This is a genomic window from Cellulosimicrobium sp. SJTW-1, from assembly GCF_047716875.1.
Lineage (GTDB): Bacteria > Actinomycetota > Actinomycetes > Actinomycetales > Cellulomonadaceae > Cellulosimicrobium > Cellulosimicrobium funkei.
Genome location: NZ_CP136680.1, coordinates 3,434,682 through 3,662,535, shown reverse-complemented (window position 1 = coordinate 3,662,535; position 227,854 = coordinate 3,434,682). Strand labels below are relative to the sequence as shown.

Annotated in this window: 209 protein-coding genes, 4 tRNA genes, 3 rRNA genes, 1 other RNA gene, 2 pseudogenes and 1 riboswitch; of the genes and pseudogenes, 141 read left to right on the top strand and 78 right to left on the bottom strand. The window is 74.7% G+C overall.

The genetic code is table 11. The annotated features are described in order from the left end of the window. Nucleotides 1–105: 105 nt before the first annotated feature. Nucleotides 106–195, top strand: a tRNA-Ser gene (locus RSE42_RS16500). Between the two features lie 66 nt (nt 196–261). Here the strand turns inward: RSE42_RS16500 and RSE42_RS16495 are convergent. After that, on the bottom strand, nt 262–447 hold the full coding sequence (locus tag RSE42_RS16495; RefSeq protein WP_415297183.1) for a hypothetical protein: 186 nt from the start codon (nt 445–447) through the stop codon (nt 262–264). 461 nt (nt 448–908) lie between these two features. Here RSE42_RS16495 and RSE42_RS16490 point away from each other — a divergent pair, with 461 nt between their 5' ends. From RSE42_RS16490 to RSE42_RS16480, 3 genes are all read left to right on the top strand, one after another. Next, on the top strand, nt 909–2,477 hold the full coding sequence (locus RSE42_RS16490; RefSeq protein ID WP_415297181.1) for an AAA family ATPase: 1,569 nt from the start codon (nt 909–911) through the stop codon (nt 2,475–2,477). Nucleotides 2,478–2,593: 116 nt separating this feature from the next. Next, entirely contained in the window at nt 2,594–3,118 is a 525-nt protein-coding gene (locus tag RSE42_RS16485; RefSeq protein ID WP_415297179.1) for an HNH endonuclease, read from the top strand. Nucleotides 3,119–3,624: 506 nt separating this feature from the next. Beyond that, nucleotides 3,625–4,290 (top strand): Type 1 glutamine amidotransferase-like domain-containing protein, encoded by a 666-nt coding sequence (locus tag RSE42_RS16480; protein WP_415297177.1) that lies wholly within the window; start codon nt 3,625–3,627, stop codon nt 4,288–4,290. 79 nt (nt 4,291–4,369) lie between these two features. Here RSE42_RS16480 and RSE42_RS16475 read toward each other — a convergent pair whose 3' ends face one another. After that, a complete protein-coding gene (locus tag RSE42_RS16475) occupies nt 4,370–6,040 on the bottom strand; it encodes a DHA2 family efflux MFS transporter permease subunit (RefSeq protein WP_415297175.1) in 1,671 nt (556 codons plus the stop codon). Nucleotides 6,041–6,122: 82 nt separating this feature from the next. After that, a complete protein-coding gene (locus RSE42_RS16470) occupies nt 6,123–6,713 on the bottom strand; it encodes a TetR/AcrR family transcriptional regulator (RefSeq protein WP_415297173.1) in 591 nt (196 codons plus the stop codon). Nucleotides 6,714–6,734: 21 nt separating this feature from the next. Between RSE42_RS16470 and RSE42_RS16465 the strand changes: the two are divergent. Next, nucleotides 6,735–7,805 (top strand): annotated as a pseudogene (locus RSE42_RS16465) (YbfB/YjiJ family MFS transporter); the annotation flags it as partial. Nucleotides 7,806–8,076: 271 nt separating this feature from the next. On the opposite strand, the gene RSE42_RS16460 reads toward RSE42_RS16465, so the two are convergent. Further along, on the bottom strand, nt 8,077–9,570 hold the full coding sequence (locus RSE42_RS16460) for a DNA polymerase IV (protein ID WP_415297171.1): 1,494 nt from the start codon (nt 9,568–9,570) through the stop codon (nt 8,077–8,079). Nucleotides 9,571–9,711: 141 nt separating this feature from the next. Between RSE42_RS16460 and RSE42_RS16455 the strand changes: the two genes are divergently transcribed. Beyond that, the gene (locus RSE42_RS16455; protein ID WP_415297170.1) at nt 9,712–11,454 is read left to right on the top strand and encodes a glycosyl hydrolase family 18 protein; all 1,743 of its coding nucleotides are present in this window, start codon (nt 9,712–9,714) and stop codon (nt 11,452–11,454) included. A gap of 142 nt (nt 11,455–11,596) precedes the next feature. On the opposite strand, the gene RSE42_RS16450 is transcribed toward RSE42_RS16455, so the two are convergent. Genes RSE42_RS16450 through RSE42_RS16440 form a run of 3 tightly spaced genes read right to left on the bottom strand, consistent with a single transcriptional unit; the run spans nt 11,597 to nt 13,441 of the window. After that, entirely contained in the window at nt 11,597–12,292 is a 696-nt protein-coding gene (locus tag RSE42_RS16450) for a phosphatase PAP2 family protein (RefSeq protein ID WP_415297168.1), read from the bottom strand. Next, nucleotides 12,292–12,990 carry a phosphatase PAP2 family protein gene (locus RSE42_RS16445; protein WP_415297167.1) on the bottom strand — a complete coding sequence of 233 codons (699 nt, stop codon included), beginning with the start codon at nt 12,988–12,990 and terminating at the stop codon, nt 12,292–12,294. Before RSE42_RS16445 ends, RSE42_RS16450 begins: the two co-directional genes overlap by 1 nt. A 55-nt stretch (nt 12,991–13,045) precedes the next feature. Further along, nucleotides 13,046–13,441 (bottom strand): RidA family protein, encoded by a 396-nt coding sequence (locus RSE42_RS16440; RefSeq protein WP_085387275.1) that lies wholly within the window; start codon nt 13,439–13,441, stop codon nt 13,046–13,048. Nucleotides 13,442–13,602: 161 nt separating this feature from the next. Between RSE42_RS16440 and RSE42_RS16435 the strand changes: the two genes are divergently transcribed. Further along, nucleotides 13,603–14,100 (top strand): NUDIX domain-containing protein, encoded by a 498-nt coding sequence (locus RSE42_RS16435; protein WP_171468396.1) that lies wholly within the window; start codon nt 13,603–13,605, stop codon nt 14,098–14,100. Nucleotides 14,101–14,144: 44 nt separating this feature from the next. On the opposite strand, the gene RSE42_RS16430 is transcribed toward RSE42_RS16435, so the two are convergent. The 5 genes from RSE42_RS16430 to RSE42_RS16410 all read right to left on the bottom strand — a co-directional run bounded on the left by RSE42_RS16430 (nt 14,145) and on the right by RSE42_RS16410 (nt 19,084). Then, nucleotides 14,145–14,273: a hypothetical protein gene (locus RSE42_RS16430; RefSeq protein WP_255179672.1), complete on the bottom strand. Its 129-nt coding sequence runs from the start codon at nt 14,271–14,273 to the stop codon at nt 14,145–14,147. 193 nt (nt 14,274–14,466) lie between these two features. After that, entirely contained in the window at nt 14,467–15,699 is a 1,233-nt protein-coding gene (locus RSE42_RS16425) for an acetyl-CoA C-acyltransferase (RefSeq protein ID WP_171468395.1), read from the bottom strand. Nucleotides 15,700–15,808: 109 nt separating this feature from the next. Then, nucleotides 15,809–17,050, bottom strand: a complete 1,242-nt coding sequence (locus RSE42_RS16420) for an acyl-CoA dehydrogenase family protein (protein WP_043652250.1) — start codon at nt 17,048–17,050, stop codon at nt 15,809–15,811. A gap of 165 nt (nt 17,051–17,215) precedes the next feature. Further along, a complete protein-coding gene (gene pnuC, locus RSE42_RS16415) occupies nt 17,216–17,926 on the bottom strand; it encodes a nicotinamide riboside transporter PnuC (protein WP_051027656.1) in 711 nt (236 codons plus the stop codon). A gap of 149 nt (nt 17,927–18,075) precedes the next feature. Next, nucleotides 18,076–18,201, bottom strand: a riboswitch (FMN riboswitch). Between the two features lie 124 nt (nt 18,202–18,325). Next, nucleotides 18,326–19,084, bottom strand: coding sequence for a TetR/AcrR family transcriptional regulator (locus RSE42_RS16410; protein WP_137280773.1), 759 nt, complete (start codon nt 19,082–19,084; stop codon nt 18,326–18,328). An 83-nt stretch (nt 19,085–19,167) separates the two neighbouring features. Between RSE42_RS16410 and RSE42_RS16405 the strand changes: the two genes are divergently transcribed. Continuing rightward, nucleotides 19,168–19,629, top strand: a complete 462-nt coding sequence (locus RSE42_RS16405; protein WP_085387279.1) for an MOSC domain-containing protein — start codon at nt 19,168–19,170, stop codon at nt 19,627–19,629. A 168-nt stretch (nt 19,630–19,797) separates the two neighbouring features. Here the strand turns inward: RSE42_RS16405 and RSE42_RS16400 are convergent, their stop codons facing one another. The 3 genes from RSE42_RS16400 to RSE42_RS16390 form a co-directional block, all read right to left on the bottom strand. Continuing rightward, the gene (locus RSE42_RS16400; RefSeq protein WP_043652259.1) at nt 19,798–20,058 is read right to left on the bottom strand and encodes a hypothetical protein; all 261 of its coding nucleotides are present in this window, start codon (nt 20,056–20,058) and stop codon (nt 19,798–19,800) included. A 237-nt stretch (nt 20,059–20,295) separates the two neighbouring features. Continuing rightward, nucleotides 20,296–20,583, bottom strand: a complete 288-nt coding sequence (locus tag RSE42_RS16395; RefSeq protein WP_232322700.1) for a hypothetical protein — start codon at nt 20,581–20,583, stop codon at nt 20,296–20,298. Continuing rightward, the gene (locus tag RSE42_RS16390; protein WP_171468392.1) at nt 20,580–21,215 is read right to left on the bottom strand and encodes a TetR/AcrR family transcriptional regulator; all 636 of its coding nucleotides are present in this window, start codon (nt 21,213–21,215) and stop codon (nt 20,580–20,582) included. Before RSE42_RS16390 ends, RSE42_RS16395 begins: the two co-directional genes overlap by 4 nt. 154 nt (nt 21,216–21,369) lie before the next feature. Here RSE42_RS16390 and RSE42_RS16385 point away from each other — a divergent pair, with 154 nt between their 5' ends. Together RSE42_RS16385 and RSE42_RS16380 are read left to right on the top strand one after the other, a co-directional pair. Further along, a complete protein-coding gene (locus RSE42_RS16385; RefSeq protein WP_415297161.1) occupies nt 21,370–23,205 on the top strand; it encodes an ABC transporter ATP-binding protein in 1,836 nt (611 codons plus the stop codon). 103 nt (nt 23,206–23,308) lie between these two features. Continuing rightward, nucleotides 23,309–23,908: a dihydrofolate reductase family protein gene (locus RSE42_RS16380; protein ID WP_415297159.1), complete on the top strand. Its 600-nt coding sequence runs from the start codon at nt 23,309–23,311 to the stop codon at nt 23,906–23,908. Nucleotides 23,909–23,942: 34 nt separating this feature from the next. Here RSE42_RS16380 and RSE42_RS16375 read toward each other — a convergent pair whose 3' ends face one another. Further along, entirely contained in the window at nt 23,943–24,143 is a 201-nt protein-coding gene (locus RSE42_RS16375; RefSeq protein WP_415297158.1) for a DUF2510 domain-containing protein, read from the bottom strand. A gap of 136 nt (nt 24,144–24,279) precedes the next feature. On the opposite strand from RSE42_RS16375, the gene RSE42_RS16370 reads away from it, so the two are divergent. After that, entirely contained in the window at nt 24,280–24,573 is a 294-nt protein-coding gene (locus tag RSE42_RS16370; RefSeq protein WP_415297156.1) for a hypothetical protein, read from the top strand. 32 nt (nt 24,574–24,605) lie between these two features. Here RSE42_RS16370 and RSE42_RS16365 read toward each other — a convergent pair whose 3' ends face one another. Together RSE42_RS16365 and RSE42_RS16360 are read right to left on the bottom strand one after the other, a co-directional pair. Next, nucleotides 24,606–25,499, bottom strand: a complete 894-nt coding sequence (locus RSE42_RS16365) for an LLM class flavin-dependent oxidoreductase (RefSeq protein WP_043652271.1) — start codon at nt 25,497–25,499, stop codon at nt 24,606–24,608. Between the two features lie 10 nt (nt 25,500–25,509). Further along, complete coding sequence (locus tag RSE42_RS16360; RefSeq protein ID WP_415297153.1) at nt 25,510–25,956, bottom strand: hypothetical protein; 447 nt, start codon at nt 25,954–25,956, stop codon at nt 25,510–25,512. A gap of 49 nt (nt 25,957–26,005) precedes the next feature. Between RSE42_RS16360 and RSE42_RS16355 the strand changes: the two genes are divergently transcribed. The 3 genes from RSE42_RS16355 to RSE42_RS16345 all read left to right on the top strand — a co-directional run bounded on the left by RSE42_RS16355 (nt 26,006) and on the right by RSE42_RS16345 (nt 28,819). Next, complete coding sequence (locus tag RSE42_RS16355; RefSeq protein WP_137280767.1) at nt 26,006–26,305, top strand: Dabb family protein; 300 nt, start codon at nt 26,006–26,008, stop codon at nt 26,303–26,305. Nucleotides 26,306–26,461: 156 nt separating this feature from the next. Next, nucleotides 26,462–27,385, top strand: a complete 924-nt coding sequence (locus RSE42_RS16350; RefSeq protein WP_031315298.1) for an LLM class F420-dependent oxidoreductase — start codon at nt 26,462–26,464, stop codon at nt 27,383–27,385. Between the two features lie 99 nt (nt 27,386–27,484). Continuing rightward, nucleotides 27,485–28,819: a uracil-xanthine permease family protein gene (locus tag RSE42_RS16345; protein WP_251176765.1), complete on the top strand. Its 1,335-nt coding sequence runs from the start codon at nt 27,485–27,487 to the stop codon at nt 28,817–28,819. Between the two features lie 78 nt (nt 28,820–28,897). Here RSE42_RS16345 and RSE42_RS16340 read toward each other — a convergent pair whose 3' ends face one another. From RSE42_RS16340 to RSE42_RS16330, 3 genes are read right to left on the bottom strand one after another with little or no spacing between them, the layout of a single operon-like run. Continuing rightward, nucleotides 28,898–29,506 carry a GNAT family N-acetyltransferase gene (locus tag RSE42_RS16340; protein WP_415297150.1) on the bottom strand — a complete coding sequence of 203 codons (609 nt, stop codon included), beginning with the start codon at nt 29,504–29,506 and terminating at the stop codon, nt 28,898–28,900. A gap of 50 nt (nt 29,507–29,556) precedes the next feature. Beyond that, complete coding sequence (locus tag RSE42_RS16335) at nt 29,557–30,207, bottom strand: LytR C-terminal domain-containing protein (protein WP_043652283.1); 651 nt, start codon at nt 30,205–30,207, stop codon at nt 29,557–29,559. Between the two features lie 25 nt (nt 30,208–30,232). Continuing rightward, nucleotides 30,233–30,529: a type II toxin-antitoxin system VapB family antitoxin gene (locus tag RSE42_RS16330; RefSeq protein WP_021480409.1), complete on the bottom strand. Its 297-nt coding sequence runs from the start codon at nt 30,527–30,529 to the stop codon at nt 30,233–30,235. A gap of 229 nt (nt 30,530–30,758) precedes the next feature. On the opposite strand from RSE42_RS16330, the gene RSE42_RS16325 reads away from it, so the two are divergent. From RSE42_RS16325 to RSE42_RS16290, 8 genes are all read left to right on the top strand, one after another. Beyond that, nucleotides 30,759–30,896: a hypothetical protein gene (locus RSE42_RS16325; RefSeq protein ID WP_163188684.1), complete on the top strand. Its 138-nt coding sequence runs from the start codon at nt 30,759–30,761 to the stop codon at nt 30,894–30,896. Beyond that, nucleotides 30,893–30,982 carry a potassium-transporting ATPase subunit F gene (locus RSE42_RS16320; protein ID WP_391512722.1) on the top strand — a complete coding sequence of 30 codons (90 nt, stop codon included), beginning with the start codon at nt 30,893–30,895 and terminating at the stop codon, nt 30,980–30,982. Before RSE42_RS16325 ends, RSE42_RS16320 begins: the two co-directional genes overlap by 4 nt. Then, nucleotides 30,982–32,655 (top strand): potassium-transporting ATPase subunit KdpA, encoded by a 1,674-nt coding sequence (gene kdpA, locus RSE42_RS16315; RefSeq protein WP_415297147.1) that lies wholly within the window; start codon nt 30,982–30,984, stop codon nt 32,653–32,655. The genes RSE42_RS16320 and kdpA overlap by 1 nt, the downstream gene beginning before the upstream one ends. A 3-nt stretch (nt 32,656–32,658) precedes the next feature. Further along, nucleotides 32,659–34,812: a potassium-transporting ATPase subunit KdpB gene (gene kdpB, locus RSE42_RS16310; RefSeq protein ID WP_415297145.1), complete on the top strand. Its 2,154-nt coding sequence runs from the start codon at nt 32,659–32,661 to the stop codon at nt 34,810–34,812. Between the two features lie 25 nt (nt 34,813–34,837). Continuing rightward, a complete protein-coding gene (kdpC, locus tag RSE42_RS16305) occupies nt 34,838–35,452 on the top strand; it encodes a potassium-transporting ATPase subunit KdpC (RefSeq protein ID WP_415297143.1) in 615 nt (204 codons plus the stop codon). A gap of 2 nt (nt 35,453–35,454) precedes the next feature. Further along, nucleotides 35,455–37,968, top strand: a complete 2,514-nt coding sequence (locus RSE42_RS16300) for an ATP-binding protein (RefSeq protein WP_415297141.1) — start codon at nt 35,455–35,457, stop codon at nt 37,966–37,968. Next, nucleotides 37,965–38,675, top strand: coding sequence for a response regulator (locus RSE42_RS16295; protein ID WP_061268972.1), 711 nt, complete (start codon nt 37,965–37,967; stop codon nt 38,673–38,675). Before RSE42_RS16300 ends, RSE42_RS16295 begins: the two co-directional genes overlap by 4 nt. Nucleotides 38,676–38,807: 132 nt before the next feature. Next, entirely contained in the window at nt 38,808–39,302 is a 495-nt protein-coding gene (locus RSE42_RS16290; protein WP_415297139.1) for a hypothetical protein, read from the top strand. A 28-nt stretch (nt 39,303–39,330) separates the two neighbouring features. On the opposite strand, the gene RSE42_RS16285 is transcribed toward RSE42_RS16290, so the two are convergent. The 5 genes from RSE42_RS16285 to RSE42_RS16265 form a co-directional block, all read right to left on the bottom strand. Next, the gene (locus RSE42_RS16285; RefSeq protein WP_415297137.1) at nt 39,331–40,158 is read right to left on the bottom strand and encodes a hypothetical protein; all 828 of its coding nucleotides are present in this window, start codon (nt 40,156–40,158) and stop codon (nt 39,331–39,333) included. 64 nt (nt 40,159–40,222) lie between these two features. Continuing rightward, nucleotides 40,223–41,887 (bottom strand): ABC transporter permease, encoded by a 1,665-nt coding sequence (locus RSE42_RS16280; RefSeq protein ID WP_415297135.1) that lies wholly within the window; start codon nt 41,885–41,887, stop codon nt 40,223–40,225. Further along, the gene (locus RSE42_RS16275) at nt 41,884–42,819 is read right to left on the bottom strand and encodes an ABC transporter ATP-binding protein (protein ID WP_363375506.1); all 936 of its coding nucleotides are present in this window, start codon (nt 42,817–42,819) and stop codon (nt 41,884–41,886) included. Before RSE42_RS16275 ends, RSE42_RS16280 begins: the two co-directional genes overlap by 4 nt. Further along, a complete protein-coding gene (locus tag RSE42_RS16270) occupies nt 42,816–43,517 on the bottom strand; it encodes a TetR/AcrR family transcriptional regulator (RefSeq protein ID WP_076404487.1) in 702 nt (233 codons plus the stop codon). The genes RSE42_RS16275 and RSE42_RS16270 overlap by 4 nt, the downstream gene beginning before the upstream one ends. Nucleotides 43,518–43,808: 291 nt before the next feature. After that, nucleotides 43,809–43,894, bottom strand: a tRNA-Ser gene (locus tag RSE42_RS16265). Between the two features lie 166 nt (nt 43,895–44,060). Here RSE42_RS16265 and ffs point away from each other — a divergent pair. The 9 genes from ffs to RSE42_RS16220 all read left to right on the top strand — a co-directional run bounded on the left by ffs (nt 44,061) and on the right by RSE42_RS16220 (nt 53,596). Further along, nucleotides 44,061–44,157: signal recognition particle sRNA small type (gene ffs / locus RSE42_RS16260), an RNA gene on the top strand. Nucleotides 44,158–44,629: 472 nt separating this feature from the next. Next, the gene (locus tag RSE42_RS16255; protein ID WP_021482467.1) at nt 44,630–45,532 is read left to right on the top strand and encodes a MetQ/NlpA family ABC transporter substrate-binding protein; all 903 of its coding nucleotides are present in this window, start codon (nt 44,630–44,632) and stop codon (nt 45,530–45,532) included. 170 nt (nt 45,533–45,702) lie between these two features. After that, entirely contained in the window at nt 45,703–46,911 is a 1,209-nt protein-coding gene (locus RSE42_RS16250) for a methionine ABC transporter ATP-binding protein (protein ID WP_082774752.1), read from the top strand. Next, entirely contained in the window at nt 46,911–47,573 is a 663-nt protein-coding gene (locus tag RSE42_RS16245; protein WP_021483094.1) for a methionine ABC transporter permease, read from the top strand. Before RSE42_RS16250 ends, RSE42_RS16245 begins: the two co-directional genes overlap by 1 nt. Before the next feature lie 78 nt (nt 47,574–47,651). Further along, the gene (locus RSE42_RS16240) at nt 47,652–50,825 is read left to right on the top strand and encodes a DNA polymerase III subunit gamma and tau (RefSeq protein WP_415297131.1); all 3,174 of its coding nucleotides are present in this window, start codon (nt 47,652–47,654) and stop codon (nt 50,823–50,825) included. A 42-nt stretch (nt 50,826–50,867) separates the two neighbouring features. Continuing rightward, a complete protein-coding gene (locus RSE42_RS16235) occupies nt 50,868–51,464 on the top strand; it encodes an RNA polymerase sigma factor (protein ID WP_396050368.1) in 597 nt (198 codons plus the stop codon). Beyond that, nucleotides 51,461–52,327, top strand: a complete 867-nt coding sequence (locus tag RSE42_RS16230) for a hypothetical protein (RefSeq protein WP_415297129.1) — start codon at nt 51,461–51,463, stop codon at nt 52,325–52,327. The genes RSE42_RS16235 and RSE42_RS16230 overlap by 4 nt, the downstream gene beginning before the upstream one ends. An 84-nt stretch (nt 52,328–52,411) precedes the next feature. After that, complete coding sequence (recR, locus tag RSE42_RS16225; protein ID WP_021483478.1) at nt 52,412–53,011, top strand: recombination mediator RecR; 600 nt, start codon at nt 52,412–52,414, stop codon at nt 53,009–53,011. Nucleotides 53,012–53,026: 15 nt separating this feature from the next. Next, nucleotides 53,027–53,596: a DUF5063 domain-containing protein gene (locus RSE42_RS16220; protein ID WP_415297127.1), complete on the top strand. Its 570-nt coding sequence runs from the start codon at nt 53,027–53,029 to the stop codon at nt 53,594–53,596. Between the two features lie 33 nt (nt 53,597–53,629). On the opposite strand, the gene RSE42_RS16215 is transcribed toward RSE42_RS16220, so the two are convergent. Further along, nucleotides 53,630–54,184: an SRPBCC family protein gene (locus RSE42_RS16215; RefSeq protein ID WP_085387295.1), complete on the bottom strand. Its 555-nt coding sequence runs from the start codon at nt 54,182–54,184 to the stop codon at nt 53,630–53,632. After that, nucleotides 54,181–54,546, bottom strand: coding sequence for an ArsR/SmtB family transcription factor (locus tag RSE42_RS16210; protein ID WP_168945295.1), 366 nt, complete (start codon nt 54,544–54,546; stop codon nt 54,181–54,183). Before RSE42_RS16210 ends, RSE42_RS16215 begins: the two co-directional genes overlap by 4 nt. 114 nt (nt 54,547–54,660) lie before the next feature. Here RSE42_RS16210 and RSE42_RS16205 point away from each other — a divergent pair, with 114 nt between their 5' ends. From RSE42_RS16205 to RSE42_RS16170, 8 genes are all read left to right on the top strand, one after another. Then, nucleotides 54,661–55,476: a TSUP family transporter gene (locus RSE42_RS16205; protein WP_170982126.1), complete on the top strand. Its 816-nt coding sequence runs from the start codon at nt 54,661–54,663 to the stop codon at nt 55,474–55,476. 94 nt (nt 55,477–55,570) lie between these two features. Continuing rightward, nucleotides 55,571–56,101: a histidine kinase gene (locus RSE42_RS16200; protein WP_163188673.1), complete on the top strand. Its 531-nt coding sequence runs from the start codon at nt 55,571–55,573 to the stop codon at nt 56,099–56,101. 73 nt (nt 56,102–56,174) lie between these two features. Next, nucleotides 56,175–57,017 (top strand): DUF4097 family beta strand repeat-containing protein, encoded by an 843-nt coding sequence (locus RSE42_RS16195; RefSeq protein WP_086149772.1) that lies wholly within the window; start codon nt 56,175–56,177, stop codon nt 57,015–57,017. Between the two features lie 31 nt (nt 57,018–57,048). Further along, nucleotides 57,049–57,885 carry an ABC transporter ATP-binding protein gene (locus RSE42_RS16190; RefSeq protein ID WP_085387298.1) on the top strand — a complete coding sequence of 279 codons (837 nt, stop codon included), beginning with the start codon at nt 57,049–57,051 and terminating at the stop codon, nt 57,883–57,885. Next, entirely contained in the window at nt 57,882–58,646 is a 765-nt protein-coding gene (locus RSE42_RS16185) for an ABC transporter permease (protein WP_171468382.1), read from the top strand. Before RSE42_RS16190 ends, RSE42_RS16185 begins: the two co-directional genes overlap by 4 nt. Before the next feature lie 168 nt (nt 58,647–58,814). Then, on the top strand, nt 58,815–59,609 hold the full coding sequence (locus RSE42_RS16180; protein WP_171468381.1) for a formate/nitrite transporter family protein: 795 nt from the start codon (nt 58,815–58,817) through the stop codon (nt 59,607–59,609). Between the two features lie 138 nt (nt 59,610–59,747). After that, complete coding sequence (locus RSE42_RS16175) at nt 59,748–61,085, top strand: aspartate kinase (protein WP_031316267.1); 1,338 nt, start codon at nt 59,748–59,750, stop codon at nt 61,083–61,085. Nucleotides 61,086–61,108: 23 nt separating this feature from the next. Continuing rightward, nucleotides 61,109–62,227, top strand: coding sequence for an aspartate-semialdehyde dehydrogenase (locus RSE42_RS16170; protein WP_415297122.1), 1,119 nt, complete (start codon nt 61,109–61,111; stop codon nt 62,225–62,227). 98 nt (nt 62,228–62,325) lie between these two features. On the opposite strand, the gene RSE42_RS16165 is transcribed toward RSE42_RS16170, so the two are convergent. Next, the gene (locus RSE42_RS16165; RefSeq protein ID WP_085387301.1) at nt 62,326–62,733 is read right to left on the bottom strand and encodes a VOC family protein; all 408 of its coding nucleotides are present in this window, start codon (nt 62,731–62,733) and stop codon (nt 62,326–62,328) included. A 125-nt stretch (nt 62,734–62,858) separates the two neighbouring features. Continuing rightward, complete coding sequence (locus tag RSE42_RS16160; RefSeq protein ID WP_415297120.1) at nt 62,859–63,551, bottom strand: hypothetical protein; 693 nt, start codon at nt 63,549–63,551, stop codon at nt 62,859–62,861. Nucleotides 63,552–63,740: 189 nt separating this feature from the next. On the opposite strand from RSE42_RS16160, the gene RSE42_RS16155 reads away from it, so the two are divergent. From RSE42_RS16155 to RSE42_RS16130, 6 genes are all read left to right on the top strand, one after another. After that, nucleotides 63,741–64,160, top strand: coding sequence for a GntR family transcriptional regulator (locus RSE42_RS16155; protein WP_031316974.1), 420 nt, complete (start codon nt 63,741–63,743; stop codon nt 64,158–64,160). A gap of 5 nt (nt 64,161–64,165) precedes the next feature. After that, complete coding sequence (locus RSE42_RS16150) at nt 64,166–65,149, top strand: ATP-binding cassette domain-containing protein (RefSeq protein WP_415297117.1); 984 nt, start codon at nt 64,166–64,168, stop codon at nt 65,147–65,149. After that, a complete protein-coding gene (locus RSE42_RS16145; RefSeq protein ID WP_396050390.1) occupies nt 65,146–65,937 on the top strand; it encodes a hypothetical protein in 792 nt (263 codons plus the stop codon). The genes RSE42_RS16150 and RSE42_RS16145 overlap by 4 nt, the downstream gene beginning before the upstream one ends. 87 nt (nt 65,938–66,024) lie before the next feature. Further along, nucleotides 66,025–67,107 carry an ABC transporter ATP-binding protein gene (locus RSE42_RS16140; RefSeq protein ID WP_415297115.1) on the top strand — a complete coding sequence of 361 codons (1,083 nt, stop codon included), beginning with the start codon at nt 66,025–66,027 and terminating at the stop codon, nt 67,105–67,107. Continuing rightward, complete coding sequence (locus RSE42_RS16135) at nt 67,104–67,913, top strand: ABC transporter permease (protein WP_415297113.1); 810 nt, start codon at nt 67,104–67,106, stop codon at nt 67,911–67,913. The genes RSE42_RS16140 and RSE42_RS16135 overlap by 4 nt, the downstream gene beginning before the upstream one ends. A gap of 118 nt (nt 67,914–68,031) precedes the next feature. After that, a complete protein-coding gene (locus RSE42_RS16130) occupies nt 68,032–68,766 on the top strand; it encodes a glutamine amidotransferase (RefSeq protein WP_415297112.1) in 735 nt (244 codons plus the stop codon). Nucleotides 68,767–68,854: 88 nt separating this feature from the next. Here the strand turns inward: RSE42_RS16130 and RSE42_RS16125 are convergent, their stop codons facing one another. Both RSE42_RS16125 and RSE42_RS16120 read right to left on the bottom strand, forming a co-directional pair. Next, nucleotides 68,855–69,784: a sulfite exporter TauE/SafE family protein gene (locus tag RSE42_RS16125; RefSeq protein WP_043654400.1), complete on the bottom strand. Its 930-nt coding sequence runs from the start codon at nt 69,782–69,784 to the stop codon at nt 68,855–68,857. 120 nt (nt 69,785–69,904) lie between these two features. Beyond that, entirely contained in the window at nt 69,905–70,363 is a 459-nt protein-coding gene (locus RSE42_RS16120) for an RrF2 family transcriptional regulator (RefSeq protein ID WP_034652034.1), read from the bottom strand. A 79-nt stretch (nt 70,364–70,442) separates the two neighbouring features. Here RSE42_RS16120 and RSE42_RS16115 point away from each other — a divergent pair, with 79 nt between their 5' ends. After that, nucleotides 70,443–71,255 carry an alpha/beta fold hydrolase gene (locus RSE42_RS16115; protein WP_034652032.1) on the top strand — a complete coding sequence of 271 codons (813 nt, stop codon included), beginning with the start codon at nt 70,443–70,445 and terminating at the stop codon, nt 71,253–71,255. Further along, the gene (locus RSE42_RS16110; protein ID WP_051028125.1) at nt 71,255–72,820 is read left to right on the top strand and encodes a PP2C family protein-serine/threonine phosphatase; all 1,566 of its coding nucleotides are present in this window, start codon (nt 71,255–71,257) and stop codon (nt 72,818–72,820) included. The genes RSE42_RS16115 and RSE42_RS16110 overlap by 1 nt, the downstream gene beginning before the upstream one ends. On the opposite strand, the gene RSE42_RS16105 is transcribed toward RSE42_RS16110, so the two are convergent. Next, nucleotides 72,794–73,291: an NUDIX hydrolase gene (locus tag RSE42_RS16105; protein WP_034652029.1), complete on the bottom strand. Its 498-nt coding sequence runs from the start codon at nt 73,289–73,291 to the stop codon at nt 72,794–72,796. The genes RSE42_RS16110 and RSE42_RS16105 overlap by 27 nt on opposite strands. 385 nt (nt 73,292–73,676) lie before the next feature. On the opposite strand from RSE42_RS16105, the gene RSE42_RS16100 reads away from it, so the two are divergent. From RSE42_RS16100 to RSE42_RS16080, 5 genes are all read left to right on the top strand, one after another. Further along, nucleotides 73,677–74,759 carry a 3-deoxy-7-phosphoheptulonate synthase gene (locus RSE42_RS16100; protein ID WP_034652063.1) on the top strand — a complete coding sequence of 361 codons (1,083 nt, stop codon included), beginning with the start codon at nt 73,677–73,679 and terminating at the stop codon, nt 74,757–74,759. 163 nt (nt 74,760–74,922) lie between these two features. Continuing rightward, nucleotides 74,923–75,495 (top strand): ECF RNA polymerase sigma factor SigK, encoded by a 573-nt coding sequence (gene sigK / locus RSE42_RS16095; RefSeq protein ID WP_085951324.1) that lies wholly within the window; start codon nt 74,923–74,925, stop codon nt 75,493–75,495. Next, a complete protein-coding gene (locus RSE42_RS16090) occupies nt 75,488–76,255 on the top strand; it encodes an anti-sigma factor domain-containing protein (RefSeq protein ID WP_085387308.1) in 768 nt (255 codons plus the stop codon). Before sigK ends, RSE42_RS16090 begins: the two co-directional genes overlap by 8 nt. 133 nt (nt 76,256–76,388) lie before the next feature. Next, nucleotides 76,389–77,090: a fasciclin domain-containing protein gene (locus RSE42_RS16085; protein WP_415297108.1), complete on the top strand. Its 702-nt coding sequence runs from the start codon at nt 76,389–76,391 to the stop codon at nt 77,088–77,090. A 157-nt stretch (nt 77,091–77,247) separates the two neighbouring features. Next, on the top strand, nt 77,248–79,251 hold the full coding sequence (locus RSE42_RS16080) for a cytochrome c biogenesis protein DipZ (RefSeq protein ID WP_415297106.1): 2,004 nt from the start codon (nt 77,248–77,250) through the stop codon (nt 79,249–79,251). Nucleotides 79,252–79,255: 4 nt separating this feature from the next. Here the strand turns inward: RSE42_RS16080 and RSE42_RS16075 are convergent, their stop codons facing one another. Then, nucleotides 79,256–80,746, bottom strand: a complete 1,491-nt coding sequence (locus RSE42_RS16075; RefSeq protein ID WP_415297104.1) for a DUF4232 domain-containing protein — start codon at nt 80,744–80,746, stop codon at nt 79,256–79,258. Between the two features lie 214 nt (nt 80,747–80,960). Here RSE42_RS16075 and RSE42_RS16070 point away from each other — a divergent pair, with 214 nt between their 5' ends. Then, nucleotides 80,961–81,701, top strand: a complete 741-nt coding sequence (locus RSE42_RS16070) for a DUF2625 family protein (protein WP_082774512.1) — start codon at nt 80,961–80,963, stop codon at nt 81,699–81,701. Nucleotides 81,702–81,720: 19 nt separating this feature from the next. On the opposite strand, the gene sigJ is transcribed toward RSE42_RS16070, so the two are convergent. Then, entirely contained in the window at nt 81,721–82,656 is a 936-nt protein-coding gene (sigJ, locus tag RSE42_RS16065; protein WP_415297101.1) for an RNA polymerase sigma factor SigJ, read from the bottom strand. Further along, entirely contained in the window at nt 82,653–83,423 is a 771-nt protein-coding gene (locus RSE42_RS16060; RefSeq protein WP_415297099.1) for an SDR family oxidoreductase, read from the bottom strand. The genes sigJ and RSE42_RS16060 overlap by 4 nt, the downstream gene beginning before the upstream one ends. 92 nt (nt 83,424–83,515) lie before the next feature. Here RSE42_RS16060 and RSE42_RS16055 point away from each other — a divergent pair, with 92 nt between their 5' ends. The 4 genes and pseudogenes from RSE42_RS16055 (at nt 83,516) to RSE42_RS16040 (ending at nt 88,017) form a co-directional block, all read left to right on the top strand. Beyond that, nucleotides 83,516–84,244 (top strand): GntR family transcriptional regulator, encoded by a 729-nt coding sequence (locus RSE42_RS16055; RefSeq protein ID WP_171468370.1) that lies wholly within the window; start codon nt 83,516–83,518, stop codon nt 84,242–84,244. A gap of 29 nt (nt 84,245–84,273) precedes the next feature. Next, nucleotides 84,274–85,788: pseudogene (locus tag RSE42_RS16050) on the top strand (MmgE/PrpD family protein); the annotation flags it as partial. Nucleotides 85,789–85,886: 98 nt separating this feature from the next. Beyond that, nucleotides 85,887–86,804, top strand: a complete 918-nt coding sequence (prpB, locus tag RSE42_RS16045) for a methylisocitrate lyase (RefSeq protein WP_024841711.1) — start codon at nt 85,887–85,889, stop codon at nt 86,802–86,804. A 79-nt stretch (nt 86,805–86,883) separates the two neighbouring features. After that, entirely contained in the window at nt 86,884–88,017 is a 1,134-nt protein-coding gene (locus RSE42_RS16040; protein ID WP_415297097.1) for a bifunctional 2-methylcitrate synthase/citrate synthase, read from the top strand. Between the two features lie 132 nt (nt 88,018–88,149). Here the strand turns inward: RSE42_RS16040 and RSE42_RS16035 are convergent, their stop codons facing one another. The 4 genes from RSE42_RS16035 to RSE42_RS16020 all read right to left on the bottom strand — a co-directional run bounded on the left by RSE42_RS16035 (nt 88,150) and on the right by RSE42_RS16020 (nt 93,103). Beyond that, complete coding sequence (locus RSE42_RS16035) at nt 88,150–89,385, bottom strand: NAD(P)/FAD-dependent oxidoreductase (protein WP_415297095.1); 1,236 nt, start codon at nt 89,383–89,385, stop codon at nt 88,150–88,152. A 132-nt stretch (nt 89,386–89,517) separates the two neighbouring features. Next, nucleotides 89,518–89,594 (bottom strand) — tRNA-Pro (locus RSE42_RS16030). Nucleotides 89,595–89,822: 228 nt separating this feature from the next. Continuing rightward, on the bottom strand, nt 89,823–90,803 hold the full coding sequence (locus tag RSE42_RS16025) for a metallophosphoesterase (RefSeq protein ID WP_391512659.1): 981 nt from the start codon (nt 90,801–90,803) through the stop codon (nt 89,823–89,825). Then, nucleotides 90,767–93,103: a transglycosylase domain-containing protein gene (locus RSE42_RS16020; protein ID WP_415297093.1), complete on the bottom strand. Its 2,337-nt coding sequence runs from the start codon at nt 93,101–93,103 to the stop codon at nt 90,767–90,769. The genes RSE42_RS16025 and RSE42_RS16020 overlap by 37 nt, the downstream gene beginning before the upstream one ends. Before the next feature lie 138 nt (nt 93,104–93,241). Here RSE42_RS16020 and RSE42_RS16015 point away from each other — a divergent pair, with 138 nt between their 5' ends. Together RSE42_RS16015 and RSE42_RS16010 are read left to right on the top strand one after the other, a co-directional pair. After that, nucleotides 93,242–93,406 (top strand): hypothetical protein, encoded by a 165-nt coding sequence (locus RSE42_RS16015; RefSeq protein ID WP_021481786.1) that lies wholly within the window; start codon nt 93,242–93,244, stop codon nt 93,404–93,406. Beyond that, a complete protein-coding gene (locus RSE42_RS16010) occupies nt 93,406–93,894 on the top strand; it encodes a RidA family protein (protein ID WP_021481785.1) in 489 nt (162 codons plus the stop codon). The genes RSE42_RS16015 and RSE42_RS16010 overlap by 1 nt, the downstream gene beginning before the upstream one ends. Nucleotides 93,895–93,990: 96 nt before the next feature. On the opposite strand, the gene RSE42_RS16005 is transcribed toward RSE42_RS16010, so the two are convergent. Continuing rightward, on the bottom strand, nt 93,991–94,668 hold the full coding sequence (locus RSE42_RS16005; RefSeq protein WP_021481784.1) for a Crp/Fnr family transcriptional regulator: 678 nt from the start codon (nt 94,666–94,668) through the stop codon (nt 93,991–93,993). A gap of 98 nt (nt 94,669–94,766) precedes the next feature. On the opposite strand from RSE42_RS16005, the gene nth reads away from it, so the two are divergent. Next, on the top strand, nt 94,767–95,492 hold the full coding sequence (gene nth, locus RSE42_RS16000) for an endonuclease III (protein ID WP_043654712.1): 726 nt from the start codon (nt 94,767–94,769) through the stop codon (nt 95,490–95,492). A gap of 33 nt (nt 95,493–95,525) precedes the next feature. On the opposite strand, the gene RSE42_RS15995 is transcribed toward nth, so the two are convergent. Together RSE42_RS15995 and RSE42_RS15990 are read right to left on the bottom strand one after the other, a co-directional pair. Then, entirely contained in the window at nt 95,526–96,470 is a 945-nt protein-coding gene (locus RSE42_RS15995) for an alpha/beta fold hydrolase (protein WP_043654714.1), read from the bottom strand. Next, nucleotides 96,467–97,249: a winged-helix domain-containing protein gene (locus RSE42_RS15990; protein WP_061267987.1), complete on the bottom strand. Its 783-nt coding sequence runs from the start codon at nt 97,247–97,249 to the stop codon at nt 96,467–96,469. The genes RSE42_RS15995 and RSE42_RS15990 overlap by 4 nt, the downstream gene beginning before the upstream one ends. Nucleotides 97,250–97,618: 369 nt before the next feature. Between RSE42_RS15990 and RSE42_RS15985 the strand changes: the two genes are divergently transcribed. From RSE42_RS15985 to RSE42_RS15975, 3 genes are read left to right on the top strand one after another with little or no spacing between them, the layout of a single operon-like run. Then, nucleotides 97,619–98,353, top strand: a complete 735-nt coding sequence (locus RSE42_RS15985; protein WP_043654716.1) for a hypothetical protein — start codon at nt 97,619–97,621, stop codon at nt 98,351–98,353. Then, entirely contained in the window at nt 98,350–98,838 is a 489-nt protein-coding gene (locus RSE42_RS15980; protein ID WP_415297089.1) for a thioredoxin family protein, read from the top strand. Before RSE42_RS15985 ends, RSE42_RS15980 begins: the two co-directional genes overlap by 4 nt. A gap of 36 nt (nt 98,839–98,874) precedes the next feature. Beyond that, entirely contained in the window at nt 98,875–99,354 is a 480-nt protein-coding gene (locus RSE42_RS15975; RefSeq protein ID WP_076404531.1) for a DUF4395 domain-containing protein, read from the top strand. A gap of 51 nt (nt 99,355–99,405) precedes the next feature. On the opposite strand, the gene RSE42_RS15970 is transcribed toward RSE42_RS15975, so the two are convergent. Further along, on the bottom strand, nt 99,406–99,801 hold the full coding sequence (locus RSE42_RS15970) for a DsrE family protein (protein WP_415297087.1): 396 nt from the start codon (nt 99,799–99,801) through the stop codon (nt 99,406–99,408). A 254-nt stretch (nt 99,802–100,055) separates the two neighbouring features. Between RSE42_RS15970 and RSE42_RS15965 the strand changes: the two genes are divergently transcribed. The 9 genes from RSE42_RS15965 to RSE42_RS15925 all read left to right on the top strand — a co-directional run bounded on the left by RSE42_RS15965 (nt 100,056) and on the right by RSE42_RS15925 (nt 107,583). Continuing rightward, a complete protein-coding gene (locus RSE42_RS15965; protein WP_043654723.1) occupies nt 100,056–100,652 on the top strand; it encodes an FABP family protein in 597 nt (198 codons plus the stop codon). A gap of 64 nt (nt 100,653–100,716) precedes the next feature. Then, nucleotides 100,717–101,859 (top strand): YgfZ/GcvT domain-containing protein, encoded by a 1,143-nt coding sequence (locus RSE42_RS15960; protein WP_043654726.1) that lies wholly within the window; start codon nt 100,717–100,719, stop codon nt 101,857–101,859. Next, nucleotides 101,856–102,998 carry an FUSC family protein gene (locus RSE42_RS15955; RefSeq protein ID WP_168945272.1) on the top strand — a complete coding sequence of 381 codons (1,143 nt, stop codon included), beginning with the start codon at nt 101,856–101,858 and terminating at the stop codon, nt 102,996–102,998. The genes RSE42_RS15960 and RSE42_RS15955 overlap by 4 nt, the downstream gene beginning before the upstream one ends. 64 nt (nt 102,999–103,062) lie before the next feature. Continuing rightward, nucleotides 103,063–103,395: a type II toxin-antitoxin system prevent-host-death family antitoxin gene (locus RSE42_RS15950; RefSeq protein WP_396050433.1), complete on the top strand. Its 333-nt coding sequence runs from the start codon at nt 103,063–103,065 to the stop codon at nt 103,393–103,395. Between the two features lie 10 nt (nt 103,396–103,405). Further along, nucleotides 103,406–103,843, top strand: coding sequence for a type II toxin-antitoxin system VapC family toxin (locus RSE42_RS15945; RefSeq protein ID WP_043660314.1), 438 nt, complete (start codon nt 103,406–103,408; stop codon nt 103,841–103,843). Between the two features lie 10 nt (nt 103,844–103,853). Beyond that, complete coding sequence (locus RSE42_RS15940) at nt 103,854–104,192, top strand: DUF2516 family protein (protein WP_308200541.1); 339 nt, start codon at nt 103,854–103,856, stop codon at nt 104,190–104,192. Between the two features lie 8 nt (nt 104,193–104,200). Beyond that, nucleotides 104,201–105,283, top strand: coding sequence for an asparaginase (locus RSE42_RS15935; protein WP_415297083.1), 1,083 nt, complete (start codon nt 104,201–104,203; stop codon nt 105,281–105,283). Then, nucleotides 105,280–105,720: a D-aminoacyl-tRNA deacylase gene (gene dtd / locus RSE42_RS15930; protein WP_409141882.1), complete on the top strand. Its 441-nt coding sequence runs from the start codon at nt 105,280–105,282 to the stop codon at nt 105,718–105,720. The genes RSE42_RS15935 and dtd overlap by 4 nt, the downstream gene beginning before the upstream one ends. Nucleotides 105,721–105,942: 222 nt before the next feature. Next, complete coding sequence (locus tag RSE42_RS15925; RefSeq protein ID WP_415297081.1) at nt 105,943–107,583, top strand: glycosyl hydrolase family 18 protein; 1,641 nt, start codon at nt 105,943–105,945, stop codon at nt 107,581–107,583. Nucleotides 107,584–107,635: 52 nt separating this feature from the next. On the opposite strand, the gene RSE42_RS15920 is transcribed toward RSE42_RS15925, so the two are convergent. Together RSE42_RS15920 and RSE42_RS15915 are read right to left on the bottom strand one after the other, a co-directional pair. Then, nucleotides 107,636–108,661 carry a CorA family divalent cation transporter gene (locus RSE42_RS15920; protein WP_415297079.1) on the bottom strand — a complete coding sequence of 342 codons (1,026 nt, stop codon included), beginning with the start codon at nt 108,659–108,661 and terminating at the stop codon, nt 107,636–107,638. Further along, nucleotides 108,661–108,876, bottom strand: a complete 216-nt coding sequence (locus tag RSE42_RS15915; protein ID WP_085387325.1) for a hypothetical protein — start codon at nt 108,874–108,876, stop codon at nt 108,661–108,663. The genes RSE42_RS15920 and RSE42_RS15915 overlap by 1 nt, the downstream gene beginning before the upstream one ends. A 505-nt stretch (nt 108,877–109,381) precedes the next feature. Between RSE42_RS15915 and RSE42_RS15910 the strand changes: the two genes are divergently transcribed. From RSE42_RS15910 to RSE42_RS15900, 3 genes are all read left to right on the top strand, one after another. Next, on the top strand, nt 109,382–112,432 hold the full coding sequence (locus RSE42_RS15910; protein WP_415297077.1) for a LuxR C-terminal-related transcriptional regulator: 3,051 nt from the start codon (nt 109,382–109,384) through the stop codon (nt 112,430–112,432). A 212-nt stretch (nt 112,433–112,644) separates the two neighbouring features. After that, a complete protein-coding gene (locus RSE42_RS15905) occupies nt 112,645–114,564 on the top strand; it encodes a glycosyl hydrolase family 18 protein (RefSeq protein ID WP_415297076.1) in 1,920 nt (639 codons plus the stop codon). A 256-nt stretch (nt 114,565–114,820) separates the two neighbouring features. Further along, complete coding sequence (locus RSE42_RS15900; protein ID WP_085387328.1) at nt 114,821–115,432, top strand: hypothetical protein; 612 nt, start codon at nt 114,821–114,823, stop codon at nt 115,430–115,432. Between the two features lie 88 nt (nt 115,433–115,520). Here RSE42_RS15900 and RSE42_RS15895 read toward each other — a convergent pair whose 3' ends face one another. Further along, a complete protein-coding gene (locus RSE42_RS15895; RefSeq protein WP_085387329.1) occupies nt 115,521–116,201 on the bottom strand; it encodes a hypothetical protein in 681 nt (226 codons plus the stop codon). Between the two features lie 207 nt (nt 116,202–116,408). Continuing rightward, complete coding sequence (locus RSE42_RS15890; RefSeq protein WP_415297073.1) at nt 116,409–118,235, bottom strand: DUF4012 domain-containing protein; 1,827 nt, start codon at nt 118,233–118,235, stop codon at nt 116,409–116,411. Between the two features lie 138 nt (nt 118,236–118,373). On the opposite strand from RSE42_RS15890, the gene RSE42_RS15885 reads away from it, so the two are divergent. From RSE42_RS15885 to RSE42_RS15845, 9 genes are all read left to right on the top strand, one after another. Further along, nucleotides 118,374–118,937 carry an RNA polymerase sigma factor gene (locus RSE42_RS15885; RefSeq protein WP_415297071.1) on the top strand — a complete coding sequence of 188 codons (564 nt, stop codon included), beginning with the start codon at nt 118,374–118,376 and terminating at the stop codon, nt 118,935–118,937. 70 nt (nt 118,938–119,007) lie between these two features. Next, on the top strand, nt 119,008–120,480 hold the full coding sequence (locus RSE42_RS15880) for a hypothetical protein (RefSeq protein ID WP_415297069.1): 1,473 nt from the start codon (nt 119,008–119,010) through the stop codon (nt 120,478–120,480). Between the two features lie 279 nt (nt 120,481–120,759). Next, a complete protein-coding gene (locus RSE42_RS15875) occupies nt 120,760–122,007 on the top strand; it encodes an inositol-3-phosphate synthase (protein ID WP_137280712.1) in 1,248 nt (415 codons plus the stop codon). After that, nucleotides 122,004–122,933: an SCO3242 family prenyltransferase gene (locus tag RSE42_RS15870; RefSeq protein ID WP_415297067.1), complete on the top strand. Its 930-nt coding sequence runs from the start codon at nt 122,004–122,006 to the stop codon at nt 122,931–122,933. The genes RSE42_RS15875 and RSE42_RS15870 overlap by 4 nt, the downstream gene beginning before the upstream one ends. Continuing rightward, nucleotides 122,930–123,844 (top strand): sugar phosphate isomerase/epimerase family protein, encoded by a 915-nt coding sequence (locus tag RSE42_RS15865; protein WP_415297065.1) that lies wholly within the window; start codon nt 122,930–122,932, stop codon nt 123,842–123,844. The genes RSE42_RS15870 and RSE42_RS15865 overlap by 4 nt, the downstream gene beginning before the upstream one ends. Next, nucleotides 123,841–124,542: an EboA domain-containing protein gene (locus tag RSE42_RS15860; RefSeq protein ID WP_415297063.1), complete on the top strand. Its 702-nt coding sequence runs from the start codon at nt 123,841–123,843 to the stop codon at nt 124,540–124,542. The genes RSE42_RS15865 and RSE42_RS15860 overlap by 4 nt, the downstream gene beginning before the upstream one ends. Further along, nucleotides 124,542–125,420 (top strand): TatD family hydrolase, encoded by an 879-nt coding sequence (locus RSE42_RS15855; protein ID WP_043658812.1) that lies wholly within the window; start codon nt 124,542–124,544, stop codon nt 125,418–125,420. The genes RSE42_RS15860 and RSE42_RS15855 overlap by 1 nt, the downstream gene beginning before the upstream one ends. A gap of 17 nt (nt 125,421–125,437) precedes the next feature. Then, complete coding sequence (gene eboE, locus RSE42_RS15850) at nt 125,438–126,706, top strand: metabolite traffic protein EboE (protein WP_415297061.1); 1,269 nt, start codon at nt 125,438–125,440, stop codon at nt 126,704–126,706. Then, nucleotides 126,703–128,121 carry an alkaline phosphatase family protein gene (locus tag RSE42_RS15845; RefSeq protein ID WP_415297059.1) on the top strand — a complete coding sequence of 473 codons (1,419 nt, stop codon included), beginning with the start codon at nt 126,703–126,705 and terminating at the stop codon, nt 128,119–128,121. The genes eboE and RSE42_RS15845 overlap by 4 nt, the downstream gene beginning before the upstream one ends. A 10-nt stretch (nt 128,122–128,131) precedes the next feature. Here RSE42_RS15845 and RSE42_RS15840 read toward each other — a convergent pair whose 3' ends face one another. From RSE42_RS15840 to RSE42_RS15825, 4 genes are all read right to left on the bottom strand, one after another. After that, nucleotides 128,132–129,361: an alpha/beta hydrolase family protein gene (locus tag RSE42_RS15840; RefSeq protein ID WP_076404544.1), complete on the bottom strand. Its 1,230-nt coding sequence runs from the start codon at nt 129,359–129,361 to the stop codon at nt 128,132–128,134. A 125-nt stretch (nt 129,362–129,486) separates the two neighbouring features. Then, nucleotides 129,487–130,035 (bottom strand): hypothetical protein, encoded by a 549-nt coding sequence (locus tag RSE42_RS15835; protein ID WP_415297057.1) that lies wholly within the window; start codon nt 130,033–130,035, stop codon nt 129,487–129,489. A gap of 85 nt (nt 130,036–130,120) precedes the next feature. Then, on the bottom strand, nt 130,121–130,813 hold the full coding sequence (locus RSE42_RS15830) for a DUF4241 domain-containing protein (RefSeq protein ID WP_163188632.1): 693 nt from the start codon (nt 130,811–130,813) through the stop codon (nt 130,121–130,123). Between the two features lie 186 nt (nt 130,814–130,999). Then, nucleotides 131,000–134,602 (bottom strand): S8 family serine peptidase, encoded by a 3,603-nt coding sequence (locus RSE42_RS15825; RefSeq protein WP_415297055.1) that lies wholly within the window; start codon nt 134,600–134,602, stop codon nt 131,000–131,002. Nucleotides 134,603–134,899: 297 nt separating this feature from the next. Between RSE42_RS15825 and RSE42_RS15820 the strand changes: the two genes are divergently transcribed. Then, a complete protein-coding gene (locus RSE42_RS15820) occupies nt 134,900–135,616 on the top strand; it encodes a hypothetical protein (RefSeq protein WP_415297054.1) in 717 nt (238 codons plus the stop codon). 114 nt (nt 135,617–135,730) lie between these two features. Next, complete coding sequence (locus tag RSE42_RS15815) at nt 135,731–136,174, top strand: OsmC family peroxiredoxin (protein WP_034655150.1); 444 nt, start codon at nt 135,731–135,733, stop codon at nt 136,172–136,174. A 91-nt stretch (nt 136,175–136,265) separates the two neighbouring features. On the opposite strand, the gene RSE42_RS15810 is transcribed toward RSE42_RS15815, so the two are convergent. Both RSE42_RS15810 and RSE42_RS15805 read right to left on the bottom strand, forming a co-directional pair. Beyond that, a complete protein-coding gene (locus tag RSE42_RS15810; protein WP_409142151.1) occupies nt 136,266–137,309 on the bottom strand; it encodes an NAD-dependent epimerase/dehydratase family protein in 1,044 nt (347 codons plus the stop codon). A gap of 41 nt (nt 137,310–137,350) precedes the next feature. Continuing rightward, entirely contained in the window at nt 137,351–138,061 is a 711-nt protein-coding gene (locus tag RSE42_RS15805) for a TetR/AcrR family transcriptional regulator (protein WP_085387337.1), read from the bottom strand. 113 nt (nt 138,062–138,174) lie between these two features. Here RSE42_RS15805 and RSE42_RS15800 point away from each other — a divergent pair, with 113 nt between their 5' ends. The 5 genes from RSE42_RS15800 to RSE42_RS15780 all read left to right on the top strand — a co-directional run bounded on the left by RSE42_RS15800 (nt 138,175) and on the right by RSE42_RS15780 (nt 146,797). Beyond that, nucleotides 138,175–139,050 carry a hypothetical protein gene (locus tag RSE42_RS15800; RefSeq protein WP_144721890.1) on the top strand — a complete coding sequence of 292 codons (876 nt, stop codon included), beginning with the start codon at nt 138,175–138,177 and terminating at the stop codon, nt 139,048–139,050. After that, the gene (locus RSE42_RS15795; RefSeq protein WP_144721888.1) at nt 139,047–141,149 is read left to right on the top strand and encodes a YhgE/Pip domain-containing protein; all 2,103 of its coding nucleotides are present in this window, start codon (nt 139,047–139,049) and stop codon (nt 141,147–141,149) included. The genes RSE42_RS15800 and RSE42_RS15795 overlap by 4 nt, the downstream gene beginning before the upstream one ends. 328 nt (nt 141,150–141,477) lie before the next feature. Beyond that, nucleotides 141,478–144,396 (top strand): FAD-binding and (Fe-S)-binding domain-containing protein, encoded by a 2,919-nt coding sequence (locus RSE42_RS15790; RefSeq protein ID WP_415298918.1) that lies wholly within the window; start codon nt 141,478–141,480, stop codon nt 144,394–144,396. Between the two features lie 183 nt (nt 144,397–144,579). Continuing rightward, nucleotides 144,580–146,379, top strand: a complete 1,800-nt coding sequence (locus RSE42_RS15785; protein ID WP_415298916.1) for an oleate hydratase — start codon at nt 144,580–144,582, stop codon at nt 146,377–146,379. A gap of 31 nt (nt 146,380–146,410) precedes the next feature. Further along, entirely contained in the window at nt 146,411–146,797 is a 387-nt protein-coding gene (locus tag RSE42_RS15780; protein WP_415297050.1) for a hypothetical protein, read from the top strand. Here the strand turns inward: RSE42_RS15780 and RSE42_RS15775 are convergent. After that, nucleotides 146,778–148,436: a PLP-dependent aminotransferase family protein gene (locus RSE42_RS15775; RefSeq protein WP_415297048.1), complete on the bottom strand. Its 1,659-nt coding sequence runs from the start codon at nt 148,434–148,436 to the stop codon at nt 146,778–146,780. The two genes, RSE42_RS15780 and RSE42_RS15775, sit on opposite strands and share 20 nt — an antisense overlap. Before the next feature lie 109 nt (nt 148,437–148,545). Between RSE42_RS15775 and RSE42_RS15770 the strand changes: the two genes are divergently transcribed. The 4 genes from RSE42_RS15770 to RSE42_RS15755 are packed head-to-tail and all read left to right on the top strand — an operon-like array spanning nt 148,546 to nt 151,607. Next, on the top strand, nt 148,546–149,529 hold the full coding sequence (locus RSE42_RS15770) for an aldo/keto reductase (RefSeq protein WP_415297047.1): 984 nt from the start codon (nt 148,546–148,548) through the stop codon (nt 149,527–149,529). Between the two features lie 59 nt (nt 149,530–149,588). Further along, on the top strand, nt 149,589–150,206 hold the full coding sequence (locus RSE42_RS15765; RefSeq protein ID WP_415297045.1) for a GNAT family N-acetyltransferase: 618 nt from the start codon (nt 149,589–149,591) through the stop codon (nt 150,204–150,206). A 40-nt stretch (nt 150,207–150,246) separates the two neighbouring features. Beyond that, nucleotides 150,247–150,864 (top strand): nitroreductase family protein, encoded by a 618-nt coding sequence (locus RSE42_RS15760; protein WP_415297043.1) that lies wholly within the window; start codon nt 150,247–150,249, stop codon nt 150,862–150,864. Further along, complete coding sequence (locus RSE42_RS15755; RefSeq protein ID WP_415297042.1) at nt 150,861–151,607, top strand: hypothetical protein; 747 nt, start codon at nt 150,861–150,863, stop codon at nt 151,605–151,607. Before RSE42_RS15760 ends, RSE42_RS15755 begins: the two co-directional genes overlap by 4 nt. Before the next feature lie 20 nt (nt 151,608–151,627). On the opposite strand, the gene RSE42_RS15750 is transcribed toward RSE42_RS15755, so the two are convergent. Next, nucleotides 151,628–152,500, bottom strand: a complete 873-nt coding sequence (locus RSE42_RS15750; protein WP_415297040.1) for a 2-phospho-L-lactate guanylyltransferase — start codon at nt 152,498–152,500, stop codon at nt 151,628–151,630. Beyond that, nucleotides 152,493–153,446: a 2-phospho-L-lactate transferase gene (gene cofD, locus RSE42_RS15745; RefSeq protein WP_415297038.1), complete on the bottom strand. Its 954-nt coding sequence runs from the start codon at nt 153,444–153,446 to the stop codon at nt 152,493–152,495. Before cofD ends, RSE42_RS15750 begins: the two co-directional genes overlap by 8 nt. 86 nt (nt 153,447–153,532) lie before the next feature. Between cofD and RSE42_RS15740 the strand changes: the two genes are divergently transcribed. Next, the gene (locus tag RSE42_RS15740) at nt 153,533–153,853 is read left to right on the top strand and encodes an MTH1187 family thiamine-binding protein (protein ID WP_021483491.1); all 321 of its coding nucleotides are present in this window, start codon (nt 153,533–153,535) and stop codon (nt 153,851–153,853) included. A 149-nt stretch (nt 153,854–154,002) separates the two neighbouring features. Then, nucleotides 154,003–155,457: a hypothetical protein gene (locus RSE42_RS15735; protein WP_144721876.1), complete on the top strand. Its 1,455-nt coding sequence runs from the start codon at nt 154,003–154,005 to the stop codon at nt 155,455–155,457. 152 nt (nt 155,458–155,609) lie between these two features. Here RSE42_RS15735 and RSE42_RS15730 read toward each other — a convergent pair whose 3' ends face one another. After that, nucleotides 155,610–156,461 (bottom strand): ABC transporter permease, encoded by an 852-nt coding sequence (locus RSE42_RS15730; RefSeq protein WP_415297036.1) that lies wholly within the window; start codon nt 156,459–156,461, stop codon nt 155,610–155,612. Continuing rightward, nucleotides 156,458–157,555 (bottom strand): ATP-binding cassette domain-containing protein, encoded by a 1,098-nt coding sequence (locus RSE42_RS15725; protein ID WP_415297034.1) that lies wholly within the window; start codon nt 157,553–157,555, stop codon nt 156,458–156,460. Before RSE42_RS15725 ends, RSE42_RS15730 begins: the two co-directional genes overlap by 4 nt. 94 nt (nt 157,556–157,649) lie before the next feature. Between RSE42_RS15725 and RSE42_RS15720 the strand changes: the two genes are divergently transcribed. The 4 genes from RSE42_RS15720 (at nt 157,650) to rrf (ending at nt 164,515) form a co-directional block, all read left to right on the top strand. Further along, nucleotides 157,650–158,663 (top strand): helix-turn-helix transcriptional regulator, encoded by a 1,014-nt coding sequence (locus RSE42_RS15720; protein WP_415297032.1) that lies wholly within the window; start codon nt 157,650–157,652, stop codon nt 158,661–158,663. A 536-nt stretch (nt 158,664–159,199) separates the two neighbouring features. Continuing rightward, a 16S ribosomal RNA gene (locus RSE42_RS15715) occupies nt 159,200–160,727 on the top strand. A 470-nt stretch (nt 160,728–161,197) separates the two neighbouring features. After that, nucleotides 161,198–164,303: ribosomal RNA gene (locus tag RSE42_RS15710) — 23S ribosomal RNA — on the top strand. 95 nt (nt 164,304–164,398) lie between these two features. Beyond that, nucleotides 164,399–164,515: ribosomal RNA gene (gene rrf / locus RSE42_RS15705) — 5S ribosomal RNA — on the top strand. The 16S, 23S and 5S rRNA genes sit together here, the layout of an rRNA operon. 155 nt (nt 164,516–164,670) lie before the next feature. Here rrf and RSE42_RS15700 read toward each other — a convergent pair. The 4 genes from RSE42_RS15700 to RSE42_RS15685 all read right to left on the bottom strand — a co-directional run bounded on the left by RSE42_RS15700 (nt 164,671) and on the right by RSE42_RS15685 (nt 169,359). Beyond that, on the bottom strand, nt 164,671–165,642 hold the full coding sequence (locus tag RSE42_RS15700) for an alpha/beta hydrolase (RefSeq protein WP_415297030.1): 972 nt from the start codon (nt 165,640–165,642) through the stop codon (nt 164,671–164,673). Further along, nucleotides 165,639–166,598, bottom strand: a complete 960-nt coding sequence (locus RSE42_RS15695) for a zinc-binding dehydrogenase (RefSeq protein WP_415297028.1) — start codon at nt 166,596–166,598, stop codon at nt 165,639–165,641. The genes RSE42_RS15700 and RSE42_RS15695 overlap by 4 nt, the downstream gene beginning before the upstream one ends. 84 nt (nt 166,599–166,682) lie before the next feature. After that, entirely contained in the window at nt 166,683–167,933 is a 1,251-nt protein-coding gene (gene metX / locus RSE42_RS15690) for a homoserine O-acetyltransferase MetX (RefSeq protein ID WP_415297027.1), read from the bottom strand. Nucleotides 167,934–168,021: 88 nt separating this feature from the next. After that, nucleotides 168,022–169,359 carry a bifunctional o-acetylhomoserine/o-acetylserine sulfhydrylase gene (locus tag RSE42_RS15685; RefSeq protein ID WP_415297025.1) on the bottom strand — a complete coding sequence of 446 codons (1,338 nt, stop codon included), beginning with the start codon at nt 169,357–169,359 and terminating at the stop codon, nt 168,022–168,024. 345 nt (nt 169,360–169,704) lie between these two features. On the opposite strand from RSE42_RS15685, the gene RSE42_RS15680 reads away from it, so the two are divergent. After that, nucleotides 169,705–171,084, top strand: a complete 1,380-nt coding sequence (locus RSE42_RS15680) for an NlpC/P60 family protein (protein ID WP_415297023.1) — start codon at nt 169,705–169,707, stop codon at nt 171,082–171,084. Nucleotides 171,085–171,161: 77 nt separating this feature from the next. Here the strand turns inward: RSE42_RS15680 and RSE42_RS15675 are convergent, their stop codons facing one another. Beyond that, on the bottom strand, nt 171,162–171,665 hold the full coding sequence (locus RSE42_RS15675) for an inorganic diphosphatase (RefSeq protein WP_034655165.1): 504 nt from the start codon (nt 171,663–171,665) through the stop codon (nt 171,162–171,164). A 261-nt stretch (nt 171,666–171,926) separates the two neighbouring features. On the opposite strand from RSE42_RS15675, the gene dacB reads away from it, so the two are divergent. Then, a complete protein-coding gene (dacB, locus tag RSE42_RS15670; protein WP_415297021.1) occupies nt 171,927–173,339 on the top strand; it encodes a D-alanyl-D-alanine carboxypeptidase/D-alanyl-D-alanine-endopeptidase in 1,413 nt (470 codons plus the stop codon). 34 nt (nt 173,340–173,373) lie between these two features. On the opposite strand, the gene RSE42_RS15665 is transcribed toward dacB, so the two are convergent. Further along, on the bottom strand, nt 173,374–173,796 hold the full coding sequence (locus RSE42_RS15665; RefSeq protein ID WP_021482084.1) for a type II toxin-antitoxin system VapC family toxin: 423 nt from the start codon (nt 173,794–173,796) through the stop codon (nt 173,374–173,376). Further along, nucleotides 173,793–174,026, bottom strand: coding sequence for a type II toxin-antitoxin system VapB family antitoxin (vapB, locus tag RSE42_RS15660; protein WP_021482085.1), 234 nt, complete (start codon nt 174,024–174,026; stop codon nt 173,793–173,795). Before vapB ends, RSE42_RS15665 begins: the two co-directional genes overlap by 4 nt. Before the next feature lie 85 nt (nt 174,027–174,111). Here vapB and RSE42_RS15655 point away from each other — a divergent pair, with 85 nt between their 5' ends. The 20 genes from RSE42_RS15655 to mshA all read left to right on the top strand — a co-directional run bounded on the left by RSE42_RS15655 (nt 174,112) and on the right by mshA (nt 196,583). Next, complete coding sequence (locus RSE42_RS15655; protein ID WP_415297019.1) at nt 174,112–175,239, top strand: zinc-dependent metalloprotease; 1,128 nt, start codon at nt 174,112–174,114, stop codon at nt 175,237–175,239. Nucleotides 175,240–175,242: 3 nt separating this feature from the next. After that, nucleotides 175,243–176,379: a tRNA lysidine(34) synthetase TilS gene (gene tilS / locus RSE42_RS15650; protein WP_415297017.1), complete on the top strand. Its 1,137-nt coding sequence runs from the start codon at nt 175,243–175,245 to the stop codon at nt 176,377–176,379. Between the two features lie 6 nt (nt 176,380–176,385). Further along, nucleotides 176,386–176,940, top strand: a complete 555-nt coding sequence (gene hpt / locus RSE42_RS15645) for a hypoxanthine phosphoribosyltransferase (protein WP_021479810.1) — start codon at nt 176,386–176,388, stop codon at nt 176,938–176,940. A gap of 178 nt (nt 176,941–177,118) precedes the next feature. After that, on the top strand, nt 177,119–179,221 hold the full coding sequence (ftsH, locus tag RSE42_RS15640) for an ATP-dependent zinc metalloprotease FtsH (protein WP_043659730.1): 2,103 nt from the start codon (nt 177,119–177,121) through the stop codon (nt 179,219–179,221). After that, nucleotides 179,221–179,874 carry a GTP cyclohydrolase I FolE gene (gene folE, locus RSE42_RS15635; protein WP_051028623.1) on the top strand — a complete coding sequence of 218 codons (654 nt, stop codon included), beginning with the start codon at nt 179,221–179,223 and terminating at the stop codon, nt 179,872–179,874. Before ftsH ends, folE begins: the two co-directional genes overlap by 1 nt. A 64-nt stretch (nt 179,875–179,938) precedes the next feature. Further along, nucleotides 179,939–180,826 (top strand): dihydropteroate synthase, encoded by an 888-nt coding sequence (gene folP / locus RSE42_RS15630; protein WP_144681046.1) that lies wholly within the window; start codon nt 179,939–179,941, stop codon nt 180,824–180,826. A gap of 120 nt (nt 180,827–180,946) precedes the next feature. Next, the gene (gene folK, locus RSE42_RS15625; RefSeq protein WP_415297014.1) at nt 180,947–183,583 is read left to right on the top strand and encodes a 2-amino-4-hydroxy-6-hydroxymethyldihydropteridine diphosphokinase; all 2,637 of its coding nucleotides are present in this window, start codon (nt 180,947–180,949) and stop codon (nt 183,581–183,583) included. Further along, a complete protein-coding gene (locus RSE42_RS15620) occupies nt 183,583–184,101 on the top strand; it encodes a DUF3180 domain-containing protein (RefSeq protein ID WP_415297012.1) in 519 nt (172 codons plus the stop codon). The genes folK and RSE42_RS15620 overlap by 1 nt, the downstream gene beginning before the upstream one ends. 67 nt (nt 184,102–184,168) lie before the next feature. Continuing rightward, a complete protein-coding gene (locus tag RSE42_RS15615) occupies nt 184,169–184,687 on the top strand; it encodes a PH domain-containing protein (RefSeq protein ID WP_043660504.1) in 519 nt (172 codons plus the stop codon). Then, complete coding sequence (locus tag RSE42_RS15610; protein WP_415297010.1) at nt 184,684–186,222, top strand: PH domain-containing protein; 1,539 nt, start codon at nt 184,684–184,686, stop codon at nt 186,220–186,222. The genes RSE42_RS15615 and RSE42_RS15610 overlap by 4 nt, the downstream gene beginning before the upstream one ends. Next, on the top strand, nt 186,219–187,226 hold the full coding sequence (locus tag RSE42_RS15605; RefSeq protein ID WP_415297008.1) for a Rossmann-like and DUF2520 domain-containing protein: 1,008 nt from the start codon (nt 186,219–186,221) through the stop codon (nt 187,224–187,226). The genes RSE42_RS15610 and RSE42_RS15605 overlap by 4 nt, the downstream gene beginning before the upstream one ends. Then, on the top strand, nt 187,223–188,221 hold the full coding sequence (panC, locus tag RSE42_RS15600; protein ID WP_409142097.1) for a pantoate--beta-alanine ligase: 999 nt from the start codon (nt 187,223–187,225) through the stop codon (nt 188,219–188,221). The genes RSE42_RS15605 and panC overlap by 4 nt, the downstream gene beginning before the upstream one ends. A gap of 56 nt (nt 188,222–188,277) precedes the next feature. Beyond that, entirely contained in the window at nt 188,278–188,733 is a 456-nt protein-coding gene (gene panD / locus RSE42_RS15595; RefSeq protein WP_415297006.1) for an aspartate 1-decarboxylase, read from the top strand. Beyond that, entirely contained in the window at nt 188,730–190,421 is a 1,692-nt protein-coding gene (locus RSE42_RS15590) for an L-aspartate oxidase (RefSeq protein WP_137281517.1), read from the top strand. The genes panD and RSE42_RS15590 overlap by 4 nt, the downstream gene beginning before the upstream one ends. Nucleotides 190,422–190,589: 168 nt before the next feature. Further along, nucleotides 190,590–191,570: a carboxylating nicotinate-nucleotide diphosphorylase gene (gene nadC / locus RSE42_RS15585; RefSeq protein ID WP_338074512.1), complete on the top strand. Its 981-nt coding sequence runs from the start codon at nt 190,590–190,592 to the stop codon at nt 191,568–191,570. A 102-nt stretch (nt 191,571–191,672) separates the two neighbouring features. Continuing rightward, entirely contained in the window at nt 191,673–193,208 is a 1,536-nt protein-coding gene (gene lysS / locus RSE42_RS15580; protein ID WP_051027899.1) for a lysine--tRNA ligase, read from the top strand. Between the two features lie 27 nt (nt 193,209–193,235). Continuing rightward, nucleotides 193,236–193,415, top strand: a complete 180-nt coding sequence (locus RSE42_RS15575) for a hypothetical protein (RefSeq protein WP_021483783.1) — start codon at nt 193,236–193,238, stop codon at nt 193,413–193,415. A gap of 172 nt (nt 193,416–193,587) precedes the next feature. Continuing rightward, nucleotides 193,588–193,929, top strand: a complete 342-nt coding sequence (locus tag RSE42_RS15570; RefSeq protein WP_021483784.1) for a histone-like nucleoid-structuring protein Lsr2 — start codon at nt 193,588–193,590, stop codon at nt 193,927–193,929. 116 nt (nt 193,930–194,045) lie between these two features. Continuing rightward, nucleotides 194,046–195,257 carry a lactonase family protein gene (locus RSE42_RS15565; RefSeq protein ID WP_085387363.1) on the top strand — a complete coding sequence of 404 codons (1,212 nt, stop codon included), beginning with the start codon at nt 194,046–194,048 and terminating at the stop codon, nt 195,255–195,257. Nucleotides 195,258–195,326: 69 nt separating this feature from the next. Beyond that, entirely contained in the window at nt 195,327–196,583 is a 1,257-nt protein-coding gene (mshA, locus tag RSE42_RS15560) for a D-inositol-3-phosphate glycosyltransferase (protein WP_415298913.1), read from the top strand. Between the two features lie 33 nt (nt 196,584–196,616). On the opposite strand, the gene RSE42_RS15555 is transcribed toward mshA, so the two are convergent. Then, nucleotides 196,617–197,057, bottom strand: a complete 441-nt coding sequence (locus RSE42_RS15555) for a nitroreductase family deazaflavin-dependent oxidoreductase (RefSeq protein ID WP_085387364.1) — start codon at nt 197,055–197,057, stop codon at nt 196,617–196,619. A gap of 174 nt (nt 197,058–197,231) precedes the next feature. On the opposite strand from RSE42_RS15555, the gene RSE42_RS15550 reads away from it, so the two are divergent. Next, nucleotides 197,232–197,969: a phosphoglyceromutase gene (locus RSE42_RS15550; RefSeq protein WP_137281515.1), complete on the top strand. Its 738-nt coding sequence runs from the start codon at nt 197,232–197,234 to the stop codon at nt 197,967–197,969. A 93-nt stretch (nt 197,970–198,062) separates the two neighbouring features. On the opposite strand, the gene phoU is transcribed toward RSE42_RS15550, so the two are convergent. Beyond that, nucleotides 198,063–198,746: a phosphate signaling complex protein PhoU gene (gene phoU, locus RSE42_RS15545; protein ID WP_021482507.1), complete on the bottom strand. Its 684-nt coding sequence runs from the start codon at nt 198,744–198,746 to the stop codon at nt 198,063–198,065. 219 nt (nt 198,747–198,965) lie between these two features. Here phoU and RSE42_RS15540 point away from each other — a divergent pair, with 219 nt between their 5' ends. The 6 genes from RSE42_RS15540 (at nt 198,966) to pstB (ending at nt 205,294) form a co-directional block, all read left to right on the top strand. After that, nucleotides 198,966–200,264 carry a sensor histidine kinase gene (locus tag RSE42_RS15540; protein WP_415297004.1) on the top strand — a complete coding sequence of 433 codons (1,299 nt, stop codon included), beginning with the start codon at nt 198,966–198,968 and terminating at the stop codon, nt 200,262–200,264. Nucleotides 200,265–200,268: 4 nt separating this feature from the next. After that, the gene (locus RSE42_RS15535) at nt 200,269–200,973 is read left to right on the top strand and encodes a response regulator transcription factor (RefSeq protein ID WP_076406159.1); all 705 of its coding nucleotides are present in this window, start codon (nt 200,269–200,271) and stop codon (nt 200,971–200,973) included. A gap of 277 nt (nt 200,974–201,250) precedes the next feature. Beyond that, a complete protein-coding gene (gene pstS / locus RSE42_RS15530) occupies nt 201,251–202,390 on the top strand; it encodes a phosphate ABC transporter substrate-binding protein PstS (RefSeq protein WP_232322709.1) in 1,140 nt (379 codons plus the stop codon). 100 nt (nt 202,391–202,490) lie between these two features. Continuing rightward, complete coding sequence (gene pstC / locus RSE42_RS15525; RefSeq protein ID WP_034654023.1) at nt 202,491–203,516, top strand: phosphate ABC transporter permease subunit PstC; 1,026 nt, start codon at nt 202,491–202,493, stop codon at nt 203,514–203,516. Beyond that, complete coding sequence (gene pstA / locus RSE42_RS15520) at nt 203,516–204,499, top strand: phosphate ABC transporter permease PstA (RefSeq protein ID WP_021481980.1); 984 nt, start codon at nt 203,516–203,518, stop codon at nt 204,497–204,499. Before pstC ends, pstA begins: the two co-directional genes overlap by 1 nt. Nucleotides 204,500–204,514: 15 nt before the next feature. Further along, complete coding sequence (pstB, locus tag RSE42_RS15515; protein WP_034654020.1) at nt 204,515–205,294, top strand: phosphate ABC transporter ATP-binding protein PstB; 780 nt, start codon at nt 204,515–204,517, stop codon at nt 205,292–205,294. Nucleotides 205,295–205,496: 202 nt separating this feature from the next. Here pstB and RSE42_RS15510 read toward each other — a convergent pair whose 3' ends face one another. Next, entirely contained in the window at nt 205,497–205,907 is a 411-nt protein-coding gene (locus RSE42_RS15510; RefSeq protein WP_415297001.1) for a hypothetical protein, read from the bottom strand. A 442-nt stretch (nt 205,908–206,349) separates the two neighbouring features. On the opposite strand from RSE42_RS15510, the gene RSE42_RS15505 reads away from it, so the two are divergent. From RSE42_RS15505 to ispF, 3 genes are all read left to right on the top strand, one after another. Beyond that, nucleotides 206,350–206,832: a CarD family transcriptional regulator gene (locus tag RSE42_RS15505; protein WP_031315710.1), complete on the top strand. Its 483-nt coding sequence runs from the start codon at nt 206,350–206,352 to the stop codon at nt 206,830–206,832. A gap of 103 nt (nt 206,833–206,935) precedes the next feature. Then, nucleotides 206,936–207,682: a 2-C-methyl-D-erythritol 4-phosphate cytidylyltransferase gene (ispD, locus tag RSE42_RS15500; protein ID WP_415296999.1), complete on the top strand. Its 747-nt coding sequence runs from the start codon at nt 206,936–206,938 to the stop codon at nt 207,680–207,682. Next, complete coding sequence (gene ispF, locus RSE42_RS15495; RefSeq protein WP_144723019.1) at nt 207,679–208,248, top strand: 2-C-methyl-D-erythritol 2,4-cyclodiphosphate synthase; 570 nt, start codon at nt 207,679–207,681, stop codon at nt 208,246–208,248. The genes ispD and ispF overlap by 4 nt, the downstream gene beginning before the upstream one ends. 2 nt (nt 208,249–208,250) lie before the next feature. Here ispF and RSE42_RS15490 read toward each other — a convergent pair whose 3' ends face one another. Then, entirely contained in the window at nt 208,251–208,820 is a 570-nt protein-coding gene (locus RSE42_RS15490; protein ID WP_170982204.1) for an LpqN/LpqT family lipoprotein, read from the bottom strand. A gap of 157 nt (nt 208,821–208,977) precedes the next feature. Between RSE42_RS15490 and RSE42_RS15485 the strand changes: the two genes are divergently transcribed. Continuing rightward, the gene (locus tag RSE42_RS15485) at nt 208,978–209,616 is read left to right on the top strand and encodes a TetR/AcrR family transcriptional regulator (RefSeq protein WP_044144577.1); all 639 of its coding nucleotides are present in this window, start codon (nt 208,978–208,980) and stop codon (nt 209,614–209,616) included. A gap of 46 nt (nt 209,617–209,662) precedes the next feature. Here the strand turns inward: RSE42_RS15485 and RSE42_RS15480 are convergent, their stop codons facing one another. After that, a complete protein-coding gene (locus tag RSE42_RS15480; RefSeq protein ID WP_415296997.1) occupies nt 209,663–211,072 on the bottom strand; it encodes a D-arabinono-1,4-lactone oxidase in 1,410 nt (469 codons plus the stop codon). A gap of 44 nt (nt 211,073–211,116) precedes the next feature. Here RSE42_RS15480 and RSE42_RS15475 point away from each other — a divergent pair, with 44 nt between their 5' ends. The 3 genes from RSE42_RS15475 to rlmB all read left to right on the top strand — a co-directional run bounded on the left by RSE42_RS15475 (nt 211,117) and on the right by rlmB (nt 215,132). Beyond that, nucleotides 211,117–212,382, top strand: coding sequence for an alanine racemase (locus tag RSE42_RS15475; protein ID WP_081599892.1), 1,266 nt, complete (start codon nt 211,117–211,119; stop codon nt 212,380–212,382). A gap of 74 nt (nt 212,383–212,456) precedes the next feature. Then, entirely contained in the window at nt 212,457–213,887 is a 1,431-nt protein-coding gene (gene cysS / locus RSE42_RS15470; protein ID WP_415296994.1) for a cysteine--tRNA ligase, read from the top strand. Nucleotides 213,888–214,115: 228 nt separating this feature from the next. Continuing rightward, the gene (gene rlmB, locus RSE42_RS15465) at nt 214,116–215,132 is read left to right on the top strand and encodes a 23S rRNA (guanosine(2251)-2'-O)-methyltransferase RlmB (RefSeq protein WP_034654007.1); all 1,017 of its coding nucleotides are present in this window, start codon (nt 214,116–214,118) and stop codon (nt 215,130–215,132) included. A gap of 84 nt (nt 215,133–215,216) precedes the next feature. Here rlmB and RSE42_RS15460 read toward each other — a convergent pair whose 3' ends face one another. The 5 genes from RSE42_RS15460 to RSE42_RS15440 form a co-directional block, all read right to left on the bottom strand. Next, on the bottom strand, nt 215,217–216,482 hold the full coding sequence (locus RSE42_RS15460; RefSeq protein WP_034654006.1) for a DUF4032 domain-containing protein: 1,266 nt from the start codon (nt 216,480–216,482) through the stop codon (nt 215,217–215,219). 70 nt (nt 216,483–216,552) lie between these two features. After that, nucleotides 216,553–218,226 carry a discoidin domain-containing protein gene (locus RSE42_RS15455; protein ID WP_415296992.1) on the bottom strand — a complete coding sequence of 558 codons (1,674 nt, stop codon included), beginning with the start codon at nt 218,224–218,226 and terminating at the stop codon, nt 216,553–216,555. A 215-nt stretch (nt 218,227–218,441) separates the two neighbouring features. Next, nucleotides 218,442–219,566, bottom strand: coding sequence for an ABC transporter ATP-binding protein (locus RSE42_RS15450; RefSeq protein ID WP_021483311.1), 1,125 nt, complete (start codon nt 219,564–219,566; stop codon nt 218,442–218,444). A gap of 279 nt (nt 219,567–219,845) precedes the next feature. Further along, complete coding sequence (otsB, locus tag RSE42_RS15445) at nt 219,846–220,709, bottom strand: trehalose-phosphatase (RefSeq protein ID WP_415296990.1); 864 nt, start codon at nt 220,707–220,709, stop codon at nt 219,846–219,848. Next, entirely contained in the window at nt 220,706–222,184 is a 1,479-nt protein-coding gene (locus RSE42_RS15440; protein ID WP_319946782.1) for an alpha,alpha-trehalose-phosphate synthase (UDP-forming), read from the bottom strand. The genes otsB and RSE42_RS15440 overlap by 4 nt, the downstream gene beginning before the upstream one ends. Nucleotides 222,185–222,400: 216 nt before the next feature. Between RSE42_RS15440 and RSE42_RS15435 the strand changes: the two genes are divergently transcribed. The 4 genes from RSE42_RS15435 (at nt 222,401) to RSE42_RS15420 (ending at nt 225,905) form a co-directional block, all read left to right on the top strand. After that, a complete protein-coding gene (locus RSE42_RS15435) occupies nt 222,401–224,140 on the top strand; it encodes a serine/threonine-protein kinase (protein ID WP_415296987.1) in 1,740 nt (579 codons plus the stop codon). A gap of 55 nt (nt 224,141–224,195) precedes the next feature. Continuing rightward, the gene (locus RSE42_RS15430) at nt 224,196–224,771 is read left to right on the top strand and encodes a hypothetical protein (RefSeq protein ID WP_076406171.1); all 576 of its coding nucleotides are present in this window, start codon (nt 224,196–224,198) and stop codon (nt 224,769–224,771) included. A gap of 89 nt (nt 224,772–224,860) precedes the next feature. Further along, nucleotides 224,861–225,712 (top strand): DsbA family protein, encoded by an 852-nt coding sequence (locus RSE42_RS15425; protein ID WP_415296985.1) that lies wholly within the window; start codon nt 224,861–224,863, stop codon nt 225,710–225,712. 117 nt (nt 225,713–225,829) lie between these two features. Then, a tRNA-Thr gene (locus RSE42_RS15420) sits at nt 225,830–225,905 on the top strand. A gap of 130 nt (nt 225,906–226,035) precedes the next feature. Here RSE42_RS15420 and RSE42_RS15415 read toward each other — a convergent pair. After that, nucleotides 226,036–226,914 (bottom strand): SGNH/GDSL hydrolase family protein, encoded by an 879-nt coding sequence (locus RSE42_RS15415; protein WP_415296983.1) that lies wholly within the window; start codon nt 226,912–226,914, stop codon nt 226,036–226,038. A gap of 63 nt (nt 226,915–226,977) precedes the next feature. Then, entirely contained in the window at nt 226,978–227,634 is a 657-nt protein-coding gene (locus RSE42_RS15410) for a uracil-DNA glycosylase (protein WP_415298911.1), read from the bottom strand. Between the last annotated feature and the right edge of the window lie 220 nt (nt 227,635–227,854).

Below are 227,854 nucleotides of genomic sequence, written 5' to 3'. Positions count from 1 at the left end.
GTGCGTCGAGGGGGCGTGCGTGACCCGGCGCAGGACCGGCTGACCGGCCGATTCGGTGTCCGGGGGTGTGACCAGGTATCCTTCCTGGGCCGGGTATCCCGGCGAGGTAGCGTGTCCGAGCGGCCTAAGGAGCACGCCTCGAAAGCGTGTGTGGGTGAAAGTCCACCGTGGGTTCAAATCCCACCGCTACCGCCACCCGAAGGGCCCCACCCGCAGAATCCTGCGGCTGTGGGGCCCTTCGTCGTACCCGGCCCTCCGTCTTCACTCCGTTGTGCCCGGCGGGGTGTCCGTCTCGGCCTGCTGGACGAGCTCGTCGATGACAACGCGCAGGTCCGGCGCGACGTGGGTGCGCCTCACGGAGTGCCGGACGGTCGCGCCCTCGTCGGCGTGACCGAGCAGCGCCGTCGGGCTGCGGATCGTCGTCGAGTTCGCGACTTCCGGCGCCATGGTCCGGAGGAGGTCGTGCGGGTGAAGTTTGGCCCGCGCGTCATGGAGCCCGTCCCGCGTCCTGAAGGAGGGCTGCGAAATCACAGACGGGACACCACGCGCCACATTGTCGTTCGGACTGGGGACCAACGCCACGATTGAACGGGCGAGGGAAGAGCGAGGGGCCGCACCACGCCCCCGCCACCGAAGGTGGGCGCACCGCCGACCGTGAGCCTTCCGACGCGGAGCGAGCGCAAGCCTAGCGCGCCGCGCTCTAGCGCCACAGCGTAGACCGGCTCATCTCAGAACCGGCGGCCTAAGACTCATCGACCGGGCCGACAACGCCTAAGTGTCGGTAGACCCAGCCCGACGACGTGCAAGGCGCCGCATCCGCGCACGCTGCCCTGCGCGCAGGTCGACGCTCCCGTTCTGTTGGCCAGCGTAGGAGCCGCCAGAGACTATCTCGGCGTAGTATCCAGGGCATGGACTGGCGCGCGCTTGAGCAGACAGCGGTGGCGATTCTGAGACAACTACTGCAGTTCTCGGGCGCAATAGAAGTCAACTTCGTACTCGAACAGATAAAGGCTGACGAAGCACTGACTTCAAGGAGCGCTTCGGAGCAGACGCGAATATTCTACCAAGCGATCGATGTACTCGAGCACCTAGGAATGATTGAGCGCCCCGACGGAGTGGGGCTAGCGCTTTCGCCACGTGGACGGCAGGAAGTTGAACGCGCATCTCTGGGGCTGCAAGTGTTAGACATTTCCGACCCGGCGCTCTTGCATTGGGCGGAAGACGAGAACCGCGCACTGCGTCTCGAACGCCACCCCGTCATTGGGCCAAATAGGTTTGAGAGACTCCAGATCGAGAACTGGAGGCAATTTGGATCGGTCGACATCGTCTTTCACCCGCGCCTTACGGTACTAACCGGGGCCAATGCCGCAGGGAAAACGACGCTCCTCAACATACTTGCACCACACTTCAGTTGGAGTGCGCAATTCCTCTCCGCGTCAGAACTCGATAGTAGAAGGAGACCAAAGCGCGAGAATCGTCGACCAGGCCCTTCGAGACTTGTGCAAGCCGGCCGTCTGAGATACACGAACGGTGCACGGACGCAACTGCTACAGCCCCCATCCGTGGGGGTTAGTGTAAGCGCTCTCGGGATGCCCTCGCAGCAGACGGTTCCGGGCATATTCATTTCGTCGCATAGATCGATCAGCAGTTATCAGCCGCTGCAGCATTTGCCAGCAAAGTTCTCGGCTGGCGATGTCCTCCTAGACCAGTTCGTTTCGGAACTTAATATAAGGCACAACGGTGGGAGTTCACAGTTCCCTCCGCTCTATCGCATGAAAGAGGCCCTAGTCGGAGCGGCCATGTATGGCTACGGGAACCGCGCGGTTCGTGCGAACGAAGAAGCTCTCGAAGTCTGGGAGGGTTTCCAAGACGTCCTCAGCAGCTTCCTCCCTGACTCCCTACGCTTTGAACGGCTAGTAGTGAGCGACGGCGACATTTTGATACAGACCGAAGCGGGCGCCTTTCCAATGGAGGCGGCGTCCGGTGGGTTGAGTGCAATGCTGGAACTCTCGTGGCAGATCTTCCTACGAGGGCGAAAGTCCAAGGCCTTTACGGTTTGCATCGACGAACCAGAGAATCACCTGCACCCCGAACTTCAGAGAACTATCATCCCCTCCCTTCTTAAAGGATTCCCTAGGGCGAGCTTCATTGTAGCGACACACAGCCCATATGTGGTAACTGCCGAGCCGAAAAGCAGGGTGTACGCACTGCGCCCAGAGGACGGCCGGGTAAATTCTCAGCAGGTCTCGGGTGTGAACGCGTCAGCTACTCCTGATGAGACCCTGATGTCGGTTCTGGGCCTCGATACTGCGCTTCCCAAATGGGCAGAAGAAGCCCTAGAGTCCGCCCTCCAGGTGGTTCCGCCGCGCCCCTCCGCGGACGACCTGCGCCGGCTTCAGTCGCGCTTGAGAGAAGTGGGCCTTGACAGGCAGTTCCCCGCCGCTATCCGAGCAATCCAAGGCGGGGCGGTGCATTGATTCGTTTACGGAAATCCCCCCCGCCGACGTGGATTGTTCGGAACCGGGCGAGAAAAACGGCAGAGTACATTGCGGCGCCGGCCAATTCAAAGCCCAGTCCATGGCGCGCGGCGGACGTGGTCGCCGCACTCAAAGATGAATGCCGTCTCAAGTGCATCTACTGCGAGGGGTACGTGGATGACGTCTCGTATATCGCGGTCGAGCATATCGCGCCGAAGGAGCTTTTTCCTGAACGAGTTCTGGATTGGCGCAACCTCGGACTTGCCTGCACCAGGTGCAATACGAACAAGGGCTCATATTGGGCTGAATCGGATGCTTTGAGACTGATCAATCCCTACGAGGACGACCCAGGCGATCACCTCTCGCACTCCGGCCCGCTGACCGTTTCGGTGCTGGGCAGTAGCCGGGGGGAAAACACGCTTCGCCGACTGAAGTTTGCGGATCGTCCAGACCTGCTCATGTCGCGCATGAGGCGTATTCAGGAGTTGGATGTTCGAATAAGAAACTGGCACGCCGAAACGGATGTCGAAAAGAAGGAACTTCTGGCTGACGATGTTCGCGACGCAATGGCCCCGGATCGCGAGTTTAGCGCGGTGCTTGTAGCCTACGCCGAATTCTGCGGCTTCTTGCAAGAAGTTTAGACGGCGGCGTGTTGTGAAACGAGCGCCCGCAGATCTTGAGTGTTCCGCTGTGCAGTCTTTACACGGGTCGCTGTGTCGAGTGGTGTTGGGGGTTAATTTTCGCCGCGGCACGCGGGGGGATCATGCTATTTCCGAAACAGAGAGCGCCATGTGTATGGTCCGATTTTTCGGACTCAGGGACCGGATGCGTGCCTAGGCTGATTCGGGGAGCAGGGGGCGTATCTGCGAGCGCGGGAACGTGGCGACGTGTGCTCCGGTGGCATACGTTGCTGGCGCAAGCGAACCTCCTCCTCGGGCCGGTTCGCTTTCGACTCGCGCGGGTCTGGCCGTTACGTTGACGCCGTTACTCGGGTTGACTGCGTCGGCCATCGGAAGGGCCGCGGCGGAGTCTCTCGTCGGTTCGGGATCCTCGGCTGAACCGGCTGCGCGAGGGTTGCTAGCAGCGAAGCTAGCCGTGTCTTACCGCAGTTCGGTCCGTCATATTGATCGTCTTCGGGAAGGACACTATGAAGCTGTTGCTCACGTCAGGGGGAGTCACGAACCCGACCATCGAGGGCGCGCTCGTCGAGCTGCTGGGTCGGTCGTTCGGTGAGTGCTCGGCGCTGTGCATCCCGACGGCGTTGTACGGCCACCCGTGGGTGGGGCCGGGGAAGAACGTCCGGGACTTCATCACGGGGGAGTCGGACCACATGGCGGGTCTGGGGTGGGGGTCGGTCGGCGTGCTGGAGCTGACGGCGCTGCCGAGCATCCCCGCGGACCGCTGGGTGCCGCTCGTCCGGGAGACGGACGTGCTGCTGGCCGCGGGCGGTGACGCGGGGTACCTGGCGTACTGGATGCGGCGGTCGGGGTTCGCGGACCTCGTGCCGTCGCTCGCCGACACGGTCTACGTCGGGATGAGCGGCGGCAGCATGGCGCTGACGCCGCGCATCGGCGAGGAGTTCGTGGGGTGGGAGCCGCCCGAGGGCGAGGACGCGACGCCGCTGGGGCTCGTCGACTTCTCGATGTTCCCCCACCTGGGCCACCCGGACCTGCCCGACAACACGGAGGCCGCGGCGCGGCGGTGGGCGGCCACCCTGGGCGGGCCGGCGTACGCGGTCGACGACGAGACCGCGTTCGTGGTCGACGGCGCGGTCGAGGTCATGTCCGAGGGCCTCTGGCACCGCCTGGCGTAACCCGCGCCGGCTCGACCCGTCCCTGGGCTCGGCGCGACCCCGCGCCGGGCGGGACCCGCTCCGGCGTCGGGCCCGACCCTCACACCGACCGGCGCGACGCCCGCACGACGGCCGTCGCGGACGCGAGGCCGAGCACGAGGAACGCCCCGGCGACGAGCAGCGACCCGCGGGTCGCGTCGGCGAACCCGGACGCGAGCGCGTCGACGACCTCGGGTTCCTGCTGCCCGAGCTCGCCGTGCGTGCCCTCGGCGCGCAGCTTCGCGATGACGTCGCCGGCGGAGCCGCTCGTCGCGTCGGCGAGGCGCGTGACCTCGGCGTCGGGCAGGCCCTCGCCGTCGAGGGCCGCGGGCACGGCGCTCGCGAGCAGGACGGCGAGCGCGGTCCCGACGAGCGCGGTCCCGAGCGCGGAGCCGACCTGCCGCGCCGTCGACTGCGTGGCGGAGCCCTGGCCGGACTCCTCGGCGGGGACCTGCACGAGGGTCGTGCTGGTGAGCTGCGCGGAGGCGAGGCCGAGCCCGACGCCGTAGACGACGAGCAGGGCCGCGAGCAGCCACGGGGAGACGGTCGCGGTGACCGTGAGCGCGACGGCGGCGACCCCGACGATCTCGAGCGCGAGGCCGATGACCACGACGAGCGGGGCGCCGACGGCGGCGGCGAGGTGACGCGCCGACGCGCCGGAGAGGAACGCGCCGAGCGCCATCGCCGCGAGCACGAGCCCGGCGCCCATGGTGGACAGCGCGAGCACGTTCACGAGGAAGAGCGGCAGGACGAAGATGATGCCGAACTCGCCGACGGCGACGGTCGTCGCGGTGACGTTGCCCCACCGGAACGTCGGGATGCGGAACAGCGTGAGGTCGAGCAGCGCGGACCGCCGCACCCGCGCGCGGTGTCGTTCCCACACGACGAAGAGCACGAGCAGGAGCAGGCCGGCGGCGAGGAAGACAGGGGTCGGCGAGACGGGCGCGGACGCCGGCCAGGTCGCCCCGAGCAGCTCGACGTCGCCCTTCGGGCTCCACCAGCCGAACGTCTGGCCCTCGATGAGCCCGAACACGAGCGCGCCGAACCCGAGCGCGGACAGCAGGAGCCCGACGAGGTCGAGCCCGGGGGCGAACGCGTGCGCGCGGGTCTCGGGCACCCAGAGGTAGGCGCCGACCACGACGAGCGCGCCGACGGGGACGTTGACGAGGAAGATCCACGGCCACGTGAACGACGTCGTGATCCACCCGCCCGCGAGCGGGCCGACCGCGGCGGCGCCGGAGATGACGGCGCCCCACACCCCGAACGCCGCAGCCCGGTCCTTGCCGCGGAACGTCGCGTTCACGGTCGACAGCGTCGAGGGCAGGATCGCGGCCGCGCCGAGCCCCTGGGCGAGCCGCCCGACGATGAGCGAGCCGCCGTCGTCGGCCGCGGCGGCGAGCAGCGACCCGGCCAGGAAGACGACGACGCCCACCACGAGGAGCCGCCGTCGCCCGAGCCGGTCCCCAAGACGGCCCGACGAGAGCAGCAGCGCGGCCAGCACGACGGCGTACGAGGCGCTGATCCACTGCGCCTCGCTCAGCCCGAGGTTCAGGTCGGCGACGATGTCCGGGACGGCGACGGCGACGATCGTCCCGTCGATGACGACCATCGACAGCGCGACCGCCAGGACGACGAGCGCGCGCCACCGGTTGGCGTGGGCCCGCGGATCGACGGCGGGTTCGTCGTCCTCGGGCGGTTCGGTCTGCGGCGCGTTCCCTTGCACGGACTCCACGGGGCCTCCCTCGTGTCGTGACGCGGCCCTGCGTCCAGGATCGCCGCGCACGCGGGGGAGCGCATCAGCAGCGCCGGGCAGTTCAGACGCGGTGGCGCGCGACCGCTCCCGCCGCCAGGTCGCGCCACGGGAGGGGCGTCGGGCCGTCGTCGCCCGCGACGGCGCGGCGCGTGCGGGAGGCGAGCGCGGCGTCGTAGAGCGCGAGGAGCTCGGCCGCGAGGGCGTCCGGGTCGCCGGCGCCGGTCGCGGCGGCCAGGTCGCGCAGCCGGTCGACGAGCAGCCGGGTGTCGGCGGCGAGCCACCGGTACGCGGGGTGCTCAGAGTCGGTGACCTCGACCGCGGCGGCGAGGAACGCGCAGCCTCGGGTGCTCGTCGCGGTGGGGAAGCCGTCGAGCGCGTCGAAGACGGCGAGCGCCCGCGCGTCCGCGTCGTCCCCGCAGCGGTCCAGCGCCGCATCCCACGCGGCGCGCCAGCGCTCGTGCCGCCGCTCCAGGTAGGCCGCGACGAGGTGGTCCTTGCCGGCGAAGTGCGCGTACAAGGTGGCGGGGGAGACCTCGGCGCGGCGGAGCACGGCGTCGACGCCGGTCGCCGCGATCCCGTGCTCGACGAACAGCGCCTCCGCGGCGTCGAGCAGGCGGTCGCGGGCCGGTCGGCGTGCGTCGGTCCGGGGCATGGGGATAGCGTAACGATCACTATGGTGAAACGATCGTTACACCCTGCCGCTCCCGACCCCACCCGCCTGGTCGCCGCGGGCACCGGCCTCGTCGCGGTGACGTACGGCGTTGTCCGCTACGGGTACGGCCTCCAGCTCCCGACGCTCACGAGCGAGCTCGGCCTCTCGTCCGCCGCCGCGGGCGCGATCGCCGCCAGCAGCTTCGCCGCGTACTGCGCTGCCGCGCTCGGGGCGCAGCGCGCGATGGCCCGACGCTCCCCGCGCGCGGTCGTCTGGGCCGCAGCGGCGCTCGCCGCGGCCGGGGCGGTCCTGGTCGGTCTGTCGTGGTCGTCCGCGAGCCTCGCGGCGGGCGTCCTCGTCGCGGGCAGCGCCGCCGGTGCGGCGTCGCCCGCGCTCGTCGCCGCGGTCGGCGCGACGGTCGACGGCCGCCGGGCCGGGCGCATGCAGGCCGTCGTGAACTCCGGGACGGGCGTGGGCGTCGCGCTCGTCGGGGCGGCGACGCTCGTCGCGCCGGACGTCTGGCGGCCCGTGTGGTTCGCCGCCGCGGTCGGGGCGGTGGTCACGGCAGCGGTCGTCGACCGGAGCGCGCGCTGGCCCTCGGCCCCCGAGTCACCGCCCGCGGCTGGCGCCGCCGTCGGGCGGTCGCTCGCACGCGCCGGGGTCGCGGCCGCGGTGGCCGGCATCGGCAGCGCCGCGGTCTGGACGTTCGGGCGCGACCTCGTCACCGTGACCGGTGGCCTCCCCGGCCGCACGACGGCGGCCCTCTGGTGCCTCCTCGGCGTGGCGGCGGTCCTCGGCGCGCTCAGCGGCGACGCCGTCCGCGTGCTCGGCCTGCGCGGCGCCTGGGTCGTGACGGCCGTCGCGACGGCCGCCGGCACCGCCGCCCTGGCCCTCGCCCCGGGCAGCGTGCCCGTCGTGGCGGCGGCGGGCGCCCTCTTCGGTGGCGCCTACACCGCCCTGAGCGGCGTGCTCATCGCGTGGGGCACCGTGCTGCGCCCGCACGCCGCCGGGCGCGCGACCGCCGCGCTCTTCGTCGCGCTCACGGCCGGGCAGGCGGTCGGCGCGCTCGCGACGGGCGGGCTGAGCGACGTCGTCGGGCCGCAGGCCGCGTTCTGGGTGGGCGCGGCGCTCCTCCTCGTCGCGGCGGGGGTCGTCCCGCGCGTGCCCGACGGCGCAGGCCCGGTCGGCAGCGCGCCGGCCGCCCGTCGTCGGGCAGGGCCGGGACGGAGGGGACGAGCGCGGACAGGGCGAGCACGGACGGGACGAGCGCGGACGGGGCGAGCGCGGACGGGGCGAGCGCGGACGGGGCGAGCCCGGACGGGGCGAGCGCGGGCGGGACGGGCGCGGGCGCGACGGCTCGCGGCTACGCGTCGTCGTCCGTGGGCGAGGCGCGCACGGGCTCGCCGTCCGGGCCGAGCGGCTCGACGAGCGCGAGCTCTTCCGCCTCCGGGTCGACCCAGCGCTGGTAGCCCGGGCCGGTCCGTGCCGTCTCGAAGCGGACGGCGACGCGGCCGTCGTCGCCGACGCGCACGACCCACCCGCGCCCGTCAGCCGGGGTCGCGACGTCGAGGCCGGGGGCGAGGAGGGCGGCCGTCGTTCGGACGGGGCCGGTCGCGGCCGCGCCGGGCGCCTCGGCACCCACCGACTCTGCACCCACCGACTCTGCACCGACCGCCTCGGTGCCGACCGCCTCATCGCCCGCCGTCTCAACGCCCGCCACCTCCGCAGCGATCGGAACGGCGGGGTCCTCCGGTGCGTCCGCGCCGAGCGGCAGCATGAGCTGCGCGTGCTCGGACAGCGCGTGGAACGCGACCCCGAGCAGGCGGACGGGCTCGGTGACGTCCGCGAGGCGGAGCGCGCGGTGGGCCGCGTCGCGGAGGGCGCCCTCGTCGGTCGTCGGGCGGGACAGGGTGACCGAGCGGGTGAGGGTCGTGAACGACGCGAGGCGCACCTTGACCACGACGGTGCGCGCCGCGACGGCGTGCCGCTCGAGGCGGGCCAGCGCGGCGTCGACCACCGGATCGAGCGCCGCGGCGATCGCGGACCGGCCGTGGAGGTCGGTGTCGAACGTGTGCTCCGCGCCCGCGGACTTGCGCTCCCGCACCGTGGAGACCGGGCGGTCGTCCCAGCCGCGCGCGATCCGGTAGAGGTTGGTGCCGCCCGCCTCGCCCGCGACGAGGAGCAGCGTGTCGAGCGGCTGGCGGCGCAGGTCGGCGACGGTGCGCACCCCGAGCTCGTCGAGCCGCGCGGCCGACACCGGGCCGACGCCCCACAGCGCCCGCACGGGCAGGTCGAGCAGGAACGGGTCCTCGTCGTCGGCCCCCACGACCCGGACGCCGCCCGGCTTCGCGGCCTCCGAGGCGAGCTTCGCGACGAGCTTGGACCGCCCGAGCCCGAGCGAGACGGGCAGGCCGCTCAGCGCGCGCGCCCGCTCGCGGATGCCGGTGGCGAGCGCCTCGAGGTCGGTCTCCGGCCCGACGGCCGCGGCGAGGTCGGCGAACGCCTCGTCGATGCTCACGGGCTCGACGAGGTCCGTCACCTCCCGCAACGCCGCCATGATCCGTGCCGAGTAGGCCGAGTACGCGGCGAACCGCGGTACGACGACGACCGTCGACGGCGGGCACAGCCGTCGCGCCTGCTCCATCGGCATCGCCGAGCGGGCGCCGTACTGCCGGGCCTCGTACGACGCCGTCGCGACGACGCTGCGCGGCCCCACGCCGCCGACGAGCACCGGGCGCCCGCGCAGGGACGGCCGCTGGTGCTGCTCGACGGCGGCGAAGAACGCGTCGGCGTCGAGGTGCGCGATCGTCGGGCGGGCGCGCAGCACGGGGGCGTGCGGCGCACGGTCGAAGCTCACCGCCCTACTCTGCGCCCTGCCACCGACAGCGGTAACGGTTTCGTTCGGACCCTGGCGTTTCGGGGATGCGCACGGGTATCTTGCAGGAGACCGAACAAATCCCGGGATCCCCAGCCCGGGCCGAAGAGCAACGAGGCCTTCATGACCGATCGATCGACACCCAGCGCGGCTGCCCCCGGCCGCTCGTTCGCCAGGACCTCGCCACGACGCTCGCGCGTGGTCACGGCCTCCGCCGTCGTCGGGGCGCTCGCCCTCACGGCCGCCACCTTCGCGTCGCCCGCCGCGGCGGCGCCCCAGCCCACGGCCAAGCCGGCGGCCTCCGTCGCCGGGCCGTCGGACATCAACGGGTTCCGCAGCGTCGGCTACGTCATGGCCGACTCGCGCGTCACCCGCGACTTCCACGTGGCCGACCTCGTGCGCACCGGAGCGATCGAGGACCTCACCCACATCAACTACGCGTTCGGCAACGTCACGACCGACCTGGTGTGCGACATCGCCGACGTCCCCGGCGAGGGCGACCCCCTCAACGACTTCGTCGCGGAGGTGCCCGCCGCGGACTCCGTCGACGGCAAGGCCGACAAGCCCGGCCAGAAGCTCGCCGGCAACTTCAACCAGCTCAAGAAGCTCAAAGCCGTCAGCCCGGAGACGAAGATCCTCGTCTCCCTCGGTGGCTGGACCTGGTCGGACAACTTCTCCGAGGCGGCGTCCACGGCCGAGGGTCGTACGCGGCTCGTCGACTCGTGCCTCGACCTCTACATCGACGGCAACCTGCCGGTCGTCGACGGCAAGGGCGGCCCCGGCGTCGCGGCCGGCATCTTCGACGGCATCGACATCGACTGGGAGTGGCCGGTCACCGGTGGCGAGACGGCGAACGTCCGCCCGGAGGACAAGGAGAACTTCCTGCTCCTCATGGAGGAGTTCCGTGCCGAGCTCGACGCGCGCGGCGCGACGACGGGCCAGGCCTACCTGCTGACGGCGTTCGCGCCCGCGGGCGGCTGGAACGCCGGCCAGGGCGGCTGGCTCGACCCGCGCCTGTTCGCGGTCGTGGACTTCCTCAACGTCCAGGGCTACGACTTCCACGGCGGCTGGGTCCCGAACAAGACGGGCCACCAGGGCAACCTGCACCCCGACGGCGCGGAGAACTGGGGCCTCGGCCTCGACGGCGCGCTCGGCATGTACGTGAAGGCGGGCGCGGACCCGTCGCAGATCAACGCAGGCCTCGCGGCCTACGGCCACGGCTGGTACGGCGTCAAGGACGGCACGAAGGGCTGGCAGCCCGCCGCCGGGTACGTCGGCACCAAGACGTACGCCGAGCTGCGCTCGTTCGGCGGGAAGAAGTTCTTCGACCCGAAGATCGGCGCGAGCTGGCTGTACAACGGCGACCAGTGGTGGAGCTACGACGACCCGGCGTCCGTGACGGCGAAGGCCGAGTTCGTCGCGACGCAGGGCTACGGCGGCGCGATGTGGTGGGACCTCTCCGGTGACTACCGCAACGAGCTCGGCAACGCCCTGGGCTCGACGCTGCGCGCGGCGACCCCGGGCCCCGGCGTGGCCGAGGAGTGCGCGGTGCCCTGGTACGGCACGGGCGTCTACACCGGTGGTGAGGTCGTCTCGCACGAGGGCACGGAGTACAAGGCCCAGTGGTGGACCCGCAACCAGGAGCCGGGCGCCAGCAACGCCTGGAAGAAGATCGGCCCCTGCGGCACCGCGCCCGAGGTCGAGGCGGCGGTCTGCGCCCCGGCCTGGTCGCGCGAGGCCGTCTACACCGGCGGGCAGACCGTGTCCCGCGCCGGCGTGAACTACAGGGCCCAGTGGTGGACGAAGGGCGAGCTCCCCGGTTCCGTGACGTGGGGCTCGTGGGACCCGGTGGGTCTGTGCGCCTGAGCTGACGGCTGGTCCGGGTGCCGCGCGCGCCCGGACCGCCCCCGCACGACGACGGCGGGCCCGGTCCTCGGACCGGGCCCGCCGTCGTCGTGTCGGGGGAGCGTTTCGTGGATCGGGCGCCGGGAGCGCTACCCCCGGGGTCTCAGCGCTTCGAGCGCAGGTCCCGGCGCAGGTAGTGCCACGCGAGGACGCAGCACACGATGCCGTTGAGGAGCCCCACGACGACGTCCGCCGGTCCGTGGGCACCGCGGTAGAGCCGCGAGAGGCCGACGCCGAGCGGCACGAGGCAGCACAGCACCGTCACGACGACGCGCAGGACCGGGTTCGTGATGCGCTGCGCGAGCAGGGCGAGCGTCAGGTAGAACGCCGCCGACGCGCCCGTGTGCCCCGAGGGGAAGCTGGACGTCGGGGGCGCCTCGTCGAGCCGCGAGACGTCGGGCCGCTCGCGCGCCACGACGATCGACGACGTGAGGAAGATCAGCGCCTGCAGCGCGACGGCGAGCGCGGGCACGAGGGCGAACCACCACTGCCGGGTGCGCCACCACACGAGCGCGACGGTGAGCAGCGTGCCGCCGATGATGAACTCGGTCGTGCCGATGAGGGAGAGCACGTCGGTGACGGTGTCCCAGAACGGCGTGCGCCGTTGCTCGAACCACCGGTTGACCGCGACCTCGCCCGGCAGGTCGCCGAGCGGCCCGGTGACGAGGAAGCCCGTCGCGACGATGACCACCCACAGCACCGCTCCCGGGAGGAACGCCCGCAGGCCGACGTCGCGCAGCACCTCCTTCGCCGTGGGGCGGGTCGTGTCGAGCTCGTAGCGGTGCACGAAGGGATGCATCAGACCTCGTTCCTGGGAGTGTCACCGGAGGGACGGCCGGACCGCGCGGCGGTCCACCCGTGGAAGCCGACGGCGGACGCCCCCGCGACCGCGCCGCCGAAGAGGATCCCGCCGACGACGTCGGACGGGTAGTGCGCGCCGAGCAGCACGCGGTCGGCTGCGGTGACGAGGGCGAGCGCCGTCGCACCGCCGACCACCGCGACGCGGCCTCGCCGCCCGAGCAGCGGCCAGACGAGCACGCTGAGCGTCACCCCGACGGCCGCCGCGTTCATCGCGTGCCCCGAAGGAAAGCTCGCGCCCGGCACGGTCGACACGGCGTCCTCGAGGACGGGCCGCGCGCGGCCGACGACCTCCTTCGCGCCGAGGCCGAGAGCCCACGCACCCCAGATCGTCCCGGCCGCCCAGGCCGCGCGTGACCCGAGCCCGTGGCGTCGCCACGCCCAGACGCACACGCCCATCGCGGCGAGGTTCATCCACCGTGCGGCGAGCGCCTCCTGCCCGACGAGGAGCGCGCGCTCGAGCGCGGGGCGCTCGCCGGCGAACCGGGTCGCCGCGGCGACGACGGCGCGGTCCGCGTCCACGACGACCCCCGACTCCGCGCGCACGAGCCACGCGAGCGCGAGCACCGGGAGGGATGCCGCGACCCCGTACGCCGCGGCCCGCCAGAGGGCGCGGTACGGGGTCCGGTCGGCTGGCACCCCCGGACAGTAGCGGCACCCCCGTGACGTCGCGCGCGGGAGCGGGTGCCTCGCGTCAGGCGGGGAGCGCCGCGACCGCCTCGATCTCGACGAGCGCGCCCGGCCGCCCGATCCCGACCCGCAGGACGGTCACGGCGGCGGGGTGCGGGCCCCAGACCTCGCCGACGGCGGCGAAGCCCTCCATGAGGTCGGCCTCGGGGTCGAGGTAGACGGCGAGCCGCGCGACGTCCTCTGGCCCGGCGCCTGCCTCGGCCAGCACGGCGAGGACGTTGCGCAGCGCCTGCGCCGTCTGGGCCGCGATGCCGCCCTCGACGATCGCGCCCGCGGCGTCCGTGCCGTTCTGCCCGCCGACGTAGAGCGTGCGGCTCGTCTCGACGATGGTGCCCTGCGAGAACGCGGGGTTGCGGTGCAGCCCGGGCGGGTTGAGGTGCGTGACGCTCTGCGTGGCCATGGTCGTCCCCTTCTGCGGTCCCGGTCCTGGTGCTGCCGACGCTACGCCGTGCCGCCGACAGACCCCCGACAGGCCCCCGGACACGACCCCGAGACGCCCTCGGCGGGTGGTCCGCGCGGCCCCGACGGGCCGGTCCGGCGTCGGCTGTGTAGGAAGGAGGGGTGAAGCAGTCAGCAGGGCTCGTGCTCTACCGGTTCCGTGCCGACGTCGTCGAGGTGCTGCTCGGGCACATGGGGGGCCCGCTGTGGGCGCGCAAGGACGCGGGCGGGTGGACGATCCCCAAGGGCGAGGTGGAGCCGGGGGAGGACGAGCACGCGGCGGCGCTGCGCGAGTTCGCCGAGGAGCTCGGCGTCCCGGCTCCCGCCGGCGCGGCGCCGGACCTCGACCTCGGCACGGTGCGCCAGCGCGCGGGCAAGCTCGTCGCGGCGTGGGCGCGGGAGGCGGACCTCGACGTCACGACGATCGCGAGCAACACGTTCGCGCTGGAGTGGCCGCCGCGCTCGGGGCGCATGCAGGAGTTCCCGGAGCTCGACCGGGCCGGCTGGTTCGCGCTCGCGCGCGCCCGCGGGCTCGTCGTCGCGGGCCAGGTCCCGCTGCTCGACCGGCTGGAGGAGCTGCTCGCGCGCGAGCCCGCGGAGAGCAGAACGACCGCGGGATGACGAGAGCCCGGGACCGCGGTCCCGGGCTCGTCGAGCGGGAGGCGTCAGCCGAGCAGGTAGGGCGCCGCGGCGAAGCCTGCGGCGAGCCCGACGAGCGCGACGGCGACGGCGGACAGGTGCGAGCGGCGCGCACGGCTCGCGGTACGGCGGGCTGCGTCGGTCACGGTGGTCATGACGGTCCTCTCGTGGGGGGCGGTTCCAGGGAGAGGGACCACGTCAGACGCGATCCATGACGCGAAACCCGGCGGTCGTGGCGCGATCTGCGTCACACCGCGGCGGCCGAAACGCGCCAACCCTGGTGCAGCATCGTGCACCAGGGTTGGTCGGCTCGCGCGGCGGAGCCCCGACGGGGGCCCGCCCGGAGGGTCAGACGCGCAGGACGAGCGCGTCCCCCTGACCGCCGCCGCCGCACAGCGCCGCCGCGCCGACGCCGCCCCCGCGGCGACGGAGCGCGAGCGCGAGGTGCAGCGCGAGCCGAGCGCCCGACGCGCCGACCGGGTGGCCGAGCGCGATGGCGCCGCCGTCGGCGTTGACGACGTCCGCGTCGATGCCGAGGTCCGCGACCGACTGCAGCGCGACGGCGGCGAACGCCTCGTTGATCTCCACGAGGTCGAGGTCCGCCGCGGCGATCCCCTCGCGCTTCACGGCGGCCTCGATGGCCCGCGCCGGCTGGGAGTGCAGCGAGTTGTCGGGTCCCGCGACCTGCCCCGCCGCACCGATCTCGGCGAGCCACGGCAGGCCGTTGCGCTTCGCGAAGGCGCGGCTCGCGACGACGACCGCCGCCGCGCCGTCGGACAGGGGCGAGCTCGACCCGGCGGTGATGGTCCCGTCCCGCACGAAGGCCGGGCGCAGGCGCTCCAGGGCCTCGAGCGTCGTGTCGGCGCGCACGCCCTCGTCGTGCTCGACGACGACCGGCTCGCCCCGCCGCTGCGGCACCTCGACGGGGGCGATCTCCTCGGCGAGCCGCCCGGCGTCGCGCGCCGCGGCGGCCCGCTGGTGCGAGCGCAGCGCGAACGCGTCCTGCTCGGGGCGGCCGATGCCGCGCGTCGCGCAGCCGCGGTCGGTGAGCTCGCCCATGACCTCGCCGCTGAACGGGTCGTTCAGCCCGTCGTGCGTGAGCGAGTCGGCCATCGTCACGTCCCCGAACGCGAACCCGGAGCGCGACCCGACGACGAGGTGCGGCGCGTTCGTCATGGACTCCTGGCCACCCGCGACGACGACGCTCGCCTCGCCCGTGCGGACCAGCCGGGCCGCGTCGATGATCGCGGTGAGGCCCGAGAGGCACAGCTTGTTGATCGTCACGGTGGGCACGTCCCAGCCGAGGCCCGCGAGGATCGCGGCCTGGCGCGCGGGGCCCTGCTTGGCGCCCGCCTGCACGACCTGCCCGACGATCACCGTGTCGACCTGCTCCGGCGCGACGCCCGCGGCCGCGAGCGCGCCGCGGATCGCGTGCGCGCCGAGCTCGGCCGCCGAGAGCGAGGCGAGCGCGCCGCGGAAGCGCGCGAACGGGGTGCGCGCGCCGTGCAGGAGGACCGGGGTGACCTCGTCCTCGGGGGTGACGGCGGCGGCGTCGGGCAGGGGGCTGGCGTCGGTGCTCATGGGACTCCGATCCGGGAGGGCGAGGAAACGGGGCGAACAGGAGCCCCGGCGCCGCGAGGAGGGGCGAGCGGCGCCGGGGAGCGGGGGAGGGCGTGCGCCCTCGGGACCGTCAGACGAACGCGGAGACGCCCGTGATGTCGCGCCCGACGATGAGCGCCTGGACCGACTCGGTGCCCTCGTACGTGTGCAGGGCCTCGATGTCGGCGAAGTGCCGCGCGACGCGGTTCTGGAGCAGGATCCCGTTGCCGCCGAGCAGGTCGCGCGCGCTCGCCGCGACCTCGCGCGCCCCGCGGGTGCACGTGTACTTCGCGAGCGACGCCTGCGGGCCGGTGAGCGTCCCCGCCTCGTCGAGCCGCGTCATCTGCGCGACGAGGAGCTGGAGCTGCGTGATCGTCGAGAGCATCCGCGTGAGGCGCTCCTGCACCATCTGGTTCGCGGCGAGCGGGCGCCCGAACTGGACGCGCTGCTTCGCGTACGCGACCGCGGCCTCGTAGCACGCGACCGCGTGCCCGACGGCGGCCCACGCCACCCCGAGGCGCGTCGCGAAGAGCACGCGCGAGGTGTCCTTGAACGACCGCGCGCCCGGCAGGGCGTTCTCGGCGGGGACGAACACGTCGTCGAGCACGACGTGCGCCTGCCAGATCGCGCGGAGCGACACCTTGCCGGTGATGGTCGTGCCCGTGTAGCCCGGGGTGTCCTGCGGCACGACGAACCCGTGGACCTGGCCGTCGCCGTCGTCGCCGACGAGGCGCGCCCACACGACCGTGACGTGGCCCGACGACCCGTTGCCGATCCACTTCTTCTCGCCGTTCAGCACGTAGCCCTCGACGCCGTCGCGCGTCTCCTTGCGCGCCGTCGTCTCGAGCGAGACGGAGTCCGAGCCGTGGGTGGGCTCGGTGAGCGCGAACGCGCCGAGGATCTCCCCGCGCGCCATGGGCTCGGCGTACTTCGCCCGCTGCTCGTCGGAGCCGAGCATCTGGATGCTGCGCAGCGCGAGACCGCCCTGGACGCCGCAGATCGTCGCGACGGAGCCGTCGCCGCGCGACATCTCCATGGCGGCGAGGCCGGCGGCGAGCTGGCTCACGTGCGGACGACCGTCGACGTCGACGCCGTCACGCAGCAGGTCGAGCTCGCCCATGCGCTTGACGAGGTCGAACGGGACCTCGGCGCGCTCCCAGTAGTCGTCGATGACGGGCAGCACCTCGTCCTGGACGAACTGCCGGACGCGCTGCAGGTGGGCGCGGTCCTCCTCGGTCGCGTCGGCGAACGCGCCGGCGTAGTCGAGGTCGAGCGGGGTCGCGAGGTCGTAGGTGGGCTCGGTGACGCCGGGCATGATCGGGGTGGTGGGCATCGGTGCTCCCCTGGGAGGGCGGCTGCGGTCGGTCGACCGTCCTCGACGCGGTTGCCCGGGGTGCGGGCCCGGCGTCGGCGGCGGTCCCTCCCATAGTGCAGCGATACCCCGTCTCAGTCAATCGAGACGGGGTATCGGTGTGGGTGGGGTCGGGTGACCGGCGGGTCAGGCGGGCGCGCCCGCCGCCGCGGCGTCCGCCTCGGCAGCGGCGGCCGCGCGGCGGTTGACGCGCCACCACACGAAGAACCCGACGAGCGTGAACGCGCCGTAGAACACGTACATGAACGCGGACGCGTAGAAGCCGGCCGAGATCAGCAGGGGCACGCCCACGACGTCCACGGCGACCCAGATGAGCCAGAACTCGACCCAGCCCTTCGCCATGCCGTACGTCGCGAGCAGCGAGCCCATGAAGATCCACGCGTCGGCCCAGACGGGCTCGTACGACTCGAGCGCGCGGAAGACCGGGGTCAGGAGGGCTGTGCCGCCGACGAGCGCGACGACGAGGAACACGCGCTGGCGCCACGACGCCCAGCGCGGCACGACGGCGACGCCGTGGCTGTCCGCGTCGGCGTCACCGAGCCGCGCCTGGGTCTTGCGCCACTGCACCCACCCGTAGACCGACACGACGACGAACATCACCTGGCGGCCCGCCTGGCCGAGCAGGTTGACGGGGTTGGGCGTCGCGAACACCGCGCCGAGGAACACCGTGAGCAGCAGCAGGTTGCCGACGATGCCCACGGGCCACGCCCACACCTTGCGCCGCATGCCGCCCAGCGCCGACGCCAGGCCGAACCCGTTGCCCACGATCTCGCGCCACAGCAGATGCTGGTCGCCGATCGTCAGCTGCGCGTCGAACAGCGCGTGGATCAGGTCCATCGGATGTCCTCGTCCTCCCGGGCACGGGCGCTCCGGGGTGAGGGCGGGCGGCCGGGCCGGGCCACGAGGGCCCGACGGCGTCGCTCACCACGGCGAGACCGCGCCCCGTCGCGCGGGCTCGCGAGAGCCCGGCCGAGGACGGCCGCGCCGCACGTGCTTCCTCCCATCCGGACTGTCACCGTCGGTCCTGGAGTTCCACCAGGTCAACCGCGCGTGGGCGCGGGTCGCGGACTGTCACCGCCGGCTCGGAATTGCACCGACCCCGGAGCACGTTCGTGCGTACTGCGTTCTGCAACCGCCGATGCTACTCGCGCATTCCCCGGGCACGGGACTCGCACCGCACCGTCCCACGGACTGAAACACGATGCGACCCTGCTCGGCGGGGCGGGGCGGGAGGGGTCAGGCCAGGGCGTCGCGGACGGCGCGCGCGACGTCGTCCGCGACGCCCTGCGCGTCCGCGTCCGCGTCCACCACGGTCACGACGACGCGGCGCGCCGCGGGCACGCCGTCCCCGCTGCGCTCCTGGGCGGCGGCGTCTGGCGCGGCGTACCGGCCGACGGCGGCGCGGCGCAGGTCCGCGAACGCCTCCTCGAGCTGGGGGCGCAGGTCCTGCTCGGGGGAACGCAGCCACCGGCGCAGGAGCGCGTTGTGCACGGCGACGACGGACGCCGCGAACGCGATGGACGCCGTCGAGCGGCGCTCGTCCGGCGGGAGCGCGTCGCGCAGGTACGCGGTGAACGCGCGCTCGTAGCGGTGGGTCGTGACGAGCTCGCGGTCGCGCAGCGCCGGCACCTGCTGGAGGAGCTGCCAGCGGGCCAGGGACGTCTCGCGCTGACCGACGTGGTGGTCGAACACCAGCCGCGCCGCGCGGCACACCTCGAGGTACGGGTCGACCGTCGGGTCGGGCGTGAGGTGCCCCTCGGCGTCGGGCACGGGCCGCGTCGCGGCGAGCATGACGACGACCTCGTCGAGCAGGAGCTCGTGGTCCGCGAAGACCACGTCCTCCTTGGACCCGTAGCGGCGGAAGAAGGTGGCGCGGCTGACCTGGGCGGCGTCGGCGATCTCCTCGACGGTCGTCTGCTCGTACCCCTTGCGGGTGAAGAGCTCGATCGCTGCGTCGACGGCCTGGGCATGGGTGCGGCTGCGGACGTCGGTCATGCACCGGACGGTACACCGGTACCCGGCGCTCGCCCGGCCCGGGGCGGTGGCCCTGGGGCGGCGCCGGGTGCGAGGCTGGGGCCATGCCGGACCAGCCTCGCGTGCACGCGATCCACGTCGCGAAGGCCCGTCGGCTGCCGACGCGGGTCGTCGCGTCGGTCGAGGCGGAGGAGGGCAAGGGCCTCGTCGGCGACCGGTACCACGGGTCGAAGCACCGGCACGTGACGATCCAGACGCTCACCGACCTCGCGGCGGCCTCCGCGGACCTCGGGCAGGAGATCGACCCCGGTCTCACCCGGCGCAACGTCACGCTCACCCACGGCGACCTGCCCACGAAGCCGGGGTCGTTCCTGCGGATCGGGGACGTCGAGCTCCAGGTGCTCCGGATCGCCGCGCCGTGCCGGCTGCTCGACGACTGGATCGCGCCCGGCGCGATGCGCGCGATGCACGCGCGGGGCGGCGTCGTGTGCCGGCTGCTGTCGTCCGGCACGGTCCGGGCGGGCGACGTCGTGGTGTGGGACGAGGCGGCCGCCGGCGGGGCCTGAGCCCCGGGGCGGCCTCCGGCCCGACGGTGGCCGGGCGCGTGCCGTCGGCAGCGGCGCCCGTGCTTCGACGGTAGACCCGTGGTGGCCCCGCGTCGACGGCTGGGGCGGGTGAGACCGCGGGCGTCGGCGAGATCCCTGGTGCGCGGGCCGCGGGCGCCGGACCGAGGGTCAGCCGCCGAGGAACGCCTTCATCGCGAGGGTCGAGAAGAGCACGGCTCCTGCGGCCACGGCCAGCGCGACGACCCAGCCGTTCGCCCGCTCGACCGGGGGGACGGCAGGCCGACGCGCGGGGGCCGCGCCCCGCCGTCGGGCCCGGGACGCGCGGCGCGCGGTGAAGCGCAGGCCACGCGCTGCCGCGCGGGCGGACGGCTGGTCGGGTGCGCCGTCGTGGGCGGGGAACGCGGTGTCCCGGGCGGGGGTGGGGGTCACGGTGCGCCTCCGGAGGTTGGCCGGCGCCGCTGACCGGCGCCGTACGGCCAGTCTTCCCCGCGGCGCACCTCGGGCGCGTCGCCCGTCCGGTGGATCCTGCGGCCCACCGGGGTGCGACCTCCGGATGACGAGTGCGTGGTCCTCGTGGCCCGCGAGGTGCACGCTCTCGCACCGCCGGCCGCACGGGCGACCCCACGGCCGACCGCACGGCGGCCCGGACGAGCGACCGCCCGGCGGTCAGCGCGGGGCGTTCTCCTGGTACCGGGGCCGGCCGCCCCGGGCGGCGCGCTGCAGGTAGCGGACCTCGCGCAGCGCGACGGCCGCGGCGACCACCAGCGGGACCCACGCCCAGACGCGGCCGCGCAGCACGAGCACGAGGCACACGACCGCGACGACGATCCCGCCGAGCACGGTCGCGACGCTCGCCCAGCGCACGCCGCTCCGGACGTCGTCGGCCCGCTGCCACCAGCGGCGCAGCCGCTCGCCGAGGCCGGGGCGGGGTGCCGGCCCCGGGCTGACGCTCATGCGCGGGCCTCGCGCGTGAGGGCGACGCCCTCGATACTGCGGACGGCCATGCGGAGCGCGTCGGCGCGCGAGATCTCGCCGTCGTCGGCCATGGACCACGCGTTGAACAGCATCCACCACAGGGTGCGGACGATCCATGCCACGCTGAGCTGGTCGTCGACGACGCCGGCCTCCTGCCCGCGGCGCAGCAGCTCCCGCACCGGCTCCTCGGCCTGCTCGGACTCGGCCCAGAACGCGGACTCGGCGTCGGCGAGCTCGGTGAACAGCACCATGTACCAGGGGCCGAGGTCGAAGTACTCGAAGGCGAGGCGGCGCAGCGCCGCGGCCGGGGGCCCGTCGTCGAGCCGCGCGGCGGCGATCGCCGCGCGCGTGCGCTCGACGGTCTCGGCGCCGATCGCCTCGACGAGGTCGGCGCGCTCGGGGAAGTAGCGGTGCAGGGTCGTGCGGCCCACCTGGGCGGCCTGCGCGACGTCGCCGAGCGACGCGGACTTGTCCGTGCTGAGCACCGAGACGGCCGCGTCGAGGATCGCGCGCCGGGTCCGGGTGCGGGTGCCGCTCGTGGGCGGCGCGTCGGGAGCCGCTCCGGAGGGCGTGGCCGCGGGGGTGCTCCGCGCGCTCGTTCGTGCCGTCACGCGGCCCACGATAGCCCGCGCCGTGACGGAACGCCGCTTGTCACGGATGGAACACACGTGTTCCACTAGGGGCGTCGAGCGCTCCGGCGCGCGACCTCCCGCGCCGCGTCAACGACGATTGACACGAGAGAGGATGTCAACCATGGTTGACGACATGTCCCCGACCGCCACCACGTCCGAGGCACCGTCCGCTCCTCCCGACGCCATCCCGCGGGGCCCGTTCCTCCCGCGCCTCGCGGTGCTGTGGCAGTTCGTCCGCCCGCACCGCCGGACCCTGCTGCTCGGCCTCGTGCTCGGTCTCGGGACGACCGCCGCGACCCTCGCGACGCCGATGGTGACCAAGTGGGTGCTCGACACGCTCGGCACGGGGGAGTCGCTGACCCCGGCCGTGCTCACGCTCGTCGGGCTGCTCGTCGTCGGGCTCGTGCTCGGGCTGTGGCAGTGGGTCCTGCTCGGCACGCTCGCCGAGCGCGTGGTGCTCGACGCGCGGTCGTCCATGGTGCGGCGCTTCTTCCGCGCGCGGATCGGCGCGCTCACCGGCCGCCCGACGGGCGAGCTCGTCACGCGCGTCACGTCCGACACGGTGCTGCTGCGCGAGGCGGCGTCGTCGAGCCTGGTCAACCTCGTGAACCTGGCGGTGTCCCTCGTGGGCACGGTCGTTCTCATGGGCGTGCTCGACCTCGTCCTGCTCGGCACGACGCTCGGGGCGATCGTCGTCATCGGCGTCCTCGTGGGCGCCCTCATGCCCCGCATCGCGAAGGCGCAGGAGAAGGCGCAGGAGTCGCTCGGCAGCCTCGGCGGCACGCTCGAGGGCGGGCTGCGGGCGATCCGCACGATCAAGGCGAGCCGCGCGGAGGGCCGCCAGATCGACCGCGTGCTCGACGACGCGCAGGACTCCGCGCGCCACAGCGTGCGGGCCGTGCGGACCGAGGCGGTCGCCTGGAGCATCGCCGGGGGCGGCATCCAGCTCGCGATCATCGTCATCCTCGCGCTCGGCGCCTGGCGCGTGGACCAGGGGCTCCTGGCCGTGTCGAGCCTCGTCGCGTTCCTGCTCTACGCGTTCCAGATCGTCGAGCCCGTCACGGGGCTGACCATGAACGTCACCCAGCTCCAGGCCGGCATCGCGGCCGCGGGGCGGATCCGCGAGGTCCAGGCCATCGAGCCGGAGGAGGACGACGACCCCGCCGCGCGTCGTCCGGCCGGGGTGGGCGCGGCGTCGGGCACGGCGGCCCCGCACGACGCGCCGCGGTTGTCGCTGCGCGGCGTCACCGCGCGCTACCTGCCGGGCGGCGAGCCCGTGGTGCGCGACCTCGACCTCGACGTGCCCGCGCGCGGGCAGGTCGCGATCGTCGGCCCGTCCGGGGCGGGCAAGACCACGACCTTCTCGCTCCTGCTGCGCTTCCTGCAGCCCGAGTCGGGGCGGATCCTCCTCGACGGCGTGCCCTACGACGACCTCACGTTCGACGACGTGCGGCGCCGCTTCGCGTACGTCGAGCAGGAGACCCCCGTCGTGCCGGGCACCATCCGCGAGAACCTGCGCCTCTCGGACCCCGCCGCGACGGAGGAGGCGATGTGGGCGGCGCTCGCGCAGGTGCGGCTCGCCGCCAAGGTGCGCTCGCTGCCCGACGGCCTCGACACGTCGCTCGTCGGGACGACCGTCTCGGGCGGCGAGCGCCAGCGCGTCGCCCTCGCGCGCGCCGTCCTGCACGCGCCCGACGTGCTGCTCCTCGACGAGGCCACCGCCCAGGTCGACGGGCTCACCGAGGCGGCCGTGCACGCCGTCATCGAGGACCTGGCCCGCGAACGCGCCGTCGTGACCATCGCGCACCGCCTGTCCACGGTCATCGACGCCGACGTCATCCTCGTCATGGAGGACGGCCGCGTCCGCGCGCGCGGCACGCACCCCCAGCTCCTCGCGACCGACGAGCTCTACCGCGAGCTCGTCGCCGCCCTCCGCATCGCCACCGAGGAGGCCCCCGCACCGCGCTGACCCGGCTGCGGCGATGAGTTCCGCGCCCGCCCGCGGTCGGACGTGTCGTCAGGACGGACGACGGCGGCCGCGGCGCACGCGGACCGCGGAGGGTGAGGGCGGCATGGGGAACGTGACGTGCGACGTGGCGGTGTCGGTGGACGGGTACTCCTCGCGCCCCGACCAGACGCTGGAGCACCCGTTCGGCGCGGGCGTGGACCTGCACCGGTGGATGGTCGAGACCGCCGACGAGAACGCGGCCGAGATCGCCGCGATCGTCGACGCGGGGGCGTTCGTCATGGGCAGGAACATGTTCACGCCCGGGCGAGGGGAGTGGGACCCGGACTGGCAGGGCTGGTGGGGCCCGGAGCCGCCGTACCACGCGCCGGTGTTCGTGCTCACGCACCACCCGTGCGAACCGCTCGTCCTGGAGGGCGGGACGACGTTCTTCTTCGTCACCGACGGCGTCGAGTCAGCGGTCGCGCAGGCGCGGGAGGCCGCGGGGGACCGGGACGTCGCGATCGCGGGCGGGGCCGCGACCATCAACCAGGTGATCACGGCGGGGCTGCTCGACGAGCTCCGGCTGCACGTCGTGCCCCAGGTCCTCGGCCACGGCGACCGCGTGCTCGACGGCGTCCCGCCCCTCGCGCTCGAGACCGTCGCCGTGCGAGCGGCGTCCCAGGTGACCCACGTGACCTACCGGGTGCGGGGGCCGCTCGGCTGATGCGCCCCGGCAGGAGGCTCTCCCGGCGGGAGCCTCAGCCGAGCACGGCGAGGAGAAGCGGCGCCGCGACGACCAGCACGACCAGCGACCCGAGCACGACGACCCGCCGCCACGGCCCGACGTCGTCCCGCGCCCGGCGCTCGCGCGTCCGGTCGGTCCACGCCGCGCCGTCGTACCAGCGCTCGCTCCCCGAGCCCGGTGCGTCCGCGTACCACCCCGCCGGTGCCTTGCGCACGTCGCCTCCTCGCGTCCCGGTCCGGTGAGCCCTCGCACGGCATGTGTCGCGGGCCCTCTGTCTCTGACACGCAGCGACGCCCCGAGAGGTTCCACCCGGGCGGGAGGACGTGCCGGAGGTGCGGCACACTGTGCGCGTGGAGGACACCCCGGAGGCGCGCAGCGGCCCCGAGCTCGACCCCGTCGGGGCGTGGGGCCTCGTGGTCAGCCTCGTGCTGGGCGGGGTCGCCGCCGTGCTGTCGCTCGTCGGCTACCTGGTCGACCTGCCGCCGTGGCTCGTGGGCGTCTGCCTGGGTGCCGCGGTCCTCGGGGGGATCGCCGCCGCCGTCTTCTCCGCGCGCCTGGCGCGCCTCGAGCGGAGGTCGGCCGGGCGTGTGCTGTGGGAGACGGTGACGGCCCCGGTCCGGTTCGTGCTCGACGTCCTGTTCTAGCCCGTCACCCCGAGGCGTGACGGCCCGCGCCCCTACAGCCCGGTGACCTGCGCGGCGCCGTCGGTCGCGATCTGCTCGAACACGCGCTCGTCGGCCGCGAACTGGGTGCCCGGGATGGGCCGGTGGACGACGATCTCCGTGATGCCGGCCTCCGCGTACCCGTGCGCCGTCTCGACGAACGCGTCGACGGACTCCAGCGCGGGGTCGGGCGTGAAGCCCGTGAGCAGGATGCGCTCCACCGACCCCGGGTCGCGACCGGCGTCGCGGCAGGCGGCGTCGAGCCGCTCCACCTGGTCGCGGACGGCGGCCCGCGACTGCGCCGGGGTCGCGTCGTCCCCGAGGCGGCCGTCGCCCGTCGTCACCCACGCCTCCCCGTAGCGCGCGGCCAGCCGCAGCCCGCGCGGGCCGGTCGCGGCGATGGCGAACGGCACCCGGGGCGACTGGACCGGGCCGGGTATGGTCCGCGCCTCGTGCGCCCGGTAGTGCCCCTCGTCGTGCGTGACGGCGGGCTCGGTGAGCAGGCGGTCCAGCAGGATCGTGAAGTCGCGCAGCCGGTCGGCGCGCTCCCGGGCCGACCACGGCTCGCCGCCGAGGACCGTCGCGTCGAAGCCCGTCGTCCCCGCGCCGAGGCCGACGGTCACGCGCCCGCCCGACAGGTCGTCGAGCGTCATGACGTCCTTCGCGAACGTCACCGGCTCGCGGAAGTTCGGCGACGACACGAGCGTGCCCAGCCGCACCCGCTCGGTGACGCCCGCCGCGGCGGCGAGCGTCGGGACCGCGCCGAACCACGGGCCGTCGCGGAACGACCGCCACGACAGGTGGTCGTACGTGTAGGCGGCGTGGAACCCGAGGTCGTCGGCGGACCGCCACACGTCCCGGCCCTCGCGCCACGGGTAGATCGGCAGGATCACGGTGCTCACGCGCATGGTCGCCAGCCTAGGGACAGCGGCCCACGCTGTCCGCCTGCCGGGTGTATCGCAGGAACGGCGTGGTCGTCCCCTCCGGGCACAGGTCGACGTCCGTGGCGAGCGCCCGGCCCGTCTGCGCGAGGAAGCGGCAGACCGCGTCGAGGGTGTGCTGGTCGTGGATCTCCCGGGCGTCGAGGTCGAAGGCGATCTCGTCGTCGGGCCACAGGAACAGGTTGACGGAGACGCCGGGGGCGAGGCGGACGAAGGCCGTCGGGAGCGCGTGGTCCGCGGCGCGGTGGAGTGCGCCACCGTCCCACGGCCGGCCGTCCCGCTCGACGGACCAGCCGAGCGCGCGGTACCGCTCGACGAGCCGCGCGCCGTCGGACGCCCGGCTGCCGCGCACGAACCCGTCCGGCAGGCGCCCCTCGACGCTCTCGTCGAAGGACCTCGCGAGGTCACGCCAGAGGATGCGCACGCGGCGAGACTAGCGGGCGCCGGTCACGTGCCCCGTCTACCGTGGCGAGGTGATCCAGCACACCGTTGCCTTCCGCCTCGTCCACCCCGCCGGCAGCGCGGAGGAGGCCGAGTTCCTCGGCACCGCCCGCACGACGCTCACCGGGGTCCCGGGCGTCCGGGACTTCACCGTCTCGCGCCAGGTGAGCCCGAAGAGCCCGCTGACGTTCCAGTTCTCCATGGTGTTCGACGACGACGCCGCGTACGCCGCGTACGACGCCCACCCGGACCACCGCCGCTTCGTCGCCGAGCGGTGGGTCCCCGAGGTCGCGGAGTTCCAGGAGCTCGACCTCGTCCCTCTGGCGGACTGACCGCACCGCGTCCGTCGTGGCGCGCGAGGTAGGACGTCCGGGCGCGAGGTAGAGCTCTGCGCGTCCTCGTCCGCGACCGCACGTCCTACCTCGCGAAGCGGGCGTCGTGCGGGCGGGGGCGGGCGCGCGGTGTGGCAGGGTGACGGCATGACCCAGATCGACCTGCGCATCTTCACCGAGCCCCAGCAGGGCGCGTCGTACGACGACCTCCTCGCTGTCGCGAAGGCCACCGAGGACCTCGGTTTCGACGCCTTCTTCCGCTCCGACCACTACCTCGTCATGGGCGACGGCGACGGGCTGCCCGGCCCGACCGACGCCTGGACGACGCTCGCCGGCCTCGCCCGCGAGACGAGCCGCATCCGGCTCGGCACGCTCGTGTCGTCGGCGACGTTCCGCCACCCCGGCGTGCTCGCGATCCAGGTCGCGCAGGTCGACCAGATGTCGGGCGGCCGCGTCGAGCTCGGCCTCGGCGCGGGCTGGTACGCCCGCGAGCACGAGGCGTACGGCATCCCGTTCCCGGAGAAGCGGTTCGGGATCCTCGAGGAGCAGCTCGCGGTGATCACCGGGCTGTGGGAGACGCCGGTCGGCGAGACGTTCTCCTTCAGCGGCGAGCACTACACGCTCACGGACTCCCCGGCCCTGCCGAAGCCCGCGCAGGAGCGCGTCCCGGTGATCGTCGGCGGCCACGGGCCCCGGCGCACCCCGGCGCTCGCGGCCCGGTACGCCAGCGAGTTCAACGCGGCGTTCCCCGACCCGGGCGTCCTGCCCGACCGGTTCGAGAACGTGCGCGCCGCGTGCCTCGACGCCGACCGCGACCCCGACTCGCTCGTGTACTCGGCGGCGTTCGTCGTCGCGGTGGGCAAGGACGAGGCGGAGTTCCGCCGTCGGGCCGACGCGATCGGGCGCGAGCCCGACGAGGTCCGCCGCAACGGTCTGGCCGGCACGGTCGGCGAGGTCGCGGACAAGATCGCGGCCGCCGCGGAGCAGGGCGCGACGCGCTTCTACCTCCAGGTGCTCGACCTGCACGACCTCGACCACCTGGAGCTCGTCGCGAGCGAGGTCGTGCCGCAGCTGCCGTGACGTCGGCGCCCACGGGTCGCCCCGGAAACACCGCCGTGACGTCGGACCACTACCCTGCACCGGGGGTTTTTTCACACGGGCTTCACGGACGGGAGAGACATGAGCGCCATCGGGTGGCGGTTGCACGGTGACGGGAAGACGGTCCGACCGGGGGACGTCGTCGACCCGGACGAGCGTCTGACCTGGCCGCGGACCATCGGGATCGGGATGCAGCACGTCGTCGCCATGTTCGGCGCGACGTTCCTCGTGCCGCTCCTCACGGGCTTCTCGCCCGCGACGACGCTGTTCTTCTCGGCGATCGGCACGGTCGGGTTCCTGCTCATCACGCGGAACCGCCTCCCGAGCTACCTCGGGTCGAGCTTCGCGTTCATCGCGCCGATCGGTGCGGCGACCGCGTCCCAGGGCCAGTCGGTCGCGGTCGGCGGGATCCTCGTCACGGGCCTCGTGCTCGCGGCCGTCGGCCTCCTGGTCCACGTCGCGGGCGCACGGTGGATCGACGTCGTCATGCCGCCGATCGTCACGGGCACGATCGTCGCGCTCATCGGGCTCAACCTCGCCCCGGCGGCGTGGGGCAACTTCCGGCAGGCGCCGGTCACGGCCGTCGTCACGCTCGCCGCGATCATCCTCGTGAGCGTCCTGTTCAAGGGGATCCTCGGGCGGCTGTCGATCCTCGTCGGCGTGGTCGTCGGCTACGTCGTGGCCGTGATCCAGGGCGAGGTGTCGTTCGACCCGGTGCGCAAGGCTGCCTGGGTCGGGCTCCCGGAGTTCGTCACGCCGACGTTCGACGTCGCCGTGCTCGGCCTGTTCGTCCCGGTCGTGCTCGTGCTCATCGCGGAGAACGTCGGGCACGTGAAGTCGGTCGCCGCGATGACGGGCAAGAACCTCGACGACCTCACCGGTCGCGCGCTCTTCGCCGACGGCCTCGCGACGACGTTCGCGGGCGTCGGCGGCGGGTCGGGCACGACGACGTACGCCGAGAACATCGGGGTCATGGCCGCCACGCGCGTGTACTCGACCGCGGCGTACTGGGTCGCGGCGGCGACCGCGCTGGTGCTCTCCCTGTCGCCGAAGTTCGGCGCGCTCATCGCGACGATCCCGGTCGGCGTCCTGGGCGGTGCCGCGACCATGCTCTACGGCATGATCGGCATCCTCGGCGCGCGCATCTGGGTGCAGAACAAGGTCGACTTCTCCGACCCGGTCAACCTCACGACCGCGGCCGTGCCGCTCGTCGTCGGCATCGCCAACTTCACGTGGGCCGTGGGCGACCTGACGTTCGAGGGGATCGCGCTGGGCACCGCCGCGGCGCTCGTGATCTACCACGTGATGCGGAACCTCTCGCGGTGGCGCGGCACGACGCAGGAGCCTGCCAGCCCGGCGTCGGCCCCCGGGGGCGACGAGCCCGCCGTCCACGAGACGGTCGAGGACGCCCGCTGACGCGACGCGCGGGAGCGGCCTCCTCGGAGGCTCCACGGAGACGACGGCCCGGCAGGCGCGAGCCCGCCGGGCCGTCGGCTAGAGGCGCAGGCCCAGGACGAGGCCCTCGGCGACGTCGAGCCGGGTGAAGCCGAGGTGCTCGTAGAAGCCGATCGCGGACGCGTTGTCCTCCGCCACGCCGAGGTGCACCCCGGGCGACCCGGCGGCGCGCAGCGCGTCGAAGAGCACCTCCATGAGGCGGCGGCCGTTGCCGCCGCCCTGGGCCGCCGGCAGCAGGTCGACGTGCAGGTGCGACGGGTAGTCGCCGAGCACGGACGGGTCCGTGCGGTGCGGGCGGTGGATCTGCTCGACGAGCGCCTCGTCGCGCGACCCCGCGGGGAAGCTCCCGAGGGGGTAGCGCTCCCGCAGCGGCGGCCACCACTCGCGCTCGCACCGGTCCTCGAACGCGGCGGTGTCGCGGGCGCCGAGCACGTAGCCGGCGGCGACGCCGTCGGCCTCGACGACGGACGCCAGGCCCGGCTCGAGCGCGAGGTACGCGCCGAGGTAGACCTCGCCGAGCAGGCGCTGGTCGGTGTAGAGCCCGCTCGCGTCGGCGCCGGACGCACCGGTCCGCAGGCAGATCTCGTACAGGCGGTCGACCTCGGCGGGGTCGGTGGTCCGGGCGGGCCGGAGGGGCAGGGTGCTCATGGGTACCGTTCGGCGGTCAGGGTGCCCGGCGGGAGCCGGGCCGGGACGTGCTAGCCCTCGGCGGGCGGCACGGGCAGCGGGCGGGGCGTGATCTCCTCGATCGGGACGCACCCCGCACGGCTCTCGAGCGGGACGTCGCCGGACAGGCCGACGAGCTCCGGGTCCACGATGTTCTCGAAGTCGGCGCCCACGTAGAGGTCGACCGTCGCGTCCTCGCGCGCGTCGAGCACTAGGCCCGGGTTCTCGTAGTGCGCGGCGAGGGTGTACGCCTGCGCGACGCCCGCGGCACCGAAGTGGATCTGCGTGCGCGACACGACGTCGGACTTCCCGTCGCCGTCGAGGTCCGGGGCGTTGCCCGTCGAGAGCACCGCGAACCCGCGCGACGTGAGGATGTCCTGGTTGAGCCGGCCCAGCGGGTCGTCCTTGCCGGACGCGTTGTAGACGTTGACCTGGATGTCGCCGGTGGCGACGGGCAGGGTGCCGTCCGCGAGGCAGGGGACCTTGACGTCCGCGAGGTCGTCGACGGCCTCGGGGGAGGACAGCTCCCGGTCGAACGGCGCCTCGATCGCGCCGGTGTACACGGCGAGGGCGCCGATCCCGACGACGGCGAGCGCCGCGATGAGCAGCCCGAACACGACTGCCTGGCGCTCGTGCATGCGCCGGCGGCGGACGGCGCGCGCGGTGTCGGGGCGGAGTGTCACGCCAGCAACCTACCGGACCGGCCGCTCATCGCAGCGTCAGCACGCGCGCGTGCAGGATCGCCCGCTGCTGCAGCGCGGCGCGGACGGCGCGGTGCAGGCCGTCCTCCAGGTAGAGGACGCCGTCGAACTCGACCACGTGCGCGAAGAGGTCGCCGAAGAACGTGGAGTCCTCGGCGAGGAGCGCGTCGAGGTCGAGCGTGCGCTTGGTGGTGACGAGCTCGTCGAGGCGCACCTGACGCGGGGGCACCTCCGCCCAGTCGCGGGCGGTGACCCGGCCGTGGTCCGGGTAGGGGCGCCCGTCGCCGACGGCCTTGAAGATCATGCGGGACATCCTAGGTGCCCGACGGCGGCCGCCGCCCCCGATGGCGGGGCGCCGGTCACGCACTCGTCACGAACTCCCCACGGGAACCGACGGGCTCGTCCGCGACCGCCCGGACCGGCGGCCGGGCGTCAGGAGATCGTTAGCGTCGCGCCCCCACCCGTATGGGTCCCGTGAGGACGGGCTCCGCCGCGCCGGAGCGGGTGTTCGATCGTCGTCGGCGCCCCGTCCGGTGGGTGCCCGGCCGCCCGACAGGGGGCCGTCGGTCTCGACCTGGGGACGTCTCGTGCTCGACATCGTCTACGTGCTCGGCGTGATCGCCGTGTTCGTGCTGGTCGCCGGAATCGGGAAGGCGGTGGAGAAGCTGTGATCGTGCTCGAGCTCCTCGCCGTGGCTCTCGGTGCGGCGGCGACCGTGTATCTCGTGGTGGCGCTCGTGAGACCGGAGCGCTTCTGATGACCTGGATCTTCGCGCTCCTCGCGCTCGGGACCGTCGCCCTGGTCCTCGCGGCGCTCTACCGCCCGCTGGGCGACCACATGGCGCGGGTCTACTCCTCGCCGAAGGACTGGCGGGTGGAGCGGGGCCTGTACCGCGTCCTGGGCGTCGACCCCCGCTCCGAGCAGACGTGGCCCGCCTACCTGCGCAGCATCCTCGCGTTCTCGGCCGTGGGCCTCGTGCTGCTCTACCTGCTCCAGCGCACGCAGCAGTGGCTCCCGTACTCGCTCGGGCTGCCCGCGCCGTCGGAGCACCTCGCCTTCAACACGGCCGCGTCGTTCGTGGGCAACACGAACTGGCAGTCGTACTCGCCCGAGCAGACGCTCGGCTACACCGTGCAGCTCGCCGGGCTCGCGGTGCAGAACTTCGTGTCCGCGGCGGTGGGCATGGCGGTCGCCGTCGCGCTCGTGCGGGGCTTCGCGTACCGCCGGGTCGGCACGATCGGCAACTTCTGGGTGGACCTGGTGCGCGGGTGCCTGCGCATCCTGCTCCCGATCTCCCTCGTCGGCGCGGTCGTGCTGCTCGTCGGCGGGGTCGTGCAGAACTTCGACGGCTTCACGCAGGTCACGACCCTCGCGGGCGGCACCCAGAGCGTGCCGGGCGGGCCGGTGGCCTCGCAGGAGGTCATCAAGCTGCTCGGCACGAACGGCGGCGGGTTCTTCAACGTGAACTCGGCGCACCCGTTCGAGAACCCGTCGGCGTGGACGAACGTCGTCGAGGTCCTGCTCATGCTCGTCATCCCGTTCTCCCTGCCGCGCACGTTCGGCCGCATGGTCGGCGACGACCGCCAGGGCTACGCGATCCTCGCGACGATGGGCGTGCTCTTCGTGGCGTCGTTCGTCGCGCTCACCGCGCTGGAGTCTGCCGGGAACGGCACCGCGCCGCAGCTCGCCGGGGGTGCGATGGAGGGCAAGGAGGCGCGGTTCGGGATCATCGGCTCGACCCTCTTCGCCACGACGAGCACCACGACGTCGACCGGCGCGGTCAACTCGATGCACGACTCCTACACGGCGCTGGGCGGGATGCTCCCGCTGCTCAACATGATGCTCGGCGAGGTCGCCCCGGGCGGCGTCGGCTCCGGGCTGTACGGGATGCTCGTGCTCGCCGTCATCGCGGTCTTCATCGCGGGCCTGCTGGTCGGTCGCACGCCGGAGTACCTGGGCAAGAAGATCGGGCCGCGCGAGATCAAGCTCGCGAGCCTCTACATCCTCGTGACGCCGACGCTCGTGCTCGTCGGCACGGCCCTGAGCTTCGCGATCCCGCCCGTGCGCGAGAGCGTCGAGACGGTGTCGATCTGGAACCCCGGCGTGCACGGCACGACCGAGGTGCTGTACGCGTTCACGTCCGCGGCCAACAACAACGGGTCGGCGTTCGCGGGTCTCACCGCGAACACCCCGTGGCTCAACACCGCGCTCGGCGTCGCGATCCTGCTCGGCCGGTTCGTGCCGATCGCCCTCGTCCTCGCGCTCGCGGGCTCGCTCGCGCAGCAGGACAAGGTGCCCGCGACCGTCGGCACTCTGCCGACCCACCGCCCCCAGTTCGTGGGGCTCCTGATCGGCGTGGTGGTCCTCCTCACCGCGCTCACGTACTTCCCCGTTCTCGCGCTGGGTCCCCTGGCTGAAGGGCTGCTGTAACCCATGTCCACGCTCACCCACCCGTCCCCGCGCGCCGTGCACCAGCCGGCCGCGACCACCGGCGGCCTCTTCACCTGGTCGCAGGTGCGCCAGGCGCTGCCCGGCGCGTTCCGCAAGCTCGACCCGCGCCAGATGTGGCGCAACCCCGTGATGTTCCTCGTCTGGGTCGGGGCCGCGCTCACCACCGTCATCGCGGTCGTCGAGCCCTTCCTCGGCGGCCCGGAGGAGTCGGGCGGCACGCCCGTCCCCGGGTCCTTCACCGCGGTCATCGCCGTGTTCCTCTGGCTCACGGTCCTCTTCGCCAACCTCGCGGAGTCGGTCGCCGAGGGCCGCGGCAAGGCCCAGGCCGACTCGTTGCGCCGGACCCGCACCGCGACCGTCGCGCACCGGGTCGCCGCGTACGACGAGACGGACGACCCCGCCGCCCTGCGCGCCCGCGCGGTCGAGGTGTCCTCGGCCGACCTGCGGCTGGGGGACGTCGTCGTCGTCGAGGCGGGGGAGCTGGTCCCCGGCGACGGCGAGATCGTCTGGGGCATCGCGTCGGTCGACGAGTCCGCGATCACCGGAGAGTCCGCGCCGGTGATCCGCGAGTCGGGCGGCGACCGGTCCGCCGTCACCGGCGGCACCCGCGTCCTGTCGGACCGCATCGTCGTGCGCGTCACCTCGATGCCGGGCGAGACGTTCGTCGACCGGATGATCGCGCTCGTCGAGGGCGCGAGCCGGCAGCGTACGCCGAACGAGATCGCGCTGAGCATCCTCCTGGCGTCGCTGTCGATCGTGTTCGTCGTGGTCGCCCTCACGCTCAACCCCGTCGCGTCGTACGCGGCGAGCCCCGTGAGCGTCGCCGTCCTCGTCGCGCTCCTGGTCTGCCTCATCCCGACGACGATCGGCGCGCTGCTCTCGGCGATCGGCATCGCGGGGATGGACCGCCTCGTGCAGCGCAACGTGCTCGCGATGTCCGGCCGCGCGGTCGAGGCGGCGGGCGACGTCACGACCCTCCTGCTCGACAAGACGGGCACCATCACCTACGGCAACCGGCAGGCCGCGCGGTTCGTCGCGCTGCGCGACGTCGACGAGCGCGAGCTCGTCCGCGCCGCCGCGCTGTCGTCCCTCGCCGACCCGACGCCGGAGGGCACGTCGATCGTCGAGCTCGCGCGCCGCGGGGGCCTCGACGTCGGGCCGACCGCGCCGGGCGAGATCGTGCCGTTCACGGCGCAGACCCGGATGTCGGGGCTCGACGAGCCGGACGGGACCCAGATCCGCAAGGGCGCCGGCTCCGCCGTGACGGCGTGGGTCGAGCAGGGCGGCGAGCGGGCGGCGTCGAGCGTGCTCGCGGAGCTCGACGACGTCGTGGAGGAGGTCGCGCAGTCGGGCGGCACGCCGCTCGTCGTCGCGGTGCGGACGCCGGACGGCGCGAGCCGCGTGCTCGGCGTCGTCCACCTCAAGGACGTCGTCAAGGAGGGCATCGCGGACCGTTTCGCCGAGCTGCGGTCGATGGGCATCCGCACGGTGATGATCACGGGCGACAACCCGCTCACCGCCGCCGCCATCGCGCAGGAGGCCGGCGTCGACGACTTCCTCGCCGAGGCCACGCCCGAGGACAAGCTCGCGCTCATCCGCGCCGAGCAGGAGGGCGGCAACCTCGTCGCGATGACGGGCGACGGCACGAACGACGCGCCCGCCCTGGCGCAGGCCGACGTGGGCGTCGCGATGAACTCCGGCACGTCGGCCGCGAAGGAGGCCGGCAACATGGTCGACCTCGACTCCGACCCGACGAAGCTCATCGACGTCGTGCGCATCGGCAAGCAGCTCCTCATCACGCGCGGGGCGCTCACCACGTTCTCGATCGCCAACGACGTCGCGAAGTACTTCGCGATCATCCCCGCGATGTTCATGGGCGTGTTCCCCGGCCTCGAGGTGCTCAACGTCATGGGCCTCAGCTCGCCGTCGTCGGCGGTGCTGTCGGCGATCGTCTTCAACGCGATCGTCATCGTGCTGCTCATCCCGCTCGCGCTGCGCGGCGTGCGGTACCGGCCCGCCGACGCCTCGACGATCCTCGGGCGGAACCTGCTCGTCTACGGCGTCGGCGGCCTCGCGGCCCCGTTCGTCGGCATCTGGCTCATCGACCTCGTCGTGCGCCTCCTCCCCGGCTACTGACCCGCACGACGACCAGGAGAACCCCATGAACACCACGGCACGCAGCACCGGGCGGGTCGTCTGGGTCGCGACCCGGGCGATGCTCGTCCTCACCCTCCTCCTCGGCGTCGGGTACACGCTCGTCGTCACCGGCGTCGGGCAGCTCGTCCTTCCGGCGCGCGCCGACGGATCGCTGGTGCACGACGGCGCGGGCCGGGTCGTCGGGTCGGCCCTGCTCGGCCAGGCGTTCACCGACGCCGACGGCGACCCGCTGCCCGAGTACTTCCAGCCCCGGCCGTCGGCCGCGGGCGACGGGTACGACGCCGCGGCGTCGTCTGGCTCGAACCTCGGCCCCGAGAACGCCGACCTCGTCGCCGCGATCACGGAGCGGCGCGCCCAGGTCGCGGAGCTCGAGAGCATCGACCCGGCCGACGTCCCCGTGGACGCGCTCACGGCCTCGGGCTCCGGGCTCGACCCTCACATCAGCCCGGCCTACGCCGCCGTCCAGGTCGACCGCGTCGCGGCGGCGCGCGGTCTGACCACCGCGCAGGTCGAGGAGCTCGTCGCGCGGCACACTGGGGGGCGTGCGCTGGGGTACCTCGGCGAGCCGACGGTGAACGTGCTCGAGCTCAACGTCGCCCTGGACCGGATCGGAGGCTGAGCATGGCGCGCGGACGGCTGCGGGTCCTCCTCGGCGCGGCGCCCGGCGTCGGGAAGACCTACGCCATGCTCGAGGAGGGCCGCCGTCTGCGCGACGAGGGCCGGGACGTCGTGGTCGCGGTCGTGGAGACCCACGGCCGCGCCGCGACGGCGGCCATGGCGGAGGGCCTCGAGGTGGTGCCGCGCGTCCGCGTGACCCACCGGGGCGTCGAGCTCACGGACCTCGACCTGGACGCCGTCCTCGCGCGGCGCCCGGACGTCGCGCTCGTCGACGAGCTCGCGCACACGAACGCGCCGGGCCTCGCCCACGAGAAGCGCTGGCAGGACGTCGACCGGCTGCTCGACGCCGGGATCGACGTCATCTCGACCGTCAACATCCAGCACATCGAGTCGCTCAACGACGTGGTCGAGAAGATCACGGGCGCCGTGCAGCGCGAGACGATCCCCGACGCCGTCCTGCGCGGCGCCGACCAGATCGAGGTCGTCGACCTCGCGCCCCAGGCGCTGCGCGACCGTCTGGCGGGCGGGTACGTGTACCCGGCCGAGCGCGTCGACGCGGCGCTGTCGAACTACTTCCGCCTCGGCAACCTCACCGCGCTGCGCGAGCTCGCGCTGCTCTGGCTCGCCGACGAGGTGGACGCGGCGCTCCAGCTCTACCGGACCGAGCACGGGATCGACAGCACGTGGGAGGCGCGCGAGCGCGTCGTCGTGACGCTCACGGGCGGCCCCGAGGGGGAGACGCTCGTGCGGCGCGGCGCCCGGATCGCCGCGCGGTCTGCGGGCGGCCAGCTCCTCGCGGTGCACGTCACGACGCAGGACGGCCTGCGCGACGCCGCCCCCGGCGCGCTCGCGCACCAGCGCGCGCTCGTCGAGCAGCTCGGCGGGACGTACCACCAGGTCGTGGGCGACGACGTCCCCACCGCGCTCGTCGAGTTCGCCAAGGGCGTCAACGCCACGCAGCTCGTCATCGGGGTATCGCGCCGGGGCAGGCTCGCGTCGGCCCTCAGCGGCCCCGGCATCGGCGCGACGGTCACGCGCGAGGCGGGCAACATCGACGTCCACATCGTCAACCACGCCGCCGCCGGGGGAGGGGCACGCCTGCCCCGCTCGGGCGGCGCGCTCACCCTGCGGCGTCGCGTCGCGGGGTTCGTCCTCGCGCTCGTCGGCGGACCGCTGCTCACCTGGCTCCTCGTCACGGCGCGCGACGAGGACACGCTCGTGACCGACGTCCTGGCGTACCAGCTGCTCGTCGTCGTCGTCGCGCTCGTCGGGGGCGTCTGGCCCGCGGTCTACGCCGCGGTCCTGTCGGGCGTCACGCTCGACTACTTCTTCGTCGAGCCCCTGCACACGATCACCGTGGGCGAGCGGTTCCACCTCGTGGCCCTCGTCCTGTACGTCGTCATCGCCGTGCTCGTGAGCGTCGTCGTCGACCGCGCGGCGCGCACGACGCGCGCGGCCCGGCGGGCGGCCTCGGAGTCCGAGGTGCTCGCCACGGTCGCGGGCAGCGTCCTGCGCGGGCAGGACGCCGTGCAGGCCCTCGTGAGCCGGGCGCGCGAGGCGTTCGGCATGGTGGGGGCGCGGCTCGTCGTCTCCGGGACGGAGCTCGCGGCCGACGGCGACCCGGGGCCGGGCGCGCCCAGCACGACGGTGCGCGTGGACGACCGGGCGGACCTCGAGCTGTTCGGGCCGGACCTCGCCGCGTCCGAGCGGCGCCTGCTCAACGTCATCGCGGTCCAGCTCGAGGCCGCGCTCGAGCACAGCGACCTCGCCGAGGTCGCGAGCGAGATGGACCAGCTCGCCGAGTCCGACCGCGTGCGCAGCGCGCTGCTCTCGGCGCTGAGCCACGACCTGCGCCGCCCGCTGAGCGCCGCGACCGCCGCCGTGAGCGGCCTGCGCTCGACGCGCGGCGCGCTCAGCCCCGCCGACCGGGACGAGCTGCTCGCGACCGCCGACGAGAGCCTCGGCGCGCTCGGCACGCTCATCACCGACCTGCTCGACGTGAGCCGGCTGGAGGCGGGCGTCCTCGGGGTGTCGCGCACCGAGGTCGAGCCGGCCGACGTCGTGCTGCCGGCGCTCGACGAGCTCGGTCTCGGGCCCGCCCAGGTGGAGCTCGACCTCGAGCTCGACGTCCCCGCGGTCGTCGCCGACCCGGTGCTGCTCCAGCGCGTGCTGGTCAACCTGCTCGCCAACGCGACGCGGCACTCGCCGCCGGACGAGCGCGTGCGGATCTCGACGAGCGCGTTCGGGGGGTCGGTCGAGATCCGCGTCGTCGACCACGGCCCGGGCATCCCGCCCGAGCGGCGCGAGGACGTGTTCGTGCCGTTCCAGCGCCTCGGCGACACCGACAACACGACCGGCCTCGGGCTCGGCCTCGCGCTGTCGAAGGGGTTCGTCGAGGGCATGGGCGGCACGCTCACCCCCGAGGACACCCCCGGCGGAGGGCTCACCATGGTCGTGGCCCTGCCCGCCGCGGGCCCGACGCCCCACCCCGACGCACCGGAGACCAGCGCGCCATGAAGATCCTCATCGCCGACGACGACCCGCAGATCCTGCGCGCCCTGCGCATCACCCTCACCGCGCAGGGCTACGAGATCATCACGGCGACCTCGGGCTCGCAGGCGATCGCGCGCGCGATCGACCACCGGCCCGACGTCCTCATGCTCGACCTCGGCATGCCCGAGCTCGACGGCCTCGACGTGATCCACGCCGTCCGGGGCTGGTCGGACGCCCCGATCCTCGTGGTGTCCGGGCGCACGGGCGCCGCCGACAAGGTCGAGGCCCTCGACGCGGGCGCCGACGACTACGTCACGAAGCCGTTCTCCATCGAGGAGCTGCTCGCCCGCATCCGCGCGCTCACGCGCCGCGTCGCGCACGAGGACTCCGCGCCGGTCGTCGTGCTGGGCGACGTGACGGTCGACCTGTCGGCCCACAGCGTCGTGCGCGTGCGCGACGGCCAGACCGAGCAGGTGCGGCTCACCCCGACGGAGTGGCAGGTGCTGGAGCGGCTCGTCCGCAACCCGGGCAAGCTCGTCACGCGGCAGACGCTGCTCACGGAGATCTGGGGCTCCCAGCACGTGAGCGACACGGGCTACCTGCGCCTGTACGTCGCGCAGCTCCGCAAGAAGCTCGAGCCGGAGCCGGCGGCCCCGCGCTACCTGCTCACCGAGGCGGGCATGGGCTACCGCTTCGAGCCGGACCCGGGCTCCCCGACCGCGGCGTCCTGACGACGGCCGGCGAGCAGCCTCCCCGCGGGCGGACGGCCCCGCCCGTCGGGAGGCCGTGAGGATCCGGGCGCGGGCCGTGTGCGTTCCGTCAGGCCCGGTCTCCGCCCCCGCCGCGCGCGGTAGACCGGAGCCATGACCCTCGTGCACACCGCGTTCGCCGCCCGGCTCGCCGCGCTGCGCGGCGCTCCCTCGTCGGCCTGGCCGGGCGGCACCGTCCTCGCCCCGCACGACGTGCTCGTCGACGGGACGAGCCTCGCCGCCTGCGCCCGGCTGCGCGCGACCCCGACCGTCCACGTGCCCGCGAGCGCCGACCCGGGCCGCGTCGGGCGGCTGTGGGAGGCGTCGCCGCGGTGCGTCGTGCTCGCCGGGGTGGAGGACGTCGTCCCGCGCCTCGGGGGCCACCACCGGCAGGTGTGGCTCGACGCCGACCTCGACGCGTGCGGCGCGGTGGTCGAGGAGGCCCGGCTCGTCGGCCGCGTCTCGGCGGCGTCCCTGCGCCGCTTCACCGTGCACCCCGCCCCCGGTCGCGCCGGGGGCGTCGCGCGATTCCCCGAGGACCTGCGGCGTGGTGACGTCGTCGCGGTCCCGTGCCCCGGCGTCGTCCACGAGCGCGAGCTCCGGCGCTGAGCGGGAGCCGCGGGCCGTGAGGGGACCGCTACGGCGTCACGGGGCCCGCGGCGTCGTCGACGAGGCGCGCGAGCTCGCGCGCGACCGCACCCGGCAGGGCCGGAGGGAAGAGCAGCGCGCGCTGCCGCTCGCCCGCCCGCCAGCCGTCGCACGCGAGCGCCGCGAGCACGAGGGACGACGGCGCGCCCTCCTCCCGCCACGCGCGCAGCACGTCCGCGTGGACCGTGTGCTGGCCCTCGGGCACGTCGTCGCGCGCGACCCCGCCGAGGGCGTAGAGGCGCAGGAGCGCCGCCGCCTTGCGCGAGTCGTCGAGCGCCGCGACCGACGCCGCGACCGCGGCGCGCGACGGGTCGAGCCGCAGCGGCGAGAGGTCGTCGAACCCGGACTGCACGACCTCGATCGCGACGTCGTCGACCAGCGTCTCCGCGTCCCCGAACATCGACCGGAGGGTCGACTCACTGCGGTCGCACCGCCGCGCGACCGCGGCGAAGGTGACGTTCTCGACCCCCTCCTCGAGCGCGACCCGCAGCACCGCGTCCACGAGCGGGCGCTCGTCGTCGCGGAACGGGTCCTCGTCGAGCTCGACGTCGCGGAACACGACGGCGCGCGCGGGCGGCCGGACGTCGGCGTACCGGGAGAGGTCGTCGACCAGCTCGTCCCACTCCGTCTCGGTGAACCGGTACGCGTCCTGGTACAGGCCCAGCCACGTGCCCTCGAGCGCGAGGGCCGCGACCCACGTGCGCGGCTCGCGGGCTCCCGCGCCCTCGGTCGGCTCCCGCGCGGGGATCGCGTCGACCCACTCGTGCAGGGTGGCCCTGGCCGAGCGCGTCGCGTCGCTCCGGTCGGGCGTGGACATGACCGTCACCTCCGTGGTCGGAAAAGGTGGATCGAGCCTAGCCGGAGCCCACGACGGCCACGCGTCAGGGGCGCGGGACGTCGCGGCGGCGGAAGCCCGCGAGGCCCAGCGCGACGAGCACGACGGCGAGGAGCGTGAGCCACACGAAGGGCCACGGCTCGGCGTCGGCCCCGGGGAGCTGGGGCACGTGCCAGAAGGGCGAGAGCCCGCTCGCCCACGACGGCAGGTCGAGCAGGGCGCCGAACATCGTCACGACGAACGAGTAGGCGAGGAGCGCCCACGCGAGCGCCGCGAAGCCCGGGCGCGACCCGAACGCCGCCACCGCGACCCCCGCGACGACCGCGACCGCGGGCAGGTACGCGAACGACGCGGCGAGGTGGTCACCGAGGCCGAACGCGTCCTCCCCGACGCTCAGGGCGCCGAGCCACAGCCCGACGGCGCTCACGGCCAGCAGCACGCACGTCCCGACCAGCGTCACGACGAGCTGGCCCGCGAGCCACCGCACGCGCCCGACACCCGTCGCGAGCACCGGCTCGAGCCGCCCCGCGGTCTCCTCGCCCCGCGCACGCTGGGCCGAGGCGACGGCGAACCCGCCCGCGCCGAGCCCGAGGAAGAGCGCCATGACGGCGACGAAGCCGGCCACGAGGTCGGACGCGTCGCCGATCATCTGGGCGACCTCGGGGTTGGCCGCGACCATGTCGCCCACCGAGTCGACGAACGTCCCGCACGCGAGCGCCGTGACGCCGATCCCGATCGCCCACGCGAGCACGGACGCGCGCTGCTGACGCCACGCGAGGGCGAGCGGGCTCGCGAGCCAGCGGGCGGCGTCGGGCCGGCCCGCGCGGGGCGGCACGAGCCCGGCGCCGAGGTCGCGCCGGGCGGCGAGCGCCGCGCCCAGGGCGAGGAGCAGCACCACGAGCGCGACGGACAGGCCGAGGGGCCACCAGCGCAGGTCGACGAACGCCCGGATCTGCTGCGCCCACCCGATGGGGGAGAGCCACGAGACCCAGCTCCCGTGCTCCTCCTGCACGTCGCCGACGGCGCGGAGCAGGAACGCGACGCCGAGCACGGCGAGCGCGAGCCCGCTCGCGCCGCGCGCGTGCTCGGTGACCTGGCTCGTCACGACGGCGACGGCGGCGAACACGAGGCCCGTGACCCCGACGGCGGCGCCGAGCGCGAGGGAGTCCACGGCGTCGAGCCCGGTCGCGACGAGCACGACGCCGGTCGCGAGCGCGATGGCCGCGTTCGCGACGACCGCCGCCACGAACGCCGCGGTCGCGGGCGCGTGCCGCCCCACGACGCCCGCCCGGACGAGCTCGGCCCGGCCGGTCTCCTCCTCGGCGCGCGTGTGCCGCACGACGAGGAAGATGCTCATGATCGCGACCGCGACCATGACGGTGAGCGCCATCTCGTTGGCGATCATCGCGCCGAGCGTGTAGTCCTCGATGCCGTACTGCGGCCCGGACAGCATGATCCCGGCCGGGCTCGAGACGAGCGCCGCGCGCGCCTGGCGGTCGGCCGCCGTCGGGTAGAGCGTGTCGAGGGCGACCGCCGCGTACCCGAAGAGGAGCGCGACGGACGCCGTCCACACGGGGATGCGGACGCGGTCGCGGCGCAGGACGAAGCGCAGCAGGGTGAGCCAGCCCGTCGCCGCGCGGCCGGGACCCGGGGGCTCGGGAGCGACGGCGGCGCCTCGTCCGCGGGGCGGGGCCGCGGTGGGGGCGCTCACAGCGCACCGGCCCCGTCGAGCTGGGCGAGCTCGTCGCCGTAGTGGCGCAGGAACAGCTCCTCGAGCGACGGCGGGGTGACCGTGACGGACCGCAGCCCCAGTTCGGTGAGCGCGCGCAGCACGGGCTCCACGTGGTCGTTGTCGACGTCGAAACGCGCCCGCGTCCCGTCGGCGCCGGGCTCGACGAGGAGGTCGTGCACGCCGTCGAGCGCGTCGAGGGCGGCGGGGTCGCGGTCGGTCACCGCGGTGACCGACGACCGCGTGAGGTGCCGCAGCTCGGCGAGCGTGCCGGACTGGACGGTGCGGCCGGCCCGGATGATCGTCACGGTGTCGCACAGCTTCTCGACCTCCGCGAGGATGTGGCTCGAGAGCAGCACCGACCGGCCCTCCGCCGTGACCTCGCGCACGCACTGCGTGAACACCGACTCCATGAGGGGGTCGAGGCCCGACGTCGGCTCGTCGAGCACGAGCAGCTCGACGTCGGACGCGAACGCCGCGACGAGCGCGACCTTCTGCCGGTTCCCCTTGGAGTAGGTGCGCGCCTTCTTCGACGGGTCGAGCTCGAACCGTTCGAGCAGGAGCGCCTTGCGGCGCGGGTCGACGCGCCCGCGCAGCCGGGTGAGCAGGTCGATCGCCTCGCCGCCGGTGAGGTTCGGCCACAGGCTCACGTCGCCCGGCACGTACGCGAGGCGGCGGTGCAGGTCGACGGCGTCGCGCCACGGGTCCCCGCCGAGCAGCCGGGTGGTCCCCGAGTCGGCGCGCAGCAGCCCGAGCAGCACCCGGATCGTGGTCGACTTGCCGGCGCCGTTGGGCCCGAGGAACCCGGCGACCTCGCCCGTGCGGACGGTCAGGTCGAGGCCGTCGAGCGCCTGCACGTGGCCGAACGCCTTGCGCAGGTCGTGCACCTCGACGGCGGGGGTCGTGCTCGTCATCGCGTCTCCTCCTGGTGGGTGGTGTGCCGGACGTACGCGTCGAGCAGCGTCGGCTCGACGAAGAGCCCCTCGGTGAAGACCTCGAGCGCGGGCAGCATCACGCGCTCGACGTACTCGCGGAGGTCGGTCTCGGGGTCGCGCGGCTCGGTCCGCTCGCGCAGCGCGCCGTCGACGAGGAGCGAGCCGAGGGAGAGCGAGACGAGGTACCGCGCGCGGGCGGGCTCGTCGCGGCTCGGGCGGATCACCCCGGCGGCGACGCCGTCCTCCATGTACTCGAGCGTGACCTGCGTGAGGTGCTCGACGAACGACCGCGCGAGGTCGCCGCCCGCCTGGAGGCTGCGCAGCGTGTACTCGAACACGGGCGCGTAGTCCTCGATCCCGGCGAGCTGCGTGAACAGCGCCATGGGCCCGGCCGCCGGGTCCTGCGGCGAGATCGCGTCGGTCTTCGCGGCGCGGACGGCGTCGAACACGTACGCGTCGCAGGCCCGGCGCAGCCCGTCCTTGGAGCCGAAGTGGTGCACGACGAGCGCCGCGCTCACGCCCGCGTCCGCCGCGACCGTGCGCAGCGGCGCGCCGAACCCGTCACGCGCGAACCGCGAGATCGCGGCGTCCCGGATGCGGGCGCGGGTCGTGAGGTCGTCGGTGCCCGACGGCGCGGGCGTGGCCCGACCGGTCCGCGGAGGCTGCTCTGAACGCATGTTCAATAGACTAAACATGCGTTCAACGCCTGTCCAGGGGTCCAGGGGGCTCCCAGGGTGGGTGGATGTGGCGAAGATCCGGGACTCCGGGGCTCTCCACCCCTGCCGTTCCGGGCCGGACACCCGTAGGCTGGGGGGAGCCGTCGGCGGCACCGCCGGCGCCACGTCCCGGCGCGTCGGACCGTCGGGACGTCGAGAGGCCCGTCGCACCTGTGCGACGGGCCTTTTCGGTGTGCGCCCGCACCCCGACGACGAAGGGCCCGCCGCGAGTGCGGCGGGCCCTTCGGTCTGCGGAGGATGGGGGATTCGAACCCCCGAGGGCTGTTAACCCAACACGCTTTCCAAGCGTGCGCCATAGGCCACTAGGCGAATCCTCCTGGCGACGGTCGGCGACGCACGGATGCGCACCGACAGCAGCGCAACGAGGATACCGGACGGCGGCGCCCCGGCCGAATCGCCTCCGGAGAGCCTGCGATCAGGCGCGCGGCGGGGCGCGCGGTGGAGCGGGTTTCGAGCGCGGCACCGACCTGGGCTAGGGTGGGTGCAGACCCCTCGTGCGGCATCATCTCGCCGAACTCCCCCAGGGCCGGAAGGCAGCAAGGGTAGGTGAGCTCTGGTGGGTGTGCGAGGGGTCCTCTGCGTCCCCGGACCGCACACCCCACCGTCCAAGTGTCGCCCGCCACCTCGCGGCATTCGCCGCTTTTCGCCCGGTTGAGGCGCCTCCGTTCCCGGCATGCGATCACTTTCCGGTCCACATCGTGGACTTTCGCGGTCGGAGATTGGCGTGCGGGCCGCCGTCGTGCCCATGATGTCGGCATGACCCGTCAGCACGTCGTGACCACGACCCCGCGCGCAGCAGCCTGCGCCGGCTCGTCGTGCTGTCGCCGCGTGCGCACCGGGCGAATGTGCGGCTGCTGACGCCGTCGTGACCCGCAGGGAGACCTGCGCCGCACCCGCCGCGTCGTCCTCGACGACGACCGGCCCCCGCTCGCCGCGTGGCTGATGGCCCGCCGGAAGCACCCCGAACCCCACCGCCTCGCAGGGACCCCCTGCACTCCCGGCCGTGCCGGTCGCCACCCGTGACCGCGCCGCCGTCATCGGAAGGAACCCCCATGTCGTTCTCCACCACCCGCAAGCGCCTGACCTGGACCGCGATCGCCGCGACGGCCGCCCTGACCCTCACCGCGTGCGGTGGCGGCGACTCCTCGGGCGGCGCCTCCGGCGAGAGCGGCGACGGGGGTCCGATCCGCGTCGGCGTCGTCGGCGCGTCCGACGACAAGTGGGCCGTCTTCCAGGAGCAGGCCGAGGCCGAGGGCATCGACGTCGAGCTCGTCGACCTCCAGGACTACACGCAGGCCAACCCCGCGCTGTCCCAGGGCGAGCTCGACGTGAACCAGTTCCAGCACCTGCAGTTCCTCGCGGGCTACAACGTGGACGCGAACGACGACCTGCAGCCCATCGGCGCGACCGCCGTCTACCCGCTGGGCCTGTACTCGACGAAGCACACGTCGCTCGAGCAGATCCCCGACGGCGGCCAGGTCGCCGTGCCCAACGACCCGACGAACCTCGCCCGCGCGCTCCTCGTGCTGCAGGAGGCCGGCCTCGTCGAGCTCAAGGACGGCGGGAGCTCCATCTCCACCGAGGCCGACGTGCTGCCCAGCTCGAAGGTGACCGTCACGCCCGTCGACGCCGCGCAGACCCCGATCCAGCTCCAGTCGGTCGACGCGTCGATCATCAACAACGACTTCGTCGAGGACGCGGGCCTCTCGCCCGACGAGGCCCTGTTCCAGGACGACCCCGACTCCGACGCCGCGAAGCCCTACATCAACGTGTGGGTCGCGCGCGCCGAGGACAAGGACGACGAGACGCTGCTCAAGCTCGCCGAGCTCTCGCACTCGCCGGAGGTCGTCGAGGCCGAGAAGAAGGCGTCGGGCGGCACCGCCGTCATCAAGGAGAACTCCCCGGCGGAGCTCCAGGAGATCCTCGCGGGCATCGAGGCCGACATCCGCGGCTGACCCCGGCACGTCCCGGGCGACGGGAGGGCGGGCGCGCAGGACGCGCCCGCCCTCGCGCGCCGTCGTGCCGGGGAGAGACGATGGCAGGCGGACGGCTCGCCCGACGGCGGGCCCCGACCGCGCCAGGCGGCCCGGCCCTGCGGCCCGGCCTCCGACGAGAGGATTCCGACGTGACCGACGTCCCCCGCGACCCGGGTGGTGACGAGCAGCCCGCGATCGAGCTGCGCCACGTGAGCAAGACCTTCGGCGAGGGCGACGGGGCCGTGCACGCGGTCGACGACGTCTCGCTGTCCATCCGCCGCGGCGAGATCTTCGGCGTCATCGGCTACTCCGGCGCCGGGAAGTCGACGCTCGTGCGGCTCGTCAACGCGCTGGAGACGGTGACGAGCGGCGAGGTCGTCGTCGACGGGCAGGTCATCACGGGCCTGTCCGAGCGCCGCGTGCGCGAGGTGCGCTCGCGCATCGGGATGGTGTTCCAGCAGTTCAACCTGCTGTCGTCGCGCACCGTCGCGGGGAACGTGGCCTACCCGCTCAAGGTGGCGGGCTGGTCGCGCGAGAAGCGCGCGGCCCGCGTCGCCGAGCTCCTCGCGTTCGTCGGCCTCGCGGACAAGGCGAAGGCGTACCCGCGCCAGCTCTCGGGCGGGCAGAAGCAGCGCGTCGGGATCGCCCGCGCGCTCGCGGCGCAGCCCACGATCCTCCTCGCCGACGAGGCGACCTCCGCGCTCGACCCCGAGACGACGCGCGAGGTCCTCGCGCTCCTGCGGCGCGTCAACGCCGAGCTCGGCATCACCATCGTCGTCATCACGCACGAGATGGAGGTCGTGCGCTCGACGTGCCACCGCGTCGCCGTGATGGAGCACGGGCGGGTCGTCGAGACGGGCGACGTGTACGACGTCTTCTCCGCGCCCCGCGCCGACGCCGCGCAGCGGTTCGTCGGCACCGCGCTGCACGACCGGCCGTCGCGCGAGACGCTCGCCCGCCTGCGCGAGCGCCACCCGGGCCGCCTCGTGACGGTCGGCGTGCGCGAGGGCGCGAGCACCGGGACGGACCTGTTCCGCCTGCTGCGCGAGCACGACGTCGACGGGTCCGTCGTCTACGGCGGCATCTCCGAGGTGGGGGAGCGGCCGTTCGGGTCGCTCACCGTCGAGCTCGACGCGCCCGAGGACCGCATCGCGCCGTTCCTCCTCGCGCTGGGCGAGCGCGCCGACGTCGTCGACCTCGGGACGGCGGAGCACCCGCTCGACGACCCGCGCGTCGCGCGCCTCGCCGCGGCTCCGGCCGACGAGGACGCCCCCGACCCGACCGACGACGACCCGGGCGACCCGTACGGTCTCGCCCGCGACACCCTCTTCCGCCACGGCAACCTCGGAGGCCGCTGATGAACCGCGACTGGTCCCAGCTGTGGCCGATACTCGTCGAGTCGTTCGGCCAGACGCTCCAGATGGTGTCGGTCGCCCTGCTCACGGGCGGCGTCGCGGGCCTCGCGCTCGGCATCGCGCTCTACGTGACGCGGCGCGGCAACCTGCTCGCCAACCGCTGGGTGTTCGGCGTGCTCAACGTGCTCGTCAACATCGTGCGGCCGATCCCGTTCATCATCTTCGTCACGCTGCTCGGACCGGTGACGCTCCAGGTGGTCGGCACGACGCTCGGCACCGAGGCGTTCATCTTCCCGCTGTCGGTGATGACGGCGTTCGGCACGAGCCGCATCGTCGAGCAGAACCTCGTGGGCATCGACCCGGGCGTGATCGAGGCGGCGCGCGCCATGGGCGCGTCGTCGTGGCGCATCATCACGACGGTGCTCGTGCCCGAGGCGCTCGCGCCGCTCATCCTCGGCTACACGTTCCTCTTCATCGCGGTGCTCGACATGTCGGCGATCGCCGGGATCATCGGCGGCGGCGGGTTGGGCAACTTCGCGATCGTCTACGGCTACCAGCGCTACAACTGGGGCGTCGTGGTCGTGACGGTGCTCGTCATCATCGCGATCGTGCAGGTCGCGCAGCTGCTGGGCAACTGGCTCGCGCGCAAGGCGCTGCACCGCTGACGTGGCCGGGCCGGGACCGGCGGGACCGACGGCGGAGCGACCTCGTGCGTGTGGGTCGCGACGTCTAGAGTGACCGGGGTGAGCACCGCCCTGTACCGCCGCTACCGGCCCGAGACCTTCGCCGAGGTGATCGGTCAGGACCACGTGACCGCACCGCTCATGCAGGCGTTGCGCAGCGGTCGGGTGAACCACGCCTACCTGTTCTCCGGGCCCCGAGGGTGCGGCAAGACGACGAGCGCGCGCATCCTCGCGCGCACGCTCAACTGCGAGCGGAACACCCCCGAGAGCCCGCTCGACACGCCGTGCGGGCAGTGCCCGTCGTGCGTCGAGCTCGCGCGCGGCGGCCCGGGCAGCCTCGACGTGGTCGAGATCGACGCGGCGTCGCACAACGGCGTGGACGACGCGCGCGAGCTGCGCGAGCGCGCGGCGTTCGCTCCCGCGCGCGACCGGTACAAGATCTTCATCCTCGACGAGGCGCACATGGTGACGCCGCAGGGCTTCAACGCCCTGCTCAAGCTCGTCGAGGAGCCGCCGGAGCACGTGAAGTTCGTGTTCGCGACGACGGAGCCGGACAAGGTCATCGGCACCATCCGCTCGCGCACGCACCACTACCCCTTCCGCCTCGTCCCGCCGGACGTGCTCGGCCCCTACCTCGAGGAGCTGTGCGCGGCCGAGGGCGTGTCGATCGGCAGCGGCGTGGTCCCGCTCGTCACGCGCGCGGGCAGCGGCTCGGTCCGTGACTCGCTGTCCGTCATGGACCAGCTCATCGCGGGTGCCGAGGACGGCGCCGTCGAGTACGAGCGCGCGGTCGCGCTCCTCGGCTTCACGCACGCGACCCTGCTCGACGACGTCGTGGACGCGCTCGCCGCGCGCGACGGCGCGAGCATCTTCCGGGTCGTGGACCACGTCATCGCGACGGGGCACGAGCCGCGGCGCTTCGTCGAGGACGTGCTCGAGCGCCTGCGCGACCTCATCGTCATCGCGGTGTCGGGCGACGAGGCGCAGGCCGTCCTGCGCGACCAGCCCGCCGACCAGCTCGAGCGCATGCGCACGCAGGCGCAGCACCTCGGGGTGGCCGAGCTGTCCCGGGCCGCCGACCTCGTCAACGCCGCGCTCACCGAGATGACGGGCGCGACGTCGCCCCGCCTGCACCTCGAGCTCCTCATGGCCCGCCTGCTCCTGCCCGGGGCGGACGACGGCGCGGCCGGGTTCGCGGCGCGCCTCGACCGGCTCGAGCGCGGAGGCCTGGGCAACGTCGTGGTCCCCCCGGCCGCGGGGACGCCCGCCCCGGGCGACGGCGCCACGGCCACCGCGACGGCCCCGGCTGCTGCTCCGGCCGGCGCGCCCTCCTCGGGCCTCACCGGCGCCGCTGCCGTCCGCGCGGCGCTCCGGCCCGCGCGACCGGCTCAGCCCGCCGCGGCACCCGCGAGCGCGCCGACCGTGCAGGAGCCGACGCCGGTCGGGCACGTCGCGGCTCCCGCCGCGCCGGAGCAGGACCGCCCGTCCGGCGACGCCTCCGCGTCTCCTGCCGCCGCATCACCCTCTGCCGCATCACCTGCTGCCGCGTCGCGCGCGGCCGACGGCGCGGGGTCGTCGGCGGTCGACAGCGCCGGGTCGGCCGTCGCGTCGTCCGCTCCCACGGACTCGTCCGCGCCGGGCGAGGAGACCGCGCCCGCCGAGGCGTCCGCCCCCGAGCGGACCGGTCTCGTGTCCGGTGCGGCGAGCGCTCCGCCCCGCACCGCGTCCGGCACGACGCCCGTCTCGGAGTCCGAGGCCTCGGGCGCCCGTGCCCGCGAGACCGCTGCCTCTGCTGCCTCGGCGGATGCTCCCTCCCACGCCCCCGAGGCATCGCACCACGAGGCATCGCACCACGAGGCACCGCACCACGAGGCCTCGCGCCAGGAGACGTCCCGCGAGGAGGCGCCGCGCGAGCAGACCCCGCGGCCGTCGACGCCGCGCGAGGCGGCTCCCCGGCAGGAGGCGGCCGCGTCGTCTGCTCCGGCGGCGGGTGGCGCCAGCCCTGCCCTGACGACGGAGGAGCTGCGGCGGCGCTGGCCGGAGGTCCTCGAGAACCTGCGTGCGAGCCCCGTGACGTGGTCGCTGGTGAGCGCCAACGCGCAGGTCGCGGAGCTCGGCGCCGACGTGCTCTACCTCGCCTTCCCGTCGCCCGGGCTGGCCCGCACGTTCTCGTCGTCTAAGCACACGAGCGCGGTCCAGGACGTCGTCTACCAGACGCTCGGGCTCCAGGTCCGCGTCGAGCCGCGCCTCGACGAGGGCGGCCCGGCGGGCGGCGGCTCGGCGCCGTCGTCCGGCCCGGCGCCGGTGTCGCCCGCGCCGTCCGCCGGCCCCGCGCCGTCGGGCCCTGCGTCGCCCGTCGCCACGTCGTCCGGCCCGGCGGCGAGCGCCCCGACGGCAGCGGCTCCCGCCGCGTCCGGCCCCGCGGGGTCCGCCTCGGCGAGCGCCGGGGCTGCCGCACTCCACGGCTCGGGCGGCGCGCAGCCAGGAGTGCCGGTCGCGACCGTCGCGGCGCCGAGCGCGCCCGGCGCCGCCCGCTCCGCGAGCGCCTCCCGCCCGGCGGACGAGGCCGCGGAGGCGCACGAGACCCCGCGCGCCGCCGTCGCGCTCCAGGAGCGACCGAGCACCGAGATCGCACCTGCCGCGCCGCCGGCCCGCTCGACCGTGGTGGACGCCGCCGACGAGGCGTGGCTCGCCGGGGCGTCTGTCCCGGCGTCCGCACCGGCGCCAGAGCCGCGCGTGGACAGCGCGGACGAGGCGTGGCTCGCGGGGCTGCCCGCGGAGCCGCCCGCCGACCTCGACGACGGCCCCGAGCCGGAGCCCGTGCTCGAACCGGCCCCGCCGACCACCCCGACCCCCACGCAGGCCCCCGCCCGCACTGCGCCGTCCGCCGCCCCCGCGCCGACGGCGCCGGGACGGCCGCCCGCCGCGTCGCCCGCGGCCTCGCCGCAGGGGGCGCCCGCCCGCGCGGCGGCCCCCGCCGCACCGGCGTCCGCAGGCACGTCGGCCGCACCGCTGCGCGGCGTCTCCGCCGCGCGCGCGGCGATCGCGGCGGCCCGCGTCCCGCGGCCCGCCGAGGAACCCGCCCGGCGGGGCGAACCGTCCACGGCCGACCCGATGGACGACCTCCCGTCCGCGGACGACCCCGACATCGTCTCGACGGGCCTCGTCGGGACCGCGCTCGTGGTGAGCCTGCTCGACGGCAAGATCATCGAGGAGATCCACGACCAGGGCTGACTCTCTCGAAACAGCGGGCCGGGTGCCGGACACGTACGAGGTATGAGCCCACCTCCCGTGGCGGACCGTGAGGAACGGTTCCGCGACCTCTACCGAGACACGTACGCCGACGTGCTCCGCTTCGTGCGGCGACGCACCGACGACGACCACGCCGAGGACGTCGTCCACGAGGCGTTCGTCGTCGCGTGGCGGCGGATGCGCGACCTCCCGCCGACCCGGGACGCCCAGCGGGCGTGGCTGTTCGGGGTCGCGCGCGGCTGCCTCCTCAACGACCGGCGGGCGAGCACCCGACGCGGTGCGCTCGGTGTCCGGCTCGCCGCGCAACCCGAGCCGCTCCTCCCGGCCCCTGACGAGCAGACGGCTGCGCGCTCCGACCTCGCGGCGGCATGGCGCCGGCTCACCCCGGACCAGCAGGAGGTGCTCTCGCTGCTCCTCTGGGAGGACCTGCCGTCCGCGGACGCAGGGCGCGTCCTCGGCATCTCCCCGGTCGCCTACCGGCTCCGTCTGCACCGCGCTCGCACGGCGCTCCGTCGGCTGCTCGCCCTCGACGAGGGTGCCGACACGGACGCTGCGGACCACCGGCCCGCCGCCTCCCGTGCCCGATCCCTCGACGTCACCGCCCAGGAGGCGCTCCGATGACTCACGACGACCTGACCGTCCTCCGCGGGCTCGATCCCGCCCCCGCGTCCGACCTCTCCGCCGCCGAGGCCGCGCGTGCGGCCCAGGGCCTCGACCACATCCTCGCGGGCGAGGAGCCCGGCACGACGGGTGCCCGCGCCGTCGGGCACCTCGCCGTGCAGGCCCGGCGCCGCACGGCGCGCCGGGTCGGCGTCCCGGCGGCCGTGGCGGCTGTCGCCGCGGTGGCGTTCGCGGTCCCGTTCGTCGGTCCGGCGCCGCACGCGCTCGCGTCGTGGACGCCCGAACCGGACCCGCTCTCCGCGCAGGACCTCGCCGTACTGGACGCGGCGTGCCGCGCGCGGGTCGGCTCCGAACGGGTGGTGACGGTCGACGACGTCGTGCTCGCGGAGCGTCGCGGCTCATGGGCGGCCGTGATGTACCTGCACGACGACGCACAGGGGCAGACCCTGCAGTCGTCGTGCGTCGGCTACCTGCCCCCGGGCGCCGACGAGGCGGAGGACCTCTCCGCAGCGTCCGCGAGCGGTGGCGGTCTCGTCCCGTCCTCCCGCGGCGTCGCGGAGGGCGCGATGTTCCAGTCGGGCGGCAAGGCCTACCCGTGGAGCCGCGAGCGTCCCGTGCTGTCGATGACGGGCGGGCGCGCCGGTGCCGACGTCGTGGCGCTCACGCTCCGGCTCGCGGACGGGACCGCCGTCGCGACCACGCTCGAGGACGGCCGCTTCGTGGCCTGGTGGCCCGGGCCGATCTTCGACCCGGCGACGGCGGACGGTCCCGGCGGCGAGGGCGGCCCGGAGCCCGCCATCACCTACGAGGCGACGTACGCCGACGGCACGACGCGGACCGTGACGCCCGAGCCGCCGGGATGACCGTGGCCTGAGCGCCGACCCGGCCCGTCCGCGAGAGCGGCGGGCCGGGCTCGGCGTGTGGGCCGCGCCCCGTAGGCTGGGGGTGTGTACGAAGGCGCTGTCCAGGACCTGATCGACGAGCTCGGCCGACTCCCCGGCGTCGGGCCCAAGAGCGCGCAGCGCATCGCGTTCCACCTGCTCGCCGCCGACGCGGTGGACGTGCGCCGGCTCGCCGACGCGCTCACCGAGGTCAAGGCGCGCGTCCGCTTCTGCGAGACGTGCGGCAACGTCGCGGAGTCGGAGCAGTGCCGCATCTGCGCGGACCCGCGCCGCTCGCCCGAGGTGATCTGCGTCGTCGAGGAGCCCAAGGATGTCGTCGCGATCGAGCGCACGCGCGAGTTCCGCGGCCGGTACCACGTGCTCGGCGGCGCCATCAACCCGATCGAGAACGTCGGGCCGGGCGACCTGCGGATCGCGGAGCTCATGAGCCGGCTCGCGGACGGTCAGGTGACCGAGGTGATCCTCGCGACCGACCCGAACGTCGAGGGCGAGGCCACCGCGACCTACCTCGCGCGCATGCTCGGCCCCATGGGCCTGCGCGTGACCCGCCTCGCGTCGGGCCTCCCGGTCGGTGGAGACTTGGAGTACGCGGACGAGGTGACGCTCGGCCGGGCGTTCGAGGGCCGCCGCCTCGTCGGCGGCTGACGGGAGGTGACGAGCATGGGGGAGATCCACAACGACCCCGACCTGCGGGACATCGCCGAGGGCATGGCGGAGCAGGCCCGCGCCTACCTCACCACGACGACGCAGGTCGCGTCCGGCGCGGCCCCCGGCGCGGTGCTGCCGCTCCTGCTCCTCGCGCTGTCCGACGCGCTCGCCGCGGGCGCCCGCCTGGGGGCCGTGGGCGACGTCGTACCGGTGGAGCGCTTCGAGCCCGACGCCGGCCGCGACACGGACGTGGACCCGCTGCGGACGGCGCTCGCGCGGATCTTCGACGGGTTCGACGACTACGCCGAGATCACCGACCCGCTCGTCGGTGCCGAGGTCGGCGCGGCGTCGCTCTCGGGCGACCTGGCGTGCGTGGCCGAGTGCCTCGCGAAGGGCCTGCAGCACTACGACGGCGGCCGTGAGCTCGAGGGCCTGTGGTGGTGGCAGTTCTCCTACGTCTCACTGTGGGGGGAGCGCGCCGCGAGCGCGCTGCGCGTCCTGCAGCTCGCGCTCGCGCACCTGCGTCTCGACGTCGAGGACGACGTCGCGACCGAGGCGGAGTACGACGCCCTTCAGTCTTGAGCCGTCGGTCCCGGCGCCGCGGGCGTCCCGCGGTCAGACGGCGCCGGCCGCCCGGCCGTAGTGGTCCGCCAGCCCGGCGAGGTACGGCTCCCACGGCACGGTGGCGGCGTCGCGCCCCTCGCGCACGGCGACGAGCCGGTCGAGGTAGTACTCCCACCCGGGCCCCACGTTCCGCGCGTCGTCGCCGGGGCCGAGGAGCTGGCGGAAGGTCAGCGTCGTGACGCCGTCCTGCTCGGTGAGCTCGAAGGACAGGTGCCACGTCTGGTCGCCCGAGGACGTCACCCCGGCGAAGCGGTGCGGCGGCTCGCACCGGGTGATGCGGTACTCCTCGGGATCGGGGTCGTCGCTCTCGGCCGTCATGAAGAACTCGACGCGGCCGGTCGCGGGGTCGCCCTCCCAGTAGCCGATCCACCGCGCGAGCCGGCCGGGCTCCGTGAGGCTCGCCCACACGTCGTCGGCCGGCGCGCGGAACGTCCGCGTGACGACGAGCTCGTCGCCCGCGGGGCCGCGCTCCACCGTCCCGCCGGGTGTCGGCAGACCGGGTGCTGGCGGGACGGGCGCTGCCGATGGGGTCGTCGGGTCGCTCATGCGCTCTCCTCGTGCCGGGTCGTGCCGCGCTCGGCACGACGTTCTCGGGTCGTGCGGCGGACCTCGAGGTCGAGGCCGTCGAGCGCCCGCGCCGGGACGGGCGGGGCGGGTCTGGTGAGCGCCGCGACGAACGCGGCGAGGGGGTCGAGCGCGGCGGGCCGCAGCGAGTAGACGCGACGGCGTCCCGCGACGACGGCCTCCACGAGCCCCGCCTCGCGCAGCACGCGCAGGTGGCGGCTCACGGCCGGGCGGGAGACGTCGTCGCGCACGCGCGCGAGGTCGCCCGCGCTGAGCGACCTGGCCTGCAGCGCGCGGAGCAGGTCGCGGCGCACGTCGTCGGCGACCGCCTCGAACACGTCCATGCGTCAAGCGTAACCGTGCGGTTACGCGTAGGGAAGGGGCGCGGCGTCCTCGACGCCGCGGACCGGCCGTGGACCCGGCCCGGGCGCGGCCCGTGGGCGTGGTACCACTGGGGGGTGCTTCCCGCCCTCTCCCTCCCGGTCTCCGGCGGGCTCGAGATCGACGGCGTGACCGTCCTCCTGCTCGTCCTCGCCGCGCTCACGGCGGGGTGGATCGACGCCGTCGTCGGCGGGGGCGGGCTCGTCCAGCTCCCGGCGCTGCTCCTGGTCCCCGGCATCAGCCCCGTGCAGGCGCTCGCGACGAACAAGCTCGCGAGCATCATGGGGACGTCGGTGAGCGCCGCGACGTACTACCGGCGCGTCGGGCCGGACCTGCGCACCGCCGGGCCCATGGCGCTCGCGGCGCTCGTGGGCGCCGTCGGGGGAGCGGCGCTCGCGTCGCGCATCCCGGCCGACCTGTTCAAGCCGATCATCCTCGTGGTGCTCGTCGGCGTCGCGGCCTACACGATCGCGAAGCCGAAGCTCGGGCACACGACGAACCTGCGCTGGGAGGGCAACGGCCACCGCTGGGCAGCGGCCGGGATCGGCCTCGTCATCGGCACCTACGACGGCCTGCTCGGCCCGGGCACGGGGACGTTCTTCGTCATCGCGCTCGTGAGCATCCTCGGGTACGCGTTCCTGCCGGCGTCGGCGCTCGCGAAGATCGCGAACTTCGCCACGAACGCCGGCGCGCTGATCTTCTTCGTGCCGTACGGCGCGGTGCTGTGGGGGCTGGGCCTCGTCATGGGCGCGGCCAACCTGCTCGGGGCGTACGTGGGCGCCCGGATGGCGGTCGCCAAGGGCAGCGCGTTCGTGCGCGTGGTGTTCGTGGTCGTCGTCGGCGCGCTCATCGTCAAGCTCGGGTACGACGTCGTCCGCGACCTCACGGCCTGAGGTCCCGGCGTCTCGAGGCGGGTGTCACCCATGGTGTCATCGTGTTGTCACTCAGGGGTTGCGGTGACACCACACGTGGTGCCATGATGGCGTCATGGACCTCACCCCGTACGTCGACGACCTCCAGGACCGCCTCGCCGCTGCTGCGGACGCCGCCGGTGACGACGGCCGTCGGCTCGCCGAGCGCCTGACCGCTCCGCTGGACGCGGCCGTGCGTCTCGTCCTCCTCGACGCGCTCTCCGCCGCGGCGGGGGAGATCTCCGCGGAGCTCGCCCCCGGGTCGGTGGACGTGCGGCTGCGCGGTGGTGCCCCTGAGTTCGTGGTCGCCGTCCCCGCCGTCGCGCCCGCCCCGACCGAGGCGCTCGTCCCGGCGAGCACGCCGGCCGCGCCGGCCGGCCCCGCGCCGACCGACGTCGAGGCGGGGGCCACGACCCGCACGACCCTGCGCCTGCCCGACCACCTCAAGACGCAGGCCGAGACCGCCGCCGCGCGCGACGGCGTCTCCGTCAACACGTGGCTCGTGCGCGCGGTTGCCGCGGCGCTCGAGCAGTCCACCGGACGCCCTGCCGCGCAGGCCCGCCCGCAGCAGCGCGGCTCCGCCCGCGTCACCGGCTGGGTGCGCTGACCACCTCGGTCCCCGTCCCCGCCTCCTCCGACCGCACCTGACACCACCACGACACCACTCCTGGAGCTTCGTCATGCCCACTTTCCCCGCCCCTCAGCCCCTGCCCGTCGTCGTCGACGTGCCGTTCGCCCAGCTGCACGTGGTCGCCGGCGACCGCGACGACGTCGTCGTCACGGTCCTGCCGACCGATCCCGCGAAGTCCGGCAGCGTCCGCGCCGCCGAGGCGGTCCGCGTCGACGGCGACGGCAGCGCCCTGACGATCTCCTACCCCGGGTCGTGGAAGCAGTACGTGCTGCCGTTCGCGTCCGGCACCGCCGACATCACCGTCGAGCTGCCCGCGGGCTCCGACGTGCGCGGCAAGGCGGGCTCGCTCTACGCCGAGGGCAGCCTCGGTACCGTCGAGATGGCGCTCTCCGCCGGGGACGCCCGCGTCGAGGACGTCGACCGGCTCGACGTCAAGGCCTCGGCGGGCTCCGTGGCGGCGCGCCGCGTGCGGGGCTCGCTGGACGCCCGCGTCAGCGCCGGGTCGGTCCGCGTCGAGGAGGTCCGTGGCGAGGGCACCATCAAGGCGACCAACGGCACGACGACGGTCGGCGCCGTCACCGGCTCGCTCGCCGTGCACGGCGCGCACGGCGACATCGCGGTGGCGCGCGTGAGCGGCACGCTCACGGCCAAGTCCGCGCACGCCGGCATCCGGGTCGAGCGCCTGGACTCCGGGAGCGTCACCCTCGCGACGTCGTACGGCTCGATCGAGGTGGGCGTGCCCGAGGGCACCGCCGCGTTCCTCGACGCGAGCTCCGAGCACGGCAGCGTGCGCAACCACCTCACGCCCACGGAGGGCCCCGTCGAGGACGAGGCCACCGCGGAGATCCACGCCAGCACCGGGTTCGGCGACGTCGTCGTCCGCCGGCCCTGAACCCACCAACCTCAGGATCGGAGATCCGCAGATGTCTGCTGACCAGACCCTCGCCCCGGCCGTCCGGGTGCGAGGCATCGAGAAGTCGTACGGCGACCTGCGCGTGCTGCGCGGTGTCGACCTCGAGGTGGCGCGCGGGAGCATCGTCGCGCTGCTCGGGTCCAACGGTGCGGGCAAGACGACGCTCGTGCGGATCCTGTCCACCCTGCTCGCGCCGGACGCGGGGACCGCGGCCGTCGACGGGCACGACGTCGTCGCCCAGCCCGGGCAGGTGCGCGAGTCCATCTCGCTGACGGGGCAGTTCGCCGCGGTCGACGAGGTGCTCACCGGGCGGGAGAATCTGGTGCTCGTCGCCCGCCTGCGGCACCTGGCCGACCCGGGCCGCGTCGCGGACGACCTGCTCGCCCGGTTCGCCCTCACCGACGCCGGGGCCCGCCGCGCCGGGACCTACTCGGGCGGGATGCGGCGCCGGCTGGACATCGCCATGAGCCTCGTCGGCGACCCGTCCGTCATCTTCCTCGACGAGCCGACGACGGGCCTCGACCCGCAGGCCCGCAACGAGGTCTGGGCCACGGTGCGCGAGCTGGCCCGGGGCGGCACCACGGTGCTGCTCACCACCCAGTACCTCGACGAGGCCGAGCAGCTCGCCGACCGGATCGCGATCCTGCACCGCGGGACGATCATCCAGAACGGCACCCTGGCCGAGCTCAAGGCCCTGCTGCCCCCGGCGACCGTCGAGTACGTCGAGAAGCAGCCCTCCCTCGAGGACGTGTTCCTCGCGCTCGTCGGCGACGCCGGCGACAGCGCCCCCACCGCGGACCGGACGAGCGTCGACGGCGCCCGCCCGGCAGGAGAGGAAGCCCGATGACCACCCACGCCCTGGCCGACACCCGAGCCCTCACGGGCCGCTCGCTGCGCCACGTGCTGCGCAGCCCCGACACGATCATCACGACCGCCGTGACCCCGATCGCGCTCATGCTCCTGTTCGTCTACGTGCTCGGGGGCGCGATCGACACCGGGAGCGGCGGGTCGTACGTCGACTACCTGCTGCCCGGCATCCTGCTCATCACCGTCGCGTCGGGCGTCGCGTACACGTCCTACCGGCTGTTCCTGGACCTGCAGGGCGGCATCGTCGAGCGCTTCCGGTCGATGCCCGTCACCCGCTCCAGCGTCCTGTGGGCGCACGTGCTCACCTCGCTCGTGGCCAACCTCGTCTCCGTGACGCTCGTCGTCGGGGTCGCGCTCCTCCTGGGGTTCCGCACGAGCGCGTCGGTGGGATCGTGGCTGGCCGTGCTCGGCATCCTCGTCCTGTTCGTCCTCGCGCTGACCTGGCTCGCGGTCGTCGCCGGGCTCTCGGCCAAGACGGTCGACGGCGCGTCAGCCTTCAGCTACCCGCTGATCTTCCTGCCGTTCGTCAGCTCGGCGTTCGTCCCGACGGACAGCATGCCGGGGCCGGTCGCGTGGTTCGCCGAGAACCAGCCCGTCACCGCGATCGTCGACACCCTGCGGTCGCTCTTCGCCGGCCAGCCCGTCGGGAGCGACATCTGGGTAGCGCTCGCGTGGCTCGTGGGCATCCTCGTCCTTGCCTATGCGTGGGCGACGGCGATCTACCGGCGCCGCGTCGGCTGACGACCGACCGGGACCGACGCCCGAGGGGCCGCGAGCGGGAGACCGCGCGCGGCCTCTCGGACGTTCCCGCACCGTGCGGCCCGGAGCCGGTGGGCGGACCTTCGGTCCCGCTCCGTCGCGACCACCGGCCCTGTCCGGGAGCCCGCTCGGGCCGCGAGGATCGAGGGCGTGCAGACCCTCGCCCAGGCGGTGACCACCCAGTCGGAGGCGGCCCGGGAGAAGGTGCTCCTCGCCAGACGCCCCGGGCGCTACCTCGTCGCGGCGATGCTCGCGGGCGCGTACATCGGCGTCGGCGTCGTGCTCATGGTCGCGACGGCGGGCCCGTTCCTCGCCGGCGGGGCGCCGGGCGAGCGGCTCGTCGCCGGCGGCGTGTTCGCCGCGGCCCTCACCCTCGTCGTCTTCGCCGGGGCCGAGCTCGCCACGTCCGCGATGATGGTCCTCACCCAGGGCGTCGCCACGCGCGCCGTCCGGGTGCGCGACGCCGTCGCCACGCTGGGCCTGTGCCTCGTCGGCAACCTGGCCGGGTCGATGCTCTTCGCCTGGGCCGTCACGCAGGCGGGGGTGCTGCGCTCGAACGCGGCCGCGGGCGAGATGGTCGCCTCGATGCTGCGGGCCAAGGCGCACGAGACCGGGGGAGAGCTGTTCTTCCGCGGCGTGCTGTGCAACGTCCTCGTGTGCGCCGCGATCTGGGCCTGCGGGCGCCTGCGCTCGGAGGCGGGCAAGGCGGTCATCCTGTTCTGGGGGATCCTCGCGTTCATCGCGTCCGGGTTCGAGCACGTCGTCGCCAACATGACGACGTTCTCCCTCGGGCTCTTCGGCGACCTCGGCCCGACGACGTGGGCCGACTTCGGCCGCAACCTCACCTGGGTGGGCCTCGGCAACCTCGTCGGCGGGGCCGTCGTCGTCGGGCTGGCGTACGTCGTCGTGGCCGGTCCGCGGGCGCGCGTGCTGCCGGAGGTGTGAGCCCGGCGTCGGTCGTCACGGTCCGCAGGGCGGGACGGGCTTGGCCGGGGCGTGGGACGCGTGCCTATCATCGACCGACCCACAAGCACCCGGCGGGCCGTTGAGAGAGACGGAGGCCGGCGACAGATGGAGCAGCACGTGGCACTTGTCGTGCAGAAGTACGGCGGTTCGTCCGTCTCGGACGCCGAGAGCATCAAGCGGGTGGCCAAGCGCATCGCCGAGGCGAAGCGGGCCGGGAACGACGTCGTCGTCGTGGTCTCGGCGATGGGCGACACGACCGACGAGCTCATCGACCTCGCCCAGCAGGTCAGCCCCCTCCCTCCGCAGCGCGAGATGGACATCCTCCTCACCGCGGGCGAGCGCATCTCGATGTCGCTGCTCGCGATGGCCATCACGAGCCTCGGCGTGAAGGCGAAGTCGTTCACCGGGCAGCAGGCCGGTCTCATCACCGACGCGGTGCACGGCAAGGCGCGCATCGTCGACGTCGTCCCGACGCGCGTGCGCGAGACCCTCGACCGCGGCCAGGTCGCGATCGTCGCGGGGTTCCAGGGCGTCACGCAGTCGACGAACGACGTGACGACGCTGGGGCGCGGCGGGTCGGACACGACCGCCGTCGCGCTCGCGGCAGGTCTCGACGCCGACGTGTGCGAGATCTACACCGACGTGGACGGCGTGTTCACGGCCGACCCGCGCATCGTGCCGTCCGCGCGCAAGATCGACCGCATCACGTACGAGGAGATGCTCGAGATGGCGGCGAGCGGCGCGAAGGTCCTCGCGCTGCGCTGCGTCGAGTACGGCCGCCGGTACGGCGTCCCCATCCACGTGCGCTCGTCCTTCAGCGGCAAGGACGGCACGTTCGTCAGCGCGGACGCGTACACCGCGCGCCCCGGCGCGAGCGCCGGCTCCCCGGCCGGCACCGCCGGCAGCACCGCAGACCTTCCCGAGGAGACCGTCATGGAAGACCCGATCATCTCCGGCGTCGCGCACGACCGCAGCGAGGCCAAGATCACCGTCGTCGGCGTGCCCGACGTCCCGGGCACGGCCGCGCGGATCTTCGAGGTCGTCGCGGGCTCGGGCGTGAACATCGACATGATCGTGCAGAACGTGTCGGCGGCCCGCACGGGCCTCACCGACATCTCGTTCTCCCTCCCCGAGGGTGACGGCCCGGCCGCGATGTCCGCCCTCTCGGCGCTGCAGGCCGAGATCGGGTTCGACTCGCTCCAGTTCGACGACCAGATCGGCAAGCTCTCGCTCGTCGGCGCCGGCATGAAGTCGCACCCCGGCGTCTCCGCGAAGCTCTTCGGCGCGCTGCGCGACGCGGGCATCAACATCGAGATGATCTCCACCTCGGAGATCCGCATCTCCGTCGTCACGCGCGAGGACTCGCTCGACGACGCGGTGCGCGCCGTGCACACCGCCTTCGAGCTCGACGCCGCCGACGGCGAGGCCGTCGTCTACGCCGGCACCGGCCGCTGACCCGACGCAGGAGAGGACCCACCATGAGCACCCAGAGCACCCCCGGTCTGCACCTCGCCGTCGTCGGCGCGACCGGCCAGGTCGGCGCGGTCATGCGCCGCCTCCTCGAGGAGCGCGACCTGCCCGTCGCGAGCGTCCGCTACTTCGCGTCGGCGCGCTCCGCCGGGTCGACGCTCCCGTGGCGCGGGACCGACGTCGTCGTGGAGGACGTCGCCGCGACCTCGACCGAGGACCTGCGCGGGATCGACGTCGCGCTCTTCTCCGCGGGCGGCGCGACGTCGAAGGCGCAGGCCGAGCGGTTCGCCGCCGCGGGCGCCGTCGTCATCGACAACTCCTCCGCGTGGCGCATGGACCCCGACGTCCCGCTCGTCGTCTCGGAGGTGAACCCGGGCGCGCTGCGCGAGGCGCGCAAGGGCATCATCGCCAACCCCAACTGCACGACGATGGCCGCGATGCCCGTCCTCAAGCCGCTCGCGGACGAGGCCGGGCTGGAGCGCCTGGTCGTCGCGACGTACCAGGCCGTCTCCGGGGCCGGGCTCGCCGGTGCGGAGGAGCTGCGCGCCCAGGCCGTCGCGGGCGCGGCGGCCGAGGGCACGGGCGCCGGGCTCGTCGGGCTCGTGCACGACGGCGGCGCGGTCGCCCTCCCCGAGCCCACCGTCTTCCCGCGCAACGTCGCGTTCAACGTCGTCCCGCTCGCCGGGTCGATCGTCGACGACGGGCAGGAGGAGACGGACGAGGAGAAGAAGCTCCGCAACGAGTCCCGCAAGATCCTCGGGCTGCCCGAGCTCGCCGTCGCGGGCACGTGCGTGCGCGTCCCCGTGTTCACCGGGCACTCGCTCGCGATCCACGCCGAGTTCGGCGCCGCGATCACGCCCGACCGGGCGCGCGAGATCCTCGCTGCCGCCCCCGGCGTCGCGCTCGCGGACGTGCCGAACCCGCTGGAGGCGGCGGGCAAGGACCCGTCGTTCGTCGGTCGCGTCCGCACCGACCAGTCCGTCCCCGGCGGACGCGGCCTCGTGCTGTTCGTCTCGAACGACAACCTCCGCAAGGGCGCCGCGCTCAACGCGGTGCAGCTCGCCGAGCTCGTCGCGCAGGACCTCGACGGCGTCCGCGCCGCGTTCGCCCCCGCCCTCGCGAGGTAGAGCCCCGGTCCCGCGAGGTAGAGCTCCGGTCGCGCGAGGTAGAGCCCCGGTCGTGACCAGGGCTCTACCTCGCGAGCCGGGGTGTCAGCGGGGTGCGCTCAGCCCTCGACGAGCCGGGCCATGTCGTCCCCGTCCGCGAGGCCCACGATGTTGCCGGCCGGGTCGGTGAACCAGGCGCCGTCGCCGCCCTCCATGAAGCCGCGCGCGATCCCCTTCTCGTCCTGGTCGAACCCCTCGTAGCGCTCGAACGTCACGCCCTTCGCGGTGAGCTCGTCGACGACCTGGTCCACGTCGTCGACGGTGAGGTGCATGACCGTGAAGGCGGCCGGCCGATGGTCCTCCTTCGGGTAGACGAACACGTCCGAGCCGCCGCCGAGGTGGAGCACCAGACCGTTCCCGCCGTCGAGTGCCGTGACGGGGAGCCCGAGGGTGTCCCCGTAGAACGCGCGCGCCGCGTCGAGGTCGTCCGCCGAGAAGCTGGAGAACCCGCGCCTGATGGTGACCATCGTTGCCTCACTCCTTCGAGACCGCCGGCGGCCGGAGGGCGGGGCCCGCCGCGGACGCCGGATCCTCCCAGCGTCCCACCGCCCGCCCGCCGTGGGTACCGCCCGGGGCGGGTGAAGGGAGCGGGTCAGGGCGAGCGTGCGGGCGCGGGGCGGGTCCCGAGCGTCGGTGCGAGCACCCACAGCGCCGTGGCGGCGAGCACGTGCCAGACGGCGTGCCCCGGGAGCACGAGGCCGAGCGCGCCGTCGACGTCGCACAGCGGCCAGCCCGGGCGGGTCAGGGTCCCCGCGGTGCCGCCGACGGCGAGCAGCGCGAGCGCGGCGACCGTGCGGCGTCGGACGGCGGGCCGTCGCCACGCGCGCGCGGCGCTCGCGGCCACGGCGACGCCCGCCGCGACCACCTGGGCGGCGGTGGACGCCGGGACCGAGACCGCCGCGAGCACGACCCCGAGCAGGGTCGGTGCGAGCCACCACCACGTCCGCAGGCGGCGCCCGGTGAGGTCCGTGAGGGCGTCGGCGGCGACGAGCGCGAGGGCCCCGAGCAGCGGCGGGTCGTGCGCGACGGGGTTCCACGACGGCGACGGCCCGTGCTGCACCACGGAGCCCACCCCGATGAGGACGACCAGCACCCCGAAGGCCACGCGGAGGCGCGACGCCGCACCCACGGCGTCGGCCACGCCCGGGGCCGCGTGCGTCCCGGTTCCGGACCGCCGCGCCGCCAGCACGACGGCCGCGCCCGCCAGGACGAACGCGAGGCTCGTCCACGTGCTGAGCGGCTCGGCCCAGGGCGTCCCGCCCGCGAGCTCGCACGCTCCGCCCACCTCGCCTCCTCCGCCTCGCGGCCTGCCGGACCGGCGCGACTGGCACCAGCCCTGCCACTGACGTCCCCCATCGTTCCGCCCGGAGCTGGTCGCCGCGTCCGGAAGAGGGGTTGCGCGCAGCGCCTCATCTGTGGTTCATTACTCAAGTAATGAACCACAGAACGCGCGAGGCGGGAGAGGATGGGCCCCATGTTCGACGGACCTGAACCCATCTACCTCCAGATCGCGCAGATGATCCGTGCGCAGGTGCTCGCGGGGGAGCTCGCGGAGGAGGAGCAGGTCATGTCCACGACGCAGTTCGCGACGACGTTCCGGATCAACCCGGCGACGGCGGCCAAGGCCTTTGCCGGCCTCGTCGACGAGGGCGTCCTCTACAAGCGGCGCGGGCTCGGCATGTTCGTCGCACCCGGCGCGCGCGAGCGGCTGCTCGCCGAGCACCGCGCACGGTTCTTCGACGAGGTCCTCGACCCCGCGCTGGCGCAGGCGGACCTCCTGGACATCCCGGCCGCCGAGATCGTCGAGCACGTCCTCGGCCGCCCGCGGCCCGCCGGTCCCGGGACCGGCGACGCACCCCGTACCGGCCCCGACACCGACCCCACCCCGAGGTGAGACCCGTGACCGCCCGGCCCACCAGCCACCCCACCGACTTCCCCGCCGCGACCGCGCCCTTCGGCGCCGAGGTGCGCGACGTCGTCGTGCGGTACTCCCGCGGCGACGACCCCGCGCTCGACGGCGCGACCCTGACGATCCGCCCCGGCGTCATCACCGGCCTCCTGGGCCGCAACGGCGCCGGCAAGACGACGCTCGCGGCCCTGCTCGCCGCGTTCCGGCGCCCGACGTCGGGCACGGTCCGCGTCGGTCCGGACGGCGAGCTCGAGGACCCGTTCGAGAACGTCTGGGCGACCATGCACACCCAGCTCGTGCGCGAGAGCGGCGACGTGGGGGAGTCCGACAAGGCGCGCGACACGCTCGAGTACTACGCGGACGTGCGACCGCACTGGGACGCCGACCTCGCCGGGCGCCTCCTCGACACGTTCGAGGTGGACGTCCGCAAGAAGCCCAACGAGCTCTCGCGCGGCAAGCGCTCGGCGCTCGGGGCGGTCGTCGGGCTCGCCGCCCGCGCGCCCCTGACGATCTTCGACGAGGTCTACCTCGGCATGGACGCCCCGAGCCGCTACGCGTTCTACGACGCGCTCGTCGCGGACTACGCCGAGCACCCGCGCACGATCCTGCTCTCGAGCCACCTCATCGCCGAGGTCGAGCGGCTCTTCGAGGACGTCGTGATCATCGACCGCGGGCGGGTCATCCTCGCCGAGAACGCCGACGACGTCCGCGCGCGCGGCGTCAGCCTCACCGGGCCGGCGGACGTCGTCGAGCGCCACACCGCGGGCCGGGAGGTGCTCGCCCGGCAGCGGCTGGGGAGCACGGCCCAGGTCACCCTCTTCGGCACGTTCGCCCCCGACGAGCGGGCCGCGGCCGCCGCGGCCGGGCTCGAGGTCGGGTCGGTGCCCGTCCAGGACCTGTTCGTCCACCTCACGCGCACCGACCGCACCGAGGACGGCGCGCGCGCCCGCACCCGCACGCAGGAGGCACGATGACCGCCACGACCCCGCGCGCCGCGGAGCGCCGCGCGCTCGAGAAGGCCGCCCACCGGCGCGGCGTCCGCGCCGTCGCCTGGTACTTCATCGGCGGCACCTGGTACGTCGGCGTGTGGTTCTGGCTCATCGCGCTCGCCATCGGGGCCCTCGTCCTGTGGATCATGCTGCGCAACGACGACGTGAGCATCGAGGGCGTGGGCGGCGTCGCGGGCTCGGCGAAGTTCTTCCTCTTCGTCATGGGCATCCTCCTGCCGCTGATGTCGATCGCGCTGCACGTCGCCGCCGGCGGCACGCGGCGGTCGTACACGCACGGGCTGTGGATCGGCGCCGCCGTCTCCGGGCTCACGTTCGGGATCGCGACCGCGCTCGTGCGGTGGGCGGAGTGGGCGCTGTTCCGCCGGGCCGGCTGGCCGACGGAGCAGGACCTCACGCAGCTCTACGCGGACGGGTCCGAGGTCGGGCTCATGATCCTCGTCGAGGGCACGTTCTGCGTCGTCTACTACCTCGCGGGCATGGTCGTCGCCGCGGGCTTCTACGGCTTCGGGTTCCTGCGCGGCGTGCTGCTCGTCGTCGCGTCGCTCGCGACCGTCGTGGTGAGCGAGGTGTTCCTCCGCTCCGGGTTCTTCGGCCACGCGCTCTCGCGCGTCGTCGGTCTCGACGGCACCCCCGTCTGGCTCGCCGTGCTCGGCGGGCTCGTCGGGGTCGTGCTCGCCGCACTGCTCCTGCGCGTCGTCCTGCGGGGCGTCGCGATCCGTCCGGTCGAGTTCGCGGGCACCGCGAGCGCCTGACCGGCGGCACCCTCCCACCGCACTCCCACCCGTCCGGGCGGCGCACGGCGCCGTCCGTGGGTGCCGCACACCCTCCTGGAGGTCACCATGAGCACCGCAGCACCGCCCCCGGGCGGCACGACGGCGACGTCGCCCGCCCCGCCCGCCGACCGCACGGCCGGGCCCGCCCCGGTCGTCGAGATCCGGAACCTGCGCAAGACGTACCCGGGACCGCAGGGTTCCGGCACGCGCACCGTCGCGGTCGAGGACGTGAGCCTCACCGTCCGGCCGGGCGAGATCTTCGGCATCCTCGGGCCCAACGGGGCCGGCAAGACGACGACCGTCGAGTGCCTCGCCGGGCTGCGCCAGGCCGACGGCGGCACGGTGCGCGTGCTCGGCGTCGACCCGCAGGCCGACCCCGCCGCGGTGCGCGACGTCGTCGGCGTCCAGCTCCAGGAGGCCGCGCTCAACGAGAAGATCACGGTCGAGGAGGCGATGCGGCTCTTCGCCTCGTTCTACGCGTCGCCCGGCGACGTGGAGGAGCTCCTCGACCTGCTCGACCTCGCCGCGCACCGGCGCGTCGCGTTCGCCAAGCTCTCGGGCGGGCAGAAGCAGCGCCTGTCGATCGCGCTCGCGCTCGTCGGGAACCCGCGCGTCGCGATCCTCGACGAGCTCACCACCGGGCTCGACCCGGCGGCCCGCCGCGCGACGTGGGAGCTCGTCGAGCGCGTGCGCGACCGCGGCGTGACGATCCTGCTCGTCACGCACTTCATGGACGAGGCGGAGCGCCTGTGCGACCGGCTCGTCATCATCGACCGCGGCCGGGTCGTCGCGCAGGGCACGCCCGCGGAGCTCGTGGACTCCGTCGACACGTCGCGCACCGTGCGCCTGCGCGTGCCGCCCGCGGACCACGACCTCGCGCTGCACACGATCGCGGGGCTCGCGGACGTCGAGCGCGTCGAGGCGTCGCCGACCGGCGGGCGCGAGATCGAGGTCACGGGCTCCCGACGGGTGCTGCCCGCCGTCGTGCTCGCGCTCGCCGAGCACGAGGTCGTGCCCGACGACGTCCGGACCGTCTCCCGCACGCTCGAGGACGTCTTCGTGGCCGTGACCGGCCGCACCTACGACCCGGACGCGACCGACGCCTCGGACGCGACCGACGCCCGGCCGACCCGAGGGGAGTCCCGATGACCGCCACGACCCTGACCCCGTCCGCCGCGCCCGTCCGCCGCAGCAGCGGCTGGCGCGGGTTCGGCGTCCTGCTCGCCACGGAGGCGCGGCTCTGGCTGCGCGACCCGGGGACGGTGTTCTTCGCGCTCGTGTTCCCGACCGTCCTGCTCGTCGGGGTCGGGTTCGCCATCCCCGGGATGCGGGTGCCGATCGAGGACGCGCCCCCGCCGTGGGGCGGGCTCACGCCCGTCGCGCTCTACGCGCCCGTGGTGCTCGCCGCCGCGATCGCGACCCCGGCCCTGACGACCATGCCGGTCTACTTCGCCACGTTCCGCGAGAAGGGCCTGCTGCGGCGGCTGTCGACGACGCCCATGCGCCCGCAGGGGATCGTCGTCGCGCACCTCGTCATCAACCTCGTCGCCGTCGTGGTCGCGTCCGTGGTCGCGCTCGTCGTCGGGCAGCTCGTGTTCGGCCTGCCGGCGCCGCAGAACGCGGCGACGGTCGTGCTGGCGTTCGTCCTCGGCGTCGCGTCGATGTACGCGCTCGGCACCCTCGTCGCGGCGCGTGCGCCCAAGGCGAGCACGGCGTCCGCGATCGGGACGCTCATCTACTTCCCGCTCCTGTTCCTCTCCGGGCTGTGGACGCCGGGGCCGATGATGCCGGAGGCCGTCGCGCAGGTCGGGAGGTTCACGCCGCTCGGTGCCGCGTCGCAGGCGATGACGGCGGGGTGGTTCGAGGAGGGCTTCCCCACGGTGCAGGTGGTCGTCATGGCCGTGTGGACGGCCGTGCTCCTGCCGCTCGGCATCCGGCTGTTCCGCTGGAGCTGAGGCGGGACGGACCGCGGGGCCGGGCCCTCGACCCCGTCCGCGCCACCGCTCGGCCGCGTCCGGGCCGCGGCCCGGCGCCCGCGGGCGTGGCCGCCGGAGCGCCCCTAGCCTGACCGGCATGAAGCCCTTCCTGCTGCTGGCGTCCCGGGCGGAGGACCCGGCCGCGGACGGCGAGCACGCGGCGGTGCTGCGTCACTCCGGCCTCGCGCCGCACGAGCTGCACCGCGTCCGGATGGAGGCGGGCCCGCTGCCGGCGATCGACCTCGATGCGTACTCGGGGGTGATCGTCGGCGGCAGCCCGTTCGACTCGTCGCGACCCGAGGCGGAGAAGTCGGTGACGCAGCGCCGGGTCGAGCGCGAGCTCGCGCCGCTCCTGGACGAGATCGTCGAGCGCGACGTCCCGTTCCTCGGGGCGTGCTACGGCGTCGGGACGCTCGGCCTGCACGAGGGCGCGGTGCTGGACGACACGTACGCCGAGCCCATCTCGCCCGTGACGATCCGGCTCACCCCGGAGGGCCGGGCCGACCCGCTGCTCGCGGGCCTGCCGGACGCGTTCGAGGCGTACGTGGGCCACAAGGAGGCGGTGCGGGAGCTGCCGCCGCACGCGGTGCTGCTCGCGACGTCGGACGCGTGCCCGGTGCAGATGTTCCGCGTCAAGGAGAACCTCTACGCGACGCAGTTCCACCCGGAGCTCGACCTGGAGGGCATCCTCACGCGCATCGGCGTCTACCGGGACTACGGCTACTTCCCGCCCGAGGCCGCGGGCGACGTCGAGGCGGCCGTCCGGCGCGGCGACGTCCGGGAGCCCCACCGCATCCTCGCAACTTTCGTCCACCGCTACGCGACCGACTGAGATCGAGCCGTCCCCCGGAGGTCGAACAGGCGGTTGTGGTCCGTCCTGCCGCCAGGACGGACCACAACCGCCTGCTCGGCGGAGCGGGTCAGCGGGTGGCCGGGGCCGGGTGGGGGGTGTCGGCGGGTGTCGGGTCGGCCGCTGCCTCCGCCGCTACGGCGCGGCGGTGCGCCCGCACCGACCAGACGACGGCCGCGGCCCAGACGACCGCGACGAGCGCCAGCACGACGCCCTGGACCGCGCTGCTCGCGTCCACCCAGTCGGAGCGCAGCAGCGTGCGGACGTTGGTGAGCACGATGACGCCGCCCACGGCCGAGCCGAGGATCCGGGGCGGGAGCATCCGCACGAGCCACGCCGCGATCGGCGCGGCGACGAGCCCGCCGAGGAGGAGCGCCACGACCCACGTCAGGTCGATCCCCTGCGAGCCGAGCGACCAGAGGAACCCGAGCGACGCGGCGACCGCGACGAGGAACTCGCTCGTGTCGACGGACCCGATGACCTTGCGGGGCTCGATCCGGCCCGACGCGAGCAGGGCGGGCGTGCCCACCGGGCCCCAGCCGCCGCCGCCCGTGGCGTCGACGAAGCCGGCCACGAGGCCGAGCGGCGCGAGGAACCGCTTGCGCAGCGGCAGCCCGAGGCGACCCGTCGGCAGCCCGGCGAACGTGAAGCGTGAGAGCACGTAGACGCCGAGCGCGAGGAGCAGCAGCGACATGACGGGGGCGGCGACCTCGGTCGACAGGTTCGCGAGGAACGTCGCGCCCGCGAACGCCCCGAGCGCGCCCGGCACGCCGATGCGCAGCACGACCTTCCAGTCGACGTTCCCGAACCGCCAGTGCGCCGCGCCGGACGCGAGCGTCGTCCCGATCTCCGCGAGGTGGATCGTCGCCGACGCCGCCGCGGGGTTGGTCCCGATCGCGAGCAGGAGCGTCGTGGACGTCACGCCGTACGCCATGCCGAGGCTGCCGTCGACGAGCTGGGCACCGAGGCCCACGAGGGCCAGCAGGACGAGGGTCCGCACCGGGGCCTCCTTGCTCGGGCCGTCGGGAGGGTCCCGACGTGTCCTGACAAGGTTGACCGGACGGGTCCACTATGTGAAGCGCCGACCGCATCGTGGGCCAGTGTTAACGGGAGCGTCCCGTCAGGGGTTCTCCCACGCGTCGGCGCGGGCCGCGAGCGCGTGCACGTCGTCGGGCAGGTCGCGGCGCACGACGTCGTCGATCGTCACGCGGTCCAGCACGTCGCGGACGCTCGCGCGCAGGGCGATCCACACCTCGAGCAGGCCCGCCGCGGAGCCGTCGTACTCGAGGCTCGGGGGGCGCTCGTCGCGGACCGTGACGAGGGGGCCGTCGACCGCGCGGAAGACGTCGGCGAGCGTCACCTCGGACGCCGGGCGCGCGAGGCGGTGGCCGCCGGAGCGCCCGCGGACGCTCGCGACGATCCCGGCCCGGCGCAGGTCGCCGAGGATCCGTTCGAGGAAGCTCACCGGGAGGCCCTGACCCGTCGCGAGGTCCTCCGCCCGCACCGGGTCGCCGTGCGGCGACGCCGCGAGCTCGGCGCACGCCCGCACCGCATAGTCCGCCTTCGCCGAGACACGCATGAGGACATTGTGCCGTGCGCGGGTCTCACCCCGGGGCGCCGCTGCCCCTCGCGACCCCTTCCCCCCTAGGCTGTGACGCGTGGACGTGCACGAGCGCAACAACGTGCGGGTCATGGGGGCGCAGGACGGCCCGACGATGGTCTTCGCGCACGGTTTCGGCTGCGACCAGTCGATGTGGCGCTTCGTCGCGCCCGCGTTCGCGACGGACCACCGGGTCGTGCTGTTCGACCACTCGGGGTGCGGGGCGTCGCACCCGACCGCGCACGACGCCGTCCGGCACGCCGACCTCGCGGGCTACGCCGCGGACGTGGTGGAGATCGTCGAGGCCGTTGGACCCGGGGACGGGCGCGGCCCCGTGGTGCTCGTCGGCCACTCGGTGAGCGCCGTGATCGCGCTGCTCGCGGCGGCCGACCGCCCGGACCTGTTCGACCGGCTGGTGCTCGTGGGCCCGAGCCCGCGGTACGTCGACGACGACGGCTACCGCGGCGGGTTCACGGCCGAGGAGATCGACGAGCTCCTGGAGACGATGGACGCGAACTACCTCGGCTGGACGCAGGTCATGGCGCCCGTGATCGCCGGGAACCCGGACCGCCCGGCGCTCGGCGACGAGCTCGCTGCGGTGTTCCGGCGCAACGACCCCGCGATCGCGCGCCAGTTCGCGCGGGCGACGTTCCTCGGCGACAACCGGGCCGACCTGGCGCGCGTGCGCACGCGGAGCCTCGTGGTGCAGAGCCGGGAGGACGTCATCGCGCCGCCCGAGGTCGGGCGCTACGTGCACGAGCACCTGCCCGGCAGCGACCTCGTCGTCATCGACTCGGTGGGGCACTGCCCGAACCTCTCGCACCCCGCGCTGCTCGTGCGCGCGATGCGCGACTGGCTGGGCGCCGCCTGATGGCGATGTCCCGGGCCGAGCGCTGGGCGCTCGCCCCCGTCGCGCTGCTCCTCCTCGACGCCGAGGCGCGCGTCCTCGACGCCAACGACGAGTTCCTCCGGACGATCGAGGTCCCGGACGTCGAGGCGGTCGCGGGCCGCCGGCTGGCGGACCTGCTCACGGTCGGTGGGCGCATCTTCTGGGAGACGCACGTCGGCCCGCGCCTGCACATCGAGGGCCGCGTCGACGAGGTCGCGGTCGAGCTCCGCACGCCCGGGGGCCGCGAGCCCGTGCTGCTCACGGCGATCGAGCGCGAGGCGCGCGGCGAGCGGCTGATCGAGGTCGCGATGCTGGGCGCGCGCGAGCGGTCGCGGTTCGAGCACGAGCTCGTCGAGGCGCGCCGCGCGGCGGAGGAGGCGGAGCGCCGGGTGCGGCTGCTGCACGGCGTCGCGGCCGACCTCGCGAGCGTCGCCGGTCTCGACGGCGTCGCGTGGGTCCTGCTCCGCGCGGCCGTCACGATGCTGGGCGCGGGCGACGCCGCGCTGTGGACGGCGCAGGAGCGCGGCCCGCTGCGGCGGTGGGGCGGCGCCGTCGGCGTCCTGGCGCCGTCGATCGACGAGCTCACCGAGGCGACGGTGCGGGACGACGGGACGGTCGTCGTGCCGCTGCGCACCGCGGGCGCGCTGCTCGGCGTGCTCGCGCTCGAACCACGTCGCGCCGCGGGTTCCGACCCCGTCGACCTGGGCACCGCCGCCGCCGCGGGCCAGCTCGCGGCGCTCGCGCTCTCGCGCGCGCGGGTCCACGAGCAGAGCGTCTCGGTCGCGAGCGAGCTCCAGGGCGCGATGCTCTCGGACGGGATCGTCGCCGACCCGCAGGTCGAGGTCTCGGCGTGCTACCGCCCGGGCGTCCACGACCTCCAGGTCGGCGGCGACTGGTACGACACCTTCCGGGTCGCGCCCGACGTCGTCGCGCTCAGCGTGGGGGACGTCGTCGGCCGCGGGCTCAAGGCGGCGACGTCGATGGGGCAGCTGCGCACCGCCGTCCGGGCGGCGTCCGACACGGGGCTGCCGCCCGAGGAGGTGGTCGAGCGCGTCGACCGCTTCGTCGACCGGACGGGCACGGGCTTCATGGCGAGCCTCGTCTACGGGGAGCTCGACCTGCGCGCCGGGGTGCTGCGCTACACGTGCGCGGGCCACCTGCCGCCCCTGCTCGTGCGGGCCGGCGGCTCCGCGGCGTACCTGTGGGAGGCGCGGTCGACGCCGCTTGGCGTGCGGGGCACGACGCCGCGCGTCGCCAAGGCCGTGCGGCTGGCCCCGGGCGACCTCCTGCTGCTCTTCACGGACGGCGTCGTCGAGCGCCGCGACCGGCCGCTCGCGCTGGCGCTCGACGAGCTCGCGGACGTCGTCACGCGCGCCCTCGACGTCGGCCTGCGCGACGACCGGCTGCTGGAGGCCGTCGTCTCGCGCGCGCCCGAGGACGACGACGCGTGCCTGCTCGCGGTGCGCTGGCTCGGTCCCGCCGAGGACGGACGGGCGGTGCCCGACGCTCCGGCCGCCGCGTCAGCGGACGAAGAACGGGGCGGCTGAGGGGTCGGCGAGCCGCGCGAGGGCGTGGTCGAGGCGCTCGGTCGACGAGCGCGCGACGTCGTCGGGCAGGGCGTCCGGGGCGAACCACGCGACGGCGAGGGACTCGTCGTCCGCGACGTGCGCCGCCGCGGCGGCCGCCGGCGACACCGGGCGGCACAGGAACGCCAGGTCGAGGTACTGCGACCGGTCGCCGTTCGGGTACTCCATCGGCTCGGTGACCGTCACCGCGACGAGCGCGTCCACCACGACCTCGACGCCCGTCTCCTCGAGCACCTCGCGCGCGAGCCCGACCGCCGGGTCCTCGCCCGGCTCGAGGATCCCGCTGATCACGGCCCACTGGCCGGAGTCGGCGCGCTGCCCGAGCAGCACGCGGCCGGCGTCGTCCACGACGACGCCCGACACCCCCGGCATCCACAGCAGGTCGGTCCCGACACGGGAGCGGAGGGCGGCGACGAAGTCGGGGATCGGCATGCCCCGAGCGTAGGCGCTGCCCGACCGGCTCGTGAGACGGGCCGTCCGCCCCTCGGAGCCGCTGTGCTACGGTCGGCTCGTGACTTCTCAGTGGTATTGGCGCTTTACGCAGGCTCCCGGTGGGGCCGTGCGGGCGTCAGCCTGACCACAGATCACCACCCGGAGCCAGCACAGGGCCTTGGACGCGGACCGCGTCCGGGCCCTTCGTCGTGAGACGGGCCGCTCCGGGACCACGGGCGGCAGCAGGCCGGTGGAGCGCCGCTGGGCATCCCGACTCACGGCGTTCCCCAGACCCCGCCGCACAGACCAGGAGCCCCCCGTGACCAGCACCACCACCTCGCCCGAGACCGCGACGACCGACGGCGCGACGAGTACCGTCGACCCCGTGGACAGCCCCGAGCTCCAGGCCCGCACGAGCGACCTGCGGGTCCGCGCGCTCGACGCCCTCCCCGCGCCGCGCGCCATGCTCGCCGACCTGCCCCTCGGCGCGACGCGCAGCGACCTCGTGACGACGTCGCGCCGCGAGGTCCGTGACGTCCTCGCGGGCGACGACGACCGCCTCCTCGTCATCGTCGGCCCCTGCTCGGTGCACGACCCCGAGGCCGCGCTCGAGTACGCGGGGCGCCTGGCCGCCGTCGCGCACGAGCTCGCGGACGACCTCATGGTCGTCATGCGCGTCTACTTCGAGAAGCCGCGCACGACCGTGGGCTGGAAGGGCCTCATCAACGACCCGCACCTCGACGGCTCGCACGACGTGCACCACGGCCTGCGGCTCGCGCGCGAGGTGCTGCTCGGCGTCCTCGACGCCGGCGTCCCGGCCGCGTGCGAGTTCCTCGAGCCGACGAGCCCGCAGTACATCGCCGACGCGGTGTCGTGGGGCGCGATCGGCGCGCGCAACGCCGAGTCGCAGGTGCACCGCCAGCTCGCCTCGGGGCTGTCCATGCCCGTCGGGTTCAAGAACGCGACCGACGGCGACGTGCAGATCGCGGTCGACGGCTGCATCACCGCGGCGAGCGAGCACACGTTCTTCGGCATGGACTCGCTCGGCCGGGCCGCCGCCGTGGAGACCGCGGGCAACCCCGACTGCCACGTCATCCTGCGCGGCGGGCGCTCGGGTCCCAACTACGGGGCCGACGACGTCGCGGCGGCGCTCGCGGTCGCGCGCACCTCGGGTCGCGGCGGGGTCACGGAGCACGGGCTCGTCGTCGACGCGTCGCACGGCAACTCCGGCAAGAGCCACGTGCGCCAGGCGGAGGTCGTGCGCGAGGTCTCCGCGCGGCTGGCCGAGGGCGAGCAGGGCATCACGGGCCTCATGATGGAGAGCTTCCTCGTGGCGGGTGCGCAGAAGCCCGCGCCGAGCGGCCTCGTCTACGGGCAGTCCGTCACGGACGCGTGCATCGACTGGGACACGACGGCCGACCTCCTGCAGGAGCTCGCGGCGGCGGTCCGCGCCCGGCGCGCGCTCTGAGCGGTGCCCGCGGGACGAGGACCCATCCGTCCGCGCGTCGGCGCCGAACCCAGGGTGTCCCGGACGGACCGGGACGGCGCTGGCGACGGGAGGTCGGGTGCCGAGAGCCGTGGTCGACGCGCCGCAGCGCGTGCGGGAGGCGCCCGTGCTGCACACTGACCGGGTGCCACCTCCCGTGACGACGAACCCGGCGGTCGACGCCGCCCTCGCGGCGTGCGCCGGCGGCGACCCCGCCGCGTTCGCGCCCGTCTACGACGCGCTCGCGCCGGTCGCGTACGGCACGTGCCTGGGGGTCCTGCGGGACCCGGACCACGCGGCGGAGGTCGTGCAGGAGGTGATGGTGGAGGTGTGGCAGACGGCGGCGCGCTACGACGCGACCCGCGGCTCGGCGCGAACCTGGGTCGCCACGCTCGCCCGGCGGCGCGCGGTGGACCGCGTGCGGGCCGAGCAGGCGCGCCGTGACCGCGACCAGCGCGACGTGGACGCCTCGACGGCCGCGGCACCGCGGGACGTGGTGGTGGAGGACGTCGAGCGACGTCTCGAGGGCGCGGCCGTGCGGCGGTGCCTGGACTCGCTCACGGCGACGCAGCGGGAGGCGGTCGTGCAGGCGTACTACGGCGGGCTCACCTACCGGGAGGTCGCCGAGCGGCTCGACGCCGCGCTGCCGACCGTGAAGTCCCGCATCCGGGACGGGCTCCTGCGGCTCCGCGACTGCCTGGGGGTGCGTCGTGGCTGACCCGACCACGCCCCGCGGCGACGGCGCGCACGACCGTCCGGACGTCCGCGACCTGCTCCCCGCCTACGCGCTCGACGCGGTGGACGACGTCGAGCGGCGCGCCGTCGAGCGCCTGCTCGCGGCCGACCCCGACGCGCGGCGCGAGCTCGACGAGTACCGCGACGTCGTGGCGGCGTTCACCGTCGAGAGCGCCCCGCCGCCCGCGCTGCGCGACACCGTCCTGGCCCGGGTGGCCGCGTCCGAGGCCACGCTCCCGCCCGCCGGGGAGAGGACGGGGGGCGTCGTCGTCGACCTCGCGGCCGCGCGCCGCGCCCGCCGTCGGCGCTGGACCGGGCTCGCGGCGGCGGTGGCCGCGGTGGTCGCGGTGGCCGTCCCGACCACGGTCGCGGTCCGCGCGACGCAGGAGCAGTCCCGCCTGGAGGCGCGGGCGGACGCGATCGAGCGCATGCTCGCCGACCCCGACGCGACGATCCTGCACGGCGACGTGGCGGGCGGCGGGCAGGCGTCCGTCCTCGCGGCGGGCGACGACATGTACTTCCGCGCGTCCGACCTGCCGGACGCGGGCGACGACCGGGACTACCAGCTCTGGGTGGTCGAGCCCGACGGCGCCGTCGTCTCGGCGGGCGTCCTCGACGTCCAGGACGGCAGCACGTCGCGGCTCGTCCAGGGCGAGCCGGGCGTCGGCATGGCCGTGACGGTCGAGCCGGCGGGCGGCTCGGAGCAGCCCACGACGGACCCGGTGGTCGCGCTCGTCGGCTGAGCGCCGCGGCCCGGAGGGGTCGGGACGCGCGCGGGAAAACTCGTGCCGATCCCGACCCATCCACCCGGGGCGGCGCTCCGAACCCTCGGCATGACGCCCCGCACCGGCGGGGCGACGACCCGAGGAGAGACCGATGAACGTTCGCACCCGCACGTCGTACGCCGTCGCCGGCATCGCCACGCTCGCCGTGCTCGGCCTGTCCGCGTGCAGCTCGGACTCGGACACGGGGTCCGACTCGACGACGACCGACTCCCAGTCCGACACCATGACGGACGACTCGACGTCCGACGACATGACCGACGACTCGACCGAGGGCTCGGACGACATGGCGGCCGACCCCGCCGCGAACCTCGTGGGCCCCGGCTGTGCCGCCTACGCGGAGCAGGTGCCCGACGGCGCCGGGTCGATCACCGGGATGTCGACGGACCCCGTCGCCGTGGCGGCGTCGAACAACCCGCTGCTCACGACGCTCACCGCGGCCGTCTCGGGTGAGCTCAACCCGGACGTCGACCTCGTCGACACGCTCAACGGCGGCGAGTTCACCGTGTTCGCCCCCGTCGACGACGCGTTCGCCAAGATCGACGCCGCGACGCTCGACTCGCTGAAGACGGACTCCGACACGCTGACGAAGATCCTCACGTACCACGTGGTGCCCGGCCAGCTCACGCCCGACCAGGTCGCCGGCGAGCACGAGACCGTCGAGGGCGGCACGGTCGAGGTCACCGGATCGGGCGACGAGCTCATGGTCGACGACGCGGCCGTCGTGTGCGGTGGCGTGATGACGCAGAACGCGACCGTGTACCTCGTCGACTCGGTGCTCATGCCGACCATGTGACCCTCCCGGCGCGTCCAGAAGCGGGCGCGCGGTGGACCCGCGCGAGCGGGTCCCGACGGCCCCGACCGGACGGTCGGGGCCGTCGTCGTGCGCCCGGCGACCTCCCCTCGGCGCGCGGCGGACCCATCCGCGAGGGCCGCCGGTCCGAACCCCGGGCATGGAGACGCTCATCGTCATCGGCCTGCTCGGGGGACTCATCACGGGGATCTCGCCGTGCATCCTGCCCATGCTGCCCGTCATCTTCTTCGCGGGCGGTGTGCAGGGCGCGCGCACGGGGGAGACGCCGTCGGGCACCGCGGAGACCGGGACGGGCGGCGTCTCCCCGGGGCTGTTCGCCGGCGTCCCCGACGCGGTGCGCGTCGGCGGTCGCCCGGCCGCGGGGCTGCGTGGCCGGGGCGGTCCGGGCGGCGTGCAGGAGACCGGGGCGCGCGAGGTCGCGGCGCGGCCGACGCGCGGCGGGACGCTCGCCCTCGACCTGTCGACGGGGGACGCGGCGGAGCCCGCCACCCCGGCCGACGGCGGGCGCGGGCGCCGCGCGACCCGGCGGACCACGCGCCGCTCGTGGCGCCCCTACCTCGTCATCGCGGGCCTGGTCCTCAGCTTCAGCGTCTTCACGCTCCTCGGCTCCCTCCTGCTGACCGCGCTCGGGCTCCCGCAGGACCTGCTGCGCTGGGCGGGCATCGTCCTCCTCGTCGCGATCGGCGTGGGGATGATCGTGCCGCGCGTCGAGGAGGTCCTGGAGCGGCCGTTCCGGCGGGTCGCGGCGCTCGGGGCACGGCGCGGCGCCGCCCGCCAGGACCGCGGGGCGTTCGTGCTCGGCCTCGGCCTCGGCGTGCTGTACGTGCCGTGCGCGGGGCCCGTCCTCGCGGCGATCACGGTGGCGGGAGCGACGGGGAACATCGGCCCGGGCACCGTCGCCCTCACGGTGTCGTTCGCGGTCGGGGCGGCGATCCCGCTCCTGGTCTTCGCGCTCGCGGGGCGCCGCGTCGCGGAGCGGGTCCGCGGGTTCCAGCGGCACACGCGCGGCATCCGCGTCACGGGCGGCGTCGTGATGATCGCGCTCGCGGGCGCGCTCGCGCTGAACCTCCCCGCCGCGCTCCAGCGCGCCCTGCCCGACTACACGGGCGCGCTCCAGCAGCGGGTCGACGAGAACGACGCCGTGCGCGAGGCCCTCGACCTCGGCGGTCTCGTCACCGACGAGAACCGCGAGCTGTCGAACTGCTCGAACGGCGCGCCCGTGCTCGAGGACTGCGGCACCGCCCCGGAGCTGCGCGGCATCGACACGTGGCTCAACACCCCGGGCGGCGAGGCGCTGACGCTCGAGGGGCTGCGCGGCAAGGTCGTGCTCGTCGACTTCTGGACCTACTCCTGCATCAACTGCCAGCGCGCGATCCCGCACGTCAACGCCTGGTACGACCGGTACCGCGACGTCGGCGCGGGGTTCGAGGTCGTCGGGGTGCACACGCCCGAGTTCGCGTTCGAGCGCGAGACACGCAACGTCGTCGCCGGCGCGCAGGACCTCGGCGTCACCTACCCCGTGGCCCAGGACAACGCGTACGCGACCTGGACCGCCTACCGGAACCGCTACTGGCCCGCGCAGTACCTCGTCGACGCCGACGGGACCGTGCGCCACATCCGCTTCGGGGAGGGCGGGTACGAGGACACCGAGCGCCTGGTGCGCGAGCTCCTCGAGGACGCGAACCCGGGCGTGGAGCTGCCCGAGCCCACCGCCGTCGGCGACACCACCCCGCAGGACGAGACGACGCCCGAGACGTACTTCTCCATCAAGCGCGTCGTCAACTACGCGGGCGAGCCGCGCTACGCCGCGGGGCAGCAGGACTTCACGCTCGCCGACGACCAGCGGCAGGACACGTTCTCGCTCGGCGGCACGTGGGACGTCGACTTCCAGGGCGCGACCGCCGTGTCCGACGACGCGCGCGTGCGTCTCGCGTACCGCTCGACCGACGTGTTCACGGTGCTCGGCGGCGAGGGCACCGTCACGGCCCGTGTCACGACGGACGGGCGGACCACGACCCGCGAGATCGACGTGTCCGGCAGCCCGACGCTCTACCCCGTCCTGGAGGGCGACGGCCCGACGGAGGGTCTCGTCGAGCTCGACGTCCCGCCCGGCGTGCAGGTGTTCACCGCGACGTTCGGGTGACGCGTCAGCTCGCGAGCTCCCGCGCGGGCGTCCACGACCCGATCGTCGCGGTCCCGCCGCCGAGCAGGTCGAGGCCGTCCCCGACGCCGGGGATCCCCGCGAGCCCGACGACCGACTCGGGGTCGCCCGGGTGCGGGGCCACGAGCAGCGTCGTGACGAGTGGCGGGTCGTCCGCCGTCGACCCGCCGCGCCACGAGAGCGCGGCCCAGGCGGTGGCGCCCGGCGCGAGGGTGATCGGGGCGAGGCCGTCGTCGTCCGGCTCGAGGAGCACGTCCGTCTCCGAGCCGTCGTCGGCGACGAAGCGGACCACGGGCGCGCCCGCGAGGACGCACTCCGCGGTGCCGTCGTTGCGGGCCGTGACGGTGAGGAACCGGCGCCCCGCCGCGGCGTCGAACCCGAGGGCCCCGAGCGTGAGGTCGCCGGGGGCGCACGCGCCCGCTGGGGGCGTCCCGGTCGTCGGTGCGGCGGCTCCCGCGACGAACCCGGAGCGCGTCGCGGACGCGCCGCCGTCGGTCGAGCCGTGGACCTGGTACGCGAGGGTCGGGCCGGCATAGGCGGCGCCGTCGAGGGTCCGCGCGACCACGGCGGCGTCGCCCGAGGTGATGACGGTGAGCAGGGGTCTCGGCGGGAACGTGTCCCGCGCGGTCTCGTGCACGACCTGCGTCACGCCGGGTTCCGCGGCGACCTCTCCGAGCAGGGTGAGCAGCGCGTCGTCGGGGACGGACTGCCCGCCGTCGTCGTAGGTGCCGACGGCGCCGCCGGCGACACCGAGGCTCGTCAGCCCCCGGCCCTCGGCACGGACGAGCGCGGCGACGCCGACGAGGTCGTCGGCCGTGCCGACGTCGACCGACGCGGACCCCGGGGAGAGGAACACGCGCCGCACGGGGTCGTGCGCGACGAGGCGCACGGCGTCGGCGACGGCGTCGGCCCCGAGGCGCTCGGGGCGGGGCTCCTCGGTGGCCGGGTCGACGCCGCGGTCCGTGTCCGCGCCCGGGCCGTGCGCGACGGCGAACGTCCCGCCGCCCGCGCCCGTGCCCTCGACGCGCAGCGACCAGGCACCACCGCCGGGCACGGCGGCGACGATCGCGCTCGCGTCGTCGGCGGTGCGCTGCGCCTCCTCGGGTGTCGGCAGCGGGCTGACCAGCGTGACGCGCGCGGACTCGCCCGCGGTCCCCAGGGCCTCCACGGCCGCGACGCCGGGCAGCGCCCGCAGCCGCGCCGCGACGGCCTCGTGGTCGCTCTCGGGGGAGGTCGGCGCGGGCGTCGCAGCGGGAGCGGGGGTCGTCGGGCCGACCGACGAGGTGGCCGGGGCGGGCTGCTCGGCCGCGGTGCGCAGCGCCGCCGGCCCGACGACGGCGGCCACCACCGCGAGGACGCCGCCCACGCCCGCGGCGGCCACCGCGACGAGGGGGCCGCGCCGTCGGGCCCGTGGCGGGGCCGTCCCGGTGCCGGGGTCGGTGGCGGGCTCGGGGGAGGGTGTGCCGTCGTCGTCCACGGCCGTGACCGTACCGGTCGCCGCCACCGCGCGGGGTGGCGCGCCGACGTCCTCCCCAGGGTCCGCCCGTCGTCTTCACCGTGCCAGGACCTACCCGGGCCGACGCGAGGGGGAACCGGTCTTTTCGGCGCATCGCCGGACGAGCCGGGCGCGCAGGGACCCCGCGCTTTTACCAGGACTCCTGCTGACGGGCAACATCTGGCATGATCCGGCCATGACAGTGCGGACGGCTGCGGAGCTCGCTGCGGTCGACGACCCGGCGTGGCCGACGCTCTCGCGCATGCTGGGTCGCGGCGGCGTCGAGGTCGTGCCCGCGCCCGCCTGGTCGCTCGAGGTCCTCTACCGGCTCCAGGTCACCGTCCGCTCGACCCTGGGCGCGCTCGCCCTGCACACCGGCGGGGTCCTCGTCGACGGCGGCTGGCTCCGGATCATCGGCGGGGGCGGGGCCGGGCTGCCGGACCTCGCGACCGTCAACGGCCTCGGCGAGCCGGGCGAGGACAGCGTCGCGCCGTCCGTCCTCGTCGTCGCGTACGACGTGCTCGGCGGCACGTTCGCGATCAACGGCGGCGGGCTCCCCGGCCCGCTCGGCAACGTCCACTACTTCGCGCCCGGATCGCTCTCCTGGCTCGACCTCGGGTTCGGCCAGGCGGCGTTCCTCGAGTGGTCCGTGAGCGGGGGGACCGCCGAGTTCTACGCGCCCGTGCGCTGGCCCGGCTGGTACGACGAGATCGGCTCCGTGCGCCTCGACGAGGGCCTGAGCGTCTACCCGCCCCTGTGGTCGGAGGAGGGGCGCGACGTCGCCCGGTCGTCGCGCACACCGGTGCCGCTCGGCGAGCTCGTGGACTGGCACTTCGAGATGGCGGAGCGCATGGCCCCGGTCGACGACTACGTGCGCGACGCCGACGAGCACCTCGACGGCTACGGCGCCTGGCCTACGGACGGCTACCGCCCCTGAGCCCCGGTCACGCCCTGGGTCATGCCGGGTCCGCGTCGAGGAGGTCGGCGCGCACCGTCCCCAGCTTGTCGGGGTTGCGCACGAAGTCGAGCGCCGCGACCCGCCCCCCGACGACCGTGAACGCGATCACCGTGAGCACCCCGGTCCCGTCGCGCAGGAGCAGCCCGGGCGCGCCGTTGACGTCGACCGCGCGCACGGCCTCGGGCGGCCGGCGGAGGTAGCTGAGCAGCACGGGACCTGCCGTCCCCGCCCCGCGCACGGTGTGCCGCAGCGCCCGGACCTTGCCGCCGCCGTCGGCCCGCAGCACCACGTCGGGGTCGAGCACCGCGAGCAGGGCCGGCAGGTCGGCGTCCGTGCAGGCCGCGACGAACGCCTCGACGACGCGCGCCTGCTCGGCGCGCGTCGCGGTCCCGCGCGGCCGCCCCGCCTCCACGTCCTTGCGGGCTCGCGCCGCGAGCTGGCGGACGGCGGCGGGCGAGCGCCCGACGACGTCGCCCACCTCGTCGAACGGCAGCCCGAACACGTCGTGGAGCACGAACGCGACGCGCTGCGCGGGGGAGAGGCGCTCGAGCACGACGAGGAGGGCCATGCTCACCTCCTCGTCGAGCGTCACGCGGTCGGCCGGGTCCGTCGCGTCGACGGCGCCCGCGGCGACCGGCGACGCGGCGCCCGGGGTCGTCACGACCGGCTCCGGCAGCCACGTCCCGACGTAGCGCTCGCGGCGCGCCCGCGCGCTCCCGAGCACGTCGAGCGCGAGCCGCCCGACCGTCGTCGTCAGCCAGGCCGCGAGGTTGCGGATCGAGCCCGCGTCCTGGGTGCGCAGCCGCAGCCACGCGTCCTGGACGCAGTCCTCGGCGTCGGACCAGGAGCCGGTCGTCGTGTACGCGAGCCGCAGGAGGCGGGGGCGCTCGGCCTCGAACGCGCGCGCGAGGTGGTCGGCGGCCGGGCCGGTCACCGGGCCGCCGCCCGCTCGGCGTGCTGCGCGGCGAGCCAGTCGCGGAACGTCGTGGTGCCGCGCACGTCGGGCTGTGCGTCGGTGAGGCCGCCGGCGCGCAGCGCGCGGCCGAGCGCGCCGGGGAGCGGCACCCGGACGGGGACGGCGCGCGAGCCGGTGACGTCGCGCCAGGCGCGCGCCGCGTCCCGCAGGTCGACCACCTCGGGACCCGCGACGGTCGTGGTGCCGCCGAGCGGGTCGCGCACGGCGGCGTCGGCGACGGCGGCGCCGACCTCGGCGGCAGCGACCGGCTGGACCGGCGCGCGCAGCAGCGGCACGACGCCCCGGCGCGCCGCGGCCCCGAGCGTCCCGGCGACGAGCTCGTGGAACTGGGTCGCGGCGACGACCGTCCACGGCACGCCCCCGTCCGCGACCTCGCGCTCCTGCGCGACCTTGGCGGCGTAGTAGGTCATCGGCACATCGTGGCACCCCACCACCGACACGAGCACGTGGTGCCGCACCTCCGCGGCGCGCTCGGCGGCGAGCAGGCGCCGTGTGCCGTCGACGACCGCCGCGCGCACGTGCCGCAGCGACGTCGCGGTGTTGCTCGCGTCGACCACGACGTCGACGCCGTCGAGCGCCGCCGCGAGACCTGCGCCCGTCGTGAGGTCGACGGGGTGCTCCCGCGCGTGCCTGCTCAGCGCCCGCACCTCGTGGCCGCGCGCGGCCAGCCCCGCCACGACGTGCCGACCGACGGTCCCCGTCCCACCCACCACAGCGATCCTCATACCCGGACGACGACGCGGCGCCCCCCGATGTGACATCCCAGCCGCGGCGAGAGTTGTATACAAGTGCGCAGGACGTGTGGCACGATGGCCGGGTGACGACGACGCCCGAGCTGCGCACCGCCGTCGGGCCGTCCTCGGCGCCCGGCGACGCGGGCCTCGCGCGCCGCCAGTCCGGGGCCCGCGCGGTCTACGACCTGCTGCGCGGCCGCATCATCGACGGCTCCCTCGCGCCCGACGCGCGGCTCACCGAGCCCGTGCTCTCCGCCGAGCTCGGCGTCTCGCGGACCCCGGTGCGCGAGGCGCTGCGGCTGCTCCAGGCCGAGGCGCTCGTCGTCGAGCTGCCCACCGGGGGAGTGCGCGTCGCGCCGCTCGACCTCGCCGACGCGCGGCGCGTCTACGACGTGCGCGCCCGCCTCGAGGGCCTCCTCGCCCGGGACGCGTGCGAGCGCGCCACGCCCGACGACGTCGCGCGGCTCGCGCGCCTCGTGACGCTCATGGACGCGGTGCGCGACCACGAGGACGAGGTGCTGCGCATCGGCGCCCAGTTCCACGGCGAGATCGAGGCGCTCGCCGACAACCGCTGGGGGTCGGCGCTCCTGCGCCAGATCCGCGGCCACGTCGACCGGTACCGCGCGCTCGCCGCGCGCCGCCGTGTCGGCACCACCGACCACGTCGACGAGCACCGCGCCGTCGCCGACGCCATCGCGAGCCGCGACGCCGCCGCCGCCGAGGCGGCGATGCGCGCCCACATCGAGCGCAGCGCCGCCCTCGCCGAGCAGTCGCTGCGCGGCGCGGGGTCGGCGACCGACGACCTCCCCTGACCACCGCCCACCGCACGACGGAGACACCGATGCCGTACACCCACCACCTGCGCGTCTACCCCAGCGCGGAGCCGCTCGACCGCACCGACCAGCTCGCGTGGAAGCTCGCCGAGCTCGCGACCGACCCGGTGGAGGTCACGCCCGAGGTCGTCGACATGGTCGTCAACCGGGTCATCGACAACGCGGCCGTCGCCGCGGCCAGCCTCACGCGCGGCCCCGCGATCGCGGCGCGCGGCCAGGCGCTCGCGCACCCCTACACGCCGGGGTCGACGGTGTTCGGCTGCGACCTCGAGACCCGCACGAGCCCCGAGTGGGCGGCCTGGGCGAACGGCGTCGCGGTGCGCGAGCTCGACTTCCACGACACGTTCCTCGCCGCGGAGTACTCCCACCCGGGCGACAACATCCCGCCGATCCTCGCCGTCGCGCAGCACGCCGGGTCCGACGGCGCCGCCGTCGTCCGGGCGATCGCGACCGGCTACGAGATCCAGGTCGACCTCGTGCGCGCGATCAGCCTGCACCGGCACAAGATCGACCACGTCGCGCACCTCGGGCCGTCGGCCGCCGCGGGCATCGGGACGCTGCTCGGCCTCGACACCGAGACGGTGTTCCAGGCGATCGGGCAGGCCCTGCACACGACGACAGCCACCCGCCAGTCGCGCAAGGGCCAGATCTCGACGTGGAAGGCGCACGCCCCGGCGTTCGCGGGCAAGGTCGCGGTCGAGGCCGTCGACCGCGCGATGCGCGGCCAGACGTCGCCCGAGCCGATCTACGAGGGCGAGGACGGCGTCGTCGCGTGGCTGCTCGACGGCCCGGACGCGGCGTACGACGTCGTGCTCCCGGCCCCCGGCGAGCCGAAGACGGCGATCCTCGACACCTACACCAAGGAGCACTCCGCGGAGTACCAGTCGCAGGCGCTCATCGACCTCGCCCGCGCGCTGCACGACGAGCACCCGTGGCTCGCCGACCCCGAGAACGTCGCGTCGATCGTCATCCACACGAGCCACCACACCCACTACGTCATCGGCTCCGGCGCGAACGACCCGCAGAAGTACGACCCGACGGCGTCGCGCGAGACGCTCGACCACTCGATCCCCTACATCTTCGCGGTCGCGCTGCAGGACGGCGGCTGGCACCACGTCGACTCGTACGCCCCCGAGCGCGCGGGCCGCCCCGACACCGTCGCGCTGTGGGCCAAGGTCACGACGGCGGAGGACCCCGAGTGGACGCGCCGCTACCACTCGACCGACCCGGCGGAGAAGGCGTTCGGCGGGCGCGTCGAGATCGAGCTGGCCGACGGCGGCCGCCTCGTCCGCGAGATCGCCGTCGCCGACGCGCACCCGCTCGGCGCGCGGCCGTTCGGGCGCGAGCAGTACGTGCACAAGTTCCGCACGCTCGCGGCCGGCGTCCTCGAGGACGCCGAGATCGAGCGCTTCCTCGACCTCGCGCAGCGGCTCCCGGAGCTCACGCCCGCGGAGGTGCGCGAGCTGACGATCGTGGGGCGGCCCGGGCTCCTCGACTCCGTCCCGACGCCGACCGGCCTGTTCGAGCTCGGTCGCGACGACGCCCCCGCGCACCCCGAGGTCGAGGGCGACGGGTTCACCATGCACGAGGCCGACGAGACCACCGAGGGAGAGGCGCGCTGATGCTCTACAGCCAGGTGACGCCGTCGGACAAGCGGCGCGCGTTCCGCGCGGCGCTCGACGCCGCGGCGACCACGGGGGAGCCGCTGCGGCTCCCGGGCGCGTTCAACCCGCTGTCCGCGCGCCTGATCCAGGACAAGGGCTTCGAGGGCGTGTACGTGTCGGGGGCCGTGCTGTCGGCCGACCTCGGCCTGCCCGACATCGGCCTCACGACCCTCACCGAGGTCGCGGGGCGATCGCAGCAGATCGCGCGCGTCACCGACCTGCCCGCGCTCGTCGACGCCGACACCGGCTTCGGCGAGCCGATGAACGTCGCGCGCACCGTCCAGGCGCTCGAGGACGCGGGCGTCGCGGGCGCGCACGTCGAGGACCAGGTCAACCCCAAGCGGTGCGGCCACCTCGACGGCAAGGAGGTCGTCGGGCTCGACGAGGCGGCGAAGCGCGTGCGGGCGGCCGCCGACGCGCGCCGCGACCCCGGCTTCCTGATCATGGCGCGCACCGACGTCCGCGGCACGATCCCCGGCGACGCCGGGCTGCGCGCCGCGATCGACCGCGCCAAGGCGCTCGTCGACGCGGGCGCCGACGCGATCTTCCCCGAGGCGATGAAGGACCTGTCGGAGTTCGAGGCCGTCGCGTCGGCCGTGGACGTGCCCGTGCTCGCCAACATGACCGAGTTCGGCAAGTCCGAGCTCTTCACGCGCCGTCAGCTCGGCGACGCCGGCGTGCGGCTGATCATCTACCCCGTCACGCTCCTGCGGGTCGCGATGGGCGCCACCGAGCGTGCGCTCGACGAGATCGCCGAGACCGGCACCCAGGCGGGGCAGGTCGAGGGGATGCAGACGCGCGCGCGCCTCTACGAGCTGCTCGACTACGCCGCCTACAACACCTTCGACGAGGGCATCTTCACCTACCGGCCCTGACGACCGGCCGGTGCCGCGCGCCCGTCGGCCGCGGCACCGGCATCTCCCCGCGACCCGTGCTGCACGAAGGAGTGACCGCATGACCACCACCGCACCGACCACCGACGCGCCCGAGATCCGCAAGGGCCTCGCGGGCGTCGTCGTCGACGTCACCGCGATCTCGAAGGTCAACCCCGAGACGAACTCGCTCCTGTACCGCGGCTACCCGGTGCAGGACCTCGCCGCCCGCCGCAGCTTCGAGGAGGTCGCGTACCTCCTGTGGCACGGCGAGCTGCCCACGCCGGAGCAGCTCGCCGAGCAGACCGCCGTCGAGCGGGCGCACCGCGCGCTGCCCGGCCACGTGCGCAACGCGATCCTCGAGCTCCCGACGACGTGCCACCCCATGGACGTCGTCCGCACCGCCGTCTCCCAGCTCGGCGCGCACGACCCCGACGCCGAGGACTCCTCGCCCGAGGCCGAGCAGGCCAAGGCGGTCCGCCTGTGGGCCGTGCTGCCCGCCGCCGTCGCGCTCGACCAGCGTCGGCGCCGGGGCCTCCAGCTCGTCGAGCCGCGCGACGACCTCTCCTACGCCGAGAACTTCCTGTGGATGACGTTCGGCGAGGAGCCCGATCCCGCCGTCGTGCGCGCGTTCGAGGTGTCGATGGTGCTGTACGCCGAGCACTCGTTCAACGCGTCCACGTTCACGGCGCGCGTCATCACGTCCACGCTGTCCGACCTGCACTCCGCCGTGACGGGCGCCGTCGGCGCGCTCAAGGGCCCGCTCCACGGCGGCGCGAACGAGGCCGTCATGGCGACGTTCGCCGAGATCGGCACCGCCGACCGCGCCGCCGCGTGGCTCGACGACGCGCTCGCCCACAAGCGCAAGATCATGGGCTTCGGGCACCGCGTCTACAAGCACGGCGACTCGCGCGTCCCCACCATGCGCGCGACGCTCGACGACCTCGTCGAGCACTACGGCCGCCCGGACCTCCTCGAGCTCTACACCGCGCTCGAGACCGCGATGACCGAGCGCAAGAACATCCTGCCGAACCTCGACTACCCGGCTGGCCCGGCGTACCACCTCATGGGCTTCGACACCCCGATGTTCACGCCGCTGTTCGTCGCGTCGCGCGTGGTCGGCTGGACCGCGCACGTCATGGAGCAGCGCGCCGCGAACGCCCTCATCCGCCCGCTCAGCCAGTACGTCGGCCCGGAGCAGCGCGACCTCCCCTGACTCTGCCCCTGACTCCCGGCCCTGACTCCCGGCCCTGCGCCGAACAGGTGGTCCTGGCGCGTCCCGTCCCCCGGACGGGCCGGGACCACCTGCTCGGACCGCCGGGATCGCCTGGTCGGCCGACGGAGGGGGTCAGCCGACGAACGACTCCAGCTCGGCGCGGTCGGGCGGGCCGTCGCGGTGGATGAGGGCCTCGATCTCCTCCATGCGGTCCCAGACGTTGACGGCCATGCCGGCCTCGACGCGGCCGTCCTGGAGCCAGAACGCGACGAGCTCGCGGTCCGGGACGGAGCCGGAGACCACGACCTCGTCGTAGGCGTCCGGGCCGGCGACGAAGCCGAGGTACTCCATGCCGACGTCGTACTGGTCGGAGAAGAAGTAGGGCAGCTCGGGGTAGGGGGCGGTCGCGCCGAGCATCGCGCGCGCGGCGTGCGGGCCCTGGTGGAGGGCGGTCGCCCAGTGCTCGACGCGCAGCGACCGCCCGTAGCGCGCCGACGGCACGCTGGCGATGTCACCCGCGACGAAGACGTCCGGGTCGGTGGTCTGGAGCGTCGCGGACGCGACGACGCCGCCCGTCGCGGAGTCGAGGGCGAGCCCGGCGTCCCGCGCGAGCCCGACGTTCGGGACCGCACCCACGGCGACGAGCACGAGGTCCGCGTCGACGTGGGTGCCGTCGGCGAGGTCCACCCCCGTGGCCCGACGACCGTCGCCGGAGATGCCCGTGACCTGCGCGCGGCGGTGGAGGTGCACCCCGTGGTCGGCGTGGACCTGCCCGTACAGCTCACCCATCTCGGGCCCCAGCACGCGCTCGAGCGGGTGGGTGCCGAGCCCCATCACCGTGACGTCGAGGCCGAGCGTGCGGGCGGACGCCGCGACCTCCAGCCCGATCCAGCCGTCGCCGACGACCCCCAGCCGCCCGACGCCGTCGTCCCGGGCCGCGCGCAGCGCCGCGGCCAGGGCGTCGCTGTCGTCGAGCGTCCGCAGCTCGTGCACCCCGGCCAGGTCGCCGCCGGGCAGGGGGATCCGGCGCGGGTCCGAGCCGGTCGCGAGCAGCAGCTTCTCGTACGACAGCGCGCGTCCGTCGTCGAGCGTCACGCTCCGTCCGGCGAGGTCGAGCGCGGTCGCCTGGGTCCCGGTGAGGAGCTCGACGTCGTGCTCGGCGTACCAGTCGGTCGCGAGCGGGAACACCGCGTCGCGCTCGGCCTCGCCGCGCAGGTAGTCCTTCGACAGCGGCGGCCGCTCGTACGGGCGGTGCGGCTCGCGCGCGACGACGATGATCCCGCCGTCGTAGCCCTCCGCGCGCAGCGTCTCGACGGCCTTCGCCGCGGCGAGCCCACCTCCGACGACGACGTGACATCCAGCGCTCATGGCGACCTCCGCGGTGGTTCGGGACAGCGGGACGGCCTCAGTCTCGCGCGAACCGGGTCGCACCGCCGGGGGAGCGGCGGGCGCGAGAACGACGAGAGGCCCGGGATCCTCGCGGATCCCGGGCCTCTCGGCTGGTCGGGGTGACAGGATTTGAACCTGCGACCTCTTCGTCCCGAACGAAGCGCGCTACCAAGCTGCGCCACACCCCGGTTGCTGGCCTACGTGACGGTCGACGAGGAGACCTCGTCTTCCCCGCAGGAAGCCTGCCCAGAATAGCCGACGAAGTGCCGTGCCACGAAACCCGATCCCTGCCACCCCGACGACACCCCCCTCGACCCCCCCAGCCCGCGCCCGTCGAGCACGGGGTCGGCGACCGGAAACTCGGGATCGCGGTCGCTGACCCCGTGCTCGGCGGAGCGGTGGGGAAGGGGGAGCCGTCAGCGCGACGTCAGGGTGAGCAGCGTGGCCTCGGGGCGGCACGCGAACCGGACCGGCGCGTAGGGCGACGTGCCCGCGCCGGCGGAGACGTGCAGCCACGTCGAGTCCTGACCGCCCGCGGCGTCGGGGCGGGGGCCCGGCCAGCCGTGCAAGCCCTTGGCCCGCTTGCGGTCGATGTCGCAGTTCGTCACGAGCGCGCCGAACCCGGGCACGCAGAGCTGCCCGCCGTGGGTGTGGCCCGCGAGGACGAGCTCCGCGCCGTCGTCGTGCATCTGGTCCAGGACCCGCCGGTAGGGCGCGTGCGTGACACCGAGCCGGAGCACGCCGCCCTCCGGCGGGGCGGCCGGAGCCTGCGACGCGGGCGCGGGGAAGACGTCGCGGTCGAGGTGCGGGTCGTCGACGCCCACGAGGTCGAGGCGGACGCCGCCGACGTCGAGGGCGTCACGACGGTTCGTCAGGTCGACCCACCCGGCGTCGCGCATCGCACCGGCCATCTCGGCTGCGGGCAGGAGGCGGGCCTGCGACGCGAACGGCAGCCGGGCGTCGGGCAGGAGGTAGCGCGCCGGGTTCTTCGGGACGGGGGCGAAGTAGTCGTTCGAGCCCAGGACGAACGCGCCGGGCACCGCCAGGAGCGGGGCGAGGGCGTCGAGCAGCGGCTCGAGCGCGTCGACGTGCGCGAGGTTGTCCCCGGTGTCGACGACGAGGTCGGGCTCGAGCTCGGCGAGCGAGCGCACCCACTCGATCTTGCGCCGCTGGGTCGGCACGAGGTGCAGGTCGGAGACGTGCAGCACCCGCAGGGCGCGCGAGCCGGGCGGCAGGACCGGGACGGTCGCCTCGCGGAGCGTGAAGAGCTTCGTCTCCACGTGCGCGTACGCGACGCCCGCCACACCGACGGCGGCCAGCGCCCCGAGCCCGCGCAGGGCCCGGCGCGCCCCGTCGGCGCTCAGCCGTTCCCCCCGCCGCCGAGGCTCTCCAGCCACGCGCCGAGGTCGCTCTCGCGGCCCGCGCCGTTGCTGCGGTCGCCGCGGTCGCCGCGGCCGCCGTCGGCCTCGTTGTCCGGCTGGTCGTCGTCGGGCTGGTCGCCCCCGGGCTGCTGACCGCCCTGGTCGCCGCCGTCCTGGCCGCCCTCGGGCGTCGAGGGGGTGCGCGGCGGGGGCTTCGGGGCGTTGACGCGGCCCCAGTCCGGCTCGGGGAACCCGGGGGCGGGCTGACCGGCGAGGATCTGGTTCATGTAGTCGCGCCACGTCGGGGCGGCGAGGCTCGAGCCGTACCAGTACGGGCGCGTCTTCCCGTTGATGGTGAAGCGGCCGTTCATCTCGACGTCGTTCTCGGCGTTGCCGATCCACACGGCGGTGGCGACCTGGGGCGTGTAGCCGATGAACCACGTGTGCTTGTTGAGGTTCGCGGTGCCGGTCTTGCCGGCGGCCGGCCGGCCGTCGGCGAGCGCGTTGCCGCGGCCGGAGCCCTGGGTGAGGACCTGCTCCAGGGCGTACGTGACCGTGTTGGCGACCGCGGGGTCGATGGCCCCGGGCTGGCAGTTCGCCGACGGGACGGGGAGCTCCTCGCCGTCGCCCGCGACCACCTTGGTGATCGCGATCGGCTGGCAGTAGGTGCCGCCCGCGGCGAACGTCGCGTACGCCGCGGCCATGTGCATCGGCGACGAGTTCTGGGTGCCGAGGATCATCGAGGGCACGATCTCGATGTCGGTGTTGTCCTTCGACGACGGCGTGAAACCGGCCGCCTTCGCGGTGTTCGCGACGCCGCAGAGGTCGAGCTGGGAGGCGATGGTCGTGTAGGCCGTGTTGACCGAGTTGTACGTCGCCTTGAGCACTGTCATCGAGCCGCTGCCCGGGCCGTCGGAGTTCGCGGGCGTCCACGGGTCGTTGCCGAGACGCTTGCAGCTCGCGCGGAAGTCCCGGCTGCCGATCCAGGTGCGCTTGTTCGCGTTGACCGTGTCGTAGAGCGAGTGCCCCTCCTTGAGCCACTCGGCGAGGACGAACGGCTTCCAGGTCGAGCCCGGCGAGAACCCGCGGGAGCCGCCGTGCGCCTCGTCGGTGCTGTAGTTCACGGCCGTCGTGTTGGGGGCAGGGTCCTGCGTGTTGTCGAACGCGCGGTTCTGCGCCATCGCGAGGATCTTGCCGGTCCCCGGCTCGATCGACACGATCGCGTCCTCGATCTGGCTCGGGTCGTCCGCCGGGACGGCGGCCGCCGCGTGCTGCTCCGCGGCCGCCTGCATGTTCGGGTCGAGCGTCGTGTAGATGTCGAGCCCGCCGCGGTACAGCAGCGCCTCGCGCTCGGCCTTCGTCTCGCCGAACACCGGGTCCGACATGATGATCTTCGTGACGTAGTCGCAGAAGAACGCGGAGCCGCCGGACGCCTGGCAGCCCGCCTCGAGCGGCTGGACGGCGAGCGTGTCCGCGATGGGGGTGGCCAGCCCGGCGTCGTACTCCTCCTTGGTGATGTACCCCTGCTGGTACATCGTGTTGAGGACGACGTTGCGGCGGTTCTGGGCCTTCTCCGGGTCGGCCGTCGGGTCGTACGTGGACGGCGCCTTGGTGATCCCGGCGATCGTGGCCGCCTGGAGGTAGTTCAGGTCCTTGGCCGAGACGCCGAAGTAGTGCCGCGCCGCCGTCTCGACGCCGTACACGGAGCGCCCGAACTGCGCGATGTTGAGGTAGCCCTGGAGGATCTCCTCCTTGCCCATCCTCTTCTCGAGCGAGATGGCGAGCTTCGCCTCGCGCGCCTTGCGCCCGAGCGTGTCGGCCTTGGCCTCGTGCTGCGCCATGACGTCGCCGTCGCGCACGGCCTGCTCGATGAGGACGTTCTTCACGTACTGCTGCGTCAGGGTCGAGGCGCCCTGCGTCGAGCCGCCCGTGAGGTTGTTGACGAACGCGCGCGGGATGCCCTCGACGTCGACCCCGCCGTGCTCCCAGAAGCGCTTGTCCTCGATCGCGATGACCGCGTTCTTCATGGGCTCGGAGACCTGGTCCAGCGGGACGACGATGCGGTTCTCCGTGTAGAACGTCGCGAGCCGCGTCGTGCCGTCGTTCGCGTAGATGCGCGACTGCTCGGACAGCGGGCCCGGCTCGAGGTCGGCCGGCAGCTCGTCGAACACCTCGACGGCGGTGTCCGTCGCGGTGTTCGCCCCGGCGGCCAGCGGCACGAGGAGCCCGGCCGCGAGCACGCCGCCGACGCCGGAGACCAGCACGAACGCCAGGAAGAGGGCGACGAGCTGGTACGCGTTGATCTGCCGGCCGCGAGGACGCACAGGGGAAGCCATGGTGCCAACCCTACGGGAGCAACCCCGGGAGAGGCCCGGAAAGCCGCCTCTCCCGGGTGTGCGGGTTGTGTAAGCATCCCGGGACGGCGCGTCCGTCCGGCCGCGCCGCGTTCCGCGCCGTCCGACTACGCTCGCCCCATGGCAACCACGTGGGAGTACGCGACCATCCCCCTCATCATCCACAACACGAAGGCCGTCCTCGACCAGTGGGGCTCCGACGGCTGGGAGCTCGTCCAGGTCGTGACCGGCCCGGACGGCAACGGCCTCGTCGCCTACCTCAAGCGCCCCACCGGGGAGAAGTAGTGACGGGCGTCCCCGCCGGGACGGTCGCCGCGCGCCTCGCGGAGCTCGGGATCACCCTCCCGCGGGTGGCGGCGCCGGTCGCCGCCTACGTCCCCGCGGTGCGCTCCGGCCGGTACGTCCACACCTCGGGCCAGCTCCCGTTCGTCGACGGCGCGCTGCTCGCGACCGGCAAGGTGGGTGACGGCGAGGGCCTCGTCGCGCCCGCCGACGCCGCGGACCTCGCGCGCGTGTGCGCGCTCAACGCGCTCGCGGCCGTGCACGACGTCGTCGGGAACCTCGACGACGTCGTCCGGGTCGTCAAGGTGGTCGGGTTCGTGGCGAGCGACCCGTCGTTCACGGGCCAGCCCGGCGTCGTGAACGGTGCGAGCACCGTCCTCGGCGAGATCTTCGGCGAGGCCGGGGTGCACGCGCGCAGCGCCGTCGGCGTCGCGGTCCTGCCGCTCGACGCCCCGGTCGAGGTCGAGCTCGTCGTCGAGCTGGCGGACTAGCCCGCGACGCCCGCACGAGAACGGGGTCGGCGACCGGGTCCGTGAGGATCCGGTCGCCGACCCCGTTCTCGTCGGCATCTCGGCCGGCGTGGCCGGTCAGCGCGCGCGGCGCTCCAGGCGGTCCATGTCGAGCAGGACGACGGCCCGGCCCTCGCGGCGGACCCAGCCGCGCGTCGCGAAGTCGGCGAGCGCCTTGTTCACGGTCTCGCGCGACGCGCCGACGAGCTGCGCGAGCTCCTCCTGCGTGAGGTCGTGCGCGACGCGGATGCCCTCGTCCGTCTCCTCGCCGAAGCGGGTCGACAGGTCGAGGAGCGCCTTGGCGACACGGCCCGGCACGTCGGAGAACACGAGGTCGGCCAGCGTCTCGTTCGTGCGGCGCAGGCGGCGCGCGAGGGCGTTGAGCAGGTGCTTGGCGACGCTCGGGTGCTTCTCGATCCACTCGACGAGCTGGTCGTGGCCGAGCTCGTAGATCACGGAGTCGGCGACGGAGCTCGCGGTGGCGGTGCGGGGGCCCGGGTCGAAGAGCGAGAGCTCGCCGAACATCTCGCCGGGGCCGAGGATCGACAGGAGGTTCTCGCGGCCGTCGTTGGAGCGGCGCCCCAGCTTGATCTTGCCGCTCGCGATCACGTAGAGGCGGTCGCCCGGCTCGCCCTCGCGGAACAGCACGTCTCCGCGCGAGAGCTCGATCTGCTGCATCGACTCGAAGAGGGTGCGCGTCTCGTCCGCGTCCATCGTCGCGAACAGGGGGGCGGAGAGCACAACGTCGTCGTCCACGCGGGGTGTCCTATCGTCTCGTCCTCGGAAATGTTCCAGGACAAGTCTGCCCTACGGCTGCAACTCGGGTGTCAGGGGCGGCGGCTACGGTGGGTTTCGTGACCACCACCGAGCAGGCCCGCGCGCGGGCCCCGAAGCCCGAGTCGCACCTCGCGCTCGTGCGGCGCGCGCGCCGCACCAACCGTGAGCTCGCGGTCACCTACCCGGACGCGCACTGCGAGCTCGACTTCACCACGCCGCTCGAGCTGCTCGTCGCGACGGTCCTCTCGGCCCAGACGACGGACAAGCGCGTGAACCTCACGACGCCCGCGCTCTTCGCGCGCTACCCGGACGCCGCGGCCTACGCGGCGGCGGACCGCGCCGAGCTCGAGGAGATCCTGCGGCCCACGGGCTTCTTCCGGGCCAAGGCGCAGTCGGTCATCGGGATCGGCCAGGCGCTCGTCGAGCGGTTCGACGGCGAGGTGCCCGCCCGCCTGGAGGACCTCGTCACCCTGCCCGGCGTGGGGCGCAAGACGGCGAACGTCGTGCTCGGGAACGCGTTCGGCGTGCCGGGGCTCACCGTGGACACGCACTTCGGCCGCCTCGTGCGCCGCCTGGGGTGGACCACGGAGGAGGACCCGGTCAAGGTCGAGCAGGTCGTCGGCGGGCTCATCGAGAAGTCGGAGTGGACGATGCTCTCCCACCGGCTGATCTTCCACGGCCGGCGGGTGTGCTTCGCGCGCAAGCCGGCGTGCGGCGCGTGCACGATCGCGCGGTGGTGCCCGTCGTTCGGCGTCGGCGAGGTCGACCCGGTCAAGGCGGCCGCGCTCGTCAAGACGAGCTGAGGGTCTCGCGCGGACGGCCGGGCGAGGGCGCGGTCAGCCCGCGGGCCGCTGCGTCGTGGGGAGCCAGTCCAGGAGCAGGTCCGTCACGGTGCCCGGGGCCTCCTCGGGGAGGAAGTGCCCGGCGTCGTCCACGACCTCGAACCGGAAGTCCCGGGCGAGCGCGGCGCCGTCGGCGTCCGCGAGGTCGCGGCGCAGCAGCCCGTCGCGCGCCGCGTGCACCTGGAGGGCGGGGACCTCGACGGGGTGGCGGAGCGCGGCGAGGAAGCGGCGCCCGTCGGGCCGGGGGGTGGAGCGCACGGCCCAGCGCAGCGACTCCATCGCGGTGTGCGCCGCGAACGGGATGCGCATGACGGTGCGGTAGGTGTCGACGACGTCGGGCGCGAAGGGCTGCGCGGCGCCCGTGGCGAGCACGTCGGCCACGAGGTCGCCGCGGACGAGCGCGCGCTCGGGCAGCGTCGGCACCTGGTAGAACGCGAGCTGGCGCTGCGCGGCGGGCGTGAGGAGCCGTCGGGCCGACGTGTGCAGGCGTGCGGGGTGCGGCGCGGAGAACGCGGCGACCCCGGCCGTCACGGCGGGCTGGAGCGCAGCCATCGCCCAGGCGAGGCTGCCGCCGGTGCCGTGGCCCACGACGACCGCGCGCCCCGACCCGAGCGAGCGGATCACGCCGGCGATGTCACGTGTGCGCGTCGGGGCGTCGTAGCCGATCGGCGGCTTGTCGGACGCCCCGACGCCCCGCACGTCCATCGCGGCGACGCGGTAGCCCGCGGCGGCCAGCGGCTCGAGCTGGTGCCGCCACGCCCACCAGAACTGGGGGAACGAGTGGAGCAGCACGACGAGCGGCGGGCCGGGGTCCCGCACGCCGCGGTCCTCGGGACCGGCGAGCGCCACGTGGAAGCGGGCCCCGTTGGCCGGCACGAACTCGTGGCGCCAGGGGCCGTCGAGGAGGGCGGACGTGAAGTCGGAGGGGTCGGGCGTCACCCGGACGAACCTACCGGCGTCCCGGACCCGCTGTCGGCCGACGACCCGGATCCGGCGCCCGCGGCGTCCGCTCCGGACGTCTCCGCGGCCGCCGCGGGACGGCGGTCCTTCGGCGGGTCGAACCGGTAGCCGACGTTGCGCACCGTGCCGATGAGCTGCTCGTGCTCCGGCCCGAGCTTGGCGCGCAGACGGCGCACGTGGACGTCGACGGTGCGCGTGCCACCGTAGTAGTCGTAGCCCCAGACCTCCTGGAGGAGCTGCGCGCGGGTGAACACGCGGCCCGGGTGCTGGACGAGGTACTTGAGGAGCTCGAACTCCTTGTACGTGAGGTCGATCGGACGGCCGCGCAGCCGGGCGGTGTAGCCGCTCGCGTCGATCGCGAGCTCGCCCGCCGCGATCTCCTGCGGTCCGTCCTCGGCCGGTCCCCGCGCGGAGCGCTCGATGACGAGCCGGAGCCGGGCCTCGACCTCGGCCGGTCCGGCGCCCTCCAGCAGGAGGTCGTCGGCACCCCACTCGGCGGTCACCACGGTGAGCCCGCCCTCGGTGAGCACGAGCACGAGCGGGACCGTCAGGCCCGTGGCGTGCAGGAGCCGGCACGTGGTGCGGGCCGCGACGAGGTCGCGGCGCGCGTCCAGCAGCACGACGTCGGAGTCCGGTGCGTCGACCAGCGCCGACGGCTCCATGGGCAGGACCCGGATGCGGTGCGAGAGCAGGCCGAGCGCGGGCAGCACCTCGACGGAACCGCCAGTGGCGGGGGTGAGGATGAGCAGGTCGGCCATCCGGCACCTCCTTCCGGGTCGCGGGGCGCGGGCGGCGCCCCCGGGCGTCGACGCGTGGCGACCGGGCGGGACGGACCTCTACGGGGCACGCCACGTCGTCGGCCACGTCCGCGGTCCGTGGACGGTTACCGTATCGCGTGCCGGCCGCCCGCACGGTGCGTGTCTCACATCGCGCGCGTCCGCCCTCGCCGGCCGGTGACAGCGCTGCCCGGCGGCGACGCCGCAGCCCGCTCGTGAGACGGCCGCCCGGCCGCCGCCCGGCCGTCGACAGGGAGCCGGTGAGCGGCCCGTGGCGAGTCTCTGCGACACTCTGAGGCGTGCTGCACGACCCGACGCCCTCCCGCGACCCCCGAACGGGGCGCTGACCGCGTGGACCTCTCGACCCGTGCCGTCGTGACGGCATGCCTGGCGGCGGTCGTGGCCGTCGCCGCGTTCTTCGGCCCGCTGCCGCTCACGATCGCGTCGGGCGCGCTGGCGCTGGGCGTCGCGATCGGCTGGCCGCGGCTGCTCGACATCCCCGTCCACGGCGGGACCCGGGTCGTCATCGCGATCGCCGGGCTCGGCGCCGTGGCCGCGACCGCCGCGACGCACGGGGAGCCCGCGCTGCGCCACCTGCCCGTCGTGCTCGCGCTCTCCGTCGTCCTCGCGTTCGTCGCCGAGCTCCTGCGGCGCGACGGCCGTCCGCGCCTGGTCGAGTCGCTCATCGGCACGGTGAGCGGGATCGTCGTGGCGACGTCGAGCGCGGGCTGGATCGCCGCGGGCCGCACCGACGCCGGCGAGTCCCTCGTCGTCACGACGGCGGTCGCGCTCGCCGTGGCGTCCGCGGTGTCCGCGCTGCCGCTCGGCGGCTGGCTCAACGCCGCGCTGACGCTCGGCCTCGCGGTGCTCGCGGGCGGCGCCGTCGGCTACGTCATGCCCGACCTCGAGCTGCTGGGCGGCGTCTGGGCGGGGGTCGTCGCGGGCCTGCTCGTCGCGTCGCTGCACGCGCTCTTCGACCAGCTCCCCGAGCTGCGCGGCCGTCTGGGCGCGTTCTCGGCGACCGCCCTGCCCGTCGCCGTCGGCGGGACCCTGATCTTCGTCGTCGGCCGGGTGATCGTCGGGTGACCCCGTCGCCGCTCGCCGTCGTGCTGCTCGTCGTGACCCTCGTCGCGACGGCCGCGCTCGGCGTGTGGTGGCAGCGCCGCCAGGGCGTCGTGCGGGCCGCGCGGGGGAGAGGGCCCGCGTCGCCCGCGGCCGGCGCCGCCGGGCCCGCGCCCGTGGACTGGGCGGCGCACGGCGTCGCGCTCGCGGAGCGCCGCACGTTCGTCCAGTTCTCCGCCGAGCTCTGCGCGCCGTGCCGCGCCACCGCCCGGGTCCTGCGCGACGTGAGCGCCGCGCACCCGGACGTGACGCATCGTGAGATGGACGTCGACGACCACCTCGACCTGGTGCGAGCATTCGGCATACTGCGCACGCCGACCGTCCTCGTGCTCGACGCGGAGGGCCGCGAGGTCGCCCGCGCGAGCGGGGGCATGAACCGCGCCCAGGCGCTCGCGGCGCTCGCCGTCGCGGACCCGGGCGCGCGGCCCGCGAGCGTGCCAGGCAGCTGACCGCCGTCTCCGACGGCCCGACCGGAGGAGACCCGAGTGAGCGACCAGGCAGGCCCGGAGGCCACCGTCACCGAGCCGGGCGGCGCGCCCGCCGGCATCGACCCGCGCGGGCCGCGCGCGGGGGCGGGCATGACGGCCGTCCTACTCGCCGTGGTGATCCTGCTCTGGACGTCGCCCGCGGCGCTCGTGCTGCTCGCGGTCGTCGCGGCGAGCTTCCTGCTCGGCACCGTCCGCGGCGCGCAGGGCACGTGGCAGGCGGCCGTCTATCGGCTGGTCCTGCTCCCGCGCATCGGCCCGACGACGGAGCGCGAGGACCCGAGGCCGCCGCGGTTCGCGCAGGCGGTGGGCCTCGTGATCACCGGTGCCGGGGTCGTGCTCGGCCTGATCGGCGTCGCGGGCGCCGTGCCGGCCGCGGCGGCGCTCGCGCTCGTGGCCGCCGTCCTCAACGCCGCGTTCGGCCTGTGCCTCGGGTGCGAGCTGTACCTGCTGCTGCGCCGGGTCGCGCCGGCCCGCTGACGGCCCGGCGCGCGCCCGCCCCGCAGGCGAGCGGCCGCGGGCCCGGCTCGCTCAGTAGACGAGCGCCTGGGCACCCTCGCGCAGCGCCTCCTCGACGAACACCGCCGCCCCCGCGATGCGCACGCCGGGCAGGACGTCGGCGGCCGTGATCCCGCGGCGCGCCGCGCACTGCGTGCAGACGGTCAGCGTGCCCGCGGCGAGGACCGCGTCGAGCAGGTCGGGCAGCGGCGCCGCGTGCTCGAGCTCGAGCTCCGCCGCGCGGCCCGGCACCCCGAACCACGCCGCCTCGCCCGTGAGCCACACGCTCACCTCGACGCCCGCCGCGACCGCGGCGGCGGCGACGGTGAAGGCCTGGTTCGCGGCCTCGGGCCGGTCGAGCCCGGACGTCGTCTTGACGACGAGCGAGCGGGAGCGGGGGGCGGCGGCAGGGAGCGAGGAGTCGGTCACGCGGCCGAGCGTAGCCCCGCGGGTGACCACGGCCACGGCGTGCCGGTGCCGTCCGGCCGGTAGGATCGCCCGCATGAGCCCGCACACTCTCGAGCTGATCTTCCTCGGCCTGCTCCTCGCGGCGACGGTGACCATCACGTGGTTCGCCGGGTACGTCGTCTACAAGCTCTTCAAGGGCCAGCGCTGACGTCGCCGCGCGGGGCCCGTCCCCGCGCGGGCGCCGCATGTCGCCCGACTCCGAGAGGTGGTCGCTGATGCCGTTCGAGTTCCCCGAAGGCCTCGCTCCCGAGGTGTACCCGCTCGCCTGGCTCGTCGGGAGCTGGCGCGGCGAGGGCGTCGTCAAGTACCCGGGCATCGAGGAGACGCCGTTCGTCCACGACGTCGTGTTCGACCACGACGGCGGCCCCTACCTGCGCTACGAGTCGACGCTGCGCGTCCTCGACGCCGCGGTCCCCGAGACGGTGCCCGCGGAGGGCGAGTGGCCCGAGCGTGACGAGGCCACCCTCGACGCCGCGGCCGCCGCGTCGCCCGTCTGGTCCACGGAGACCGGCTACTGGCGCGTGTCGACCGACCGGCCCGAGGGCCTGGAGGACGACCGCCACCCGCTCGAGGTCCTGGTCGCCGACCCGGCGGGCCGCGTGTCGGTGTACCTGGGCGCCGTCGGCAACGGCCGCGTGGACCTGGCGAGCGACCTCATCGCGCGCACGTCCACCGCGTCCGAGGTCACGGCCTCGAAGCGGCTCTACGGGTTCGTCGAGGGCCAGCTCCTGTGGGTGTGGGAATTGGCGGCCTTCGGTCAGCCGTTGCAGTCGTACGCGTCCGCGAAGCTGACCCGGCGCCCGTCGGCCTGACGCAGGCCACCGGGCGGCCCGAGGGCCCGCCCGGCCCGGACGCGTCGACGAAGGAGGACCACCCGTGACCACCGGTTACACCAGCCCGCTCCTGTCCCGCCACGGCGCCGTGCCCGCGACGGGCCCCGACGAGGGCGTCGCCTGGCACTACGGCGACCCCACCGGGGAGCAGCGCGCGCTGCGCACGGGCGGCGCCGTCGTCGACCAGTCGCACCTGGGCGTCGTCACGGTCACGGGCCCGGACCGGCTGAGCTGGCTGCACTCCATCACGTCCCAGGACCTCACGGACCTCGCGCCGCGCACCTCGACCGAGCTGCTCGTGCTCTCGCCGCAGGGCCATGTCGAGCACGCGGCGTCGGTCGTCGACGACGGCACCACGACGTGGCTCGTCACCGAGCGCGCGCACGCGGCCGACCTCGCCGCGTGGCTCGACCGCATGAAGTTCATGCTCCGCGTCGAGATCGCCGACGCCACGGACGAGTGGGCCGCGCTCGGCGAGCCGGTCGACGCCGAGGGCGCCGAGGACGAGCCCGTGACCTGGCGCGACCCGTGGCCGCGCGTCCTCGCGGGCGGCACGCGGTACGGCCCGCCCGAGGACGAGCACCCGGGCCGCGAGCGCCCGTGGCGGCTCGTGCTCGTCCCGCGCGCGGAGCTGGCCGACGCCGTCGCGGCGCGCGAGGCCGCCGGGTGGCGCCTCGTGGGCACGTGGGCGAGCGAGGCCGCGCGCGTCGAGGCCTGGCGCCCGCGCCTCGCGACGGAGGTCGACCACCGGTCGATCCCGCACGAGACCGACTGGCTGCGCACCGCCGTCCACCTGCACAAGGGCTGCTACCGCGGGCAGGAGACCATCGCGCGCGTGCACAACCTCGGGCGTCCGCCGCGGCGCGTCGTCATGCTGCACCTCGACGGCTCGGGCCACCTGCTGCCCGCCCCGGGGGCCGAGGTCACGCTCGACGGCCGCGCCGTCGGGTCCGTCACGTCGGTCGCGCGCCACCACGAGCTCGGGCCGATCGCGCTCGCGGTCCTCAAGCGGAGCGCGCCGGTCGACGCCGAGCTCCTCGTCGACTGCGACGGCGGCGCGATCTCCGCGGCGCAGGAGGTCGTGGTGCCCGGCGAGGGCGTCTCCGTCGACCGTCCGGCCGCGCGCGGTCCCGTCGGGCGCGGCGTCACGCCGCGCGGCGAGGGCGCACCCACGAGCATGCTGTGACGTCGGGGCCGGCGCGCGGGCAGTCCCCGGGGGCGGTCGACGTCGCCCGGACGGCGTGGCGCCGGCTCCTCCTGCGGGCCCGGGTCCGGCAGGGCGCGTCGCGCGTGCGCGTGGCGCTGTGGCCGATCCTCCAGGCGTCGGCGGCTGCCGGCCTCGCGTTCGGCATCGCCCGGTACGGGCTCGGGCACACGGCCCCCTTCTTCGCGCCGGTCTCCGCGTGGATCTGCCTCGGCTTCAGCCAGGACCGTCAGCTCCGCCGCGTGCTCGAGCTCGCGGTGGGCGTCGCGATCGGCGTCGGCCTGGGGGACCTCGTGGTCCACGCGATCGGGTCGGGCTGGTGGCAGGTCGCCGTCGTCCTCGCGGTCTCGGCCCTCGCCGCACGCTTCATCGACCGGGGCGCGATGCTCACGACGCAGGCGGGCGTGCAGGCCATCGTCATCGTCGGGCTGCCGGCCGCGCAGGCGGGCGGCCCGCTCGGGCGGTGGACGGACGCGCTCGTGGGCGGCGCCGTCGCGCTCGCCGTCGCGGCCCTCACGCCGGGCGACCCCCGACGACGACCCCGCCTGCTCGGGTCCGAGGCGACGTCGGAGCTCGCGGGCGTGCTCGACGTGCTCGCGCGCGGTCTGCGAGCGCGCGACCCCGCGGACCTCGACGCGGCGCTGGTCAAGGGCCGGGCGTCCGAGGGCGCGCTCGAGGAGTGGCAGTCGTCCGCGACCTCCGCGCGCGAGCTCGCGCGCGTGAGCGCCGCCGGGCTGCGGCACCGGGACGAGCTGGGCGGGCTCGAGCGGCAGGCGGTGCTCGTCGACCGCGCGATGCGCAGCGTGCGCGTCCTGGCGCGGCGTGCGCGGCCGGTCGCGAGCGGCCCGGACCACCACGAGCTCGACGCCGTGGCGGACCTCGTCGCCCGGTTCGGCGCCGGGGTGCACGTGCTCGCCGAGGCCGTCGGCGCGGGGCGCGACCCGGCGGTCGCGCGCGAGGTCCTCCTCGAGGTGGCCCGCAGCGCCGACCCCCACGCGCTCGGCGACGGCGACTGGCAGGTGCAGTCGCTCGTGATGCTCGTGCGGTCACCGATCGTCGACGCCCTGGAGGCGGCGGGCGCGACGCCCGAGCAGGCGCGCGACGCGCTCCCCGAGCTCTGAGAGCGTTCGCACCCGGGACGACAGACCCCTGCACAGCGGTACCGCGGGCCGGTACGGTCGGGGCATGGAGGTCCCTGTCAGCGCGCTGCGCGCCGAGCTCAAGTCGTGGATCGAGCGGGCCAGGGACGGTGAGGAGGTCGTCATCACCGAGCGCGGCGTCCCCGTCGCCCGGCTGACCGGCGTCGCGACGGCGGACCTCGTCACCGAGCTCGTGCGCGACGGCGTCCTGGTCCCCCCGGCGGGGGAGCGCCCCGTGCACGCGGTGCCCGCGCCGGTGCTCGCCGCGGCGACGGACGGGGCACGTCCGGCGGGTCCCGACGGCCCGCGCCCGTCCGACGGCGCCCGGGCCGCCCGCGGCGGCGGGGTGGCGGCGCTCGTGCGCCGGATCCGGCGCTGAGGGGCCCGCGGTGGCCCTCGTCTACTTCGACGCGAGCGCGCTCGTGAAGCTGTGCGTCCCCGAGGCCGGCTCCGCGCTCGCGAGCCGCCTGTGGAACCGTGCGGACGTCGTCGTCACGAGCCGCCTCGCCGACGTCGAGGTCCGCGCCGCGCTCGCCGCGGGGGCCCGCGGCGGGGTCATCGACGGCCCGGCGCACGCCCGCGCGCTCGGCACCTGGGACACGCTGCGACCCGCGCTGCACGTGGTCGAGGTGTCCGGCGCCGTCACCGACCGCGCGTCGCGGCTCGTCGCCGCCGGGTCGCTGCGCAGCAACGACGCGGTGCACGTGGCGAGCGCGCTCGCCGTCGCGCACGACGACACGGTCGTGGCCGCGTGGGACCCGCACGTCGTGACCGCGGCGCGTGCCGCCGGGCTGCGCGTGGTGCCGTGGCCGCTCGCCAGACCGTAGGCTCGTGCCCGTGGGAATCTTCGGGTCGCTGCAGTGGATCGTCTACCTCCTCCTGTCGCTGGTCGTGTTCGGGACGCAGCTCTTCGCGCTCGTCGACGCGATCCGGCGGCCCGCGAGCGCGTTCACGGCCGAGGGCAAGCTGAGCAAGCCGATCTGGCTCGCGATCCTCGGGGTCGCCGCGGCGCTCGGCTTCCTCTCCATCCCGCTCGGCGGCGGGATCAACCTCGGCTTCATCGGGATCATCGCGGTCGTCGCGGCGATCGTGTACCTCGTCGACGTGCGTCCCCGCCTCCAGCCCTACGGGAACGGGCGCGGCAACGGGTCGTCCGGCCGGCCCGGCGGCTGGTGAGCGCCGCGGTGACCGACGACGTCCGCACCGGGGTCGCGCGCGCCGCCGTCCCGCTGGCCGAGGTCGTGCGCGGCGACCTCGTGGAGTCCGTCCACACGGGGCACCTCGTGCTGCTGGAGCCCGACGGAGGCACGCTCCTCGAGCGCGGCGACGCCGGCACGGTCGTCTGGCCGCGCTCGAGCGTCAAGCCGTTCCAGGCCGTCGCGATGCTGCGGCACGGCCTGCGCCTGCCGCCGCGCCTCCTGGCCCTCGCCGCCGCGAGCCACAACGGCGAGCCCGAGCACCTCGCGGGGGTGCGCGAGATCCTCGCGGGCGCCGGGCTCGACGAGTCCGCGCTGCGCAACACCCCGGACCTCCCGCTGCACCCGCCGGCCGCGCTCGCGTGGCAGGAGGCGGGGAACGGCCCGTCGTCGATCACCCAGAACTGCTCCGGCAAGCACGCGGCGATGCTCGCGACGTGCGTCGTCGCGGGCTGGGACCCGCGCACGTACCTGGAGCACGACCATCCGCTGCAGGTCGCGGTGCGCGAGACCGTCGCGGAGGCGACGGGCGTCGCCGTCGAGCACGTGACGGTCGACGGCTGCGGCGCGCCGCTCTTCTCGACGACCGTGCGCGGGCTCGCCCGCGCGTTCGGGCGCCTCGCCGCGGCCCCGCAGCACGACCCGGGTTCGGCCGAGGCCGAGGTCGCGCGCGCCATGGCGGCGTTCCCCGAGATGGTGGGCGGCACGGGACGCGACGCGACCCTCGCGATGCGCGCCGTCCCGGGCCTGGTCGCCAAGGACGGGGCCGACGGGGTGTACGGGGCCGGGCTGCCCGACGGCCGTGCCCTCGCCCTCAAGGTGCTCGACGGCGCGTCCCGGCCCCGCCCGGCGGTGCTCGCCGCGGCGCTGCGCCGTCTCGGCGCGCTCGACGTCGAGGGAACGGACGGGTCGGCGCTCGACGCGCTCGGCGACGTGCCCGTGCTCGGTGCCGGGCAGCCGGTGGGCACCGTGCGCGCGGTGCTCGACGAGCCCGGGACGGACGCGGCGCACGATGCCTCGCAGGGCCTCTCGTCCGCCGCCGCGCGGCGCGACGACGGGGGACGGCCGTGAGGGCCGTCGTGCAGCGCGTGACGCGCGCGAGCGTGAGCGTCGTGGCCGAGGACGGGACGGCGGAGGTCGTCGGCGCGATCGACCGACCGGGCCTGCTCGCGCTCGTCGGTGTCACGCACGACGACGGCGACGCGCAGGTGGAGACGATCGCGCGCAAGATCGCCGAGCTGCGGATCCTCGCGGGGGAGCGGTCCGTGCTCGACGAGGGCGCGCCCGTGCTCGTCGTCTCCCAGTTCACGCTCTACGCGGACACGCGCAAGGGTCGGCGGCCGTCGTGGAACGGCGCGGCGCCCGGTCCCGTCGCGGAGCCGCTCGTCGACGCGGTCGTCGAGGCGCTGCGCGCCCGCGGGGTCGAGGTGGCGACCGGGCGGTTCGGCGCGCACATGGCGGTCGACCTCGTCAACGACGGCCCGGTCACGCTGATCCTCGAGGCCTGACGCGTCGTCGTACGGGCTGTCCCGTACGGGGCCTGCGTACGGAGGACCGCGTACCCCGTGCGGCGGGCGTGACGCGAAGAGTGTGGGAAGCACGTAGTCCCGCGGGCCCCGCCCACGGCTACGGTCGCTCACGTCAGCCGGTCGCTCAGGCCCCGCAGGAGGCCGCACCGCCGCGCGTCCGCGCGGGTCGGCGACCGACCTCGTCGACGAGAGGTCCTCTCGATGCACCGTCCTCGCCCGTCCGCCCCGCGCCGCGCCCGCGCCACGCGCGCGGCCGCCGGCCTCACCGCCCTCGCGCTCGCCGCGAGCGGGGCCGTCGCCGCCGCGACGACCGCCGCCGCCGCGCCGACCACCCCCCTGACCGCCACGGCGGCGGCCACCACCCCGACGCCCGACTCCCCGAACGGCGACGCCGCCCTCAACGGGTACCGCAACGTCGGCTACTTCATGTCCTGGGCCCCGGAGAACTACGGCTACACCGTGCGCGACTTCGTCGAGTCGGGCCAGGCCGAGCAGATCACCCACGTGAACTACGCGTTCGGCAACATCCACCCGACCGACCTCACGTGCTTCCTCGCGGACGCTCCGGGCACGCCCGAGCCGGGCGGCAACGACGGCGCCGGCGACGCGCAGGCCGACTTCGTGCGAGCCGTCTCCGCCGAGGACTCGGTGGACGGCGTCGCGGACGAGCCGGGCCAGGCGCTCGCGGGGAACTTCAACCAGCTCCGCAAGCTCAAGGAGGAGCACCCCGACACCAAGGTCCTCATGTCGCTCGGCGGCTGGACCTGGTCCAAGTTCTTCTCGAAGGCCGCGGCGACGCCCGAGAGCCGCGCGAAGTTCGTCGCGTCGTGCATCGACCTCTACATCGACGGCAACCTGCCCGTGATCGACGGCCGCGGCGGCCCCGGCGCGGCCGCGGGCCTGTTCGACGGCATCGACGTCGACTGGGAGTGGCCCGGGGCCCCCGACTGGTCGCAGCACCCCGAGAACCACGTCGACCCGGTCAACGACAAGGCGAACTTCACCGCCCTCCTCGCCGAGTTCCGCAAGCAGCTCGACGAGCGCGGTGCCGCGCAGGGCAAGGACTACCTGCTCTCCGCCTACATCCCGGTGAGCCCCACCGTGGTGAACGCCGGCTGGGACGCCCCGACGATCTTCGACTACCTCGACTACGGCAACATGCAGGGCTACGACCTGCACGGTGGCTGGTCGCCGAACCTCGCCGGGCACCAGGCGAACCTGCACGACACCTCGCAGCCCGGCACGATCTCGCTCGAGGACGGCATCGACCTCTACCTGTCGCGCGGCGTCGACCCCGCCCAGCTCACGCTCGGCATCCCGGCGTTCGGCCGCGGCTGGTCCGGCGTCGGGGCCGGCGACTCGAACGGCGCCTGGCAGCCCGCCGCGGGCGTCGCCCCCGGCACCTACGAGGCCGGGAACAAGCAGTACTTCGAGCTGCGCGACCACGGGACCGAGTACTTCGACGAGGTCAGCGGGGCCTCGTGGCGCTACGACGGCGACCAGTGGTGGAGCGTCGACACGCCGCGCGCCGTCGAGTTCAAGGCGTCGTGGATCACGGAGAAGGGCCTCGGCGGCTCGATGTTCTGGGACCTCGCGGGCGACTACGAGGACGAGCTCGTCGGCACGGCGGCCGACGTCTACCGCGCGGCCCCGGCCGGTCCGGTCGACCCGACCGCGCCCGGCTCGTGCTTCCCGGGCTGGAACCGCAGCACCTCGTACGTCGGGGGGCGCGTCGTCTCGCACGAGGGCGTGAACTACCGCGCCGCGTGGTGGGTCCGCACGAACGTCCCGGGCACGGAGAAGTGGTACCCGGCCTGGCGCGTCGTCGGCACCTGCGCCTGACACCCTGACGGTGCGGTGCGCGGCCTCTGCCGCGCACCGCACCGTCCGTCGCTCAGCGCAGCCAGCCGCGGCGCTTGATGTACGCGAGCGGGATGACGGCGGCGACGAGCGTCACCAGGACCGTGAGCGTGAACCCGTACGGCCGGTCGAGCTCGGGCATGTGCGTGAAGTTCATGCCGTAGAACGACGCGATGAGCGTCGGGGGCAGGAACACCGCGGTGATGATGGTGAAGACCTTGACGATCTGCGCCTGCTTGACGTCGAGCGACGTCATGATCGCCTGCTGCAGGTAGCGCACCTTGTCGTGCTCGAACCCGGCGTGCTGCTTCACGCCGTCGACGTCCGCGACGAGCGTCTCGACGAGCCCCGCGAGCACGGGGTCCGAGTCCGCGATCTCGCTGCGCAGGTGCCGCGCGGCGCGCGCGAGCGAGAGCTGGGACTCCTGGGCGCGCGACACTATCTCCTCGGCGCGGTTCATGCGCGTGATCGTGTCCTGCATGTCGCTCACCCCGATCTCCCGGCCGCGCGAGTCGACTCCGCGCGTGGCCTCGTCGATCTCGTCGGACATGTCCTCGAGCAGGTCGCTCGCGTAGGACACGACGCGGTCGGCCGCCTCGTTGAGCGCGTAGAGCAGCGCGTACGCGACGCCGTACGACGAGCCGATGAGCCACGGCGTGCGGCGCATGCGGGCGATCGCCTTGTCGAAGACGGCGTAGTGCCGCTGCGGCTGGGCCGTCACGACGACGTCGGCGGACAGGGCGAGCACGATGCGCTCGTCCACCACCCGGTCGCCGTCGCGCCGGGTCGCCGTCACCGGCAGGTAGACGTGCGCGTCCGTCTCCCAGACGCGTCCTCCGGCGGCTGCGAAGTCGACGCCGTGCTCGGCCGCGCGGGCCGCGGAGCCGGGGTCACCGACCGCGACCTGCACCCAGCGCGAGCGCAGGACGCGCGGGTCGAACCGGGGCGAGCCGTCGCCGTGCGCGCGGGCGTGCAGGTCGAGCCCGCCGCGCGCCGGGGCGGGCAGGCGGGTCTCCGTCCCGGGGGCGAGGCCGGGGGTCTCGGGCAGCATCGTCGTCATCACGCACCGCCGGCCGTGAAGTGCGCGGTGAGGAGCGCGGCGCAGATGAACAGGTAGAGCCCCACGGTGAAGGAGATCGACTGCCGTTCGAGGTTCGGCCGGCGCGTGCGGCGCCGCTCCTCGCGCGGGGCGCGCAGGGGCGTCCGGGCGGGGCGGGTCCGCACCGGGGCGGCGGGGGTGGTGGTCGGCGTGGTCGCAGGGGAGCGCTGCGTCATGGTGGTCGTCCTTTCCGGCGGGCGGACGGCACGGGCGCGGCCACGGGCGGGCGGCGCGGGTGCGTCGGCGGGGGAGGTCCGGCGGCGCGCACGGGGCGCGCGCGGAGCGCACTGGCGACCTCCCCGCGCGGGACGGACGACGGCCGGGGACGCAGGGACCTGCGTCGGCCGGGCTCAGGCGTCGGGTCGCGAGCCACGGGGGGTGAGCGCGCAGTGCACGGATCTATGACTGCTGCCGTCAGGCATGGGGCTCACCTCGCTCTCGTGGCGGCGGCGCCGTGGGCGCCGCACCCGGGTCGGGGCGCACGGGGGTCGTGGCCGCGACGGGGATCGAGGCCAGGCTAGCCCTCCGGGCAGCGGGCAGCAACCGTCGAGGTGCGGGCGTCGGCCCAGGTGGCGGCCGTGTGACGAGCGGGAAACGATGAGGTGATCCCTTGTTTACGGAGGGTTGTTAACATTTCATCCGGTCGACGGGCGACGAAGCCCCCGGACGGAGGGTCCCGACATGTCAGAACAGCAGGACTACATGGTTCCCGAGCCGGTCCGTCGCGCGGACTCGCGGTTCGCGCGACGGCTCGAGCGGCTCTCGTCCCGCGCGCAGGAGGTCGACCGCGCGCTCGCCGCCGTGAGCGAGGGCAAGGGCGGTCTCGTGTGGACCGCCGAGCACGGCATGGGCGCGAGCGCGACGCTCGAGCTCGTGTGCGAGGCCGTCGCGACGCACGAGTTCGCGCAGCCGACCGTCACGCTCCGCTGTCGGCCGCCCGCGGGCGTCCCCGCTCCCGGGTCGGCCGTCGTCTCCGTCGTGTCGCAGGTGTCGCAGCTCGCGGGCGGCGTGGTGCCCGAGCGGCTCACGCGGGTCCTCGAGCCGGTCGACCCGGGCTTCGGCTACCTGCCCGAGGTGGCGGCGGTCGCGCTCGCCGAGCTCCTCGTCGCGACGTTCGACGGCGCGACCGTCGTGCTCGTCGCCGACGACCTGCACCTCCAGGACGAGCTGAGCCGGTCGGTGCTCGCGAGCCTCGTGGCGCAGCGGCACGCGCCCGTCGTCCTGCTGGGGACGGCGCCCGCGGGCGCGCTCGACCCGTCCGCCGGCCCGTTCGAGCTGCGCGCCGTCCCGCCGCTCGCGTCGGCCGACGCGCTCCACCTCCTGCTCGTCGAGCGGCGGCTCGCCGTCGCCCCGCACGTCGCGGCGCGGCTCGCGCACCTCCTCGGCGGCAACGCCGCGGCCATCACGCAGACGGCGGCGCTCCTCACCCCCGAGCAGCTCTCGGGCGGGTCGATCCTGCCCGACCCGCTGCCCGCCGTCCCCGCCGTCCGGTCGCTCTTCGCCGACCGGCTCGCCGCGCTCAGCGAGGCGGAGCGCCAGGCGCTGCTCGTCGCGGCGGTAGCCGTCGTCGACCGCACCGAGCTCGTGCTGTCCGCGACGGGGCTCGCGATGGAGCAGGTCCTCGACGGCCCGCTCGCGGAGCACCTCGTCCTCGCGGGGGGCCGCTTCGCGTTCGTCGACCCGCGCATGCGCTCGCTCGTCCACGCCGACGCCCGCCTCGCCGAGCGCACGGCGGCGCACGTCGCGCTCGCCGAGGCGCACCGGCGGGCGGGGGAGGAGGACGTCGCGGTGTGGCACTCGGCGCTCGCGACCCTCGTGGGCGACCCGGCGCTCGTCCCGGGTCTCCTGCGCATCGCGCGCCGCCACCTCGACCGCGGCGACGTCGTGTGGGCGCACGAGGTCGCGCGCGAGGCGGCGAGCCAGGCGGGCGCCGAGCATCGCGCCGAGGCGTTCGCGATCGCCGGCGTCGCGGCCCTGCGCTCGGGCCACGTGCAGGACGCCGCCGACTGGCTGCGCAAGGCCTCGCGGAGCGGGGACGACGCGCTGCGCGCGTGCACGCTCGGCCCGCTCGTCGCGGCGCTCACGCTCGCCGAGGGCCAGGTGCCCGACGACGTCCTGTCGCCCTACCTGCGCGGGGGCCGGCCGGACGGCCTCCCCCCGGACGCCGTCGCCGGGGTCGTGACGGGCGTGCTCACGGCGGCGCGGCTGCACGCCGAGCGGGGCGACGGCGTGAGCACCTCCCAGCTCCTCGACACCGCGACGTTCCTCGCGTCGTGGTGCGAGGACGACGCGACCCCGGCCCGTCTCGCGCTCGCCCGCTCCTGGGCCGCGGTGTTCGGGGTGGGGGAGCGCGGCGTCGTGCCCGACGTCGACCTGGGCCCGGACCACGAGGCCGCGCTCCAGGTGAGCCGGGCGCTCGGGCTCGCCGCCGACGACCGGCTGGACGACGCCGCGCAGACGCTCGCGAGCGTCGTCGCCTCCCTGGCCCCGGTGCGCGACGGCGGCCGGTGGTTCGACGGCCCGGACGCCGCCCTCACGCCGCTCGCCGAGGCGCACGTCCGGCTCGCGCAGGCGCTCGTGCACCTGTGGCGCGGCACCCTCACGCGCGCTGCGGACGAGCTCGCCGAGGCCGCGTTCCGCCTGCCGCTCGGCCTGCCGTTCGCGGGGATGGGCGTGGCCGCCGCGCGCCGCCTCGACATGATGACCCGGGGCGTCGTCGGGCCCGTCGCGACGGCGCTCGAGGAGACGTGCGCGAGCCCGACGTCGCGGCCCGTGCGCCTCGGCCTGCTCGTGGACCGCGCCATGGGCGCCGCGTTCGCCCACCACGTGACCCAGGCCGCGACGCTGCTCGAGCTCGCCGCGGAGCGCGAGCGTCCCGACAGCGCACGCATGCTGCCGCTGCCCGGGCTGGACGACGTCGAGGCCTGGGTCGTCGCCGGGCGCCATGACGCGGCGCAGCGCGCGCTCGCGCGGCGCCGGGTCGACGCCAAGGAGCTCCCGCCGTCGCTGCGGTCGGCGACGCTCGTGCGCGCCGACGTCTCGCTCGCCGCGCCCGAGGACCTCACCGCGCCGCTCGAGCGGGCCACGCGCGTGAACCGCACGACGGCGTCGCCCTACGAGCACGCGCGGACGGACCTGTGCGCCGCGCGCGCCCTCGTGCGTGCGGGCGAGCTGCAGCGCGCCCACGGCCTGTTCCTGTCCGCGATCGAGCTGTTCGACGACGCGGGCGCGGACGCCTGGACGACGATCGCGCTCGACGAGCACGCCGAGGTGGTCCGCCTCCTCGGCGGCCCGGTGCCCGAGGACCTGACCGCGGCCGTGCCGGGGGCGCCCGGCGTCCTCGGCGGCGGGGCCGTCGTCCCGGGCGGCACGTGGCCCGCGGCCCCGCGGGCCGGGAGCATGCACGCCGCCCTCGGGGTCGCGCGCGCCGGCGTCGAGGCGCAGGCCGCGCTGCGGCCCGCCCCGCCGGACGCGTGCCGGCTCGCGGTGCGCGAGAGCGACGTGACGGACGAGGCGCTCGCGGAGCTGCGGGGCCGGTGGGCGGACGAGCTCACGGAGCGCGAGCTCGACGTCGCGCTCCTCGTCGTCCAGGGCGCGTCGAACCGGGAGGCGGCGGACCAGCTCTACCTGTCGGTCCGCACCGTGGAGGTTCACCTCGGGCGCGTGTTCCGCAAGCTCGGCGTGCGCTCGCGCGTCGAGCTCACGGTCCTGGCGCACCGCGTGGGGCGCTGAGCCGGGGTCGATTCGGGGCCTCTCGTCAGCATCTGTCCGCTTTTGTCCTACGGGTCTTCCCCTACGCCGACCGCGCGGAGGAGCCGCGAACACTGCGGGAAGCGCGGATCACGCGCGGGTCCCCTCGTGGCTACGTTCGGGGTGACCTGAGGGCAGGGCGGCCCGGAGCACCGTGCCGCCGCAGCTCCCCGTACGAGCACGAGGCAGGACCCATGGACGTGTCCCTCTCCACCCGACCACCGCGCCCGGCCCGGCGGCGCGGCGCGCGCCTCGCGGCGCTCGCGACGGCGGCCGCCCTCGTCGGCGGCCTCCTCGCGGGCGTCGCGCCGGCGCAGGCGGCGCCGACCGCCACGGCGGCGGTCGGCAACCCCGGCGACAGCGACGTCAACGGCTACCGCAACGTCGGCTACTTCACCCAGTGGGGCGTGTACGGCCGCGCCTTCCCGCTCAAGAAGGTGCAGGACTCCGGCGCGGCCGCGGACCTCACCCACATCAACTACTCGTTCGGCAACATCCACCACCAGAACCTCACGTGCTTCATCGCGAACAAGGCGCAGGGCACCGGGCCCAACGGCTCCGACGGCGCGGGCGACGCGTGGGCCGACTTCGGCATGGGCTACACGGCCGCGAACTCCGTCGGCGGCGTCGCCGACGCGTGGGACCAGCCGCTCGCGGGCTCGTTCAACCAGCTCAAGCAGCTCAAGGCGAAGAACCCGCAGCTGCGCGCCCTCATCTCGATCGGCGGCTGGACCTGGTCGAAGAACTTCTCCCGCGCGGCGGCGACGCAGGCGTCCCGCGAGAAGCTCGTGTCGTCGTGCATCGACCTCTACATCAAGGGCAACCTGCCCGTGATCGACGGCCGCGGCGGGCCGGGTGCGGCCGCCGGCGTGTTCGACGGCATCGACATCGACTGGGAGTGGCCGGGCTCGAACAACGGTGAGGTCGGCAACTCGGTCGACCCCGTGAACGACCGCGAGAACTTCCGGCTCCTGCTCGCCGAGTTCCGCAAGCAGCTCGACGCATACGGCGCGCAGACCGGCAAGCACTACCTGCTCTCGGCGTTCCTGCCCGCCAACCCGGCCGACATCGCGGCCGGCGGCTGGAACGACCCGCGCATCTTCCAGTCCCTCGACTACGGCAACGTGCAGGGCTACGACCTCCACGGCGCCTGGGACCCGGCGCTGGCCGGCCACCAGGGCAACCTCTACGACGACCCGGCCGACCCGCGGGCCGCGAGCCGCCAGTTCAGCGCGGACAAGGCCGTCCAGGAGTACCTGCGCGCCGGCGTCGCCCCGAGCCAGCTCGGCCTCGGCCTCGCCATGTACGGCCGCGGCTGGAAGGGCGTCACGTCGTCGCAGCCGTGGTCGGCCGCGAACGGGGCGGCCCCCGGCACGTGGGAGGCGGGCAACGAGGACTACGACAAGCTCCGCACGCGGGGCCAGGACTACTACGACCCGACGACCGTCTCCGCCTGGCGGTACGACGGCGACCAGTGGTGGAGCTACGACAACGCCCGGTCGGTGGCGGCCAAGGCCGAGTACATCGACCGGCTGAACCTGGGAGGCGCCATGTGGTGGGACCTGTCCGGCAACCACGACGGCACGCTGCTCGGCGGCTTCACGGACAAGGTCCGCACGCTGCCGGCCGGTCCCGTCGACGGCACGAGCGGCCCGACGAACCCGCCGACGAACCCGCCCACCAACCCGCCGACCAACCCCCCGACCAACCCCCCGACCACCCCGCCGACGGACCCGACGGCCTGCGTGGCCGCGTGGTCGGCCGCGACGGTCTACACGGGCGGGGCGACGGCGTCGTTCGAGGGCAAGAACTACCGCGCGAAGTGGTGGACCCAGGGCGACCGTCCGAGCGCGGGCGGCCCCTGGGAGGCGACGGGCGCGTGCGGCGGGACCACCCCGACGACCCCGCCGACGACGCCGCCCACGAACCCCCCGACCACGCCGCCCACGACGCCGGGCACGTGCACCGCGCCGGCGTGGTCCGCGACGGTGGCCTACACCGGGGGTGCGACGGTCTCCTACCAGGGCCAGTCGTACCGCGCGAAGTGGTGGACGCAGAACAACGTCCCGGGCGCGGAGCAGTACGGCCCGTGGCAGGCCCTCGGCGCGTGCTGACGCCCTGCCGCCCCTCCTGACGGGGGACCACCGGGGCGGCCCGCGGGTACGGGGAATCCCGTACCCGCGGGCCGCCATCGTGTGGTTCTCCCGCATCTCGACCAGCCCTCGCGCTCGTTAGCGTGAAGGGGCCGACGAGGACCTCCGCAGCCCTCCCCAGTGGGTTGCGGGGCTCCTCCGACCGTGAAAGGCGGTCAGCGTGCCCGTGCGTCACCGAACGACCCGACCCCGCACCTCCCGTCCCCTCCCGCCCTCCGTGGCCTCCGCCCTGCCCGTGGCCCTGACGGCCGTGCTCGGCGCCGCGCTCCTCGCGGGCTGCACGAGCGGCTCCGCCGACGCCGGGGCGGCCGTCGACGGCGGGTCGGGACCCGCCCAGGCCGAGGACCACGGCTCGCACGGCGACCACGCCGACGCGGGCAAGGTGCCCGTCGGCCCCCTCCAGCTCCCCGGCGCCGACTACTGGTCGGTGCTCCAGCCGGCCGACGGCGTCACGCAGGTCCGGGCGGGCGGGTGCCCCGAGGACGCGGCGTGCCCGAGCTTCGAGGTGCTGACCGGTGCGGCGCTCGACGGCGTCGACCCCGCGTCGGCGCTCCTGCCCGACGGCGCCACGTGCCCCGGGACGGACGCGCTCGCGGCCCGCGCGGTCGGCGACCCCGCCGAGTCGGACGTCGAGGTCGCCGGCACGCCCGCGACGCTCGCGCGCTGGACGCTCTCGTGCGTCGACGCCGCCGGGACCGAGGTGCGGACCGTCGAGCAGCTCCAGTGGTACGTGCCCGACGCCCCCGGCGGTGCGGTGCTCGTCGTCGACCGCTGGGCGTTCGAGGGGCTCGAGTCGCGCCTCGCCGCGGGAGGCTGGGCGTCCGCCTGACGGACCCCGGCCCGCACCGACCACGACGGCCTCGCACCCGGGAGGGTGCGAGGCCGTCGTCGTGCACCCGGCCGTGCCGGCGGCCGGGTCAGCTCTTGCGCGTGCGGCGCGTCAGCAGCACGACCGCGGCGCCCACGGCGGCGAGCCCCGCGGCGACGGCGGCGTACAGGCCCACGGTCGCGCCCGTCGTCGCGAGCGACGAGGACGACGAGCCGGTCGCGACGGTGCGCGAGACCTGGGACGCCGTCGTGGTCGTCGTGGGGTTCCCCTGTCCCGGCGGGTTCGTCGCGCAGTTCGGCGACGACGGCGGGTAGTCCACGCTGACGACCGTCTCGGGGTTGACCTGGAAGAGCACCTGGACGCTGGGGCGCACCCAGTCGAACTCGTCGCCCTCGACCCACTGCCCGTCGACGAGGCTCCAGCCGGGCCAGTCGGCGCCGCGGCCGTCCGCCCCGACGACGGCGCCGGGCCACAGTACGCGGCCCTGCAGGGGGAGGCCCGACTGGACGACGTCCGCGCCGCCCGGGTTGAGCCACGTGATGGTCGCGGTGTCGTTGTCCGTGCCGGTGACGGCGATGGCGTACTCGAGGTACGGGACGTCCCCGTCGCAGACGGGGGACAGGGTGGTGAGCTCGATCGTCGGCTCCGGCACGTACGTGTCGTCCTCGGCGGCTCCCGCGACCGGTGCGGTGAGCAGCACCGCCGTCGCGGCTGTAGCGGTGACGGCCAGCGCGCGGCTCCCGGCGCGGCGTCCTCCCGACGTCTTCATGGTGATTCCTGTCCGTGGGCGGGAAAGGCTGTTCGTGGAGAGGGAGCCGTGCCCCGAGGTCCCTGATACGTGCAGGTGCCACACGCGCGCGAGGTGTTTCCGTCCTGCCAGGCTAGCGAGGCGGGCGCCCGAGTTGGACGCTTGTCCAGGGTGAAAAAGGGGCGGTGCGCCGGATCGTGACCGCGCCGTGACGCGACCCGCCGCGGCTCAGCCGCAGGGCGCGACGTCCACCGTGCGCAGGCCCGGCTGGGTGGTCGTGGGCGTGCTCCACACGTCGAGCGAGGTCGCGGCGGCGGTCCCCGCGTCCCGCGGCGTCGTCGTCGTGAACGACAGGGTCGTCGACTGGCCGGGCGCGAGGTCGACCATCGCGGAGAGCGCGCCGCGGCCCGCGACGTCGCCGGGCTGCGCCGGGAGCGGGGCGTCGTCGCGGCGCAGGCCCGAGACCTGCCCGTCGCGCGGCGGGTAGAGCACGACGAACGTGCGCGTGACGCCCGGCTCGACGCCCGCCGTGCCGCCGCCGGTGACGTACCAGGGCAGGCTCGTCGCGGCGTCGGCCGGGGCGGACGACGCGAGGTCGACCTCGAACGTGTCCACGCGGTCCGCGGCCGTGCACGTGCTGCCCGCGAGGCGCACGTCGCTGCCGAGGTAGACGCCCATCTTGCCGCCGGTGCCGTCGTTGAGGAACACGCCGACCGAGCCGGCAGCCTGGTCGGCGGTGTCGATGTCGCCCGCCACGACCGTGCCCGCGAGACGCTCCTGCTCCGCCTCGCGCGCCGACCACAGCAGCACGCGGTGCTCGTCCGCGCCGCGCACGAGCGCGTCCCGCGCGACGGCCGGGTCGGCCCCGCCCGCGAGGAACTCCTCCAGGACCTGGGCCGCGACCGCCGCGAAGAACGTGTCCGTCTGCTCGCCGGGCTCGAGCTCGGCGTACGCGTCGGAGAGGAGGGTCTGCACGACGTTGCCCGCGTCGAGGTCGACCGCGCCGCCGTCGACCGGGACGGTCACCGGGCCCGTGGCCTCGAGCAGGTAGGAGAGCGCGACGGGGTCGGTCGCGACCACGCCGTCGACCTGCTCGCCCTGCGCGCGCTCCCACATCGTCGACGCGAGCGCGGCGGTCGTGGGGAAGTCCGGCGTCAGCGGGGTGTCCTGGAGGTAGCGGCCCACGCGGTCCGTGAAGAGCTCCTCGACCCCGGGGTCGAGGGGCAGCACCGGCTCGTCGAAGGACGGGAAGCCGACCGTCGAGGCCTGCCGCTCCAGCGTCACCCTGCCCTGGTCCGCCGAGATCACCGCCAGCGCGCCGGGGATCCCGCCGCCGGCGCGCAGCTCGGCGTTGTTCAGCGCGAGGACGAGGTAGCGGCGCGGGCCGTCGGCGCCGAGCATCGCGGGCGCGAGCGCCGTGAGCCGGTCGGCGGTGCGGACCACCGTGCGCAGGTCGTCGGTGCGCGCGACGAGCGCGGCGTACGGGTCGGCGACCTCCGCGTGCAGCGCGTCGCGGTCGACGGTCGCGAGGCGCGCGTCGATCGCGTCGAACGCGTCGGCGGCGCGCGCGACCGTCGGGGCGGCCGCGACGAGCGGTGCGAGGTCGACGCCGTCGCCCGTGAGCGCGAGCCCGTCGCCCTCGACGCTGCCGAGGGTCTGCGTGAGGGACGGCAGCACGACGGCGGCGAGGTCGTCGGCCGTCGCGGCGGCCACGGAGAAGGCCCGCACGTCCTGCCCGTAGACCGGCAGGTGCGCGGCCAGGGACCACAGAGGTCCGTCGGTGTGCGCCCGTGCGGAAGCGGTGAGGGGCTGGACCCGATCGAGCGCGGCGTCGGCGGCCGCGACGTCGCCGTCCCGGAGCGCCTCCTCGGCGGCGGGGACCTCGTCCAGCGCGCGCGTCAGGGCGTCGCGCGCGGCGAGCGCGTCCCGGGCGAGGAGCCCGGCGCACACGACGAGCGCGACCGCGAGCAGGATGAGACCCCAGCCCAGCCAGGCCGCCCGGCTCCGCCGACGGCGGGGGTGGCGCGGCGGGGCGTCCCGCTCCGTCGTCGTCATGCCTCTCAGCGTAGGGGCCGGGGATGGCAGGATCGGGGCCGTCGCGGGTGAGGTTCGGGTGAACCGCGGGGCGTGCAAGGAACGCGCGCCCCGGGACACAGAGCGGTTGACAGCCCGCCCCGCCGACGAGGAGCCGCCGTGACGACCGACGAGGGCAGTGACGAGACCACCGAGGCCGCCGTCCACGACGAGGCCTGGTTCGCCGCGCTCTTCGCCGCGCACGCGACACCGCTGTACCGCTACTTCCGCCGGCGCCTGCCGAGCGCCGTCGGGGGCGTCGCCCCCGACGCCGACGACCTGACGGCCGAGGTCCTCGCGACCGCGTGGCGGCGTCGCGACGACGTGCCCGACGGCGCCGAGCTGCCCTGGCTGTACCGCACGGCGGGGTTCCTCCTCGCCAACCACCGCCGCAAGGCGCGGGCCCTGCCCGTGGCCGAGGTGCCCGAGCGCCCGGACGACGGGGCCGACGTCGAGCACGTCGTCGTGCAGGACGACGAGGTGCGCCGCGCGCTCTCCGCGCTGTCCGACCGCGACCGGCGCATCCTGCTCCTGCACGCGTGGGAGGGGCTCGGCGGGGCGGACCTGGCCGCCGTCCTCGGCACGTCGCGCGGGGGCGCGGACGCCGCGCTGTCCCGGGCCCGCGCGCGCCTGCGCACGGCGTGGGCGGAGCAGGCGGCGCTCGCGCAAGAGACCGGCGCCTGAGCACACATCACGGGTAGACCCGACCGGCCGCACCTGCGCGGTACGGCCCCTGCGGTACCTGGAGGGCGACATGACCACCCGAACCCCCGAGCAGCCCGACGACGCGGACCTGGAGCGCCTGCGCGCGGCCGACCCGGCCGCGGACGCGACCCCGGACGCCACGGCCCTGGAGGCCGCGGTGCGCGACCGCGTCCCCGAGGCGTTCGCCCGCCCCGCGACGACCGGCCCGGGCGCCGCTCCCGCGGAGCTCCCGGCCGCGGCCGGCCTCGCCGGGGCGGACGGCCCGACGGCCGCGCTCGTCGACGAGCTCGCCGAGCGCCGCGCGCGCCGGCTGCGCCGTCGGGCGCCGCTCCAGGTGGCGGCGGCCGTGGTGGGCGCGCTCGTCATCGGGACGGGCGGCTACGCGCTCGGCGCCGGCGAGTGGGGGACCACGGCGGGCGACTCCGCCGCGGAGAGCACGGCGCTCGCCCCGATCCGCCTCGGCAGCGCGGACGCGCCCGCGTCGGCGGACGCGCTCGCGGGGGCTACGGCCACCGAGGAGAGCTCCACCAGCTCCCGCGCGACCACGGACATGGCCTACCCCGGCGGCTGGGGCGGGCGCACCGTCTTCCACGCCGAGGGGCTGTCGTCGGACGGTGCGCGCGCGGACGCGTGGGCCTACGACGCGGCGGGCGTGTTCTCGCAGGAGACGGCGCGCCGCGTCGCCGACGTCCTCGGGGTCACGGGCGGGGTGCGCGAGGAGTACGGGTCGTACGCGGTCGGCCCGGCCGACTGGACGGGACCGACGGTCTCGCTCCAGCCGGACGGTCTCGCGAGCGTGAGCTTCAACGACCCGGCCAAGGACCCGTGGGGCTGCGTCGTCGTGACGCCGATGCCCGCCGAGGAGGGTGACGGGGCCGGCCCGTCGGCCGAGCCGGGCACGTGCGAGGAGGCCGACCACGGCGCCCCGCCGAGCGGCGCCGAGGCCGGCGACCGGCTGCGCGAGGTGCTGAGGTCCCTCGGCCTCGATCCCGACGGCTACGAGATCGTCGCGGAGGAGCAGCCCGTGGACCAGGGCGCCCCGCGCGCGACGACGGTGACGGCGGCCGAGGTGGTCGACGGGCAGCGCACCGGGACGCAGTGGAGCGCGACGTACTCGGGTGCGGGGCTCGCGTCGCTCTACGGGAGCCTCGCGCCGCGCGTCGCGATCGGCGCGTACGACGTCGTCAGCCCGGCCGAGGCGGTCGAGCGGCTCGGCGACCCGCGGTTCGGCGGGGGCGGGATGATCGCGTGGGCCCGCGAGGACGTGCTGGCCGTCCCGGAGGCCGCGCCGGAGCCCGAGGTCCCGACGGTCCCGCCCACCGTGGGGGAGGGGGCGCGGTTCGCCTGGCCCGTCACGGACGTGACGATCACGGACGCGCGCCTGGGCCTGGCGGTGCAGTACCAGCCGGACGGCGCGGCCGTCCTGCTGCCCGCGTACGAGCTGTCCGACGCGGACGGGAACGTCTGGTCGGTCGTGGCGGTGGTGGACGACCAGCTCGACTTCACGCCCTCGGTCGGGTGACCGAGCACGACCCGGCGGTCGGTATCGTGATACCGACCGCCAGGTCGGCTTCGCCTGCGCGCTTTTGCACGTTGCAAGCATCCGAGGTCGCGAAAGTGGCCACGCTTTTGATTGACCACCGACAAAAGTGTGGTTAGGGTCGCAGCAGACCGAGCGCCACCGGGTCGGAGAGCGAGCAGAGCGACCCTCTCCCGGGGCGTGCGGTCCGACGGTGGCAGGGAGGCCATCGTCGTCGTGATCGGCGGCGCCGCGGCGTCCGCCGTCGGAACGGGAGCAACGATGCACCACTTCGCCCCTGACGGATCGTCGGACCGCCCCGCCCCGGACGCGCGCACCGGGCTGTGGCTCGTCGGCGCCCGCGGCTCGGTCGCCACCACCGCCGCCCTCGGCCTCGCGGTGATCGCCGACGGGCGCGCGGAGCCGACCGGGTGCGTCACCGCGGGCGAGCCCTTCGCCTCCGCCCCGCTGCCCGCGTTCGGCGACCTCGTCGTGGGCGGCCACGACATCTCCGACGTGTCGATGGTCAAGCGCGCCGAGCTGCTCGTCGAGGCCGGCATGATCGCGCCGCGCCTGCTCACCGCCGCGCACGCCGCGCTCGAGCGGGCCGACGCCGAGGTGCGCCCCGGCTACTCGGCCCACCCCGCCGAGGGCGCCGCGCGCGAGTCCCAGCAGGCCGCCGCGGAGCGCCTCGCCGCGGACATCGTGGACTTCCGCGAGCGCCACGGCCTCGCGCGCGTCGTCGTCGTCGACCTCGTGTCGACCGAGCCGCTGCCCGAGCCCGCGCCCGAGCTCGCCGACCGCGACCTGCTGCGCGCGGCGCTCGCGGACCCGGAGCGCGCGGTGCTGCCGCCGAGCTCGGTCACCGCGTACGCCGCGCTGCTCGCGGGCGCCCCGTTCGCCGAGTTCACGCCGTCGGCGAGCATGCACCTGCCGGTGCTGCTCGAGCTCGCCGAGGAGCGCGGAGTGCCCGTCGCGGGCCAGGACGGCAAGACCGGCCAGACGTGGCTGCGCACGATCCTCGCCCCGGCGTTCGGGGCCCGCGGGCTGCGCGTCCTGTCGTGGGCGGGGGCCAACCTGCTCGGCGGCGGGGACGGCGCCACGCTCGCCGACCCGCAGGCGGTGCAGAGCAAGCTCGTGTCCAAGTCGCGCGGGCTCCAGGACCTCACGGGCAGCGACGTCACGCCTCTGCACATCGACAACGTGCCCGACCTCGGGGACATCAAGGTCGCGTGGGACCACGTGCACGTCGAGGGCTTCCTCGGCTCGCGGCTCACGCTGCAGACCACGTGGTCGGCGTACGACTCGATGCTCGCCGCGCCGCTCGTGCTCGACCTGGCGCGCCTGCTCGCGCTCGCGGACGCGGCCGGGTACGCGGGCCCCGTCCCGGAGCTCGGGTTCTTCTTCAAGGACCCCTGGGGCAGCGGCGTGCACGACTTCGCCGCGCAGACCGTCGCGCTGTCCGACTGGGTCCGCGAGGCGACCGCCCGGGTGGGCGGCGACGCGACCGCCGCGGCCGACCGGTCGTGACGGGCTCCCTCCACGACCACCTGGACCTCGTCCGCGCCCCCGCGGTCCTCTCGGTGGTCGGTGACACGCTCGCGGGCGCGGCGGCGGCCGGGCACGCGCTCACGCCGCGCCGCGCGCTCCTGCCCCTCGCCTCGGCGTGCCTGTACGCGGGCGGCATGGCGCTCAACGACTACGCGGACCGGCACCTCGACGCGGTCGAGCGGCCCGAGCGGCCGATCCCGTCGGGCCGTGTGACGGAGCGCCGGGCCCTCCAGGTCGCCGTCGGTCTCACGGCCGCGGGCGTCGGTCTCGCCGCCGCGGGCGGGGGAGCGCGCGCGCTCGCCGTCGCCGTCCCGCTCGCCGCGAGCGTGTGGACGTACGACACGGTCGCCAAGGAGCGCGCGGCCGGTCCGCTCGTCATGGCCGCGTGCCGCGGGCTCGACGTGCTGCTCGGGGCCGGCGTCGGGCACCTGCGCGCCGCGCTGCCGGCCGCCGCGGGGATGGCCGTGCACACCGCGGGCGTCACGTACCTGTCGCGCGGAGAGGTGCACGGCACGACGTCGTCCCTCGCCGCGGGCGTGGCCGCCGCCACCGCGGTGGGCGGGGCGGTCGTCGGTTCCGGCGCGGTGCGCCGCGCGCGGGCGGCCGACGGCGGCGCGAGCGGCCGGGCGCGCGTCGCGACGGCGGTCGCCGGGGTCGCGGCCGCGGGCGCCTACCTCGGGACGTGCCTGCCCCGGCAGGTCGACGCCGCGATCACGCCGTCCGCCCAGAACGCGTTCGCCGCGACCAAGGCCGGGATCCGCGCGATGCTGCCGCTGCAGGCGGCGTGGTCCGCGCGCGGGGGGAGCCTGGCGTCGGTGGGGGTGCTCGCGGGCGTCGAGGTCGCGGGCCGGCTGCTGCGCCGCGCGGGGCGGGCCCCGGGCCGCGCCGAGATGAGCGAGACGTGAGCGCGCCCGGCACCGCCGGCGGCACGATGCCCTTCACGCTCGGGTACGGCACGAACGGCTTCACCGACCACCCGCTCGACGTCGCGCTCGACGTGCTCGCCCACGAGGGGTACGGCGCCGTCGCGCTCACGCTCGGCTTCCCGCACCTCGAGCCCTTCGCGGACGGTTGGGAGGACGAGGCCACGGCGCTGCGCGCGCGGCTCGCCGCGGCGCGCGACGGTGCGGGGATGCGCGTCGTCGTCGAGACGGGCACGCGGTTCCTCCTGGACCCGTTCCGCAAGCACCGCCCCACGCTCGTGGACGTCGAGGCCGACGCGCGGCTGCGGTTCCTGCGCCGCGCGGTGGAGATCGCCGCCGTCCTGGACGCGGAGTGCGTGTCCTTCTTCTCGGGGGTCCTGCCCGACGACGTGACCCCCGCCGAGGGCTGGACGCTCCTGCGCGAGCGCCTGCCCGCGCTCGTCGAGCACGCGCGCGACCACGGCGTGCGGCTCTCGCTCGAGCCCGAGCCCGGGATGCTCGTGGAGACGGTGGGCGACGCGCTGCGGCTGCGCGACGAGCTGGGCGGCGACGGCGGCGACCTCGCGGACCTCGGGGTCACGGTCGACGTCGGGCACTGCCTCGTCGTCGAGCCCGACGGCGTGGTCGGCGCGCTGCGCGCCGCCGCGCCGTACCTCGCCAACGTGCAGCTCGACGACATGCCGCGCACCCACCACGAGCACCGCCCGTTCGGCGAGGGCGAGATCGACCTCCCGCTCGTGCTCGGCACGCTCGCCGACGTCGGGTACGCGGGCGTCGCGGCGGTCGAGCTGCCCCGCCACTCGTACGACGCCCCCGGCCTCGCGCACCGCAGCATGACAGCGCTGCACCGCGCGTGGGACGACCGCCCCCACCACCCCCAGGAGGTGCCATGACCGAGACCACCCGCCCCGACGCCCGCACGGCGGACGGGCGCGCCCCGGGCGAGCGCTGGCTCGCCGAGGCGCGCGCCGCCGTCGCGCAGGACCCCGCAGCCGTGACGCGCGCGTTCGCGCTCGCGGGCCGCCAGGTCGGCCGCGCGCCCGTCCGCCCGGACACCGACCCCGCGGGGGTCGTGCACGGGACGGTCGACGACGCCGCCCGCGCCGACCTCGTGGTCGCGCTCGCCGAGGGCGCGGGTCGCGGCGGTGCCGACGGCGAGGCCGCCCTCGCGGCGCGGCTCGCGGACCTCTACCAGCACGGCGACACCGCCGAGCGGCGGGGCGTCCTGCGCGGTCTCGACGCCCTCACGGAGCGGGGGGCGCTGGCGGACGACGCCGCGCCGTCGGCCGTGGCGGTGGGCCGGGACCTCGCCGCGGACGCGCTCCGCACCAACGACCAGAGCCTCGTCGCGGCGGCCGTCGGGCCGTTCGCGGCCGCGCACCTCGACCCGCACGCGTGGCGCCACGCCGTGCTCAAGCTCGTGTTCATGGGCGTGAGCCTCGACGCCGTCGCCGGTCTCGACGACCGCGCGGACGACGAGCTCGCCCGCATGGCCCGCGACTTCGCCGCCGAGCGCCGCGCCGCGGGCCGCGTCGTGCCCGACGACGTCGCCCGCCTCGCCCCTGACGTCACCACCGGGAGGACCGCCTGATGCGCATCTTCGACCCCCACATCCACATGACCAGCCGCACGACCGACGACTACGAGGCCCTGTACGCCGCGGGCGTCCGCGCGCTCGTCGAGCCGGCGTTCTGGCTGGGCCAGCCGCGCACGAACGTGGGGTCGTTCCTCGACTACTTCGACGCGCTCCTGGGCTGGGAGCGGTTCCGGGCCGCGCAGTTCGGCATCCGCCACCACGCGACGATCGCCCTCAACCCCAAGGAGGCGAACGACGCGCGGTGCCGCGAGGTGCTCGACGAGATCCCGCGCTACCTGCTCAAGGACGGCGTCGTCGCCGTCGGCGAGGTCGGGTACGACTCGATGACGCCCGAGGAGGACGAGGTTTTCTCGCGCCAGCTCCAGATGGCCCGCGACGCGGCGCTGCCCGTGCTCGTGCACACGCCGCACCGCGACAAGCTGTCGGGGACGCGACGCACGCTGGACGTCGTGCGCGAGTCGGGGATCGCGCCCGAGCACGTGCTCGTGGACCACCTCAACGAGACCAACGTCGCGCTCGTGCTCGACGCGGGCGCGTGGGCCGGGTTCTCGATCTACCCGGACACGAAGATGGACGAGGACCGCATGGTCGCGATCCTCCAGGAGCACGGCACCGAGCGCATGATCGTGAACTCCGCCGCCGACTGGGGCCGCTCCGACCCGCTCAAGACGCTCAAGACGGGGCAGGCGATGCTCGCCGCGGGCTTCACCGAGGACGACGTCGACCGGGTGCTGTGGCGCAACCCGGTCGAGTTCTACGGGCAGTCGGGCAACCTCGTGCTGGACCCGGTCCCCGGGTTCGTCGAGGGCGACCTCCCCACCCCGGGCGTGGAGTTCGAGGGCTCGTCCGTGCTGCGCGGCGCGCGGGCGTAGCGCGGGAGGGCGCCACCATGCTGCTGTCGTACTGCACCAACGTCCACCCGGCCGAGCACCTCGACGGGGTGCTCGACCAGCTCGTGCGCTACGCCGCGCCCGTGCGCGAGGCCGCGGGGCTGGACGTGCTCGGCGTCGGGCTGTGGATGCCGGCCGTGCTCGCGCACCGCCTCGCGGGCTCGCCCGACGACCGCGTGCGCCTGCGCGCCGTGCTCGACGAGCACGGCCTCCAGGTCCACACGCTCAACGCGTTCCCGTACGGCGGCTTCCACGCCGACGTCGTCAAGCTCGACGTCTACACGCCCACGTGGGCCGACCCGGAGCGGCTCGCGTACACGCTCGAGTGCGCCGAGGTGCTCGCGGAGCTCCTGCCCGACGGCGTCGCCGGGTCGATCTCGACGCTGCCGCTCGCGTGGCGCGAGCCGTGGACGGACGCCGACGACGACGCCGCGACGCGCGCGTTCGCCGCGCTCGGGGAGGGCCTGCGCGACCTGCGCGAGCGCACGGGCAAGGTCGTGCGCGTCGCGGTCGAGCCCGAGCCGGGCTGCGTGCTCGACACGGTGGACGACGTCGTGGCCTGGCTCGCGGCGCGCACCGGGCCGGACGTGCCGGCGGACCGGCGCATCGACCCCGAGCACGTGGGCGTGTGCCTCGACACGTGCCACCTCGCGGTGTCCTTCGCGGATCGCCGCGCGGGGACGGCCGCGACGGTGCGCCGCATCACCGACGCGGGCCTGCGGGTCGTCAAGGTGCAGGCGTCGGCCGCGCTGCACGTCGCGGACCCGGCCGACGACGCGGCGCGCGCCGCCGTCGGCGCGTTCGCCGAGCAGCGGTACATCCACCAGGTGCGCGAGCTCACCGCGGCGGGCGACGTCCTCGCCGCCGACGACCTGCCCGACGCCCTGGGCGGCGCGCTGCCCGCGGAGGGACCGTGGCGCGTGCACTTCCACGTGCCCCTGCACCACGAGCCCGCCGCGCCGCTCGCCGCGACGACGGACGTGCTGCGCGCGGCGGTCGACGCCGTCCGCGCGGCGCCGCAGGGGGACGAGGCTCACCTCGACGTCGAGACGTACACGTGGGCCGTGCTGCCCGAGGGGGCCGCGACCGACTCGCTCGTCGCCGGCATCGCGGCCGAGCTGCGCTGGGCGACGAACCACCTCGCCGCGACCCACCTCGTCGCGGCGCACGACGTCGCTGCCGCCGGGACGGCGCGCACCGAACCACCCTCGGGACCGACCGCGGACGACGCCGCCGCCGACCCGGGCACGACCAGGAGGACCGCATGAAGCCCGTGCTGCTGCTCGACGTCGTCGGGCTCACCTCGACCGCGCTCGCCCACATGCCGCGACTGCGCCAGCTCGCCGCGAGCGGCTGGCAGTCCGAGCTCGCGACGGTGCTGCCCGCCGTGACGTGCAGCGTCCAGTCGACGATGCTCACGGGGCTCAGCCCTGCCGAGCACGGGATCGTGGGCAACGGCTGGTACTTCCGCGAGCTCGGCGACGTCTACCTGTGGCGCCAGCACAACCGCCTCGTCGAGGGGGAGAAGCTCTGGGAGGCCGCGCGCCGGACGCACGGCGAGTACTCGTCGGCGAACGTCTGCTGGTGGTACGCGATGGGCATGACGACGGACGTCACCGTCACGCCGCGCCCGATCTACCACGCGGACGGCCGCAAGTCCCCGGACGCCTACGTGCGCCCGGCGGCGCTCCACGACGATCTCGTCGGCCGGTTCGGCGAGTTCCCGCTGTTCACCTACTGGGGCCCGACGGCGGACATCACCTCGTCGCGGTGGATCGTCGACGCGACGCGGCACGTGCTGCGCACGCACGCGCCCGACCTCACGATGGCGTACGTCCCGCACCTCGACTACGACCTGCAGCGGTTCGGGCCCACGTCGCCGCAGGCCGACGCCGCGGCGGCCGAGCTCGACGCGACGCTCGCGCCGCTGCTCGACGACGCCGCGAACCAGGGCGTCACCGTGCTCGTGGTCTCCGAGTACGGGATCGCGGACGCCGACCGGCCCGTACACCTCAACCGCATCCTGCGCCGGGAGGGCCTCCTCGAGGTCTACGTGCAGGACGGCAAGGAGCAGCTCGACCCGTGGACGTCGCGCGCGTTCGCCGTCGCGGACCACCAGGTCGCGCACGTGTACCTCGGCGACCAGCAGGACCCGGCGCTCCGGCGGCGGGTCACGGACCTGCTGCGCGGCGTCCCCGGCGTCGACGAGGTGCTCGACCGCGAGGCGCAGGCGCGGTACGGGCTCGACCACGAGCGGTCGGGCGACCTCGTCGCCGTCGCGGAGCCCGGCGCGTGGTTCACGTACTACTTCTGGCTCGACGACGCCCGCGCGCCCGAGTACGCGCGCGGCGTCGACATCCACCGCAAGCCCGGATACGACCCCGCCGAGCTGTTCTTCGACCCGGCGGACCGGCTGGCGAAGGCGAAGGCCGGCCTCAACCTCGTGAAGAAGAAGGTGGGCCTGCGGTACGCGATGAGCACCGTGCCGCTCGACGCGTCGTACGTCAAGGGCTCGCACGGGCGGCTCCCCGACTCCTCCGCCGACACGCCGCTCGTGATCTGCTCGGACGCGGAGGTGCCGGCGTCGGTCGCGGGTGTGGTGGAGAGCGGGTCCGGGCAGGTCCCGGCCGCTGCCATCAAGGGCCTGGTGCTCGAGCTGCAGGGCCTCGGCGTCCGGGTCTGACGAGCGATCGCTACCGGGCGAGGCGCTCGTCGAGCCAGTCGAGCACGCGCTGCTCGACGAGCGCCCGCCCGAGGGGCTCGCAGTGCCCGCTCGCCCCCTCGTCGTCGCTGAAGGTGACGAGCGTCGCCCCGGGGACGAGCCCGGCCAGCCGCTCCGGCTGGCCGGGCCAGAACTGCTCGTCCTCCGGGCTCGTGACGAGCAGCGGCGTCGTGACCTGAGCGGCGACGTCGGAGGCGTCGTACCGGCGGACCTCGCGCAGCGTCGCGGCATACCCCTGCTCGCCGTACGGGCGCGCGCGGAAGCGCCACGTGCGGGCGGCGCCCTTCGACAGGCGCAGGCCGAGCGCCATGTCGCGGTCGAACGCGTGGTCGTCGCCCTTGTCCAGGAGCTTGAGGAGGCTCTTCGGCACCTCGCGCTCCCACGAGGTGGCCACGTCGACCACCCCTGGGTCGACGACGGCCGCGGCCGGGCGGTGCTCGAACGCGAGCGCGCGCGTGACCCAGTAGCCGCCCTGGCTGATCCCGTAGACCGCGACGCGGCCGGGGTCGACGTCGGCCCGCGCGACGACCGCGTCGAGCACGGGCGTGAGGACCGCCTCGAAGTCGGGGCGGAACGGGACCCCGTGCTCGAAGAGCACCGACTGCTGGCCCGGGCCGTCGAACACGAGCGCGTGGTACCCGCGGCGCACCGCCCCGGACACGACGGCCGACCACAGCGACGGCAGCGAGCCGTCCGAGCCGTTCACCGCGACGACGACGGGCCCGCGCACCCCGGGGTCGACGCCCGGGGCGCGGAACAAGTACCCCGGGAGCGTCGTGCCCTCGTAGGGGATCGGGAGGCGCTCGACGTCGAGGTCCACGAGGTCGACCCAGCGGTCCCACGCCGCACGGTGCTTGCGGAACGTCGGCAGCAGCGGCGCGTCGTCCTCGAGCCCGGACACCGCGTTCACCGCGACGCCGAGGTAGGTCGCCGCACGCAGGTACGCGGAGGCGGCGCTCACGCGGTGCCCGCGCGCCGCGCACGACTCGCCGGTCGCGGCCAGGCGGTCGCCGAGCGCGTCCCAGGCGCGGAACCACGCACGGTGGTCCGTGCCGACGTCGGCCACGGCCGCGAGCACCTCGCCGGCGTCGGCGGCGCCGCTGAACGCTCCGCCGAGGACCGTGCGGATCTCGAAGTCGAGGTCGGGGTCGTGGGAGAAGCGTCCGGAGAGGCTGCTCCGGTGCGAGCCGTGCCCGGTCATGGGGTGCCCCTGCCGTCCTGGGAGGTACGGAACGCTCTCCAGGCTAGGAGCGTCGGCGCACGGGCGCGCGGCGAGCGAGGGGTGCGCACGGCCGTGCGCCGTCGGCGAGTCGCGCGGGCGGTCGGTCAGGCGCGGGTGACGGCACCCACGACGGGCGTCGCGACGACGCCCAGCACGAAGACGGCGGTGCACACGCCGCCCACGACCCGCGCTGCGCGCAGCCCTGCGGGGGCCGGCGCGTCGCCCGAGTCGAGGAACCCGACGAACGCCGACCCGGCGTACGAGGGCCGGATCGGCACGTGGAACTGACGGACGTCGTGGTCGGTCAGCGCCGGCGGCGGCTGGTGCGCGAGCGCCGCCTCGACGCGACGGCGGCGCAGGCGACCGACCTGCAGCACGTACCCCGCGAGGACGCCGTACTGGCTGAGGTAGAACAGGCCCAGCGCGAGCACCGTCGTCCCGAGGCAGACCCCCGTCGCGGACCGCATCGACACCAGCAGGGCCACCCCGCCGGCGGTGAGCGCCGCCCCGAGGAGCAGCCACAGGGGCAGGACGGCCCAGGAGCCCGAGCGGTCGTCGGCGTACGGCGAGGCGGGCTGCGCCGGACGGCTCGAGTCCGCGAGCTGGTCCGCGAGCCGGCTCGCGGACGGCTTCTCGTCTTCCCACCAGGCCATTCGGCCCCTCCTTCGTCGCGGGTCGTCACCTGCCCCGGAACGCTAGCCGCCCGCGCGCCACCGCTCCATGGGGAGCGGTGCCCGCCTAGTCGTCGTCCTCGTCGTCGGGCAGCGCGACGAGCAGGTCGAGGTGCAGCCCGAGCACCGTGCCGTCCGCGGCGACGGTCCGCACGAGCGGGTAGAAGCCGTCGCCCCAGCCGGAGTGTGCGAGCACGACGTTCTCGCCGTCCTGCGCGCCGGGCAGCAGGATGTTCGCCGACCCCTCGCGCAGGTGGTCGGGGGAGTCCGTGAGCGCGAACCAGCTCGTGTCGGTGCCGTCGTCGAACACCTCGTCGTACCAGTCGCCCTCCGGCATGAGCCGGGCGACGGCGTCGGCGTCGGCGAACGCGACCGTCCCGGCGTCCACCGGCACGCCGTAGGCGGCGCCGGCCTCCGGCGGGCCGTCCGCACCCTCGGGGACCACGGGCTCGACGGCGGCGACCTCGCCCTCGGCGAGCACGACGCTCAGGTACGCCTCGCGCAGGTGGGAGCCGTCCTGCTCGTCGGAGACGTCGGCGACGGTGACGCGCACCGGGTACCGCCCCGGCTCGACCGGCACGACGAGCCCGTGGCCGAGCAGCGTGAACGGGTCGGACGCCTCCAGGCGCCCGCTGGGGAGCACGAGCTCGCCCAGGTCGTGGACCGTGAGGGTGTAGTCGGGGCCGTCGGCTGCGCCCGTGCCGACGGCGGGGCCGGGGCGCAGGGCGAAGAACGTGTCGGGGGAGGGGAAGTCGCTCACGCCCGCGAGCGTAGCGGGCCGCGCCCACGCGGACGGCGGGGCCACCGCGCGGCGGCCGGCATACCCCGGCGGCGGCGGGAACCACGACGCGGCCCCGGACATGCCGACGGCGCCCGGTCCGTGGGGACCGGGCGCCGTCGGGGGGTGTCGCTCGAGCGTCCGCGAGGAGCGCTCAGGCGGCGGGCCTCACGAGCAGCTCAGCGCCTCGTAGTCGGCGTTGTAGGTCGTGGTGACCTCCTCGCCGTCGATCTCGGCGGTGAGCGTGGCCGTCACCGAGCCCGCGTCGAACGACGCGGCGCGCGACGAGAACGACCGGTAGGCGTTCTTGCCGTCCTTGACGTTCGGGAACGTCTTCTCCCCGTACGGCGTGGTCACGACGACGTCGGCCGTCGCGCCCGACTCGTTGAGCACGCGCACCGCGACGTGGGCCTTCCCGCCGAGGCAGCGGGCCTCGGCCGTGACGGTCGCGTCGACGACGGCGGACGTCGTGACGTCCACTGTCTGCCAGCGCGAGGTCGGCGTCGCGTTGTGCAGGTGCAGCAGCAGGAGCTTCCCGCTGCCGGCCTCGACCGCCGACTCCGAGCGGTGCACGGTGATCGGCGCGTCGTCGGCCCCGGCGTACACGAGCTCGCCCTCGCCCCCGAACCAGTAGGCCGGGTCGTACGGGTCGGCCGTGAACGTCTCGCTCGCGTCGACGAGCTGGTCGGCGGCCTGCGAGTACGGCGAGTACGTGAGGACCTGGAAGGTCGGCACGTCGCCCTCCTCGATGCCGAGCGACCCGATGCCGACCGGGATGACGACGACGTTGTTGTCGAACACCGAGGTGTCGACGTCGCCCCAGACGGTGTTGACCGGCTGCTGGTCGATGACGGCTCCGGCCTTGCGCTCCTTGCCGTCGGGGCCGGTCCAGTCCTTGAGCGTGTACGTCACGGCCAGCGTGACGTCGATCTCCGTGTCGAACTTCACCACCGCGACCTCGAAGTCGGCCGAGCCGTCGGAGTCGACGTCGACCTCGACCGCGGGGATCGAGACGGAGCCGAGGCTCGCCCACTCCCCGTCCATCGCGACGCCGATGCCCATGAAGCCGTCGGCCGGGTCGCCCCCGGCTGCGGCCTCCTGCGGCGCCGTGGACGCGAATCCGACCGCGCGCACGTCGGCCGCCGCGATGGCCGACGCCGAGGCGCCCACCGCCGCGTCCGCCTCGAGGCGGGGGCTCGTCGTCTTGAGCTCGAACGGCGCGACGAGCGACGTCCAGCCGCCGGAGTCGACGCCGCGGCCGTCGAGGTCGAGCTCGGCGGTCGTCGCGGTGCCCGGGAAGGCGACGGGCTTGCCGGACAGGTCGCTCACGAGCCGCGGCGACGCCTGCACGGGGACGCGCAGCTCGCTGCCGCCGTCCGTCGGGGTGAGGACCACGCGACCGCTCACCGAGGACACGAAGTCGCGCGGCACGCCCACGCCGGAGTCGGCCGACGACGTCGGGTCGAGCTCCTTGGCGAGCGTCGCCGGGTCCGCCGTGAGGGTCACGGTGACGACGGTGCGCTGGCCGGCGGGGACGGTGATCGACGCGGGCGCGACGGAGACGGTGGCGCCGCCGGCCGTGCTCGACTGCGTGAAGCCGGTCGAGTACGTCTTCGGGGTGTCGCCGGTGTTCTGCACCGTCACGGTCTTGCGGACCGTGACCGGGTCCGCGCCCACGGGCACGACGCCGAACGCGACGGACACCTGGTCGGAGTCCTGCGACGCGTAGGCGAGGGTCGTGTTCGTGGCGGCGTCGACGGCGTCGACCCGGCCGGAGCCCACGCGCTCGGGGCCGTACGCGGTGCCCGTGCCCGACGGGCCGGTGAAGACGTCGTGCGTCGCGGTGTTCATGACCGACGCCTTGACCTCGGCCGGAGCCCAGCCCGGGTGGGCCTGCTTGACGAGGGCCGCGATGCCCGCGACGTGCGGGGTGGCCATCGAGGTGCCGGACTTGATGCTCGCGCCGACCAGGCGGCCGGACGCGACGGACGCGATGCCGGTGCCGGGTGCCGCGACGTCGGGCTTGGCGACGCCGAGCGAGCCGTGCACGCCGCGCGACGAGCCGCTGTTCAGCGTGTCGCCGATCTCCGGGATCGAGACGAACGACGACAGCGCGAGCGACGGGCCGACGGTCAGCGTGACCTCGCCGGCCTCGATCGCCGGGCGCAGCGCGGCGTGGCTCGGGCCCGTGAGCTGCGCGCCGGGGATGCCGGGGTTGCCCGCGATGCCCGCGACGAACGACGACAGCTCGGAGGACAGCAGCACGCCGACGGCACCCGCGGCCTCCGCGTTGTTGAAGCGCGCGGCGCTGCCGCACGCGCGCGTCGCGTCGTCGTCGTCCCAGTAGAGGAACGCGATCTTGCCCGCGACGGCCGCCGCCTGCTCGGGCGTGAACGGATCGCAGCCGGAGAAGTCGTCCGCGACGAACGCGACCGGGGCCGTGACGTCCGCGGTGCCCGCGTACGCCTGGGAGTTCTGCGCCGGGTACGTGCCGGCGAGGGACTCCGGCGCCTCGACGCGGACCGCGTCGAACGTCTGCGTGTCGCCGACCGAGTTCGCGACCGTCAGCGCGGTGCGCGCGTTGCCGGGCGAGCCGCCGACGTCGGTCACGTCGCCCGCGTTGCCCGACGCGATGACGGACAGCGTGCCCAGGCGCGAGAGCTGGTCGATGAAGAGGTTCTCCGGGTCGTCCGCGGGCGAGCCGTCGGAGCCGAGGGAGAGGTTGACGATGTCGAGGCGGTCGGACAGGTCGCCGTCACCGTTCGGGTCGGCCGCCCACTCGAGCGCGTCGACGACGACGCCCGTCGAGCCGCCGAGGTCACCGAACACCTTCAGCGCGTAGATGCCCGCCTCGGGCGCGGAGCCCGGGCCGACCTGCCAGTCGGAGATGTCCGTGAGCGTCGAGTAGTCGCCGTCGAACGTCTCGCCGTCGGCCGTGACGCCGTACGCCGCCGTCGTGCCGGCCACGTGCGAGCCGTGGCCCGAGCCGACCGAGTCGAGCGAGTCGATGGGGTTCTCGTCGGGCGTCGGCACGAGCGTCGTGCCGGGGACGGTGCCGCTCGCGTCGTAGTCGTACCCGGCGAAGTCGTGGCCGCCGAGGAACTTCAGCTCGTCGTACGTGCCCTCGGGGACCGGGCCGGTGCCGCGGTCGCCGTAGGCCTCGTCGAACGCCTCCTGCGTGCCGGGGCCGCCGAACGCCTTGTGGGTGTAGTCGACGCCGGTGTCGATGATGCCGATGCGCACGCCCTCGCCGGTGAGGCCGGTGCTCTGCCACGTCTCGAGCGCGCGCGTGAACACGTCCGTGCCCTTGTTCGCGGGCTTCTTGGGGATGATCCGGTAGACCGTGCGGACCGAGGCGTCGCGCGCGAGGTCGCGCACGCGGGCCGCGTCGCCCGTGACGACGACGCCCGCGACGAGCGTGCTCGTGACCGACACCTGCTGCGGGTTGCGCGCGCCCGCGCTGCGGGCGGTCGCCTGCTGCGGGACGACGTCGTCCGCGAGTTGCGCGACCTCCTGCGCGTTGGCCTCGACCTCGTCGGGGCTCGCGCCCTGCGCCGTGAGGTCGACCGCCGACGGCGCGTCGAGCTCGACGAACGCGGTGACCGTGCCGGTCGCCTTGGCGAGCGACGGCGCGACCTTCTCGGTCGGCTCGAGGGACGCGCCCGACTGCACGCCGAAGGCGTTGCCGGGGTCGGGCGGCGGGTCCGCGGCGGCGGGCGCGGCGGCGGCCGCGACGACCGCGAGGCTCGCGGCGGCGGCGGTCAGTGACACGGGTAGAGAACGGTGCTTCATCGACACTCATCTCCCCGGCAGTGCCGGTTCGGCGAAGGGTTCGTGGATGGGTCCTTCCCAGCGGTCTCGCCCGGGTGGGACCGAGGCCACCCGAGCACGGTAACCAACGACCGCCCGACCTGCCCAGCGGCAGGGGACCTCCGCCGGGCCCCGAGGGACCGTCCGCCCTAGGATGCGGGCGGGGTCACGGGACGTGGCCGTCCTGTGGGAGTCCCCTTCCCGCGTCAGGTCCACGGGGTGCGAACCCGGGGGCGTGGCCCACGCAGAAGGAGAACCATGACCAGCACTCCGCTCCGCGCCCTGTCCGCCGGCCTCGTCGCCGGTCTCGTGCTGGTGGGCGCCGTCGCCGGCCCGGCGCTCGCCTCGCCGTCGGGCGTCCGGGCCGCCTCGGGGGACGACCTCGCGGCGGTCCCGCTCGCCGACCAGCCCGTCGCGACCGGCGAGAGCTGCGCCGTCGAGGCCCAGCCTCTCCTCCCCGGCGAGGACCCTGCCGCGCTGCCCGCCGCACCCGAGGTGTGCTTCGGCTCGCTGGAGGAGGCGCTCGAGTTCGTGTCCGGGGACGAGGTCGCGCCGTCGCGCCTCGGTCGCGCCACGCGGGCCGACGTCGACGGCCTCGTCGGCGAGCTCAACGCGACCACGACGGCGGGCCCGCGGGCCGCGGCGGAGCGGGCGACGACGGCCGCGGCCGGGTCGATCGTGCTCGGCGTGCTGTGGCGGGACCCGAGCTACAAGGGCGCGTCGAAGGTGCTCTACGGGTCGGGTACGAAAGGGTGCCACACCGGCTCGACATACGGGTTCCCGAACCTCGCGAACCTCCTCATGAACAACGTCGTCTCCTCGGCGTCGACGTACGCCGGGTGCTGGGCGACGCTCTATGACTCCTACTCGTACGCGGGCACGAAGAAGAACTGCACGCCGCACTGCGCGACCCTGGGCTCGTTCGACGACCGCGCGTCGTCGGTCGTCTACCGCCCGGCGGGCACGCTCGGCTGAGCGCGCCGCGTGACGCAGACCTCACGCACCCCGTCCCGGCGGGGCGCGGCGCGGCGGGTTACGGTCGGGGCACCGGGTCCTGCCCGGGACCCACGACGTCGAAGGAGATCTCGCATGCCCACCCGTATCGCACGCACCGCCTGGAACGGCGGCCTCCAGGACGGCCAGGGCCAGGTCGAGCTCACGAGCTCGAAGGTCGGGACGTACGACGTGTCCTTCCCGCGTCGCGCCGCCGACGACGCGGGCGGGGTCACGAGCCCCGAGGAGCTCATCGCCGCCGCGCACTCGTCCTGCTACGCGATGCAGTTCTCCGCGCTGCTCGGCGAGGCCGGCGCGACGCCCGTCTCGCTCGAGGTCACGGCGGAGGTCACCCTCGCGCCGGACCCGGCAGGCGGCTTCCAGATCCCGGAGATCGCGCTGACCGTCCGCGGCGAGGTCGAGGGCATCGACGCCGCCGGCTTCCAGCAGGCGGCGGAGGCGGCCAAGGCCACGTGCCCCGTCTCGAAGGCGCTCGCGGGCGTGCCGACGATCACGCTGGACGCCACGCTCGAGAGCTGACCCCGGCACCGACGACGGACCCCGGGCCGCGCACCGCCGGACGGCGCGCGACCCGGGGTCCGTCGTGTCGGGAGGCCCCGAGCGGGTCCGCTCAGCGGGGGAGGAGCGGGGGCGAGGACGTCCCGGCGCCCGCCCGGATGCCGTCGACGAGCTCGACGAGCGTGTCCTTCGCGCCGTGCACGGGGCGCCAGCGCAGCAGCTCCGTCGCCATCTCGGTGTCGAGCACGGGCACGCGCATCGCCATGTCGAGCCAGCCCTCGCCGACGGGCGCGAGGCGCGCGCGCCACGCGACGGCGACGGCGGTCCGCGCGGTCGCGTAGGGCACGGTGCGCAGCTTGCCGTCCGCGACGACGTCGGCCACGTCCTGCGCCGTGAGCACCGTGGGGTGGGCGACGTTGAACGGCCCGGGGTGCCGGCCCACGACGATCCGGGCGTACGCGTCCGCGAGGTCGTCGGCGTGCACGACCTGGAGCCGCAGGCCGTCGGGCAGCGGGACCGCCGGGAGCGGGTCGCGACGCAGCACGCGCGTGCCGAGCGGGCCGAGGAAGTACCGCGCGATCTCGGAGCCCGCGTCGCGCTGGAACACGAGCGCCGAGCGGACGCGCGAGACGACGATCCCCGTCTCCCGGTCGAGGTCGTCGAGCAGCGTCTCGACGGCCGCCTTGTCCTCCGAGTAGGACGAGCCCGGGACGCCCTCGACGGGCCAGCCCTCGTTCACCGGGGTGTCGCGCGCGTCGCCCGCGTACGGGGCGGGGGAGTAGGCGCCGACGGACGACGCCACGACGACGTGCGCGACGCCCGCCCGCTGCGCCGCCTCGACGACGCGGCGCGTGCCCTCGACGTTGACGCGCCGCAGCCGCTCGCGGTCGTGGCTCGGCTGGATCGCCCACGCGAGGTGCACGACGACGTCCGCCCCGGCGAACGCGGCGTCGAGCCGCTGGTCCGCGTCGGAGGCCGCGACGTCCGCGTACCGCCAGGTCGCGACGTCGTGCGGGAAGCGCACGGTGCTCGACCCGTCGGCGCGCGGCACGCGCCGAGCGACCGCCACGACGGACGTCACGACCGGCTCCTCCGCGAGCCGGCGCAGGACCGCCGTGCCGACGTTCCCGCTCGCTCCGACGACCACCACGCGCATGCGCTGCCTCCCGACCTCGTCCGCTGCCCGTCGCCCCGACGCTAGCCCGCCGCGGGCGAGTTCGCCCGGGCGATGGCCAGGACGGCGCCGCGCGCGGGCTCGGGGAGCTCGGGCACGAGCACGACGGCGCTCGCGAGCACGAGGCTCTCGATGTCCGCGCGGCTCAGGTCCCCGCCGCCGAGCCACGCGGCCGTGACGTTCTCCACGAGCGCGACCCAGCCCGCGGCGAGCAGCCGGAGGCGGGGCGTCGTGGGCAGCGCGTCCGTCGTGGTGGCGCTCACGGTCGAGGTCAGGCGCGCGACGAGGCTGTCGCGGACGCGCGCGAGCGCCTCCTGGGTGGCGTCGTCCTCGGCGAGCACCCCGCGCCACAGGTCCTGCCAGACGAGCCGGCGCGCCTCGACGGCGTCGAGGTAGGAGGCGACGGCGAGCGCCGGGCGCTCGACGAGGGGACGATCGTCCGGTGCGACCGTCGCCGCCTCGAGCTCCGCCACGGCCTCCAGCGCGACGGCCCGGCGCAGCCCGGCCGTGGACGCGAAGTAGTGGAAGACGAGCGCCTTCGACGCCCCCGAGCGGGCCGCGACGGCCGCCGGGGTCAGGGCGTCGAGGCCGTGCTCGTCGGCGTGGCGCGCGGCCGCGTCGAGCAGCTCGCGCCGTCGGTCGGCGGGCTCGCGCCGCCGGCGGGCGCCGCCCGGCCGGGCGCGCACGGAGCCGTCGGCGCCGAGGGGTCCGGCGGGGGTGGGCGTGCGAGGCATGACACCGTTCTACGCTGTTGTTGACCACGAGTCAACAAGAGGCGTAGCGTTGTTGACCGTGAGTCAACGGCGCCCCGGGGCAGGCCCGGGACGCCACGGAGGGGAAGAACCGGATGCAGATCACGCTGACGGACGTGCGCGTCGACGGGCGGCGCGAGCCCATGCTCGAGCCGATGGACCTCGCCTGGTCCACGGGGGAGTGCGTCCTCGTCGCCGGGGAGCCCGGGCACGGGCACACCGCGCTCGCCCTCGTCGCCACCGGCCGCTTCGACCCGTCCGCGGGGGAGGTCCGCCTCACCCCGGCGAGCACGCCGTCGCACCGCTCCGGCCGCCCCGCGCGCGGCGCCGCCGCGACCCTGCGCGACGTGACCGCCGTCGTCGACGTGCCCGGCATCAGCGAGCCCGACGACGCGCTCACCGTGGCCGACGTCGTCGCCGAGGGCCTCGCGCTCGCCGGCCGCCGCTCGCTGCCCACCGACGTGACCCGCTGGCTCGCCGACCACTCCCTCACCACCGACCGGGCGCGGCGCCTCGACCAGGTGCCGGGGGTCGTGCGCACCGCGCTGCTCGCGGCGCTCGCGGCCGAGGACCCGGACGTCCGGTTCCTCGTGCTCACGCTCCCCGACCGGCACGGGGGAGAGCCGTCGGGCTGGTGGGAGGTCGCGCAGAGCCTCGCCGGCGCCGGGTACGGCGTGCTCGTGCAGTGCACGCGCGCCTCGGCCCGCGACCTCGGCGTGGACCTCCCGCCCGCGCGCGGCGCGTCGATCCACCAGCCGCCGGCCGTCGTGCTGCGCACGCGCCCCGAGCCGCCGCGCGACCCGGACCCCGCGCCGGACCCGGACCCGGACCTCGCGTCGGACCCCGATCCCGCGCCGGGACCGGACCCCGCGCCTGAGCCGGACCCGGCTCCCGAGCAGCCCGTCCCCGGGACCGTGCCGACCACGACCGACGAGCCCGCCGCCCCGCACGACCCCCAGGAGGACCGATGACCGCGATCCGCCTCGGGCTGTCCGAGCTGCGCCGCCTCGCCGCGGGCACGCTGCCCCGCCTCGCGATCCTCGCGATGGCGCTCATCCCCACGCTCTACGCGGGCCTCTACCTGTTCGCGAATCACGACCCGTACGACAAGCTCGACGAGATCCCCGCCGCGCTCGTCGTGCTCGACGAGGGCACGACGACCACCGACGCCCAGACGGGCGCGACGACGCGGCGCGACTTCGGGCGCGACGTCGCCGACCAGCTGCTCGACGACGGCGGCTTCGGCTGGGTCGAGACCAGTCAGGTCGACGCCGAGTACGGGGTCCGGTCCGGGCGGTACGACGCCGCGCTCGTCATCGGCCCGACCTTCTCGGCGGACCTCGCGTCCGCGGGCGAGTTCGAGCCGCAGCAGGCGAGCCTCACGCTCATCACCAACGACGCGAACAACTACCTCGCGCGCACGATCGCGGACCAGATCGTCGGCAAGGTGCGCGACTCGATCGCCGAGCAGGTGGGCACGGAGGCGGCCGACACGTTCCTGCGCGGCTTCGCGTCCATCCACACCAACCTCGCCGACGCCGTGGACGGCGCGGACCAGCTCCTCGACGGGTCGACGCAGCTCCGCGACGGCCTCGTCACCGCGGACGACGGTGCGCACACCCTCGCCGACGGCGCGGGCCAGGCCGCCGACGGCGCCGAGCGTCTCGACGCGAGCACCGGGACGCTCGCGGACGCCGTCGGGCAGCTCGACGACGGCGCGGAGGCGCTCGCGTCCGGGCTCGGCACGCTCCGGGGCGCGACGTCGTCCCTGCCCGCCCAGACCCAGCAGCTCGCCGACGGCGCCGCGCAGGTCGCGGACGGGAACGCGCAGGTCGCGCAGTACGGGCAGCAGGCGGCCGCGGCCGCGGGCGAGGTGCTCCCGACGCTCGACACGATCCGCGGCGACGTCGACGCCCGGCTCGACCAGCTCGTCGCCGACGGCGTCATCGACGAGGCGACCGCGGACCAGGTGCGGGCGCAGGTCGGGCCCGTGCTCGACCAGCAGCGCGAGCAGGTGCAGGGCGCCGTCGACCAGGTGACCGCCGCGTCCGGGAAGCTCGACCAGCTCGCCGACGGGTCGCGCCAGGTGTCCGACGGCGCGGCCCGGCTCGCGGGCGCGACGCCGCAGCTGACCTCCGGCATCGCGAGCGCCGCCGACGGCGCGGACCGCCTCGCCGACGGCACCGGACAGCTCGCCGCCGCGACCCCGCAGCTCGTGGACGGCGTCTCGCAGCTCGCCGACGGCACGCGCCAGGTCTCCGACGGCGCGACCTCTCTCGCGGACGGCACGTCGCAGCTGCGCGACGGCTCGGGCGAGCTCGTCGACGGCGTCACGCAGCTCCGCGACGGGCTCGCCGAGGGTCTCGGCCAGGTGCCGGACCTCGACGAGCAGACCCGCCAGGACACCGCCGAGACCATCGGCAACCCCGTGTCCGTGAAGAGCGACGCGCTGTCGTCCGCGGGCACGTACGGCGGCGGCCTCGCGCCGTTCTTCCTGTCGCTCGCGACGTGGATCGGCGCCTACGTGCTCTTCCTGCTCGTGCGCCCGCTGTCGTCGCGGGCCCTCGCCGCCGGGAGGTCGGGCCTGGCCACCGCCCTGGGCGGGTGGCTCACCCCGGCCGCGATCGGCGTCGTGCAGGTCGCCGCGATGTTCACGGTGACGAAGTTCGCGCTCGACATCGATCCGGTCCACGGCGTCGGGACCGCGCTGTTCCTCGTGCTGGTGTCGGCGACGTTCGTCGCGATCCTCCAGGCGCTCAACGTCTGGCTCGGCGCCGCGGGCCAGTTCCTCGGGCTCGTGCTCATGCTCGTCCAGCTCGTCACCGCGGGCGGCACGTTCCCGTGGCAGACGATCCCCGAGCCGCTGCGCTCCATGCACCGGTTCCTGCCCATGACGTACGCGGTGGAGGGCCTGCGCCAGCTGCTCTACGGCGGCAACATGGCGACGGTCACGCGCGACGTCACGGTGCTCGTCGTCGTGCTGGTCGCGGCCCTGGCCCTGACGACGGTCGCCGCCCGCAAGCAGCGCGTCTGGACGATCAAGAAGCTCCAGCCAGAGCTCGTCCTCTGACCTCGACGCCGCGTGGTCCTGCGCCGAGCAGGCGGTCTGGGCTGGTCCGGGCGGTCTGACGAGCCATGACCGCCTGTTCGGCCAGCCGGGAACGCCTGGTCGGCGGGCCACGGGGCGGACGGGGCGGAGGGTCGGGGGCAGGGGGTGCGACAATCGCGACGTGTCCGCTGAGATCGACGCCACCCCGACCCCCGCCCCGCAGCACCACGGGAACGGCTCGCGGCGGTCCGGCTCCCGCGCGACGACGTCGCCGGAGGCGGAGCGCGCCGCTGCCGTCCGCGAGGCGGAACGGGCGGCCGACGCCGCGCGCACGGCGCTCGCGGACGCGCTGCGGACGGTCGTGCGCGGCACGGTCGACACCGCGACGCGACGCCGCGCGGAGTACTCGACCGACGCGTCGAACTACCGCGTGGTGCCCGAGGCCGTGGTCTACCCGCAGGACGCGGACGACGTCGTCGCCGCGCTGGACGTGCTGCGCGAGCTCGAGGTGCCGGTCACGGCGCGCGGGGCGGGGACGTCGGTCGCGGGGAACTCGATCGGCCCGGGCGTGGTCCTGGACTTCACGCGGCACGTGAACCGCGTGCTCGACGTCGACCCGGAGGCGCGCACGGCGCGCATCGAGCCGGGCGTCGTCATGTCGACGCTTCAGCAGGAGGCGGCGCCGCACGGGCTGCGGTTCGGCCCGGACCCCTCGACGCAGAACCGCGCGACGCTCGGCGGCATGATCGGCAACAACGCGTGCGGGCCGCACGCCGTCGCGTACGGGCGCACGGTCGACAACGTCCTCGCGCTCGACGTCGTCGACGGCCGCGGGCGCCGCTTCACGGCCGGCAAGGGCGACCCGACGTTCGCGGCGGTCCCCGGTCTGGCGGAGCTCGTCCGCGAGAACCTCGCGCTCATCCGCACGGAGTTCGGGCGGTTCGGGCGCCAGGTGTCGGGCTACTCGCTCGAGCACCTGCTGCCGGAGAACGGGTCGGACCTCGCGAAGGCGCTCGTCGGCACCGAGGGCACGCTCGTGACGATCCTCGAGGCCACGGTGCGCCTGGTGCCGGTGCCGTCCAAGCCGACGCTCGTCGTGCTGGGCTACCCGGACATGCCGTCCGCGGCCGACGACGTCCCGACCTTCCTCGGCCTCAGCCCCCTCGCGGTCGAGGGTCTCGACGCGCGGCTCGTCGACGTCGTGCGCCGCGCCAAGGGCGACGCGTCCGTGCCGCCGCTGCCCCCGGGCGCCGGCTGGCTCATGGTCGAGGTCGGCGGCACGACCCCCGAGGAGGCGATGGCGAACGCGGAGGCGATCGTCGCGGCGTCGGGCAGCGAGGCCACGATGATCCTGCCCGCGGGCCCCGAGGCGACCAAGATGTGGCAGATCCGGGCCGACGGCGCAGGGCTCGCCGGGCGCACGCCCGCGGGCGAGCAGGCGTGGCCGGGCTGGGAGGACTCCGCCGTCCCGCCGGAGAAGCTGGGCGACTACCTGCGCGACCTCGACGCGCTCATGGCGCGCTACGGCGTCGACGGCCTGCCGTACGGGCACTTCGGCGACGGGTGCGTGCACCTGCGCATCGACATCCCGCTCGAGGCGTCGGGGTCGGTGCTGCGCACGTTCATGCTGGAGGCGGCCGAGCTCGTCGCGAAGTACGGCGGCTCGCTCTCGGGCGAGCACGGCGACGGCCGCGCACGCTCGGAGCTGCTCCCGGTCATGTACAGCCCCGAGGCGATCGCGCTCATGGAGCGGTTCAAGGCGCTGTTCGACCCGCAGGACGTGATGAACCCGGGCGTGGTGGTGCGTCCGAGCGCCGTCGACGACGACCTGCGCCGCCCGCACGCGCACCCGCTGCTGTCGAAGGTCGGTGCGCCGGGGACGCCCGGGACGAGCACGGCCGCGCCCGCGAAGGTCACGAAGATCTCGCGTCGCGCCGGCTACCAGGGCTTCTCGTTCGCGCACGACCACGGCGACATGACGCAGGCCGTGCACCGGTGCGTCGGCGTCGGCAAGTGCCGCGCCGACACCAGCGCCGCGGGCGGCTTCATGTGCCCGTCGTACCAGGCGACGAAGGACGAGAAGGACGTCACGCGCGCCCGCGCCCGCGTGCTCCAGGAGGCGGTGAACGGCACGCTCGTCGGCGGTCTCGCGGCGCCCGAGGTGCGCGAGTCGCTCGACCTGTGCCTGTCCTGCAAGGCGTGCTCGAGCGACTGCCCCGCGGGCGTCGACATGGCGCAGTACAAGTCCGAGGTCCTGTACCGGACGTACCGCGGCAAGCTGCGCCCCGTCGACCACTACTCGCTCGGCTGGCTCCCGGTCTGGGCGCGCCTCGCGACGGGCATGCCGCGCCTGGCCAACAAGCTGCTCGGGTTCCGGCCGCTCGCGAAGGCGGTCCTGTGGGCGGGCGGCATGGACACGCGCCGCTCCATGACGGAGTTCGCCGAGGTGCCGTTCCGCACGTGGTGGAGGCGCGGCGGCGCGACCCAGGGCGTGCCCGGCCTGCGCATCGGGCAGCAGCCCGGCCGCCCCGTGCGCGACGAGCGCCCGAAGGTCGTCCTGTGGACCGACTCGTTCAGCGACAACATGTCGCCGGGCGTGCCGCAGGCCGCAGTGAAGGTGCTCACCGCGGCGGGGTACGACGTCGTCGTGCCCGACGAGCAGGCGTGCTGCGGCCTCACGTGGATCAGCACGGGCCAGCTCGACGGCGCTCGCAAGCGCCTGGAGAACCTGCTGTCCGTGCTCGGCCCGTACGCCGTGAACGGCATCCCGATCATGGGGCTCGAGCCGTCGTGCACGGCCGTGCTGCGCTCCGACCTCGTGGACCTGTTCCCCGACGACCCGCGCGCCCAGGCGGTCTCCGCCGCGACGCGCACGCTCGCCGAGCTCCTCACCTCGGTCGACACCGCGCCCGGGCGCGAGTCCGGGTGGCGTGTGCCGGACCTCTCGGACGTGACCGCCGTCGTGCAGCCGCACTGCCACCAGCACTCGGTGATGGGCTTCGCCGCCGACGAGCGCCTGCTGCGCGACGCGGGCGCGACCATCAAGGTCCTCGCCGGCTGCTGCGGTCTCGCAGGCAACTTCGGCATGCAGAAGGGCCATTACGAGACGTCGGTCGCCGTCGCGGAGAACGCGCTCCTGCCCGCGCTGCGCGACGCCGCCCCCGGCGACGTGTACCTCGCGGACGGGTTCTCGTGCCGCACCCAGGCCGACGACCTCGCCGGCGTGCAGGGCAAGGCTCTCGTCGAGCTGCTCGCCGAGCGGCTCTGAGCCCGTCGGGCGGCCGACGGCGCACAGCCGCCCGGGCGGCCGCCCCGGCCCCGCACGGGCGCGCGTCCCCGTGGGGTGCGTCCAGGCACCGAGGTGCGGTCCCTCGACCCCGGCGCGAGCATGGCAGGGGAGCACCACCGCGGGCGGTGCTCCGTCCACGTCGTCGGCGGTGAGGGGCAGGCCATGTACTACTCCAGCGGCAACTACGAGGCGTTCGCGCGGCCGCGCAGGCCGGAGCGGACGGACCGGCTCGGGTCCGTGCACCTGGTGGGGGCGGGCCTCGCGTCGCTCTCCGCGGCGGGCTTCCTCGTCCGCGACGGCCAGGTGCCGGGGGAGAAGATCACCGTCTACGAGCGGCTCCGGCTCCCCGGCGGCGCGCTCGACGGCATCAAGGAGCCGCGGCGCGGGTTCGTGATCCGTGGCGGGCGCGAGCTCGAGGACCACATGGAGTGCCTGTGGGACCTGTTCCGCTCCGTCCCGTCGATCGAGACCGAGGGCGTCTCGGTCCTCGACGAGTTCTACTGGCTCAACAAGGACGACCCGAACTTCTCGCTCCAGCGCGTCACCGAGGACCGCGGGAAGGACGCGCACTTCGACAACCTGTTCCGCCTCGACGAGAAGGCGCAGAAGGAGATCACGAAGATCTTCCTTGCGCGCCGCGAGGACATGGAGGGCAAGTCGATCGAGGACGTCATGTCGCGGCACTTCCTCGACAGCCAGTTCTGGCTCTACTGGCGCACGATGTTCGCGTTCCAGGAATGGCACAGCGCGCTCGAGTTCAAGCTCTACCTGCACCGGTTCATCCACCACGTCGGCGGACTGCCCGACCTCTCGGCGCTCAAGTTCACCAAGTACAACCAGTACGAGTCGATGGTGCTGCCGCTCACGCGCTGGCTCATGGACCAGGGCGTGACGTTCCGGTTCCACGTCGAGGTCACCGACATCGACTTCGACCTCGCTCCGGACCGCAAGGTCGTCACGCGGCTGCACCTGCTGGACCACGCGGCGGCCCACGAGTCCGGTGGGGCCGCCGTCGAGCGGACTATCGACCTCGGCGAGGACGACCTCGTCATCGCGACCATCGGCTCGCTCACCGAGAACTCCGACAACGGCGACCAGCACACGCCCGCGCGCCTCGACACGGGGCCCGCGCCCGCGTGGGACCTGTGGCGGCGCGTCGCGGCCAAGGACCCGTCGTTCGGCCGGCCCGACGTCTTCAGCACCGACATCCCGCTCACCAAGTGGCAGTCCGCGACCGTCACGACGCTCGACCGGCGCATCCCCGAGCACATCGAGCGCATCTGCAAGCGTGACCCGTTCAGCGGGAAGGTCGTCACGGGCGGCATCGTCACCGCGCGCGACTCGGCGTGGCTGATGAGCTGGACCGTCAACCGGCAGCCGCACTTCAAGGCGCAGTCGCCCGACGAGATCGTCGTGTGGGTCTACGGCCTGTTCGTGGACACCCCGGGCGACTACGTGAAGAAGTCGCTCCAGGAGTGCACGGGCGAGGAGATCACGCAGGAGTGGCTCTACCACCTCGGGGTGCCGGAGGCCGACATCCCGACCCTCGCCGCCGAGGCCGCGAGCTGCGTGCCCGTGATGATGCCGTACGTCACGGCGTTCTTCATGCCCCGGCACGCGGGCGACCGGCCCCAGGTCGTGCCCGACGGCGCCCGCAACTTCGCGTTCATCGGCCAGTTCGCCGAGACGACCCGGGACACGATCTTCACCACCGAGTACTCCGTCCGCACCGGCATGGAGGCGGCCTACCAGCTGCTCGACCTGGAGCGCGGCGTGCCCGAGGTGTTCAACAGCACGTACGACGTCCGCAAGCTGCTCGCCGCGGTGAGCGCCCTGCGCGACGGCGAGGAGCTCGACATCCCCGGGCCGCGGATCCTGCGCGACCGGCTCCAGAAGAAGGTGGACGCCACCGAGATCGGCGAGCTCCTCGCCGAGTTCAGCCTCCTGTCCCACGACGAGTGACCTCGCGGCCCGGCGTGGCAGCATCGGGCGCATGTCGACTCCGGAGGACCTCGCACGCCGCTACCTCGGCTGGCTCCTGCTGACCGAGGGCGCGCGGGCCGAGCGTCTGCGGGCGGAGGCGGAGGTCGGGGTCTCGGAAGAGGTACGGAGCGTGGTGGAGCACGACGCCGACCCGTTGCCCGACGCGCTCGTCGCGCAGGCCGTCGCGAGCGGGGACGAGCGCCTCGTCACGCGGCTCGGGGCGGGGATCGTCGAGGAGGCGATCGTGGGCCGGTCCGACCTGGCTGGTCGCATCGCCGCGCGATGCCGGGCGGAGCCGACCTGGAGCGAGGTCGTGCAGGGGGCGTGGGTGGAGGAGCGCCGGGCGCGCGACCTCCCGGGTCCGCTCCCCGCGCTCGTCACCGTCCTGAAGGGCTGACGAGGCTACCGCGGGCGCTCCGCACCGCGTCGGCGAGCCGGGCGACGGCCTCGTCGACGCGGGCGTCGGCGAGGTTGCCGTACCCGAGCACGAGGGTCGTCGACTGTTCGGCGGGGCGCACCTGGTAGCGGCGCAGGTCGACGACGGTCACCTCGCGCCGCGCGGCCTCGCGCACGACGTGCGCGGCGTCGGGCGCGGGACCGTCCGGCGAGCCCGGCAGGGACAGCAGCGCGTGCATCCCCGCCGCGATGCCGCGCACCGCGGCGCCGGGCAGCTCGCGGGCGAGGGCGTCGAGCACGGCGTCGCGACGGCGGCGGTAGCGCCCGCGCGCGGCGCGCAGGTGCCGGTCGTAGCCGCCGGACGCGACGAGCCGCGCGAACGTGAGCTGGTCGACGGTGGACGGGGCCGCCGTCGGGCCGTGCGGGGCGGAGGCGCGCGCGACGGACTCGCGCCAGCGGGCGGGCACGACCATCCACCCGACGCCGAACGCGGGGCTCATCGTCTTGCTCACCGAGCCGAGCAGCACGACCCGGTCGGGGTCGAGCTGCTGGAGCGCGGCGACGGGTCGGCGGTCGTAGCGGAACTCGGCGTCGTAGTCGTCCTCGACGACGACGCCGTCGACGTCCCGCGCCCAGGCGAGCACGGCCTCGCGCCGCTCGGGCGCGAGCGCGGAGCCGGTGGGGAACTGGTGCGCGGGCGTGAGGAGCGCGGCCCGTGCGCCCGTCCGCCGGGACGCGTCGACGAGCGCCTCGACGAGCGCGCCCCCGGCGTCGACGGGGACCGGGACCGGGGTGAGACCGGCGCGCGCCGCGACGTCGCGCAGCACCGACCAGCTCGGGTCCTCGACGAGCAGGTGCATGTGGCCGGCCTCGACGAGCGCGGCGGCGACGCGCGCCATGCCGTCCGTCGCGCCGCGCGTCAGCACGACGGCGTCGTCCGGCCCGGTGACGACGCGCGCCCGGCGCAGGTGTCCGGCGACGACGGCGCGCGCGTGCGGGTGCCCGGCGGGGGAGGGCTGCCCGAGGTCGTCGTTCGACGCCGTCCCGCCGGACGTGCCGAGCGCCTCGCGCGCCGCGCGGAGCCACGCGTCGCGCGGGACGTGCCGGAGATCGGGGACGCCCGGCGCGAGGTCGAACCGGGCGCGCGCGGCGTGGGTCCTGCCGGTGCCGGTCCGCCCGGCGTCCACGACGGCGCGCGCGGGTCTACCATCCGCCGCTCGTTCCTCGCGGCTCCCGCCAGGCCCGCCACGCCCCGCGCGCACCGTCGTTCCCGCCGGGCTCGTGGGCCGCTCGCCCAGCGCGCTCGTTCCCCTCGGGCTCGTCGATCGGGCGCCGGCTGCGGCGGAGACGCGGGTCGCGGAGCCGGTGCGCGCCTCGAGGAAGCCCTCGGCGACGAGCTGGCCGTACGCCTCGGTGACGACCCACCTCGACACCCCGAGCGACTCGGCGAGCTGTCGGCTCGGGGGGAGCGCCGCGCCGACGGGGACGCGGCCGGCGTGCACGGCGTCGCGGACCGCGCGCTCGAGCCGCTCGACGCGCGACCCCGGCCCCGCGCCCAGGTCGAGCAGGGCCTCCCAGGCGAGCGCCGCCGTCGTCCCTGGAGGCGCCGCCCGGGAAGAATTGGTCTGGTCCGCGGCCATGGCATCGGACCGTACACCCGTGCCGATGCGTCCCTAGCGTGGAGCACGTCACCGAGACCACGGGTCCACCACGGACCGCTCGGACCACCGACAACCCAGGGAGACCACCATGCGGTACCGCACCATCGGCGACGGGCGCACCTCCTTCGAGGTGTCGACCCTGTGCCTCGGCACGATGAACATGGGCACGCTCGTCGACGAGGACACCTCGTTCGCGATCCTCGACCGCTACCGCGAGGCGGGCGGCACGTTCCTCGACACCGCGAACAACTACAGCTTCTGGGCCGGCGGCCACGGCCGCGACAGCGAGGACGTGCTCGGCCGCTGGCTCGCGAGCCGCGGCGCGCGCGACGAGGTCCGGATCGCGACGAAGCTCGGCGCGGCCAAGAAGGACCCGGCCCTGCCGCTGCAGAACGTCGAGCCGACGAACTTCCAGGGGCTCGACGCCGACGTCGTCGCGGACGAGGCGCACGAGAGCCTGCGCCACCTCGGGGTCGACCACCTGGACGTGCTGTACGGGCACGTCGACGACCACGGGACGCCGCTCGCCGAGACCGTCGGCGCGTTCGGCAAGCTCCAGGCGGAGGGCGTCGTCGGCATCACGGGCATCTCGAACGTCGCGCTGTGGCGCGTCGTCGAGGCGCGCGAGGAGGCGCTGCGCCAGGGGGTCGCGCCCTACGGGCTCGTCCAGCAGAACTACACCTACGCCTACCCGACGCCCGAGCCGGGACGGCACAACTGGGCGTCGTACGAGCTGCTCGACTACGCGGCGTCCACGGGCGTCGAGGGCCGCCCGCCGCTCGCCGTCACGGCCTACTCGCCGATCCTCCAGGGCGCGTACGTGCGCCGGGACAAGCCGCTCTGGGACGGGTTCGACCACCCGACCACGCGCGAGCGGATCCGCCTCCTGCACGAGGTCGCGGGCGAGCTCGGCGCGACGCCGAACCAGGTCGCGCTCGCGTGGCTCCTCGGCGGCGAGCACCCGGTGGTCCCGGTGATCGGGCCCAGCACGGTCGAGCAGCTCGACGACCTCCTCGGCGCGGCCGACCTCGAGCTCGACCCCGAGCTGCGCGCACGCCTCGACGCGGCCTGAGCCGCGCGGGCGGCCCGGTCCGGCGCACCGACGCCGGGCCGGGCTGCCACGATGGGCCGATGCCCACCACGACCGTCGCGCGCATCCGGCCCGACGACTGGCGCGAGCTGCGGGACGTCCGCCTGCGCGCGCTCGCCGACGCCCCGTCCGCGTTCGGCTCGACCCTCGGGCGCGAGGCAGTCTTCCCCGACGACGTGTGGCGCGAGCGCGCGGCGCAGGGCCGCACGCTCCTCGCGCGCACGGTCCCCGACGGTGGCCCGCCCGACGACGGTGGCCCGCCCGACGACGGTGGCCCGCCCGACGACGGTGGCCCGCCCGACGACGGTGGCCCGCCCGACGACGGCAGCCCGGCCGGGGGCGACCGGTCGCCGGGTCCCGTGGTCGGGATCGCCGCGGTCGTCCCGTCGCCCGACGACGCGACCGTCGCCGAGCTCGTGTCGGTGTGGGTCGAGCCCGGCGCGCGGGGGAGCGGTGTGGCGGCGTCGCTCCTGGCGCGCGCCGACGACCTCGCGGCCGGGCTCGGCGCGCGCACGCTCGCGCTCTGGGTCACCGCGACCAACGCTCCCGCGCTCCGCCTCTACGAGCGCGCAGGCTTCGCGCCGACCGGCGAGACCCAGCCCCTCCCGAGCGACCCCCGCCTCCTCGAGCTGCGGATGACGCGGCGCGTCGCCGGATAGGGTGCGGGGACCTGATCCCGGACCGTGCCGAGGGGGCCGCGTGGAGTTCCAGGACGTCGTCCGACGCCGGCGCATGGTGCGCCGGTTCACCGACGAGCCGGTCGACCCGCACGCCGTCGACCGCCTGGTGCGCAACGCCGTCCGCGCGCCGAGCGCGGGGTTCGCTCAGGGGTGGTCGTTCCTCGTGCTCACGGAGCCCGACGACGTCGCGCGCTTCTGGTCCGCGACCTCGCCCGAGCAGCCCGAGCGGAGCATGAGCACGTGGCTCGCCGGGATGCGCACCGCGCCCGTGCTCGTCGTGGTCCTCACGTCGAAGGACGTCTACCTCGACCGGTACGCCGAGGACGACAAGGGCTGGGCGGACCGCGACGAGAACCGCTGGGCCGTGCCGTACTGGCACGTCGACGCCGGGATGGCGGCGCTGCTCATGCTCCAGACCGCCGTCGACGAAGGGCTCGGCGCGTGCTTCTTCGGCGTCGCGCCGGGCGAGGTCGGGCGCCTGCGCGCGGCGTTCGGCATCCCCGACGCGTACGCGCCGACGGGGGTCGTCGCCGTCGGGCACCCCGCCGACCGGGCGGCCACGGGCTCGCCGCGCCGTCGCGCGCGCAAGCCGCTCGACGACGTCGTGCACCGCGGCCGCTGGGGTGGCCGGTCGTGACGCGCTCGCGGGCCGGGGCGCTCGCCGTCGGGCTCGCGCTCGCCGTCCTCGGCGCGGGAGCGTGCACGGGGAGCGCGACGCCCGAGGACCCGACGGGCGCGGCGTCCGCGACGCGGACGGACCGGCCGCCCGCCGAGGTCCCGGCCGACGACCCGACCGCCTCGGGCGAGCCGGAGCGGCCTCCGGGTGGCTCCGACGAGGCGACGGCGGGCGCCTCCGCCGGGCCGGGGGAGGCGCCCACGGCCGCTCCGCCCGAGGTCACGAGCCTCGGTGGCGCGGCGGGCGCGACACCGCTCGTCGGGCGGTCCGGGTGGCAGGTCGTGGGTGCGAGCGGCGCGTGCGTGCTGTCGTCACGTGCCGCGGCCGACCCGGCGGCACCCACGGCGGGCCCGCGCGACGCGTCCGCCGCCCTCCTCACGGAGACGGTCGCCGCGGACGGCGGTGACCTCACGGCTCCCAGCGACGTCCTGCTGCCCCTCCTCGCCGACGGCGTCACCCGCCAGGGGGTGAACGCCGCGGCCCAGGACTGGACGGTGACGACCCCGCGCGGCGAGGTGCGGGTGCGCGGGGCGGCGCGCGTCGTGAGCGTGCCGACGTTCGAGGGCGACGCGTCGACGCAGTCCGTGGTGCTCGCGCTGGACTGCGCCGGGCCGCTCGACGAGGGCGCGTGGCAGCGCCTCCTCGCCGACGTGCGGGCCGGCCTCGCGGCGCCCCCCGAGGAGCTCGGTACCTGGCCGTCGTAGCGGCGCGGGCGGGTGCCGGGTCAGGCGTCGTGGTCGCGCAGCGCCGGGACGTGCAGCCCGACGGCGCCCCGCACGGGCGGGGGCAGCTCGCCCCAGTCGTCCAGCGTGTCCAGGTCCACGGCGGTCCCGGGCCGCTGCACGACGACGGCCCGCAGCCCGAGCCGCTCGGCCTCCGCGACGTGCGCCGCGCGGCTGCCCGTCCCGAACTGAAACCGGAACCCCTCACCGCGGGCACCGCCGTCGGGCCGAGCACGAGGTTCCTGGTGTTCTGCGCCGGTTCCCGACAGCAGGGTCGTGCTCGACGGCGCGGTGGCCGGGTAGTCGAGGACGAGCAGGTTCGTGCCCGCCCCGACCCGGTCCGTCGCGACGACGACCGGGGCGTCCTCGGCGAGCAGCGCCGCGACGTCCGCGGTCGTGAGCGCCGGGAGGTCGGCGTGCGCCACGAGGAGCCGCACCGGGCCCCGGGCCGCCGCGTCCTCCGCCGCGAGCTCCCGGCCCAGCTCCACCGCCGCGTCCAGACCGGGCCGGTCCGCGGGCTGGAGCACGATGCGCAGCCGGTCGGCGTCGGCGGTCAGCAGGGGCAGGTCCTCGGACCCGGCGTGCGCCGCCTCGGCGGGCTCGTCGACCACGACGTCCCGCAGCGCCCGCCACGTGAACCGCGGGTCGGACGTCACGACGACCACGCGCTCGACGCCGTCGCTCGCGAGCAGCGTCCCCACGACGTGCCGCGCGAGCACGCCGATCAGCCTGCTGCGCGACGCGGGGTCGAGCACGTGCGCGAGCCGCGACTTCCCCGACGACCCGTCGCGCAGCGGCACTACGGCGACCACGCGCGCCGGGCGCCCCGGCTCGCCCGGGCGAGGGCCGCCGTCGGGCCGCACGACGTCACCCACGCTCGAGCCCCACGGACCGCAGCAGCGTGCGCGCCAGGCGCTCGCGGCCCTCGGCGCCGCCCATGACCGTGTCCGTCACGACGACGTCCATCCCGAGCGCGCGGACGGCGTCGGCGAGGTGCGCGTCGTGGTCGTCGATGACCATGACGTCGACCAGGCCCGCGTAGAGGCGCGCGACGCCGAGCGCGGAGACCTCGTGCCCGAGCGTCGTGAGGATCTGCGCGGCAGGACCCTTGAGCGCGCGACCGCCCACGATCGGGCTCACCGCGACCCGTCGCGCCGACGTCCCGGCGAGCGCCTCCCGCACGCCCGCGACGCCCAGCACCGGCTCCACCGACAGGAACGGGTTGGACGGCGCGACCACGACGACGTCGGCGCCGGTCACCGCGTCGAGCACGCCGGGCGCCGGGCGCGCGGCGTCGATGCCGTCGTAGACGAGACCGAGCACGTCGTCCGCGTGCCGACGGCCCACGAAGTACTCCTGGAACCCGAGGCGCCCGGCGGGCGTGTCGACGAGCGTCGCGACGCGGTCGTCGGTGACGGGCAGCACGCGCGCCCGGACGCCGAGCGCGGACGTGAGCTGCGCGGTGACGTCGGACAGCGGCGCGCCGGCGCGCAGCCGGGCCGTCCGCACGACGTGCGTCGCGAGGTCGCGGTCGCCGAGCGTGAACCACGTGTCCTCGCCGAGCCGGCCCATCGCCTCCAGGGCCGCGTACGTCTCCCCGACGACGCCCCAGCCGCGCTCCTCGTCCGCGAGCCCGGCGAGCGTGTACGTCACGGTGTCGAGGTCGGGCGAGATCCACAGCCCGTGCAGCTCGACGTCGTCGGCGACGTTGACGACGACCGTGAGGTCCGTCCCCGCGAGGTCCAGACCGTGCGCGAGGCGGGCCCCGCCGACCCCGCCCGCGAGCACGCTGACGCGGTCGGTGCGGTGTTCTGCTGTCACGACGACGAGCCTACGTCGGAGCACGGAGCCTTCGCGGAGCGCCCGGTTCCCCGGCCCGTGGCGCGACGCCGTGCCACGATGGACCCATGGCCGTCTTCGCCTTCTCCGTCGCCCCGCTCGGTGCCGGCGAGTCCGTCGCGGACTCCGTCGCCGAGGCCGTCCGCATCGTCCGCGAGTCGGGCCTGCCGAACCGCACCACGTCGATGTTCACCGAGATCGAGGGTGACTGGGACGTCGTCATGCCCGTGATCCAGCGTGCGACCGAGGCCGTCGGCGCAGGCGGTCACCGCGTGTCGCTGGTCCTCAAGGCCGACATCCGCCCGGGTCGCACGGGCGAGCTCACGGGCAAGGTCGAGCGCGTCGAGGAGCGGCTCGCGGCCGAGTCGGAGGACACCGGGCACGCCTGACCGGGCGGGTGACGCGCGGGCCGGAGACGGGGGCCGGACGGCCCTTGCGCACCGGTTCGCCCGCTTCGAGGGACTTGACCCGCCCCCGTAGGCTATGGCGCATACGCCCCCGCCCAGGTCGCGTTTCCGCTGCTGCAGGAGAACCCCCGATGCCCCTCTTCGAGGTGGACGCCGAGCGTCCCGTACTGGTCCAGCCGCCCCAGCAGGCCGGAGCATTCGGGACGGACGCGCAGCGGGTGGTGGACGGCAACCTCGAGGGACTGCTGGGCGAGCAGATCTTCCCGGTCGCGCAGGGCACGTCCGACGACGAGCCGCACCTCCTCGCGCTCGACGCGGCGGGGCTCCCGGTCGTCATCGAGGTCACGGCCGAGCTCACCGAGGAGGCCCTGACCGCGGCGCTCAACCACGCGGGCCGCGCCGGTCGCCTCACGCGCGCCGAGCTCGCCGCGCGCTACACGGGCGGCGCGTCGCGCTTCCAGCAGGACGTCGCCGCGTTCTACGACAACGTGCCACTCACGCGCTCGCAGGCGACCGCGCGCGCCACGGGCGCGCGCCTCATCGTCATCTGCTCGAGCGCCGCGCCCGGCATCCAGGACGCGCTCGACTTCCTGCGCCAGCCCGGCTCGCCGGTCGCGGTGCTGCGCCTCGGCGTGGTCCACGGGGCCGACGGCCGCCGCTTCGTCGACGTGTCCCCGCTCGCGATGACGCGCGACAACCCCGCGCCACCCGCGGCACCCGAGCCCCCGCGGGGCCGTGCCGTCGCCCCCGGTTCCGACTTCGCGGACGGCGTCGCCGTGGGCCGAGCCCTGACCGGCAAGTTTCCCGTGGTGACGCGTCAGGCCGCGAGGTCCCGGGCGGAGCGTCGCCGGGCCGCCGAGCTGGAGCCCCGCACCACCTACGGCGTCGCGCCGTCGTCGGCCGACGAGACGGGCCAGCTCGCCCCGCTCACCGCGACGGGCGAGCCGCGCCGCGCCGAGCCGCCCGTGCTCGACTTCGTCCCCCTGGACGACCCGCTCACCGCGCGCACGGCGCCCGAGCCCGCGCCGACGGCCTGGGCCGACCGCCGCCCGGTCGAGAGCGCCGACGAGGCACCGGCCCCGCGCACCTCGATCCTCACGCGCGAGTCGATCCGCACCCGGGAGTCGATCCGGACGCGCGAGTCGTACCTCACGCACGAGTACGGCGACCAGCGCAGCCCGGCGCAGGAGCGCCCGTACGACCCGCTGTCGTACCACCCGCCCGTCGACCTCGGCACGGGTCCGGACCTCCCGTCGCCGAGCCGCGACGTCGCGCCGGTGCCGTCCGCGCCCGCGGCCGACCTGCCGCTCGGCCCCGAGGACGATCCGGACCTCGTCGCGCTCGCCCGCGCGTTCGGCGCCCCGCGCCAGCTCGTCTGGTCGCGGCCCCGGCGCGGGCAGCGCTTCGAGGCGGTGCTCCAGCCCGACGGCTTCATCGAGCTGTCCGACGGCGCCCGGTTCCGCCACCCGGACCTCGCCGCGGTCGCGGTCTCCGGCACCCACACCGCCGATGGCTGGAGCGTCTGGCGCCTGGGCACCGACGACGGCCCCACGCTCACCGACGCCTTCCGCGAGCACACCGCCTGAGCCCGCCGGCCGGGACCGCTCCCGGCGTGAGACGGGAGAAGTGGCCCCTGGAGGACTCGCCGCAGGGGCCACTTCTCGCATCTCGCCCCCGGCGACGACGTCGTCCGCCGGGTGCCCCGGGGCTGGAGGCCCGGGCCGAAGCGCTCCCGTGCTCAGTCGGTCCTCCGCACCATGGTCCGGATCCCGACGGCGAGCCCGACGGCGGCCGTCACGACGGCGGCGACCCACCCCCACGCGACGGCGGACGCCGTGAGGTCGCCGGCGAAGAGCGCGCGTTCGGCGTCGACCACGTAGCGCAGCGGGTTGACGTCGGACGCGACCTGCATCCAGCGGGGACCCGTCTCGAGCGGCAGGAGCATGCCGGACAGGATCATGAGCGGGAAGACGAGCGTCTGCTGCACGACCCAGAACATCCAGTCCTGCTTGCGGACGGCGAGCGCGAGCGCGTAGCTGAGGGAGCCGATCCCCACGCCGAAGACGGCGAGCAGCACCAGCCCCACGACGGCGCCGGCGGGGTGCAGCTCGAAGCCGAACGGCAGCATGACGAGCACCACGACGACGGACTGCGCGACGATCGGGACCATCTCCTTGAGCGCGCGCCCGACGAGGAGCGACGCGCGCGACAGCGGCGCGACGAGCATCCGCTCGTGCGCCCCCGTCTGCAGCTCGACGAGGAGGTTCGCGCCCGTCGTGGATGTCCCGAACAGCGTCGTCATGACGAGGATCGACGGCACGAACCACTGCCAGACGTTGCCGCCCAGGACCTCCTGCCCGGTCGTCGTGCCGCCGAGCGACCCGACGAGGAGCGGTCCGAACAGCGCGAGGAAGACGATCGGCTGGACGAGCCCGAAGAGCACGGAGAACGGGTCGTGCAGCACGGGCCGCAGCTCGCGCACGAGCACGATGCCGGTGTCGCGCGCGAAGGCGGCGAGGCCGCGGCGCGGGGCGTGCGCGCGGCTCGGTGCCGTGCGCGGGGTGGTCGGGGTCGTGGTGACGGTGCTCATGCTGCGGTCCTCTCGGTGGGGTGGGCGTCGGCGCCCGTGGTGGCGCCCGCCTCGCGCAGGCTGCGCCCGGTGAGGGCGAGGAAGACGTCGTCGAGCGTGGGCCGGCGCACCTGGGCGGTGTCGACGGCGATCCCGGCGGCGTCCGCCGCGCGCAGCAGCCGGGGCAGGTAGGCGTCGCCCCGCTCGGCGCGCACCTCGAGCGCGGGTGCGCTGCCGGGCCGGGCTTCGGGCCCGGCGTCGGGCCCGACGGCGCCCGCGTCCTCGGGCGTGCGGGCCACCTCGCGGAAGCCCTCGACGCGGCGGGCCAGCCCGGTGAGGCGGGCGGCGTCGTCGTGCGCGCGACCGCCCGACGGCGCGAGCGTCACGAGGACGCGGTCCCCGGCGAGCTCGGCCTTGAGGTTCGCGGCCGTGTCGTCGGCGATGACGCGCCCGTGGTCGACGACGACGACCCGCTCGGCCATGGTGTCGGCCTCGTCGAGGTAGTGCGTCGTGAGGACGATCGTCATGGGCTCGCCCGTCGTCGCGCGGGCGTCGTCGCGCATGCGCAGGACGTGCTCCCACAGGTTCGCGCGGTTGTGCGGGTCGAGACCCGTGGACGGCTCGTCGAGGAAGAGGAGCGACGGCGCGTGCACGAGACCCATGGCGACGTCGAGCCGACGGCGCTGCCCGCCGGAGAGGTCGGACACCTTGCGGGTGCCGTGCGCCGTGAGCTCGAGGGAGTCGAGCAGCTCGTCGGCGCGTCGCCGGGCGGTCCGGCGGTCCAGCCCGTGGATGCGGCCCTGGCTCGCGAGCTCGTCGACGGCCCGCTGCGCGTGCCCGGCCCCGTTGCCCTGCCCGACGTACCCGATGCGGTGGCGGACGGCGTCCGGCTCGGCGACGACGTCGTGTCCCGCGACGGTGGCGGTGCCCGACGTCGGCCGGGTCAGCGTGGTGAGCATGCGCAGGGTGGTCGTCTTGCCGGCCCCGTTGGGGCCGAGGACGGCGACGAGCTCGCCCGGCGCGACGTCGAGGTCGATGCCCCGCACGGCGTGCACGGTGCGGCTCTCGTCCCGCCCGACGGCGAAGTCCTTGGTCAGTGCTCTGGTCCGGATCACGGTGCTCCTCCTGGAGTGCGGTGCGTGCGTCGGGAACGACTCTGCTCCGGGTAGCGGACAGGTCCGGTCCTCTACCGCGTGCGACGCTGGAGCCATGCTCGAGACCTCGGGACGACTGCTGCGGCTCCTCTCGCTGCTCCAGGCGCGCCGCGACTGGCCCGGGGCCACGCTCGCGGAGCGCCTGGAGGTCAGCCCGCGCACCGTGCGGCGCGATGTCGACCGGCTGCGCACGCTGGGCTACCCGGTACGCGCGACCAAGGGCCCCGACGGCGGGTACCGGCTCGACGCCGGGGCGGACGTGCCGCCGCTCCTGTTCGACGACGAGCAGGCCGTCGCCGTCGCGGTCGCCCTGCGCACGGGTGCGCTGCCCGGGGTCGAGGACGCCGCGGCCCGGGCCCTCGCGACCATCCGGCAGGTGATGCCCGCGCGGCTGCGGGCGCGCATCGACGCTCTGGAGGTGACCGCCGTGCCGGGGCGCCGGGAGCAGGAGCTCCCCACCGTGCGTCCCGACGTGCTCGTCGCCGTCGGGACGGCGGCGACCGAAAGACGCGTGCTCCGGTTCGACTACGACGGCGGCACCGGCGAGGTGCTGCGCGCGCCGGGGGCTCCGGAGGGCGCGGGGTTCCGCGCCCCGCGGCGCGCGGAGCCCCATCACCTCGCGACGTGGGGCGGCCGGTGGTACCTCGTCGCGTGGGACCTCGACAGGGAGGACTGGCGCACGTTCCGCGTCGACCGGATGGTCCCGCGCGAGGGCACGGGGGCACGGTTCGCGCCGCGCGCGCTGCCGGCGCCCGACGTCGCGACGTTCGTTGCGGAGCGGTTCGCCACCACCAGCTACCCGGTACGCGGCACCGTCGAGCTCCACGCGGACGCCGCGACGGTGGCGCGCTGGGCAGGCGCGGACGCGGTCGTCGAGCCGGCGGGGGAGGGGCGGTGCCGCCTGACGACGGGCTCCTGGTCCTGGGGCGGGCTCGCGGCCCGGTGCGCGATGTTCGACGTGCCGTTCGACGTCGTCGGGCCGCTCGAGCTGCGCGACGCCGTACGCGTGCTGGGGGAGCGCGCGCGAGCGGCGGCGAGGGGTGAGCCGGGTCACGAGGGAGCGAGTTGACCTCCTGGCCCACGACCCCGTAATGTTCTCGAGGTCGCCCGGCAGGGAGGAACAGACACCACGGCATAGCTCTTCGGAGCAGATGCGAAGTGGCTGGTCCCCCGGGCGAAACTCCCACCAGATTTCTCGGAGCACAGTGCTGCCCCGTGAGTGCGGTGAGGGTGTCTGGATCAGGTACATTTCTGAACGGAAATCCGGTTTTCACCGGTCCGGGACGAACGGCCGGGTCTGGTAGGATTCAGAACGAAGGAAGCGCCCCGCGCAAGGGCCTCGGGAACGAGGTCGGAGGCGGTGTGTGTCGGTTGTTTGAGAACTCAACAGTGTGCTTGTTAGTCAATGCCAAATTTTTGTCCCTGTGGCATGGCTGGCCTGGTTGCCCGTCCGGGTGGTTGGGTTGGTTGTGTCTGGGATTCCTTTGGTTGATTTCGGAAGATGATGTCATCTTTCGTGTTGATGCCAGTTTTGTGAACCCTGTTGGGGTTCGCTTCGTATGGATTGTTCACTGCCGGGTTTGTCCTGGTGGTGGGCGTTGTTCATTTACGGAGAGTTTGATCCTGGCTCAGGACGAACGCTGGCGGCGTGCTTAACACATGCAAGTCGAACGATGATGCCCAGCTTGCTGGGCGGATTAGTGGCGAACGGGTGAGTAACACGTGAGTAACCTGCCCTTGACTTCGGGATAACTCCGGGAAACCGGGGCTAATACCGGATATGAGCCGTCCTCGCATGGGGGTGGTTGGAAAGTTTTTCGGTCAGGGATGGGCTCGCGGCCTATCAGCTTGTTGGTGGGGTGATGGCCTACCAAGGCGACGACGGGTAGCCGGCCTGAGAGGGCGACCGGCCACACTGGGACTGAGACACGGCCCAGACTCCTACGGGAGGCAGCAGTGGGGAATATTGCACAATGGGCGAAAGCCTGATGCAGCGACGCCGCGTGAGGGATGAAGGCCTTCGGGTTGTAAACCTCTTTCAGCAGGGAAGAAGCGCAAGTGACGGTACCTGCAGAAGAAGCGCGCCGGCTAACTACGTGCCAGCAGCCGCGGTAATACGTAGGGCGCAAGCGTTGTCCGGAATTATTGGGCGTAAAGAGCTCGTAGGCGGTTTCGTCGCGTCTGGTGTGAAAACTCGAGGCTCAACCTCGAGCTTGCATCGGGTACGGGCAGACTAGAGTGCGGTAGGGGAGACTGGAATTCCTGGTGTAGCGGTGGAATGCGCAGATATCAGGAGGAACACCGATGGCGAAGGCAGGTCTCTGGGCCGCAACTGACGCTGAGGAGCGAAAGCATGGGGAGCGAACAGGATTAGATACCCTGGTAGTCCATGCCGTAAACGTTGGGCACTAGGTGTGGGGCTCATTCCACGAGTTCCGTGCCGCAGCAAACGCATTAAGTGCCCCGCCTGGGGGAGTACGGCCGCAAGGCTAAAACTCAAAGGAATTGACGGGGGCCCGCACAAGCGGCGGAGCATGCGGATTAATTCGATGCAACGCGAAGAACCTTACCAAGGCTTGACATGCACGAGAAGCCACCAGAGATGGTGGTCTCTTTGGACACTCGTGCACAGGTGGTGCATGGTTGTCGTCAGCTCGTGTCGTGAGATGTTGGGTTAAGTCCCGCAACGAGCGCGCAACCCTCGTCCCATGTTGCCAGCGGGTTATGCCGGGGACTCATGGGAGACTGCCGGGGTCAACTCGGAGGAAGGTGGGGATGACGTCAAATCATCATGCCCCTTATGTCTTGGGCTTCACGCATGCTACAATGGCCGGTACAAAGGGCTGCGATACCGTAAGGTGGAGCGAATCCCAAAAAGCCGGTCTCAGTTCGGATTGGGGTCTGCAACTCGACCCCATGAAGTCGGAGTCGCTAGTAATCGCAGATCAGCAACGCTGCGGTGAATACGTTCCCGGGCCTTGTACACACCGCCCGTCAAGTCACGAAAGTCGGTAACACCCGAAGCCCATGGCCCAACCGTTCGCGGGGGGAGTGGTCGAAGGTGGGACTGGCGATTGGGACTAAGTCGTAACAAGGTAGCCGTACCGGAAGGTGCGGCTGGATCACCTCCTTTCTAAGGAGCTACCAACCCTCGCCTTGCCGGTGTTCGCCGGTGGGTGGGTGGTTCAGGTGCCACGCCATCGCCGTCCGTGTGGTGGGTGGTTGCTCATGGGTGGAACATTGACGAAAGAGCTTCTTCGGTCTTGCTGGTGTCAGTACCTGCCGGCTCGCACGATCCTCTCGGGGTTCGTGCGGGTGGTGGTGGAACATCACGGGTGTGAGACTGGGGGGCTTGTCGAGCACACTGTTGGGTCCTCAGGTCACCGGCCACCGGTTGGTGGGGTGCCTGGTACGGGCCGGTCCTTGGACCACGAACCGCTTCGTCTGCGCTCTTGTATGAGGGTGTGGGTGGGGTAGGCGGGTCTGGTGGGGTCGGGGTCGTTGGTTGTTTGAGAACTGCACAGTGGACGCGAGCATCTTTGTAAAGATCAAGACGCACCCTTTGGGGTGTGGTTCTTGGTTCTCTGCAGTTTTGTTGTTTTTGTTGAAGTTTTTAAGGGCACAGGGTGGATGCCTTGGCACTAGGAGCCGAAGAAGGACGTGGTAGCCTGCGATAAGCCTCGGGGAGCTGGCAAACGAGCTGTGATCCGAGGGTTTCCGAATGGGGGAACCCCGCACGAGTCATGTCGTGTGACCCGCACCTGAATATATAGGGTGTGTGTGGAGGGAACGTCGGGAAGTGAAACATCTCAGTACCGACAGGAAGAGATATTCCGTGAGTAGTGGCGAGCGAAAGCGGATGAGGCCAAACCGGGCGCGTGTTCAAGCTGTCAGGCGTTGCGTGTTCGGGGTTGTGGGACCCTTCTGGTGGATCTGACAGTCCACCGGGGAGTAAGAAAGCCGTGTCATAGTCGAACCGCATTGAAAGGCGGACCACAGACGGTGCGAGTCCGGTAGACGAAATGGTGCGCCTCCCGAAGGGGATCCCAAGTAGCACGGGGCCCGAGAAATCTCGTGTGAATCTGGCAAGACCACTTGCTAAGCCTAAATACTACCTAGTGACCGATAGCGGACCAGTACCGTGAGGGAAAGGTGAAAAGTACCCGGGAGGGGGAGTGAAATAGTACCTGAAACCGTGTGCCTACAATCCGTTGGAGCCTCCTTGGCTGGGGTGACAGCGTGCCTTTTGAAGAATGAGCCTGCGAGTTAGTGCTCAGTGGCGAGGTTAACCCGTGTGGGGAAGCCGTAGCGAAAGCGAGTCCGAACAGGGCGCCCATAGTCGCTGGGTCTAGACCCGAAGCGAAGTGATCTAGCCATGGGCAGGTTGAAGCGCGGGTAAGACCGCGTGGAGGACCGAACCCACCAGGGTTGAAAACCTGGGGGATGACCTGTGGTTAGGGGTGAAAGGCCAATCAAACTTCGTGATAGCTGGTTCTCCCCGAAATGCATTTAGGTGCAGCGTCACGTGTTTCTTGCCGGAGGTAGAGCTACTGGATGGCCGATGGGCCCTACAAGGTTACTGACGTCAGCCAAACTCCGAATGCCGGTAAGTGAAAGCGTGGCAGTGAGACTGCGGGGGATAAGCTCCGTAGTCGAGAGGGAAACAGCCCAGACCACCGGCTAAGGCCCCTAAGCGTGTGCTAAGTGGGAAAGGATGTGGAGTTGCACAGACAACCAGGAGGTTGGCTTAGAAGCAGCCACCCTTGAAAGAGTGCGTAATAGCTCACTGGTCAAGTGATTCCGCGCCGACAATGTAGCGGGGCTCAAGTACACCGCCGAAGCCGTGGCATCTGCGCTCAACTCAGGCCTTCGTGGTCCAGAGGCGCAGGTGGGTAGGGGAGCGTCGTGTGGGCGGTGAAGCCGCGGGGGAACCCAGCGGTGGAGCCCACACGAGTGAGAATGCAGGCATGAGTAGCGAAAGACGGGTGAGAAACCCGTCCGCCGAATGACCAAGGGTTCCAGGGCCAGGTTAATCCGCCCTGGGTAAGTCGGGACCTAAGGCGAGGCCGACAGGCGTAGTCGATGGACAAGGAGTTGATATTCTCCTACCGGCGAAGAACCGCCCATACCGAGCCCGGTGATGCTGACCGCCCAAACCTGCCCATCGACCCTTCGGGGTCACCGGGCAGGGGCGCGCGGGACCCAATCCGGTAGTAGGTAAGCGTATTAACAGGGGTGACGCAGGAAGGTAGCCCGGCGTGGCGATGGTAGACCACGTCCAAGGCTGTAGGCCGTCGGGTAGGCAAATCCGCCCGACATCAAGGCTGAGAGCTGACGGTGAGCGCACAAGCGCGAACTGGGTGATCCTATGCTGCCAAGAAAAGCCTCGACGCGAGGTTCTAGCCGCCCGTACCCCAAACCGACTCAGGTGGTCAGGTAGAGAATACTAAGGCGATCGAGAGAATCGTGGTTAAGGAACTCGGCAAAATGCCCCCGTAACTTCGGGAGAAGGGGGGCCCGAAGCGTGAACACCCTCGCGGTGGGAGCGTGGACGGCCGCAGAGACCAGGGAGAAGCGACTGTTTACTAAAAAACAGGTCCGTGCGAAGTCGCAAGACGATGTATACGGACTGACGCCTGCCCGGTGCTGGAAGGTTAAGAGGACGGGTCAACCCTTCGGGGTGAAGCTCAGAATTTAAGCCCCAGTAAACGGCGGTGGTAACTATAACCATCCTAAGGTAGCGAAATTCCTTGTCGGGTAAGTCCGACCTGCACGAATGGCGTAACGACTTCTCCGCTGTCTCAACCGCGAACTCGGCGAAATTGCACTACGAGTAAAGATGCTCGTTACGCGCAGCAGGACGGAAAGACCCCGGGACCTTTACTATAGCTTGGTATTGGTGTTCGGTGCGGCTTGTGTAGGATAGGTGGGAGACTGTGAAGCCCGTACGCCAGTGCGGGTGGAGTCAACGTTGAAATACCACTCTGGCCGCTTCGGATGTCTAACCTCGGTCCGTGATCCGGACCAGGGACAGTGCCTGGTGGGTAGTTTAACTGGGGCGGTTGCCTCCTAAAATGTAACGGAGGCGCTCAAAGGTTCCCTCAGCCTGGTTGGCAATCAGGTGTCGAGTGCAAGTGCACAAGGGAGCTTGACTTGAGACTGACAGGTCGAGCAGGGACGAAAGTCGGAACTAGTGATCCGGCGGTGGCTTGTGGAAGCGCCGTCGCTCAACGGATAAAAGGTACCCCGGGGATAACAGGCTGATCTTGCCCAAGAGTCCATATCGACGGCATGGTTTGGCACCTCGATGTCGGCTCGTCGCATCCTGGGGCTGGAGTAGGTCCCAAGGGTTGGGCTGTTCGCCCATTAAAGCGGTACGCGAGCTGGGTTTAGAACGTCGTGAGACAGTTCGGTCCCTATCCGCTGCGCGCGCAGGAAACTTGAGAAGGGCTGTCCCTAGTACGAGAGGACCGGGACGGACGAACCTCTGGTGTGCCAGTTGTTCCGCCAGGAGCACCGCTGGTTGGCTACGTTCGGAAGGGATAACCGCTGAAAGCATCTAAGCGGGAAGCCTGCTTCAAGATGAGGTTTCCATACCCTACGGGGTGAGAGGCACCCAGCAGAACACTGGGTCGATAGGCCGGACGTGGAAGCGGGGACGAAAGACCCGTGCAGCTGACCGGTACTAATCAGCCGACAACTTCAACACCAAACACTTTGCTACGCGTCCACTGTGCGGTTCCCGAACCACCAACACCACACCCCACACGGGGTGCCCCAGGTGTCGAGGAGGTTCAACAGAGTTACGGCGGTCACAGCGAAGGGGAAACGCCCGGTCCCATACCGAACCCGGAAGCTAAGCCCTTCAGCGCCGATGGTACTGCCCTGGAGACGGGGTGGGAGAGTAGGACGCCGCCGGACAACCCTTCACCGAAGGCCCACCCCACACGGGGTGGGCCTTCGGCATTTCCGCATACCCCCACACCACGCGAGGGACGCGCTAGCGCCGGCACGTCCGGGGCCGTCGTCGGCCCCACGGACGGTCGCACCGGGACGCGAGAGCGGCCGAGGAGCCCTTAGGACCAGCCGTACGCCGCCGACCAGCGGACGATCTCCGCGAAGAAGCGTGCCCGGGGCTCCGGCGCCGAGAGCGACAGGTCGTGGATGCCGCCGGGGATGCGGACCAGGGTGACGACGCGCCCCAGGTGCGAGGCCCGGCGGGCGAGCGGCTCGACGTCGAGCACGATGTCTGCGGCGCGCATGTCCTCCGTCCACCGCGTGCTGAACAGCGACCTCTCGGCGAGGAGCACCAGCACGGGGCAGTCGATCGCCAGGCCGGCGGCGACGCGCGCGTGACCGGAGATGATCGCGCGCAGCCATCCCGCGCGGACGGGGAACGACGGAACGGGACGCCATGCGTCGTCGATGGTCCACGTACCGTCCTCCCGGTCCCGCAGCGTCCGGGCGTAGTAGCCGGGATCGACGTTGGGGAGCGGGGCGCGGGGCTGGAAGCGGGCGAGTTGGCGGATCGCGGGGCCGGAGACGGTCCGCGCCACCGACGAGCCCTGCAGCTCCAGCCACGGGCTGTTGAGCACCAGGCCACGCACGACGCCGGGGTGCCGGTGCGCCCACAGCGCCGCGACGAGACCCCCGGTCGAGTGCCCCATGAGCATGATCGCGACGTGCGCTCCGAGGTCCTCCCGCACGACGTCCAGCGCGGCGGCGATGTCGGCGTCGTACTCCTCGAGGTGGTCCGCGTACCCGGGGGTCTGGTGCGGGCGCAGGCTGCGACCGTACTTGCGCAGGTCGACGGCGTAGAACGCGGCGCCGAGGCCGTGCCAGGTCTGGGCGAGCTCGGTCTGGAAGAAGTAGTCGCTCCAGCCGTGGATGTAGAGCACCGCGCGCGCGGGGCGCAGGGGCTCGTCCGTCGGCGGGACGTGCCGGACGACCGTGACCACGACGTCGCCCTCGTCGTCGGGCTCCAGCTCGACGGTGCGCTGCTCGAACCCTGCCCCGAGCACGTCGGGGGCCCAGGCCGGGGACGTCACGGCGTGAGCACCACCTTGCCGAAGTGGTCGCCGGCCGCGAGCCGCGCGAGGCCGTCGCGCGCGCGGGCGAGGGGGAGCACCTGGTCGACGACGGGGCGCACCTCGCTCCGCGCGAGGAACCGCAGGAGAGCGGCGAGGTCGTCGCGCGAGCCCATGGTCACGCCCTGCACGCGGATCTCGTGGAAGAACACGCGCGTGAGCTCGGCGGGCGACGCGTCGCCGCTCGTCGCGCCCGCCACGACGACGGTGCCGCCCGGCCGCACCGACCGCAGGGAATGGCTCCACGTGGCCTGCCCGACCGTCTCGACGACGACGTCGACGGGCGCGGGCAGGCGGGCGCCGGGCTCGAACGTCGCCGCCGCCCCGAGGCGGGCCGCTCCGGCGCGCTTCGCCGCAGAGCGGGACGTCACCCAGGTCTCGAGCCCCGCGGCGGCGCCGAGGGCGACGGCCGCCGTCGCGACCCCGCCGCCCGCGCCCTGCACGAGGACACGGTCGCCGGGGGCGGCGCCACCGGCGGTGAACAGCATGCGATAGGCGGTGAGCCACGCCGTCGGGATGCACGCGGCCTCGACGAAGGTCAGCTCGGGCGGCTTGGGGACGAGGTTGTGGCTCGGGACGGCGACGCGCTCCGCGAGCGTGCCCGGGTACCGCTCGGACAGCAGGGAACGACGCTCGGTGGGCCCGACGCCGTGCCCGTCCGCGCCGACGACCGCGTGCACGACGACCTCGGAGCCGTCGGGGGCGACGCCCGCGGCGTCGGTCCCGAGGATCATGGGCAGGCGGTCGGCGGGCAGCCCGACGCCGCGCAGCGACCAGAGGTCGTGGTGGTTGAGCGACGCGGCGCGCACGTCGACCGTGGTCCAGTGCTCGCGGGACGCGGGCTCGGGGCGGTCCCCGACGACGAGGCCGGCCAGGGGGTCGTCGGGATCGGTGCGGTCGGCGTAGGCGGCGAGCATGGGACCAACCTACGGTCCGGCCCGTGCTCCGACCACGGGGCCCGCCCGGGGGAGCCCCGAGGGCCTGCCCCGACGACGAGCGGGTCAGTCGCGCACGCGCGCCCGCTCGCCGAGGAAGTCGGCGACGATCGGTCCGAGCTGGTCGAACTCGATGAGGAAGCCGTCGTGCCCGAAGTCGCTCGTGAGCGTCCGCAGGGGCTCGGCGCCGGGGATGCCGGCGGCGATGCGCGCGCAGTCGGCGGGGAGGAACAGTCGGTCGGTGTCGACGGCGACGACGAGCGCGTGCGCGGTGATCTGCGCGAGCGCCGCCTCGACACCACCGCGGTCGCGCCCGAGGTCGTGCGTGAGCATCGACTCGGTGAGCACGACGTACGAGTTCGCGTCGAACCGCCGCGCGAGCTTGTCCCCGTGGTGGTCGAGGTAGGACTGCACGGCGTAGCGGCCGTCGGTGAACGGGTCCTCGCCGCCCTGCGGCAGCCGGCCGAAGCGGTCGTCGAGCTCGCGCGCGGACCGGTAGGTGGCGTGCGCGATCTGCCGGGCGATGCCGAGCCCGACGTGCGGGCCGTCGCCGTCCGCGGCGTCGTAGTAGTCGCCGCCGCGGAAGCCCGGGTCCGCGCGGACGGCGCTGAGCTGCGGGTGGGCCCAGGCGATCTGGTCGCCCGTGGTCTGGGCGGCGGTCGCGATCGCGGCGAGCGAGACGACGTCGATCCCCGCCTCGGGCCCGAGGAGCGCCCACTCCAGCACGCGGTGCCCGCCCATCGAGGCGCCGACGACGAACGCCCACGACGTGATGCCGAGCGTCCGGGCGAGCTCGATCTCGACCGCGACCTGGTCGCGCGTCGTGACGCGCGGGAACCGGCTGCCCCACGGGCGGCCGTCGGGCGCGGTCGAGGCCGGTCCGGTGGTGCCCTGGCAGCCGCCGAGCACGTTGGGCGCGACGACGAACCAGCGGTCGGTGTCGATCGGGGCGCCGGGCCCCACGAGCGACTCCCACCAGCCCGCGGTGACGTGCCCCGGGCCGGCGGGGCCGCTCACGTGCGAGTCGCCGGTGAGGGCGTGCAGCACGAGGACGGCGTTCGACCCGTCGGGCGCGAGCGTGCCCCACGTCTCGTACGCGACCCGGACGTCGGGCAGGCGGGCGCCGGACTCGAGGTCGAACGTGCCGACGTCGGCGAAGCGTCGCCGGCCCGCCGGGTCGCCCTCGCGCCACGCCCCGGTCGCCGGGACCGGGGCCTTGACCCGCGCGCGCGACGGCGCCACGCCGTGCGTCGACGAGTCGCCCGGCCGCGCGCCGGAGCGGGCGTCGGGGGCGGGGGAGAGGAGCTCGTCGTTCACCGGGGTCACCGTCGGCCACTGTACGGCCGGGGCGCCCAGGGCGCCCCGGCTGTCCAGATCCGTCATCGTCGCGCCCGTCGTCGGCCGGTCAGGAGCCCAGCGCGGACTTGGCGGCGGTGAACCCGAGCTCGAGGTCGGCGAGGATGTCGTCGACGTGCTCGATGCCCACCGCGAGGCGGACCAGGCCCGGCGTCACGCCGGACTTCGCCTGCTCCTCGGGGCTGAGCTGGGCGTGCGTCGTCGACGCCGGGTGGATGACGAGCGACCGGACGTCGCCGATGTTCGCCACGTTCGAGTGGAGCTGCAGCGCGGAGACGAACGCCTGCCCGGCCTCGCTGCCGCCGTCGAGCTCGAACGCGAGGACCGCGCCCGCGCCGCGTGGCAGGTACTTCTGCGCGTTCGCGTGCCACGGGCTCGAGGGCAGGCCCGCGTAGTGGACGGTACGGACGTCGTCGCGCGCCTCGAGCCACTCGGCGACCTTCTGCGCGTTGGCGACGTGGCGCTCGACGCGCAGGGACAGCGTCTCGATGCCCTGTGCGATGAGGAACGCGTTGAACGGCGAGATCGCCGACCCCAGGTCGCGCAGGAGCTGGACGCGCGCCTTGAGCACGTACGCGAGGTTGGCACCGAGGATGCCGCCCACGCCGAGGTCGCGCGCGTAGACGAGACCGTTGTACGAGGGGTCGGGCGTGTTGTAGTTCGGGAACCGCTCCGGGTGCGCCGCGTAGTCGAACGTGCCGCCGTCGACGATCACGCCGCCGATCGCGGAGCCGTGGCCGCCGAGGTACTTCGTCGCGGAGTGCACGACGACGTCCGCCCCGTGCTCGAGCGGGCGCAGCAGGTACGGCGTGGCGACCGTGTTGTCCACGATCAGCGGGACGCCGACCTCGTGCGCGACCGCCGCGACGGCCTCGATGTCGAGGACGTCGGCCTGCGGGTTCGGGATCGTCTCGCCGAAGAGCAGCTTCGTGTTCGGGCGCACGGCGTCGCGCCAGGCCTGCGGGTCGTGCGGGTCGGCGACGAACGTCGTCTCGACCCCGAGCTTGGCGAGCGAGTACTGCAGGAGGTTGTAGGTGCCGCCGTACAGGCTCGGGGAGGCGACGACGTGGTCGCCCGCCTCGGCGACGTTGAGGATCGCGAACGTCGTCGCGGCCTGCCCGGACGCGAGGAGCAGCGCGCCGACGCCGCCCTCGAGCGAGGCGATGCGGTTCTCCACGACCTCCTGCGTCGGGTTGCCGATGCGCGTGTAGATCGGGCCGAGGTCCTTGAGCGCGAAGCGGTCGGCCGCGACCGAGGCGTCCGGGAAGACGAACGACGTGGTCTGGTAGATCGGGAGCGCGCGGGCGCCGGTCGTCGGGTCGGCGGTCTGGCCGGCGTGGACCTGGCGCGTCTCGAAGGACCAGGCGGGGGCGGTGTCGGTGCTCATGGTTGCTCTCCTGCGGGTGGGGTGGGACGGCGGCGTGCGGGTGCACCGGGGCGGGTGCGGCGGGGACGGGGTCGTCGACCGCGGCGAGAGACGCACGCGGGACGGGATGCCGCGGCGAGGGCGTCGTCGACGACGGCTCGCGGGCAGGCGAACGTGCGCTCGGGTCAGCGACACATTCGACGGGACATGAGGCTGAGGCTAGGCGCGTCGTCGGCGACCCGGTAGGCCCTTCTCACGATGCGAGACCACATTCTGAGAAGGCCCCGGCTGCTCGGATCGCGCGGAGCGGACCTTCCGGGCAGACTCGTGCGAGTGCTGTCAACGAGACACGCCGAGGAGGGGTTGATGAACCGCGTGACCGGGAGCGCGCCGCGTCGCCGCGTCGCCGTGGCGGGGGCCGCCGGAGCGCTCGTGCTCGCGCTGGGCGTGGGCCTCGCGCCGTCCGCGTCGTCCGCGCCGTCGGACGACGACGTGCGCGCCGCGCGTGAGGCCGCCGACGGCGCGTCGCGGGACGTCGCAACGGTCGAGCGCGAGCTCGCGGCCCTGCGCGAACGGCACGCGTCCGCGGTCGCGGCCGTCGAGACGGCGGCGGAGGAGTACGCCGCGGCGCAGGGCGAGCTCGAGGCCGCCGACGCCGAGGTGCGCGACGCCCAGGCGGCGCTCGCGACGGCTCGGTCGGGCGAGTCCGACGCGCGGGCCTCCGTCGGTGCCCTCTTCCGCGCGTCACGCCAGGGCTCGACCGAGCTCGACGCCCTGCGGACGGTCCTGGACGCGGACGGCGTCGAGCAGGTCGTCGCGCGCGAGAACGCCGAGCGCATTGCGGGCCGCACCGCCGGACGTGCGGTCGAGACGCACGCGACGGCGCGCGCCGTCGCCGGGACGGCCCGCGCGCGGGCCGACGCGGCGCTCGCGCACCAGGCCGAGGTCGAGGACCGCGCGCGCGACGCGCTGGCCGCCGCCCAGGTCTCCTCCGGGGCGCTCGACGAGGCCGTGCAGGAGTCCGCGGCGCGCCGGGAGACGCTGCTCGCCGAGCTCGCGCAGGCCCGGGCCACGAGCGTCGACGTCGAGCGGGAGCGCCAGGACGCGCTCGACGCGCAGGCCGCGAGCGCGCGCGAGAGCGCGGCCCGGGAGCGGGTCGCGCCGCCCGCTGCGGGGACGCCGGCGGCGGCGCCGTCCGCCCCGGCCGCGCCGTCCGTCCCAGCCGCGCAGAACCCGGCTCCCGCCCCGGCTCCGGCTCCGGCCCCCGCTCCCGCCCCGGCGCCGGCTCCCGCCCCAGCGCCTGCCCCGGCTCCGGCGCCTCCGCCTGCTCCCGCCCCGCCGCCCGTGGTCACGCCGCCGCCCGGCACGGGCGTGGGGAACGGCGCCCAGGGCCAGGCCGCCGTCGCGTGGGCGCGCACGAAGATCGGCGCGCCGTACGTGTTCGGCGGCACCGGGCCGGGCTACGACTGCTCGGGCCTCACGTCCCGCGCGTGGGCCGCCGCGGGCGTCGACATCACCCGGACGTCGCGCTCGCAGTACCAGCGCGTGCAGAAGATCTCCTACGACCGGCTCCGGCCCGGCGACCTCATCTTCTACGCCAACGACACGTCGAACCCGTCGACCATCCGCCACGTCGCGATGTACACCGGCGGCGGGATGATGATCGAGGCGCGGCAGCCCGGCAGTCCCGTGCACGAGGTCGCGATGCGCTGGGCCGACGCGATGCCGTACGCGGGCCGACCGTAGCGGTGACGCACGACGGCGGCCGCCCACCTCGCGAGGTGGGTGGCCGCCCGCCCGCCGTCGTGCGGGGGACGAGCCGGTCAGTGGCCCGGCGTGTGGTACCCGGAGTCGATGGCGCGCTGCAGGGAGCGCTCGATCTCGGCCTCGGCGTCGGCGCGGCCGACCCAGTGGGCGCCCTCGACGGACTTGCCGGGCTCGAGGTCCTTGTAGACCTCGAAGAAGTGCTGGATCTCCAGGCGGTGGAAGTCGGACACGTCGTCGATGTCCTGGCGCCACGCGGCACGCTGGTCGCCCGTCGGGACGCACAGCACCTTGTCGTCGCCGCCGGCCTCGTCGCGCATGCGGAACATGCCGAGCGCGCGGCAGCGGATCAGGCAGCCCGGGAACGTGGGCTCCTCGAGCAGCACGAGCGCGTCCAGCGGGTCGCCGTCCTCGCCGAGCGTCCCCTCGATGAACCCGTAGTCGTCGGGGTAGCGGGTCGAGGTGAAGAGCATGCGGTCGAGGCGGATGCGACCGGTCGCGTGGTCCACCTCGTACTTGTTGCGCTGCCCCTTGGGGATCTCGATCGTGACGTCGAACTCCACTGCTTCCTCCAGTCGTACCGGCACCGCGGCGCTCGGGCGGTGGCTGGTGTCGGATGATCGACGGACGACGCCGTCGTGCGGGAACTAGTGTGACACGGGACGTCCGCCCACAAGAGTCCGTACGGCCCTGGGCGGGCGACGCCGTGAGTGATAATGCGCACGTGCCCGCGGCCCCGGGGGGCGGGTCCGACGACCGTTGACCGGCGGGGACGGGCGGGCGGACGACGCGCCCCGGTGACCAGGGCTGACCGAGGGAGAGGTATGGGCTGGGCGACGCGCACGGGCGTGGCCGTCGGCGTGGTGCTCGCGCTCGCGGGCGGGTACGCCGTGGCGGACGCGTACGACGTCGTCCCCGGCGTGCTGACGCTCGAGCCGCCCGTCCCGGAGCCGCCGCCGTTCCCGCAGGCGCCGGGCGCGGCCGCCGCGCCGCCGCTCGAGGTGGAGCTGCCGGCGCTCGACGACGCGGCGCCCGTCCCCGCGACCGGCGCGGTGCAGACGCTCGTGGACGGGCTCGTCGCGGACACGCGGCTCGGCCCGCGCGTGGGCGTCCTCGTGACCGACGCGGTGACGGGCGAGGTGCTGGGCGCTGCCGGCGAGAGCGTGGGGCACGTCCCGGCGTCGACCCTCAAGACGTTCACCGCCGCGGCGGCGCTCACCTCGCCGGGAGCGCACACCACGCTGCCCACCCGAGCCGTCCTCGAGGGGCAGGAGACGGTGTACCTCGTGGGCGGGGGCGACATGATGCTCGCGGCCGGTGCCGGGGACCCGACGGCGGTCAACGGCCGGGCCGGGCTCGGCGACCTGGCCGCGCAGGTCGCGGGCGAGCTGCGGCTGACGGGACGCACGACGATCTCGCTGCGCCTCGACGACACGCTGTTCACCGGGCCCGCGGTCGCCCCGACCGTCGACCCGGCCAGCGTGCGCAACGGCTACGTCGCGCCCGTCGCGGCGCTCGCGGTGAACATCGCGCGCCTCACCGACGAGGAGTACGCGCCGCGCGCCGAGGACCCGGCCCTCGCCGCAGCCGAGGCGTTCGTGGCCGCGCTCGCGCAGGAGGGCGTCACCGTCTCCGGGGACGTCGTGCGAGCCCCGGCGCCGAGCGAGGGGCGCACGGTGGGCGAGGTGGAGTCCGCCCCGCTCGGCGACGTCGTCGCGTACCTGCTCCAGCACTCGGACAACACCATCACCGAGGTCGTCGGCCGGGTCGTCGCGCTCGACGCGGGCCTGCCCGGCTCGGGTGCCGGCGCGACCCAGGCCGTGCGGGCGGCGGTCGAGGGTCTCGGCGTCGACCTCACGGGCGCGACGCTCGCGGACCTGTCCGGGCTCGGCGACGGATCCGTCGTCACGCCCGCACAGCTCGACGAGGTCGTGGGCCTCCTGGCCGACCCCGCGCACCCGCGGCTGCGGCCCGGCGCGGTGGGCCTGCCCGTCGCAGGGCTGTCCGGGACGCTCGACGAGCGCTACCTCGCCAACGCGGGCCGCGGCGTCGTGCGCGCGAAGACCGGCAGCCTGCCGAACGTCACGTCGCTCGCCGGGACGGTCGTCACCGCGGACGACCGCCTCCTCGTGTTCTCCCTCATGGCCGACGCCGTCCCGGACGGCGGCACCTACGGCGCGCGCCTGATCCTCGACGACTTCGTCGCGTCGCTCGCGGAGTGCGGCTGCTCCGCCTGACGGGCCGCGCCACGTCTGGGGGAGGGCTCCCGGTTCAGGGGCCGTGCGTCGCGTCCGCCAGCCAGTCCTCGACCTCCAGGCCGGGCACGCGGGAGAACTCGCGCACGTTGTTCGTCACCAGCACGAGCCCGAGCGACCGGGCGTGCCCGGCGAGGAGCGCGTCGTACGGGCCGACAGGGGTGCCGCGGGCCGCGAGGACGGCCCGGACCCTGCCGGCGTGCATCGCCGCCAGGCTGTCGAAGGGCAGCACGTCGACGAGCGACAGCAGCTCGTCGACCGCCTGCCGGTTGCGGGCCGGGTCCTGCGAGCGCTCCACGCCGTACTCCAGCTCCATCTCGCTCACGGTCGAGACCGCGACGCGCCCCTCTGCCTCGCGCAGCCTCGGCCGCGCGGCCGCGCCGTGCCCGCGGAGGAGGGCGACGAGCACGTTCGTGTCCAGCAGGTAGAGGGTGCTCACAGGGCCTCGCGCTCGTCCGCGGTGCCCTGGTCACGGTCGGCGAGGAAGCCGGGACCGACGCGCAGGCCGTGCTCGAACCACTCGTCCCACCCGGAGCCGGCCGGGGTGATGACCCGTGACCGGCCGACGGCCCGGACGTCCACCTCCCGGACGTCGTCGGGCAGCGCGACCGCCTTGGGCAGGCGGACCGCCTGCGTCCGGTTGCTGCGGAACACCGTCGTGCGCACCATGCCGACCTCCCGTCGTATATCCCGAGAGTATATCCTCCGGTCGTCCTCGAACCCGTCGGCCGGGCGAGCGGGTTACCGTGGGCCGGTGACTCTCGTCGAGCAGGACGGCCGACCCCACGGCCCGTCGCGCGGCGACCGGTCGGTCGTCGACTGGTCCGCCGCCGCGCAGATCTCCGGGCGCCTCGCGCGCCCGGGGCCCCAGGCGTCGCGCGCCGAGCTGGCCGACCTCGTCGAGGGGCTGCGCACCGCGGCGGGCGAGGCCGTCCCGCACGTGCTCGACGTGACCCGCATGACGCCCGTCGCGGGGACCCCGGAGACGCTGGGCACGGTGCACGTCGTGGACCGGCCCCGCTGGGCGCGCGCCAACACCGAGATCATGGCGTCGCTCACCACGGGCGTCACCGAGGCGCTCGTGGGGGAGAGCGGTCGCGTGCCGCAGGCGACGGCCCTCGTCGGCGCCGCGCAGGTCGGGTCGGTCCTCGCGGTCCTCTCGAGCCGGGTCCTCGGACAGTTCGACCCGTACAGCGGGCAGGCCGCCGCGGGGGCGGGCCCCGGCCGGCTCGTGCTCGTCGCGCCCAACGTGCTCCAGGTGGAGCGCGCGCTCGACCTGCGGCCCGCCGACTTCCGCCTCTGGGTGTGCCTGCACGAGCAGACGCACGCCCTCCAGTTCGCGGCGGCGCCGTGGCTCGCGGACCACCTGCGCACGCGCGCGGGCGACCTCCTCACCGAGCTCTCCGCGTCGTCGCGACGCCTCGCCGAGGCCCGCCTGCGCGACAAGCTCGTCGCCGTGGGGCGCGCCGTCCTGCACGCGGTGCGCGGCGAGGGCACGACCCTCCTCGACGGCCTCCTCACGCCCGAGGAGCAGGACCGGCTCGCCGACGTCACGGCCGTCATGGCGCTCCTGGAAGGCCACGCGGACGTCGCCATGGACGCCGTCGGGCCCCGCACCGTGCGCACCGTGCGCAGCATCCGGCGCAAGTTCGACGCGCGGCGCGACGGCGAGGGCAGCTCCGGCCTCGACGTCGTGCTGCGGCGCCTGCTCGGCATGGACGCCAAGATCGCCCAGTACCGCGACGGGGCGGCGTTCGTCCGCGCGGTCGAGAAGGACGTCGGGCGCGACGGCTTCAACGCCGTGTGGGCCTCCCCGGAGAACCTGCCCACGGCCCGTGAGATCGCCGACGCGCGCGCCTGGGTGCGCCGCGTGCACGGCTGAGCCGTGGGCGGTCCGGCGCCGGTCGTCGCCGCCGCGCGCCACGCCGTGCGCGGCGCGCTCGCGGACCTTCCCGCAGGGGCGACGGGGCTCGTCGCCTGCTCCGGCGGCGCCGACTCGACGGCGCTCGCGGCCGCCACCGCGTTCGTGGCGCCGCGTCTCGGGCTGCGGGCGGGCGCCGTCGTCGTGGACCACGGGCTCCAGGACGGCAGCGCCGCCGTCGCGGCGGACGCCGCCGAGCGCTGCCGCGACCTGGGGCTCGACCCGGTGGAGGTGCGCCGCGTCGTCGTCCCGACGGCGGGCGACGGCCCGGAGGCCCACGCCCGGACGGCCCGGTACGCCGCGCTCGACGACGCCGCGGCGGCCCACGGCGCCGGCGCGGTGCTCCTGGGCCACACGCTCGACGACCAGGCCGAGACGGTGCTGCTCGGCCTCGCCCGCGGGGCGGGCGCGCGCTCGCTCGCGGGCATGGCGCCGCGGCGCGGGGCGTACCGGCGCCCGTTCCTCGCCCTGCGGCGCTCGCAGACGGAGGCGGTGTGCCGCACGCTCGGGCTCGACTGGTGGGACGACCCCACGAACACGGGCCCGCCGCTGCGCTCGCAGGTTCGCGGGCGGGTCGTGCCGGCGCTCGTCGACGTGCTCGGCCCGGGCGCGGTGCCCGCGCTCGCGCGCAGCGCCGACCTCCTGCGCGACGACGCCGACCTCCTCGACGCGCTCGCGGCCGACCTCCTCGCGGCGGCCCTCGTCCCACCCGGCGCGGACCCCGCTCCCGGCGCGGACCCCGCTCCCGGCGCGGACCCCGCCTCCGGCGCGGACCCCGGCCCCGGCGCGGACCCTGGTCGCGGCAGGGGAGCGGCGCCCCGCCCGACGGTCGTGCTCGACGTCGGCCCGCTCGCCGCCGCGCACCCGGCGCTGCGGCGTCGGGCGCTGCGGTCCGCGGCGCTGCGCGCGGGGTGCCCGGGGAGCGACCTGTTCGCCGTCCACGTCGACGCGCTCGACGCGCTCGTCACCGCGTGGCGCGGCCAGGGCCCGGTGCACCTCCCGGGCGACCGCAGGGCGTCGCGTGCGTGTGGCAGGCTTTCCCTGGGCCCGGGACCAACGCGCCGGGCCGGCACCTCCCCCCTCCCCCCAGCTCAGGAGTGACCCCCCGTGGAAGCATCGGACGTCGCAGGCGACCTCGAGAACATCCTGCTCACCGAGGACCAGCTCGGTGCGCGGCTCGACGAGATCGCCGCGCAGATCGACCGTGACTACGCGGGCAAGGACCTCCTGCTCGTCGGTGTGCTCAAGGGCGCCGTCATGGTCATGGCGGACCTGGCGCGCCGCCTGCACAGCCACGTCGAGATGGACTGGATGGCCGTGTCGTCGTACGGCTCGGGCACCAAGTCGTCGGGCGTCGTGCGCATCCTCAAGGACCTCGACGCCGACCTCACCGGCCGCAACGTGCTCATCGTCGAGGACATCATCGACTCGGGCCTCACGCTCTCGTGGCTGCTGTCGAACCTCCGCTCGCGCGGGCCGGCGTCGGTCGAGATCGCGGCGATGCTCCGCAAGCCCGACGCGGCGAAGACCGAGGTCGACGTGCGCTACGTCGGCTTCGACATCCCCAACGAGTTCGTCGTCGGCTACGGCCTCGACTACGCGGAGAAGTACCGCAACCTGCCGTTCGTCGGGACGCTCGCGCCGCACGTCTACTCGAGCTGAGCCGGGCGGCGGCGGGCCACGAGCCCGCCCGGACCGCCCAGGGAGCTGCTCAGGAAGTACGGACCACGCCCTGGGCGAACAGAGGGAAGATCCCCAGCAGGCGCCAAGGTCCAGAGTGTAGTTTCGAGCCCGAACACTTGCGCGAGCGGAGGGATCCGGGGCGCACGCCCCGTCGCCGATGAACATCAAGAAGATTCTCAGTGGGCCGATCGTCTGGATCGTCCTGGGCCTCGTGATCCTGTGGATCGCGTTCGCGACGTTGTCGCGCCCCACGGTCCAGCGCATCGACACGTCCGCGGGCCTCGAGCTGCTCTCGGGCGACACGGTCGAGCAGGCGCTCATCGTGGACGGCGACCAGCGCGTGCGTCTCACGCTGTCCGAGGACTACGTGGCCGACGAGGGCACGGACACCGAGGAGAACAAGGGCAAGAACGTCGAGTTCTACTACGTCCAGCCGCAGGGCGAGGCGGTCGTCGACGCCGTCGTCGCCGCGGAGCCGAAGGACGGGTACAACTCCGAGGTCGCGCAACCCTCGTTCTGGTCCTCGCTGCTCGGGCTGCTCATCCCGTTCCTTATCATCGGCGTGCTGTTCTGGTTCCTGCTGTCGCGCATGCAGGGCGGCGGCTCGCGCGTCATGGGCTTCGGCAAGTCGCGCGCCAAGCTCGTCTCGAAGGACACCCCGCAGGTGACGTTCGCGGACGTCGCGGGCGCCGACGAGGCGGTCGAGGAGCTCCACGAGATCAAGGAGTTCCTCTCCGACTCGGAGAAGTTCCAGGCCGTCGGCGCCAAGATCCCCAAGGGCGTCCTGCTCTACGGCCCTCCCGGCACGGGCAAGACGCTGCTCGCCCGCGCCGTCGCCGGCGAGGCGGGCGTGCCGTTCTACTCGATCTCCGGCTCGGACTTCGTCGAGATGTTCGTCGGCGTCGGCGCGAGCCGTGTCCGCGACCTGTTCAACCAGGCCAAGGAGAACTCGCCCGCGATCATCTTCGTCGACGAGATCGACGCCGTCGGCCGCCACCGTGGCGCCGGCATGGGCGGCGGCCACGACGAGCGCGAGCAGACGCTCAACCAGCTCCTCGTGGAGATGGACGGCTTCGACGTCAAGACGAACGTCATCCTCATCGCCGCGACCAACCGCCCCGACATCCTCGACCCGGCGCTCCTGCGCCCGGGCCGCTTCGACCGCCAGATCGCGGTCGAGGCGCCCGACCTCAAGGGTCGCGAGGCGATCCTGCGGGTGCACGCGGCGGGCAAGCCGATCGTCCCCGAGATCGACCTGGCGGCCGTCGCGCGTCGCACGCCCGGGTTCACCGGTGCCGACCTCGCGAACGTGCTCAACGAGGCGGCGCTCCTCACCGCCCGCAGCGGGGCGCAGCTCATCGACGACCGGGCGCTCGACGAGGCGATCGACCGCGTGATCGCCGGTCCGCAGAAGCGCACGCGCGTCATGAACGTCAAGGAGCAGAAGATCACCGCGTACCACGAGGGCGGCCACGCCCTCGTCGCGGCGGCCATGCGCTACACGGACCCCGTCACGAAGGTGACGATCCTGCCGCGCGGCCGGGCGCTCGGGTACACGATGGTCATGCCGACCGAGGACAAGTACTCCACGACGCGCAACGAGCTGCTCGACCAGCTCGCGTACGCGATGGGCGGTCGCGTCGCCGAGGAGCTCGTCTTCCACGACCCGACGACGGGCGCCTCGAACGACATCGAGAAGGCGACCGCGATCGCGCGCAAGATGGTCACCGAGTACGGCATGAGCGAGCGCGTCGGCGCGATCAAGCTCGGCTCCGGCTCGGGCGAGCCGTTCCTCGGCCGCGACATGGGCCACCAGCGCGACTACTCGGAGTCGGTCGCGGGCACGGTGGACCACGAGGTCCGCAAGCTCGTCGAGGCCGCGCACGACGAGGCGTGGGAGGTGCTCACGCAGTACCGCGACGTGCTCGACGCCCTCGTGCTCGAGCTCCTCGAGAAGGAGACGCTGAACCAGGCCGAGCTCGCGCGCGTGTTCTCCCCGGTCGAGAAGCGCGCCCCGCGCGACGTCTGGCTCTCGAGCGAACAGCGGGCCGTCTCGCAGCGCGGGCCCGTGCTCACCGACGCCGAGAAGGCGGCGCAGAACGGCGCGCCCGTGATCCCGCAGGACGAGGCCGCGGCCGCGAACGACGAGCTCCCCCCGGAGCGCATCGGCGAGGTGCCCGCGGACAGCCCGCTCGACCGCGCGCTCGGCCGCGACACGACCACGGACGTCACGGACGTGCGCGAGCCGGGGCAGGACTGATGGGCACCCCCACGGGCGCCTCGGCGGGCGCGGGCGCGATCACGCCGGCCCGGTCGGCGGAGGGCCTGCGCGCCCCCGCGGACGTCCCGCCGTACGACCAGGACCGCGCGGAGGCCGCCGTCCGCGAGCTGCTGCTCGCCGTCGGCGAGGACCCGGACCGCGAGGGGCTGCGCGAGACCCCGGCCCGCGTGGCGCGCGCGTACCGCGAGATCTTCGCGGGCCTGCGCCAGGAGGCCGCGGACGTCCTGACCACGACCTTCGACCTCGGCCACGAGGAGATGGTGCTCGTCAAGGACATCGAGGTGTACTCGACGTGCGAGCACCACCTCGTGCCCTTCCACGGCGTCGCGCACGTCGGGTACATCCCCAACGTGGACGGCCGCATCACGGGCCTGTCGAAGCTCGCGCGCCTCGTCGAGGTGTACGCGCGCCGCCCGCAGGTGCAGGAGCGGCTCACGTCCCAGGTCGCGGACGCGCTCGTGGAGCACCTCAAGCCCCGCGGTGCGATCGTCGTCGTCGAGTGCGAGCACCTGTGCATGTCGATGCGCGGCGTGCGCAAGCCCGGCGCGCGCACCGTCACGTCGGCGGTGCGGGGCCAGATGCGCGACGGCGCGACGCGGGCCGAGGCGATGAGCCTCATCCTGGGGCGCTAGGCCCGTGGACCGGTTCGTGGTCGCGGGGCTCGAGGAGCTCGCGGACGTCGGACGCACGCTCGTCATGGGCGTCGTCAACGTCACGCCCGACTCGTTCTCCGACGGCGGCGAGTGGTTCGAGCCGGACGCCGCGATCGCCCACGGGCGCGAGCTGCTGGGCGAGGGTGCGGACATCCTCGACGTGGGCGGGGAGTCGACCCGCCCCGGGGCGGGCCGGGTGCCCGTCGAGGCGGAGCTCGCGCGCGTGCTCCCCGTGATCTCCGCGCTCGCGGCCGAGGGGGCGGTCGTCAGCGTCGACACGACGCGCGCGGTCGTCGCGGAGCGCGCGGTCGCGGCGGGCGCCCGGCTCGTCAACGACGTCTCCGGCGGTCTCGCCGACCCGGCGATGGCCGACGTCGTCGCGCGCACGGGCGTCGCCTACGTCTGCATGCACTGGCGCGGGCACGCGGACGTCATGGACGACCTCGAGGACTACGACGACGTCGTCACGGACGTGCGCGACGAGCTGGCCGCGCGCGTGGACGTGCTCCTCGCGGCGGGCGTACGGCGCGAGCAGGTCGTGCTCGACCCGGGTCTCGGCTTCTCGAAGGCCGGGTCGTCGAACTGGCCGCTGCTCGCGCGCCTGCGCGAGCTCGAGGCCCTGGGCCTGCCTGTCCTCGTGGGCGCGTCCCGCAAGCGGTTCCTCGGGCACCTCCTCGCGCGCTCCGACGGGCGGCCCGTCCCGCCGCTCCTGCGCGACGACGCGACCGCCGCGGTCACGACCCTCGCCGCGGCGTCGGGCGCGTGGTGCGTGCGGGTCCACGCGGTCCGGGCGTCCGCCGACGCCGTGCGGGTCGCCGCCGCCTGGGGCCGGGCCCGCGACGAGGTCGTGCGTCCCGCGGACGGCGGCGCGGCGCAGCCGGCGGACCGACCGAGGGCCGGGAGCGACTCGACGGCGCGGCCCACGACCTAGCAGGATGGGCGAGGGGCCCCGCGGCGCGGGCGGCCCGGCGCAGCACGACACACGCAACGAGACACGGTGACGACGACCCGCCCCGGCGGGCGACGACGGAGCACCGGACGGGAGCACGACGTGACCACAGCGTTCGCAGGAGCGGTCCTCGACGCGGACGGACGGCCGTTCGACCGGATCCGCCTCACGGGCCTGAGCGCGACGGGCCACCACGGCGTCTTCGAGCACGAGAAGGCGCAGGGCCAGCTCTTCCGGGCCGACGTCGTGCTCCACCTGGACACGCGCGCGGCCGCGAGCGGCGACGACCTGTCCCGGACCGTCAGCTACGCGGGCGTCGCCGAGGACGTCGTCGCGGTCCTCGCCGGATCGCCCGCCGACCTCGTCGAGACCGTCGCCGAGCGCATCGCCGCGACGATCCTCACGCACGACGACGTCGTCGCGGTCGACGTCGCGGTGCACAAGCCGCAGGCGCCGATCACGGTCCCGTTCGAGGACGTCGAGGTCGTCATCCGTCGCGACCGCGTGGTCGTCCCCGTCGTCGCGCCGCTGTCGCGCCGCGGGGAGCAGGGGTCGCGCGACGCGCAGCCCGTCGGGCCGATCCCCGTCGGGTCGGTCGCCCCCGCGCTCATCCACGGCGTCGGCGACGTCCCCGCGCCCGACGACCGGGCCCCGCTCGCCCCCGCGCCCGAGGTCATGCCGCCCAGCATCCTCCCGGGCTCGGCCGGTGCCCCGGGCGAGGACGCCCGGACCGCGGCCGAGTCCGGTGCGACGGCGGCCGAATCCCCGGAGGATGCGCTCGACGCGACCCGCGAGGCTCCCGCCGTCCGGGACGACGCCGTCCCCGGCGACGACCGTTCCGAGCAGCAGACCCACGCGGAGGCACCGTACGGCGAGGCCCCGTACGGGGAGGCGCCGTACGCGGAGCCCGCGCCCGACGACCGCGGCGAGCCCGCGCACGACGACGCGGCGCCGCACTCGCAGCAGGCGGCGTCGTACGACGAGCTCGTCGCCGGGTCGGTCCCCGCGGCCGGCCCCGCCGAGCACGTGCTGCACCACGACGCGCCGCCGGTCGCGCCCGGCGCGCCGTCGGGCGAGCAGCAGACCGTCCCCGGCGACGCCGCGCCCGTCGAGCACGCCGCCCCCGAGGCCGAGCCCCTGCCGTACGGCGCCGCGGCCGAGCCCGCCCCGGCGCGCGACGAGGCCCCCGGCGGGGCGCACGACGCCGCGGAGGTGGCCGCGCCCGTCGAGCACGACCGGATGGACGACGTGCCCGCCGGGTTCGTCGAGGTCGTGCTCGCGCTGGGCGCGAACCTCGGCGACGCCCAGCAGACGCTGCGCGACGCGATCACGGACCTCGACCGGATCTCCGGTCTCGAGATCACGGAGGTCTCGCCGCTGGCCCGGACGGAGGCCGTGGGCGGCCCCGACCAGCCGGACTACCTCAACACCGTCCTCCTCGCGCGCACGCGCCTGTCGGCGCGCGACCTGCTGCGCGCGTGCCAGGCGGTCGAGCAGGCGCACGGCCGGGTGCGCGACGAGCGCTGGGGTCCCCGCACGCTCGACGTCGACCTCATCGTCTACGGCACGCTGACGGCCGTCGCCGACGACCTGGAGCTGCCGCACCCCCGCGCGCACGAGCGGGCGTTCGTGCTCGAGCCGTGGTCGCAGATCGACCCGGACGCGGTGCTCCCGGGCCTCGGGGGCGGCCCCGTCGCGGCCCTCGCGGCGACCGCGCCCGACCGCGGCGGCATCCGGTGGCTCGCGCTCGACTGGCTGACGGACCCTGCCCCCGACCCGACGGGCGCCGTGCCCGTCACCACGGGCAGCACGGACGCCGCGCCCCCGCCCGCGCCCGTCGACGTGCCCGACCCCTACCAGCAGGCGCACTCCGGTCCCGTCGCCGCCCCGTACGACGGTCCCGCGACGCCCGGCGGCGGCGTGCCCGCCCCCGACGGCGCGCCGGCACCGCAGCAGCCGGCACCGCAGCAGCCGGCGCCGCAGCAGCCCGTGCCGCCGCACGAGGCGCACCCGGCGCCGCAGCAGCCGCTCGTGCAGGAGCCCCTCGCGCAGCAGCCCGCGGCCCCGCAGCAGCAGCCCGCCCCGCAGCAGCCGCCGCACGTCCAGCAGGCGGAGCCGCCGCAGCCGCCCGCCCCGGAGCCCGCGCCCCCGGCGGCCCCGCCCCAGCCCGCGGTCGTGCCGCAGCCGGCCGGTCTCCCGCAGACCGTGACACCGAGCGAGGCACTCCCGGCCCGGCCGGTCTTCGCGCCCGTCTCCGAGGGCGTCGCGCCCGAGGGGGCGGCCCCGCCGATCGTCCCCGACGGCTCGTTCGACCCGCGCGAGGACGTGGGCGTGCCCGTCGCCCCGTTCCCCGGGCCGTCGAACCGGCCGCCGTCGCACCCCGTGCCGTCGTCGCCCGACGCCGGGCACGCCCCGGACGCCGGGCCCGCCCCGGCTCAGGACGCGGCGCGCTTCCCCGAGCACGGCGCACCCGCGCACCCGGTCTTCCCGCCGGTCCACGCGCCCGAGCCCGTGCCGACGGCGCCGCAGCAGCCGGTCGCGCAGCCCGCGCACCCGCAGCCGCCCGCGGACGCCGCGTCGTCCGGTGACGACATCATCCGGTCGGTGCCGTTCGCGCCGGTCTCGGGCGGCGGACCGGCGTCCGCCCCCGGCCCGCTCGCGGACGCGGGGCTCCCGGCGAACGACCCGTGGCCGCCGTTCGGGCCGGTGTCCGGCGACGGTCGCGACGACGAGCGCTGATGCGGCGCACCTCCGTCCGCACCCTGCTGCTCGTGGCGGTCGCGACCGCCGTCGGCGGGTGGTTCGTCGTGCGCCTGCTCCAGAGCCGCGGCACGCTCCTGCCGGCGGTGCCGTGGATCGTGGACGTCACCGTCCTCGCGCTCGCGGCAGCCGTCTTCTGGGCGGGCTGGACCGTGCGCGCGTACCAGCAGGGCAAGCGTCCGTCGCTCGACGCGATCCGGGCGGCGCGCACGTTCGTCCTCGCGAAGGCGGCCGCGCTGACGGGCGCGCTCCTGACGGGCTGGTACGGCGCGCAGGTGCTCGCCGCCCTGCCCGACCTCTCGATCGACGCGTTCCGCGACCGGGCCCTCGCGGCCGGGGTGGCCGCCGCGTGCGCGGTCGTGCTGGCCGTCGTCGGGCTCGTGGCCGAGCGGTTCTGCCAGCTCCCGCCCGACGACCGCGGCGAGGGCCGGGAGGGCCGCGAGGGCTCGGTGGCGCGCGAGGACCCGGAGACTCCGGGCGCGGGCACGCCCGCCTGAGACGCGCCCTCCGCCCCGGCCTGTGCACGACCCGGTCCGCACCGGGACGGGATGGGAGAATCGACGCATGACCGACCCTGCACGGGACCAGGACCCCCGCGGCACCGGCCCCTTCGACCCGCCCGGCATCGAGTGGACGCGCGTGTCGCCGCGGCTCGTCACGGCGCGCCTGCTGTCCGTGGGCATCACGCTCGCGGTCCCGGCCGTCGCCGTGGTCGTGCTCGCGATCCTCTTCCCGCACTGGTGGCAGTGGCTCGTGCTGGGCGTGCTCGCGCTCCTGGGCCTGTGGGCGGCCGTCCTCGTGCCGCGCCAGGTCCGCGCGATCGGCTACGCGGAGCGTGACGACGACCTCCTGATCCGCCACGGCATCATGTTCCGCACGCTCGTCGTCGTGCCCTACGGCCGCATGCAGTACGTCGACGTCCAGGCCGGGCCGCTCGCGCGCAAGCTCGGCATCGCCCAGGTCCAGCTCCACACGGCGTCCGCGTCGACCGACGCGACGATCGACGGTCTCGAGCCCGCCGAGGCGGAGCGCCTGCGCGACCGGCTCGCGTCGCGCGGCGAGGCGAGGCTGGCGGGCCTGTGAACGACGCACCGGCCACCGACGACCTCGTGTGGCACCGGGTGCACCCGGTCACCCCGCTCGTGCGGGGCTGGACGGTCATCGCGGTGCTCCTGGTCGTCGTCGGCCAGCAGACGCTCAACGGGCTGCCCGAGGGGGAGAACCTCCTCGAGGGCGACCGCTGGTGGATGATTCTCCTCGGCATCCTCGTGGTGGGGCTCGTGGGGCTCGGGTACTCGGCGGTCGCGTGGCGCATGACGAGCTACGCGGTCGACGACGAGTCGGTGCACCTGCGCACGGGCGTGCTGTTCCGGCAGCAGCGCAAGGCGCGCCTCGACCGGCTCCAGGCGGTCGACGTCGTGCAGCCGCTCCTGGCCCGGTTCTTCGGGCTCGCGGAGCTCAAGCTCGAGGTCGCCGGGGGAGCGGACTCGGGCGTGAAGCTCGGCTTCCTCAAGGAGGCGGAGGCGAACCGGCTGCGCAACGACCTCCTCGCGCGCGCCGCGGGCCTGCGGGTCGCGCGCGAGCGCCCGGCCGCCGCGACGGCGCCCGGCGTCGCCGGTGCGCCCGCAGTCCCGGGTGCGCCCGGCGCCGTCGGCACGCCGGCCGGAGAGGTCACGGTCCCCGCGACGGACGCGCCGTCGTTCGTCGCCGAGGCGCCCGAGCAGCCGGTGACCGCCGTCGGGCCGGGTCGGCTCGTCGCCTCGCTCGTGCGGTCGGGCGCGACGGTCGGCCTCGTCCTCGGTGTGCTCGGCATCGCGGGCGTCGTCGTCGGCACGCGCGAGATCGGGATCCTGTTCAGCGCGCTGCCCGCCGTGCTCGGCTTCGGCGGGTTCCTGTTCTCCCGGTTCACGGGGGAGTTCGGCTTCCGGTCCGCCATCTCGCCCGACGGCATCCGCCTGCGCCACGGCCTGCTGGAGACCCGCTCGCAGACGATCCCGCCCGGTCGCGTCCAGGCCGTGCGGCTGCGGCAGGGCCCGTTCTGGCGCGGCCCCGACTGGTGGCGCGTCGACGTCAACGTCGCGGGCTACGGCGTCAGCACCGACGGGACGGACAGCACGAGCGTGCTCCTGCCCGTCGGCACGCGCGACGAGGCGCTCGCGGCCCTGTGGCTCGTGCTGCCGGACCTCGGCACGCCCGACCCCCGCGGCCTGCTCGACGAGGGCCTGTCCGGGCTCGACGCCGGGCAGCACTTCGTCGCGTCCCCGCGCCGTGCGCGCCTCCTGGACCTCGTCGCGTGGCGGCGGAACGGCTTCAGCGTCACCGACCGCGCCCTCCTGCTGCGCGGCGGGCGCGTGTTCCGCACCCTCGTCGTCGTGCCCCACGAGCGCACCCAGTCGCTCGGGCTCGAGCAGGGCCCGCTGCAGCGCCGGCTCGACGTCGCGTCGTTCACCGTGCACTCGACGCCCGGTCCGGTCTCGCCCCAGGTGCGGCACCTCGACGCGGGCGACGCCGCGCGCCTCCTCGACACCCAGGCCGAGCGCGCCCGCGAGGCCCGCGCGCACGCGGGGCCGGAGCTCTGGATGCGCCGCGACGACGTCCCGCTCGAGGAGAACGCGTGAGCGCCGCGGACGGCGGTCGCCGCCCCGGGCGGCTCGGGGTCGGCGTCGTCGGGGCCGGCCGCGTCGGGGCGGTCCTCGGCAGCGCCCTGCGTGCCGTCGGCCACGCGGTCGTGGGCGCGAGCGGCGTGTCCGACGCGTCGCGCGACCGCATCGAGACCCTCCTCGCGGGGGTGCCCGTCCTCGAGGTCCCGCAGGTCGTGGAGCGCGCCGAGCTCGTGCTCCTCGCCGTGCCCGACGACGCGCTCCCGGCCCTGGTCCGCGGCCTCGCCGAGACGGGGGCGTGGCAGCCCGGCCAGATCGTCGTGCACACCTCGGGCCGCTACGGCACGGCCGTCCTCGACCCGGCGCGCGCCGCCGGTGCCATCCCGCTCGCGCTGCACCCCGCCATGACGTTCACCGGCACGTCGCTCGACCTCGCGCGGCTCGAGGGCACGACGTTCGCCGTCACCGCGCCCGGCCCGGTCCTGCCGATCGGGCAGGCGCTCGTCGTCGAGCTCGGCGGGGAGCCCGTCGTCGTCGCGGAGGAGTCGCGCGGGCTCTACCACGCGGCCCTCGCGCACGGCGCGAACCACCTCGTCGTGCTCGTGGCGCAGGCCGCGCAGGCGCTCGAGGCCGCGGGCGTCGACCAGCCCGGGCGCGCGCTCGCGCCGCTCCTCGCGGCCGCCCTCGACGGTGCGACGCGGGGCGCCGACGCGGGTGCCGAGTCGGGGACGGGCGCGGGCGCCGGGGCGCTCCTCGGGCTCACCGGTCCGGTGGCGCGGGGCGACGTCGGCACCGTCCGCGAGCACCTCGCCGCCCTGGACGCCCTCGCCGCGACGAGCGACGCGGCGGACGTGCCGCCGTCGTACCGGGCGCTGAGCCGCGCCGCGACGCAGCGCGCGCTCACGGGCGGCCGGCTCGGCGAGCGTGCGGCCCGCGAGCTCCTCGACGCGCTCGACGCGCCCGCGCCCGACCCGCAGGACCGGCCCGACCCGCAGGACCCGCACGACGAAGGACGAGCATGACGAGCACCCCCCGCCCGGACGCCGGGCCCCCCGCAACCGGGACCCCGGCCGTCGTGACGACGCGCGCCGCGCTGCGCACCACCCTCGACGCGTGGCGCGCCGAGCACCCGCACGGTCGCCGCGTCGTCGTCATGACCATGGGCGCGCTGCACGCCGGGCACCTCGAGCTCGTGCGCCGGGCGCGCGCGGAGGCGGGCGCCGTCGGCCAGGTCGTCGTGACGGACTTCGTCAACCCGCTGCAGTTCGGCCCCGGCGAGGACTACGAGCGCTACCCGCGCGACGTCGCGGCCGACGTGGCGCTGCTCGCCGCGGCGGGCCCTGACGCGGCGGCCGACGTCGTCTTCGCGCCGCCCGTCGACGAGCTCTACCCCGACCTGGGCTCGGCCGACGGCCCGATCGTGCGGGTGACGTCGGGGCGCATCGGGACGGTGCTGGAGGGCGCGTCGCGGCCCGGGCACTTCGACGGCGTGCTCACGGTCGTGCTCAAGCTGCTCCACCTCGTGCGGCCGGACGTCGCCGTGTTCGGGGCGAAGGACGCGCAGCAGCTCCTCGCGGTGCGCCGCATGGTCGCCGACCTCGACCTCGACGTGGAGGTCCTGGCCGTCGAGACCGTGCGCGAGGCGGACGGCCTCGCGCGGTCGTCGCGCAACGCGTACCTGTCCCCGGCCGAGCACGAGCACGCGCTCGCGCTGAGCCGCTCGCTGCGCGCCGGGCGGGACGCCGCGGCCGCGGGGGAGGACGCGCCGTCCGTGCTCGCCGCCGCGCGGGGAATCCTGGAGGCCACCGACGGCGTTGACGTCGATTACGTGGTGCTCGTCGATCCCGCTACCGTGGAGGACCTGGCGCCCGGCGCCGTCGGCCCCGGGCTCCTCCTGGTGGCGGCACGCGTGGGCACCACGCGTCTCATCGACAACACGGCCGTCGAGATCGTGCCGCCCGCGACCCGGGCGGCGGACCCCGCGGGCCGTGCCCCCGCACCTGGAGGAACCGCGTGACCGCGCAGACCCCGCCGAGCCCGCCGCGACGTCCGGCGTCGCTGCAGCGACCTATGATGATCGGCAAGATCCACCGCGCGACGGTGACGCAGGCCGACCTGCACTACGTCGGCTCGATCACCGTGGACGCCGACCTGCTCGACGCCGCGGACCTCTACCCGGGCCAGCAGGTCGACGTCGTGGACGTCACCAACGGCGCGCGCCTGACGACGTACGTCATCCCGGGCGAGCGCGGCGCGGGCCAGATCTGCATCAACGGCGCCGCCGCGCACCTCGTGAGTCCGGGCGACGTCGTCATCCTCATCGCCTACGGCATGCTCGACGACGCCGACGCGCGCACCTACCTGCCGAACGTCGTCTTCGTGGACGAGCAGAACCGCATCGTCGAGCTCTCCGACGAGCCCGGGCTCGTGCCCGCGGGCCACGGCCTCGAGGCGAGCGGCCTGCCGTTCGCCCCGTTCCGCGGCGCGGTCGACGACGGCGGCGTGGCCTCCGCGGTGCGCCCCGCGTGACCCGGGCCGGCGGGGCGTCCGCGCCCCAGCTCGCCCGGTCCCTCGCCGCCCCCGCACCGGGGTGGACGACGACGGCGGACGTCGTGGTCGTCGGCTCGGGCATCGCCGGCCTCACCGCCGCGCTCGAGCTGCGCACGCGCGTGCCCCACGTCCTGCTCGTCACCAAGGGCGAGCTGTCGTCGGGGTCGACGGTCTGGGCGCAGGGCGGCATCGCGGCCGCGCTCGACCCCGAGGACTCGCCCGAGGCGCACCTCGCGGACACGCTCGTCGCAGGGGCTGGCGTGTGCGACCCGGCGGCCGTCGAGGTGCTCGTCACCGAGGGCCCCGCACGCGTGCGCGAGCTCGTCGCGCGCGGCGCGAACTTCGACCGGGCGGCCAACGGCGACATCGCCCTCACGCGCGAGGGCGGGCACCACGCCGACCGGATCGCGCACGCGGGCGGCGACGCCACGGGCGCGGAGATCTCGCGGGCGCTCGTCGCGCAGCTCGAGGCCGTGCGCCGCGACCCGGGCATCGAGGTCATCGAGAACGCGCTCGTGCTCGACGTGCTGACGACCGACGGCTCGGGCGACCGCGCTGCCCGCGCGTGCGGCGTGACCCTCCACGTGCGCGGCGAGGGCTCGCGCGACGGCGTCGGTGCGGTCCTCGCGCGCGCCGTCGTGCTCGCCACCGGGGGAGTGGGGCAGGTGTTCCGCTCGTCGACCAACCCGCCGCAGGCCACGGGCGACGGCATCGCCGCGGCGCTGCGCGCGGGCGCGACGCTCGGCGACCTCGAGTTCGTGCAGTTCCACCCCACGGTGCTGTGGCTCGGCCTCGGCGCCAAGGGGCAGCTCCCGCTCATCTCCGAGGCCGTGCGCGGCGAGGGCGCGATCCTCCTCGACACCGACGGCCACCGGTTCATGCCCGCGCAGCACCCCATGGCCGAGCTCGCGCCGCGCGACGTCGTGGCGCACGCGATCGTGCGGCAGATGGCCGCGACCGGCTCGGACCACGTGCTGCTCGACGCCCGGCACCTCGGTGCCGAGTTCCTGCGCGCGCGCTTCCCGACGATCACCGAGCGGCTCGCCGAGAACGGGCTCGACTGGACCGAGGAGCCTGTCCCCGTGGCGCCCGCCCAGCACTACCACTCGGGCGGCGTCGTGACGGACCTGCACGGTCGCTCCACCGTCGATGGTCTCTACGCGATCGGCGAGGTCGCGTGCACGGGCGTGCACGGCGCGAACCGCCTCGCGTCGAACTCGCTGCTCGAGGGGCTCGTGTTCGCCCACCGCGCGGCGCGGCAGATCACGGAGCGCGTGGCCGCGGGCGAGCTCGAGGTGGGCGAGCCCGTCGACCGCCCCGGGCCGTCGGCCCTCGTGGCGGCGGCCGCGCGCTCGCGCATCCAGTCGATCGCGTCCGCGGGCCCGGGCGTCCTGCGCGACGGCGACGGGCTCGCGGCCGCCGCCGCCCGCCTCGCCGCGGTCCGCACCGACGCGCACGAGGCGAGCGACGTCGTCGCGCAGCCGCAGGCCGCGGAGTGGGAGACGACGAACGTGCACCAGGTCGCGACCGCGCTCACCGCCGCGGCGGCGCTGCGCACCGAGAGCCGCGGCGGCCACTTCCGCACCGACTTCCCGGCGAGCGACCCCGCGTGGGAGCGGCGCGTGCTCGTCTCGCTCGGCGCGGACGGGACCCTGCTCGTCCGCTGAGGCGCGGCGCGCGACCTCGCGACCGCGGGACTGCACGACCGCGGGCCCGCACGACCGCGGTCCTGCGCGACGGCGTGGGCGGGCGGCGGCCGGGAGCCGCCGGGCAGCGGCGCGCTGCAGGCACGCGAGCGGATAGCGTGGGGGACCGTGAGCAGCCCTGCCGAGCCCGTGCCCGCCCGTCCCGCCGACGGCGGAGCACCGCCCGCCGTCCCGTCCCGCGTGGAGCCCGGCCTCGACCCGGCGTGGATCGCCGAGACCGTCGCGCGGGCGCTCGACGAGGACCTGGGCCCCGTGCCCGGGCGCGACGTGACCACCCAGGCGACGGTGCCGGCGTCGGCCACCGGGACCGCGCACCTCGTGTCCCGCGCGGACGGGGTCGTCGCGGGCCTCGTCGTGGTCGAGGAGGTGACGCGGCAGGTCGCGGAACGGTTCGGCCTCCCGCCCGTCGAGGTGACGTTCGTCGCGTCCGACGGCGAGGCCGTGGGTCGCGGCCGTGTCCTCGCCGCGCTGACCGGCCCCGTCCAGGTGCTGCTCACGGCGGAGCGCACGCTGCTCAACCTCGCGAGCCGCGCGTCGGGCGTCGCGACGGCGACGCGCGCGTGGGCGCGGGAGCTCGCCGGCACCGGCGCCCAGGTGCTCGACACGCGCAAGACGACCCCGGGGCTGCGCGCGCTCGAGAAGTACGCGGTCCGCGCGGGCGGCGGCACGAACAAGCGCATGGGCCTGTACGACGTCGCGATGGTCAAGGACAACCACGTCGTGGCCGCGGGGTCGGTGAGCGCCGCGATCGAGGCGATCCGCCGGGCGTTCCCCGACGTGCTCGTGCAGGTCGAGGCCGACACCACGGCGCAGGCGCTCGAGGCGCTGTCGGCGGGCGCCGACTTCCTGCTCCTGGACAACATGCCGACGCCGGTGCTCGCCGACACGGTCGCGGCCGTGCGGGCGCGCGAGGGGACCGACGGCGTCCCGGCGAAGGTGGAGCTCGAGGCGACGGGCAACCTCACCCTGGACCGCGCGCGCGAGGTCGCGGGCACCGGCGTCGACTACCTGTCCGTCGGCGCGCTCACCCACTCGGCCCCGATCCTCGACCTCGCGCTCGACCTCCTCCCCACCCTCCCGCCGAGGGAGAGCCCCGGTCCCGCGAGGTAGAGCCCCGGTCACCACCACGGCTCTACCTCGGCGGACCACGGCTCTACCTCGCGCGACCACGGCTCTACCTCGGGGACGCGGGAGCGTCGGTAGAATCCAGGGGTGACCTCCCCCGCCGGAACTCCCTCTCCTGCCGTGCCCGAGCCCGAGGACCACGTCGACGACGTGCCCGAGCAGATGCAGGTCCGCCGCGAGAAGCGCGAGCGGATCCTCGCGCGCGGCGACGAGCCCTACCCCGTCTCGGTGCCGCGCACGACCACGATCGCCGAGGTCCGTGCCGCGTACGCGCACCTGGAGACGGGCGAGGAGACGCAGGACGAGGTCGGCGTCGCCGGCCGCGTGGTGTACCTGCGCAACACCGGCAAGCTGTGCTTCGCCACGCTGCAGGACGGCGAGGGGAACCGCCTGCAGGTCATGCTCAGCCAGGCCGTGGTCGGGGAGGAGTCGCTCGCGGCGTTCAAGTCCGACGTCGACCTCGGCGACCACCTGTTCGCGCACGGCCGCGTCATCAGCTCGCGCCGCGGCGAGCTGAGCGTGTTCGCGGACGCGTGGCAGATCGCCGCGAAGGCGCTGCGTCCCCTCCCGGTGCTCCACAAGGAGCTCTCGGAGGAGGCGCGCGTGCGCCAGCGCTACGTCGACCTCATCGCCCGCCCGGCCGCACGCGACACCGTGCGCCTGCGCGCCGCCGTCGTGCGCTCGATCCGCGAGAACTTCTGGGAGCGCGGTTTCGTCGAGGTCGAGACCCCGATGCTCCAGACGCGTCCGGAGGGTGCCGCCGCGCGTCAGTTCGAGACGCACATGAATGCGTTCGACATCGACCTGTTCCTGCGCATCGCGCCCGAGCTGTTCCTCAAGCGCGCGGCCGTCGGCGGCGTCGAGAAGGTGTTCGAGATCAACCGCAACTTCCGCAACGAGGGCGTGGACTCCACGCACTCGCCGGAATTCGCAATGCTCGAGGCGTACGAGGCCTACGGCGACTACGACACGATGGCCGTGCTCACCCAGAACCTCGTCCAGCGCGCCGCGCAGGATGCTCTCGGCACGACGCTCGTGACGCTCGCCGACGGCACGGAGTACGACCTCGGCGGGGAATGGACCCAGCTGAAGATGTACGACTCGCTCTCGGACGCGCTGGGCGAGCACATCACCCCCGAGACGTCGGTCGAGACGTTGCGGGCGTTCGCGGACAAGCACGAGCTCTCCTTCGACCCGAAGAACGTCAATCACGGAAAGCTCGTCGAAGGCCTGTGGGAGCACCTCGTGGGAGACCACCTGGTGGCACCGACGTTCGTGCGGGACTTCCCGGTCGAGACCTCGCCGCTGACGCGCGACCACCGCACGGTGCGCGGGCAGGTCGAGAAGTGGGACCTCTACGTGCGCGGCGTCGAGCTCGCGACGGCGTACTCCGAGCTCGTGGACCCGGTGGTCCAGCGGCAGCGGTTCGAGGCGCAGGCCCTGCTCGCCGCGGCCGGCGACGAGGAGGCCATGCGCATCGACGAGGACTTCCTCACCGCGATGGAGTACGCGATGCCGCCGTCCGGCGGGATGGGCCTGGGCATCGACCGCCTGCTCATGGCGCTCACCGGTCTCGGCATCCGCGAGACCATCCTCTTCCCGCTCGTGAAGCCCGCGCAGTAGCGCGGCCGAGAACCTAGGACCGACAGCATGGACATCTGGCCCACCCTCGCGGCGCTGATCCCGTCGATCGGCGTCGGCGTGCTCTTCTATGTCGCGATGCGCGCGATCGTGCGCGCGGACCGCAACGAGCGCGCCGCGCTGGCGCGTCTCGACGCGGAACAGGAATCCGCCGCGCGCGGGAATGCTGCTCCCGCGCACGACTCCTGATCTCCGCGGAAGGCCCTCGGGCGGCGTCCCGAAATGATGGACCTCCGTCCAAGAATTGCCCGTCGGGTACGGCGCGCACGTTCCGTCGGCGCGGCGTGTTCAATTGACGCTCGCCATTCGCGGTGGCATCCTGACGGCGACAGCAATTCCTGTGAAGCGTGAGGAAACCACAGTGGCCCAGAAAGTCCAGGTAATTCTCGTCGACGATCTCGACGGGGGTGCGGCCGACGAGACCGTCACGTTCGCACTCGACGGCGTCTCCTACGAGATCGACCTCAGCACGAAGAATGCCCAAGAGCTGCGCGACGCCTTTGCCTCGTGGGTCGGCAACGCGCGCAAGGTCTCGTCCCGCACGAGCTCGGCCCGGCCGGCCCGCCGCAGCGGCGGCGGTCGTTCGTCCGGCTCGGCCCGTGCGACCGAGGTCCGCGAGTGGGCCCGTGCCAACGGCTACACGGTCAACGACCGTGGTCGGATCTCCCAGGAGATCCAGACCGCGTACGACGCCGCGCACTGACGCGTCGTCTCACCGAGCACCGGGGCGCCCGGCCGACGACACGTCGGCCGGGCGCCCTTCTCGTGCGCCGGGGGCGCTCGTGCCGAGCCGCCCGCGCGGAGAACTAGGCTCGGGGCATGACCTCCGCGACCCGCGCCCTCTGGATCGGCACCTACCCGCACCCGAGCGGCGCGGAGGGCGTGTGGCGCGTCGAGCTCGACGTCGACCCGGCCGCGGGCACCGGCTCCTTCGGGGGCGGCACGCTCGCCGCCGCGTCGGGGTCGCCGTCGTTCCTGGCGCTCGACGGCGACACGCTCTACGCGGTGGGGGAGACGGAGGCCGGCTCGGTCTCGGCGTTCGCCGTCGGGCCCGACGGCGCCCTCGCCCCTCGGGGCGGCCCGGTCGCCACGGGCGGCTCGTACCCGTGCCACGTCGCCGTGAGCGGTGACGTGCTCGTCGCGAACTACGGCGACGGCGTCCTCACGGTCGTGCCGACGACGGACGACGGCGCGCTCGACGCGACCGCGTCCGACGTCGGGCCGCGCCGGCAGCGGCACGCGGGGACCGGCCCGGTCGCCGACCGCCAGGAGGGGCCGCACGCGCACTTCGTCGCGCCCCTCGCGCACCTCGGCGCGGCGGACGACGGCAGCGGCGCGGTGCTCGTCGTCGACCTCGGCACCGACGAGCTGCGCCGGCACGACCCGGCCGCGCCCGACGGCTCGACGGCCCGCGTCGTCGCGACCTTCCCGCCCGGCACGGGCCCGCGTCACCTCGCGGCTCTGCCGTCGGGGCACCTCGTCGTCGTCGGCGAGCTGGACCCGGCGCTGTTCCTGCTGTCCCCGGTGGACGGGCCGGACGGCGTGCGCACCTACGACGTCGTCGCGCGCTACGACGTCACGCACGCCGCGGCTCCTGCCGACGGCGGGAACTACCCCTCGCACGTCGCGGTCACGGCGGACGGCACGCGCGTCCTCGCCGCGGTGCGCGGCGCCGACGTGCTCGCGGTGCACGCGGTCGAGCCGGGGCCGGACGGCGGCGTGCCGACGCTGCGCCACCTCGCCGACTCGCCCGTGGGCGGCGCGTGGCCGCGCCACTTCGCGATCCTCGGGGGCGCGACCGGCGCGGAGTCGGCCGCCGAGGCCGACCAGGGGGACGCCGACGCGCCCCTGCACGACCTCGTCGTCGTGGCGAACCAGAACGACGACCCGCTCATCGAGCGGCCCGCCGTGGCCCGCCCGGACGCCCCGACGTCGAACGTCGCGCTCCTGCGCGTGCGCCGCTCGGACGGCGCCGCCCAGGTGCTCGACGTGCTCGCGCTCCCGGCCCCGGCGTGCGTCGTGGAGGCCTGACCCGCCGTGACGACGCTCGACCTGCCGGGCAGAACCGCCCCCGACCCGTCGGACCCGCTGCGGGTCGCGATGCTCTCGGTGCACACGTCGCCGCTCGACCAGCCGGGCACCGGCGACGCGGGCGGCATGAACGTGTACGTCACCGAGCTCGCGCACGCGCTCGCGCGCCGCGGCACGCAGGTCGAGATCTTCACGCGCGCGACGGCGTCGAGCCAGCCGCCCGTGGTCGAGGTGTCCGACGGCGTGACGGTGCGCCACGTCGCCGCCGGGCCCTTCGAAGGGCTCGACAAGAACGACCTCCCGGGCCAGCTCTGCGCGTTCACGGCCGGGGTGCTCCGGGCCGAGGCGCGGCACCGCGAGGGCTGGTACGACGTCGTGCACACGCACTACTGGCTCTCGGGGCAGGTCGGGTGGCTCGCCGCCGACCGCTGGGACGTCCCGCTCGTCCACACCATGCACACGCTCGCGCGCGTGAAGAACGCGGCGCTCGCGCCGGGCGACGCGCCCGAGCCGCTCGGGCGCATCATCGGCGAGGAGCAGGTCGTCGCGGAGGCGGACGGGCTCGTCGCGAGCACGGACGCGGAGGCGCAGGACCTCGTGCGCGACTACGCGGCCGACCCGGCGCGCGTGCACGTCGTGCCGCCGGGCGTCGACCTCGAGCTGTTCTCCCCGGCTCCGGGCGCCGCGACCGGCGACGCCCGGGCGCGCCGCGAGCGGCGGCGCGCGCTGCGGGCCGAGCTGGGTCTGCCGGCGGACGGCGGCCTCGTCCTCTTCGCCGGGCGCGTGCAGCCGCTCAAGGGCCCGGACGTGCTCGTCCGCGCGCTCGGCGTCCTCGCCGCGCGCGGGGAGCCCGTGCCGACGCTCGTCGTGCTCGGCGGCCCCAGCGGCCGCCCGACGGCCGTCCGCGAGCTCGAGGCCCTCGCCTACCAGGTGGGCGTGAGCGACCGGCTCGTCGTCCGCCCGCCCGTCCCGCGCGACGAGCTCGTGCGCTGGTACCGGGCGGCCGACGTCGTCGCCGTCCCCTCGCACAACGAGACGTTCGGGCTCGTCGCGGCCGAGGCGGAGGCGAGCGGCACGTCCGTGGTCGCGGCCGCCGTCGGCGGGCTGCGGACCGTGGTGGAGGACCAGGTCTCCGGCGTCCTCGTGCCCGACCACGACCCGGCGACCTGGGCGCGCGTCCTCGCCGACCTGCTCGCCGACGACGCCCGCCTCGCGACCCTCGGCGAGGGCGCCCGACGCGCGGGGGAGCGGTTCGGGTGGGACGTCGCGGCGGTCCGGATGCTCGACGTCTACGCGCAGGCGAAGAAGGTCCGCGCGGCGCGCTGACCGCGCGGACCGGTACGCGGGGTCACGCCGGGCTCAGTCGCCCGCGCGCTCCAGCACGAGGACGGGGATCTCCCGCGACGTCTTCTCCTGGTAGTCGGCGTACGGCGGGTAGGCCGCGACCGCGCGCTCCCACCACAGCGCCTTCTCCTCGCCGTGGACCTCGCGCGCGACGTAGTCGTGCCGCTCGGTGCCGTCCTGCAGCTCGACCCGCGGGTGCGCGAGCACGTTGAGATACCAGACCGGGTGCTTCGGCGCGCCGCCGAGCGATGCGACGACCGCGTACGCGCCGTCGTGCTCGACCCGCATGAGCGGGGTCTTGCGGACCTTGCCGCTGCGGCGCCCGAGCGTCGTGAGGACGACGACGGGCATCCCGTTCAGGGTCGTGTTGCGCGTCCCGCCGGACGACTCGTAGGCCTCCGCCTGCTCGCGGGACCAGGTGCTCGGGCTCGGTGCGTACTCTCCGTCGATCGGCATGCGGGAGAGAACGTGCGCGACGGCGCGCTGATTCCCGGCCGCGCCCCCGGCCGTGGCGCGGCGCTGCTCGGGCGGCCCGGGACGGTCGGACCTTCGTCCCACGCCGCGCGGCGACGGTCACCACCACGTGGGACGCGCGTGCCGCCGCGCCGGGCCGTGCGGCAGGATGGAGGCATGACCTACACCCTCGTGCTGCTCCGCCACGGCGAGAGCGAATGGAACGCCAAGAACCTGTTCACCGGCTGGGTGGACGTCGCCCTGTCGGAGAAGGGCACCGAGGAGGCGAAGCGCGGCGGTCAGCTCCTCGCGGAGGCCGGCGTCCTGCCCGACGTCGTGCACACCTCGCTCCTGCGCCGCGCCATCACGACGGCGAACCTCGCGCTCGACGCGGCCGACCGCCACTGGATCCCAGTGAAGCGGTCGTGGCGCCTCAACGAGCGGCACTACGGTGCGCTCCAGGGCAAGAACAAGAAGCAGACGCTCGAGGAGTTCGGCGAGGAGCAGTTCATGCTCTGGCGCCGCTCCTACGACGTCCCGCCGCCCGAGATCGAGCTCGGCTCCGAGTTCTCGCAGGACACGGACCCGCGCTACGCCGACGCCCCCGTCGTGCGCACCGAGTGCCTCAAGGACGTGCTCGAGCGCGCCCTGCCGTACTGGGACGGCGAGGTCGTCCCCGACCTCAAGGCGGGCAAGACCGTCCTGGTCGCCGCGCACGGCAACTCGCTGCGCGCGATCGTCAAGCACCTCGACGGCATCTCCGACGAGGACATCGCCGCGCTCAACATCCCGACCGGCATCCCGCTGCTCTACGAGCTCGACGAGGACCTCAAGCCCGTCACGAAGGGCGGCCGCTACCTCGACCCCGAGGCCGCCGCCGAGGCCGCCGCGGCGGTCGCGAACCAGGGCCGCTGACCGGCCCCACCCCGCGCACGACCGTGGCCCGTCCGGAGATCCGGACGGGCCACGGTCGTCTGCGTCGGTCGAGCGGGTGCTCCCGGCGCTGGGTCAGGCGGTCGCGCGCGTGGTGCCCGCCGGGGCGCCGCGGTCGTCGGCGAACTCGCCGGTCACGAGGTACGTCACGCGCTTGGCGATCGACACCCCGTGGTCGCCGAAGCGCTCGTAGTAGCGGCCCACCAGCGTGACGTCGACCGTCTCCTGCGGCGTGCCCGTCCACGTGCCGTCGAGCAGCGCGCTGAACGTGTCCTGGTGCAGCTTGTCGAGCAGGTCGTCGTCGCGCTCGATGTTCGCGGCGACGGTGAGGTCGCGCGTCGTGAGGAGCGTCGTGGTGCGCCGCGCGACGCGGACGGCGGCGTCGTGCATCTGCTCGAACGTGCGGTGCAGCGACGGCTCGATCGCGCGGCCCGGGTAGCGGCCGCGCGCGACCTGCGCGATGTGGCGCGCGAGGTCGCCCATGCGCTCCAGCGTGGCGCTCATGCGCAGCGCGCTGACGACGACCCGCAGGTCGGTCGCGACGGGCTGCTGCTGCGCGAGCAGCAGCACGCAGCGCTCGTCGAGCTCGCGCTCGAGGGCGTCGATCGTGTGGTCGTCGCCGATCACCGACTGCGCGAGCTGCAGGTCCGCCGTGAGGAGCGCCTGCCCGGCGCGGTTCACGGCCGACTCCACCAGCCGGCTCATCTCGGCCAGGTCGTCGCCGACCTGCTTCAGCTCGGCCTCGAAGATCTCCCGCATCGCTTCCCTCTCGTCGTGACCGGTCGGTCCGGTCCGTGACGGCGTGCGCCCCGACGCGCCGGGAGGCGCCCGGGCACGCCGTCGGCTCCTGACACGCTCGCAGGCGTGGTCGACCGGCCGGTGAACACCAGTGCGCCGTCAGGTGAACTCTTGGCGGCTCGGGCCCGCCCAGGGTCCGGTGGGGCCGGGAGGGAGCGCGCGCGACCGTACGCTGGACGGGTGCAAGCCGAGAGTCTGATCGAGGGCGTGACCGTGCTGCTCGCCGGTGTCGTGGGCATCGTCGTCGGCGTGATCGCCGCGATCGCGTTCCGCGTGAGCGAGCGGCAGCAGCGCGCCGTGCGCGAGGAGACCGCGCCGGAGCTCGACGAGGGACTGGTCCGGGTGCTGGCCGTGCTGCGGTCCGCCGCCGTCGTGCTCGACGGCGAGGGGGAGGTCGTGCGGGCCAGCCCGCCCGCGTACGCGCTGGGGGTCGTGCGCGGCGACGCGATCGCGCACGCCGCGATCCGCGACATGATCGACGACGTGCGCCGGGACGGCGTGATCCGCGACGAGGAGCTCGAGCTCCCGCGCGGCCCCGTCGGCCGGGGCACGGTGATGCTCCAGGTGCGCGTGGCCCAGGTGGGCCCGCACCACGTGCTCGTGCTCGCGGAGGACCGGACGGAGGCGCGTCGGGTCGAGGCGATCCGCCGCGACTTCGTCGTCAACGTGTCCCACGAGCTGAAGACGCCGGTGGGCGCGCTCGCGCTGCTCGCGGAGACGGTCCAGGACGCCGCGGACGACCCGGTGGCGGTGCGCCGGTTCGCCGCGCGCATGCAGTCGGAGGCGACGCGCCTGTCCGCGCTCGTGCAGGAGATCATCGAGCTGTCGCGGCTCCAGGTCGCGGGAGCCCTGCAGGAGGTGACGGTCGTGCCGGTGCGCGGCGTGGTCGAGGAGGCCGTCGACCGCGCCCGCACGACCGCGCAGGGCAAGGGCATCGTGCTCACGACGGGCGGCGAGCTGGACGCCGCGGTCTACGGCGACCACAACCTGCTCGTCACCGCGGTGCGCAACCTCCTCGACAACGCGGTCGCCTACTCGGGCGAGAACACGCGCGTCGGCGTCGGGGTGACGCGGTCGGGCGACCTCGTCGAGATCGCCGTCGTGGACCAGGGCATCGGGATCGCGGCCGACGAGCAGGCGCGGGTCTTCGAGCGGTTCTACCGCGTCGACCCGGCGCGCTCGCGCGACACGGGGGGCACCGGCCTCGGGCTGAGCATCGTCAAGCACGTCGCCGCCGACCACGGCGGCGAGGTGACGATGTGGTCCGAGCCGGGCCGCGGGTCGACCTTCACGCTCCGCATCCCGGCGGCGAACGTCCCGGCCGCGCGGACGCGCGGCACGGTGACCGACCGGGTGGCCGAGCAGGCACCCGACGGGCACGCGACGGAGGGTCGCGCACCGGACGAGCACGAGCGCGTGCCGCACGAGCACGCGTCGGACGACGGCGCCCCGGACGCGGGCGCACGGACAAGGAGGTAGGCGCGTGACGCGCATCCTGGTGGTGGAGGACGAGGAGTCGTACCGCGACCCGCTGACGTACCAGCTGCGGCGCGAGGGCTTCGACGTCGTCGAGGCGGCGACCGGTACGGAGGCGCTGGAGCGGTACGACGCCGACGGCGCGGACCTCGTCCTGCTCGACCTCATGCTCCCCGGCCTGAGCGGCACGGAGGTGTGCCGGGAGCTGCGCCAGCGTGGCGACGTCCCCGTCATCATGCTCACGGCGAAGGACTCGGAGATCGACAAGGTCGTGGGCCTGGAGCTGGGCGCGGACGACTACGTGACCAAGCCGTACTCGTTCCGCGAGCTGCTCGCGCGCGTGCGCGCCGTGCTGCGGCGCAAGGGCGGGGAGGCCGGCGCCGAACCGGTCGCGGAGAGCGCGCTCGAGGTCGGTCCCGTCCGCATGGACGTCGAGCGGCACACCGTGAGCGTGGACGGCGAGGTCGTGCCGTTCCCGCTCAAGGAGTTCGAGCTCCTCGAGCTGCTCCTGCGCAACGCCGGTCGCGTGCTCACGCGCGGGCAGCTCATCGACCGGGTCTGGGGCACGGACTACGTGGGGGACACCAAGACCCTCGACGTCCACGTCAAGCGCATCCGGTCGAAGATCGAGCCCGAGCCCGCGAGCCCGCGCTACCTCCTCACGGTGCGGGGCCTCGGCTACAAGATCGCCGACGGCGTCGGGCAGGCCTGACCCGGCGGTCCCGTCCGGCGGTCCCGTCCGGCACGAACGACCGGCGCGAGTGCCGGCACGACGGCCCCGGTGCGTCCCTCGCGGACGCACCGGGGCCGTCGTCGTCCGACGCCGCGGAGCCCGTCGTGCGAGCCGGCAGCCCGGCACGGAAGGTCTGTGCACTGTTCATCCGTCGTTCACCCGCTCTCGGGGAACGCGTCACCCGGCGCTCCTAGCGTCGGGATCGTCACCGGCGCTCGCTGGTGGCACGAGACGCGTGAACAGGATGGAACGAAGAGTGAAGCTCAGCCGATTCTCCCGTGCAGGATCCGCCGTCGCGGTCGGCGCGCTCGCCCTGACCCTCGCCGCGTGCGGGTCGGACGACCCCGTCGGCGGCGCCGACGGCTCCACCGGTGGTTCCTCCGAGGGCTCGTCCGAGACCGCGAGCGACCTCAGCGGTGAGCTCAACGGTGCGGGCGCGAGCTCGCAGGAGTCCGCCATGGAGGCGTGGCGCGCCGGGTTCCAGAGCGCGAACCCCGACGTCACGGTCAACTACGACCCGGTCGGCTCCGGCGGTGGCCGCACCCAGTTCCTCGAGGGCGGCGTCGCGTTCGCCGGCTCCGACGCGGTGCTCAAGGAGGAGGAGATCACCCAGTCGCAGGCCGTCTGCGGCCCCGACGGCGCGATCGACCTCCCCGTCTACGTCAGCCCGATCGCGATCATCTACAACCTGCCGGAGGTCGCCGAGCTGAACCTCGCCCCGGCCACGATCGCGGGCATCTTCAACGGCACCATCACGCAGTGGAACGCGCCGGAGATCGCCGCCGACAACCCCGACGCGACGCTCCCCGACGTGGCGATCACGCCCGTCCACCGCTCCGACGAGTCGGGCACCACCGAGAACTTCACCGAGTACCTCGCCGCGACCGCGGGCGACGCGTGGGGCCACGAGCCGAGCGGCGACTGGCCGACGCAGGGCGGCGAGTCCGCGCAGGGCACGTCCGGCGTCGTGCAGACCGTCCAGGGCGGCGAGGGCACCATCGGCTACGCCGACGCCTCGAAGGCCGGCGACCTCGGCACCGCGAAGATCAAGGTCGGCGAGGAGTGGGTCGCCTACTCCCCGGAGGCCGCTGCCAAGGTCGTCGACGCGTCGCCGCGCGTCGAGGGCCGGCACGAGCACGACATCGCGGTCGAGCTGGACCGCACCACGACCGAGGCCGGCGCCTACCCGCTGGTGCTCGTCTCGTACGCGGTGGCGTGCCTCAACTACGAGGACGAGGCGACGGGCAACCTCGTCAAGGCGTTCCTCACCTACGTCTCGAGCGAGGAGGGCCAGTCGGCCTCCGCGTCGGCCGCGGGCAGCGCGCCGATCTCGGAGGACCTGCGCACGGACGTCCACGCGGCCGTCGAGGCCATCACGGTCGGCGCCGCCGGCTGACGACCGCCGGGCGCCGGGGGGCGGCGGGGCCTGCGGGCCCCGTCGCCCCCGACCCGCGACCAGACCGTACGCCGCAGGACAGCACACCGGGAGCACGAGAGTGACCACCACAGCCCCACCCACGACGCCGGGCCCCGCGCCGGGCGGCTCGTCCGAGCCCGCGCGTCGCGCGGGCACCTCGCGCCGCCGCGCCCGCAACAGCGACCGGGGCGTGAACCGCGCGTTCCGCTGGACCGCGACGGGTGCCGGCGCGCTCATCCTCGCCGTGCTGGCCGCGGTCGCGATCTTCCTGCTGCTGCGGGCGTGGCCCGCGCTCAGCGCGGGCGGGGCCGAGCTGAGCGAGCAGGTGGCGTGGTTCCCCGAGGGCGCGTCGCTCCTGTCGTTCGTGGGGCCGCTGATCTTCGGCACGCTGCTCGCGGCGGCGCTCTCGCTCGTGCTCGCGACGCCCGTCGCGATGGGCATCGCGCTGTTCATCTCCCACTACGCGCCCCGCCGGCTCGCCTCGACCCTGGGCTACGTCGTCGACCTGCTCGCGGCGATCCCCAGCGTCGTCTACGGCCTGTGGGGCTCGCTCGTCCTCCCGCCGGTCGTCGTGCCGGTGTGGTCCTGGCTCGCCGACACCCTCGGGTGGTTCCCGCTCTTCGCCGGCCCGGCGTCGCCGACCGGTCGCGTCCTGCTCACCGTCGCGCTCGTGCTCGCTGTGATGATCCTGCCGATCATCACGGCCGTGAGCCGCGAGGTGTTCCTCCAGACGCCGAAGCTCCACGAGGAGGCCGCGCTCGCCCTCGGCGCGACGCGCTGGGAGATGATCCGCACCGCGGTCATCCCGTTCGGGCGGTCGGGCGTCATCTCGGCCGCGATGCTCGGCCTCGGGCGCGCGCTCGGCGAGACGATGGCCGTGCTCATGATCCTCTCGCCCGGGCTCCTCTACTCGTTCAAGATCCTGCAGGCGGGGCAGCAGCAGACGATCGCCGCGAACATCGCGGCGGACTTCCCCGAGGCGAACCCGCTCGGGGTGAGCGCCCTCATCGCGACGGGCCTCGCGCTGTTCGTCATCACCCTGCTCGTCAACATGGGCGCCCGCGCGATCGTCGCGCGGCGCAAGGACTTCTCGGGAGCCAACTGATGAGCGCCCTCAGCACCAGCCCCGCGCGCGGGGCCTCCGCACCGGACCCGGAGCGCACCGCGTCCGTGCGCGCGCTCCTGCGCGGCGCGGACGCCGGACGCCGCCGCAAGGACCGCACCATGACGGTCCTCATGTGGGGCGCGTTCGCCCTCGCGATGGTGCCCCTCGTGTCCGTCGCGTGGACCGTCGTCGTGCACGGCATGGAGCGGTTCGACGTCTACTTCCTCACGCACTCCATGCGCGGCGTCTTCGGCGGCATGGACGCGGGCGGCATCTACCACGCGATCCTCGGCACGCTCCTCATCACCCTCGGCGCCGCGGTGATCTCGGTGCCGATCGGCCTGCTCGCCGCGATCTACCTCGTCGAGTACGGGCGCGGGCCGCTCGCGCGCGCCGTGACGTTCTTCGTCGACGTCATGACCGGCATCCCGTCGATCGTCGCGGGCCTCTTCGCGTACGCGCTCTTCGCGGTGCTGTTCGGGCCGGGGGTGCGCATGGGCATCGTCGGCTCGGTCGCGCTGTCCGTCCTCATGATCCCGGTCGTCGTGCGCTCGTGCGAGGAGATGCTCCGGCTCGTGCCGAACGAGCTGCGCGAGGCCGCCTACGCGCTCGGCGTGCCCAAGTGGCTCACCGTCGTGCGGGTCGTGCTCCGCACGTCGATCGCCGGCATCACGACGGGCGTCATGCTCGCCGTCGCGCGTGTCATCGGCGAGACGGCGCCGCTCCTCATCACGGTCGGCGTCGTCGACTCGATCAACGGCAACCTCTTCGAGGGCCGCATGATGACGCTCCCGGTGTACGTCTACCGGCAGTACAGCCAGGGCCTGGTGCCCTGCAGCAACGTCACCGACGCCGTGTGCCTCCCCGACATCAACTACGACCGGGCCTGGGCGGCCGCCCTGACGCTGATCCTCATCGTCATGCTGCTCAACCTCGTCGGGCGACTCGTCACCCGCTGGTTCGCGCCCAAGACCCTCCGCTAGAACAGGACAGCCCCGATGGCACAGCGCATCGACGTCAAGGACCTCAACATCTACTACGGCGACTTCCTCGCGGTGCAGGACGTCGGCATGACGATCGAACCCCAGTCCGTGACGGCCTTCATCGGCCCGTCCGGCTGCGGCAAGTCGACGTTCCTGCGGACGCTCAACCGCATGCACGAGGTGATTCCCGGCGCACGCGTCGAGGGGACCGTCGCGATGGAGGGCGTCGACCTCTACGGCGACGACGTCGACCCGGTCGCCGTCCGCCGCCAGGTCGGCATGGTCTTCCAGCGGCCGAACCCGTTCCCCACGATGTCCATCAAGGAGAACGTGCTCGCGGGGGTGAAGCTCAACAACAAGCGCATCTCGAAGGCCGACGCCGAGGACCTCGTCGAGTCGTCGCTGCGCGGCGCGAACCTGTGGAACGAGGTGAAGGACCGCCTCGACCGCCCGGGCTCGGGCCTCTCCGGCGGCCAGCAGCAGCGCCTGTGCATCGCGCGCGCGATCGCCGTCAAGCCCCAGGTGCTCCTCATGGACGAGCCGTGCTCGGCGCTCGACCCGATCTCCACGCTCGCGATCGAGGACCTCATCGCCGAGCTCAAGGACGAGTACACGATCGTCATCGTCACGCACAACATGCAGCAGGCGGCGCGCGTGAGCGACCGCACCGCGTTCTTCAACATCGCGGGCACCGGCAAGCCCGGGCGCCTCATCGAGATGGACGACACCGCGACGATGTTCTCCTCGCCCACGCAGCAGGCCACCGAGGACTACATCTCCGGCCGCTTCGGGTGACCTGAGCCCGTCCGTCACGGCCCCGGCCCGACGCGCGACGGCGCCCCTCCCCCCGCGGGGAGGGGCGCCGTCGTGCGTGCGGGACGGATCAGGGGAATCAGGTCGCGCTGCCCTGGAGCGAGCCCGTGACGTCGGTGCCGTTCGTGTCGAGGACGCACTGGACCACGCGGTCGCCCTGCCGGTTCCAGGGCGCGGCACGACGTCACGGCAGGAGGTGCGCGTACTCCTCGAGGGTGCCGTCGAGGACGGGGAGGGAGAGGGTCTGCTCCTCGCCCGTCGTCGCGCTCACGGTGACGGGCAGCATCGCGCCGGGGGCCGCGTCGACGCGGCCGATCTGCGCGTCGAAGCCGTCCTCGGCGCCGAGGTAGACCGTCTCGCCGGCCGCGACGGGGATCGTCACCGGCGCGCCGCCCTCGGGCGTCACGTCGAACTCCACGTCCTCCGTCGAGTCGTTGGCGAAGGCCCCGACGAGGGCGCCCGGCTCGCCGTCCTCCGCGCTCACGACGAGCAGGTTGAGCCCGCGCAGCTCGCTGGTGAGGTCGACCCGCAGGCCGTCGGAGGGGGAGTACGGGCGGTTCGTCTCGATGGGGGAGCAGGCGGACGCGAGGGCCACACCGGCGACCAGGAGGGGCACGGCCCAGGCGCGCGCACGGCCGGTCGCTCGGGACTCCGCACGGGTCGAGGCTCGGGGGGTCGGGATGCGGGTCACGTGCACTCCAGGGCTGCAAGAAGGGGGACGGGATTCCGCGCCCAGCCTAGTGCGTCGGGAGGGCGAGGGCGGCCGGAACGGCCGGCTCGCGACCGTGGCGTGAGCGGCGTCACGTGGCTCCGGGCGCGCCGGGACGGTGGTCGTCGCGCGAGGTGAAGGTCCGGAAAGGGCCCGCGGGGCGCTCCCGAGGGGCCGAAGAGGCCCCTCCTCGAGATTCGTCAGGCGCGCTGACACGGCTCTGACCTGGGCGAACGTGCTGGTGACGGGCTTGTCAAGGGGCGCAGGGGCTCGGATTTCCGCCCTTCCGCGTGGTAAGGTGGACCACCGCGAAAGGGGACATCTGCAGATGACGTTCACAGTAGGCGAGACCGTTGTCTACCCGCACCACGGAGCCGCACTGATCGAGGAGATCAAGACGCGCACCATCCGCGGAGAGGACAAGATCTACCTCAAGCTCAAGGTCGCGCAGGGCGACCTGACCATCGAAGTCCCAGCCGAGAACGTCGACCTCGTCGGCGTGCGTGACGTCGTCGGCCAGGAGGGTCTCGACCGCGTGTTCGAGGTGCTTCGTGCACCCTACACCGAGGAGCCGACCAACTGGTCGCGCCGGTACAAGGCGAACCTCGAGAAGCTCGCGTCGGGCGACGTGATCAAGGTCGCCGAGGTCGTGCGCGACCTCTCCCGCCGCGACGCCGACCGCGGTCTGTCCGCCGGCGAGAAGCGCATGCTCTCGAAGGCACGGCAGATCCTCGTCTCGGAGCTCGCGCTGGCCGAGCACACCGAGGAGGACAAGGCCGAGGCGATCCTCGACGAGGTGCTCGCCTCCTGACGTCCCGGGCCGCGGCCCGCGCAGTCAGCGCCACAGACCACCGGGGAGGGGCCGTCCGTACGGACGGCGCCCTCCCCGTCGTCGTGCCCGGTAGCGTGTGCGCGTGCCGACTCTCGCCGTCCTCACCGCCGCAGGCTCCGGGACCCGCCTCGGGCTGGACCTGCCCAAGGCCCTCGTCGAGCTCGACGGCCTCCCGCTCGTGGCGCACGCCGCCCGACGGCTGTGCGCGTCCGGGGTCGTGGACGCGCTCGTCGTGACCGCGCCGCCCGGGCTGCGCGACCACGTCGCGACGCTCCTGGCCGACGACCCCGCGGTCGACCGGCCGGTCCGGGTGGTCGAGGGCGCGGGGACCCGTCAGGCCTCCGTGGCGGCCGGTCTCCGGGCCGGCCGCGGCCTCTCGGAGGGCGACGTGCCCGCCGACGTCGTGCTCGTCCACGACGCCGCACGGCCCCTCGCGCCGCCGTCGCTGGTCCGCCGCGTCGTCGAGGCCGTGCGCGCGGGCCACGGGGCCGTCGTGCCGGGGCTCCCCGTCACGGACACGATCAAGCGCGTCGCCCCCGGCGGCGCTGAAGACGCGTCCGGCGCGGAGCCCGTCGTCGAGACGGTCGACCGGAGCGCGCTGCGCGCCGTCCAGACCCCGCAGGGGTTCGAGGGCGAGCTCCTGGCCCGCGCGCACGCGGTAGCGGCGCACCGCGCGGACGACGAGTCCGTCGCCGCGACCGACGACGCCGGGCTGGTCGAGGCGCTCGGCGTCCCGGTCCACGTGGTGCCCGGCGACGCCGCGGCGGCCAAGATCACCACCGCGCACGACCTGCGGGTCGCGGCGCTGACGCTCCGGGAGGACCGATGACCACCCCTGCAGGCGCCACCGGGACGTCGGCCGAGACGCCCACCACCGCACCGTCCGCCGCGGGCTCCGTCCCGGCGCTCCCGCGCACGGGCGTCGGGGTGGACGTCCACGCGTTCGCGCCCGAGGGCGAGGAGCGACCGCTGTGGCTGGGCGGTCTGCACTGGCCGGGCGAGCGCGGGCTCGCCGGGCACTCCGACGCCGACGTCGCGGCGCACGCCGCCGCGGACGCGCTGTTCTCGGCCACCGGCCTCGGCGACCTCGGCTCGAACTTCGGCACGAGCGCGCCCGAGTGGGCGGGCGCGAGCGGTGCGAGCCTGCTCGCGGAGGCCGCGCGCCGGGTGCGGGCCGCGGGGTTCGAGATCGGGAACGTGGCCGTCCAGGTGATCGGCGACCGGCCGCGCCTCGGGCCGCGCCGCGCGGAGGCGGAGGCGGCGCTCGGGGCGGCCGCGGGCGCCCCGGTGACCCTCACGGCGACCACGACCGACGGGCTGGGCCTCACCGGGCGCGGCGAGGGCGTCGCGGCGGTCGCCACGGCCCTCGTGGTCCGGGTCGCGCCGCCCGCCTGACGTCAGCCCGCGGGCGCGACCTGGACGCTCTCGAGGATCGCGCGCGCCTGTGCGGCGCCGTCGGCGTCGTCGACGGCGTACGACGCCGTGAGGTCGACGACCCACGCGTCCGGCCCGTCGCCCGTCCGCACGGCCACGATCTCCTGCGCGACGGCGGTGCCCGCGGCGCCGTACGTCCCGGCCACGCGGTAGGCGGGCAGCCCGGCGAGGGTCGTGGGGCCCTGCCCGTCGGGATCGGGCACCCAGCCGGGGATCGAGGCGACCGCCGCCGTCGTCGCGGCGCCCGCCTCGTCGACGGTCTGCGCCGACTGCTTGCCGGTGACGACGACGTTCGCCCGGAAGTCCTCGGAACCCGTGCCGCTCGGCGCGCGCAGCAGGAACGCGCCGTCGCGCGTGCCGCGCTCCCAGTCCGGGGGCGCGGTCACCTGGACCGGGATCTCGGGGACGTCGTGCACGACCGGCTCCGTGCCGCCTGCGGCGTCCTCGGGCCCGCCGCAGGCCGCGAGGGCGAGCGCGACGGCCGCCGTGAGGGCGAGCGTCCAGGGGGAGCGGGGCAGGCGCGGTCGGGGCACGGGAGTCCTTCGTCGGGGGCGGGGCCGGGGCTGGTCCGGCTCGTCATTCTCGCCCGCTCCCGTCCGGCGTGCCAGGCCCGCCACCTGCCTCTACGATCGCTGGAAGCGCATCGATGTGTTTGACTTTCCCAAGAACGACACATGGGATGAATCGCACATGAACCGAATGTCCGTCGAGGAACGCCGAGCCCAGCTCGTCGACGCCGCGATGACCATCGCCGTCCGCGAGGGCGTCGAGGCCGTGACCATCCGCGGCGTCGCGGCCGAGGCCGGGGTCTCGCTCGGCGTCGTGCACTACTGCTTCGAGGACAAGGACGAGCTCCTCCAGGCGATGGGCAACAGCCTCGCGCTCGTGGCCTCCGAGCCCGTCCGGTCCGCGCTCGACGTCGACGGCGACGTCGTGGCGCTCGCCCACGCCGCCGCCGACGGCCTGTGGAGCGGGCTGACGCCGCGTCGTCACATGCGGCTCCTCACGTTCGAGTTCGCGACGGCGGGCGTGCGCAGCCGCGCGCTGCGCTCCGTCGCGCACACGCACCTCGAGCAGACCTGGGCGATGACGCGCGGGTTCCTCGAGAACGTGGCCGAGCGGGGGAACGTCAGCTACACGATGGACATGGGGTTCCTGTCCCGGGTCGTCGCGGGGTACATCGACGGGATCGAGATCGCGTGGCTCGTCGAGCAGGACGACGAGACGGCGGTCCGCAGCTTCCACGCGCTCGCCGAGTACGTGCTGTCGATGATGGTGCGCCCCGACGGCTCGCCGGTGCGGGAGCACGGTCCCGAGCCCGTCCCCTGACGGACGGACGACGTCCCGTCCCCAGACGGGTCCGGGACGTCGCCGGTCAGCGCCGCGCGGCCGGGGCCGGGCCGAGCACGCGGTCGGTGTAGCCGTTCGCGAACACGCCCTCGGGGTCCGTCGCGTCGCGGACGGCGACGGCGTCGTCGAACCGCGGGTAGAGCTCCCGGAACCGGTCCGCCGCCAGGCCGTGCATCTTGCCCCAGTGCGGGCGGCCCCCGACCTCGGCGACGATGCGCTCGACGGCGTCGAAGTACCGCTCGTGCGGCAGGCGCGCGTACTGGTGCACGGCGACGTAGGCGGTCTCGCGACCGTGGGCCGTGGAGAGCCACACGTCGTCGGGCGCCGCGAACCGGACCTCGACGGGGAACGGCACGTGCTCGCCGGACCGGTCCAGCCACGCGTCGATGCTCGACAGCACGTCGACGAGGTGCTCGCGCGGCACGGCGTACTCCATCTCGCGGAACCGGACGCGGCGCGACGTGACGAACACGTGGTGCGACGGCGCGACGTACGTGCGCGGCGCGAGCGCCCGCGCGGAGACGGCGTTGAGGCGCGGCGTGACGCGCGGGACCGCGGTCGCGAGCCGGTTCACGAGCTCGAACGCGCCGTTCGACAGGAGCTCCTCGTCGACCCACGTGCGCGCCCGCGCGACCGGCCCGGGGCCCGTGGTGCGCAGCCGCTCGAGCTCGACGGCCTCCTCGTCGGGCGCGAGGCGGTTGTTGCGCTTGGTCAGCGCCCGGCGGGTGTGGGGGAACCAGTAGAACTCGAAGTGGTCGTTGCCGCCGACGAGCCCGTCGGGGTCGTCGGGCGTGCCGAGCCGTTCGAGCACGCGGTCGAGCGGCCACGGCTCCTCCTGCGCGCGCAGGAGGAACGCCGGGACCACCTCGAGCGTCACCGCGGACAGGATGCCCGTGACCCCCAGCCCGAGCCGGCTGACCTCGAACAGGCCCGGCTCGTGCGCGGGCGACGCCTCGCGCACCTCGCCGTCGGCCCCCACGACGCGGACGCCGCGCACCTGCGTCGCGAGACCGCCGAGGCGTGCCCCGGTGCCGTGGGTGCCCGTCGAGATCGCGCCCGCGACCGACTGCCGGTCGATGTCCCCGAGGTTGCGCATCGCGAGCCCCGCGGCGGCGAGGGCCTCGTTGAGCCGGTGCAGGCGGATGCCCGCCCCGACGGTCACGAGGATCGCGTCGCTGTCGGTGCCGTCCGCCCCGCCGCGCGCGATGCGCTCGACGAGGCTGAGCCGGTCGAGGTCGAGCAGGAGGCCGTCCGTGACCGCGGCCGGGGTGAACGAGTGCCCGGCACCCACCGCGCGGACGGGCAGGCCCTCCGCCGCGGCGCGGGCGACGAGGCCGCCCAGCTCCGCCTCGTCGCGCGGCGAGGCCCGACGGCGCGGCGTCGCGGAGGCCGTGCGGGCCCAGTTGGTCCAGGAGAGGGCGTCGTCGCTGCTCACAGGTCGTACTGTCTCACGCCCGGCGGGTGGCGTACGTTCTCCCCATGACGACCCACACGGCACCGGGGGCGGACCAGGGCGCGGGCCCGCAGGACGGTGACGAGCGGGGCGCGACGCCGTCGCTCCTGGCCCGCCTGACCCGCGCGACCGCGACGCTCGACGGCCCGCTCGCCGTCGTCGACCTCGACCGGTTCGACGCCAACGCCGACGAGCTGCTCGCGCGCGCGGGCGGCGTCCCCGTGCGGGTCGCGTCGAAGTCCGTGCGGGTGCGCTCGCTCGTCGCGCGCGCGGGCGAGCGGGGCTTCCAGGGCGTCATGGCGTACTCGGTGCGCGAGGCGCTGTGGCTCGTCGAGTCGGGCGTCCGCGACGTCCTCGTGGGCTACCCGTCGGTCGACCGCGGGGCGCTCGCGGCGCTCGCCCGCCACGAGGCCGGCCGGCGCGAGGTCACGCTCATGGTCGACGACGCCGCGCACCTGGAGCTCGTGCGCCACGCGCTCGCCGAGACCGGCACCGGGGACGAGCCGCCCGTGCGGGTGTGCCTCGACGTGGACGCGTCGCTGCGCGTGGGCCTCGGTCTCGTGACGGTCCACCTGGGCACGCGCCGCTCGCCCCTGCACGGTGCGCGCGACGTCGCGTCGCTCGCCGCCCGGGTCGTCTCGACGCCCGGTCTCGCGCTGCGGGGCCTCATGTTCTACGAGGCGCAGGTCGCCGGGATGCCGGACTCCAGCCTCGCCGTCCGCGCGGTCAAGCGGCTCTCGGTGCTCGAGCTGGGCGAGCGCCGGGGCGAGGTCGTCGCGGCGGTGCGGGACGTCGTCGGGCACGGCCTCGAGCTCGTGAACTCGGGCGGCACGGGGTCCCTCGAGACGTCGTCCGCCGACGCGGTCGTGACCGAGGTGACGGCCGGGTCGGGCCTGTACGTCCCGGGCCTGTTCGACGAGTACCGCGCGTTCCGGCCCCGGCCGTCGGCGTTCTTCGGCCTCGACGTCGTGCGCGTCCCGGGCCCGGGCTGGGCGACGGCGTTCGGCGGCGGGTACGTCGCGTCCGGCCCGGCCACCCGCAGCCGGCTGCCGCGCGTCGTGACGCCGGGATGGTCGCTCACGGGGCGCGAGGGCGCGGGCGAGGTGCAGACGCCGCTCCACCGGTCGCGCGGCGCCGGGGCGCCCGACCTGGGCGTGGGAGACCGCGTCTGGTTCCGCCACGGCAAGGCCGGCGAGGCCATGGAGCGGTTCGACCGCGTGCACCTCGTGCGCGGCGACGAGGTCGTCGACGTGGTCCCGACGTACCGCGGCGAGGGCAAGAGCTTCGGCTGACGCGGCGAGGACGGGCCGGACGACGCCCCGGCGTCGCTTCGGCCGCGACGGTGCGTCCCCGGTACCCTTGCGGCGTGACCCTTCGCCTGTTCGACACCGCCACGCGGGACGTGCGCGACTTCGTCCCCCTGACCCCGGGCGAGGTCGGCATCTACCTGTGCGGCGCCACCGTCCAGGCCGCCCCCCACATCGGGCACATGCGCTCGGCCGTCGCGTTCGACGTGCTCGTGCGCTGGCTCCGGCGCGGGGGCGCGCGGGTGACGCTCATCCGCAACGTCACCGACATCGACGACAAGATCCTCGCGAAGTCCGCCGACGCGGGCGAGCCCTGGTGGGCCTGGGCCGCGACGTACGAGCGCGCGTTCACCGCCGCGTACGACGCCCTGGGCGTGCTGCCCCCCACGTACGAGCCGCGCGCGACGGGCCACGTCCCGGACATGGTCGAGCTCATGCAGCGCCTCGTCGAGCGCGGCCACGCCTACACCACCGGCCCCGGCGACGTGTGGTTCGACGTGCGGTCCTGGCCCGAGTACGGCGCGCTCACCAACCAGCGCCTCGAGGACCTCAACCCCGTGCCCGACGACGTCCCCGCCGACGCCGAGGAGGCCGCCGCCAAGCGCGACCCGCGCGACTTCGCGCTGTGGAAGGCCCCCAAGCCGGGCGAGCCGGGGACCGCGTCGTGGGACACGCCGTTCGGGCGCGGCCGTCCGGGCTGGCACCTCGAGTGCTCCGCGATGGCGCGCCGCTACCTCGGCGACACGTTCGACCTCCACGGGGGCGGCCTCGACCTGCGCTTCCCCCACCACGAGAACGAGCAGGCCCAGTCGCGCGCCGCGGGCTACGGGTTCGCGCAGCACTGGCTGCACAGCGCGTGGGTCACCCAGGGCGGCGCCAAGATGAGCAAGTCGCTCGGCAACGGGCTGCTCGTGCGCGAGGTCCTGGCGACCACGAGCCCCGCCGTGCTGCGCTACGCGCTCGCGTCCGTGCAGTACCGCTCGATGCTCGAGTGGACCCCCGCCACGGTCGTCGAGGCCGAGGCGACGTGGGAGCGGCTGGCGGGGTTCGTCGAGCGGGCGACCGAGCGGGTGGGCGAGGTCGACGACGTGCGCGACGCCGAGCTCCCGACCGCCTTCACCGCGGCGATGGACGACGACCTCAACGTGCCGGCGGCGCTCGCCGTCGTGCACGAGCACCTGCGCGCGGGCAACGCGGCGCTCGCGGACCGGACGACGGCCGCGGACGCCGTCGCGCGCCACCACCTCGTGGCGGTGCGCGCGATGCTCGACGTGCTCGGGCTCGACCCGGGCGACGCGCAGTGGGCCGACCGCGGCGACTCGCGCTACGCGGCGGTGCTGGACGCCGTCGTCGGCGCGGAGCTCGCGGCGCGGGCCGAGGCGCGCGCGTCGCGGGACTTCGCGACGGCCGACGCGATCCGCGACCGGCTCGCCGCAGCGGGCGTCGCGGTCGAGGACTCGGCCGACGGCGCGCGGTGGACCCTCGCCTGACGCCCACCGGACGACGGCCGGAAGCCACCCGCCGGCGCACGAGACAGAGCTCCGGTAGCGCGAGGTAGAGCTCTGGTAGCGCGCGGGAGAACCCTGGTGACGACCACGGTTCCCCCGCGGCGGGGTGTCTGGGGGACACTGGAGCCAGGAGCGAGACACGCACGCCGGGCGCCGAACCCGACGTGGACTGACCTGAACTGACCTGAACGACGACACGATCGGTACACCATGGCTGGCAACTCACAACGACGCGGCGCGACCCGCAAGCCCGGAAGCAAGAAGGGCGCGACCGTCGGCTCCGGCGGGCAGCGGCGCAAGGGCCTCGAGGGCCGCGGGCCGACCCCGAAGGCGGAGGACCGCGTCTACCACGCGGCGCACAAGCGCAAGGTGGCCGACGAGAAGCGCGCGACCGGGCGCGGCGGCCCGGCGCGCGGCACCGAGCGTGCCGGAACGTCGCGCGGCGGGGCCTCGCGCGGCGGCGGCCCCAAGGGTCGCGGGTCGGTCCAGGAGGTCGTCGCGGGTCGCAACTCCGTCCTGGAGGCGCTGCGCGCGCGCATCCCCGTCGAGGTGGTCTACCTCGCGTCGCGCCTCGACGCCGACGACCGCACGCGCGAGATCGTCGACATCGTCGCGGGCCGCGGCTACGACCTCCTCGAGGTGGGCAAGCCCGAGCTCGACCGTCTCACCGACGGGGCCGTGCACCAGGGCGTCGCGATCAAGGTCCCGCCGTACGAGTACGCGGACGTGGACGACCTGCTCGACGCCGCCGAGGAGTCGGGGCGGCCGCCGCTCGTCGTCGCGCTCGACGGCGTCACGGACCCGCGCAACCTCGGCGCGGTGCTCCGCTCCGCGGGCGCGTTCGGCGCGCACGGCGTCCTCGTGCCCGAGCGCCGCGCCGCGGGCGTCACCGCGTCCGCGTGGAAGGTCTCGGCGGGTGCCGCCGCGCGCGTCCCGGTCGCCCGGGCGACCAACCTCGTGCGCGCGCTCGGTGAGCTGAAGAAGGCGGGGTGCTTCGTCGTCGGGCTCGACGCGGGCGGCACCACGGCGATCGGCGACCTCGAGCTCGCGACCGAGCCGCTCGTCGTCGTCGCGGGGTCGGAGGGCAAGGGCCTGTCCCGCCTCGTGCGCGAGGCGTGCGACGTCGTCGCGTCCATCCCCATCGGGTCGGACACGGAGTCGCTCAACGCCGCCGTCGCGACGGGCATCTCGCTCTACGAGGTCGCGCGCCTGCGGCGCGAGGCCTGACGCCGGCGCGCCCGGCAGCACACAACGCCACGCGGTGCCCGCGTCGCCCCGCCGGTCCTCGGACGGCGGGGCGACGCGCGTCCGTCAGCCGTAGTACTCGGGGTCCTTCTCGCCCGGTGCGAGGCCGAGGATCGCCTTCTCGTCCGGGCGGTGGCGCAGGACGTTCTCCACGTACGACTGCGTCGCCTCCGCCATCGGCACGTCGCGACCGGCGCGCTCCGAGATGAACCAGCGGTGGTCGAGGATCTCGTGGAAGAGCTGCGCCGGCTCGAGCTTGCGGCGCAGGTTCCGCGGCACGGCCTGGATCGTGGGCTCGAACACGCCGCTCAGCCAGTCGTGCGCGACGAACTCCTCGTCGTCGTTCTGCCGCTCGGCCGCCGCGCGGAACGAGTCCAGGTCGTTGAGCAGACGGCGGGCCTGGTTCTCCTGCACGTCGAGGCCGGTGAGGCGCAGCAGGCGTCGCGAGTGGTGCCCCGCGTCCACGACCTTCGGCTGGATCTGCACGGTCGTGCCGTCGATGTCGGTCGTGATCGCGAGCTCGTCGACGTCGAACCCGAGGTTGTTGAGGTGCTCGATGCGGGCCGCGACGCGCCACCGCTCGTTCGCGTCGAACGACTCGGACGTCGTCAGCGCCTCCCACAGCTCCTCGTAGCGCGCGACGAGCGCGTCGCCGATCGCGACCTCGTCCACGTCCTCGTCGAGCAGCTCGCCGGCGGCGAGGTCCATGAGCTCGCCGATGATGTTCGTGCGCGCGAGGTCGACGTCGTACGAGCGCTGGCCGGGGGAGAGCTCGCGGTGCAGGTCACCCGTCTCGGCGTCCACGAGGAAGGCGGCGAACGTCTCGGCGTCGCGCCGGAACAGCGTGTTCGACAGCGACACGTCGCCCCAGTAGAAGCCCACGAGGTGCAGGCGCACGAGGAGGACGGCGAGCGCGTCGATGAGGCGCGTGGCCGTGTCCGGCCGCAGCGACTGGCTGAACAGCGCGCGGTAGGGGAGCGAGAACTGGAGGTGCTCGGTGATGAGCACGGCCTCGAGCCGCTCGCCGTTCGCGTCCTGGCGTCCGGTGATGACGCCCACCGGGACGACGCTCGGCACCTCGAGCCGGCGGAGCTGCCGCAGCAGCTCGTACTCGCGGTACGCGACCGTCTCGCCGATCTCCTTGATCGCGATCACCCGCCCGGAGAGGCGGACGAACCGCACGATGTGCCGCGAGATGCCGCGGGGGAGGGCGGCGAGCGTCTCCGCCGGCCATTCCTCGAGCGGGACGTCCCAGGGCAGGTCGAGGAGCGCCGGGTCGGGGGCCGACGCGGTGATCTGCAGGTTGTGCACCGTCACGGGTCCATTGTCCATGGTCGTGGGGCCCGGGCGGGGCGGGCCCGACCCGTGAGGTCGGACCCGCCCCGCGACGAGGTGCCGCAGGTCAGGCGCAGGCGACCGCGTCGTGGTCGACCTCGACCGTCGACGTGACGTCCTCGCCGTCGACCGTCGCGGTGCCGGTGACGGTCACCGACCCGTTATCGACGGAGGTGGAACGCACCGCGAACGACTGGTACGCGTTCGCGCCCGGGGCGACGTCGGCGACCTCGCGGGTGCCGTACGGCGTCGCGAGCGTCACGTCGACGGGCTGGTCCTCGCCGTTCGTCGCCCGGACGGCGACGTACGCCTGGCCGGCGAGGCAGCGGGCCTGCACCTCGACGTCGAGGTCGAGCTGTCCGGCCGGTGCGCCGTAGACCTCGAGCTCGTAGAGGGAGAAGCCCCACTGCGTCGCGCGCTCGGTGAGGTAGAGCCGCACGTGCCGGCCCGTCCCGGTGATCTCCAGGTCGTCGAACCCGCCGTCACCGTCGGTGACGGTGCGGACCGTGGTCCAGGTCTCGCCGTCGTGGGACGTCTGGACCTCGTAGCCCGACCCGTACGCCGTCTCCCAGTCGACGACGACGCGGCTCAGGTCGTAGCTCGCGCCGAGGTCCACCGCGATCCACTCGGGCTCGCTCCACGCGCTGCTCCAGCGGGTCCCGGCGTTGCCGTCGACCGCCTTCTCGGGCTCGTGGCCGGCCTCGTCGATGCTGGAGGCCGTCACGGGCCGGCCCAGGGCGAGCGAGTCCTCGTCCTCCTCGCCGCCCCCGTCGTCGGACCGGAAGCAGCGCAGGTACTGGTAGGACTCCGCGGAGGTCTCGAACGACGGTGCCCAGTCCCACTCGTAGGTGAAGTACTCGACGTAGGGCTCGGCCGCGGCGATGATCGCCGGGAGGTCGAGCTCGCCGCGGCCGAGCGCGACCTGCCGCATGTCGCCCGGCGCGTCGACGTTCACGGCGTCCTTGATGTGGAGCAGCTCGATGCGGTCCCCGTGCTCCTCGATCCACGCCGGGACGTCGAGGCCGGCGTCGGCGGCCCAGCCGACGTCGAGCTCGAACGTGACGTAGCGCGGGTCGGTGTTCTCCTCGATGACCTCCCAGGCACTGACCGTCTCGCCCGTCCCCGGGTGGGTGTACCGCGTGGTGAACTCGCTCTGGTGGTTGTGCAGCACGATCTTGTTCGCGCCGTTCTCGTGCGCGTACTTCCCGAGCTCGTTCACGTACGCCGCGGTGGCGACCGCCTCGTCGTAGGTGCCGTAGCCGCCCGCCATGCCGCCGGTCCCGATGTAGTCCTGGCCCAGCGCGACGGCGTACGCGACCGTCGCGGGCCACGTGGCCCGGTCCGTGCTGCCGTGGCTCGACGACACCTGGAGGCCGTGCCGGTCGAGGATCGCCCGGTAGTCGTCGACCGGCATCGCGTAGGGCTGGTTGTACGGCTCGACGTTCGTGAACCCGGCCGCGGCCACCTCGCCGAGCACGCGGTCGAGGGTCTCCGGTGACGGGGTCCCCGAGCCGCCGAGCTCGCCCACGTGCGTGTAGAGCTGGATCGAGATCTTGGAGTCGGGGAGGCCGTCGTCCGCGTCGCACGTGACGGCGGCGGTGGTCGACGGACCCGCGGACGGCGCGGGCCCGACGGGCGCTGCGACGGCCGGCGCGGTGGCGAGCGCGGTCGCGACGAGCGCGCCGGTGGCCAGCGCCGCGCCGAGGCGCCGGGCGCGCGGGGAGGGGGACGGGATCTGCATGAGGCTCCAATTGACAGCGTTGTCGATTTGGGTGACGAACAGACGACTTTTGGCGTCGTGTGTGCAAAAGCAGTCTTGAGGTCCCCCATGACCCTGTCAAGGGCACGGACCCGACGGATCGGCGGGAGGGCGTGCCTCGCCGTCGCGAGCCCGGAACGCCGCAGGGCGGGCCCTCCCGACCGGGAGGACCCGCCCTGCGGCGGTGGTGCGAGGTGTCAGCTGATGCGCTGACCCGAGGCGGCACCGAAGACGTGCGACTGACCCGGGCGGATCGTCACGTAGATGCGCTCGCCCTTGGCCGGGACGTTGCGCGGGTCGACGCGGACGATGACCTGGTTGTCGCCGGCGCCCGAGTGGACGTCGGCCTGCGAGGCCAGGTCACCCTTGAGCGTGCCGTAGACGAACGCGTCGGAGCCGAGCTCCTCGACGATGTTGACCTCGACCGGGAACGCGGCCTCGTTGGCCTGCGACACGACGTCGAGCGCCTCGGGACGGAAGCCGATCGTCACCTTGCCGTTGTCGGCCTCGGTGATCTTGGCGGCCGTCTCGCGCTCGAGCGCGATGCGCGCGGGGCCGACCTCGGCGACGCCGTTGTTGACCGCGAACGTGCCGATGTTCATCGCCGGCGAGCCGATGAAGCCCGCGACGAAGACGTTGGCCGGCGTGTCGTACATCTCGCGCGGCGTGCCGACCTGCTGGAGCAGACCGTCCTTGAGGACCGCGATGCGGTCGCCCATGGTGAGGGCCTCGGTCTGGTCGTGCGTGACGTAGACCGTCGTGACACCGAGGCGGCGCTGGAGCGACGCGATCTGGGTGCGCGTCTGGACGCGGAGCTTGGCGTCGAGGTTCGACAGCGGCTCGTCCATGAGGAACACCTGCGGCTGACGGACGATCGCACGGCCCATCGCGACGCGCTGGCGCTGACCACCGGAGAGCGCCTTCGGCTTGCGGTCGAGGTACTCGGTGAGGTCGAGGATCTTCGCGGCCTCCTCGACGCGCTGGCGGATCTCCGCCTTCGGCGTGCCGGCGATCTTCAGTGCGAAGCCCATGTTGTCCGCGACGGACATGTGCGGGTACAGCGCGTAGTTCTGGAACACCATCGCGATGTCGCGGTCCTTCGGCTGGACGTCCGTGACGTCGCGGTCGCCGATGTAGATGTGTCCGCCGTTGACGTCCTCGAGGCCCGCGAGCATGCGGAGCGAGGTCGACTTGCCGCAGCCCGAGGGGCCGACGAGGACGAGGAACTCGCCGTCCTCGATGTGCAGGTTGAGCTGGTCCACGGCAGGACGCTCGGTCCCGGGGTAGACGCGGGTTGCGTGGTCGTAGGTGACCGTAGCCATGACTGGTACATCCCTCCACCGGCAGGTACGTGCCGGACGATCCGTTGTGCAGTGACGTGCCACGTCGACGTAGCTGTTCGCGATGGCGGACGAGCGTGTCTTCGACGACACAGAAGAAGTCGGACCCCCTCCGGAACGAGCAGGGGACCCGACGTCATCGTGACCCGATCCTACTCCCGGTCCTGAGTGCTTCGTCACAGCGTCGGTCACGATCCGGTAGCGGTTCGGTGCGGGCGGCAGGGCCCGCCGGGCGCGCGCCCGGCGGACCCCGCCCCGGGGTCAGCCCTCCCGGCGCTCCCGGCGCTCCAGGAGGTCCGCGAGGAGGTCGAGCACCGCGGCGAGCGCGTCGGCGTCGGGCACGCGCTGCTCGGCGAGCGTGTCGCCGTCGCCCACCTTGACGCCCAGGTCGCCCGGGCCGAGCACGGCGAACGCCGTCTCGTCGGTCGTGTCGTCGCCCGCGTAGAGCACGCGCGTGCGCGCGTCGGGGCGCCCGGCGTCCTGCCCGACGACGTCCCGCAGCCGGTCCACCGCCTCGCCCTTCGACGTCTCGACGACCGCGACCTCGACGACGTCCTTCCCGTGCATCGCGTGCAGCCCGAGCCGCTCGGCGACCGCGTCGGCCAGGTGCTCGGCGGCCTGCGTGTCCGTCGCCGAGGCGAGCCGCGTGTGCAGGACGGCGGCGCTCGGCTTCTCCTGCACCCACGCGCCCTCCCGCCCCGCGACGGCCTCGGCCATGCCCGCGCGCAGCGCGGCGAGGTGGTCGGCCTGCTCCGGCGTGAGGTCGAGCGGGACGGCGTCGAGCCCGTCCTCGGTCACGTGCCCGGTCTCGGCGCCGTGGCTGCCCACGAGGTACGTGCCGACGGGCGGCTCGCTGCGCTCCGCGAGGTCCGCGAGGTTGCGGCCCGAGACGAGGGCGAGGCGCGTCGTCGTGCCGACGAGCGCGGCGGCCAGCCGGTCGACGGCCGCCCGGGCGGACGGCGCCATGCGCGCGGCGAGCGGGTCGTCGACGAGCGGCGAGAGCGTGCCGTCGAAGTCGAGCGCGACGAGCCGCGCGGCGGGTGCGCCGTCCGCGTCCGCCGCGAAGGCGCGCACGGCGTCGGCGACCGGCCCGGGCACGGGCGCGGGGTGGTGCGTCGCGGTCACGCGCCCTGCTCCGCGGGCTCGTCAGCGGCCTGGCGGGCGTCCTGCGGCGCACCCGGCTCGTCGTCCTCCGGGCGGCGGCGCGGCACGCGGGACGGCATCGCGGTGAGGACGCCGAGGAACGACTCCGACCACCGTGCGACGTCGTCGGTGAGGACCTTGCGACGCAGCCGGCGCATGCGCTTGCGCTGCTCGCGGTGGTCCATGTGCGCGGCCGCGACGATGATGTCCTTCATCCCGTCGATGTCGTGCGGGTTGACGAGGAGCGCGCCGGACGAGAGCTCGTCGGCGGCGCCGGTGAACTCGGAGAGCACGAGCACCCCGCGGTCGTCCGAGCGGGCCGCGACGTACTCCTTCGCGACGAGGTTCATGCCGTCGCGCAGCGCTGTGACGAGCATGACGTCGGCCGCGAGGTACAGCGCGGCCATCTCCTCGGGCGGGTAGGAGTGGTGCAGGTAGTGGATCGCGGCGTGCCCGATCTCCGCGTACTCGCCGTTGATCCGCCCGACCGCGCCCTCGACGTGCTCGCGCAGCTCCTGGTAGGCGTCGACGTTCTCGCGGCTCGGGCTCGCGACCTGGACGAGCGTGGCGTGCTCGACGTCGAGGCGGCCGTCCTGCAGCAGCTCGCCGTACGCCTTGATGCGGTGCCGGATGCCCTTGGTGTAGTCGAGGCGGTCGACGCCGAGCATCATGATGTCCGGGTCGCCGAGGTCCGCGCGGATCTCGCGCGAGCGCTGCTGGACCTCGGGCGTGCGGGCGAGCTCGTCGAACCGGCGCGAGTCGATCGAGATGGGGAACGCGGCGGCGCGGACGTGGCGGTCGCGCCCGTCCTCGCCCGGGACCGTGATGATCGGCCCGCGCGTCGTGTGGGCGCGCAGCCGCCGCACCGCACGGATGAAGTTCGCGGCGTCGCCCGCGCGTTGGAAGCCCACGAGGTCCGCGCCCAGCAGGCCGTCGATCACCTGGCGGCGCCACGGCAGCTGCTGGAACAGCTCGAGCGGGGGGAACGGGATGTGGTTGAAGAACCCGATCCGCACGTCCGGGCGCTGGGCGCGGATCATCTGCGGCACGAGCTGGAGCTGGTAGTCGTGCACCCAGACGACGGCGCCCGGCGCCGCCTGCGCGACGGCGGCGTCGGCGAAGCGCTGGTTGACGCGGCGGTACGCGTCCCACCACGTGCGGTGGTACGTGGGCGGCGAGATGACGTCGTGGTAGAGCGGCCAGAGCGTGTCGTTCGAGAAGCCCTCGTAGTACCGCTCGATCTCGTCGGCCGAGAGCGTCACGGGCACGAGGCGCATCTCGTCGGCGTCGAACGGCTCGCTCGCCAGGTCGGGCGCGCCGGACCAGCCGACCCAGGCGCCGTCGGACGCCTGCATGACGGGCTCGAGCGCCGTGACCAGGCCTCCGGGCGACCGCTTCCACTCGATCTCACCGCCGGGGCCGACCGTGAAGTCCACGGGCAGCCGGTTGGCCACCACGACGAGATCGAATCCCTCTTTGCCTGTCAATGGACCTCTCCTTGAGCTTCGATGAATCGCGCCTGGGCGGCCCAGGGTAGTCCGCTCGTCGGGCGCATGGACGGGTCGTCCGGTGCCGGTCGCGTGCCGGACGCCGCCCCGGGCCGGGTCGCCCACCGGGCCCGTCGGGGCCGCACCCTCCAGCGCCGGCCCGTCCACTGCGGCTACCTTGTCACCATGGAGGAGCCCACGCAGCGCGTCGAGGCGCGGAACGTCGCCGGGGGGCCGTCGCGCGGACCCGCCCCGGGCAGCGAGGTCGGGGGCTACCACATCGGTGCGCGGCTCGGGTCCGGCGCCATGGGCACCGTCCACAGCGCGCACGACGGCGGCGGCAACCTCGTCGCGATCAAGCTCCTGCACGCGCACGTCGACCTCGACGCCGCCGCGCAGGGCCGCGAACGGCTGCGTCGCGAGGCCCGCGCCCTCCAGCGCCTGCGGCACCCCGCCGTCGCACAGATCCTCGACGTCGAGCTCGACGGCCCGGACGCGTTCATCGTCACCGAGCTCGTCGACGGGCCCACGCTGGAGGACGAGATCGCCGAGGGCGGGCCGCTCGACGCCTGGGACCTCTACGAGCTCGCCGACCAGCTCGCCGCGGCGCTCGAGGCCGTGCACGCGGCCGGCGTCGTGCACCGCGACCTCAAGCCGAGCAACGTCATGGTGTCCTCGCGGGGACCCGTGCTCATCGACTTCGGCATCGCCCAGGGGCTCGAGGACGCGCGCGTCACGTCCACGGGCCTCGTCATGGGCACCCCGGGGTACCTGGCGCCCGAGCTGCTCGAGGGCGCGGCCCCCAGCGTGGACACCGACTGGTGGGGGTGGGCTGCCCTGCTCGCCTACGCGGCGACCGGTCGGGCGCCGTTCGGCGTGCGCCCGACGGACGTCGTGCTCGCCCGCGCGCGCAGCGGACGCCCCGACCTCGCCGGCCTGGGGCCCGTGACCGCGCACGCGATCGGTCGTGCGCTGCACGCCGACCCGGCGCAGCGCCTCGGGCCGACCGAGGTCGTGGCCGCCCTGCGGCACGCGGCCGACACCGGCGACGCCGCGCCCGCGACCCAGGTGGTCGCGCCGCCCACCGGACCGACGCAGGTGATGCCGCCCGTCGCCGTCGTGCCGGGCGGCACGGGGGCCCAGGCGTGGACCGGCGCGTCCGCGTGGACCGGCCAGGCCCAGGTCGTGCCGCCGCCCCTGCCCGCGTCGCAGGCGCAGGTCAACGACGGCCGGACGATGGCCGTCCCCGTCGGGCACGACCTCATGGACGACCTCGGCGCCCCGCCCCTCGGCGAGGACGGCGAACCGCTCTACGTGCGCCCGGTGCCCGCCGCGCGGCGCACCGCGCTGCTCCTGCTCGCCGCGCCGCTCGTGCTGCTCGGCGCGACCTACCCCGGCGTGGCGTTCGTCGTGCTGTCGGTGCTCGTCGTGCTCGCGCGCGTCGTCGGCGTGACGACCGAGTCGCTGCACGCGCGGCGCGAGCGGCGCGGCGTCTCGTCGCGGGACACGGTGCGCGCGGTCGCGGCGTCGCCCTGGTACGTCGTGCGCGCGCTCGTCGGCGCGCTCCCGTCCCTCCTGGTCGCGGCGTGCGCCGCGGTGCTCGTGGTCGTGGCCGGGTGGTGGTTGCTCGAGTCCGACCGCTGGGTCGTCGTCGAGGGGCCCGACGGCGGCAACGCGCCCGTCGTGACGACCGTGCTGCTGTGCCTCGCGGCGGTCGCGGCGGTGACCCTGGCCTGGGTCGGGCCCCTGACGCACCTCACGCGGTACGGGACGCGGACCGCGCTGGCGCGGCTCGCCCCCGGCCGCACGGGGACGCTCGTGCTCGCCGGCCTGGGTCTCGTGCTCACCGTCGTGTCCCTCGTGCTCCTCGGGGGCGACCCGGGCGTCACCTGGTGGCCGTTCCCCGGCACGCCGTCGCTGCGCTGAGCCGGCACCGGCCCTTCCCAGCCCGCTGCCAGGCCGCGCGCGTAGGATGGGCGCCGTGCTCCGGACGACGGTGCCGCGCGCCCTGTCGCGCGGCGTGACGCGCACGTCCGTCGTGCCCGCAGCCGGCCGTCTGCTCGGCCCCGCGCTCCTGCTCCTCACCCTCCTCGCCGCCGTGGTGACGCACCTCGCCGACCGCGGGTACGCCGTCGTGCACCAGTGCGTGACGGTGCCGGGGGTGTGGGGAGCCGCCGGGATGCACCTCGCGCTCGTCCACGAGGTGCCGGACTGCCCGTCGGGCACCGCGCTCGGGGGCGACCCGGCCGCCATGGTCACCGTCGTGGGCGCGCTCGCGCTGCCCGTCGTCGTGGCCCACGCGGCGGCGGCTGCCGTCGCGTGGGGGCTCTCCGCGTGGGCGCGACGCGCGCACGAGCGCTCCCGCGCCGTCGTGACCGGGGCCGGGCGTGCGCTGCGCGCCGTGCTCCGGGGGGCGCTGCGCCCCGTGGGGTCGCTCGTCGGGGTCGCGCGCCGCGTCGTGCGCCCGGTGCCCGACGCCGTCCCCACCGCGCTGCACCACCTCGCCGACGCGGTGGTGCGCACCCGGCGCGGGCCTCCGCAGGTCGCGCTCGTCTGACGACGTCGTCGGACGCACGGCCCGCGCGACCCCGTCGGCGCGCACCCTGACACATCCCCAGCTCTCGGCCACTCCCTCGGAGGACGACCATGCCCAGCAACGAAACCCAGACCAAGGCCCAGCGCCGCGAGGCCGCGCGCGCGGAGGCGCTCGCGCTGCGCGAGGCGCAGGCCAAGCGCGACAAGCGCAACCGCCTCATCACGATCGGAGCGCTCGTCGCGGGCGTCCTCGTCCTCGTCGGCGTGTTCCTCGCCGTGTGGATCCCGGCCATGAACGACCGGAACAAGACGATCGACGCCGTCGCGGCGGGCAACCTCGCCGACGTCACGAGCCCCGCCACGAGCGACGCCGAGGACGGCGGCATCCCGATCGGTGCGGACGGCGCCGCCGGGACGCAGAACGAGGGTGCCGTCGAGGTCGGGGTCTACCTCGACTACATGTGCCCCATCTGCGGCCAGTTCGAGGAGACGAACGGCGCGACGCTCGACCAGCTCCGCGAGTCCGGTGACGTGACCGTCGTGCTGCACCCGATCTCGATCCTCGACCGCGTCGCGCAGTCGCAGCAGTTCTCGACGCGTTCCGCCGCCGCGGCGGCCTGGGTCGCCGACCGCGCGCCCGAGTCGATGAACGACTTCAACACCGCGATGTTCCAGAACCAGCCCCAGGAGGGCAGCGAGACCCTGACCGACGCCCAGATCGCCGACATCGCGGAGCAGGCGGGCGTGCCCGCCGACGTCGCCGCCGGCATCGAGGACGGGACGGCCGTCGAGACGTTCGGCGACTGGGTCGCGACGGCGTCGAGCCTGGTGAACCAGGACACGTCGCTGCACGGCGAGCGCGGGTTCGGCACGCCGACGATCACGATCAACGGCGAGCGGTGGGAAGGCAACTGGAGCGACCCGAACGCGCTGCCCGAGGCCGTCACCGCAGCCCAGGGCTGACCGGCACGTCGTCGGTGTCCTGACCCGCACCGCCCGTGCCGCTACCGGCACGGGCCGCCGGCCGGGGCGCGCCGGGCGAGCAGGTAGTCTGTTCGCTCGCCCGGCAGCCCCGGGAACGCCGCCTTAGCTCAGCCGGTAGAGCACTCGCCTTGTAAGCGAACGGTCGTCGGTTCGAATCCGACAGGCGGCTCCACCACGACGCCCCCGGCTCCAGGGAGCCGGGGGCGTCGTCGTGTCCGCGCGCTGCGCGAGGTCGGCGGCCGCTGCCCGGACCGGTGGTCGCACGCGCCGATCTCGGCAGGTGCTGCCGAGGTCGCCCGCGCTCAGCGGTCGGCGAGCGGGACGGGCAGGAGCTCCGGCGCCTTGGGGAGCCGCCCGTCGCCCGACGACGTCCCGCGCAGCCGCCGCTGCGCCCACGGCACGACGTGCGTGCGCACCCACTGCGCGTTCTGCCGGGCGCGGTCGAGAGCCGGCGCGGGCGGGAGGGGAGCCAGCGGGTCGTCCCACGCGGCGTCGTCGGGCGCCTGGCCGAGCGCGACGAGCGCCGCCTGGGCGACCCGCGCGTGCCCCGCGGGCGTCAGGTGGATGCGGTCCTCCGACCACACGCGCCAGTCCTGGAGCGCGCGCATGCCCCACAGGTCCAGCACGTACGCGCCCTGCCGACGCGCGATCGACCAGATGTGGGCGTTGTACACGCCGACACGGGGGCGCGTGAGGCCGACGAGCGGCGACTGCGAGGCGTCGAAGCCGGTCGCCATGAGCACGTCGATCCCCGCGCCGCGCAGGCGCGAGACCGCGTGCTCGAGGTTGCGCGCGAGGCGGTCGACGTCGGCGTTCGGCCGCAGGATGTCGTTGCCGCCGCCGATGACGCTCACGAGGTCCGGCCGGAGCTCGAGCGCCGCCGGCACCTGCTCCGTGAGGATCGGGCGCAGCTTGCGCCCGCGGATGGCGAGGTTCGCGTACCGCAGCGGGTCCTCGCCGGCGGCGACGCGGCGGGTCGCGAGGTGCTGGGCGAGAAGGTCGGCCCACCCGCGCTGGTGGTCCTCCTCGCCGGGGTACGGGTCCCACAGCCCTTCGGTGAACGAGTCGCCGATCGCGACGTAGCTCGTCCAGCGCGGAGCGGGGTCGTCGGGTCGGCGTGCGTCGGCGGTGTCACCGGCCAGGGGTGTGGTCGTCGGGTTCTGCGTCGTCACCCGCCCCATTGTGCTCCTGCAGGGCGGTGCGCCGTCGACTCGGCGGAGACGGGGGGGCGGGGTGGGCAGAGATCAGGTGGTGGGGAGGGTCCAGTCGACGGGGGCGGCGCCCTGGGCGACGAGGAGCTCGTTGACGCGCGAGAACGGGCGCGACCCGAAGAACCCGCGGCGCGCGGAGAGCGGGCTCGGGTGGGCGCTCGCGACGACGGGGGTGTCGCCGAGCATCGGGCGCAAGGTCGCGGCGTCGCGACCCCAGAGGATCGCGACGAGCGGGGCGTCGCGCGCGACGAGCGCCCGGATCGCCGCCTCGGTGACGGCCTCCCAGCCCTGGCCGCGGTGAGACCCGGGCTCGCCCGGACGGACCGTGAGCACGCGGTTGAGGAGCATGACGCCCTGGTCGCTCCACGCGGACAGGTCGCCGTTCGCGGGGGTCGGGGCGCCGACGTCGTCCGCGAGCTCGGCGAAGATGTTCTGGAGCGAGCGGGGCACGGGGCGCACGTGCGGCTGCACGGAGAACGACAGCCCCATCGGGTGCCCGGGCGTCGGGTACGGGTCCTGCCCGACGACGAGCACCCGCACCTCGGCCAGGGGGCGCGAGAACGCGTTGAGGATGGCCGACGGCGCGGGGAGGTACTCCCGTCCGGCCGCCACCTCGGCGCGCAGGAAGTCGCCGAGCGCGTGCAGCCGCTGCTCGACGGGCGCGAGGGCCTCGGCCCAGTCGGGCGCCATGATGCTCGCGAGGGCCGGGCGGGGGTCGGCCGTCGAGGCGGTCGCGACCGGGTCGACGGCGACGGGCTGGGCGGGTGCGCTCTCCACGGCTCCGAGCCTAACCGGCGTCCTCGGCGCGTCCGCAGCGTGCGGCGAGGACGAATGACACGGGTGTGGTTCGTGCGTAGGCTGAGAGGCGGCCGCGCGCGGGAGTGCGCAGGTCCGGTGACGAGAGAGTGCA

Coding starts and splice junctions, on each gene's coding strand:
- panC (WP_409142097.1), top strand. CDS start 187,223: ATGACGAGCACCCCCCGCCCGGACGCCGGGCCCCCCGCAACCGGGACC.
- RSE42_RS16060 (WP_415297099.1), bottom strand. CDS start 83,423: ATGAGGATCGCTGTGGTGGGTGGGACGGGGACCGTCGGTCGGCACGTC.
- RSE42_RS16440 (WP_085387275.1), bottom strand. CDS start 13,441: ATGGCCACGCAGAGCGTCACGCACCTCAACCCGCCCGGGCTGCACCGC.
- prpB (WP_024841711.1), top strand. CDS start 85,887: ATGCTCTACAGCCAGGTGACGCCGTCGGACAAGCGGCGCGCGTTCCGC.
- RSE42_RS16450 (WP_415297168.1), bottom strand. CDS start 12,292: ATGCATCCCTTCGTGCACCGCTACGAGCTCGACACGACCCGCCCCACG.
- RSE42_RS16330 (WP_021480409.1), bottom strand. CDS start 30,529: ATGATCTTCAAGGCCGTCGGCGACGGGCGCCCCTACCCGGACCACGGC.
- RSE42_RS16145 (WP_396050390.1), top strand. CDS start 65,146: ATGACCGCCACGACCCCGCGCGCCGCGGAGCGCCGCGCGCTCGAGAAG.
- RSE42_RS15860 (WP_415297063.1), top strand. CDS start 123,841: ATGACCGAGACCACCCGCCCCGACGCCCGCACGGCGGACGGGCGCGCC.
- mshA (WP_415298913.1), top strand. CDS start 195,327: ATGCTCTCGGTGCACACGTCGCCGCTCGACCAGCCGGGCACCGGCGAC.
- RSE42_RS16285 (WP_415297137.1), bottom strand. CDS start 40,158: ATGTCCACGCCCGACCGGAGCGACGCGACGCGCTCGGCCAGGGCCACC.
- RSE42_RS16200 (WP_163188673.1), top strand. CDS start 55,571: ATGGACCTCACCCCGTACGTCGACGACCTCCAGGACCGCCTCGCCGCT.
- RSE42_RS16395 (WP_232322700.1), bottom strand. CDS start 20,583: ATGAGCGTCAGCCCGGGGCCGGCACCCCGCCCCGGCCTCGGCGAGCGG.
- RSE42_RS15620 (WP_415297012.1), top strand. CDS start 183,583: ATGCGGCGCACCTCCGTCCGCACCCTGCTGCTCGTGGCGGTCGCGACC.
- RSE42_RS15840 (WP_076404544.1), bottom strand. CDS start 129,361: ATGACCGGGCACGGCTCGCACCGGAGCAGCCTCTCCGGACGCTTCTCC.
- RSE42_RS16275 (WP_363375506.1), bottom strand. CDS start 42,819: ATGACGAGCACGACCCCCGCCGTCGAGGTGCACGACCTGCGCAAGGCG.
- RSE42_RS15920 (WP_415297079.1), bottom strand. CDS start 108,661: ATGACGACGATGCTGCCCGAGACCCCCGGCCTCGCCCCCGGGACGGAG.
- kdpB (WP_415297145.1), top strand. CDS start 32,659: ATGTCCACGCTCACCCACCCGTCCCCGCGCGCCGTGCACCAGCCGGCC.
- RSE42_RS16245 (WP_021483094.1), top strand. CDS start 46,911: ATGAACCGCGACTGGTCCCAGCTGTGGCCGATACTCGTCGAGTCGTTC.
- RSE42_RS16430 (WP_255179672.1), bottom strand. CDS start 14,273: ATGACCACCGTGACCGACGCAGCCCGCCGTACCGCGAGCCGTGCGCGC.
- RSE42_RS15735 (WP_144721876.1), top strand. CDS start 154,003: ATGCCCCTCTTCGAGGTGGACGCCGAGCGTCCCGTACTGGTCCAGCCG.
- dacB (WP_415297021.1), top strand. CDS start 171,927: ATGGGCTGGGCGACGCGCACGGGCGTGGCCGTCGGCGTGGTGCTCGCG.
- RSE42_RS16470 (WP_415297173.1), bottom strand. CDS start 6,713: ATGCCCCGGACCGACGCACGCCGACCGGCCCGCGACCGCCTGCTCGAC.
- RSE42_RS16235 (WP_396050368.1), top strand. CDS start 50,868: ATGAGCCCACCTCCCGTGGCGGACCGTGAGGAACGGTTCCGCGACCTC.
- RSE42_RS16130 (WP_415297112.1), top strand. CDS start 68,032: ATGAAGCCCTTCCTGCTGCTGGCGTCCCGGGCGGAGGACCCGGCCGCG.
- ftsH (WP_043659730.1), top strand. CDS start 177,119: ATGAACATCAAGAAGATTCTCAGTGGGCCGATCGTCTGGATCGTCCTG.
- RSE42_RS16300 (WP_415297141.1), top strand. CDS start 35,455: ATGGCGCGCGGACGGCTGCGGGTCCTCCTCGGCGCGGCGCCCGGCGTC.
- RSE42_RS16040 (WP_415297097.1), top strand. CDS start 86,884: ATGACCACCACCGCACCGACCACCGACGCGCCCGAGATCCGCAAGGGC.
- RSE42_RS15875 (WP_137280712.1), top strand. CDS start 120,760: ATGCACCACTTCGCCCCTGACGGATCGTCGGACCGCCCCGCCCCGGAC.
- RSE42_RS16410 (WP_137280773.1), bottom strand. CDS start 19,084: ATGACCGACGTCCGCAGCCGCACCCATGCCCAGGCCGTCGACGCAGCG.
- RSE42_RS16380 (WP_415297159.1), top strand. CDS start 23,309: ATGGGGAACGTGACGTGCGACGTGGCGGTGTCGGTGGACGGGTACTCC.
- RSE42_RS15615 (WP_043660504.1), top strand. CDS start 184,169: ATGACCGACCCTGCACGGGACCAGGACCCCCGCGGCACCGGCCCCTTC.
- RSE42_RS16120 (WP_034652034.1), bottom strand. CDS start 70,363: ATGCGTGTCTCGGCGAAGGCGGACTATGCGGTGCGGGCGTGCGCCGAG.
- RSE42_RS15800 (WP_144721890.1), top strand. CDS start 138,175: ATGCAGATCACGCTGACGGACGTGCGCGTCGACGGGCGGCGCGAGCCC.
- RSE42_RS15695 (WP_415297028.1), bottom strand. CDS start 166,598: ATGCTCGCCGCCTACGCCGACCGCACCGATCCCGACGACCCCCTGGCC.
- RSE42_RS16170 (WP_415297122.1), top strand. CDS start 61,109: ATGAGCACCCAGAGCACCCCCGGTCTGCACCTCGCCGTCGTCGGCGCG.
- RSE42_RS15785 (WP_415298916.1), top strand. CDS start 144,580: ATGTACTACTCCAGCGGCAACTACGAGGCGTTCGCGCGGCCGCGCAGG.
- rlmB (WP_034654007.1), top strand. CDS start 214,116: ATGGCTGGCAACTCACAACGACGCGGCGCGACCCGCAAGCCCGGAAGC.
- RSE42_RS15905 (WP_415297076.1), top strand. CDS start 112,645: ATGGACGTGTCCCTCTCCACCCGACCACCGCGCCCGGCCCGGCGGCGC.
- RSE42_RS15950 (WP_396050433.1), top strand. CDS start 103,063: ATGGAGGTCCCTGTCAGCGCGCTGCGCGCCGAGCTCAAGTCGTGGATC.
- RSE42_RS16195 (WP_086149772.1), top strand. CDS start 56,175: ATGCCCACTTTCCCCGCCCCTCAGCCCCTGCCCGTCGTCGTCGACGTG.
- RSE42_RS15575 (WP_021483783.1), top strand. CDS start 193,236: ATGGACATCTGGCCCACCCTCGCGGCGCTGATCCCGTCGATCGGCGTC.
- RSE42_RS15460 (WP_034654006.1), bottom strand. CDS start 216,482: ATGGACAATGGACCCGTGACGGTGCACAACCTGCAGATCACCGCGTCG.
- RSE42_RS15450 (WP_021483311.1), bottom strand. CDS start 219,566: ATGGCTACGGTCACCTACGACCACGCAACCCGCGTCTACCCCGGGACC.
- RSE42_RS15820 (WP_415297054.1), top strand. CDS start 134,900: ATGACCAGCACTCCGCTCCGCGCCCTGTCCGCCGGCCTCGTCGCCGGT.
- RSE42_RS16495 (WP_415297183.1), bottom strand. CDS start 447: ATGGCGCCGGAAGTCGCGAACTCGACGACGATCCGCAGCCCGACGGCG.
- RSE42_RS15455 (WP_415296992.1), bottom strand. CDS start 218,226: ATGCAGATCCCGTCCCCCTCCCCGCGCGCCCGGCGCCTCGGCGCGGCG.
- RSE42_RS15910 (WP_415297077.1), top strand. CDS start 109,382: ATGTCAGAACAGCAGGACTACATGGTTCCCGAGCCGGTCCGTCGCGCG.
- RSE42_RS16155 (WP_031316974.1), top strand. CDS start 63,741: ATGTTCGACGGACCTGAACCCATCTACCTCCAGATCGCGCAGATGATC.
- RSE42_RS15990 (WP_061267987.1), bottom strand. CDS start 97,249: ATGGCCGACCTGCTCATCCTCACCCCCGCCACTGGCGGTTCCGTCGAG.
- RSE42_RS15815 (WP_034655150.1), top strand. CDS start 135,731: ATGCCCACCCGTATCGCACGCACCGCCTGGAACGGCGGCCTCCAGGAC.
- RSE42_RS16295 (WP_061268972.1), top strand. CDS start 37,965: ATGAAGATCCTCATCGCCGACGACGACCCGCAGATCCTGCGCGCCCTG.
- RSE42_RS15780 (WP_415297050.1), top strand. CDS start 146,411: ATGTCGACTCCGGAGGACCTCGCACGCCGCTACCTCGGCTGGCTCCTG.
- RSE42_RS15485 (WP_044144577.1), top strand. CDS start 208,978: ATGAACCGAATGTCCGTCGAGGAACGCCGAGCCCAGCTCGTCGACGCC.
- ispF (WP_144723019.1), top strand. CDS start 207,679: ATGACCACCCCTGCAGGCGCCACCGGGACGTCGGCCGAGACGCCCACC.
- panD (WP_415297006.1), top strand. CDS start 188,278: ATGATCGGCAAGATCCACCGCGCGACGGTGACGCAGGCCGACCTGCAC.
- RSE42_RS15810 (WP_409142151.1), bottom strand. CDS start 137,309: ATGCGCGTGGTGGTCGTCGGAGCGAGCGGGAACGTCGGCACGGCGGTC.
- RSE42_RS16140 (WP_415297115.1), top strand. CDS start 66,025: ATGAGCACCGCAGCACCGCCCCCGGGCGGCACGACGGCGACGTCGCCC.
- RSE42_RS16270 (WP_076404487.1), bottom strand. CDS start 43,517: ATGCGTTCAGAGCAGCCTCCGCGGACCGGTCGGGCCACGCCCGCGCCG.
- folP (WP_144681046.1), top strand. CDS start 179,939: ATGGGCGTCGTCAACGTCACGCCCGACTCGTTCTCCGACGGCGGCGAG.
- RSE42_RS16230 (WP_415297129.1), top strand. CDS start 51,461: ATGACTCACGACGACCTGACCGTCCTCCGCGGGCTCGATCCCGCCCCC.
- RSE42_RS15775 (WP_415297048.1), bottom strand. CDS start 148,436: ATGGCCGCGGACCAGACCAATTCTTCCCGGGCGGCGCCTCCAGGGACG.
- folE (WP_051028623.1), top strand. CDS start 179,221: ATGGGCACCCCCACGGGCGCCTCGGCGGGCGCGGGCGCGATCACGCCG.
- RSE42_RS15805 (WP_085387337.1), bottom strand. CDS start 138,061: ATGCCTCGCACGCCCACCCCCGCCGGACCCCTCGGCGCCGACGGCTCC.
- RSE42_RS16035 (WP_415297095.1), bottom strand. CDS start 89,385: ATGAGCGCTGGATGTCACGTCGTCGTCGGAGGTGGGCTCGCCGCGGCG.
- RSE42_RS15765 (WP_415297045.1), top strand. CDS start 149,589: ATGCCCACCACGACCGTCGCGCGCATCCGGCCCGACGACTGGCGCGAG.
- RSE42_RS15740 (WP_021483491.1), top strand. CDS start 153,533: ATGGCCGTCTTCGCCTTCTCCGTCGCCCCGCTCGGTGCCGGCGAGTCC.
- RSE42_RS15550 (WP_137281515.1), top strand. CDS start 197,232: ATGACCTACACCCTCGTGCTGCTCCGCCACGGCGAGAGCGAATGGAAC.
- RSE42_RS16085 (WP_415297108.1), top strand. CDS start 76,389: ATGAACGTTCGCACCCGCACGTCGTACGCCGTCGCCGGCATCGCCACG.
- RSE42_RS15685 (WP_415297025.1), bottom strand. CDS start 169,359: ATGAGCACCGACACCGCCCCCGCCTGGTCCTTCGAGACGCGCCAGGTC.
- RSE42_RS15475 (WP_081599892.1), top strand. CDS start 211,117: ATGACGACCCACACGGCACCGGGGGCGGACCAGGGCGCGGGCCCGCAG.
- kdpA (WP_415297147.1), top strand. CDS start 30,982: ATGACCTGGATCTTCGCGCTCCTCGCGCTCGGGACCGTCGCCCTGGTC.
- RSE42_RS15795 (WP_144721888.1), top strand. CDS start 139,047: ATGACCGCGATCCGCCTCGGGCTGTCCGAGCTGCGCCGCCTCGCCGCG.
- pstA (WP_021481980.1), top strand. CDS start 203,516: ATGAGCGCCCTCAGCACCAGCCCCGCGCGCGGGGCCTCCGCACCGGAC.
- RSE42_RS16255 (WP_021482467.1), top strand. CDS start 44,630: ATGTCGTTCTCCACCACCCGCAAGCGCCTGACCTGGACCGCGATCGCC.
- RSE42_RS16105 (WP_034652029.1), bottom strand. CDS start 73,291: ATGCCGATCCCCGACTTCGTCGCCGCCCTCCGCTCCCGTGTCGGGACC.
- pnuC (WP_051027656.1), bottom strand. CDS start 17,926: ATGGACCTGATCCACGCGCTGTTCGACGCGCAGCTGACGATCGGCGAC.
- RSE42_RS16070 (WP_082774512.1), top strand. CDS start 80,961: ATGACAGTGCGGACGGCTGCGGAGCTCGCTGCGGTCGACGACCCGGCG.
- RSE42_RS15505 (WP_031315710.1), top strand. CDS start 206,350: ATGACGTTCACAGTAGGCGAGACCGTTGTCTACCCGCACCACGGAGCC.
- RSE42_RS16210 (WP_168945295.1), bottom strand. CDS start 54,546: ATGGACGTGTTCGAGGCGGTCGCCGACGACGTGCGCCGCGACCTGCTC.
- RSE42_RS16340 (WP_415297150.1), bottom strand. CDS start 29,506: ATGAGCACCCTGCCCCTCCGGCCCGCCCGGACCACCGACCCCGCCGAG.
- RSE42_RS15565 (WP_085387363.1), top strand. CDS start 194,046: ATGACCTCCGCGACCCGCGCCCTCTGGATCGGCACCTACCCGCACCCG.
- RSE42_RS15845 (WP_415297059.1), top strand. CDS start 126,703: ATGAAGCCCGTGCTGCTGCTCGACGTCGTCGGGCTCACCTCGACCGCG.
- RSE42_RS16185 (WP_171468382.1), top strand. CDS start 57,882: ATGACCACCCACGCCCTGGCCGACACCCGAGCCCTCACGGGCCGCTCG.
- RSE42_RS15835 (WP_415297057.1), bottom strand. CDS start 130,035: ATGGCCTGGTGGGAAGACGAGAAGCCGTCCGCGAGCCGGCTCGCGGAC.
- kdpC (WP_415297143.1), top strand. CDS start 34,838: ATGAACACCACGGCACGCAGCACCGGGCGGGTCGTCTGGGTCGCGACC.
- RSE42_RS15855 (WP_043658812.1), top strand. CDS start 124,542: ATGCGCATCTTCGACCCCCACATCCACATGACCAGCCGCACGACCGAC.
- RSE42_RS16015 (WP_021481786.1), top strand. CDS start 93,242: ATGGCAACCACGTGGGAGTACGCGACCATCCCCCTCATCATCCACAAC.
- pstB (WP_034654020.1), top strand. CDS start 204,515: ATGGCACAGCGCATCGACGTCAAGGACCTCAACATCTACTACGGCGAC.
- RSE42_RS16345 (WP_251176765.1), top strand. CDS start 27,485: ATGAGCGCCATCGGGTGGCGGTTGCACGGTGACGGGAAGACGGTCCGA.
- RSE42_RS15410 (WP_415298911.1), bottom strand. CDS start 227,634: ATGGCGCCCGACTGGGCCGAGGCCCTCGCGCCCGTCGAGCAGCGGCTG.
- RSE42_RS16455 (WP_415297170.1), top strand. CDS start 9,712: ATGACCGATCGATCGACACCCAGCGCGGCTGCCCCCGGCCGCTCGTTC.
- RSE42_RS16020 (WP_415297093.1), bottom strand. CDS start 93,103: ATGGCTTCCCCTGTGCGTCCTCGCGGCCGGCAGATCAACGCGTACCAG.
- RSE42_RS16480 (WP_415297177.1), top strand. CDS start 3,625: ATGAAGCTGTTGCTCACGTCAGGGGGAGTCACGAACCCGACCATCGAG.
- RSE42_RS15895 (WP_085387329.1), bottom strand. CDS start 116,201: ATGAAGACGTCGGGAGGACGCCGCGCCGGGAGCCGCGCGCTGGCCGTC.
- RSE42_RS15680 (WP_415297023.1), top strand. CDS start 169,705: ATGAACCGCGTGACCGGGAGCGCGCCGCGTCGCCGCGTCGCCGTGGCG.
- RSE42_RS16420 (WP_043652250.1), bottom strand. CDS start 17,050: ATGCCCACCACCCCGATCATGCCCGGCGTCACCGAGCCCACCTACGAC.
- RSE42_RS16385 (WP_415297161.1), top strand. CDS start 21,370: ATGTCCCCGACCGCCACCACGTCCGAGGCACCGTCCGCTCCTCCCGAC.
- RSE42_RS15965 (WP_043654723.1), top strand. CDS start 100,056: ATGCCGTTCGAGTTCCCCGAAGGCCTCGCTCCCGAGGTGTACCCGCTC.
- RSE42_RS15425 (WP_415296985.1), top strand. CDS start 224,861: ATGCCCAGCAACGAAACCCAGACCAAGGCCCAGCGCCGCGAGGCCGCG.
- RSE42_RS16110 (WP_051028125.1), top strand. CDS start 71,255: ATGGCGATGTCCCGGGCCGAGCGCTGGGCGCTCGCCCCCGTCGCGCTG.
- RSE42_RS16220 (WP_415297127.1), top strand. CDS start 53,027: ATGGGGGAGATCCACAACGACCCCGACCTGCGGGACATCGCCGAGGGC.
- RSE42_RS16080 (WP_415297106.1), top strand. CDS start 77,248: ATGGAGACGCTCATCGTCATCGGCCTGCTCGGGGGACTCATCACGGGG.
- RSE42_RS16405 (WP_085387279.1), top strand. CDS start 19,168: ATGCCGGACCAGCCTCGCGTGCACGCGATCCACGTCGCGAAGGCCCGT.
- RSE42_RS15915 (WP_085387325.1), bottom strand. CDS start 108,876: ATGACGCAGCGCTCCCCTGCGACCACGCCGACCACCACCCCCGCCGCC.
- phoU (WP_021482507.1), bottom strand. CDS start 198,746: ATGCGGGAGATCTTCGAGGCCGAGCTGAAGCAGGTCGGCGACGACCTG.
- RSE42_RS15880 (WP_415297069.1), top strand. CDS start 119,008: ATGACCACCCGAACCCCCGAGCAGCCCGACGACGCGGACCTGGAGCGC.
- RSE42_RS15555 (WP_085387364.1), bottom strand. CDS start 197,057: ATGCCGATCGACGGAGAGTACGCACCGAGCCCGAGCACCTGGTCCCGC.
- eboE (WP_415297061.1), top strand. CDS start 125,438: ATGCTGCTGTCGTACTGCACCAACGTCCACCCGGCCGAGCACCTCGAC.
- RSE42_RS16135 (WP_415297113.1), top strand. CDS start 67,104: ATGACCGCCACGACCCTGACCCCGTCCGCCGCGCCCGTCCGCCGCAGC.
- RSE42_RS15890 (WP_415297073.1), bottom strand. CDS start 118,235: ATGACGACGACGGAGCGGGACGCCCCGCCGCGCCACCCCCGCCGTCGG.
- RSE42_RS15730 (WP_415297036.1), bottom strand. CDS start 156,461: ATGAGCACCGTCACCACGACCCCGACCACCCCGCGCACGGCACCGAGC.
- RSE42_RS15720 (WP_415297032.1), top strand. CDS start 157,650: ATGCTCGAGACCTCGGGACGACTGCTGCGGCTCCTCTCGCTGCTCCAG.
- RSE42_RS16190 (WP_085387298.1), top strand. CDS start 57,049: ATGTCTGCTGACCAGACCCTCGCCCCGGCCGTCCGGGTGCGAGGCATC.
- RSE42_RS15925 (WP_415297081.1), top strand. CDS start 105,943: ATGCACCGTCCTCGCCCGTCCGCCCCGCGCCGCGCCCGCGCCACGCGC.
- RSE42_RS16365 (WP_043652271.1), bottom strand. CDS start 25,499: ATGCGCGTGAGCACCGTGATCCTGCCGATCTACCCGTGGCGCGAGGGC.
- RSE42_RS16490 (WP_415297181.1), top strand. CDS start 909: ATGGACTGGCGCGCGCTTGAGCAGACAGCGGTGGCGATTCTGAGACAA.
- RSE42_RS16290 (WP_415297139.1), top strand. CDS start 38,808: ATGACCCTCGTGCACACCGCGTTCGCCGCCCGGCTCGCCGCGCTGCGC.
- RSE42_RS15770 (WP_415297047.1), top strand. CDS start 148,546: ATGCGGTACCGCACCATCGGCGACGGGCGCACCTCCTTCGAGGTGTCG.
- RSE42_RS15415 (WP_415296983.1), bottom strand. CDS start 226,914: ATGGGGCGGGTGACGACGCAGAACCCGACGACCACACCCCTGGCCGGT.
- RSE42_RS15435 (WP_415296987.1), top strand. CDS start 222,401: ATGGAGGAGCCCACGCAGCGCGTCGAGGCGCGGAACGTCGCCGGGGGG.
- RSE42_RS16215 (WP_085387295.1), bottom strand. CDS start 54,184: ATGAGCGACCCGACGACCCCATCGGCAGCGCCCGTCCCGCCAGCACCC.
- RSE42_RS16165 (WP_085387301.1), bottom strand. CDS start 62,733: ATGGTCACCATCAGGCGCGGGTTCTCCAGCTTCTCGGCGGACGACCTC.
- RSE42_RS16425 (WP_171468395.1), bottom strand. CDS start 15,699: ATGAGCACCGACGCCAGCCCCCTGCCCGACGCCGCCGCCGTCACCCCC.
- vapB (WP_021482085.1), bottom strand. CDS start 174,026: ATGGTGCGCACGACGGTGTTCCGCAGCAACCGGACGCAGGCGGTCCGC.